Source organism: Sphingobacterium spiritivorum (assembly GCF_016725325.1).
In the GTDB taxonomy this organism is placed as follows: Bacteria; Bacteroidota; Bacteroidia; order Sphingobacteriales; family Sphingobacteriaceae; genus Sphingobacterium.
Genome location: NZ_CP068083.1, coordinates 2767496 through 2998181, shown reverse-complemented (window position 1 = coordinate 2998181; position 230686 = coordinate 2767496). Strand labels below are relative to the sequence as shown.

The window sequence follows — 230686 nt, the reverse complement described above, 5'->3', positions numbered from 1 at the left end:
TCATAATCGTGAGAAAAATATCTGCTGCCGGGATAATAACATCCGCCCGGTCTTGCTTCAATCCCAATACATTGATTCTGTCTTTGAGCGAATAAGAGGTAAGATGATTATAGATAGCTTTTAACTTAGAATAAGACATCGGTTTGTCTTCTTTAGCATTTGCCAGTCTGGAAAGTTTATTAATGTTTCCGCCTGTTCCAATACCATACACCTGCTTATACATCTGTGTATGTGTTTTCACCCAATCCTTCAGTTCATCCCATGTCTCTGGCTGATCCTGGTTATCCAGAATACGGATAGTTCCCAGATTGAATGATCGGGACGCTACGAGTCTGGAATTAGCAAATAAAGAAAGTTCCGTGCTGCCACCACCTACATCAATGTACAGATACACTTTATCCTTATCCATATCCTGCTCCAGATGACTGTTATAAATAATCTCAGCTTCCAGACTACCATCTATGATCTGAATATCGACACCGGCCTTTTTACATGCTTTCACGACTTCCTTTCCATTTCCGGCATCCCGCATTGCTGAAGTAGCACAGGCCATATAATCAGTCACTCTGTATACATCCATCAGATTTTTAAATGCTGTCATTGTACTGACCATATCCTTAAACTTTACATCAGAGATATGATGTTGGATAAAAGCATCATCGCCTAAGCGCAATGGTACACGCAATAAGGTATTTTTGATAAACGATATTTCTTCTTTGGTTTGGTCAATGTCGGCAATCAGTAACCTGACGGCATTGGAACCAATATCTATGGCTGCGTATCTCACAAAATTTCTATTTTATTTTTTAAATAATTATAAGTATCGACCTGAGAACGGTTCGTGGTATTTACCGGACTCCGTTTGTATCTGTTCTTCTGCTGTGCATCAATAATCCTTGCTTTGGTATTATCTGCCAGCTGGATTTTGATCAAATCATATACTTCGGCTATCAGGTGTTCATTTTCAATCGGGAAAGCGATCTCCACTCTCCTGTTCAGATTTCGTGTCATGAGATCGGCTGATGACATGTAAATCTCCCTGCTGTCTCCGTAATCAAAAATCCATACCCGTGCATGTTCCAGATAGCGGTCAACGATACTGGTTACATGAATATGCTCACTGAACCCTTCTTTACCCGGAATCAGACAACACATTCCGCGTATAATAAGATTGATCTTCACACCCGCATTGTTTGCCTGATAAAGGCGCTGAATAATATCTTCATCCGTAAGACTGTTCATCTTCAGAATCAGGGAGACTTTTACACCTTGCTGGCTTAATTTAATGAGACGATCTACTTTCGTATAGAAAATATTACGCATGGCCAGAGGGGCAGTGATAAGTGAGTTGTAATTGTCGTGATATACACTTTTCTTCAGTCCGGTGAACAAGCGTTTAAGATCGCGCGTAATAAGTTTGTTGGCTGTAAATAATCCGATATCACAATAGATTCTGGCTGTCTTTTCGTTAAAATTACCTGTAGACAGATAGGTATAAGCTACTCTTCTTTTACCTTCGCGTCTGAAGACCAGACATGATTTGGCATGAAGCTTAATATTGACATTGCCCAAAAACACATTCACTCCGGCCTCTTCCAGTTTCGTCAGCCAGTAGATATTTGCCTTCTCATCAAATCTCGCCTTTACTTCTAAAAATGCATTGACCCGCTTTCCGTTTTTGGCGGCTATGATAAGCGCATTCATAATATTAGAATTGTTAGCCACCCGGTACAGCGTGATATTAATCTCTTCTACCGTTGGATCAATAGCCGACTCACGTATGAAATGCAAAACATAATCATAAGATTGATAAGGCAGATGGATAAGATAATCTCTCTTCTTTATCGGTTTAAAAAGACTTTTGTTAATATCCAGTCCTGGTATAGGTAATGCTGCCACAGGTTCATATGCAAGATCTGAACGGTTTCCAATTGGAAAATTTATAAAATCGCTGAAGATCATATAACGATTCATCGGAATAAATCCATCATCGTCTACTTCCAGTTGATCATCCAGATAACTCAGTAATGAAGGGGGCATATTCGCATCATACTCCAGACGGATAACTTTGCCGGTCTGTCTGTCAATCAGACTCTTTTTTAATACTTCCAGAAATTTATCACTGCGATCTACGTCCAGATCAAGCTCTGAATCACGGGTGATCTGAAAACGGTAACCAGATATTTCATCAAATTCTACTGCGGTATAGATATCGTCCAAAAACATCATGATGATCTCATCCAGCAGGATAATCTCATGTTGTCCTGTACTATTAGGGACATGATGAAAACGGCTGATCACATTTTTAGGCATTTCTATAATAGAAATACGTTCCTGATCCTTATGGGATAGTTTTACTATAAAATGCAGACTTCTGCCATTGATATTGGGGAAGAACTGATCATTGACCCAGATCGGGATCAGATACTTCAGAATTTCTTCCTGAAAATAGGTATGCAGGTATTCGCGCTGATCATCCCGCAGATCGTCTGCCTCCAGAATATTGATATTCTCTTCTTCCAGACGTTTCATCAACACCTGATCAAAAAGATAATCAAACTTCTTGTCCAGTTTCAAAACACTATGCTGAATTTGTTTCAGCACTTTTTTAGGTTTAAATCCTATTTTTTTGTTCTTCAGCTCATTTTCTACCATACGGTGAAGAATAGCTACACGAACACTGTAAAACTCAGATAAGTTGGAGGAGTAGATAGCCAGAAAACGCAATCTTTCCAACAAAGGTACGGTATCGTCTGCGGCCTCCTGAAGCACACGTTCGTTAAATTGCAGCCAGCTAAGCTCGCGATTAAGGACAGGAAATTGGTCGCTCAAAATAATAAGATTTTTAGATCCTTAAATTTAATATTTTTCAGACCAATAATAAAGACTTGATGTTAATTATTCATTAAGAAATAATTAACACTTTCTTAATTTAAATCTATATTAATGTGATGGTGCCAATATCTCCAATTGCAATAAAATCTGATCTTCGGTTACAAAATATGGATCTCCATGCCGTAATGTCTGGTAGACAGCCTCGAATAATTTACGATAATCTCCACGATCAGCGGCTACGGATTCGTTCAGCATACCCCCTTTTTCATCTACCAATGTAAGTAAAGCCTCTTTTCCTTGCGGTTCAATTCCATATGCTTCATTATTTGGAGACATCCCTGCCAGAAGCTGCTGCTCCTGTACGTCGCTTCTGTCTTTTACAAAAGATCCCTTGAGAGCATGGAGAACAAAGCTTTTTTGCGGATTGGCGACCAAAAGGCTGACCGTAATAAATACGCTTAATCCTTTACCATAATTCAGGAGGAGACAGGCATAATCATCAACCTTAGATTTGGGGCGGTTGGTAGACAGAATTTTCGTTACTGATTTAGGCTTGCCAAACAGCGAAATTGTCTGATCTAATAAATGTGACCCCAGATCATACAATATACCACTTCCCGGACGTTTGGTTTCTTTAAATTTTTTGACTCCAATCTCAGTCTTATAGCGGTCAAACCGAAGATGCAGCTCCACGGGCTTACCCAGTTTCCCTGATTCAAGTGTCGCTTTCAGGGATTGAAAGTCTGAATCAAATCGCCTGTTATGATAAGGAAGTACATGGCGGTTCATTTTACGTCCCAAAGCGTACAGTTCCTTTGCTTCCCTGACAGTCGGAGAAAAAGGTTTTTCTACCAATACATGTTTACCTGCCAATAAAGCCATTTTGGCAAACTCAAAATGTGTATCGTTGGGCGTATTCACAATGACAAGTTCAATCTCTGCGTCTTCCAGCAATTCTTTCACACTGGAATAGCTTATGATTCCCGGATAATCCAGATGTGCCTGTTTGGTTTTACGCTCTACAATAGCTTTCAGCTGGAAGCTGTCACTACCTGCTATAAACGGCGCATGGAACACCCTTCCGGACATTCCATACGACAATATTCCTGTAACTACTTGCTTTACAGCCATACAGTATTCTTTAATTATTAATGGTGAGCATGCTCATCATGTTTTACTCCGGCAGCGTGATACACCTCTTCCAAAGCTTTTGCATGATCAGCAGCAAATTTTTGCAATTTCACGTTTGTGTTTCTGGAAACACGGTCGAATTGCTCTTTAATAAGGGTTTGCTCATGCTCCGCATGTGCAAGGAAAGCAGCATCCGAGTAGCTGGCAACTTTTGAAGTCACTGCAGTACTGTCTGTTCCGGCAGTTTGTTGAGCAGGTGCCTGAAATGCCTGTGCTCCTCTGATCGGGAAGTCAACATGCAATTCTGTAGCTACGCTATCCAAATGAGGAACTAATGATCCATAAACTTCTTTGATTTTAGCGGCTAAGGATTTCACTTTTGCATCAGATGAAACACTCGCTGCATAATCAGCATAAGCTAATTCATAAGGAATCTTCTCACCTACTGTCTGGAAAAAGCGATATGCATCACCATCCACTAACGAAGTGTGTGTATATTTCAACTGATTCTGCTCAGCTGTCTTATTACTACAGGAAGCAAATAATGTACTACCTCCGATAACTGCTACTACAAATAAAGTATTAAGTTTCATATTCTCTTTTGATTACGACCACAAAAATATAAATAATATGCTAAATTCCCTATTCTTCTGTGATTATGCTAAATTTCTTCCGGCGTTTACAACCCCGTATATTGTCCTCGCAATCAGTTTTGAATATACATCATATTTTGGATCTTCCGTTTCGAGCTGTTTCTGCTTTCTGATCGCATAGTGCTGAATAATTAACAGCGGCAGAATAATCTTTTCTCTGGCCAGAATGGATTCCCTTTCCACCGGATAATTTTCCATCAGAAATTTTGTATTACTCAATTTAAGTACATATTTCTTCGTAAGCTCATATTCAGCATGAAGCATTTTCCAGAAATCTCCATATTGCTCATCAAACTGCATGTACGATGTGATATCAAAATTGGACTTCGTCATGGACATCATACAGTTATCAATGATGGTATTAAACATACCTGAATGTTCATAAAGATTGCGAACATAAGACCAAAGGTTGTTTTCTTCCGCAAATTGCAAAGCAGATCCTACCCCGAAGAATCCCGGAATATTTTGTTTCAGCTGACTCCATGAAGTTACAAAACTAATTGCACGCAGATCTTCCAGCTTCAATTCTTTATCCGAATTCCGTTTAACAGGACGGCTACTGATATTGATGGTTGAAAGCACTTTAAGCGGACTCAGATTTTCCAGATAATTCAGGAATAATGGATCTTTACGTAAAGACATAAATTTCTCATAACTCACCTCGGCCATCTGATCGATTACGTTCTTTTGTTTGACGGTCAATGTATCCCCTTCATTTTGTCTTATTTCAGAGATAATACCAGCATGAAGCAATTGTTCGATATTATATTTAGCGGTATCAAGTGAACCGTATTGACTGCTGATCGTCTGTCCCTGAATGGTCAGTTGAATATGTTTGTTCTCAATTTCACGTCCCATAGAAGCATAGAAACGTTGTGTCTTACCACCGCCACGGGCAGGAGGTCCACCGCGACCATCAAAGAAGACCAGATCGACATCAAAATCTCTGGCAATGGCCGTCAGATCCATTTTGGCCTTATATATAGACCAGTTGGCCATCAGATATCCGCCGTCCTTTGTACTGTCTGAAAACCCAAGCATAATCGTCTGCTTGTTTCCTCTGGATTTAAGGTGTGCGACATATGCAGGATGTGTATATAAAGCTTTCATGACATCTCCGGCTCTTACCAGATCGTCTACAGTCTCGAAAAGCGGTACAAAATCTATAGTCAGCTCTTTCTTCTTCCATCCGGACCACAGAAAAAGCTGCATAAGCCCGAGAATATCAGAAGCCTGTTGACAGTTGCTGATAATAAAGCGCTGAGCCGCTCTTTCACTTCCGGCATTCTGAATACTTTTTAATAAAGGAATAACTTCCAAAGTGTCTTTTACCAGCAAAGCAGCATCTTCTCCTACTTCAAGATCAAGCTCGGAGAATGGAAAACCTTTTTGCTTAGCTGTTTCAGTCAGACCTTCAAAATCTTCCCCCAATCCTGTTTTTTTCTGATTCTTAGTAATCAGGTAGGTAATCGTATCTCTTAATATGCGACTATCCTGACGGATATCAAGTGTTGTAAAATAACACCCGAAGGTCATGACCTTACGAATAAGGTCTTCCACTACCTCTATAAATAAACTATTATGTTTCTCGATGAGGACTTTTTTAATAGCTTTCAGATTTGTAAGGATAAGATCCGTTTCATCCTTAGGGTTCTCCACAGGATTAAAACTGTTCTCATAGAATAGTTCCTGCAACGTATCCATATATTGCTCTACACCTCTGAAGGTAATGCGTCTCTTGATGACTCTGAAATCCCGATAATAGCATCTGAACAAAATGGTCCGGAGCATAGTCGCTACTTTACGTGTACTTTCGACAGTTACATTTGGATTTCCGTCACGGTCTCCACCCGGCCAAAACCCTAGCTCGATAAGTTGTTTGACATCTTCAGTAGGCATCTCAAGTTCATCATCTATAGTAGCCTGAATTTCGGAAGCTACTTTATAGAATACGTTTTCCAGATACCAGGCCAGACTTGCAGCCTCATCTACCGGAGTAGGTTTGAGCTTATTGATAAAAGGAGTTTTACCCAGTTGCTGAAGCAGCAAATGAATGTTACTGATATCATTGTCCTTAATAGCTTCGATAAGGTCATTAATAATAGAAAGTACAGCTCCCGGATAGAATTGGGTAGGATGAGCCGTAAGAACTAAACGCACAGAAAAGTCCTTCAGCTTGTTGACAATTTGCTTTCTAAGCTTACTGTTTGTTTCTGTCTGCCGGAAAAGAGGTTCCAAAAGACCGGCTTCATCTGCACGTCCTATAGATTGAAAAGAAGAATCCTCTACCGCATCGAATAAAACCACCTGCCGCTCTACATATTGTACTATTCTGAACAGAAGATCTACACGGTCCTCTTCCTGTACATATTGTTCATATTGACCAAAAAAACTATCTATAATCTCCTCCGGAGCAAGATGCTCTTCCACTCCTTTCTCACAATGTGTAGTAAAAAAAGGCAACAATGTACCCGTATGCTTTACGCGTTGAAACGGTAAAGTAAGGAATAAACTCTTGAAAAGTTCAAAACGGGTCAACACCTCGTTTTGAAAGGTAGCTTCTTTTTGACTTAATTTCATGGTTTTGAAATAACACGAGGTTGTGTGTTTTGTTTGTTTGATTTAGTTGATTTCAACCTCCGAAAATCAAATATATAAAATTAATACTCAAATATCCTTTATAATGTAAATTTTAAACACAAAACTTCAAAATTTTAAAAAATTACTAACAACATTATTCTGACTTTACTGTTATTATATTATTGAAAAACTAATAATGTATTATCATGAGCAAAAAACTATATACAGCGGAAGTAACCGCCACAGGTGGAAGAGATGGTGCTGTCCGTTCATCGGACGGAATAATTGATTTTGAAGTTCACAAACCCGAAGCTATGGGAGGAAAAGGAGGAGCAACAAATCCGGAGCAACTATTTGCCGCAGCATGGAGTTCCTGTTTCTTAGGAGCAATGGGAGCTGTGGGAGAAAAAGATCATGTGGATCTGAAAGATGCGACTGTGACAGTAAAGGCTTCCTTTAATGAAGAAGATAATTCATTTTTTCTGTCAGCTGAATTAGAAATACATGTGCCTTCGCTATCCATTGACGAGGCTCAGAAACTGGCAAATAAAGCCCATAAAGTCTGCCCCTATTCAAAAGCCACAAAAGGTAATATAGAAGTCAGCATAAAAGCTGTCTAACTCTTTACAAAAAAGACTGTTCAGCAGTCTTTTTTACTATCTTTTTCAACACTTATCCTAAATCTATCTGTATCTTTGCCTGGCATAGATTATGAAGAAAATAATTCAGGAAATTACAAACTTCTTTAACGGTCAATACTTTGCGGATGGCGTACGGATTACCATTGGCTGTATAGTGCCTATCTTTGTGTGCGCGGCATTAGGTGATTTCCGCACCGGGACACTTATTTCTTTAGGAGCTTTGCTTGTCGGATTGTCTGATACTCCCGGCGCTCCGGCTCACCGCCGATTCGGGATGTTCGCATGTCTGGGCATTACTGTCTTTACGTATATTGTCACTTACCTTTCTGCCGGATCGGTCATCCTCACCACTATCGTGATTGCTTCATTGTGCTTTCTCTATGCCATGCTTGCTGTATTCAATTCAAGAGCAGCCAACATTGGTTCTATGGGTATTTTGATGTTGCTTATCCATATTGACGTTTCCGAATCGTTTACAGACTTCGCCTTTCACCTTCTTTATTTTATAACAGGTGCGGTATGGTATATCATCATCAGCCTCTCCCTGACACAGGTAAGACCATACAGACTGGCTCAGCAGGAACTTTCAGAAACGATTCGCAAAGTAGCGGACTACATCCGTATTAAAGCTAATTTTTACGATGTAAAAATCGACAATGACAGCAATTATCTTAAGCTAATCGAACAACAGATCCTCGTACATGAACACCAGGAAAATGTACGGGATCACTTATTTCAGAGCAAACGATCTATAAAAGACACAACCAAAACAGGCAGATATCTTACTTTAGTGTTTTCGGACATCGTCGATCTGTTTGAGCAAAGTATGGCGACGCACTACGACTACAATGCTGTCAGTGAAAAATTCGGCCATACAGGAATACTGAATGAATTCAAATTCACTATTCTGAAAGTAACAAACGAACTGGACCATCTTGCCTATCAACTCAATGCAAACAAGGTTCCCAAACCACTGTATAATTTCAGAACGGATGTGGATCACCTTATGGAATCTATTGATAAGATAGAAAAAGAATATCAGTACAACACGATTGCGCTCAAAAAGGTCGTCATCAATATAAAGAATATTGTATTACAACTGGAACGGATATACAGCTTCGGATATGCTATTCCCAAAGAAATTACAAATTCAGATATTGAAGACGCAGACAAATTTGTAAATAAAGTTAATCTGGATTTCCGTCAGTTTGAAGAAAATCTCACCCTTAAATCCACGATTTTCAGACATGCACTACGTATGTCTATTGTCATGACATTCGGATATGTGCTGACCCAGATGCTCGGTTTCGGGCAGTTCAATAGTTATTGGGTCATGCTGACAATTATGGTTATTCTCAAACCCGGATTCGGACTTACAAAAGAAAGAAACGTACAACGTCTCATCGGGACTGTCGTCGGGGGGATTATTGGAACGATTATACTGATTACAATTAAGGATGATACCACACGCTTTGTATTGCTTGTCTTTTTCTTCCTTACCGCATACAGCTTATTCCGTGTTAATTATATTATTGCCGTTATGTTTATGACGCCTTATGTACTGATCATGCTTAGTTTCAACGGCATGAATACAATGGAAATGGCGCAAAACAGAATAATTGATACTTTTCTGGGTGGAATGCTGGCCTTCGTTTCCAGTTATGTTATTTTTCCGAATTGGGAAAGCGCACAGGTACGGGGAAACATGCGGAAACTGATTATTGCAAATTACAATTACATCTCGCAGATTATCTCCATTATTTCCGGACAAAAACCAACTATTACGGAATACAAACTAGCCCGAAAGCAAGTGTATATCGCAACAGCCAATATGGGATCAACTTTTCAACGTATGCTGACTGAACCCAAAAGGAAACAGAAGAACACCAAAGAAGTGAACAGGTTTGTAATCTTTAATCATATTCTTTCCTCTTATTCTGCGACCTTAACCCGTAGAGTATGGGAAGCAGATGCATCAGAACTGAATAATGAACACCTCAAGCTTGTTAAAAAAGCACTTAATTCTCTGGAAAATGTAATTGTACTGCTGACAGATGAAACGGATACAGATCCATTCTATCCCGTCAAATACAATATTCCAAAAGAGGAAGAAGAGGGAGCGATATCTGAGGAATCTAAATTAATTACAGAACAATTACAGTTTTTGAATAAGATTTGCTCAGATTTACAAAAATCAGTAATTCAAATAATAGACGTTGAAGAGAAGGCAAAACTCGATCTTCAGGAGGAAGCAGTATAAAATGGTTGATTTAGATATATTAATTATCGGAGCAGGCCCCATCGGATTGGCCTGTGGAATCGAAGCAAAAGCAGCAAATCTATCGTATATCATTGTAGAAAAAGGGTGTCTGGTCAATTCCCTGTACAATTACCCTGTGAATATGACGTTCTTTTCCTCAGCAGAACGCCTTGAAATAGGAGAAACACCATTTGTAACGACAAATCCAAAGCCTAAACGAGCAGAAGCCTTGGAATACTACAGACGTATCTGTCAGAAATTTGAACTAAGCACCCATCTTTTTGAAGAGGTCATAGCGGTTGATCCCGCAGAAAGTAATACCTATATCGTATCGACTGATAAGGCTACTTACCGCGCAAAGCACATTATTGTTGCAACAGGTTTTTATGACATTCCCATGTTATTGAATGTTCCTGGTGAAGACCTGCCGAAAGTCAGACATTATTATAATGATCCCCATTATTATGCAGGTCAGCATGTCATTGTTGTGGGTGCCAGCAATTCTTCTATAGATGCCGCATTAGAGACGTACAGAAAAGGAGCTAAGGTAACATTGGTGATCCGTGGAAATGAAGTCAGTCCCAGAGTGAAATATTGGGTACGCCCGGACATAGAAAACCGTATAGCATTTAAGGAAATTGATGTGTTATACAATAGTCATATCCATAGTATCTCAGAAACAGCGGCTGAAATCTCAACTCCACAAGGACTGATTACAATAAAAAATGACTTTGTACTTGCGCTGACAGGATACAGACCTGATTTTGATTTTCTGAAGAAAATCGGAATCAATGTGCCTGATGTATCTCCCATGATTCCGGAGCATAACGAAGAAACCATGGAAACGAACAGAAAAGGAATATATCTGGCAGGTGTAGTGTGTGGAGGATTAAATACACACCTGTGGTTTATTGAAAATTCAAGAGTACATGCAACTCAAATTATCAATCATATTGTATCCGGCAGGTAAGCTTATTTTCTCAATCCGTTGAGGAATATCTTCACCATTTTCTTTTGCAGTGTCAATATAAAATCAAACTCTTCTTTGGTAGGAAAGATCAGGCATTTCATATCCTTCATAATACCTATCCGCATACCAAACAACGAGTAAAGCAATAATTTGGCTGTATCTTCCAGATCATCCACTTCAAGCTCACCTTTGTTTATACCTATCTGTAATACTTTACCCAAAAGAGTGGCCTCTTTCTCAAAACATTCTTTAATCACTTTTTCAATTTCAGCAGGCATCTCTTTCACCAAAGCTGTGGATTGCTCAAACAAGCTATAGTATTTATTGATCAGTTCAATCCGCTTATCCAGCGTAAACATCATGGCATCTTCATAATTATCCGATTTACTGATATAATCACTTATTTCGGTCATCATCTCATCCATCACATATTCAAAGACTGCTGAATAGAGGCTGTTTTTATCCGGGAAATAATAGTATAGTAATGCTTTAGAGAATGACAAATCCTTAGCAATTTCTGCCATTGTTGTTTTAGCCATTCCAAAATGCGCAAATCTCCTCGTTGCCGCCTCTAAAATTTTCGTTCTTTTCAAATCTGCGTTTGCCATTTCTTCTTTTTAATTCTTCTAAGTAAATGCTATGTACTATCTTTATCCCCTTAAATCATTGATAAAATTAATGTTTTTTTTGAACATTTGAAAACAAGAGTCAAAAAAATGAATAACCTCATACAGTCTGATATCTCACTGAAATCATATAATACTTTTGGAGTAGACGTTTTAGCCAAACGTTTTGTACAAATAGAAAACAGACAACAACTACTGCAAATATACAATGAGGGGTGTTTCAATGATAATTTCCTGATCCTGGGAGGAGGCAGCAATATACTTTTCACTAAAGACTATGAAGGACTTTTAATCAAAATAGCATTGAAAGGCATTCATAATACCATTCAGCAGAATTTTGTATTTGTAACAGCTCAGGGCGGTGAAGTATGGAATGATCTGGTATGGCACTGCGTCTCCAACAACTTTCCGGGACTTGAAAACATGGCACTTATCCCCGGAACTGTAGGTGCATCTCCCGTACAGAATATCGGAGCATACGGTTCCGAATTAATGAATATCTTCTACAGTTGTGTAGCTTTTGATACCAGAACGGGGCAATTTGTAACCTTTACAAAAGAGGACTGCGAATTCTCTTACCGGGACAGTGTATTCAAGTCCAAACATAAAAACCGCTATATCATTGTCGAGGTTACCTATAAACTGAACTTAGATGCCCCCATCAATACTTCTTATGGAGCTATTGAAAAAGAGCTCAGCCACAGACAGATTGCTAACCCTACAATAAAAGATATTGCAGAAGTAGTGTCCTATATACGTGTCGAAAAGCTTCCGGACCCCAGCACAGTGGGCAATGCGGGTAGTTTTTTTAAAAATCCTATCATTTACAAAAACATATTGGACAGATTAATTGTTGACTTTCCAGAGATTGTATATTATAATGTAGATGAGGAACACGTAAAGCTGGCTGCAGGCTGGTTGATAGAACAGTGCGGATGGAAAGGCAAAAGATTGGGTCGCGCGGGTGTATGGCATAATCAGGCTTTGGTACTGATAAATGCGGACAACGCTTCGGGTGATGAAATCTATGACCTATCGTCCACAATTTTGAACGATGTGTATCAAAAATTCGGCATCAAACTGGAGCGCGAAGTAAACATTTTATAAAATTTAATATTATTTTTAAGTTAAATTACATCCTCATAAAGTAAATAAAAAAATACAGAATAGAGCCTCATCCCACTTTCAGGCTCTATTCTTTCATATTAACCTCCAGTAGAATTATACCTTTCTGCTTATTGAATCTCCATATTTTCACTTTTTAGCATAGTATTTGCACCATTAGACCTGAAACCGTAGCTCTGGTTTAAAATTTCCGGAAAAATAAATAGAAGAGTGCATATATAATAGAGTATCTGAATATCATAGTGTTAACTTTTATACACCGCAGTGTATAAACTAAAAAAACAGATCTAGTATGACTAAATTCGAATTTAACTCAATGGTTATCCAACAAGCGAGTTCTCTCAAACTCTACGCTAAAAATTTTACGAGAGACCAAGATGACGCCAACGATTTAGTACAAGACACCTTACTGAAAGCTGTCACTTACTTTGGAAATTTCAAAGAAGGAACTAATCTTAAAGGCTGGTTATACACCATCATGAAGAATACGTTTATCAACAACTACAGACGTATTGTAAAGACCAATTCTTTTATTACCAAAGAAGAAGAAATTACCAGTGCGAATCTGTTCGTATCTGCAACACACAATGACGGTGAAAACAAATTCATTATGGAAGATATCAATAAAGCATTGACCAATCTCTCTGACGAATATTATATCCCATTCAGCATGTATTTTGAAGGATATAAGTATCATGAGATTTCCGACCACTTGAACATACCGATAGGTACTGTCAAAACCCGGATCCATGTTGCACGTAAAGCAATGAAAAAAACGCTGACTGCGTACAAGTAGTCACAATCTGCGAGAAACGCCTATGAAGTTTATTACTTTTGTAAAATGATTGAAGACAGTAACCTTCCTTTTTTTACAAAATCGCGGCTTGCCTTAAGAAACGGGCAGGATCGACCAGAAATTTGGGTAGCTTATAATGGATTGATATATGATGTATCAACCAGCCGCCTATGGCGTAAAGGACAGCACTATGAGCATTGGGCTGGTCAGGATCTGACAGCCGAGCTTGCTGATGCGCCGCATACAGAAGAAGTATTTAAAAGATTCCCGGTTATTGGAAAACTGGAACTATAAAAAGAGTTGAGATAAGCGGTTATTCGCTTATCTCAAATTTTGACAATGCTATAAACTGTTGAATACGTTTGCTGATATCTTCCTGAGTCAGATTTTGTAAACGTTCCGTACCGAATCTTTCCACGCAGAATGAAGCTAATGCAGACCCGTAAATGATCGCATTCTTCATATTATTAAAGTTTACTGTATTCACTTTCGCCAGATAACCCACAAATCCACCTGCGAATGTATCTCCTGCTCCTGTCGGATCAAATACTTCTGCCAACGGTAATGCCGGAGCATAGAATACCTGATTTTCTCCGAATAACAATGCACCGTGCTCCCCTTTCTTAATGATAAGATATTTGGGTCCCATATTCAGAATTACTTCCGCAGCTTTCACCAGAGCATATTCTCCTGACAACTGACGAGCTTCTTCATCATTGATTGTCAACACGTCTACTTTCTTCAGGACAGCCTTCAGATCGTCGAGAGCGACATCCATCCAGAAGTTCATTGTATCAAGTACAACCAGTTTTGGAGTGTGATTTAAACGTTTAAGAGTTGTTAACTGAACCTGCGGAGTAAGATTTCCCAGTAACAGGTACTCACAATCCTGATATTTTTCAGGTACAATAGGATCGAAATCAGCCAATACATTAAGCTCAGTAGCCAATGTATCTCTGCTGTTCATATCATTATGGTATTTACCTGACCAGAAGAAGGACTTTCCACCTTTTATGATTTGAATTCCTTCTGTATCGATACCTTTATCTTTTAAAAGGTTCAGATTTGTATCACCAAAGTCCTCTCCGATAACAGAGATCAATTTTACATGGTCATACAAATAAGATGCGGCTATACCTGCAAAGGTAGCTGCACCGCCTACAATTTTGTCTGTTTTTCCAAATGGAGTTTCTATTGCATCGTACGCAACAGTACCAATAATTACTAAACTCATAGTTGCTGTTTAATATTCAAAAACAAAAAAACCGGCCTTATAGCCGGTTTCAACTCTTGCTCCTGAAGCTGGGCTCGAACCAGCGACCCTCTGATTAACAGTCAGATGCTCTAACCTGCTGAGCTATTCAGGAATTTCATCTTATCAAACAAATTATCTTTGTTTTTCAAAGCGATACAAAAATACGGCTTTTCTACAAATTTACAAATATTTCACATGGAATTAGTGAAACAAAGCGGTATTTCCCTGATTTTCAAAGTTATTATTTAAAAATAAAAATAAGTAAATAGGTTTACAATGGCTTTAATGCATAAAAGACTCGGTTTTTAAAGACAACAGACCGGCTTACAAATCCGCTTTTCCTTCATTTGGTCCTACCTCTATTACCACTTTATTCGAACTGTATAAGACCTTCCTCCTATTTCCAGGCTCCATCATACAGAAAACATTTGCGACGAAAAAGGGACACTGCAAAGGTTCGATAGCCCCTTCCTTTTTATGCGATTTTATACGTACCACCCTTACAGTATCATTTCAGATATGAAATTTTCAAAGGTTTGACTTGACTTTTTATACACCCTTTTTTATTATTTGATAAACCAATTCCCTCTCATTTTTAAGGAGAGGGTTAGGGTGAGGTTTTGCAGTTTTATAATGAACCTCTCTGCCCTTCGGGCATCTCTCCTTTAGAAGGAGAGAAAAGTTATAACAAGGTCACTACAATAGAAATGGGGCTATCCAAAAAGATTGGATAACCCCATTTTATGCGATTTTATATATACCTTTCCTACTGCATCATTTCACATATGAAATTCTCAAAGGTTTTCACGTGATTTTTTAGACACCTTCTTTTCTATATTACTCCCTTCAGTAATTACTTCACACCTTCTTTCAGGGTGGCCCGAAGTTTCATTTCATAAATGTATTTACCGGGCTTATAAATTTTGGTATTAAATCGGATGTTGATTTTGACCGGTTGATCGGTATATGTGAGATAATCAACTGAATTTGGCGGATTCCAGGAAGCCGCATCCACTTTATCAACGGATGCCAGCCATTTTTCGTAAATCCTATAGTAACAGTTTATACCATTGGATTGCGTATCCCAATACACATCAGGGAATCTGGCCTGCGCATAATCATAAAGCACCGCTGTATCCGTTACAGTAGTCTTATAGGCAAAAGTCGATAATGTGTTTAAGAAACTGTTACCACTCGGTCTGCGTTCCAATGCTTTACCCGGGAATACTTTTCCATTTTTATCCAATACTTTCAATACAATCTGATTCGGACCATCAGCCACACGAGTAATCTTCAGCGTCATAGAAGCCGATTGACCTTTATCCGCATTGAACCACTGGTCATCGTATGGAAAACGAATCGCTGTCTCACTGTTTGCCGGTAATGCCAGAAAGTAAGGAACATTTTCGTAGGTATACTCTTGAACGGGCTTAATACGTATAGTCGTAACACCTTCGTAAGTTTTCACGCCTCTCGGATTTTCAACCTTAATATCGACCAGATAATCCCCTGCAGGGACGCTATCTGTAGCCTGAGTAAAGAGAAATTGTCCGCTTTTTTCAAGAACAGAAAAAGCAGCTTTTTTCTCGACTCCTTGCTTGGCCGTAATTAAGGCTAATGTTGTATCCGTTTTCGGATTATAAGGCTGCTTCCATACAGTGACATTATAATCTTTGTAAAAAGCTTCTTCACGTTTCCCTGTCTCTTTATTCCGGATATCCAGCAGTGTAATTTTAAATGGCGGTGTGGAAGCATCCGGAATTATCCCCTGTGTAATAACAAACACACCCTGCTCTACTGTAACCGGGTTGGAAGCATACCGAATGTTGTCACTCAGATATCCAGTTTCCACCTTTTTACAGCTTCCGAAGCCTAAAGCAGCAATAGTAGCTACTATAGACCATAATTTTATTGTTGATTTCATGATTGTCATTAGTTAATTGTCTTAAAAGTCCAGATATGTGTATTCGCAAGCACGTGGACAATTCCTGTTGTTGTTTCTATACCGGATGTCTGGCAGACTGAACGCAAATCCAGTTTTTTAGGATCTTTAGTCGGATCTTCATATCGGCCGTTGACAAGAAGGTCTTTTTCACCTACAACTTTATTCAGATAGACTACCTTAGGTTTTTCAGAGAATATACCGCTTCCGTTGTATCCATCCAGACTTTCCAGGTTAGCCCATAAGGTCAGATTAGATACAGAAGTCTGATATTCACTCCAGGTCTGCGCCAGATCCGTCCAGTTAACCTGTCTTTCGGGAATGAAATACATACCTATAGAATCTTTTAACATTTGTGGTGTAAAGTATTTAAATAAGGTATCTAACGTATAATTCAGACGTTCATCTTTCTTGCGTACTTCAGCCTGTTTGAGAGCCAGAAAGCCCGCAATAGAATAATCGTTAGGCACAAAGAAAGTACCGCGGCTATTCACAAGGTCTTTAAGTCCTGCCTTATCTATAATCAGAATAGTGGTATCAAACATATTCCGGGAATGCGATTTCAAAAAGTCATAGGTCGTCATATTGACCTTAGCCTGATGTATGCCTCCGTCAATTACCGGATCTTTCTTACAAGACACCGCAAATAGACCAAGGATACATAATATGAGAATAATATTCGTTTTCATGAGTTCTTTATTTAACGTTTAGTAGCGACCCATCCAATATGGATTCTGTGTAATCAGTCTGTTTGTATTAATATTGCTGTTGTGAATCGGGAAAAGGTAGCCTTTCTGTTCAAACCTTGTTCTGTCCATTGACCATGGAGTGAGCAGACTCACCAATGCAAAATTTCCTGATATGCGAATATTCCGGACAATATCAAAGTAACTTTGCCCTTCACCCACCAGCTCCCGCTGTCTTTCCTGCAGGATGGTACGTTTCAGGTTTATCGCAGAGGAAACAGGATTTGCACCGGCACGTGCCCGGACTTTATTCATCTCAATCAAAGCCTCTCCCGGTCTGCTAGTGGCTTCCAGTGCCTCCGCTTTTAACAGGATCATGTCTGCCAGACGAAAGATAACCATATTACTTTCTGTTCTCGGATCTGAACTTGATGCCGGATTTTTATAAACAACATCTGAATACTTCATCAGGGAGTTAACATCCGGTGTATTGGTAGATCTGAAAAACTGAGTTCTTCGGATATCGTTAGGATTAGTGGATACTTCGTAAAGTAAATCCAGTTTTGGTGTTTCTCCAAAATAGGTAGGCACTACATATGGCATATTCCGGATGATATCAGCACTGACTGTCAGGAAACCTACAGAACAATTGTTATTATTATCCGTTCCTAATGCCTGACTAAAAGCGCTGGATTCATTTTCAGCATCTTTATTGGTAATAACAAAAATATTTTCACGTGCTGTAGCATCTTTAAATACGTCACGAATAGCATCGCGGCCTTGCAACGTAAAATAATCCGCACGGTTGATAATTGAATCGGTATAAAGAATTGTCTTTGCATAATCGTTTTCCCATGCAGTAGTATGCGCCAGCAATGCCAAAGCAGCGGCCTTACTGGCTCTTCTTCTGCCTTCGGTATTTATGCCTTCCCAGGTTAACAATGAAGAGGCTTTTTGGGCATCAGTCATTATAAACTTCAAAATTTCCTCTGTAGAAGTACGTCCTTTTAACACTCCTTGTCCGGCTGTTGTCGTAGCCTCGGTTTGTAAAGGCAGGTCTCCCCATACCCTCGTCATATAGAAATAAGCCAGTGCACGTAGAAAATAAGCTTCCCCTAACAGATAGCTTTTACGGCCGGGCTCAAACTGATCATCCGGAATGTTTGGAATATTTTCAATAGCTGCACTGGCAGCATCTACGATCCGGTACCAGTTCTTCCAGTTGTGCACACCTTCTTCGCGGTACGGTGTAACAAAATTACCTCCGGTATAAATAGCCGTATAGTTGGTACTTTCTTTTGAAGTCATAATACCTATCGGACCATCTCCCCAGATAAAAAATGCCTGATTGGTCACATGTGCTTTACGAAACAAGGAATAAGTTCCGGCTAAAGCGCTGTTGGCCTCACGTTCATTCTTCCAATAGGTATCTGCATAGGTATCATTACGAAGTTTATTCTCCAAATCCTTTTCACAAGAGCTAAGTGACACCACTGCTGCAAGCATAGTAAGGATTGTGTATTTAGTGCTATATAATTTAAAGAGTCTTTTCATGGCGATATTTATTAAAAGTCAAACTGAAGGCCTAAAGTGAATTTTTTAGGAATCGGATAACCGTCTCCATAATCATTTCCCTGCCCGTCTACACGCTCTGCATCGATTCCAGAAAACTTCTGGAATAAAGCGACATTATCCATATTCCCGTATAATCTGAAGGAGTTCAACTTAAGCTTTTGCATCCACTCGTGATTTGCAGGTCTGAAATTATACGCTAAGCTGATATTGCGGATACGGATATACCATCCGGGTTCCATAAACATAGATTGTCCGGTTCTCCATACATATAAGCCCATGTAAGGATTAGCAGCAGGATATTTTGCCTGATCTCCTTCTCTTTGCCAGAAGTCGTACGCATTCAGGTCGACGATAGAAGCTTTGGCGAAGTCCTCCGGATTGCCATAGAAAAAGCCGTTGGACATTCTTTGGGCAAAAGTTCTGTTCATAATATCACGACCAAATGTAAAAGTCGTCAACACCTGAAGTGTAAAGTCTTTATAGCTGAAAAAGTTGGTTAAACCTCCTGTTACTTTTGGATTGGCGTTACCATAGAAAGTCATATCATTTTCACCAATATTGTCAGAAATCTTATAATCACCATTGACATCTACCCAATTCGGATAACCTGGTTTCAAAGTCCCCCATTTGGTAGAACCAACAGCGCCAGTGTATGGATTGGTAATGATATCTTGCTGAGAAGAAATTGCACCGTTTACCAAATAACCATAATACATGTTTAATGGCATACCTACGACATATACAGCAGACCCATAGTACAAATCTCTGTTTCCATTAGGAAGCTGGGTAACCATATTTCTGTTTATAGAAATATTGATGGAAGGATTCCATTGAAAAGCGCTGGACTGGCTAAAGACCTTTCCTAATAAATTAATCTCTAATCCTGTATTTCTGACACCAGCTGCATTCGTAAATGTATTATCATAACCGGTATATTCCGGGAACAAAATACGCAGCATTTGTCCTGTGGTTTCACGTTTGTACACATCTACATTCAGATTAATTCGATTATTCAACAGATAAGCATCCAATCCGAGATTCCACTCATTTGATTCCTGCCACGTGATATCATCGTTAGTAATACCATTATAGTTTGGAATAACCGATGCTACTCCACCATAAGAAGGTGCTTCTGATCCGGGATAGCGTCCATTACCCGCTAAGTATGCATTGTAACGGTCATAATCAGTAATAGAACTTTCGTCTCCGGTACGTCCCCAGCTGGCTCTCAGCTTCAGTTCATTCACCCAACCCAGATCCTGAACAAACTCTTCCTCGGAAAGCAACCAACCAGCGGCTAATGAAGGAAAATATCCCCATTTATTATTTTTACCAAAACGGGAAGATGCATCTGCACGCCATACGGCATCAAAAAGATACTTGCTCTTATAATCGTAATGTAAGGCCCCTAAGAAAGAAAGTTTGGAATAAGTAGACAAATTAGTATTTCCCTGCAGATTAGTCCCCTGTACACCTTTGATCACCTGAATATTGTCACTTGGTATTCCGCGCCCCAGAAGGAACATAGACTCATTTCTCCGGGTTTCAAATTCCTGAATCAAGTTTACACTAAATGCGTGCTTCTCTTCAAATGTTCTGTTCCACATCAGGTTATTTGTTAATACGTATTTTTTGTATTGAGAATAACTTGATTTCGCAACAGCTAAACCGTCGCTGTTTATTTCTGACGGTGAAGCAAAATCATTTTTAGCAGTCGAGTAGCTGATAATATTTCGTGTGCTGATCCGGAAATCTTTGAGGAAAGTATAACGCAATTCCCCAACACCATTGAGACTCACGTCTACATTATCATCACGCTGATATTCATAAGGATTAATAATACTGTTAAGATCTTTCTGCGTTAGTTGAAGTAAAGAAGAAGGCATATTTACAGGACTAACGGTAAAGATATCGCGGTAATTATTTACTTTACTAAAGTCTGTGCTTCCCTTTCCATCAAACCGGCGGGATGTAGAAGCTCTTAAATTGGTTAGCAATTCCAGATCCTTAGTGATTTTGAATAAAATATTAGAAGTAAAGGAATAGCGTTTCAGTCCAGTATTAAGTATCACCCCTTTTTCATCGTAATATCCTCCACTGACCCGGTAATTCAAATTCTCATTTCCCCCGGAAATTGCAATATCTGCATTATGAACCTTTCCGGACTGGTAAAATAAATTCTGATAGTCATTACTGTTGTTAAAGGATGGGTTCAAGCTGTCTGTCAACATCTGCGGTAAACCATTTTGCAGTTGCGTATCACTTGCATATTGATAAATCAGGTCTAACTTTTTACGTCTTTCTGCTGCACCAATTAATGTCCCTACTTTATTTGGCTTTGAAATATATCCGTGGTAGGTATTGACACTCAGTCGTGGTTTTCCGGATGAACCTCTCTTAGTCTTGATTAGTATTACACCATTTGCTGCTCTTGAACCGTATAATGCTGCAGCTGATGCATCTTTCAGAACGTCCACAGATTCAATATCATTGGGATTTAAACTCGCCAGATAATTGGTTCCGGTTGTATTAAATGCCCGTACTTCATCATCAGATACCGGTATTCCGTCAATAACATAGAGGGGGTTACTATACAGATCATCGGCATTAAAACCTTCCGTAGAGTTTGAAATCTTGGTATTTCCACGGATAACAAGAGAAGTCTTAACACCTGGCTGCCCGGTAAAATTCTGTACATTGACACCCGGAAGCTTTCCTTGCAATAAGATATCAATACTTGCCGCGGGCAGATTCTCAATATCTTTTGATGTAATAGAAGCTATAGACCCAGTTGCCTTCTTACGGTTAATAGTTGTATAGCCCGTTACCACAACCTCGCTGAGTTCATCAGAATTTTCTTCCATGACCACATCAATGCGACTTCTTCCGTTTACGGAAACTTCAACAGGTCTATGTCCGATTAACTTAAAAACAAGCACATCGGATGGTCCGGCATTGATGTTATACTGACCATTCACATCCGATCCTGAAGCTGTTTTTGGATTTGACTTTACATTTACAGTCACTCCTGCTAAGGGCTTATTTCCGGAAGTTACCTTACCAGAAACGCCTGTTTGCGCAACACTGTAATTAAAATAAGCAGAAAATAGCAAAGTCAACACTAAAGGTCCTGACCTTCTAAGAAGTTCGAAAATCTTAATAATCATAATATGGATTTAGTTAGTCACATGTAAACCACATGTTTCGGCCAAGGTAGTCATTATGATACATTTTAGAAGCCTACGAGATTATGCGTTTTTCAACACTTGTCTATGCAAACGTTTGATCTTACGAACTCAAACGTTTGCGTAATTTTCACATTTTTTAACATTTAAATGTTATGTAAATTAATCAGCACACTAAATAGCACATTTCATTAAATTTCAGACTTAAATAATCATTTATACTTTGTAATGGAAAACAGCTATGGTTTTGGTGACTTGGTAGCTTCACAATGAAAACAAATGCATCATCTCTTAAAATGGAGATAAGTAAAAGAGATAAGCCATCAGAATACTTTCCTCCTTCGGGAGAAGCTATAGCTGGAAAAATCCTTCTTTCAATTCAGGAATATATCTGTGGGTATATCTGCAAACAGAAAGCAGACAATAATAGATTTCGGAATGCATGTATCTGCCCGGCATGAGCAAAGAAACTCTCAAGGAATACAACTTTTGAATCCGACACGATCTGCAATTTCCAAATCGTGGGAGGGACAACAGAAAATAACAAAGCCTTCCAGTTTTACACTGAAAGGCTTTGTTCCATTTGCTCCTGAAGCTGGGCTCGAACCAGCGACCCTCTGATTAACAGTCAGATGCTCTAACCAGCTGAGCTATTCAGGAATGACCGTTACTTTATTGGCTTCCCTTTAAAGTGATGCAAGTATCGGAAGTTTATCTGAAACGTGCAAATATTTTTTCATTTTATACATCAACTACCTCGCTTTCAAGCGAAATAATTTTCATCTTTTACAGATGTACTTCGCTCAACAATAAGGTGACGAAAGTAAAGTAGATCAAAAGACCGGTTACATCGACCAGTGTCGATACAAAAGGTGCGGAAGAGCTTGCAGGGTCTGCTCCAAGTTTTTTCAGCAAAAACGGAAGCATGGATCCGGTAAGCGAGCCCCAAAGCACTACACAGACTAACGAAAGACTTACCACTACTCCAATGATAGCCCAGTGATCGCCATAGGCATGCGAAAAACTCTGCCAGGTAGCGATGCGGATAAAGCCAAGCGTTCCGAGAATAAGCCCCAGAAATAATCCCGACAAAAACTCTCTTTTCATAACCCGCCACCAGTCGCCCAATGTCACCTCTCCGAGAGCCATAGCCTGAATAATCAATGTGGATGCCTGTGAGCCACTATTCCCCCCACTGGACATAATCAACGGCACCAGCGCAAATAATGCAATGACGGTCGCCAATTGCGCCTCAAAATGCTCGATTACCGTCGCCGTCAGTAATTGTCCCAGAAAAAGAATAACCAGCCAGCCCGCACGTTTCTTAACCAGATGAGAGATGGCCACGTCAAGATAAGGCTCATCGAGTGCCTCTGTTCCCCCGAAGCGCTGCATGTCTTCGGTGTATTCTTCATTTGCAACCCAAAGAATATCATCTATCGTCACAATACCCAACATAATATCCTGATCATCGACTACAGGAAGCGCCACCCGATTGTTCATACGAAACACAGTGACCGCCTCTTCCTGCGGATCATTTGCTTTTAATGAGATGAGTCTGTTATCTATCAGATCACCAACTACAGCATCCTCTTTTGCAATGAGCACATCTCTGATCCGAAGGTCATCAATCAGCTTACCATTACCATCGATCACATACAGTACATCAATAGTTTCCGACGCATTACCATACCTGCGAATGTGATCCAATACTCGGGCCATATTCCAGTACTCCTTTACGGTGATGTAATCGGGTGTCATCAGACGTCCCACACTATCTTCCGGATACCCCAGTAAAGAGAGCGCCTCTTTTCGCTCCTGCGGAGTAAGCATGATGATCAGCTGTTTTACGACATCACCTTTCAGTTCACTGAAGAAGGAAGTCCGGTCATCCGGAGGCATCTCATTTATAATTTCACGAACCTTAGAAGGGGGAAGTTTTTTGAAGACTCTCTCCTGAGTCGGGAAGTCTAAAATCCGGAATACATTTACTGCGCGATTCAAACTAAGTACCTCCAGAAAAAGGGCAGCGTGTTCGGGCAATTCATCTATTAACTCTTCAACATCTGAGATGTTCAGTTCGTTCAAATATTCGGCAAGCTCCTCCAAGTTTTGCGACTCGAAAAGTTGCTCTACGCGTTCCACCTGCATTTCCAAATTCTCCATATCGGGCCTTACTTTATTTTTGAATTTTACATTCGGGTAATTCTTTTTGTTTTGCAAAAATCGTTTTTTTTGACGGAATATTATAACCTAAAATAATATATGCAAAAATCACTGTTACGACATTTATTTTTCTCAAAAAAATGAGCGGCTCTAACAGCAGATTACCATCAGAATTTTGAAGATTCTATCCTCTATATAACTAACCACACAAGCCCAACAGTGTTTTTGAAAATATAAAAAAATGCCAAAATGTCACCAAAATAAAAACATGTTTTTCCATAATGAAAACTTACTTATCTGCTGGAGGGCGCAGTAAAATGCAGACATTTTTATACATCCCACCATCAAAGACTTTCATACGTATTTCTTGTCAGCAATCTTACTTCAAAGAAAAGTACATGCTCATAATCATCATAGCCGATAGAAGAAAAAGAATGATTCTGGTATTTTTCACTTCACCCATAACTGCGAATATCAAATCCTTAATTCCTGTTAGAAATTAGCAAAAGAAAATGTACATTAGCAATATGAAATATTCACTGCTCATCTCCAAAATTTATCAAACAAGAGCAGCTTTTTAAAGAGAATATAGACACAAAAAAAACAATAAATAGTGTATATCATTAATAATTTTAAATAATTAAAAATCAATTCATTAAAGCAAATTATATAAATTAAAAAAATATATAAAAAGCATTATTTAAACTAAAAATATTAGCAAATCAATAATTAACCGTTATTGTTAACCATAACACAATGAAAAACAGAATATTAATATTAATTATATCAATTATATATCCACTTATATCTTCTGCGCAGATTTTTGACGACACTCAGGCCCCTCCAGGTATAAAATGGGAGCAAATCAACACTAAAGATTTTCAATTGATTTTCCCTCATGAATTCCACAAGCAGGCCTCTACCCTCTCCCATCAACTGACCAGAATCATCCATCGTGTAGGACAGGATTTCAAACGCAAGCCTCGAAAAATTTCATTTATTATTCAGACAAACACGCTGGATCAAAATGGCTATGTGCAACTCGCACCGAGAAAATCGGAGCTATACGGTACACCCTCAGGCATTGCATCAAATCAATCCTGGCTCGACAATCTAGCCTTACACGAGTCCCGGCACGTTCTTCAGTTTGACAATTTGACAGGTACATTTCGTGCACCACTTTTTGAACAGCTCGGTTTAGCTCTATACGGTCTTCACCTGCCTAGCTGGTACTTTGAAGGAGACGCCGTATATACGGAAACTGTACTCTCAGAAGGAGGCCGCGGAAGGCTGCCCTCATGGGAAATGCCTATCCGGACAAACATACTGGAAGGCAAAAAATACACCTATGAGAAGTATACTTTAGGATCATTTAAGGACATCGTACCCTCCTATTATACGATTGGATATTTCATGGCAACCAAGATGAAAAATGATTTCGGGGAAGACATTCAGCAAAAGATGCTGACGAATATCAGACATCATTTACTACGACCTTACAGCTTTAATAAGGCACTAAAAAAACACACAGACATGACGGGATCCCGCCTGTTTAAAAGCACAATAAAAGAGCTTGAAGACTACTGGAAAAATCAGGAAAATGAAATTCAACCTACCCGTTACAGTCATTTAAAAACTCAAAAATCAAGGTATCCTCAGCATTGGATGTTACCTCAAAATGATCAAAACGGAAAGCTGTACAGTCTCTATCAGTCTCCTAAAAATGTTTCTCAAATCGTGCAGATTGATACATTATACGGTTCACAAAAGACCATTTTAAACCTCGGAATTCAATTAATGCCATACTTCGATCTGAAGGGAAATTTGCTTGTGTGGGATGAATACAGAAGAGATGCACGGTATGTTAAACGCAGCTATAATGTCATCAACATTCATAATCTGAACACAAAAGAAACAAAAACACTCACTACAAAAACGCGTTATTATACCCCTGCGTTAAGCTATTCAGGAGATCAGATTGTCTGTATCGAAGTCAATATGACTAATGAAGCAACTGTCGTCATACTGAATAGTGAGACTGGCAAAGTGGTAAAAACTATAGCTTCTCCTGATCATATTCACCTGCAACAACCACAGTTCAACGCTTCCGGAGATAAAATTATCATGATCGGAGTAAGTGAAAAAGGAACTTGCCTTGTAGAATATAGCCTTAAAGACAATAACTGGAATAAACTGACCACGTGGGACAATCAACAGCTTGAACGTCCTGTATACGTCCAAAATGACGTTATATTTAAAGCCCACTATAATGGGACAGATAATATCTACCGATATGCGAGATCAGACGAACAAATTTTTGCTCTTACAAATGCACGATTTGGTGCGTTCTCTCCCTATGTAGACCACCAAACTAATCAATTATTCTTCAATGATTATGCCGTAGATGGATATAAACTGGCCAGTATTCCACTGAATAGCGTACAGGAAAAAGATATCAACGAAACACCTGATCTGTTTATTCATTATTACAAACCGTCACTTGCCAGAATTCCTGCAGTTGACACAGTATTTGACACCACTGCATTCGAAATCAAACCCTATAACGGAATAAAAAGGGCGGTTAACTTCCATAGTTTAACCATCAGCAGCACTGATTTTTCAAGTTTTGACAATTACAAACCGGGAATTTTCTGGATTTCCAATAACTTGCTTAATACAACAAAGATTAGTCTGGGATACGAATATGATACCGATCTGGATAAAGGAATTTATTCTGCCCAGATACAGTACCAGAAGTATTTCCCAAAATTCACGGTCCGATACGAGAATAAAGGACAGATTGGCTGGGCATCCTTTATAAATAAGCCAGACAGTTCGGTATCTTTTGACTGGCAAGAGCACCTAATCACTGCACAGATGAGCCTGCCATGGTCCATATACCGTCACAATCAGGTCTACAGCTTTGGATTCAACATAGCGACATATTATCAGAACAGGTATAATCCCAGCCTGCAGAATATCCCTAATTTCAGAAGAGAATTAAAGTTCCCGCTGAGCTACCAGGCTTATTTCAATAGAAATGCCATGCAGAGCAGAATGGATCTTGCACCAAAATGGGGGCAAAACTTCAGTGTAACCTACCGCCATTCTCCTTTTGAAAATGCTGTGAGTGGCACTCTGCTTTCTTTCAGAAGCAATTTCTACTTCCCGGGATTAGTCTCCAATCATGGATTTCAAATCAGATTCGGAGTTCAGAAGGCTTCAAATGTATATCAATACAGTATGGATATCCCTGTCGTAAGTGGTTACGGATTCTTCAATTCACCACGGGTCACAAACACCTTGCTATTTAACTATAGGCTCCCGATAGCTTATCCGGACTGGACTATTGGCGGATTAGCTTATATCAAACGATTTAAAGGCGGATTTTTTGCAGATTATCAGAATGTTCACAACAGCAGCGTTGCTCCCAAAACATTCGGATTAAACTTATCCGCAGATGTCAACTTCCTGCGGTATGTCTTGCCTGATTTTGATTGCGGAGTCAAGTTTACTTATATCAATGATCCTTCAGCGAGACAAAAGGTAGTAACAGCTTTTAGTCTTGGATATACCTATTAGGTTCATCCACGACCTTCATAAAATACTAAAGGCCTGTCTTTATCAGACAGGCCTTTAGTATATATTGTAATAAGAACCTTATTATTCGTTAATAGCTTTTACACCCGGAAGTTCTTTTCCTTCCATATATTCTAACAAAGCTCCACCACCTGTACTTACATAGCTTACATGCTCTGTCATTTTGAATTTAGATACCGCTGCAGCCGAATCACCACCTCCGATAAGAGAGAAGGCGCCTCTTTCTGTTGCCGCTACTACTGCATCTGCAACCGCTTTTGTACCTTTAGCGAAAGTATCCATTTCAAATACGCCCATAGGTCCGTTCCATAAAATAGTTTTAGAAGCAGAGATAATCTCAGCAAAATGCTCTCCTGATTCTTTACCGATATCCAATCCCATTTTATCAGCAGGGATTTGATCATTTGACCCATCGTATACTTCTGCATCATTAGCGAATCTGTCAGCAATCTGACTATCTGTAGGAAGTACCAGATTGACGCCTTTTTCTTCGGCTTTTTTGACCAGATGATTAGCCAGATCCAGTTTATCCAGCTCCACCAGTGACTGACCAATTTCTCCGCCTCTTGCTTTCACAAAAGTATAGGCCATACCACCGCCAATAATCAGGTTATCAACCTTTTCTAATAAAGCTTCAATCAATTCCAGCTTATCAGATACTTTTGCTCCCCCCATGATCGCCGTAAAAGGACGTTCAGGATGATTTAATACTTTCTCTGCATTCTGCACTTCAGCAGCCATCAGATATCCGAAATATTTATTACCCGGGAAGAATTGAGCAATAACAGCTGTTGAGGCATGTGCACGGTGTGCTGTTCCGAAAGCATCATTTACATATACATCACCCAATTTGGATAACTTTTCTGCAAAAGCGACATCACCTTTTTCTTCCTCTTTATAAAAGCGAAGATTTTCCAGCAATAAAACTTCACCTGACTTCAAAGAGGCAGCTTTATCTACAGCTTCCTGACCAATACAATCCGCAGCAAACTGTACATCCACACCTAATACTTTAGAAAGATGGGAAACAATATGTTTTAATGAATATTTATCTGTAGGTCCTTCTTTTGGTCTTCCCAAATGAGACATTAAGATCACAGATCCACCATCTTTTAATATCTTTTTGATCGTTGGAGCTGCCCCCTGGATACGGTTATCATCTGTAATATTAAATTGATCGTCCAAAGGAACGTTAAAATCTACACGGATTAAGGCTTTCTTGCCTGAGAAATTCAAATCGTCAATCGTTTTCATGATATTTTTAAAACTTAAATTTTGAGCGTCGAATCTGTTTGATTCAAGTTGAGGGAATAAATATATAAAAAAGGGAGTGTTTCTTAAAAAAATATACTCCCTTTTTATCAAAATATTAGTGAACCTCAATCGAATACGGCAATTTGGCCATAATACCCGATTGTTGGGTTACTGATTTTAGTTCCTGAATGTATCGATACTGATCACCCAACTGATCTTTCATATACCAGACACTGATCTTCTCTTTGGATGTCGACAGAATAGAGGAGAATGGATCTTTAAGTGAAGGGTATTTTACCACTTTATAATCCTTTAACTTGGCCATCTTGGCAGCAGAACGGACAGCATCTCTAATGCTTCCAATACGATCTACCAGTCCGATTCCGACAGCCTGCTCACCTGTCCACACCCTTCCTTGTCCGATACTATCTACATTCGCTACTGACAATTTACGTCCTTCAGCTACTTTTTTGGTAAATGAACCATAGGTTTTATTCACTTCCAGCTGAATAATATTTCGCTCTTCCGCTGTCAATGGACGATCAGGAGCAGACATCAGATCAGCATATGTACCGGTTTTGACACCATCAAAATGAATTCCCAGTTTATCATTCAGCAAACCTTTGAAGTTAGGAATAAGCCCGAATACACCTATAGAACCGGTAATTGTATTCTTTTCTGCAAAGATTGAATCAGCTGCAGCCGAGATATAATAGCCTCCCGAAGCAGCATAGTCACCCATAGAAACGACGATAGGTTTTACCTTTTTAGTCAAAACAACCTCTCTCCAGATCACATCTGACGCTAGAGCACTTCCTCCGGGCGAATTCACACGGAAAACCACCGCCTTCACACGATCATCTTCTCTTAATTTACGTAATTCACGTGAAACCTTATCTGAAGCAATCTGACCGCTTTCTCCTTCACCTGATACGATATCCCCTTCCGCATACAATACAGCGACACGTCCTTCTCCTTCAGAAGTACTGGAATTAGCACGATAATCAAGAATGGAAACAGTTGAGAAATCTTTCTTTTTATCTTTAATATTCAATCTTTTCTTTACTTCTTCTATCAATTCATCTTTATACAGCACTGCATCAACCAACTTCAAGCTGACAGCATCCTCTGCATCACGTACCGCATATCGATCCGCGATAGAACGCAAAGAGTCTACCGGAATCTTACGACTCGCAGACACGTTATCCAGAAATGTGGTATACAAACTACCTAAATAAGATTCAACCTGAAGACGGTTGGGCTGACTCATTCCATTTAACATAAAAGGTTCTACAGCACTTTTGTATGTACCAACTTTGACAACCTGCATATCAACTCCCAACTTATCCAAAGCATCCTTCATAAACATGATCGAAGTACTCAATCCCCTGAAATCAAGACTTCCTTCCGGATTTAAATAAATTTTATCCGCCACAGAAGCCAGGTAATACGCTTTTTGTGTGTATCCTTCACTGTAGGACACAATAAATTTTTTGGACGCCTTAAAGTCTATCAGTGCATCCCGGATTTCCTGTAAAGTTGCAAAACCTGTATTTACACCGGATATATTCAAATAAATTCCCTTAATTTTGCTATCAGTCTTTGCGGATTGAATACGTTCCAGAATATCGTCCAGTCCCAGGGTTTTCGTTGTACCAAGTCCCGGAATGTCGACACCTTCAAGCGGATTCGTTTCACTCCGCTCTTTTATTTCATGATTCAATGTAATATAAAGAACAGAGTTATCGGCAACAACCGGAGCAGCATCAGTAGAAGCACTGCTGATCAAAGATCCTATTATCCCGGCAATGACAATAAAAAGAATAACCGTTGCAATGACAATACCGGTAATAGTCGCCAGTACATATTTTAAAAATGATTTCATGTTTGTGCGTATATAATTTGAATTAACTTTCGTAAGCAGTCATAAATGTAAATCAATAAATTATTTAATACAATATATTATACAAGTAAATCAAAATATAGTTTTTATAAATGAATCAGACATATCTGCTATTGGGAGCTAACCTGGGAGAACCTCTTGTGATGCTGGCAGAAGCGCGCATACAGATTGAACATCATATCGGCAGGCTGACCAGTCTATCGGGTTTGTATGAAAGTGAAGCATGGGGTCTTGAGGATCAGCCAAATTTTATCAATCAGGTAATAAAGGTGGAGACTATGCTTTCACCGGATGATCTCTTAAAACAAACTCAAAAGATCGAAACCAAGCTGGGCAGGATACGTCATGAAAAATGGGGTGCACGTATTATAGATATTGATATTCTATACTATAACAACAGTTGCATACATCAGGAAAACCTGATAATCCCGCACCCTTACATTCAGGAAAGAAATTTTGTATTGGCACCTTTAACGGAGATTGCAGCAGATTTTGAACATCCTGTATTGCATAAAACTAATTTAGTATTATTTCAAAACTGCAAAGACTCTTTATTTGTTAACATCCTTAAATAAATAGATTATGTATAACCTAATTGATCCAAGCCTAATCTCGTCTACGATGATGGACAACAGTGATATTATACGTGAGTTTATAACACTGTATGTGGCTCAGACTCCTCTGGATGAAGAAGCATTAAGGACTGCGATAAAGAATAATAATCTGAATGAAATAGCAAGCAAGGCTCATCATATCAAGCCAACAATGGAATACATAGGTGCATTTGCCTTAAAAGACAGAATTGTTAAGATAGAATCCTTAGCAAAACAAAATGCCGATATCGATCTGATAAAAGATGAATTTACATTGCTGGAAAAGCAACTACAGGATTTGTACGGTGAATTGCAACACTATCTGAACTCCTTAAGTTAGCCTTTGTCCTGTTGCGGCGTACGGAAGTGAATAATAGAGAATATAATATAGAATAGAAGAATAAACGGAATAGCCAGAAACTTCAATATGGCCAGCAACACGACACTCAGAATCAGAAACAGATATTTAAACTGGTTAGCTTTCCAACTTAGAGAAGATAATTTCATCGAAAAAAGTCGAAGTTCGGAAACTAACAGCGCACTGGATAGCGCCACTGTAATTAAAAGGAATACATTATTCATAATGATCTCTGGATAGATCTGCGCAATAAACGGCAAAGAAATAATATAAAAGGTATTCATTGGTGTATTCAGGCCAATAAAATCTGTAGACTGACGTTCATCCACATTAAATTTTGCCAATCTTAGACCTGAGAATACTGTCATCACAAATGCCAGATAAGGTAGCAAAGACATTTCTGTATTGATTTCCTTTAATAAAAAGTAGATCACGGCTCCGGGTAAAAAGCCAAAACTAATCATGTCTGCCAGAGAATCTAACTCCTTACCGATAGTTGACTTGACATGTAAAGCTCTTGCAGCCATACCATCAAAGAAATCACATACTCCAGAAAATAAAACACAGTAAAAGGTATATTGAAATTCTCCCTTAAGAGCAAAAAGTACCCCCACACATCCACTAAAAAGATTCAGGCAGGTCAACGTATTCGGAATGTATTTTTTCATGTAGTATATAACTAAAAAAGCCATCTCTGAAAGATCACAATCTTCAAAGATGGCTTAAAATTATACATTTTAAATGGTTTTACCCATTCATACTGATCAAAAACTCTTCATTAGACATCGTACCTCTCATCTGAGCAAGCAAGAATTCCATTGCTTCATTGGAGTTCATATCCGCAAGGTGATTACGTAACACCCAGACACGCTGTAAAGTATCTTTATCAGACAACAGATCGTCACGACGAGTACTTGAAGCTGTAAGGTCAATAGCAGGGAAGACACGTTTGTTCGCCAATTTGCGATCCAACTGTAATTCCATGTTACCTGTACCTTTAAATTCTTCAAAGATAACCTCATCCATTTTAGATCCTGTCTCTGTAAGCGCTGTTGCCAGAATCGTCAATGAACCACCGTTTTCAATGTTACGGGCAGCACCAAAGAAACGTTTTGGTTTGTGTAAAGCATTTGCATCCACACCACCTGATAGAATCTTACCGGATGCAGGTGCTACAGTATTATAAGCACGTGCCAGACGAGTGATTGAATCCAACAGGATCACCACATCATGTCCGCACTCTACCATACGTTTTGCTTTTTCCAATACGATATTTGCAATCTTAACGTGACGGTCAGCAGGTTCATCAAATGTAGAAGCAACGACTTCTGCGCGAACACTTCTGGCCATATCTGTCACCTCTTCCGGACGCTCATCAATCAATAGAATAATAAGGTATACTTCAGGGTGATTTTTGGCAATTGCATTTGCGACCTCTTTCAGGAGGTTTGTTTTACCTGTTTTAGGTTGAGCGACGATAAGACCGCGCTGACCTTTACCAATTGGCGTAAACAGATCCATAATACGGGTTGAATAATTATTCGCACCCATATTCAGGTTCAAACGTTCTGTTGGAAACAATGGAGTCAGGTAATCAAAAGGTACACGATCCCGCACTTCAGCCGGGTTCTGTCCGTTGATAGCCTCTACCCGTACTAACGGGAAATATTTTTCACCTTCTTTCGGAGGACGTATGCTGCCGCGGACAGTATCACCTGTTTTCAAACCAAAAAGTTTGATCTGAGATTGTGAAACATATATATCGTCTGGAGAAGTTAGGTAGTTATAATCAGAGGAGCGCAGGAAACCGTATCCGTCAGGCATAATTTCAAGGACACCTTCATTTACAATCACATTATCGAAATCCGTAGGTACAACAGCGGCTTCAGTTTTTGCAGGAGCAGCTTTAGGTACAGCTGTAACCTTTGTTTCTTCAGTAGCTTCTGTCGTTTTCTCAGGATGTTCTTGAGTCTCAACATCGTCATCAGATCTTCTTCTGATCGTTACAGGCTCTGTTTTTACAGTGCGGGTACGGCGTCTTGGTCTTTCAGATGCATCATCTTGGATAGAAGAAGGCTCTGAAGAGGCAGCTTCAGCATTGTTTTCATCTCCGGTCTGGATAATTCTATCAATGAGTTCCTGCTTTCTTAATTTATCGGCATCTTCTATACCAATAGCTTTGGCAATCTCGCGCAATTCGGAAACGAGCTTTGCATTCAATTCATTAACATCCATTAATTTTTATATGTATTATAAGATATAGGATTTTTTACTTAACATGAAAACTATTCATTTAGTTTTAACAATTTCAACTTATGCCGTATCTGTTAAAATGCTTGGCTTCCAGAACTAAGTGAATTCTTTCAGGCCAGAAACGAATAATTTTTGAGAACAGCCACAAAGAAAAACATAAGTATTCTAATTTCAAAGAAAAATTGAAAAAAAAACCAAATTACAAGAATCTTCTGTTAAGTAAATCGTTTTACTAAATACTTTAACGTAACTTTTTTGGTTAAATTATGGAGATTTGTTTTGAATTCTTTGTATGTTAGCTGTCTTATTTAAAATCACCTTTCATGAAAGAAAACGAAATTAAAACTAATTACCCTGCCCTGTATACGTTGGTAGTGGTATTCTTTTTCTGGGGTTTCATTGCTGCTGGAAACAGTGTTTTCATTCCTTTTTGTAAAAACTATTTCCATTTAGATCAATTTCAATCTCAGCTAATTGACTTTGCATTTTACACGGCTTATTACATTGGCGCTTTGCTGTTATTCATTTTCAGCACAGTAAAAGGTAAAGATCTCGTTGGACATTGGGGATACAAGAAAAGTATTGTCTATGGATTACTTTTTTCTGCACTTGGTGCAGGGGCTATGATCGTTGCTGTAGAAGTAAACTTGTATGTGGGAATGTTACTTGGGTTATTTACGGTTGCTTTGGGTTTTTCCTTGCAACAGACCGCAGCCAACCCGTTTGCTGTACTTTTAGGCGACCCTAAAACAGGTTCTTCACGCGTAAACCTTGGGGGAGGAATCAATTCATTCGGGACGACAATCGGTCCTTTGGTTATTGGATTCGCACTTTTCGGAACATTCGAAACAATCTCTGACAGTGAGATTGCAAATCTGCCTTTAGATAAAGTCATCATTCTGTATATAGGAGTTGGCTTATTATTTGTTTTGGCAGCAGCGTTATTCCATTTCTCTAAAAAAGTACCTGCGGGTATCAGTGATGAGCCAATGGAAAAAGCAAGCAAGGCATTGACAACACTGATCATTATGACCATCTTGTTGTTTGCTATGTTTGCACCTGTATTCTTAAGCTACAAAAGCGATGAAGCAATCCAGCTTGAAGCATTGCGTGAACAACTCAAAACATTGACAGATTCCTCTGCTATTGATCAGCTAAAGGCACAAATTGCTGAAATATCACATCCTCTGGAAAAAACAAGAATGATGTGGCTGGCAGGTGCATTTATAGTTGTTGTAGGCGGTTTGTTATACTCTAATCTGAGTGCTAAGAAAAATGCAGAGGGATGGGGAGCAATGAAATATCCTCAATTGGTATTAGGAATGCTGGCTTTATTCTTATATGTAGGTGTAGAAGTTGCAATTGGAAGTAATCTGGGAGAGTTATTGACACTGAAAGAATTCGGAAGTCTTCAATCCTCACAGATCACACCTTATGTATCTATGTACTGGGGGAGTATGATGATCGGACGATGGGCCGGAGCGATCAGTGCATTTAAACTGGCAAAATCGACGAAACAATTATTATTGATTATAGTTCCGTTTATAGCTTTCTCCGTTATTATAGGTGTCAACACATTAGCAGGATTTGAGATGTCACATCTTTACTTCTACGCAGTATGTATTGCGATTCAGATCATAGCATTCTTCCTGAGTAAAGAAAAGCCTGTTCGTACATTGATTATCTTTGGATTATTCGGAATCGGTGCGATGCTGACAGGCCTGTTGACATCAGGAGTTGTAGCTATTTATGCTTTCCTTGCAGGCGGACTTGCATGTTCTATTATGTGGTCGTCTATTTTCAGTTTATCGATCGTTGGATTAGGCAAGTATACGGCTCAGGGTTCTGCATTCCTGGTAATGATGATCCTGGGCGGTGGTGTAATCCCTCCTATTCAGGGAAAATTAGCTGACATTATCGGCATCCATAATTCTTATATTTTACCACTATTCGGTTTTGTATATATTGTCATATTTGCCATTATGGTGAGAGGATTCTTAAAGAAACAAGGAATCAATATTGATGAAATAGAAGCTGAAGGAGGTCACTAATTCAGTAAAAACCGACAGACTAATTGTATTTAGTACACTATTGAATAAAATTGTGACGAAATTCACAAACGCCGTTTACAGCATTGTAAACGGCGTTTTTTATTAAAAAGTAATGATCAACTCATTATTATTCAAAATAAACAATCTAAATATTATTGTTTTATGCATAAAAAACGTATTTTCGGAGAGATAAACATATCATTTTATTAAGAGAAACAACAAACAAACAATATAAACACAAATTAACTTCATACATAATGATTATAATTGCTGACGGAGGATCTACCAAGACAAACTGGTGTTTGTTAGATGATTCCAACAAGAAAATTTACTTTAATACTGAAGGATACAATCCATACTTTGTGGATAGTGAATACATCGTTAATTCATTAAAAAAAGGACTTCCTCTTGACTTACCATTTGACAAAATCTCTGAAGTAAACTATTACGGAGCAGGAGTTCACAACCAGGAGAAAGCACAAATCGTAGTCAATGCGATAAAACAGGTTTTCCCTAATTCTAAAGTTGAAGTTGGACACGATCTGCTTGCAGCAGCAAGAGCACTGTTAGGTACAGAATCCGGTTTTGCAGCTATTTTAGGTACAGGTACCAACAGCTGTATATATGATGGTGAAGAGATTACAAAAAACATTGATTCCGGTGCCTATATATTAGGAGATGAGGGAAGCGGAAGCTATATCGGTAAAAAACTACTGATAGATTATATCCGTGATCTTATGCCTGCAGATGTAAAGAAAGTATTTTATGAAACCTACAAGCTGTTACCTGATGAAATTATGGACAGCGTATATACTAAGCCGTTAGCGAACCGTTTCTGTGCAAGTTTCAGCAAATTCGTATATGACAACAATGTCAATATTCAATATACCCGCAAAATTGTAGAAGATTCTTTCGAGGCTTTCTTCAGCAATCTGGTAAGCAAATACCCTGACTACCAAAGCTATACATTCAATTGTATTGGTTCTGTAGGCTACAACTTCCGCAATGTACTGGAAGAAAAAGCTGGTCACTACGGAATGAAAGTAGGAAAAATCCTTCGTTCGCCAATCGATGATCTGGTACAGTTCCACATGAACCGTGCAGCTAAGAAATAAACATTAGAATTAAACATAAAAAAACCGGAAAATCAATTTTCCGGTTTTTTTTATGTTGTACGCTTTTGTACATGCTGTACTAAAGTGTTAATGACTCTCCGATTCCCGGCAATGACAATTGCAGTCCGGCTTCACTAAACTTCCGCTTCGCTTCCTCTACATCAATTGTAATCGGTGGAAACGTGTTATAATGAATACCGACAATATGTTTACAGTTGATAAACTGAGCTGCCTTTACAGCATCCTCTACATCCATAGTATAATGACCTCCTATCGGTAAAAATGCCCAGTCCAGCTGCAGATCTTCCAATAGTTTCATATCATATGTTAACGCTGTATCTCCGGCAAAATAGATTTTTTTGCCTCCTGCAAAAAACACATAACCGACAGGCCAGCCGCCATATGCTCCGTCCGGTGTACTGTTGGTATGAATAGCAATCACCATCTTGGCTTTTCCAAAAGTAGTCTCAATGGTACCTCCGAGATTGAACTCCACAACTTTATCGTCCGAAACACCCTGTTTTCTTACCCACGCAGCTGTTTCCACAACTGTAGCAACTGTAGCATTGCTATTCTTTTGCACCGTCAGCAGGTCAGCCACATGATCCTGATGTGCGTGACTGACAAATATATATTCAGGATGAAGCGCATTTACATCCACATGTTCCGCAATCGGATTATATGTAATAAAAGGATCTAATAATACCTGATGCCCGTCAAAATCAAATAACACACAGGATTGTCCGTAATAAGTAACTTTCATATAGCCTGTTGTTTTATTTATTGAACAAATTACCCAATCCGCCAAAACCACCCAACATATCCTGAGCAGAAGCCTGCATTTCGGATTGACTGACATTTTCGGCCTGTACAAGGGCTTTATTCAGTGCGACGATCAAAAGTTCCTCCAACTCTTCCTTGTCTGCATTATCCAGAAAAACAGGATCAATAGTGATCTCTCTGATTTCCTTATTTGCTGTGGCCACCACTTTGATCACGCCCCCTTCTGCTTCGCCGAAAACAGAAATATTATCCAGTCTCTTTTTAATCTCTTGTGCCTTTTGTTGGGCTTCGAAAAGTTTATCAAACATATCTTTATATATTTATTTAGCTGTTTTGAAGATGCAATTTACAAAATACAGCGCTGAAATAACAAATTTACTTCTGTCAAACCAATGGAATTAGGTAGTTATCCTGATCCTTATTACCTTTGCAGCATGCTTGAATATAAAAACGCACTGATTGATGAACTGGTAGAAAAATTAAATCTCCAACAGATCAGCATGGAACCTGCACTCGTACAATCCGCCCAGAATATAGCTTCCTTTGAAGACCTCAAATTGTTTATTGAACGGTTCACACATATGCATACGCCCAGCAGTAATCTTGCAGAAGAACTGGAAGAAGAGGTAGATATATTGGTTCACAAGCTAAAATTTATACCGACAGAGACTCGCCCAAAAGTGCTCTTACTTGAAAATATAGACCCTGCCTCCCCTCTTCAGTCTGCACTGATATCAGAAAGCATTCGTATCGCAGGTGGAGTACCATTAGATATTCAGCAATATAAAGACGCTGATATGCTCCTGATTAAGCAGGACGAATTTTTACTGTACGGACAATTACCTCAGTTTATTCAACAGGAAGAATGGAACAGTATTCCTGCTATTAAGAATAATAAAATCTACATTATCAAAAAAGATGATTTCGCAAATGTACCGGGCAAAGACTATTTACTGGAACTGGAAATACTGGCAGAGATCATCCAGCCCAAATATTTTATTTTTGGTCATCAGGGCATTGACTGGGTCAACTTTGATTTAGGATAAAAACACAACAGGCATTCCGGATGGAATGCCTGTTGTGTTTTTATATGATCCGTTATGTTATTTAGATAAATTTCTTACGGAGTATAGCGTACAATTTTTCTACTGTCTGCGGTTTATCACTCCAGCCATTTTTCAAGGCATAGTTTGTTTGCAAAAATGCATCCGCTTCTGCCAGATTATCAAACCTGTTTAATAGTTCTATAGCTTCACTGTAAGCCAGGCTATATCCGTTAAACAAGTCTTTGATAAATAACAGTTTATCATTGAGACTGACTGCAGATTTCAGGTCACTAATTCTTTCTGTACCATTTTGCGAAGTTTGAAAAATATTACCTTGTCCTAATCCTGCTTTCTTCTGTTGAGAAATCAGCTCGTTCAGAGTCAATGGTCTGGAAGGTTTTTCTTCTATGGACTCTTCTACTACAATTGCTTTCTCTTCAATAACAACCGTATTCACGACAGGCTCAGCAACAGGCTGCTCGTTAACAGGCTCTGGCTGTTGCACAGGTGTTGTTGAAACCGGTTCCGGCTGAACGGGAGCTGCTGCCGGCGCGGAAAAGGAAACCGGCGTTTCAAATCGAATGCTTTCCTGTACAGGCTGCTCTTCGGTTTTATCGGTTACTAATTCTTCCGGCTCACTCTGCTTTACAGGGACCTCTTCTTTTTCAGTATTATAGTGATGATATTGTTCTGTCTCATCTGCTTTTGTATCTTCTTCTATTGTATCCCCTTCGATTGTATCTTCTTCTATTGCTTCTTCCTGTATACGGGTTTCCTCCTGCACCACATTGGTTACCTCCGGTATATCCTCCACAATCTCTTCCTGTACAGGCTGTTCATCTACCTCTTCATTTTCGACCTGAGAGGAAGGTGTAAAATAGGTTTCAAAAGGAACTTTCTCTACCTCCTGATTGACTTTATAGGTATCAGCATCCTCTTCCACTGGTTGCTGGTTGTTCACCGCAGTCTCCTGCAGGTTTAATGTTTTTAAAATATTAATATGATCCGCCAGAAATCTGGCTTTAGCTTCTAACAGTGAAATTTCAATCAAGTCACAGTTTTCATGCTCACTGCATGTAGCATATTGATCATTTAGTTCTAAAAGTAGATCGCCGATTTTAGCGAAGATGTCTTGTTTTGTTGCTGCCATCCTGATATTTTTTCTGTTATGTTTTTATACAAACGAAGGAATGAACAATTAGAAATTCAAGTAATTGATAATTACCAATTTCGGAAAGACTCTCTAATTGTCTATGTCAAATCTAACATTTTATTTCGATATTAGCGTCCTGTAATATCGGTTAAACGTCAATATTCTAACGTTTTTCAAGCCCTTATATTTTATAATTTCGACACATATTTTTTTAAGAGATGTTATTTTCTGAACATAATTTTGGAGCGCGGAGAGCGACCTACGGAAGTATTGAGGTGATATGCGGATCAATGTTTTCCGGTAAAACAGAAGAACTGATCAGAAGACTTAAAAGAGCGCAGTTTGCAAAACTGAATGTAGAGATTTTTAAACCGTCTGTAGACATCCGTTATGATGAACAGCGGGTAGTGTCACATGACCAGAATAGCATCTCCTCTACTCCTGTTTCTAATTCTTCAGCGATCTTATTACTCAGTGCAGACACCCGTGTTGTTGGAATAGATGAAGCTCAGTTTTTTGATGATGAACTGCCTAATGTATGTGTACAATTAGCAAACAAAGGATTACGTGTCATTGTGGCAGGATTGGATATGGATTTTAAAGGAAAACCCTTCGGCCCTATCCCTGCTCTCATGGCTATAGCAGAACACGTGACAAAAGTTCATGCTGTATGTGTCCGGTGTGGTGCTCCTGCAAATTATTCTTACCGTTTGACGGATAATGATAAACAGGTTTTATTAGGAGAAAAAGAGAGTTATGAGCCCAGATGTCGTTCCTGCTATTACAATCTGGGGTAAGTGTTAAAATTAACAAAACATTAACATTGAATTAATATTGAAAAATGATTTTGGCAAACTATTTGTAATATACCTTATATAGCAAATAAGATAGCTTAGTAATAAGCGACAAAATACTTTTCATAATTTAGGTTTATAATTGGTTAGTTAGCGACTTCTGCCCCACAGGAGTCGCTTCTTTTTTTTGTACAGGACAAAAAAAACCGGAACAATAATTCCGGTTCTCTTATTTCTTATATATCCTTACAATTGTGCTGTAATGGACTTATCTAAGGGATTTACTGCTGAACGGTAACGATGAACCAATTTTCCGTTTTCATCGATAAGGAATTTTTCAAAATTCCATTTGATCTCTCCTTTGAAATCCGGATTCTCCTGATTAGTCAGAAATTTAAACAAGGGATCGATCTGATCTCCTTTGACATCTACCTTTTCTGAAAGTGTAAAAGTCACGCCAAAATTCTTTTCGCAAAAGTCCTGAATTTCTTCATTGGAACCGGGCTCCTGACCACCAAAGTTATTTGCAGGAAAACCTATAACCACTACTTTATCACCATATTGCTCTGAGAGTGCCTGAAGATCTTTATATTGTTTGGTAAACCCACACTTGGAAGCTGTATTGACAATCAGAATCTTTTTTCCTTTATAATCCGAAAGATTGATCGTCTTGCCTTCCATATCTTTAAAACTGTAATCATACACGGTAGGGGTATTCGTAATCATCGACATACACACCATTAAAGTCATTAGAATCATAGTTATAACATTTAAATATCTAAGATAGAGTTTTTTTCCCGTTCTATTACAAAACTGAAAATTTCCTGAATCGGAGATTTAAGGATGGATCCTACCCGTACTCCATGGATTCTGCAGACATCTCTTAATATCAAATCGAAATGAAAGGCAATAGAACCCACAAAATGACACTCGTATTCCCAATATTTGGGATAAGTAAGAATATTCGTTTTGACAAACTCATCCATCCCATTGCGCAACAGATTATCTATAAAAGGATGTAATCTGTTTGCATCCATAAATTCTGCAAAGTTAGCCAGATAAGTATTAGGTCTTTCTTTTTGATAGACATTCTTGATAACAATATCTTTTGATATACGATACTTCTCTTCAAATTTACCCGCTAATTCAACAGGCATTTTACCATATAGAAAACTGGTAATCAACTGTTTTCCAAACCATGCTCCTGAACCTTCATCTCCTAATACATATCCGTTTCCATTGTGACTGGCTAGCAAAAGTTCTCCATCGAAAAAACTAACATCTGAGCCTGTACCCATAGTCGCAATAAAACCCTTATTCATTCCACACGTCGCCAAAGCAGAACCCAGCAGATCAGATTCAACAGATATAAAAGCAGAAGGAAACAGCTGGGTCAACGCATTGGAAACCAATTCCCTACGGTCCGGAGTCACACAACCGGCACCGTAAAAGTATACTTCTTTGATCTCATCAGCATACGGAATAATCTCCGGAACTTCCTTCAAAACCCTTTCAATCTCTTTTTCACTCACAAAAAAGGGATTTAGTCCTTTTGTAGAGAAGGTTAACGGTTTACTATCCGGCAAATCCAAAATCCAATCTGATTTTGACGAACCACTGTCTGCAACTAATATCATATGTGTTTATTCAAAAAGTGGGGGATCCCCTACCTTCAAATATACGCAAAAAGCAGAATCAAAAAAAGAACTTAAGACCGAAATCAGCAAACAGACTGTCAATAACATCCCGATTTATTTGGCTTAACAAATACATACCCTTACATTTGTAACAAATTCACGATAACTATCAGTTCCAACTTAATCGTAACACATGGCAAACTCATCCATAGCATTTCAAGTATCCTTTTCTGAACCTCAGGCACATTATGCCGATATCAAAATGTCTGTCTCCAACTTTAATCAGGATTACATTGATGTAAAGATGCCTGTATGGACACCCGGATCTTATCTGATACGTGAATATGCCAAAAATCTGGAGTCTTTTCGCGCTAAAGATGCAGATGACAAGCCTTTAGCATTTGAGAAACTTTCTAAAAATACATGGCGGGTATTTGCCGGCAAACAGGATATACATATAGACTATAGGGTGTATTGTTTTGAAGTATCAGTAAGAACAAACTTTGTAGATGATACACATGCATTTATTGTACCTGCAGCTACATTTTTCTATATTGATGGTCACCTGAGCCATGACTCTGAAGTCACCCTGATTCCTTATCAGAATTGGGACAAAATCTCTACCGGATTGGCTGCCGTGCAGGATAAGACAAACACTTATTATGCACCTGATTTTGATATTCTGTTTGACAGTCCTATAGAAGTAGGTAATCAGGATATCTGGCACTTCGAAGCAGCTGGTATTCCTCACGAATTTGCAATGGTTGGCGGAGGCAATTATGATAAAGACCGTTTGTCACAGGATCTTAAGCTGATCATCGAAGAAGAGACCAGCATTTGGGGAACCAATCCGAATGATCGTTATGTTTTCATTACCCATAATTATTACTCTGGTGGCGGAGGTCTGGAACATCTTAATTCTACCGTTTTAGGTGCGACACGCAATGGTTATAATCAGGAAACGATCTATAAGAATTTTTTAAGTCTTGCTGCACACGAATACTTTCACCTGTGGAATGTCAAAAGGTTACGTCCCAAAGCGCTTGGACCATTTGATTATGAAGCAGAGAATTACACTACCGGACTCTGGATCATGGAAGGTTTTACGGCTTACTATGATAATCATATTATTCGCAGGTGTGGATTTACGTCAGAAGACGAGTATCTGCAGCTTCTTGCAGCCGAATTCAATACGGTCTATAACCGTCCGGGCTATGAATTGCAATCTGTAGGAATGTCCAGTTTTGACACATGGATCAAACAATACCGTCCTGATGAGAACAGCATTAATACCTCTATCTCTTATTATAACAAAGGTGCGATGCTTGCCTGTGCTCTTGACCTGAGTATTATAGCACACAGCAATGGAAAACAAAGCCTGGATGATGTTATCAGAGCAGCATATCAGCGATTTTATGTAGAAAAAGGAAGAGGTTTTGAAGAAGAGGAATTCAGAAAGCTGACCAAAGAAGTAACCGGTCAGGATTTTCAGGAAATATTTGAAGCCGTGTATGCCCATGAAGAGCTGGACTATAACCGTTATTTCAATCTTGCAGGTTACGAAATGGTGGATACGCTGGCAGATGCAAAGACACACAGTCTTGGGATAGTGCTCAGCAAAAACGATCAGCGTGTTATGATCACTCATGTGGAACGCGGAAGCACGGGTTGGGCCGGAGGATTAAGCGTAAAGGATGAACTTATCGCAATCAATGACGTACGACTTGATCCTGCAGGACGTGAACTTGAATACGCACTCAACTCTGGCAATGCAGGAGATACATTAAATATTTTGGTAGCACGAGATGGTTTGATGCGGGAATTAAAGATTATGATTGGGATAAGTAATAAAAAATCACTTAAAATATCCCCTCTTCCAGCAGCGACCGCACAACAGAAACAGCTGGCTCAGTACTGGCTGAATAGCAGATAACAAAAAAAGACCTTGAATCATCAAGGTCTTTTTTTGTCAGATTAAAATTTATACCGGATTGAAAAACCGATCGGATCAATCAACTTGAGGCTGCTGCTCTGAATAAAATCAAGATAGGGCTTTACATCCAGAGAGATAGAAACCGGAGCGTTTGGAATACTGTATTCAATACCAACAATACCATCCACACTGATAATGGCTTCCGAAGATCTGCTGAAACGATTTCCGTTTCCATCGGTATACGGCTTACGTGTGTATCCTCCCACACTTCCCCCAAATCCGTAATACCAGGTAAAATCTCCTGTCAAAGGTTTGTGAAACTCATATAAACCTACCACTCTGAATCTTCTCGAAGTAGAATTACTCTGAATACTGACAATTCCTTCGATAGCCCGATCTTCATGCATAGTGTATCTGTAGGTAATACCCTGAGCAGAACCGAATCGTCCGCCTATGGCATGATCACTGGTCAATTGAGCTTTGGCATCTATAGCAAACAACGTTAGTATGCCGATAATAAGAGCGGATAAGTATGCTTTTTTCATTTAAAAAAATTTATAAATATTAATGTCAAATGTAACATGATTTTAACGGTTTAAAAAGATATTTGGTATATATTTGACAAGCTTTTGATACAAATAAACCCTGAAAATGATTATATTGGTATCAGTATAACATGCTGTCCTATTATAAACCCGTTAAATTGTAACTATGAACACATTAACACGAGTATTCGATTTTATCACACGTTATAAAGAAGAATTTAGCAAGCCCATAATGGTTGCCGGAAAAAGAGACGGCAAATGGAAAACATATTCAACGGACGAGTTTATTGAGATTATTGACAATATAAGCAAAGCTATGTTGGCCAGAGGCGTGAAAAAGGGAGATCGCATAGCGCTGATGTCTGGTAATCGCCCGGAATGGAATTTCGTAGATTTTGCAGCCAACCAGATCGGAGCAGCTATTGTACCCTTATACCCTACACTTTCCAGTCAAGATTTAACCTATATAATTGCAGATGCTGAAGTGCGTTCTATTTTTGTGAGCAATGCGGAGCTGACTGGTAAAGTGAAAACTGCGCTAAAAGAGAATAATCTGGAAATTAACCTGTTTACATTCGAAAAAATAGATGACCTGCCGACATTGGATGATGTCATCGCATTTGGAAAAGAACAGGATATTGATCTCAAACCTTATAAAGATGCCGTATCTGAAGATGATCTGCTGACCCTTATCTATACCTCAGGAACAACAGGCAAGCCGAAGGGTGTACTGCTGACGCATAAAAATGTAATGAGTAATGTCAATGCTTCGAATCACCTGCTGAAGACGGAGTATAATAAGGCATTGAGTTTCCTTCCGCTCTGCCATATCTTTGAACGTATGGTTGTCTATCTGTATTTCTCTCGTGGAGTTCAGATATATTATGCAGAAAACCTGGATAATATAGTCGCAGACATCAATGAAGTTAAGCCAATGGCATTTACCACTGTACCACGTGTACTGGAAAAAGTGTATGACAAGATCGTAGAAAAAGGTAAAGCGCTTACAGGAATCAAAAAAGCCTTATTCTTCTGGGCATTGGAGCTCGGGCATAAATATCAGGAACCTGAAAAAAACGGAGCCTTTTACAATTTTAAACTGGGTATTGCCCGCAAGCTGATCTTCTCCAAATGGAAAGAAGCACTGGGCGGTGAGATCAAATTAATTGTATCTGGAGGAGCTGCTTTGCAGGAGCGACTGGCACGTGTGTTCTGGGCTGCTGGCATACAGGTGCTGGAGGGTTACGGACTGACAGAGACTTCTCCTGTTATTGCAGTAAACACATGGCAACCCAATGGAGTTCGTTTCGGTACAGTCGGAAAAGTATTAAGTAACCTGAATGTGAAAATCGGACAAGACGGAGAGATATTAGTCAAAGGCCCCAGTATCACGGCCGGATATTATAAGAATGAAGAGGCAACCAAAGAAGCTATTGATGAAGAAGGATATTTTCACACCGGCGACATTGGAGAATTATCAAATGATGGCTTCCTGAAGATCACCGATCGTAAGAAAGAAATGTTCAAAACTGCAGGAGGTAAATATGTTGCTCCGCAAGTATTGGAAAACAAATTCATGGAATCTACGTTAATTGGACAGGTAATGGTGCTTGGAGAAAACCGTAAATTCCCGTCAGCACTGATTGTTCCGGCATTTGAAGAGCTGGAAAAATGGTGTAAACATAAAGGCATACCCTACACCTCTAAAGATGAAATCATCAAAGATCCTAAAGTAATCGAAAAATATCAGAGTGAGATAGATCGGTTAAATGCGGGATTCGGACATTGGGAACAGGTCAAAAAATTCAAATTGCTGAATAAGGAATGGAGTATTGACAGCGGCGAACTCACACCGAAACTAAGTTTAAAACGCAAAATTATCCTTCAGAAATTCGAAGATACCATTAATGGCATTTATGAAGAAGCAGGAAGTAAAAGTTAACAGTTTATGTCAAAAATTCCTTTTAAAGCCAGAGTAAAAGACTTTGGAGGACTGATGATGAATGTCATCAATGGTTTTCTGGATGACAAATGTATGAAGATGAGTGCCTCTCTGGCCTATTACACGGTGTTCTCCATAGGTCCGCTTATTATCATCATTATCTGGTGTATTGGTTTTTTCTATGGTACTCAGCTGGATGGTCCCACGGGAGCCCGTGATGAAGTGTTTAAGGAATTTTCAGAACTGTTCGGAAAAGATGTAGCGGTACAAGTTCAGTCAACGATCCAAAAGATCAGCTTTGAAAACAGATCCAACATCGGTATCATTGTCGGAATCGTCACGCTTATCATTACATCAACGACCATATTTGTTGATATACAGGATTCGATTAATACAATTTGGAAAGTGAAGGCCAAAGCGAAGAAAGGATGGCTCAAACTCATTATCAACAGGCTGATATCATTTTCTATGGTATTAGGTCTGGGATTTCTACTGATTGCCTCCTTAATGATCAACGGAATTATCGTGGCACTCACTAATTACTTTGGCCAGTATTTTGAAAATATAAGTCTGCCCATGCTTGACTGGATTAATACCGGAATTACATTTACGGTTATTACGGCTTTATTCGGCTTTATATTTTCCTTTCTGCCGGATGCCAAAGTAAGATTCAGGGATATACTAGGAGGAGCTATATTTACCGCCTTATTATTTATGTTCGGAAGGTATGCTATCTCTTTGTACATCACCCAGTCAGCTACAGCAAGTGCATATGGGGCTGCAGGATCTATTATTGTCTTGTTAGGTTGGGTATATTACTCTTCAGCTATTCTTTACTTCGGAGCAGAGTTTACTAAAGAAATTGCTATACGCTACGGTAAAGGAATTCGGCCGACTTCATTTGCAGTTCTCGTTAAACAGACAGAATTGGAAATTGACGTAGAAACCGGGCAACGCAAAATTTCTAAAAGCACTCCTGAAGTACCAATGAATGTTTCTGAAATTCAAAAGGATTAAATCAGGCCCTTTCTGAAAGTTATTCATTTACCCTCTTAAAGATCTAAAAAAAACAAGGGCTTCCTCTATCGGAAGCCCTTGTTTTTTTTAGATTTAAGTTCGGATTATTTAACCTGATATATGAATACTTTCCGTCCTATATTACCTGTTTTATCCATTCCTTCTACAACGACTTTATAATTACCATTACCATCTGCATTGTAGTATTCCAGTTCGATTTCACCCGTTTCGGTTACATTAACATTTGGATTCCAGTAAATCGTCGTACGCAGATCATTCGTAGCTTTACGTTGTGGCGTATCATACTTAGGCAGATAAAACTGTCTTTCTTTAATATACCCCAGCGGATACATATCAATAACATTTGTTTTTGGCAACATGCTCTCAATCTGTGCAAGGGACATACGGGGTTGTTTCTTCTCCTTTTTCGTATAAATAGAAACGACACCATTATTTTGATACATTCTGCTCACAGTACCTAACTCATCCCGAAGGAAGATCTCGATCCCTTCGATATCCGGCACATTGATAGAATTAAGACTGGCTTCATCTATAGGCATACCATTTAAGAAAAATTGTACCGGAATACGTCCTCCTGCATTGTAGTCCCTGCTTACATAATATTTTAATGTTTGGGTATCAAAGGTGATACCTGTCAAAACTGTTGTCAGACATTGAGTAAGAATATTACATCCGGATAGTCTGGATGGCTCTATTCTGTGTTCAGGCATTGATAATCCGGACAAAGATGGAAAATCTTTACTTGACACTACTTTTTTCACCACTCCGGTCACAGCGACTTCATCCAAAAGGATGGAAGTACGATATTCCTTACGGCTATTATCCAGATAAGGTGCAATTGTACGATCTATATTATCGACTCTGTTACTTTCGTAGGGGTTGTTCTTATCAATACCCGGAAAATAAGATTGATCCATATTGATGACCAGACTTCTGTAATTATCATTACTTCTGGCATTGACCGTTACTTTTGAAGAATCCGGGAATACAACATTCTCAAATTTGAATTTACCGTTTACGTCTGTATATGCATCCTTGCTCACTCCTGCCGCAGGGATTTTCAACAGTAATCCTGCATTCTGAACAGTCCTGCCTGTATTCATACGCAGTACTCCGGAAATAGTGATTCCTTGTTCAGGAAGGAAATTAATAGCTGGCAATTTATCAGCCATAATGTCCGTATAAGAGAATCTCCTAAATCCTTGTGTCATTAGCAATGCATCCAGAGCCTGTAATCTGTTTTCAACCTTCTCATCAAAATAATAGTTTGGTTTCTCTACATAACCTTTGAGATCCGAGGTAAGCAGAAAATTACTTACAATAGAAAGGTCTTGCTGATCATCATAGGATACTTTCGTTTCATCTACGACAGCAACAGAATAACTACCCGGAAATTTTTGTCCATTATTATCTATTGCTAGTTTCAGTTTAACCAGATCTTTTGGCTTGTAGGCTTGCTTATCAGCTGTTGCTTTTATATCCAGCAATTTATCGGATTGAATATAAATCAATCGTTCGCTGATAGGTGTACCATCCGGCTTCATGAGTGTAATCTGTGCAATCCCATTTGGAAAACGGTTTTTCGGTATAGTAAGCAAAAATGACGGATTTTTCAGTGTAGCCTGTGCAGCATAACACAACTGTCCATTAGAAACGGCCAGAATATAGTAGGGTTGATTCTGAACCTTTTGAAAGTATGTGTCGCTGGTCACGATTCCCATTTGAATAGTAGTATCTGCTTCCTTATGGAATACCAGATTGATGGATTCGGCTTTTACATCCGGAAGCGTATAGGTGCGTTCCTGTCCGTTTTCAAACTTGACACTGGCTTTATACTTCTCGCCTGCAATAGGAAGCATAGAGAATATACCCATTCCTAGCCCCAGATCTTTAAATTCTGCTATAGTAGCATTCTTTGAATCTACAATCCGGCCTGTTACTTTCTGTCCTTTTCCATCCGAACCAACAGCTTTAAATCCTACATTCTTTGCTAGTCCTGCAATCAAATCTCCGCCTTCCGGAAAAAATTGAACATCTACATCCCAAACAGCATTTTTAAGCAAAAAATTACCCACTAATGGTGGTTGTCCCTTTTCGCCATCCACTTTAACCGTCAGCTCTCCACTTTGGAGCATTTCGCGATCCTTAGCAGATATATTCAGTGTGATGCGTCCCATGTCATCGGTTTCACCCTTTCCTTTGCTGATGGTTTCCCATCCGGATATTGCTTCCCAATTAACCTTGGAACGACTTAAGATCTTACCTGTCTTATCTTTAAACTGAACAATTGCCTGAGTTTTAGTACCGTTATCATTGGGTTTAAATTCAATATTAGTAATCACCTTATTATTAATGGCATCTCCTATGGGTATAATTTTATTAAAGAAATACACAGGGTCAAAATTGGCCATCCATTTGGTATAAGCTCTGAAGCGGTAATTGTCTTTGACCATAAATTGAGGGTCCAATACAAAATATCCGTTACCTACACCTTCTTTCAACGGAATCTTAAAAGTCTGAATAAGGGAATCCCGGCTATTTAACACCTCTACATAAGTGATCTTCGAAGGGTCGTATTCAAACAGATTCCTGTTTAGATAAGTTTTAAACCAGAGCGTATCTCCTACAGCATAATAAGGTTTATCAAAGTGTACGTGAACTTTTTCGATCGGATAGACCTGAAAAAGCTTTTGTGCTTTTTCTACAACAGTATTAATCGGAATAGTTGGTTTATCTTGTGCCAGAGATTTAGCCTGAAAGGTAAATGTGGCAATTAGTAATGCAATAAGAAACTTTAATGACTTCATGTATAGCGTCGTATTTTTCAGAATGCTAAATATATCCATTTTTAGCGAAACAAGCATAGAAAGCCCCGAAATTTAACATTCCTTAAAGCAATGGAGCCAGTAGCCGGCAAAGAGAATCCACTCCTTTTTTCCATTTGGAACGGTTTTTCCAGATCTTCAATGTTAATAGATCCGAATCAGCTTTATCTCTTTCAAATTGATTTTCAAGATTAACACATAACTGCAGGTCGCTGATAATAGCAGAAATCTCAAAATTGATATAGAAACTGCGTATGTCCAGATTAGTAGTTCCGATAAAGGCTACTTTCCCATCGATACAAAGGGTTTTGGCATGGATAAATCCTTTATTGTACAGATACACTTTGACTCCTCTGTTTAAGAGAGACTTGAGAAATGAAAAGCTGGCATGCTGTACAAAATACGAATCTGATGTGGCCGGCATCATTAATTCAACTTCTACACCGGAAGCGGCTGCCACCTGCAAAGCAGTAGACAGCTCATCACTGGGAATATAATAGGGAGTACAAAGCTGCACTCTGCTCTTGGCTTCACTGATAGCAAGTAAGATGGCTTCCATATTGAATGGGCCTATTGATCCCGGATCACTGGATGTGAAAGCTACTGCAGCCTGTTCCGGAAACTGAAAAGGTTTGCTGCATAGGTATTCACGGGTAATCATAAAAGGCGCGCCGTCGGTCTGATTCCAGGACATCCAAAAATTCACCTGCAACATATTTACAGCTTCGCCTTCGATCATGACAGAGGTATCTCTCCAGAAAACGGCATCAGATTGTCCCGGGTAGTTGATATAACGATCCGAAATATTAATTCCACCAACAAAACCAATATGCCCGTCTATTACCGCTATTTTACGGTGATTACGATAGTTTGAATTGGCCAAAGAAGTAAAAGTTACAGGTAGAAAGGGTTGAAATTCTATCTTACTCTTTTTACTGGCGATCATATATTTGACCAGGTCAGGAGATCCGAAACTATCTACAATCAGGCGGACTTTGACTCCTTCTGAAGCTTTCTCTTCCAATGCATTTAAGACTTCCAATCCAATATTATCCAGTTCAAAAATGTAATATTCCACATGAATAGCATGCCTTGCTTCCCGGATTGCTTTCAGAAACGCAGGAAATTTCTCCTCACCGTTCGTCAGCAGAGTGACCCGGTTACGCAGTGAGGGGGAAGATAGCCGCTCATTCTTGAGAAAAGTAAATACACGGTGAGCAGAGCCTATCCATTCTTCGATGGTTTCCAGATCACGTTCCATTTCAGGCTCCAGCTTGTTCCATTCCCGCTCCAAAAGCTCTGCCTGTTGCTGGCTCATTCGTTGAAATTTACGGATCTTCTGAAATTTCTGTCCAAACAGATAATACAGAATAAGCCCGACAACGGGCAGGAAAACGATTACCATTACCCATGAAACAGTCTTGCTGGGATTTCGGTTTTCGATTAGAATGGTAGAAATAACCCCAATGTATAAGATGGAGAGCGGTATCCAGTACCATTGTACTAAAAACTCCCATACCATATTGACATGATGCGATTCGATAGCAAGCACTTCCATAATATTTTCATTGGTCTGATTATACTAACAGCTACTGTATTAAAACAATCAGAAGAAAAATCATTTATATTAAACCATCCCAAAAGGGGTGTGGAATAAATTTAGGCTATTTTATCAGGATTAAGAAAAATAAAAGAAGAGAATACAGCTAAGCACAATGTGCAGCACCATTCATATGAATCAACGGACTAAGATATGGGATATCCAGATTAGCACCCCTGAGCATAAACCAGATGCCCATCAAGAGATAAAGAGCAGGCAGCCATTTGTTAAAATTGAACCTAAATATTCTCTTCGGAAAGTGACCGGCAAATGAAACAGCAAGAAGCAAAGGTAAGGTTCCGGCACCGAAAAGAACCATAAACATAAAACTGCCTGAAACAGTAGCTGCATTCAGAGCAGCAGCCAATGCCATATAAACCATACCGCAAGGTAGTAATCCGTTTAATACACCAGCTACAAAACTTCCTCCCGGACGATACAACCATCCGCCCATCAGTTTAGCAAAGGGTGTAATAAAGGTTGTCTGCCATTTCGCAAATCTGCTGTTTTGTTTACCATAAAGATGGAAAAGACCGATCCCTATTAAGATAGCTCCTGTCAGTAAACTCATACCCTGTTGCCAGCCCTGTATAGAAGCCAGATTACCAAACAGCCCCAGGACAACACCCAGAAGTCCGTAAGTCAATATCCGGCCGGATTGATACAGGACTTTATTAAGTACTAAAGTCCAGGATATCTGATGGCCTCCCTGAAATGCCATCAGCAAAGGACCACACATCACTGCACAATGCAGACTGCCTAATAAACCCATAAAAAATGCCAGATAATGATAAGTCATATGCTACAGGAATATATGTTTTTCGAAAATATAAGGAACCGAGTTACCCTCCCATTGTATTTCCAGACTCCAGTTTCCTTTCTGAAAAGACTGTATAGGCAAGCGATATCCGGTTGACATCGTCGCAAATGGTAAGGAAATATCCAGATGACTGTCAGAAGGACGCTTAAATACTAATTTACCTTTGTTCTGCGGATGCTGAAAATCAATATAAAGTGTATCATTCACTGCTTTTACAACAGGTTCCGCATGATCTCTGATCACGTTTGATTTTCTATTATAGGTGTCATCGTAGTTTAATCCCTTTTCATAATAGTCTTCTTCCTCTAATGTATCCGCATTATGACTCACCATATATATTCCTGCACCTACAATAGCGGACATAAATACGGCGAGACTGACTACTATTTTTTTACCCCAATTCATACTTCGTTGTTTTTGTACTACATTCCCGGAGGAGCAATAAATGTTGTTTTCAGGGTTTCTATCTTTTTCCCTTCGGACATAATATGTATTCTGACATTTGATTTGTAATGCTCCACATCCTTATTATTGATAATCAGAAAAAAGCTCAGTTTGGCACTGCCGTCTTTATTCAGTTTATTGATTTTATTAACCAGTTGTAATGTTAATTTGTGATCTTCACTTTCCAGTGTAAAAGGCATTTCTTTACCACTCTTGTTGATCAGTTCCAGCGAATAAAGATTGGAAATGGTATGATCTTCCCTTAGCTGATAAGTACTTCCTTTCGCTCTCAGAAGGGTAGCACCAACCTGTGTTCGGCTGAATATCATGTAACCAAATACTCCCATCAATACGGCTAATACAATGGAATACGCAATTGCTCTTACGTTATTCTTTTTGAAATCATCCTTACGTTCAATTTCACCCATAGCGTAAAACCCGATAAGACGACTTGGTTTTCCTATTTTTTTCATGACACCGTCACAGGCATCTATACATGCGGTACAGCTGACACATTCCATCTGTAATCCTTTACGAATATCTATACCTGTGGGACATACCTGCACACATAAATTACAATCGACGCAGTCTCCCTTTTCTTTAAGATCATCTTTTCGATGCTTACCACGAGGCTCCCCTCTGAAATGATCATATGCTACTACTGTACTCTGATCATCCAGTAATACACTTTGCAGTCTTCCGTACGGACAGATCGCAATACAGACGATTTCGCGGATGTATGAAAATACAGCATAGAAGACCAGGGTAAATACAGAAATGGAAATCAGACCGGCAATGTGTGCATCCAACGGGTCCGTAATAATCTTAATCAGCGCATCAGTACCAATAATATAAGACAGAAAGATATTTGAAATAAAAAAAGATATAATCAAAAAGATCGTATGCTTGAGTATCTTTTTCTTATTCTTCTCAAAAGAATTTTCAGCCGCATTTAACTTTTTCTGCTGTGTCCAGTCACCCTCTATCCAGTATTCTATCTTGCGGAATATCAATTCCATGAAAATAGTTTGCGGACAGGCCCAACCGCACCAAACCCGTCCATAAACCACAGTAAACAACACAATACATACCATCGCGATCAGCATGCCGAACACAAAAATATGAAGATCCTGAGGATAAAATAAATTTCCGAAAATCGAGAATTTACGCTCAATAATATTAAACATCAGGAAAGGTTCTCCTTTGATCTTAATAAACGGAGCTGCAAATAAAAACAGCAACAACGAATATCCAAACCACTGGCGATAGTTATAGAGCTTGCCGGAAGGTTTCTTGGCATAGATCCAATTTCTCTTTTTAGATTTTGGAGGATTAATATCCTGAATATTCGTTGTTACCTGCATAATTTTATACCTATTGTACGGCTTTAGTATCTGTTTCGGCGTCAGCATCTTTCTCAGCAGATGCGTACTCTACTTCTGCTCCCTGCGGTTCTTTAGGATTACCCGGTTTTGTATCCCGTATCGAAACGATGTAATTACTTACTTCTGCGATTTGTGCCGGAGACAATGTCTGCTCCCATGGCACCATACCCTTATCCGGCACACCATACTTTACTGTTTTGAAGACATCCTTTATTTCTCCTCCATGCAACCAGAACCGATCTGTAAGATTAGGGCCTATGCCCCCTTCTCCTGCCTGACCATGACATGCAGAACAGTTCGCGGCAAAAATGGCCTTACCAGCTGTAGCCATAGCACCAGTTTCATCCACCGTAATAGATGTTTCATCGATAAGATCAGCTACCTGAGCGAGATATTCCTGCTTAGCCTTTTCAGCCTGCGCGACCTCCCTCACATATTCCTGATCCTGATTCAATCCCCATCCAAATACATGATACACCAACAGGTAGATAACACCAAATGTAATAGTGGAGTAGAATAAGGCATTAAACCAGATCGGGATCGGATTATCCAGCTCCTTGATACCATCATAACTGTGATCAATCACGATATCCTTTTCTTCTGAGATCGGTCTCAGACCCATTATCTTTTTCCAGTTATTAGACCATTTGATTTTACGTTCCTGTTTTGCAGCAACTTTTGCAGCCTGTTCCTGTAAAAGCACTTCAGGCATAGTAATCTTCAAAATGGATTTTATTGCTTTACTAACGGAAAGTGCAGTAAAGAGCAGGACGATTAATACCACCACCAACAGAATGATAAGGATATCATTATATATATTGCCCGTACTCATGTTCCAACCTGAACTTACGGCAGTAGAATCTGCTACTAAAAATAATTTCATAATCTATTTTTATTCTGTTGTTTGACCATTTTGTTCGTCCTGACCATCGAGAGGCAATTCTTTCATATACTGAATATGATCTTTCTTCATCCAGAATAACATCAAGGCTACAGCAACGAAGAATACCAGGAATATCCACAGCGATGTGATCAGATAAATTTCATCGCCATTTAAATTTGTGATTTGCTTGAACATCGTTTTACAGTTTAATTTTGATTATCCACATTACTTGTTGCAGGCGCTACAGGTGCTGCCTTAATATCCGTTCCTAATCGTTGCAAATAAGCTATGATGGCTATAATCTCCCTGTCACTTCCAACCTTAACCTGATTTGCAGCCAGATCTTTGGCTATTGCTTCTGCCTGTTTAGCGATATCAGCATGTGCATTTTCAATATCCTTATCTGAATATGGCACACCTAACACGCGCATTGCATTCATTTTCTCTTTTATAAGACTATTATCCAGTTTCTGATCGATCAGCCATGGATATGTAGGCATGATACTTCCTGGTGAAGTAATGGTCGGATCAAGTAAGTGATCAAAATGCCATTTGTTAGGATACTTTCCTCCTACGCGATGTAAATCAGGGCCGGTACGTTTGGATCCCCATAAGAATGGTCTGTCGTAAACATATTCTCCGGATTTACTGTACTCTCCGTATCTGGAAGTCTCCGAACGGAATGGACGTACTGTTTGCGTATGACAGTTCACACAACCTTCTTTAATATAAAGATCCCTTCCCTGTAATTCCAGTGCAGTATATGGTTTGACACTTGCTATTGTAGGAATATTAGATTGAATGGTGAAAGTAGGTACCATCTCCACAATTCCTCCTATCAGTATCGCAAGAAGAGCGAGCACCATGAATAACATAGGTTTGCGTTCCAGACGACGGTGAGTCTCACGTTCATTCTTAGTCACAGGTTCAAGAGCAGGAGCTTCCGCCGGCTCATTAGCCATCAGCTTTCCTTTAGCCATTGTTTTGACCAGGTTGAATGTCATCAGCAATGCTCCGGACAGGTACAATGCACCACCTACCGCACGCATCATATGCATTGGAAGAATTTCTAATGTAGTCGCCAGGAAATTCGGATACTTCAATACACCTTCCGGAGTAAATTCTTTCCACATTAGCCCCTGTACAACAGCTGCCCAATACATTGGAATAGCATAGAATAAAATACCTAATGTACCGATCCAGAAATGCACATTGGCCAGCTTTTTAGAATACAGCTCCGTTTTATAGATTCGCGGTACTAACCAGTATAGGATCGCAAATGTCATAAAACCGTTCCATCCAAGTGCACCAACGTGTACGTGAGCTACAATCCAATCGGTAAAATGGGCAATCGCATTTACCTGTTTTAAGGATAACATAGGGCCTTCAAATGTAGCCATACCATAAGCCGTCAATGCAACGACCATAAATTTCAAGGTTGGCTCTGTTCTAACCTTATCCCATGCACCGCGCAATGTCAACAGACCGTTGATCATCCCTCCCCAGCTAGGAGCAATCAACATGATGGAAAATACGACGCCCAATGATTGTACCCATGAAGGTAATGACGTATATAATAAATGGTGTGGTCCTGCCCAGATATATATAAATATCAGCGACCAGAAATGCAGAATACTCAATTTGTAAGAATATACAGGACGATTGGCCATCTTAGGCAAAAAGTAGTACATCATACCTAAGAAAGGAGTGGTAAGAAAGAAAGCAACAGCATTATGGCCATACCACCACTGGACTAATGCATCCTGTACCCCGGAATAGACATAGTAACTTTTCCAGAACGTGACAGGCAGTTGAATCGAGTTAACTATATGAAGTACAGCGACAGTAACAAATGTTGCTATATAAAACCATACAGCGACATACATATGTCTTTCTCTACGTTTGATAATAGTACCGAACATATTGATACCGAACACCACCCAGATCAAAGTAATAGCCACATCAATAGGCCATTCCATTTCCGCATATTCATGACTGGAAGTAAAACCCATCGGAAGTGTAATAGCGGATGCTATAATGACAAGCTGCCATCCCCAGAAATGGAGTTTACTTAATACATCACTGAACATCCTCGCTTTGAGAACCCGCTGCAGCGAATAATAAACGCCCATAAAAATAGCATTCCCTACGAATGCAAAAATGACGGCATTGGTATGAACAGGACGGACACGACCGAAAGTCGTATACTGTATCCCGAAATTCATATCCGGCCATACCAGTTGCAATGCCACCAATAATCCTACGGACATTCCAACGATGCCCCATATGATGGTGGCTAACCCGAAATTTCTGACAATCTTATTGTCGTAATTAAACTGCTCTAACTGCATTACTTGTTGTGTTGATTTCTGTGGGTAAAATTATCTCTTAATTCATGACATTCTAATGATATATCACGGCTTAAAAAGTGATTTATATTACTTTTCAGAAACAACAAGAGTCTTTGGAGTCAGGCTGCAAAACAAAAAAAACGGACTTAAAATATTTAAGTCCGTTCCTATGTTTTTGATATGATGGATTACAGCATATTCTTTTCCTTGTCCTCATCAGCTTCAGGTGCTTTTGCATACCTGATATAACCGTGTTTGGAAGGATTTTCAATAATCTCTTTGACAGAGACTAATTTATAAACATATGATGCTGTTTCATTATTTAGTTTCAGCTTATAATAATCGTCTTGTTTTTGACGACGGATGGCTCCTCTGAGGCTTCCACCACCTACATTATAGGCAGCAGCGACCAATGTCCAATCTCCAAATTCGCGATAGAGATATTTGAGGTAACGGGCAGCTGCATGAGTAGATTTATTCAGATTAAGTCTTTCATCTACTTTACCGCTCACCTTCAATCCATAAAGACGTGCTGTTGCTGGCATAAACTGCCAATAGCCACCTGCACCCTTACTGGACACCACACGACTATCCATCCCGCTTTCTACTAGGGGTATGTATTTAAAATCTTCCGGAATACCATGTGATTTTAAGATTGCAGCAATCTGTGGTAGGTGTTTCTCTGCCTGCTTGTGTAAACTGTACGTCTGTTGCTTTCTAAAAGAAAAACGACTTAAGTACTGTGTGAGCTTCCTTTCGACCTGGGGTAGATCCAGCGGAAGGCTTTCTTCTGCGAAGGTGATCGATATCAGATAATCGTGTTCTCCTTCATTGTCCTTATCTCCATTATGGTCAGATAAAGCCGCTTTGTTTACTATTCTGTTTTTGATGTTCAGGGTCTTGGCATCGTCATATCTGACATTGGCTGCGACCGCATTTTCCTTCGTGCTTGAATACAATTTCGACAGTAACATCCCTGCCAAAATCAAGCCACAACATAATACTTTCTTTTTAATCATTCACTCCCTTACTGCTATCCTATCCACGATAATATCGATCAAAAAATAGCTTGGTACAAATTCAAGGTGGCAAAGATACACACTATTATGCTAAAAAACAAATAGTTACAAATCCGACCAGATCTATAACGTTGAAATACAGCTTTATTGTATACGATTTTAATAAATTATTTACATTATTCTGGTGGTAGAATAAATATTATAGCTATCTTTGTAGTTCACATTTTTTTAAAGTAAAATATGCCATTCAGCAGAAATCGGAACAGTCGTGACGACAACTCCAAACGATCTAGAAGTAACTCAGAAAACTTCAAATCAAAAGGCAACAACAGCCGATCAGAAAAGTCTTCTGGTTACAACGACAACAAATCTCCTAGAAAATCATTCTCAAAATCATCAGACGCTAATGATCGTCCTGATCGTTTCGAAAAAACTGAAGGTAATAAAACCGGAGGCTATAAAAAGTCATTTGACGGAAAGAAATCATTCGGAGATAAAAGATCTTTTGGAGAGAAGAAGGCATTTGGTGATAAAAAAGCATACGGAGATAAGAAACCATTTGGAGATAAAAGCGCTTTCGGCGAGAAAAAATCCTTTGGTGACAGAAAACCATTTGGCGATAAAAAAGCGTACGGAGATAGAAAACCTTTTGGAGATAAAAGCGCTTTCGGCGAGAAAAAAGCATACGGAGATAGAAAACCGGGATCTGATAAAAGATTTGGAGACCAAAAGTTCAGCAAAAGCGGACCTAGAGATAAAAACAGAGATTTCGGAGATAACCGCAAATTCGATAAGCCATACAAGAAATCTTTCGAGAAGAGTGAAGATGGTGAACAAAGAACATTTGCAAAACGCAGACCGAGCAGCAGAACGGTAAAACAAGCTACTTCTGACTATGATGATAATGGAATGATTCGTCTTAACCGTTACATCTCTAATTCCGGTATATGCTCCCGTAGAAAAGCAGATGAGCTGATCACTGCAGGTGTTATATCTGTAAACGGGGAAGTGGTTACAGAATTAGGCAGTAAAGTAGATCCGGCTAAAGATGAAATAAAGTACAATGGTGAGCGTCTGAAAAGAGAGAAGATGGTATACGTACTTTTGAACAAACCAAAAGATTATATCACTACTACTGATGATCCTCAGGAACGCCGTACAGTAATGCAATTGGTAGCAAATGCTACCAAAGAACGTATTTATCCTGTAGGACGCTTAGATAGAAATACAACAGGCTTGCTTCTGTTAACCAATGACGGCAATCTTGCAGAAAAATTGTCCCATCCGCGTAATAGTATCAGCAAGATCTATAATGTAGAGTTGGATAAGAGTTTAAATCAAGGCGATTTTAACAAAATTGTTTTTGGCCTTGAACTCGAAGATGGTTTTGTCAAACCGGATGATCTGAGTTATGTACAGGGCGGTAGTAAACGTGAAGTAGGAATTCAGATTCACAGTGGTAAAAATCGTATTGTAAGACGTATTTTTGAATCTTTAGGATATGATGTCGTAAAACTGGATCGTGTAGTCTACGCCAATCTTACAAAAAAAGACCTGCCAAGAGGCCGCTGGAGATATCTGGAAGAAAAAGAGTTGATTCAATTAAAACATCTGATCTAAATCAACACTATTATAAAATATAAAAAGCAGCTTAATCGCTGCTTTTTATATTTTAGTGCAGTTATCTCTTCTTAATTTTTTAATTTTATCAAAAATATAAAATACCATGACAGATCCAAAAACATTGACTTCTGTAGCAGAATTTCATAAAACATTTCAACATCCTATATTAGATCAGCCAACTATTCCGGCTGAGAAAAGATGCGAACTACGGGTTTCGCTCATCGCAGAGGAGTTAAAAGAACTGGAAGAAGCCATCCAAAACAAAGACCTGGTTGAAATAGCGGATGCACTTTGTGATATCCAATACGTATTATCCGGAGCTGTTCTGGAGTTTGGTTTAAAAGATAAATTCAATGCTCTGTTTGAAGAAGTGCAACGTTCTAATATGAGCAAAGCATGTAAATCCGTCAAAGAAGCGGAAGAGACCATGAAGTATTATAAAGAAGAGAAAGGTGTAGATAGCTACTATAAGGAAGTTGATGGCCTGTTTCTGGTATTTAGAGAAGGTGATAACAAAACACTGAAATCGATTTACTATTCCCCTGCCGATTTAAAATCAATAATTGAGCAATAAGATCAATACCGTATAAAATACAAAAGGGAGCAAATTTTATTTGCTCCCTTTTGTATTTTATACCAATATTTTATATCTGCTCCCCTGAATCGCATTTCGCTGCTCCAAACCTTTATCAATATATGTCTGAATGGCTGATTTGCCAAGACCCCAGTTAGGCGCAATTAGCAGTTCCTTATCCGCCAGACCGAATAATCGCTGAACGATAATATCAGGACGTAATAAAGGAATAAATTCACACAAGAAATCGGTGTACTCCTCTATAGAAAAAACATGAAAAGGTTCACGTTTATATTGCACACCCATAATAGAACCTTCTACAATATGCAGGTGATGTAGTTTTATAAATTTAATCTGCGGATGCTTATTGATCTCATCAGCATAGCGCAACATCATCTCTCTTGTCTCCCATGGGAAACCAAAAATAGTATGTACACAAATTTCCAAAGGACTGTTTTGTACGAGAGCCAATGCTTTTTGTAATTCACCGTGTGAGCATCCTCTGTTGATACGGGTAAGCGTTTCATCATAGATAGATTCCATTCCCATTTCCAGATCTACATCCAGGCGATCTGTATAACTTTCCAATAAAGCTACCTTTTCAAAATCAATACAATCCGGACGTGTACCTACTGAAAGACCGACTGTATGTTCCGGACATACATTGATAGCCTCATCATACATCATCTTCAATAGATGTGTAGGTGCATAAGTATTTGTATTAGGCTGAAAATAGATAATAAACTTCTCTGCATTATATCCGTTCCGCGCTCTTTCTATACCCGCTTCGACCTGCTCTTTAATGGTAGGCAGTTTACGTGCTGATTCCGGAGTGAAAGAATCGACATTGCAATACGAACAACCACCGTAACCTTTACTTCCATCCCGGTTAGGACAGGTAAAATTACCATCCACAATTACTTTAAACACACGTTTCCCGTCATACTTTTCTTTGAGATAAGAGCCGTAATGATTATAAGGTTTCTGTCCAGTATCCAATAATGTACCCATAAGTGCAAAGATACAAAAGAGGATTCATAACAATCTGCATTTAACTATAAAAGGTAATAGAAGTATATCTGATGAACATCAGTTCTTAACCTCTTCCCGGTAAACCGGGATCTCTCCTTTCCAAGGAGAGAGAATAGTTCGGTAAAACCGTTATCCTAACTCTGGCGCAAGCATAAGCGTAGCGCTGCTTGTTTCGGTATTACCTTGGTACGAGCGGCACGCTCACACCAGCTTTTGTATTTGAATGTGGAAGATATTTGATGTAGAGTATTTTGCTGCTCTGCTTTGTCAGCAGCTATTGCCATTACCTCCCGTTTGAAAACAAAAAAGCCCTTATCTGTTTCCAGAAAGGGCTTTCGTATAAAAAAAGGCACCGACCTACTCTCCCACCTGTTACGGCAATACCATCGGCTCTGGCGGGCTTGACTGCTCTGTTCGGAATGGGAAGAGGTAGACACCGCCGATATAGGCACCTGAATACTTTTTTGATATTATATAATAACTAACTCTAATTAGCCACAATAACATCAATGACATTATATTGAAAGAAATAATTAAAGAGGAAGACAACAGTGTTATCTGCTTGAGAAAGCTTCGGGCTATTAGTATTGCTCGGCTATGGTATTTCTACCTTTACACCTACAACCTATCAACGTAGTCATCTTCTACGACCCTATAAGGAAGTCTCATCTCGTGGCTAGTTTCGCACTTAGATGCTTTCAGCGCTTATCTATTCCAGACGTAGCTACCCTGCCGTACACCTGGCGGCATAACAGGTTCACCAGCGGTCTGTCCAATCCGGTCCTCTCGTACTAAGATCAGATCCACTCAAACTTCCAACGCCCACAACAGATAGGGACCGAACTGTCTCGCGACGTTCTGAACCCAGCTCGCGTGCCACTTTAATGGGCGAACAGCCCAACCCTTGGGACCTTCTCCAGCCCCAGGATGTGACGAGCCGACATCGAGGTGCCAAACCTCCCCGTCGATATGAGCTCTTGGGGGAGATCAGCCTGTTATCCCCAGCGTACCTTTTATCCTTTGAGCGATGGCCCTTCCATACAGAACCACCGGATCACTATGTCCGTCTTTCGACCCTGTTCGACTTGTCGGTCTCACAGTCAAGCAAGCTTATGCCATTGCACTCCACGTACGGTTACCAAGCGTACTGAGCTTACCTTTGAAAGCCTCCGTTACCTTTTTGGAGGCGACCACCCCAGTCAAACTACCCACCAAACAATGTCCTCGACTTGATCGAGTTAGAAACCGAATACAGAAAGGGCGGTATTTCAAGGTTGATTCCACGACTCCTGGCGAAGCCGCTTCAACATCTCCCGCCTATCCTACACATCCTGTACCCAATTCCAATGTTAAGCTATAGTGAAGGTGCATGGGGTCTTTCCGTCCCGTTGCGGGTAACCGGCGTCTTCACCGATACCACAATTTCACCGAGCTCATGGCTGAGACAGCGCCCAGATCGTTACACCATTCGTGCAGGTCGGAACTTACCCGACAAGGAATTTCGCTACCTTAGGACCGTTATAGTTACGGCCGCCGTTTACTGGGGCTTCGATTCAATGCTTCTCTTGCGATGACATCCCCTCTTAACCTTCCAGCACCGGGCAGGTGTCAGGCCTTATACCTCATCTTTCGATTTTGCAAAGCCATATGTTTTTGTTAAACAGTCGCCTGGGCCTTTTCACTGCGGCTTCTCACTCTCGTGAGGAAGCGCCCCTTCTCCCGAAGTTACAGGGCCATTTTGCCGAGTTCCTTAGCCATGATTCACTCGAGCACCTTAGGATTCTCTCCTCGACTACCTGTGTCGGTTTACGGTACGGGTTTTTATAACCTGAAGCTTAGCGGGTTTTCTTGGAAGTCTGCTTACCTGCTCTATCAGCGCCACCGAAGCTTTGCTGTACTATTGGGTTTCAGCTAAAAATGCGGATTTGCCTACATCTCTAATACCTACGCCTTTTAACGAACTATTCCGTCAGTTCGCGGCAGTGTCACTACTCCGTCACCACATCGCAGTTATAAAAAGTACTGGAATATTAACCAGTTGTCCATCGGTTGTCCCCCTTCGGGTGTACCTTAGGCCCCGACTAACCCTGATCCGATTAGCGTTGATCAGGAAACCTTAGTCTTTCGGTGGGCAGGTTTCCCACCTGCCTTATCGTTACTTATGCCTACATTTGCTTTTCTATAAAGTCCACGCCACATTACCATGACGATTCGCCCCCTATAGAATGCTCCCCTACCAGTATATACTCTTGTATATAATCCATAGCTTCGGTAATACACTTGATGCCCGTTTATTATCCACGCCCGGCCGCTCGACTAGTGAGCTGTTACGCACTCTTTAAATGAATGGCTGCTTCCAAGCCAACATCCTAGCTGTCTGGGCAACCGGACCTCGTTAGTTCAACTTAGTGTATATTTGGGGACCTTAGCTGATGGTCTGGGTTCTTTCCCTCTCGGCCTTGGACCTTAGCACCCAAAGCCTCACTGCAAGATATATTTGATAGCATTCGGAGTTCGTCTGGATTTGGTAGGATTTGACTCCCCCGCACCCAATCGGTAGCTCTACCTCTATCAAACTAAACTCTCACGCTGTTCCTAAAAACATTTCGGGGAGTACGAGCTATTTCCCAGTTTGATTAGCCTTTCACCCCTACCCTCAGGTCATCCGGAAACTTTTCAACGTTTATCGGTTCGGTCCTCCATTACATGTTACTGCAACTTCAACCTGCCCAAGGGTAGATCACAAGGTTTCGCGTCTACCTCATCTGACTATGCGCCCTATTAAGACTCGCTTTCGCTTCGGATACGTGGCTGAACCACTTAACCTTGCCAGACAAGAGTAACTCGTAGGCTCATTATGCAAAAGGCACGCTGTCACAGAATCACTCTGCTCCAACCGCTTGTAAGCACACGGTTTCAGGTTCTTTTCACTCCCCTGTTCGGGGTTCTTTTCACCTTTCCCTCACGGTACTGGTTCACTATCGGTCTCTCAGGAGTATTTAGCCTTGGCGGATGGTGCCGCCGGATTCCCACAGGGCGTCTCCGACCCCGCGGTACTCAGGATACCACTATGCTGACCCTCTTTACGTATACGGGACTATCACCCTTATCGTGCAGCTTCCCATCTGCTTCTACTTCATACGGTCAATACAACGTCGTGGTCCTACAACCCCATAAATGCCGTAACAATTATGGTTTGGGCTCTTTCCCGTTCGCTCGCCACTACTTGGGAAATCATTATTATTTTCTTCTCCTACGCCTACTTAGATGTTTCAGTTCAGCGCGTTCGCGTATTATACAACATACCTTCAGTATGTTAGGTTGCCCCATTCGGAAATCATCGGATCAAGTCGCATTTGCCAATCCCCGATGCTTATCGCAGCTTATCACGTCCTTCTTCGCCTCTGAGAGCCTAGGCATCCCCCGTGTGCCCTTATTTACTTTCTTCTCACGCATAGCCCTTTTGCTACTATGGTGATGCTTGTATTGTGTTCTCCAAATTAATGGAAAACGTCTCTACTGTTGTCTTCTCTTGTAATTTTTTTCTTTCAATATGTCAAAGAACTCGTTAAGAAACTTACCATGCTATCACTCGATAACACATTTCTTTAGTGGAGAATAACGGAGTCGAACCGTTGACCCTCTGCGTGCAAGGCAGATGCTCTAGCCAGCTGAGCTAATTCCCCGGCTTGTGTGGTAGTCCCGAGCAGATTTGAACTGCTGACCCCTACATTATCAGTGTAGTGCTCTAACCAACTGAGCTACGGGACTAGCTTTTTCTTAATCTCTCTCGGTAACTCCATTCCTTTTTCTTGGGATGGGTACTTTCTTCTTAATGTCTTTCTTTAATCATGTGTATACGTAACGAGCACCAATTCAAGTACTCTAGAAAGGAGGTATTCCAGCCGCACCTTCCGGTACGGCTACCTTGTTACGACTTAGCCCCAATTATCGGTTTTGCCCTAACACGCTCCTTGCGGTTACATGCTTTAGGCACCCCCAACTTTCATGGCTTGACGGGCGGTGTGTACAAGGCCCGGGAACGTATTCACCGCGTCATTGCTGATACGCGATTACTAGCGAATCCAACTTCATGAGGTCGAGTTGCAGACCTCAATCCGAACTGTGATCGGCTTTCAGAGATTGGCATCACATTACTGTGTAGCTGCCCGCTGTACCGACCATTGTAGCACGTGTGTAGCCCCGGACGTAAGGGCCATGATGACTTGACGTCGTCCCCACCTTCCTCTCTGCTTGCGCAGGCAGTCTGTTTAGAGTCCCCACCATTATGTGCTGGCAACTAAACATAGGGGTTGCGCTCGTTGCGGGACTTAACCCAACACCTCACGGCACGAGCTGACGACAGCCATGCAGCACCTAGTTTCGTGTCCCGAAGGACTGATCCGTCTCTGGATCATTCACTAACTTTCAAGCCCGGGTAAGGTTCCTCGCGTATCATCGAATTAAACCACATGCTCCTCCGCTTGTGCGGGCCCCCGTCAATTCCTTTGAGTTTCACCCTTGCGGGCGTACTCCCCAGGTGGATAACTTAACGCTTTCGCTGGGACGCTGACTGTCTATCGCCAACATCGAGTTATCATCGTTTAGGGCGTGGACTACCAGGGTATCTAATCCTGTTCGATCCCCACGCTTTCGTGCATCAGCGTCAATAACGGCTTGGAATGCTGCCTTCGCAATCGGGGTTCTGAGACATATCTATGCATTTCACCGCTACTTGTCTCATTCCGCATTCCTCAACCGCATTCAAGTTCTTCAGTATCAAAGGCACTGCGACAGTTAAGCTGCCGTCTTTCACCTCTGACTTAAAGAACCGCCTACGCACCCTTTAAACCCAATAAATCCGGATAACGCTTGGATCCTCCGTATTACCGCGGCTGCTGGCACGGAGTTAGCCGATCCTTATTCTTCGGGTACATTCAGCTACGTTTACAAACGTAGGTTTATTCCCCGATAAAAGCAGTTTACAACCCATAGGGCAGTCATCCTGCACGCGGCATGGCTGGTTCAGAGTTCCCTCCATTGACCAATATTCCTTACTGCTGCCTCCCGTAGGAGTCTGGTCCGTGTCTCAGTACCAGTGTGGGGGATTCTCCTCTCAGAGCCCCTAGACATCGTTGCCTTGGTGAGCCGTTACCTCTCCAACTAGCTAATGTCACGCGAGCCCATCTCTGTCCTATAAATATTTGATTATAATGTGATGCCACATCTATAATGTCATGCGGTGTTAATCCGACTTTCGCCGGGCTATCCCCCTGACAGAGGTAGGTTGCTCACGCGTTACGCACCCGTGCGCCACTTTCATATCCAGCAAGCTGGATAATCTCGTTCGACTTGCATGTATTAGGCCTGCCGCTAGCGTTCATCCTGAGCCAGGATCAAACTCTCCATTGTAATAATGAATTGTTCGACACCTAACTATTTATCAATAAAAATAATTAGAATTGTCTTTGTTAATTTCTAACCTGAATTGACTTGGTTGATTGTTTGTTAACTTTCGTTGACTAATCAACTACTCGTTACGCTACATGATTATTTCTTTAAAGAACTTCGCGCTTCCACTCTCGTTTCAGCTTCTATTTCAATAAGGCATTGCGCCCCTTTTGATCTTGTTTTTTCCTTCGTTTCTGAAGGGACTGCAAAGGTAGAAATCTTTTTTAAACTTCCAAAATATTTGTGAAAATATTTTCTGGCTTTTTCTTTCCTTTTTTTCACCTCCCGATCTCTATCCGAAATCGCTCGGCTTAGCTCCCGTAAGGGATGGCAAAAGTAGAAATCTTTTTCGGTATACACAAATCTTTTTTTATAAAAAATATGCCCTCCCGTTATTCTAAACCTCCTTTTTTCAAGTGTCGTCCCTTGCGAAACAACCGTCCCTCCCTTGCGGAGTGGTGCAAAGGTAGAACTTTAAATACATTACTTCCAAACCTTTTTCAAAGCTTTTTTCCATAATAATCTTAACTAACTGATAACTTGAAGTATAAAATGAAATTTAAGAGGGCCGAGACTGCCGGACTCTTCCTTTTACATGTTATAATAGAAATAAATAAGTAGCAGAACCAACAACAGAACAATTACACCAATTAACAGGAAGTTTGGTTTACGGTGTCCTAATACTTCTTCATTATAGCTATGAAAGGGAGATGCTTTGATCACAGACTCATCCTGAGCATAAAATTCTTCCAGATCTATTAATACCTGATTATCGGGCATCAGCCTTTTTACAGCTCCCCATACGGGATGAGTAGGGTTTACATTTTCATAAACTACACCTTCATTATCCTGATAGGTAACCTGGATTTTGCCGTGTACGTATTTTGCAACAACTTTCTCTTGGATAATCTGCCCTGAAACAGGAAATTTTACAGTCGATACACCTTGTTCTATTTCTGTAACTACCATATAAGCATCTTTCAGGTTACATTGTGTACGATCCGCTACATATTTAATAGCCGCCATCTTACCTTCTCCCAAAATAACATTTCTGATGTCATCTCTTTCGACAGACACACCATTAATGCTTAAAAAATCGCTCATACATTATTGTAATTAAATAACAGAATTAAAACAGGAAAATGAATTTAGGAAATACATATTGTAAATACAACTTTAGAGAGAATTTTATACAATAGAGAGACCGAAAATAGGTATAATCAGCAAACAGGATGTAAGACAACAGATCATCATATGATTATATAAAAAAAGTCAGGCAAGTTGCCTGACTCCTGATTTCAAAACAGAATTTTCTGCATAACTAATAGTTGCTTTTAAAATCTGCCTGCAAATTCTTTCGCAAAATCTTCTAATTTCACTTTCCCGGTTGGGTCTACCCCCTTACTTCTGAAATCTTCCTGAATTTTCCCGGCACGTATCCCTGCTCCCATTTCTACATATAATCCGGCAATCTCTTCAGGTACACCAGCCTGTACCATACCCTGCAATGCTTCTTCATCCGTAAACTCTACCCAAGGCAATTCAGGTTTACCAATTTTATTTCCTAACACATTTGCCACATCGCCTGCGGTACGGAAATCACTGACTATATATTCTATAGCCTTTCCTGTAAAAGGTTGCTCCAGTTTTTCAGCAGCAGCCATTGCTATATCAAACGGATGAACCAAAGGGATATGGGTAGTGGATGGATAATTTGCCCCAATAATCCCCGCTGCTTTTATTAAAGGGATATCGTTATAAAAATTTGTAAAGAAGTAACCCGCCCTCAGGAAAGTAACTGCGACATCTTCTAATTCTTTATATACTCTTTCAATATGATGTAATGCGGCGATCGGCCCGTTTCCATCCGGCAAGTCGGCACCAATGCTGCTTAACATGACTACACGAGATACTGCAGATTCTTTTATTGCTTGTGCTATTGCCTTACCAGCCTCTACTGTATTATTGATAATATGGCTTCCTCCCATATTTGGAGGTGTCATTGCAAAAACTGCATCTGCATCTTTAAAAGCATTTCGAAGAAAAGAAACATCATTTATTGATCCAATAGCAGCGACAGCACCTAACTCTTCTATCTCTTGTTTACGGCCTTCACTATGGCTTACCACAGTTACATGATGTCCGGACTGAAGAAGTCTCTCCGTTAAAAATCTTCCTATGTTCCCTAAAGAACCTGTAATTGTAATTTTCATATATTTCGTTTTTTAATTAAACAAAGTTATATTTGTACTTACTTAAATACAAGTACTTACCCTTAAGTATGTATATATGACAGCGATCAAAGAAAGTTCAACTATACAAGAAAACAAGCGATATGCTTTGTCTCAGTGTCCTGTAACCTATGTAATGGAGAAAATAGGTGGTTATTGGAAACCTATTATTATCTACCACTTACACACCGGGGACAAACGGTACAGTGAACTGAAAAGAGCTATTCCCGCTATAACAGAAAAAGTGCTGATTCAACATCTTAAGCAATTGGAAGCTGACCAACTCATCATCAGAGAAGCAAAACCTGTAGTACCACCCTTTGTCACTTACAGATTGAGTGCTGCAGGAAAGGGTCTGTTTCCGGTAATTGACGCAATGGCCAACTGGGCTTTTCAGGATATGGAAAAAGAGTTTGACGGGAAATAGTTAAACTTGTGATATAGAGTTATCGTTACAATATCTGTATATTTTCATAGAGCAATTTTAGTAAATCCTTTTACTCTCTGATGCAAAAGGATTCACAGTTCGAATACTGCAGTTTATAAATTATCATCCTATCTAAGGTACACACACCTACTTTATACATATATTCTGCAAGAAGTTGACTTATATGTTAATTTCCTGTATTTATATACATAAGAGATACTTCTTCCCTATTCATGAAAAATTGTTATCATTTAGTCCTTTTTTTATGTTATCATTGTAATTCGATCCGAAATACATAGTGATTGATATCAAACTAAAGCTAAATCTAAAACACCATGTCATTTTTAGATCATGTACTACAACGTCCTTCTTATGGATGGAAAGACGATAATGGAAATCTTATCAAACCAACTAAAGGTGAGATTCTCAAAGAATTTTTCAGCAGACTCAATATTGTAAAAGACCGCCACAACTGGCTTCCTTTTTTCAGTTGGCTAAAAGTATTTTGCCTTATTCCCTTTTTCTTTATTTTTCTGACTAACTATTTAAGCTGGGGAACACTAATTGCTGCATTTGTATATAGCATGATCATAATGGGCACTCACGGTACGATATGGCATCACCGCTATTGTACACATGGAGCTTATAAATTCAAGAATGGTTTTTGGAGATTCTTCACGCAGAATCTTACTATAAATGTTATACCGGAAGAAATTTATGTCATCTCTCATCATGTTCATCATGCCAAGTCGGATCAGCCTGGCGATCCGTATAATGCACAGGCTGGCTTTCTATACTGCTTTCTTGCGGATGTGAATCATCAGCCTATTGCTAAAGATCTCAGCGAATCGGACTATAACCGTGTAAAATTATTAATGAAACATACTGGTGTGCCAGCGAATACGTATACACAATATCAAAAGTGGGGATCGTATGTCAATCCCGGATATGCCGTTCTATCCTGGGTACTCAACTGGTCCTTCTGGTATCTTGCTTTTTACCTGATGGGAGGACACGCTCTGGCGTGCAGCCTTTTTGGCGCTGCCGGTTTCTGGGCGGTCGGTGTACGTACATTTAACTATGAAGGACACGCCAAGGGAGAAGATAAGCAACGTGAAGGAACAGATTTTAGCGAGAATGATAAGTCTATCAATCAACTTTGGCCGGGAATAGTTGCAGGAGAATGGCACAATAACCACCACCTGTTTCCTAAAAGTGCCAGAAGCGGATTTCAGCCGCATCAGGTAGATCTGGCCTGGTATTACATCAAATTATTACATCAGGTTGGGGCAGTAAGCTCGTACAGGGACGATAAAAAAAGATTTTACGATCAGTATCATAATCCTTATCTCAAAATTAAAGCAGAGCAAAAAGCTAGTCTTTCAAGAGTAAAGAAAGAACAACTGATAGCAGCAGCTGTCCTAAATCCGGAGTTAACAGTTGAACAGGATCTTACAAAATAAACAAACAATATAAAAAGGTGAATAGTGAACAGACTCCGCTGAGAGGGTATGGAAATTGTAGTATTTTACAATTCCTGATCCTCCAGATAGCTCTGGTTTTCATATAATAGCGCAGTATCGATTTTAGCATACCAGTGCAATGCTTCCTGATAAAGCTGCCAGTCATACAGAAATACTTTGATACGCTTATCCACAGCTGAATAACGATCTGAAGTCCGTCCTTCCTGACTTGAGGCGTAGTATAATTCACAATATTGAGGACTCACAACCGCATCCGGACGGAAATAAAATGTACGCAGATCAAATACATCTCCTTTTATTTCCTGCGCCACGTCTATACTGCCTACAAGTCCTCGTGCAGCATGCAGTCTCAGGGTAAAGCAGTAATAATTATACCAAAAATAGCTCTTGTCTAAATCCCAGTAATCATTATATTTAAGCTGCACAACAGGTAGATTCAAATATTGAAGCAGATTTTCAACTTTGACTGTTTCTCTGAACTTAGTATAAAAATATATTCCATATTTAGCTCTCTCTAACAATTCTGTCCAGAGCAACTGCAACTCTTCTGCATAAAAAGATTCCGTATTTTGCTCAAAAACATTAGAAAAAGAAGCATTAGAATCTTTACGATAAACAGCGCTTAGAGACTTCTTCTTCTCATTTTTACGGAATAAGGTCTTCAATGATAAAGCAGTCCCTTCTTCCTCTTCAATACAGATAAAAAAGGTCAGACCTGAATCATGGGTAAACATGACATGTTCATGCTCTTCAAATTTTCCATAATGTATCTGAACCTCATAATTCTTCCATTCATAATACTGATAATTGTCCTTACTATGCATTCTGCTAATCTCTAACAGCTTTTCAAAGTTCTGCAATTGCAATCCAAATGATTCCTCATCATTAAAATGGTTTTCTCCAAATTCATTGGGAATCTCCCTTAAAATAAGGTTCTGCTTTTCTTCTTCAGAAAGAATGTCAATATCTCTTAACAGAATAGGTTGTTTCTTTTTCAGTAAACGAATAGCTGTGGAACGTGACATCCAATCTTTCCAGGTGAACAGATCTTCTATTTCCACATCATTTTCTGTATACAACATCGCTTTCTCAAAGATTGCATAAGGAATAGCAGGATCAAATACATCATCTTCACAGTCATGATCGCACAGAAAGAAGTCCGCCCTAATCCTGACCTTATTATAATCATAATGATATTCTTCGGTAGCTACAAATACCCGTGCAGAGGTATAGCCCTTTACAATCAGGTCCCCGTGATTATAATGTCCCCAGAAACAGTCTTTAATATTCAGGTTACCTGACACATACAACTCCTGCCCGCCGATAAGCATATTTTCTGCATGGATATTGCCCAACACGTACAATCCTGTAGATCCATCCGTCTCATAATTATAAATATTGGCTGCCCGCAGATTGCCATCCACCAGAATAGCACTGCATATTACCTCCTCAGGACTGCTTTCCCCGGATCCGACAGAAAAGTTTAGAGAAACCAACGGATCATCAAGGTCCAGATTTTCAACTTCATAATCCCCTTCCAAAAATAACACCCCGTACTCATCAAATTCACCGTTATTTTTTTCATTGCGATCATACATCCAGCTATCCTTTGGCATTTTATGCTTGATATCCCTAAATTTTACAAGTTTCATAGTGCTGTTGAGTTCTGTAGAATGTGTGTTATAAACCAGACTATCTATACTATTTTGACAAAGTCTGTTATATGATTTTCTATGTATGCACGAAATCTTCTGACTTCATCCTCCATCATTTCATAGAATAAATCATCAAAAGGTTCAAATTCTTTAAAACTCTTACAAAGGGCAGAGAATTCCCGAAGATCCCTCTCCTCTTCCAGATAATCTTTATGATTCAGATAGATCACATTTGCCTCCTTCAATAATCCGGCAGTTGCAATCAAAGTCCATCTTTCCAGATCTTCAATAAACACCGGATCAAAAACAAATGCTCCATAACCATTATGTATCAGTTGTAGGAAACCTCCATTTGTCACCTGTCCGTACAGCGCATCATATATCAGTAGTGTATGCTGGTCATCACACAATTGATCAAGGATTACATTTTCATCCTCGACTTCATTAATTGCATTCTCATAGGGATCGAGAATCTTGTATATAAAATCCCAATCCTTATCTAAGTGACCTTCGAACTGTTCTTTCTCTATAATCGGCAAAAACTCCATGTTAAACTGTTTTCTTATTCGCTAAAACTTAAGGTTTAATATCCAGACCATCTATAATTAATGTCCCGCACCGGATACTCATATACGCAGAACTGTAATCATTTGTAAACTGATCATTCAAAGCATCCAGAACGGCAGATGTAAACTCAATCTTACGGGAAGGTAATTTTTTATAGGTATCTGTAAGTACTATATGTCCGTTAAGACCATTTTTATTCTTTATAAAAGCACTCAGCAATTTAATATTTTGTCTGTCCAGCGCTATTCCGATATCATAAAGTCTTGCATTCTCTTTACTGGTCACCTCTCTGGAAAGGGAATCGGAAACAAGTGTCTCATTCAGACCCCGGTTAAAAGAAATGGTTGCCGAAGTCAGTGGCGCAATGATCTCTTCATTACCCTGCCTGACCGTCATTTCAATCCTCATACGTCTTTCATCTATCTGTTGTGCCTGTGCCATACCCAGACATAAACAAAGGATTACTATCAACCCGAACATTTTTTTTGTATACATAAGTTTTGCTATTAAATATGTGTGTAGAACAAGATTAAAAATTGCTGCATTAATCAGCAAGCTCTAATTTGTAAATGGGTGCTTTCGATTTTTATTCAGAAGTTTCCTTCCTGCATACTGAAATCCGAATCATTTAAAATATTTAAAAAAACCTACAATAAAGCTCTTCTTTTATCAAAAAACTTATTTGACATATTTTGCGTGTCATTGTATAATTGGTACTTTAGTCCTCTTTTTAAGATGTTGATGAAGACTTATTTGAATATTTTTCCATCCTTTCAAAACCGGATTTATCCGGTTATTACCCTTTGTTTTACAGTAGTTATACTCTTTCTTAACAATCCGGCAGAAGCTCAAAAACTGTCTTCTGTTGAAAAAATGGTTAGTGAGGGATATGCCCAGCGGTTTACCGATTCAACATCAAGTCTGAACATCCAGATGGAAGCTCTGGAACTGGCCAGGAAAAATAAAAACAAAGAAGATGAAGCCATATGTTACGCATATCTGGCACTGACACATCGCCGTCTTTTACATCTCAGGGAATTTGCCCATTACGCTGAACTTTCCTATGATATTGCCGCCACAACATCAGACAAAAGGGCAAAAGCACACGCTGCAATGGTAATGGCAAGTCTCCGATCCTATATTGATGATAAATCCAATGCGATAGATTATTTTTTGCAGGCTTACGACCTGTTTATAAAACTTAAGGATTATGATATGTGTGCACGTATAGGAGCAGATATATCATACCTCTTTTCCTCAGGTTCGCAGATCAAAGTGAAAAAATATGCGGATGAAGCGCTGCGTTATGCGATCAAATCCGGAAACCCAGAGAGCTTATTACATGCGCGTCTGGCTGTAGGCAGTTACCTTTCGGACGCCGTAGCCTCAGGGAACTTACCTCAATGGTCGGAAACCGTTTCATTTTTTAAAGAAACAATACACCTGGCAGAGAAAGATGAAGGGAAAATTGTAAGTAAAAGTAATATAGGGATCGCCTATATCAATCTTGCCGTATTATACATGAATGGTCCTCAGCCTGTAGATGAAGAAGCTTTTCTTTTCAATCTGGAAAAAGCTACATCCATCGCGAAGCAGTATGACCTTAAAAACATATACCGCAGCTCAATAGGACTTAAGGGTCAGTATTTCATGCAAAAGGGAGAATATCAATATGCCGAAAATCTGTTTAAAGAAGGTATTGATTACCAACTGACACTTCCCTACAAGGACAATGATGTATTAGCCACTTTCTACAGTTGTCTCAAAGAGGTCGCCATTTTACAAAGTAATTATAAAGCTTATTATGAATATGATAAGCTCTTTGCAAAATATAATCGTCAGAAACACGATCATACCACACAACAAATGTTGCAAAATGCGGACGCCCGGTATGAATCTGAGAAGAAAATATCCCGCATACAGCAATTGGAACAGGAAAACAAATTGCAGGAGAAAAATAAGCTCCTCGGTTATGCCATCGCAGCTGTATTACTGATCGGACTCATCTTTATGTACCGCTCTTATTACTACAGACAGCGATACTATCAGAACAGAGAGGACATTCTGCAACAGCAACAGGCTAACAATGCGCTCAAAGTGCAGCTTATGGAAAAGGAAACACTGGAAAATCTTGCAGAAAAGTTAGCTCTTGAACGACGATTGCTCCGCTCCCAGATGGACCCGCATTTCATTTTCAATGCATTGGGCAATATACAAAGTATGATTCTTCAGCATGATCCCACAATGGCAGTGACCTACCTGGGAAAATTTGCAAAGCTGACCAGGCAAATATTGGAACAATCCCGTATGGAAACCATTACACTGGAAGATGAGATTCAGACATTACGCAATTATATTGAATTACAGCAGCTGAGACTTAACAATAGTTTTGACTATGAGATCCATTGCAAGGATGACGTAGATACTGACATCCTTTTACCTCCCCTTTTAATCCAGCCTTTTATAGAAAATGCGGTAGAACATGGCCTAAAACCTTTGCTTGATCGAAAGGGCTTATTAACTATATCCTTTAATGTCAATGAAGAAGACAATATCCTAGTCTGCACGGTCACAGATAACGGGATAGGTCTCAAAGAATCCCGAAATAGAAGGCCGAAAGATGCACATCGTTCACTGTCTTCCCAAATCACAGACGAACGTCTCCGTCTTATGCTTAAAGACAACCCGCTTATCGGATTCCAAACAGAGGAAAGGGATACAACTGATAACAGTCCAGGTTGTGTTGTGATTTTAAAAATCCCTATAAATTAATTCATATGTACAGAACTATTATCATTGAGGATGAATACCATTTGAGGGAAGCTCTTTCTATAATGCTGGAAATTACAGCTCCGGCAAAAGTGCAGATTATAGGTTATGCCGAAAGTACTGAGGAAGCAGTAAGGTTGATTGACAGGCTTAAACCTGACCTTATCTTTATGGACATTATGCTTAAAAATGGAAGTGGATTTGATGTTTTACAGCAAGCAGCATACCGGTCATTTCATCTTATTTTCACTACTGCTTATGAGGAACATGCCATCCGTGCTTTTAAATTCAGTGCAATAGATTACCTTTTAAAGCCTATAGATCCTGAAGATCTAAAAACTGCTATTGACCGCATAGCGCAATTTCGTGGAAAATTTCTGGAGGAAAGCCAGGTATCAGAGTTAACACATAACCTCAGAAAGAACCCTGATAAAATTGTTCTGCCGACACAGGAGGCTATGCATGTTGTCAAAATAGACCAGATTATCCGGTGCGAGACATCAGGATCTTATACTACCTTCTTTCTAACCGGTGCCAAAAATATTATTGTTTCAAAACCGCTTAAGAATTATGAGGATATCCTCATACCGCCCTTATTCTTCCGGGTGCATCAATCCCATCTGATCAATACCAATTACATCACAAGCTTTTCGAGAGAAGGTCTGATTTTTATGGAAGATAAAACTACAGTACCTATATCCAGAGCAAAAAAGGAGTCCTTTTTTAAATTAATGAAGTCTGATTGATCAATCACTCCATACGCTTATACAACCAAACCGTACAAATACCAATTCAAAGTGACCGAAGACAAATCCGGCTTAGGAGATCGGCCGAATGGTTCATACTTTTGGGCATATAAATAAAATAATTATGGACAAAAAGACACTTTCTATCTTAAGTTACGTGACAATCATCGGGTGGATTGTTGCTTATTTAAAAAGCAAAGATTTACAACCCAAGAGTGATTTAGTAAGTTATCATCTCAAACAGGGATTCGGATTCTTTATTTTATCAGTAGTTATCAATGTTGCACTTTCTATCATTGTGTTTATAGTACCGGCCTTAAGTTTTCTAAGCTACATCGGTATTGTCCTGTTTATCCTTTGGATATTCGGCCTGATCAATGCTGTCAATGAGCAAAAGAAGCCTATTCCCGTTGTAGGAAAAATGTTTGAAGACAAATTTGATTTTATTGATTAAACAGCTTTCCTGTTACTTTTATCAGGTGCTAATAAGATAAACAATTCAGTGGTGCGTTTTAAATAGTGGATGCCTCAGCAACAGCTGGGGCATCTTTGCAATACAACTATTTTACTTTAGGAAACTGTGTTTTCAAATATTTAAACTGGTTGTCATTTCGGTTTCCTTCATAGATTTTTAACGCTATTGTATGGTCATTTACCCAAGTCAATTCTTCAATTGACCAGTTCCTGGAATAGTATTTAAAAGCAGGTTTTACTCCTTTTATTCCCATTCCGGTAGTTATATGGAAAACAAAAATTTCCGTTCTGCTTTCATAGTAATTACTATAATCCGGACCATCATAAGAAGAGCATACTAACATTTGAGTACAGGATGGGGAAAGTAAAGTCATTGCTATTCCTGAATCATAACTGGATGGCAGAAGCAATTTCTTATTTGTATTGTTTTCACAAAGATATATTTCACAGATTTCCTTGCAATTCTGAGCTATATACATATTTGAACCTTGTATAAAACGACTTGAATCTATAACACAGCTGGTCGTGTATTTATCTTTATAAGCACGAAACTCTGCTCCGGATATCTCAGTAAAATTTAGTTTCAGCTCAAAATATAAAGAGTCATGATAAATTTCAACCGAATCCTTAATGCTGTGAATTTTATCATAATTCAGGTTATTCTCTGTGTTCATATGCGTGATCGATGATATCGCATCCTGTTTACAGAAAACAAGCAAAAACAGTGTTGTCAGTATGGGTATCAAAGTTTTCATATCGTATTTAGAAATGAAAACATCCATAAATCAATTTTAGTACCATCGCATTTATTTTTTTATCGTTTCCGCCTTGGTGATCTGATCCTTTTATGCTATTTAAGAATTCCGATATAATTTACAGCATCTTTTTCACAAAAACTAATATGGAATACTGCTATTTTGACTACAACTGGTTTACAGCATTCTCAACATTTCAAATTGTGCAAGTTTAAAGGAAAGTCCAAGACTTTTTATAAATAATAATGTCGCTTTTGAAGTATGATCAACATTATTAATAAACAGCTCCTGCTTTGAAAGAGTAGCAGACACATAGGATATCATACTCGTCGCAATTCCTTGTCGGCGATAGTTCTGAGCTACCGATATCTGCTGAATCCTTCGGCTGACAGGATTAAAAACAACATAACCTGCTAATGTATTCTGCTGATATGCTCCGACAATACGGCAATGATCTATACTGTCCTCTAAAGTTATCACGCTATTCTGCCATGAAGGCTGTATATCCCAGAATGATGTGAAAACCGGCCATTGGAATTCTTTAATTTCTCTTATCTCGATATCCGGAGCCGGATCGGAAGTTTGTACGATACCGCTAAAACAGTCTAGTTTTCTATGGACTGAATAACCTAATTTTTCATAAACGCGAATAGCAGATTGGTTTCTTTCAATAACTTCCAGAATCATTTGTTTCACGCCAAGCTCATTTAATTTTGGCAACAATTTATCATACATCGCACCCACGAACCCTCTGCCTCTATAATCCGGCACTACTCCCGTTGCTGCATTGTAAGCAACAAGCTCATCTCCGATCATGCGAAGTCCATGCAATACAAAAGCAACTAATCTCTCCGAAGAGTAAACTCCAAAAGATAAATCCAGACGGATTCCTTCTGTAAAAATCTTAAACTTTAGCTGATCCAAATTGAGTTGAAAAGGCACAATATAATCTGAAAAGGCCATATTAATTACCTTCATAAGTTGCGCAGGATCTGTATTTTCTAAACTTTGTATTTTCATTTTTGACTGTTATTAATAATACAGTTATAAAAAGGCTTCCTTATTCAGGCAGGCTAATAGTAAAGATAGAACCTTCTCCAAATCTGCTTTTCACTGTAATGTTGCCTTCATTCAAACGTACAAATTCTGCACATAGCATCAAACCCAATCCATATCCTTTCTCACCTGCAGTTCCCTGAGTAGAGATATTTGAAGAAGTGAAAAGCCTGTTGATACTGTTTTCATCCATCCCCACACCTTTGTCCTCAATGATTACTTCTCTCCTGTTGTCCTTTTTTATTGCCGCTATTCGTATTTGCCCACCGGTATGACTGAATTTGCATGCATTACTCAACAGATTTCTCATCACAACAGTAATCTGATCACGATCTGCAGACAATATCATTTCTTGATCCATATGTAACTCCACTTCAAGCTGCTTTTGTTTAATGATCAGATCAAAAAAAAGAAACAATTCCATCAATACAGGATAAAGAAGAAATGGTGTTTTGACCGTCTGAATGCCCCGCATCCCGCGGGTGCTCCAGTTTAAGAGGTCATCCATAGTGATTCCCAATTGTGTGACCTGATCCTTTAACAGTTGTGTAGTTTTCATCTGTTCGGAACGTGTCAGTAAGTTCTCATAAAACACCTGCAATAAGTTTTCGAGTGTCGCTATCGGACTTCGGATATCATGCGCAAGTATAGAAAACATACGTTGTTTATCCCGGTTTAATTCAATCAGAGCCTGCCGCTGTTTTTCAACTTCTTTTTGATAGCCATATTGAATACTTTTGAAAAATGTCACTGTACCGATAATCAATGCAATGGCCACCAACATATTAACAATTGCCTGTTCTTCCATAACAGGTAATCCCAGTAACGGAGGCTGAGGAAATAACACAACACTTATACAGGACAGCGTAATAAGAGAACACAAAAATATCCTGATCCACTTATGCTCAAAGATTATAATAGTGGTAATCAGCAACGTTAATAGGAAGTACTCCGCACCATTATGAAAATACAGTCCGGAGATCGTATAGATTACGATTCTGCATCCAACCATTACCAGTCGTGCACTCAGGTACATTCTTAGTCGGTGCAAGACCAATACAGCCGCAGCATCTGCCATATTGAACACATTTAATACGGCGAGAAAATAGCGTTCATTAGTCAGGTTGAGTATAGCATACCCCAGCATAAAACATAGTCCCAGCCAGTTAAGGACGTTCAGTAGCTTAGTATACCGGGATTCTATATAAGGCATTTCGGGATAAATCCCTACATGGACCAACTTGTGTATAAATTGCTTCAGTAATGTAAAAAAGGTGTGGGTCATTAATAGGTAATTAAGCAATGTTATAATACTCGAAATCTCCTTGGCAGGACTCCATAATATAGCTCATAAAACTAGAGTAAACCTGAAAGTCAGAATAAACTTTACGATAGATATTTTTTGAATTGATAAAGCGTTTTTGTGGTCATGACTTATCTTTTACTACTTGCTCATAGCACTTACTTTAATAAGTATTGAATGTGCTTCTTCATTGACCTACCTCAGTCTTTGACTAATAACTTCAAATACATAAAAATCTTTCCACTATGCTCGGCTTCATGATAGTTAGCAGCTTGTAATGCCTCGAAATGGTTTTTCACGTGAATTCCGATCGGTAAATCAAAGGGTTCATAGGTTACAAATAATCCGGATTTCAGATCCGATTCGAGGTGGTTAACCGTATCAATCAATAAATGTTTTACCTCATCAATATCTGGAATAGCTTGCCAGGAACCTGGAGACGATCCGATTTTGAAGGATTCCATAAATTCTTTAGAAATATACATGGGTAATCCGCTACGCATATACATATGCCTCTGCTGAGAAGTAATACAATGACCAATTTGCCAAATTATATTATTGTTAAAACCTTCCGGAATTTTGAATAGTATTTCGTAATCAACTGTTTCTATCAATTGCAATAATCTGGTCCTGCTAGCTCTTAAAATTTTACATTCGAAAAGTTCATTAATCATACAAGTTGATTTAATTCCTTAAAAATGGGAAATACTTTAAGACTCCACAAATTAACTTTTTAACACTAAAGCTCAAAAGTTATATCTCACTCAGAATCTAAGTGCAAGTATTATAAGAATTCAACTGTTTATTACAGGCTTACCCCTGATCTCTTAAGGATTCTATAAGATCCGCCTTCATATCGAACCAACGGTTCTCATCCTGCCGAAAACAAAAAAAGCCCTGGCGCAAGTCAGAGCTTTTTAGTCGGGGTGGCAGGATTTGTCACGCACCACTTTAATATACTGTAATCTAATTACTTAGATATTTTATCATTACATTTTCCAATAAACCGACACCGAATCGGGCACATACAATTTAATTTTAAAAAATCATTTTTAGCGCTTGAACATATCATTATTGAAAATCAAAGTACGTTTTGAATTATAAAGATACATCTTTTAACCTTAAAACCAATAGTAATTTTGTACTTTTTGATATAGGAAAAATCATCCAATTTACATTAATAAGCCATAGTCATTAAAAATTTCTTTTGTTTGACAAATATTTTGTTATTTTATGCAATTATGGCTAAGAACACTTATATTGATTTATTTGCTGGTTGCGGTGGGCTCTCGTTGGGTTTTTTCAACTCAAAACAATGGTTAGCCAAATTTGCTATCGAGAAGAGTCCTGATGCTTTCGAAACACTAAACTATAATTTAATAGAAAACAAAAGTCATTTTGATTGGCCAAATTGGCTACCAAAGACAAACCACGATATCAATGACATTATTAATGAATACGCTGATAAGCTCAGATTACTAAGAGGTACGATAGATTTAGTTGCTGGGGGACCGCCATGTCAAGGGTTCTCTACTGCTGGACGACGTATTGAAAATGATATTAGAAATAAATTGATTGAATCATATGTAAGATTCATACGATTAGTTCAACCCAAGCTTATCTTCTTCGAGAATGTAAAAGGATTTACCCAAAAGTTTGATAAAAATAAAATTAAGGGAAGGATATATTCTGAATACGTTAAGAAGTCTCTGAGACGAGTTATGAAAAAAGAACAATTTCCAGGCTACGAGGTTTATGGGAAACTTGTTGATTTTTCGGAGTTTGGTGTACCTCAAAAGAGAACTCGATTTATTTTAGTTGGTATCAGGAAAGATATTGCCTCTGATTTTCAGCCGAAAGATTTTTTTGAGCTTTTGGTGTCAAATAAGAAAGCATTTGCTAGATCTAAAGGTATCAAGGTCTCTAATAATCTGGTTGAGGCTATTTCGGATTTAGTAAGAATTAAAGAAACGAAATGCCCGGACTCTAGAGGCTTTAATTCTGGCTTATATAATAATGTGTCCTCAAATTATCAACGATTACTAAGATCGGGGTATGATGATGAGATTCCCGATAGCCATCGTTTTGCAAAACATAATTTGAAGACAGTTGAAAAGTTCAATTATTTGCTTCAACACGCTACTAAGGGGAAAACTCTTTCGAAACAAATTAAAGAAAAGTACAATTTAAAGAAACGTACGATAATACCTTTGGATGGTTTAAAACCTGCGCCTACTATCACGACACTTCCAGATGACTACATACATTACTGCGAACCTCGTATTTTTACTGTTAGGGAATATGCTCGAATTCAGTCGTTTAATGACTGGTATAAATTCCGCAGCAAGTATACTACTGGCGGTGATAGAAGAACGCAAGAAGTACCAAGGTATTCACAAATTGGCAATGCCATCCCCCCTCTTTTTGGCGAACAAGCAGGTCTGATTTTAAACAAGATTTTAAACAAATAATGCCTGTTCCTGAAACCATATCGTTCGATGTCAAGACTGGCATGAAAAATATCATTGGTAGAGATCTTATTACCGATGATTTTATAGCAATTTTTGAGCTTGTTAAAAACTCCTACGATGCTCACGCTAAGCATGTTATTATCAACTTCGAAGATAATAGAATCACAATAGCTGACAATGGTAAGGGAATGTCAGAATCCGATTTAAGGACAAAATGGTTTGCAGTAGCATATTCAGCAAAACAGGACGGTTCTGAAGATGATGATATAAAAAAAGAATCTCACCTTGACAATTTAAAATCCAAAAGATTTTATGCGGGAGCCAAAGGTGTAGGGAGGTTTTCTTGTGACAGATTGGGAAACAATCTTACATTGACAACCTCAAAATACAATGACAATCTCGCACATCAAATAACGGTTTCCTGGAAAGATTTTGAAAAAAATGCAAAAGAAAGTTTCCAAAATATTAAGGTTCCATATTTAAAAATACCCTTTGAGAACGTTGCTTTTCCAAAGAAATCGAAAAATGGAACAATCCTGGATGTATCGGTTCTCAATTCAAGATGGGATGAAGAAAAAATTCGCCGACTAAAGCATTCCCTTGAAAAGCTAATCAATCCTTTTTCCTCTGATGACGAATTTAACATTGAAATCAGATGTGAAAGATATTTGGAAAGTGATAGAGGTAAGCCAGAACGACAAAAGATAAATGGTTCTATTAAGAATTCAATTCTAGATGTTTTGAATATCAAGACAACTCAAATTGATTTAGAAGTAGATCTAAATAAGGTTGTCACTAAACTTTATGATAGAGGAACTCTTATCTACCATATTGAAGAACCAAATATATACTCTGAGATTATCGACGATGTAAAGATTAATCTTTATTATTTGAATCGAAGTGCCAAGGTTCAATTTGGTAAGATAATGGATATTGAGCCTGTAAACTATGGAAATGTATTCTTGTTCAAAAATGGCTTTCGAGTTCAGCCTTATGGAAATGTCGATGATGATAGCTGGGGTCTGGATAAGAGAAAACAACAAGGATATAACCGCTTTCTAGGAACTAGGGACTTATTTGGCCGAGTAGATATTACGACCGAGAACTTTGAGCAGTTTAAAGAGGTATCTAGTAGAGATGGTGGATTAGTAAATACCCAAGGAACGCATTTATTAAAAGAGCTCTTTATCGAGAAATCGATGAAAAGACTTGAGAGGTACGTTGTCGGAGTTTTATGGGGCGAGGCTTTTTTAAGAAAAGGATATTTTAGATCTAACGATGATACATTGGCGTTCCGAAACAGATTGGAGCAAGATAAGGATGCTGACGACTACAATGTAGCAGCCTCCAACTTGGGCAGTAAACTTGATTTTGTAAATCTAATTAAAAGTCTTTCTGATGATAATAACATTCATATTGTCAGCTACGATAAAAACTTAGTCTCTTTCGTAAATGAACAATTAGACATAGTACAACCCAAATTCATTAAAGAGCTTGAGTTAATTGCTGAAAAAACCAACGATGAATCTTTGTTACAACAGGTTAAATTAACCGAAGAAAATTTTAAACGTATAGAGAGGGAGAAAGAAGAAGCCTTAAAAAGAGAGGAAGAGGAAAGAAAAAGGAGAATTGAGGCAGAACAAAAAGCAAGAGAGGAAGAATTAAAGCGAATAGAAGCGGAAAGAAGACAAAAAGAGGAAGAAGAAAAACGTCGTGTAGCCGAACTGGAAACTGAGAGAAAAGAACGTCAACGTTTACAAGCCGAGCTAGATAAGCTTAACGCAGAAAAAAGAGCCAAAGAAGAAGCTGAAAAAAACAAAGAGCTGTCAGATAAGCTGGACATTGAAACAAAAAAGAATCAATATCTTAATTCAACAAGAAAAACATTAAGTGATGATGCTGAACAATTGGTTCACTCAATAGACCTGTATGTTGGAAATGCATCCACATATGTTAATGAACTGTTGGCCACAGCAGATATAGATAATAAGATTAAGTCGAAAATATATGCTATTAAGAATAGTATCGATAAGGCATTAAAGGTTTCGCAAATTATTATAAAATCGAATTTCGACTACAAGCACACAAGTCAAAGAGTTAACCTCCCAACTTATATAAAAGAATATTTAGAAGATATTGGTCTGTCAAGAAAAAGCCTATCGATTAAGACAACAAACGTTTTTGAAAAATTCTATCTGCTTAATCCCATAGATATAGACATCATATTTGATAATCTCATATCAAACTCCATAAAGGCAAAAGCAAAGAATATTGAGGTAAGTTTCGAAAAAACCGACAAGAATCTAATCATTAATTACTACGATGATGGAAATGGGGTTCCAGAAAATCTTGTCAAAAATCCTAGTTCAATTTTTGAACTAGGTGTTAGAGAATCAACGGAACGAGGATCAGGCATTGGAATGTACGATGTTTTTAATAGGGTTAAACAATTAAAAGGATCTATAGAGTTTTCCGGAAATGGACAGAAGTTAAAGGGAGCTTCTTTTAAAATTGTAATATAAATGAGTTCAACAAATCCAATTACTCTAAACTATTTGGTTTTTGATGATGATCCTGATGCTTCATCTCAATATATCAAAAATGTCAGTTTGTCTGGTCATGAAACCAAATTAATATTCATCAATCCTACTGAATTCTTCAATGCAGATAAAAATGTGTTTGAAGAAGATAAGTTCTTAGAGAGAATTAATGAAGCAGTTAAAGGAATTAATATTAACTTGATAATTTCGGATTGGAACATATTACCAAGCAATCAGGATTACAAAGGATTAGTAGGATGGGATGTCTTAGAATACATAATCAAAGCTAAAGAAAAATTAAAAAGCCGTACATTTCTAATATATTCTGCGGATATTAAAAAGGCTTCCCAGTATATTTTAAAGAAGATTACTTCAGAAATAGAAGCTAACCCAGAAGATCCTATACCCTCTTTGGACTTTGTTAGTAAAATTCTTGAATTGAAAATCAAATTTTGCAAGAGGGACGATAATAGATTCAACGAGATAGCGACGTTATTGAAAGAATCAAATACCATTTCCAATATTGTACTGAACTCGATTTTAAGTTTTGATCAAAACACCATAATTAATACAGGCAATGACCAATTTGATGGAAAAAAAATCACCGATATATTAAATGGACCTGCCCCAGACAATGGAGGTTTGAAGTTTATTCGAGAGTTTATTGAATTATCAATTGCTAACTATTCGGAATTAAATGCCAATTAGTAGTTACAAAGCCATAAAATGTATTAGGCCAAAAGACAGCTCAACTGATTTTTTGGATCCGATTGGTCATATTTTTGGAGAAAACTACATCCTCATAGAACCAGCAGATAGTTATCACGATGGCACGCTTGACCTTTTAAAGCAGTTAGAAAAAACTAGCCTTATTGTTTTTTTAGGTCATGGTACATCTTCATCTTTACATTCTGCTAGATCAGAAGGTTATGAACAGAAGGATTTCATAACTAAGGAACATAATCAATATTTTGCCAATCACAACGTATTGTTTCTAGCATGTAGATCGAGCGATTTTATACTAAAACTTAATGGCTATCGAAGCATTATTGGTTTTGGGAACATAATAAGTTCAAGAGCCGAGATTTCACAAGAAGCGGAATATACTGGTAAATTTAGGCAATTAGAGGATGAGGAAATATCATTGTTCAATGAAAGTTATGTATTTGCTATAAAGAATGCTTTAGATTTATTGTTTGCTGGCAAACTACAATTTCGACAATTATCAAAATACATATCTTTCTTCCTAAACAAGGCAATCAATAAAGTACTTAGGGACAAATCTTTAAAAAACAGAATTGAATTAAGTAGATTATTATTCGAACTCAGAAACGATATGAAACAGCTAAATGGAGAAGTAGAATAGCAACATGTTAGAAAAGCTTATATTGTATACTTGATTGTCTAAAAAATGCCTTGTCAGAAATGGGGAACGGTATTTCAATCACACACCAAACAGTATTATGGATGTGAAATATCATTGTTAATCTATTATTCCGTCTCCAGTCTCGCACCACTATATAAGAAAATACGTTGTGCTGGATATGTATCCATTTCTTCAATCTAAATTTTTCGGAATATGTAAGCATAAAAATTTCAGCAGGCCTAGTTTCTTCAGTCTCAAACGGGTAAAAACCGGTACATTTAAACATTTTCAAACTTCTTTTCTTTCCATACTTATGAACGTATAGTCCTAGAGCATTCTTCTCTATTACCCTCTTTATCCTATCCGTCTCGGCCTTAAAATATATTTTACCATCGTCCATTTTTACCAGAGAGTTCTGTATCCTAGCATTCAGTTTATATGATCTACTTCTGGCTTTAAATACACTACCACCTTCCATTTTTCTTGTTAAGAGGTTGGGATTTTTTGAAATCTCCACTAGTACATTTAAAAAATACTCCTCATCAGATGAAAAGGACTGATTACATTTTTTACAAGCTGGGATTGTAAGAAGATTATTAGGATAAGGTTTTTCAAGTATGTTCTTTGAAGGAATATGATCCCGCGTATCAGCAAAAGCATCACAATATGTACATTTTACAAGTGTTTTCAAGCGCTAAAATCAATAAGCTATTTCAAATTTAGATAGCTGTTCTAATAGTTTATAATTTAATTTCCTTCTAATCCGTAATATCGGAGAAATCTGAGCATGCCATTACTTTAGAAAAAAAATGGATATACCTTTAACCTGAAGAAACCAGATTTAGAGATAGATTTATTTCTGTGTTTTCAGCCATTCTTCAAATCGTTTTCCTTGAACCATAAATAACAAAGGACTATATGTTTCTTTATCAGTTAAATATAAGCAGTGCCTTATCATGGTGTATGGATTTAGATAATTTGCTGGCGAAGATGAAATAATTTCGTTGTTATATTTTTTAACAATGTCTAACTTATCATTAATGCTTTTAGCGAATTCTTTAGCACTAAGGCTATTTTTATGAGATTGTAGTTCATGAACAAATCCGTCTGCCTTGTATGCAATAAATTGATATGTTGGGAACTTCGGCACAACTGTAGCTAAGAATGAAAGAACATTTAGAGGCTCATTGGGCTTTGAGTCTGTTTTAGCTTTGTCTTCAAATTCTTTTGTGCCAAGTTTAATGTTATAAAACTCATCGTCCGCAATTTCAAATAGTGCCGCAAGTCTATTAATGCGTCTTTTTAATTCAGCCGGAATACTTTTTTTGTACTTTATCTTATGGTCAAGAACAGACCATGCATCTTGTATAATGGTCCTAATTTGGACTTCAAATCGGATGTCTGCAAACTTTTTAAATTCAGGTAACTTCTTCCTTTCATCATTTAGATGAAGATCAATATGCAGACTTTTATAACCAAATTGATTATCGGTGCTATCTAGGGATTTTATTTTATCAGTTACTTCGACAACTTTAAAATTTCCTTCAAGAATTTTACGGATTTTTTCTATTTCGCTTTCATAAAGGCAAACGATGCGAAGTCCAATCATATCTGTAATATGATTTTTTATTTCATATTGAGTTTGACTTTCATCTAATGATTTTAAATATTTTCTTTTAAATTTCCCGACACATTCTTCCTTGTCCTTTACTCTATATGATATTGATTGAACTTCACAATCATCACTTACTAATGAATTAAGCAATGACTTATAATATTCTGCTGCTTGTTCAAATATCTTGTAATTGTCTACATAATATTTATAGAATTCTTCTACTTCTTTTTCGAGGTCAAGTGAGGCCATAATTATTTGGTTTGTTTAAGAGTTTATCGGAATCAGATATTCTAATATAAGTAGAATTTTTTGAAAAATCATCTATAACTCGTGTATCAATCTGTTTTGTAACCTATTCATTATGAATACAATTTTGATTTTTTTACAAACTTACTTAGCTTATTATAGTTAAAATTTAATCGTGCCAACGCCGTACTATCGAACCAAAACCTTAAATACCCCTTTCCTTTGCCATAAAAAAAAACTAAAAACGATATTATGGCAACAATAGAATTCATCACCAAAGAAGACCTTCAAAAGTTCAAGGCAGAACTGTTGGTCGATATTAAGGACATCCTAAGAAAACCAAGGTTACTAGAATCCAACAAGGAATGGCTAAAAAGCTACGAGGTTAGGGAAATACTTAAAATTTCGCCAAGTACCTTACAGACCCTGCGCATCAATGGCACATTGCCCTACTCTAAAATTGGCGGATTGATGTACTATAAGAACGATGACATCAAGCGACTGCTGGAAAACAACCGCAGTTAAAACCATCCGAAAAAACACAACAATTTTAACCACAAATCCAAGTTCAGCAGCACTGTTCCATGGGCCAAGTGCAAACACCCGAGTGTTTGGCAAGATGTATTTTTGTCCACAGGACAAAAACATCTTGCCGCCCTTGTGGTCGGAGCAGGCACTCGGAACTCGTGCCTGCCTGAACTTCTGATATGTACCGATATGAGCGGCAGAACTAGCGAAAAGCAACGGAGACATTTTACCCATCCCATCAGGACAAGGGTCAACAAAGAGACCTACGAGCGTTTGGAAAACCTGCTTGCCCAAAGCACCTGCCAGAGCATGGGCGAACTAGCCCGAAAGCTTATCACAAGGGAAAAGATCAACTGCACCTATAGGGACATTACAATGAATGCCCCGATGGAAGAACTCTCCAGCATCCGCAAGGAACTCAAGGCCATCGGCATCAACATCAACCAGATCACAAGGACATTCAACCAAGAAAAGACTAAGGAAAACAGCAGGCAAAATTACGTGATGCAAATAGCTGAGCTCTACAAAAAGGTTGATATAAAGGTGGAACGTCTACTGACACTCATTTCCCAACTCACGGAAAAATGGTTACAAGGATAATCAGCGGACAAAGCATTAGGGGGCTTTTGCTCTATAACGAGAATAAGGTCACAGGTAACGAAGCCAACCTCATCATGGCCAGCCGCTTCGGTACGGAACTGAACAGATTGGATTTTGATGCCAAGCTTGCCCGTTTTGAACATCTCACATTCCTTAAGCCCAACGTCAAGACCAACGCTATCCATATCATATTGAACTTCGACAGGGATGACAAGCTAGACCTTGTCACTTTCCAACAGCTAGCCGCCAGTTATATGGATAGGATCGGTTTCGGGGAACAACCATACCTTGTTTACCAGCATCAGGATGCCAGCCACCCGCACCTGCACATCGTTACCACAAATATCAATGCCCAGGGCGAACGCATGGACATCCACGGTATCGGTAGAACGGCATCGGAAACTGCAAGAAAGGAACTGGAGATCGAATACAATCTCATCAAGGCCGAAGGACGCCAGAAAAGTGAAGCCTTACCAAAGGGGAAAATTATTGGAGACCATCAACACATTGGAAGAATTTGAGGTAAACCAAAAAGATGATGCGGACGAGACCGAGAGCAACCACTATCAACGTTACGAACTGACCATTGAGGATGACAAGGGCAGGGAATTTACGACCAATAACCCTTTCATTATCAATGCGGTAGCGACAATGGTCAATAAACTATGTATTGATAAGCTTGCCGAAATCGAGGGGGATATCCATTTCCCAATCAGATAGTTAACGACCGCCCCAAGTTGGGGGCACTCAATTTTCCAATTAAACTTAATATGATGTTAGAAGCATTTATAGAGTTCCTAGACCAATTGTACTGGCCAAGCTATGGGATAGAATTCGAGGAGGACAACCCGAAAGTCTTTTACCAACAATTGGACAAGTTCAAGAAACAACATATCCAAAAACGATGAAATACGAAACGATTTTTATCATGGTACGTGTGGCAGTCCACGCAGACCATAAACAGCTATCAGATATTGTACACGAGATAGAGACCCAATCGAAACTGACCCTTAGCGATACGGCAAACATCAATGTACTGGAAACGGAAATTTTATTATCAAGGGTTAGGAACGTTAAAAATATCAATCAGGGCACACAACATAAATTATAACGGCAAGACCGAAAAGCACAGTTTTTTTAGTGTAAAGGAAAAGGCTTGGCATTCTCTGGACACAATCATAGAGGATTATCCCACAAGCGCGGAAGCGATAAAATACGCTGGGCTTGATTACACCGTCGAGAAACGGCAATTGTTTACCTACGATAACGAAAACCATTATGGCGACCCCGATACGGAACTGTTGATTCCCGAAATCGCCGTTCCCGATTATTTCGCCACCTTCCGCACCGATACCGAGCAGGTTTTGGGCGTAGTGGGCAGGGATTACGAGGTGGTACAAAATGTTGATGCCTTTTCATTTTTCGATAGCATCGTTGGCGGTGGAGATGGTGTTTTTTACGAGACCGCAGGGGCATTAGGAAAGGGAGAGCGGATTTTTATAACTTCAAAATTGCCCGAATTTATCAAGGTGGGAAGAAACGATGTAATTGAGCAATATTTGTTTTTGACCACTTCGCACGATGGTTTTGGCAGTATAACCGCATCCTTTACGCCTATCCGAATTTGTTGCCAAAATACATTGAATGCCGCTTTGCGAAGCCAAAAAGTAGCGATAAAGATACGCCATACCGCAAGCGCACACGAACGGTTGAAGCAGGCGCACCAACTATTGGGGATTACCAACCAATTGGGCGGAGAAATGGAGCAGATTTTTAACCAGTGGGCAAAGGTGAAGATTACCGACAAGCAGGTTAAGAAATTGGTACAGATGGCAATGGCACCGAACAGGGAAACATTGGAAAACCTACAGAAAGGCAGACCCGATGAATTTTCAAGTCTGTTCAGCAATGTAATTGATAAGGTTTTGGAGTATTCGGGAACAAGCCCAAGCCAACAGATGGATACCACAAAGGGAACTTTGTTTGGTGCATACAACAGCGTTACGGGCTATTTTCAGAACGTGAAAAATTACAAGACCGATGAAGCAAAATTTAATTCTATCATGTCGGGCAACGCATTGGGAAAGGCACAGGCAACATTTGATTTGTGCAATGATTTTGCTAGGATTGGCGTAAAAGCGTTGAATTAACGCTAATTTCTAAAGTTGGCAAGGGCTACATGATATTGAAAAAATATCGGGCGGCCCTTGCGGGCATAAAATGCGGTCTATGAGCTTTAAGTGCGCAAAAATCGCTTATTCCAATTTTACTTGCCGAAAATCAAATTACTGACAATTTTTCGCTGAGCATATACATATCCTCACTCAGTTTTTTCTCGATGACCTTTGCATATACTTGGGTGGTACTCAATTTGGTATGCCCCAGCATCTTGCTCACACTTTCCATTGGTACACCGTTGTTCATTGTTATTGTAGTGGCAAAGGTATGCCTTGCGATATGGAAGGTAAGAGGTTTTGTAATATTGCACAGCTCTGCAATTTCTTTTAGGTAGCCGTTCAAACGTTCATTGGTCAATCTCGGCAATACACCACCTTCAGCTTTCACCTTCGGATTTGACCGGTACTTTTCTATGGTGTTTTTTGGCTTTTCCAACAATGGGATACGGACAGTTGTAGCTGTTTTCTGCCTATTGGTAAAAATCCACTGTCTGCCATCCATGCCTTTGGTTATCATATATGGAGTAAGTCCCATTACATCGATATAGGAAAGTCCAGTATAACAACTGAACACAAAAAGATCCCTTACCTGCCCGAGACGTTCTAGCGAAAGTGTTTTGTCCTCTATTCTTTTAAGCTCATCAATAGTGAGGCAATAACGCTCCACTTTGTCAAATTTCTGCTTGTATTTAACAAACGGGTCTTTTTCCAGCCATTCCATCGTTACGGCCATAGAAACCATCTTTCTGAACCGTTCTATATGCTTCATAATGCCGTTGTTGTTCAGCGGCCTGTGGTGGTCGATTGGTTTATGTTCCCTTAAAAAATGTTCAAAACGGACGATGAAGCCATAGATAAGCTGGCTCAGGTATTTGTCGGTTGCACCGTATTCCGCTTTGAGGAACTTCTTGACATACCTTTCGCTGGTATGGTAGTTCTTCAAGGTTCCGCTGGCAAGTATATTTACCTGTGTGGTATTGTGGTACTGCATTAAGCTGCATAACGTAAATTCCTTCCTATCGGAGCTCATAGCCATATCCTTTAGTATTTCGGCCGTTATCATTTTTTTTGTATATGGAGTTCCTGATAACATTCTACGATTGAGGACCTCAGTTTTTCCAAATGGTTGTTCAGTTTTACGATTTCCTCCCGGCTTCCCTTTGCCAATCCCTTTTTGGAGTTCCAGTTCTTTTCCTCTATAGTTCGTTTTACGGATATATCCACCCTTTTTCCATTTACCGTTATACGAAGATAGATCGGCACGGCACCATCCTGATTGGCCTTGTACCTGCGGAGATAGAACGTTATCCCAAATGTGTCTACTGCTTTTTTCATTTCCCATTCATTTTAGTTGGATAAATTCCCATATGGCTCAAAAAGTTGTGCCCTCTTGGAAAAGGGGCACGCCAAAGCGTTCCAAATGAGGTTAATTAATCAACAAAACATACTGTATATCAATATATTGAATTGTTTTTCGTGCCCTAATTTAGGGATAGAAAAATGACACCGAATAGGACGCATTTATATCGGAAATGGATGGATAAATTGGTATCAAATAATCTTTGAGGGAAAATAAAAAACCCCTTCAATCATACAATTAAAGGGGTTTTCACGACTTTTAGCTAGTCAAGCTGTCGGGGTGGCAGGATTGGCTCATCCCTCTCGCCCCAAACACAATCCCTGAGCCTCCTGCGGATCAAACCAACGGTTATCATCCAGCCGAAAACAAAAAAAGCCCTGACTTTCGTCAGAGCTTTTCAGTCGGGGTGGCAGGATAACCTCCCTCCGCTCGGTGATCCTGTATAGGGTGGGATCAATAAAATCGAAGAAGACACAATGTGTCTTAGTTTTTTGGGATCAAGCAGAATGTTTGGGGGGATCTTAAATAAATTCTTAGTTTAGCATTTTTAAAAAATATCTCATTGCAAGACGCTGAACGTAGATTATTGGCTTTATTAATGCCCGAAGGACTGTTAGATTATTTTGATATTATGGAAGTTGTCCAGTTGGAAAAAGAACTCCATATCCATCTGGATGAAAAAAATATAGCTCCTTCAGGTTATGAAAATAGTAAATTGGAATCCAAGGGCTTTATGCCTGTTACCCAGATCAAAGACTTCCCCATTCGTGGACAGAAAGTTACCCTTCATATTAAGCGCAGACGTTGGACAGTTTTAGCTACCCATAAAATCATTACCAGAGATTGGACTCTTGTACGTGAAGGGGCTCGAATGACTACGGAATTCGGGCTTTTTTTAAAGGGAATATTTGGATAACTATCCTATCAGTGCTCATCTTTTGGGGCTTCTGTTCCAGTTGGATGGCAAACAACTTCAGGACCAGTATAAGAACCACCTTAGTGACTTCCATGATTGGGATCAAAAACATCATGCTGAGTCCTGGATTGTATTTCCTGAAAACATATCTGAACAGCTCAGTATCGATGAGACCAGTTTCAGTAATGGGGAACTTTACACAATCGTAAGCAGTAAAGCCTCAAAAGAAAGAAAGGGGACTTTACTGGCCACCATTAGAGGGACAAAGGCAGAAGATATTATAGCTGCATTAGAGCGTATCCCGCTTAGACTAAGAAACAAAGTCAGGGAAGTAACGATGGATATGGCTCCCAATATGGCAAAGGCTATCCGCAGATGTTTCAGGAATGCCAGAAGGGTTATCGATCGGTTTCATGTACAGAAACTTGCTTACGATGCTGTTCAGGAACTGCGTATCCGATACCGTTGGGAAGTGTTGGATGAAGAGAGTAAGAAGATTGCCTGGTCACGTAAAAGCTGTATTCCTTACGATCCTGAAATATTATCCAATGGTGACACCCTCAAACAGCTGCTGGCAAGGTCAAGATATCTGCTATTCAAGCATCCTGTCAAATGGACGGAAAGTCAAAAACACCGTGCAGAGCTCTTATTTGTACGATTTCCTCTGCTGAAAAAGGCGTATGATCTGGGAATGGCACTTGGAGAGATCTTCAATAAATGCAGGGATAAGAAAGTTGCTTTTACCAAATTAGGACTATGGCACAACCAGGTAGAAGTCTCAGGAATATCATCTTTTGAAAGTGTGGCCAGATCTATCGCTGCCCATCATCCCTATATCCTACATTACTTTGATAACAGAAGTACCAATGCTTCGGCGGAGTCCTTCAATGCTAAACTCAAAGCATTCAGAAGTATTTTTCGGGGTGTAAGAGATACGCAATTCTTTCTATATCGCGTAATGAAATTGTATGCTTAACGACAAGCCCCCAACAATTCAGTATGATCCGTTTTTTGTTTTCAAATCCGTCCAAAGCAAGCTTGACAAATTCTGAAAACAAAAAAAGCTCTCCGTTAAACGGAGAGCTTCGATTTTATTGTCGGGGTGGCAGGACGAATCTGCGCACACTCAAATATCTATATGTCAATATGTTGACTTTCTTTAAAAAGAACTACTCACCGTTTAACTCACATATAATTTGTGATTCGATGTTGCAAATTTAATCATTTAATTTGATTGAGCAATACAATTTGGTGATTTTTGATTTAAACCTCAAAATCACTAAAGCGATTTTTCTGGCTCATTTTTTCAAATAAAAAGATTAACAAGGTTCAAAGTTATATAATAAAGCAATCAGACTTAAAGTCTCTTTATATCCGTTAAATTTGCGTTTACTAAAGGGGCTTTTCAAAGTCATTTCATACTGAATATTTATAAAATAATCTCCACAGTTGGGTGAGATTTATGACAAAAATCTTCCCACAGGTGGGGTGAACTTGGGTAAAGGTATCACTTAATATAATGATGTTTGTGTATTAATTAGGGATAAACTGAATTTGAAATTCGCTATTGATCACAAAAATTATGGGCTATGCAGCATTCTTTACACACCATTATTTTAGAGATACATAATAAGGAAGATAAGATTTTATCACAGAGCAAAAGGTTGATTGATGAGGCTTATGAAATGACCTTGTATCTACAAGACCTGTTATTTGAGGTCAAGAAATATATTGCTAAAAAGGGCTTTCAAAATGATGGGGAAGAAATAAAATTCTTCCGAACCATCAAACCCCAAATACTTGGAAAACTCATCTACTACAATAAAATTTACCGGATTGAAACGACCTGTCCGGTCAGCAACGGCAAAATGTATTACAGTTACTTTTCGACTCAATTAGCCAATCTTAAAAGAGAGTACATTGAGCATATCTGCAATTCAGATTTTTATAGGTACTATCGTTCGGGGCGTACGGACCGTGACGACACCTATTTCAAAAGAGGCAACATAAATTACCACGACGGTCTGAACAGTATCGTCTTTGAAATTGATCCCGAATTTTCTACTTTCTACGATTACAAGACCGCAAGGATTATCGCCAACGAATTGCTTTATACCTATCTGCTGACGAAAATCAATCCAGATGAAAATCCCGATGCTATTTTACAAAAGCCGGAAAACGCCAAAGATATTTTTTGGACAGAAAGCAAAAACGCACTTGTCGAATTGATATATGCCCTGTATGCTTCGGCAGCAGTTTCGCACGGTAAAACCGGTGTCCGAAAAATCAGTTTGATGTTCCAGATACTTTTTGGCATTACGCTCGGTGACCTGCACCACGCATTCCACAGAATGAAAACCCGAAGCGGTTCCCGAACGGCATTCTTGGACCAGCTTAAAACTTCATTGGAAGAATATATGGATAAAGACCTTTAACCCAATGCAGGTCTTTTGTTCAGGGCAGTGCATTGTTGTGTACTGCTTTTTTGTTTATACCATAAGCCAATGTATGTCAATTGGCAAATGATGGTATAAACCATCTCCTAAATACTCGAAATTCTTTTTAAGCCCTACCAAACAAGGGTTTCTCCCAATTGCAAAAATTTTCAAAAAACAGCCAAACCAATTGGCAGGGCTTGGCTGATAAACACTGCCACGCTTCCCAATTTTGCATGGTGAACATTAAAACTTATCGACTATGAATATTGACAGAATGGAATTTATAGCGTGGATGGAACGCATCATGGACAGGTTTGATATGTTGGGCGACAATATTGACGATTTAAAAAAGAAACGCAATAGCATAGACGGAGAAGAACTGCTCGATAACCAGGACCTGCTGCAAATGTTGAAAATCAGTAACCGTTCCCTGCAACGCTACCGCTCCATAGGTAAACTACCTTACTATACCATTAGCGGAAAACTGTATTACAAGCTATCCGATGTGCACCAGTTTATCAGGGAGAGTTTTAACAAGTAAAACGCCAATGCGTGCCAAATACTGCCTTTGACTGCCACTTCGGGCGATGCAGTAACTGCTTCATTTACTTTCGGCAATAAAACTTTAAACTTTTCAGATTATGAGTGAAGAAAAAGAAACAGAAAACCAACAGGTTGCTTCCGAACAGTTATCGGATATACTTTTAGTGCTGGATAAAGAAAAAATGAAAATCCAAGCTGTAAAAAGTATTGACAAAAGCGGAAAAATGGAAACGGTTGACCCTACGAAGAAGAACCAAAGCGAGTTCATGCGGGTGGATAAACACGGTGATTTCGTGACCAATTTCCTTTCCAATTTTTGGAGGCAGTTAAAAGACCCTACCAAATTTGCTCTTTTCAAAGTTTCGGCTGACGAAGCCGTAGAGAAAGCAAAAGAATTTCAGAATCAGATAAACAATCCAACTGCCGAAGGCAAAAAGAAAATGGAAAAGCATGAAGTGAAAAATGAACCCGAACAAGAGCAAAAACAAGAAAATAAAAATGATATGACAAAAACAGAGACAACCCCGGAAACAAGCGAGTACCGCTTCCAGCCGGAACAGATTGATTGGGAAACAATGAACAATCTCGGATTAAGCAAGGAATACCTTGAGAAAAAGAACCTCCTTGACCCACTATTGAGGGGTTACAAGACCAATGAGCTTGTACCTATAAGCGTTAATCTTGGCGGTGCGGTCGTCCGTACAGATGCCCGCTTGTCTTTACAGTCCACCCCGGAGGGGGACGTTGTGGCAGCGGTACACGGTATCAGGCGTGAACCCAACTTAAACTTTGAGTTTTTCGGACACAAGTTCTCAGACGAGGACAAACAGAACTTACGTCAAACAGGCAATATGGGGCGTGTGGTCGATCTGATAAACTCCAAAACAGGCGAATTGATGCCGTCCATCATTAGTGTGGACCGGCTTACCAATGAGCTGATTGCTTTGAAAACAGATTTCATCAAAATCCCCGATGAGGTTAAAGGTATAAAACTAAATGACGAACAAAAACAAACCTTAGTGGAGGGCAAACCCCTGTTCATTGAGGGAATGATTTCTACAAAAGGTACTCCCTTTGATGCAAACGTACAGTTCAATGCGGATAAACGGTATGTGGAATTTCTGTTTGACCGAAGCAACAATAACAGGCAAACCCAAAACAGCCAACAGGACAATCAGCAAAGCAGGTCGCAGGAAGCCCCGAAAACCTTTAGGGGAAAGGAACTGGAGGATGACCAATACAACAAGTTCAAAGACGGTCAAACAGTTTACATTCCGAATTTGGTCGATAAGAAAGGGCAAACTTATAACGGCTATATCACATTCAACAAGGAAACAGGAAAAACCAACTTTGAGTTTCCCAACCAATACAAGGAACGGATAAAACCTACAGAAGCCCATAAAACGCAGATTGCCGTCAATTCCGAGGGCAAGACCAACGAAGCGACCAAGAATATCAAAGAGCCTCTACAGAAAGGGCAGCAAAGACCGAAAAACGAAAAGCAACAGGAGCAACAGAACAAACCCAAAGCACCTGCAAAATCAAAGGGTAGGAAAGTGAGTTAGGTATGAAAACAATTATCGCAGAAAAACCAAGCGTAGCAAGGGAAATAGCCAGCTTGTTGGGTGTTTCCGAAAAAAAGGACGGTTATCTAACGGGCAATGGCTATTTCGTTACGTGGGCATTCGGACACCTTATCGGTTTGGGAATGCCCGAAGATTATGGGATTTCGGGATTTGACAAGGCTTCCTTGCCGATACTCCCGAATCCGTTTATTTTGACTGTTCGTAAGGTCAAAAAAGACAAAGGTTATACAGTCGATACTGGAGCATTAAAGCAACTGAAAGTCATCAAGGAGCTATTCCATAAAAGCAACAGTATTATCGTAGCTACCGATGCAGGTCGTGAGGGTGAACTTATCTTTCGGTACATTTATGAATATCTGAAATGCCGTAAGCCCTTTCAGCGGCTTTGGATAAGCTCGCTTACTGAAAAAGCAATCAAGCAAGGGTTTGACAGCCTGAAAGACGGTAAAGAATTTGACGGCTTATTTCAGGCTGCACAAGGCAGAAGCCGTGCCGATTGGCTGATCGGCATCAATGCGACACAGGCATTGAGTATAGCCGCTGGCAACGGCATTTATTCGCTGGGCAGGGTGCAAACACCTACATTGGCTTTGATTTGTAAACGCTATCTGGAAAATAAAAATTTCGCTATTAAAAAGTATTGGCAAATTCAGCTATTGCACCGCAAAGAGGATATTGATTTTAAGAGTATCTCAAAAACCAAATGGAACGAACAAAAGCTTGCGGAAGATACATTACGACTGGTCCAAAGACACGGAACCGCAACGGTCATATCTGTGGAAAACAAAAACACCACGGAGCAACCCCCCTTGCTTTTTGATCTCACAGGCTTGCAAAAAGCAGCCAATAAAAAGCTGAACCTGTCGGCAGAGCAAACACTCAATATTGCCCAGAACCTTTATGAAAAGAAATTTATTACCTATCCACGTACCGGAAGCAAATATATACCCGAAGATATGTGGAGTGAGATACCTAATCTTGTAAGAGCGTTACAGGACAATGATAACTTTAAGCAAGCTATTTCTAAATTAAAATGGGGTCGCTTCAATAAACGTGTCGTGAATGACCTGCGTGTAACAGACCACCACGGAATACTCATCACGGACAAAGTGCCGTCTGCACTCAATGCCGACGAAACAAAGGTTTATGATATGATTGCCTTTCGACTGCTCGAAGCTATCTCTCAGCCTTGCATTAAAGAAATAACGGATATAGCATTGGAAGTATCACACTACGATTTTATGCTAAAAGGCTGTAAAGTTTTGGAAGCGGGCTGGCGTTCGATCAAAGGAACATTTTCGGACGAAGATACCGAACCGATACAGGATTTGCCCGAACTGAAAAAAGGCGGTGAATTGAAAATCAAAGAAGCCTCCTGTTTGGAAAAGAAAACAAAACCACCTGTGCTGTTTACCGAAGCCGGACTATTGTCGGCAATGGAAAATGCCGGAAAGGAAATAGCGAATGAAGATGAGCGTAAAGCCTTGCAAGGCATTGGCATTGGAACACCCGCTACAAGAGCGGCAATAATCGAAACGCTTTTTAAGCGGGATTATATCAAGCGTGAAAAGAAATCCCTTGTTCCTACCGAAAAAGGATTGCAGGTTTATGATGCTGTAAAGGACAAAAGAATTGCCGATGTAGCTATGACCGCCGAATGGGAAATGGCTTTGCAGAAGATTGAAAACAACGAGGCAGATGCTATGGATTTTCACCAATCCATGGAAGCCTACGCCTCGGCCGTTACGCAGGAACTGTTGAGCATCAGCATTGCGGGCGAAAAGCAGCACGAACTGACCTGCCAAAAGTGCAAAGCCCATAAACTGCTCATCAGGGATAAGGTGGTCAAATGTCCCGATGAAGCGTGCAACTGGCTTTTGTTCCGCAATATCTGCGGGGTACGGTTGAGCCTTAACGAAGTGGAGAACCTCGTAAACAAAGGAACGACCAGCCTTATCAAAGGGATGAAAAGCAAAGCAGGCAAAAAGTTTGATGCCCGTATCGTACTGAAAGATACCTATGAAACATCGTTTGAATTTGACAACAGCACATATAAAAAGAGATGAACAGCAACGCAATCATAAGCCGAAAGGAAATAGAAAACCTTATCTACACAATACGGGGCAAACAGGTTATGTTGGACAGCGACCTTGCCAAGTTGTACCAGGTCGAAACAAAAAACCTTAACAAAGCCGTAAAAAGAAACATAGAGCGGTTTCCCCAATCATTCTGCTTTCAATTAACAGAAGAAGAAGCTGAAAACTTGAGGTTCCAAATTGGAACCTCAAGTTTAAATTACGGCGGCAGGCGTTACCTGCCCTATGTTTTTGGCGAGCAAGGGGTCGCCATGCTGTCCGCCGTTTTGCGCAGCGAGATAGCTGTAAAGGTCAGCATCGAGATTATGAATGCCTTTGTGGAAATGCGCAGATTGTTAATCGGAAATGCCGCATTGTTCTCCCGGATGGATAAAATCGAACTCAAACAGATTGAAGCGGACGGCAAATTTGAGGAAATCTTTAAGGCTTTGGAAAGCGGGAAGCTGCACAGTGATAAAGGTATTTTCTATGACGGGCAGATATTTGATGCCTATACCTTTGTCGCCGATATTATACGGAGCGCACAAAGGTCAATTATCCTTATAGACAACTATGTGGATGATACGGTGCTAACGCTACTCGGAAAGCGTGGGCAATCCGTATCTGCCACTATTTACACCAAAAATATCAGTAATCAATTACAACTCGATTTACAACGCTACAACAGTCAATATCCGGCTATCAATGTACACGCATTTGCCCATGCCCATGACCGTTTCCTCATTATTGACGGTACGGAACTATACCACATCGGCGCATCACTAAAGGATTTGGGTAGGAAATGGTTTGCCTTTTCCAAAATGAGCGCAGAGGCAAGTAAGATGATTAGTTTACTAAATGGCATATTGCGTGAGGGATAGCAGCGACATCCTTTTGTGGTCCTTTAAGATCCGCAAAAGATATAGCGGATAGCCCGACCCGGTTGCATTTTTGGGTCGTCCTCTGTGCGGTGGTTAAATGCAGACGGTGGCACGCCCCGGTACACTTTCTTTCCCACTTGCTTCAATTGTTTGAAAAAAAATTTTACCCAAGTTCTACCCAACTTGGGTTTTTTATTCATTTGAATGGTTCAGATTTGTATAGCCTATATCAAATTCCATCCGTTTGATTACAGGAACCCCTTACCGTAAAAGTGGAATTGAAGTAAGAGGGCGGAATTTATTAAGGCATCCGATAGGAGAATAAATTACCGCCTATGGAAATACCTTATATCCTAAAAATAGAAAGCGAATTTAAAAGGTGGATAGCCAATCCCAACGACCTCCCGGAGTGGAGCAAATACCCATTACCTTTCGCTGTCCAAAGGCAGGGCTTTACGCTGCCGTATTATGAACTATTGAGCCAGCAAATTAAAAACAGTCCTTTTTTTATAGATTTAGTGCAGCTTAATGTAAGCAACCCTGTTTATATTCCTTTCGACATTCAAGAGCGGCAACTGTACCTTTATTTTATGCTCAAAGGCACATTGTTGTATATGACTGAAAGCCGTAAGCCGATTATAAAAACGCAGCCTAACAGCTTCCTCATGTCCTATTACGATTCGGGCAGGTATTTCGCCTATGCCCAAAAAGGCATGCATATCTGTCTCGTGGTAAGTATTTTGCCTGAATGGATAGAAAGCATGTACCATAACTACCCTAATATCCAAAACGTCCTGCATCGTTTTAAACACGATAACCGCACCTACGACACCATGTACCAATGCAGGATGGACAGGAAGATACACCGATGGCTGTATAAAATATACAGTTATTCACAGACCAATATCGGGGCATTGGATGGCAATCTCCGCAAGTATATCAGCTACCTTCTGGAGCATTACGACACAATGTTAGAAGACCAAAAAGCCGACCTTGCTTATAAAATCAAAGCCTATATCCAGGAACATTATTGTGATAATGCGCTTACCATAAAATTCCTTTCAGAATACTTTTTCGTTACGGAACGTACTTTGCTCAATATCTTCAAACGCCAGTACCACATAAGCGTACAGGATTTTATTACCGAATTGCGCATTTCTCACGCCTTGTTCCTCATCGAAAAACAAGGGAAAGCTATAAAAGACGTATATATGGAAGTTGGCTACACCAATGAACGTCCATTTCGTACTGCTTTAGAGCAATACCTGAAACGCAGGTAACGGAATTTCCCCGAAATTGATAAAATCGGAAAATTTCTTACACAAAGTTGCTCAATATTTACCGATTTTGTCTTTCACACGCTTACGGCTTTGATGAACTTTGTATCAAAGGATGGTGATAACCATCATTAAGATACAAAGACAATGGAAACAGCAGCTACATATCAAAACCAAATCAAAAGAAAACGGATAACACTCAATGTCGTTATTATTCTTTTGCTGCTTCTTTGGATACCCGTAGGCATCGATAAAATAACAGACTTTACAGCGTTTAAAGGAGGCATTCTCCGCCAACCTTTTTCAGATAGCATAGGATATATCCTAATATACTCGCTCCCGGCATTGGAGTTAATAACAGTGCTGGCATTGGTAATGGAAAAGTATCGCAAAGCAGGTCTAATACTATCTACCGTATTAATGACCGCTTTTACAGCATATATCGCTGTGGCTCTTATGGGTGCATGGGAAAAATTACCATGCGGGTGTGGTTCGGTGATAAGTGGTATGAACTGGACACAGCATTTTTTCTTTAATCTCTTTTTCCTTTCCCTAAGCATTTTGGGGCTTTACTTATGGCATAAATTACGAGGTAGCAACGCCGGAGGCGAAGCTACCGAGGGCGCGTCTGCCAAAAGACATATAAAAAAGTATTTTTTAACATCAAAATTTTAAAGCGATGAAAAAATTAAAAATGAACCTATTTGCTGTAGTAGCAATAGCCATTGCAGCTGTAACCATGTCGTTTACCGTGATGAAAAACGCCAGTTTTGCAGGAGAAAAATGGTTTGAGTACACTGATGAAACCGGAGATGGAAATCCCAACAATCCTGAAAATTATATACTCACGCCAAGTGATGGCGCTAATCCGCCTACGTGTTCTGAAGGAAGTGACGAAATCTGTGCGGTTAAGGCTCAACCTGTGATGATTGGTGGTGAAGAACATCCCAATTTAGGTACTGTTATTGACGACAGAGAAAGAAAGCTGCAATAGCTTTTTCAGTAAATAATTTGAAAGAGTGTGAACAAGGATTATCCCATGTTCACACTCTATTTAGAGAATACTTTCGTTAATTAGATTTAATCATCCAAAGGAAAAGACCATTTCTTCAACCTCAAAATTTTAAAATGATGAAAAAAATAAAAAATAACCTATTTGCACTGGCAGCGGTAACCATTGCATCTGTAACAATGTCCTTTTCGGTAATGAAAAACGCCAGTCTTGCTGGAGAAAAATGGTTTGCCTATACAGATGAAACGGGAGATGGTAACATCTCCAACCCAGAAAATTTCGCACTTGTTAATGAAAATGGTAGTACAGCACCTCCGTGTATAACGGGAAATGATATATTGTGTGCTATTAAGGCAAAACCACTCATTGGAGATACTGAACACCCTGATATGAATACAGTTATTTCGTCTATATATACAAGGATAGAATAATAATTATTTGCGGTATTATGCTGAACCTTGTTACCGCTCGTTTTGTTGCATACCGTTGTTAAGTATCACACTATTGGGTATGGGCAAGACATACTTTGGACTGTTTGGCTCTAATGTATAAATCTTTCCGTCAATATTTCTTGTTATCGTTTTTGAAAAACGGCTGTCCTTGTTCAATCGTCTTAAATCCGACCACCGTAATCCCCGCCATATTAATTCCTTTCTTCGCTCATCCAAGATAAACCTTAATACAGTTTCATCATTGTCCGAACTGAATGGAATAAATGTACTGTTATAGCGATTTTTTAATAGTTCGTTTACGGTCTGTAAAGCCGTGGTAATATTTCCTGCTCTTGCTTCACATTCAGCTTTTATCAGATAGATTTCGTTGGTAGAAATTCCGGCAAACCACATTCCTGAATTGCCATCGTAATTTCCCCTAAAGGAATAATAGCCCGCTCTGTTTCTAAAGAAAGCTGTTTTTCTAATATCGTTCGATTCATAAGACTTATATAGGTTGCTATCAATTCTTCCATAGGTAATGCTCATCACCATACGCCCAAAATCGTTAGCATGAAAAATTATTTCTTCATTATAGCGAGGTATCGGGAATGAGGTTGCCGACCCCATTGTTAATGTATTGTAATCAAGTAAAGCATCTGAATAGCTTAAACAAGTGTCTGCGTAAGATAGTGCTTTATCATAGTCTTCCATTGATAAGTATATGCGGGCTAACAGTCCATAGACAGCCTGCTTCGTTGGTGTTGTTTTATATGGGCTATTGACGGATAAAAGTATAACAGCCCTGTTCAAGTCATTGGTAATTTTAGTATAAGTTTCTTCAACCGATGACCTTATAGATTTCTCACCAATATCAGATTTTAACCTTAGTGGAATACCTAAGTCTGTTTGTGCCGTATTTTTCTCATAAGGTTTTGCCCAAAGCTGGGCAACATTGTAAAATGCAAAGGAGCGGAAAAACAAAGCCTCTCCCTCAATTTGGTTTTTTTCTACCGGAACAGGTTCAATTTTCTCCAACTGCTCCAAAATCAAATTGCATGAGTAGATTGCTGCATACATCATCGACCATTCGTTGGTTTCATCATCGTTAAATACATCATCATTCCATGTATAGATGTTTTTTGCTGTTAATGAAGTGAATCTATTCAAATTTTCTGTTTGTACAAATTGATTATCCGTAGCACCATCCTGAATTGAGGGATACCAGCTATTCATTCTCGATGTGTTATACAATAATGCTCTAAGGTCTGCAACCGTGGTCGGTACGACAAGCGATTTATCCGGTTTAACGTCCAAATATTTTTCACATCCTGAAAATGTGATTATTGTAATCAGTAATATTATTATATATCGTGTCATAGTTTCTAAATTTTAAAAGCCTGCTCTTAAACCAAATGAAAAAGTTCTTAGTGGTGATAAATCTCCAAATTCCGGGTCGACGTTATGTTTATCCGCTTTCCATATCGTCCCTAAATTGGTAGCGTACATCAATACCTCCAATCTTTTCAGTTTCCATTTGTTTTCCAATGATTTAATTTGGTAACTAAGGTTGATGTCCTGTAAGCGTATATTGTCTCCCTTTGAAATCAGCACTTCGGCACGTGGATAAAAATAGCCATCCCGATTGTTATTATTCGGATAGACCATTGACGGAATCTGTGTGGTGACTTCATCACCCGGCTTTTGCCATCTTAGACTAAAATCCGAATGCGAACCTGTGCCATTGAATATTGCGTTATAGTACACGCTGTTTCTCCTGAAATAGAACCCTAATTTATAGCTGATATTGAATGAAAGACTTAACCCTTTCCATGAGAACGTATTTCTTAAAGCACCGAAATGTGTAGGAGTGGCGGAGCCATAATAAATCAGTTCTTCTGGTGTGGTTTCGTTGCGGATGGCTGCATAATCTTTGCTTACTTCGCCATGAAGGTAGCCCATAGGGTCGCCTGTTTCGGGGTCAAGACCAGCCCATCGAAATGCAAAAATAGAATAGGCGGGTTTTCCAATGATGGGCGAAATAACCAATCCGCTATTAAGATAATTATTGAGGTCTCTTGTCTCGGCAAGATATTCCGTTATTTTAGTTTTTACGGTACTGTACAGCAAGTCTGTCCGCCATTCAAATGCTTTACGGATATTGACACTATGCAATTGTATATCTATTCCGTTTCCGGTCATGGAAGCCGAATTTCCAAGATAAGTGAACCCTCGGCTACTTAAGGAACCTATTGCACCTGTGGTTTGGTCGATAGGCATATAACCAATAAGGTCGGTATTTTTCTTGTGATAGTATTCAAATGTACCGCTTAAACGTTGTTTTAAAACAGCAAAGTCAAACCCTACATTGAACTGCCCGTTCTTTTCCCAACGAAGATTTTCGTTCGGTGGATTAACTAATACACCATAAGGCGTATTTATTAAATTTCCACCATTGTAATAACGCATTGTGGGCAGAGCCGAAACATTGCGATTGAGGTTACCGCTATAACCGAAAGTCGTCCTTAGCTTCAACAGGTCAAGCCATGTAATATTGATAAACCGTTCATTCGTCAGATGCCAGCTACCACCAACCGACCAAAGTGGGGTAAACCGTTGATTGCTCCTTACTCCAAACAGATTTGAGCCATCTTGTCTTGCACTAATGTTAAGATTATAGCGGTTATCAAACGTATAAGCCCAATTGGTAAAAAAGGATATAAACCTATCGTTAGTTTCGGATGTAAAATATGGATTTGGAATTTTTGCAATTCCACCTGTGGGACTGTACAAAGTATAATCAGTATCGTAATTAACTGCGATAGTCGTCAAAATATGGGGATTATAACCATATTGTGTAGACTGTGTTAGAGTGGTGTTTGCCTGACGAGCCTCTGCTCCAGCAAGACCTGTTAGCTGGTGTTTATCCCAAGTTTTGGAGTAATTCAGTTGTAAACGGAGAGATTGCGACGTGAAGCTGTTTGTTGATTCATTTAAGATATCGCCCAAAGGTATTGGGCGGAATAACGCTCCATCCGTACCAACCTGTGTATAGGTATTTATCCTATCACGGGTATAATAGGATGCCATGCTCCGTATATCTTTTCCTGCTCCCTGTGCGTTTTCATATTGGTATTTGATTTCTACAATCAGCCCTTTGCCAATGTCATAATTCAGCCCTGTATTCAATATCAGGCTGTTTGTTTTCTGCTTATTGTTGATGAGGTTTATTTCGTCCAATGGACGATACGTCCAATCTAATAATCCATTTTGTTTTGTTTCCTGAATATAGTTTGACCGATAATATCGGTCTATTGGTAAAGCGTTTCCATTTTCGTCCGCAATACGGGCATAAGGTAACGAAGAAAAATTGGTAGGTCTTCCTGCGTTTGTGAAGGTATGGGTAAAAAACAAGGCGGCATCCAAACTCAATTTTTTGGAAAGTCGAAACGTATTGTCAGAACGTAGATTATACCGTTTATAACCTCCATCGGTGGTGCTGGTATTGTCATCATAGCCACCAGAAAGATAATAGCTTACATTTTCGCTCTGCCCACTCACGTTTAGGGAATATTGCTGGTTTAGCCCTTTCCTGTAAACGTATTTATTCAATTCCCGACGTATATCGTATTGCGCTAATTCGTTCAGCCCTTGTTGCAATGCGGCATCGGTTAGTAACCCGTGTTTATTTTTATACATTAATTCCACTGCGGGGGATAATGGCACGTAGCCTAACTGCTCATTGGCATCGTAAAAGTTATTGTCAAAAAGCATTTTTTCGACACCTATATAATCCGCAGAAGACATATAAGGCAGTTGCATCATATCCGGCTTTTGAATAAGAGTCATATTGCTGTTAAACGATATGGCAGGCGGCTGGTTCCGTTTGGCTTTCTTGGTCGTTATAACGATTACACCGTTTCCGGCTCTTACGCCCCATATAGAGGCTGCGGTTGCATCCTTTAGAATGGTAATATCTTCCACATCGTTCGGGTTAATATCATTTATATTGCCCTCGTAGGGAAAATTATTCAGTATGATTAATGGTTTCGTATTGGAAAAAATAGTGCTTAGACCTCGTATGCTCAAATTGTTACTGCCTACACCGGGTCTGTTATCAAACATTGCTGAACTGGCAATACCGTCCAACCTGCTCAATACATCGGTAGAGATTTGACGATTAAACAATTCGTTGTCGATATGGTCAAATGACCCTGTGGCTCTTTCTTTGGGTATTTTTTGAATACCCGTGGATACCACTACTTCGCTTAAAGTATTGCTTGCCGGATTTAGATGCACCGTCAATGGGTTTTGTGGAGCAGCAGAAAGGACAAATGTCGTATCTGCTAATCCAATGTAACTAACACTAACTGCTAAAGGGAATGCTTTATTTGTAAATTCAAAATTTCCGTCTTCATCAGTTTGTACGGTGTTATTCTGACTGCGGTTCAACAATTTGACCGTAGCACCTGCTACGGGCTGACCATTTTCATTATTGACTACCTTACCCCGAATGTTGGATATGTTTTGGGCAATGGTATTGGTAACTGAAAAAAGTATGAGTAAAAAAGTAATTGTTCGTTTCATTGAGTAGTTTGGTTTATAGTTCAGAAATGACAAAAAAATCCAGCACTCTTTCATCTTCCACGATGGCAATACCGAATGGTTTAAGTTGCCTGTTAACAGCTTCCACATCCTCAATAGCATGTGCTATTTTTGGGATGGCTATTTTTTCGTCAGTAAAATCATTTACAACAGGAATATGCTGTATATCTTTATTGGTCTTGTTTACCCAAGCCGAAAGGTATTGTAAGCCGTCTTCGGGTTTATTGGGGATTATTGTCGTTTTCCCTATAATCTTAATGGTATAGCATTTTGTATTACGTTTTTCCATACGCCCATTTATGCCAAAGTGATAATTGAGGTCAGCCTGTACTTTTTGGGGAAAGTGCTTCAATACTGACAATGGGGCAATCCATTCGTAGCAATACTTATCCTGTAAAAACCTTTTCTCCGAAACAGAAAATGGTTCCTTCAACTCCAGCTTTGTCCGGTTAGGTGGCATTGTTAGCAATTCTCTAAATGCAAGTTCGTACATACGGCGGATGTCAGCATTGGTAGATAGTACCCGAAAGGTGCTATCTTTTTCGTTCACTTTTGGTAGAGCATTTGAACGAGGAATGCCTTCTATGGCTAACGTAATAATACTTCTGCTAACAAAAAAATCCCCGTCAGCACCATTATTATTAAGCAGTAATGGACGTGTGTCATCATAGGTAAGGTTGTCCTTTTTCTGTGCAATGCTATTTGCATTGCCTTTCAATGCCGAAGTAATATTTTCCTTTGTTACATCAGATGAGTGTGTAATAGCTTGTACTTCGCCGGATTTGCTAATCCATACCTCATGCGGCAACATGGTGTAAGGGAAATGGAATTTATATGTATTGTCATCGGTAACTGAAAACAAGTTTAATCGGGAAAGTACTCGATTCTTCTTTAAGAATGCTTTTATTTCGTTGGCTTTCTGGTCTGTCATCGGTAAAATGATAACATCGTCTTTAAACTCCTTTTCCAGTTCGTGAAGTCTTGGCAATGCAGCTACACAAGTACCGCACCACGTACTCCAAAAATCCAATATTATCAGCTTGCCTTTGTAATCGGCAAGGGTGATGTTTTTTTTGTCCTGCGGGTGGTTCACCACCTGCAAAGGTGTGTTCCAAAGAGCATCAGGGATTTGGTCGCCGATGTTTAAAGCGGTGATGTTTTGGTTGTTTGCAGTCCCGACTTCTCGGGACTGCGGACGGGCTATGCCGACACCAAACAACATGAAACAAATTAGAATTAGGAAGTGCCTGCCGCCCGTTACCAGTTCCGGGTTATGGCAGGCTATAAAAATCGTTATCCTATTACGAATAAGTTTATTCGCCATTGGGTTTATAAATTATGGTTATTGGGAAATGATTAATTGCTCCGAGTATGGTTGCAGGACGTGCTAATCCGGGCTTTTGATGATGCAGCGGAGGCTGAATTTCTTTGAGAAGAACAAAACATCGCTTTTTATCCCTCCCGTTGGGGAAAGGAAGTAATATTGTTTATAATTGTTTGTCAATCTTCTCACTATTAGTTATTTGTTCCAAATAACGTTGAAATGGAGATTTTTTTGAAGTAATTTTGGTTGTCTATTATGCTTTTTTGGTTGTCTTTTATTATATTTACGCTATCAAATGACAATGAAATATGCAAGAGGAAGACAAAGTACACGTTTTGGAAACGCTGGAAGAAAACCATCAGGGCAGAAATGCGCAGCGTATCCGTATTTACTTGGGCATTAAGCAAGAAGTGCTTGCTAATGAATTGGGTATGAGCCAGCCACAAATTTCTGCCATAGAACGGGAAGCTGTTTTAGAGCCGGAAATGTTGGAACGATTTGCTTTTGCATTAGGCGTAACCCCTGACCTCATTAAGAAATTTGATGTGGAACGAGCTATTTATAATATCAACAGTTATAAAGATAGTACTGTTCAACATGGTGAGAATAGTACGCAGAATATTAATCCGTTAGATAAAGTAGTCGAGTTATACGAACGGTTGTTGCAAAGTGAGCGGGAGAAACTGGAATTATTTATAAACCAAAAAAATCATTCGTAAAATAACAATGGAAAAAGAAAAAGAAACCGTGTATTTGGAGGGGAAAAACCACATGGGTATAAAAATTGGCAGTGCAAGGCGATTGGTAGGTATTACGCAAAAGGATTTGGCAGAGCGTATGGGTGTGACCAAGCAAGCTGTATCTAAATTGGAACAAACCGAGAACGTGGATGACGAACGATTGGAAAAAGTAGCTATTGCGCTTGGCGTAAGCGTAGAGGGTTTGAAGAAATTTGATGTGGGGCAGGTTCTTTACCATACTAATAATTTTTACGAAAAGGTTGAACCGACAAATGGTGCTATGGTTGGTACAGTAAGAATTGAAAATAATCATCAGTTTTCAATTGAGCAGGCAACCAAGCTGTTTGAAGAATTATTGAGAATGGAACGGGAACATTTTCAGAAAGCAAAAGATAAGAAATAACTAAAGTATCTTTTAAAGCATAACGATAGATTCAGGCTTCCCTCGTAACCAAGAAGCGAAGAATTTTAAAAGAAACGGCGGATCTGCAAGTCCGCCGTTTCTCTTTCTATCGCTGTCATTATTTTTCCTCCTGCTCATCCATTTTCTTAATAAGGTTATCCCGCAGTGCATCAAGGAATTTGGTACGGTTTCGTTTCCGGTTGCGTATTTCGAGATAGGTATGGTAAAAGTTTCCCAAATCAATATTAAAGGCATTTTCAAAATATTCCGCTATCAACCTAATATCCGTATTGCCATTATCGAGAACGCTTTGGTAGTATAGGGAGTAAATGAGTTCTGTCAAAGCAGCTTTACTACCTGTCCAGTTCAGCCCCGAAATAGCAGTGCGTTTTATAAACAAACGCTTGTAGGTGCAGTAAAGCTGGTCTTCGAGATACACCTGTATCAAATCATTCGCCATTATCTTGGCTACCTTATAATCGTGGGAAGTAGAAAAAGATTGGTCGGACTGAAAATAATAGGTATCCAGCCACAGTTTTATATCGTGCTTGCCCCGAACAAACATTTTCTCGTCAAGAAACGAGTTGTTGCTTCGGTAATATTTATAAAAATCAATGTTATTGTCGAAAAACCTTTTTAGCTTCTTCAATTCTTTTTTAAGATATTTTCTAATGCGCTTAGCCCCGTAGGGCTTCCTCGTCTCGATTTTGTAAATGGCATTATAATAAATCAATTTTGAAACAATGACTGGCTTTTGATATTTAAAAAATCGGATTTCTTCATCAACATTTGTAAATCCTCGTTTCAAAACATAATCTTTAATTTCGGACAGACATTCCACAATCCGGTATATAATGGCTTCTGTCCGTTGTACCGGGTTATCGTTTTCAATCTCCAGTTCTTGGATTTCTGTTTCCAATTTAAGATATGTTTCATTGTAAAATTTATCCATTCGTTTCATTTTGATAAATATGATACTGATTAATATAGAAATGCTAATACTGCTCGTATTAGCCCATGCAACTACATGAAAGAACAACCAGTATGATGCTGGTGGTGGAACTGTTGTATTGTCTGATGGGTTGTAGTATGATGCAGGTTAATCCAAACGAATTATACCCCGCATCACCCACTGTATTTTGCCGTAATTTTACGGTTTGCAGTTTACAACCATCCGGTATTTTATTTTAATATGTCAATGCAAGCCCTACACCAAATCCCATATCACTATCATAGTGGGTACGTATACCTATATTTTTATTGATGATATACCTAAGCTCCCCCATATATTCTAAGTCGGTATTTACCATGAAGCCACCTCTTAATCTTTTTGAAATTGGAATATCTTCGCGCATTAACTGCAATCTTACAATTCCATCGTGATATACTTCTGCCTGGAAATTGACCAGCATAGGTAACGTATACATAAACCCTAAACTGAACGCCTTGCGGGTGTCTTTCTTGTTGGTTTGTCCAAATATGTTCTTTTCGTGCTCATCTTCTCCCATTTTCCGGTAACGAAAATCAAAACCTACAAAGGGCATGAACCATTGCATCTTTCCAATGTATCTACCTAAGTGAGTTTCTACTTCATACCCGTGCATACTATTATAGCCTAAGCGCCATTCTGTTCCTAATTGATAGCGTGCATTCATTAGCATAGCTTCTCCATCATTACCATTGGTTGCAAAATCGTTTTGTGCCATAAAATGGGGCATATTACTTTCTCTTTGCAATTCTTTATAGGCTTTTGCCTTGTCAGGTAAATAGGGGTTATTGTAGTCTCCAACTTCAAACACCCTGTTCATTCCCGCCATCATGTGATATAATATATGGCAATGAAAGAACCAATCACCTTCCTCATTTGCTAAAAACTCAATGGTATCCGTTTCCATAGGCATGATATCCAACACATTTTTAAGCGGCGATTTTTCGCCTTTTCCGTTTATCACCCTAAAATCAAATCCGTGAAGATGCATAGGATGCCGCATCATCGAATTATTATAAATGGTAATCCGTAGGATTTCTCCTTTTTTTACAGGTATTTTGTCCGTTTCCGAAAGTATTTTATTATCCATGCTCCATACATAGCGGTTCATGTTGCCAGTAAGTGTGAACTTCAACTCTTTTACAGGCGCATCTTTTGGAAGGGAGGTGTTGTAAGGCGATTGCAACATAGCATAATTTAATGTTTTGATGTCTCCCAAGGCATTAGCGTTGTAACGGTTAGGGTCGTCATCCATGTTCATACCTTCATGCTTGCTGTGGTCTGATTTCTTTGCTGCATCTCCGGTAATTTCGGGATACATCACTACATTCATGTCCATTTGGTTCAGGCTCATCTTCATGCCCATATCGTCCAAATCGCCATTCATTTTCATCATATCGTTCATCATCTTCATCCCCTCGAAATACTTCAATCGTGGGAGCGGGGAAATAAGCTGTTTGACCCCATCACCTATAAAGTAGCTTGCTGATTGTGTTCTGTCCTCGGTTGTTGCTAAAAACTCATATGCTAACCCATCTTGAGGGATAGTCACTACAATATCGTAAGTTTCAGAAACTGCAATGATTAATCTATCCACTTCTACAGGCTCAACATCATTTCCATCATTCGCTACTACTGTAATTTTCCCTCCAGCATATCTTAGCCAGAAATACGAAGACGCCCCGCCATTGGAAACGCGTAATCTGACTTTGTCACCTGCTTTTAGCTTTTTACCACCAATTGTTTTCAAATCGGTGCTATGGCTACCATTTATTAGGATTTTATCATAGTAAACATCACTGACATCCATCGCCAGCATCCGTTTCCACTCATTTTTTACCTTTACGCCTAATTTTCCCTCCTTAATAGCTTCAACGTACGATTGCGTAGCACCTTTCTTAATGGCCGCCCAATCATTTGCATTGTGTAGCATACGGTTGATGTTATCCGGGTTAAGATTTGTCCACTCACTTAATATAATCGGGACGGTCGGCAAATCGTCAATTCCTTTTCTAAAGGTTTTATCGTCGCCTCTTTTTTTCATGATAAAACTACCGTACATGCCTATCTGCTCCTGCAAGCCTGAGTGCGAATGATACCAGTGCGTGCCATGCTGGATAATCGGAAAACGGTAGGTGTAGGTTGTACCCGGTGCGATGGGCTTTTGCGTAAGCCAGGGCACACCGTCTTCTTTATTGGGCAGGAACACACCATGCCAGTGCAGTGATGTGCTTTCTTTCAATTGGTTGTGCACCACTATTTCGGCAGTGTCGCCCTCGGTAAAGGTAAGGGTGGGCATGGGGATTTGCCCGTTTACGGCAATCGCCCTTTTTTGCTTACCTGCATAGTTGACAAGTGTATCTTTTACATACAGCTCGTAATGCACTACTCTCTGTGCAAACAGCGTTTGCGTGCAAAGCAGCATCAGCACTGTTTGCAATATTCTTATGGGTATTTTTTTATATCTGTTCATTCGTTGAAAAATTTTATTTAATGCTGTCTTCCATTGTGCCAAACCACGCTATCAAAACCTGCTTATCCTCCGGTGACAATACTGCATTACGATGAATTAGCGTATATGACGACAATGGCATTTCCCCGTCCTTAACCTGCCCGGCCATAGCCCTGAACTTGTTTCGCTGCCTGCGGACAGAATAGTCGCCAAATTCGCTAAAGTTGAGTTCCTCTTTCCCCTTTTTTATATGCTCTGCCATGTACCATGCGCCGGGCTGGATACGGCTGTACCACGGATAATGGGTATTGTTGCTATGGCAGTCATAACAGGACTGAACAAGGATAGCCTTTACATTTTGGGGTACGGTGTACACCCTTTCGATATGGGTGGCTGGCACTTCAACCGCCTGGTTCCGTAAGGGCTGAAAGAACTGTATGGCAATCAGGACGACAGCCAGCCCCAATATGATTTTCTTCTTTATGGTCATAATTATTTTATTGTGGCTTCATCTTTTTGTGTCTACTGTTTTTTCACATACTTGGCATAATTCTCCTTGTTTTCAAAATAAGAAACTTCACCGTTATTTCCTGTCACAGCAATCACCGCATTAGCTTTGTCTACCTGCTTATGGGAATAGGGGTCTATCGCCATCCGCACGGTCGCATCTTTTGGAATACGTTCCTTACACATTTCGCAACATCCGTAATAGGTTTTACCATCAAATTTTACGTCAAACTGCCTTTTGCCCATATAGGCATCGTTGACCATGCAGACTTCATCCGATGGAACCAATTCACCTATTTGGGTAGTATGTCCGTTGCTTTCCGGAGTTGCCTGCGAATGCTGCTGTTCCGCTTCATCCTTATTTGACCCCGCCTGACCGCAAGCGGTGAATAGCAGGGTTAATAAGGAAATAAAGCCAATTATTATTTTGTTCATGTCCAAACTTGTTTTTTTAAATTTTATTATTTACTTTCTTCAAACTCTTTTAGCTTGCGCTTCATTAGTTCAATTTCTTCCGCTTGGGTTTTAAGTATATTTTTTTGCAGCTCTATCAGTTCCGGGTCGGTCAGGTGTGCCTTTTCGGACATCAATATGGCTGCTGCGTGATGGGGTATCATACCCTTTGCAAACTGCTTGTCCCCGACATTGATTTGTTCCCTGATACCAAACCATGAAAAGATGCCAACAGCAACCGAGATGATGGCTATCGCCCAATTCATCTTCCTGTTGGGGTACATTACTTTCATTATCGCTAATTCGATAAGCAGCATTGCCGAGGTCATCAGCAGGGTCATGTACAAATTGTTGATATTGGGTATCAGGTTCTGCCACCCGTCAATCATGGCGTACATGATAAAATACATCACTGCGAACATGGCTACAGCCATCACCGCAAAGCGTTTGTACATGGCCGAAGCATGTTTTGTATTGTGCGTGCCATGCTCCGAGGAATGACCCGCATGGTGACTGTTTTGCATATTTTCCATAACCCTGAATTTTATTTGCTGTTAATTGTTTTTTCCACCTTACCGCAGGTCAGCATTTTAGAACCGTAGTAAGGGTTTTTGATTTCCTTGTTTTCGCTGAACCAAACAGCACCCTTACCGTCATTGAACATCGGGCAATGGTCCTGATACAATGTTTGCGATGTACCGAACAAATCAATCAGGTCTTTCAAATCTTCGCCAAGCGAGGCCAAATGTTCCCGCTGGTGGTGGATGTTGCCGACATTTTCCCCGATATGTTCTGCGTGTTCTTTAGCATCGTCCGCTATGTCCATGTACTTTTTGTGCTTATCGGCAGGAACGGCTTTCATGTCCACTTTATTCAGGGTAGCTAACAGCTTTTTCCCTGAACTGGCGGCAGCTTTGTCATCGTCCGAAACAAGGGCGTTCTTTAAGGACAGATAATCGGTAACTATGGGCGCAATAGAAAAGTTTTTTGCTTCTTCTTTTCCTGTTGCTTTTGCTTCCTGACCGCTCGGAGTTTCACTCACAACGGGCGCAGCTACCGTATCATCCTCTTTTGGTTGGGAAGCTGACTGTTCTTGTGATACAACAGCAGTATCACTTGAAGACTGCTCGTTTTTGTTGGATGCCTGATTGCATGATACTGTTACAAATGCCATGATAACAGCAATGATTGATAATGTTAGATTTTTCATTTTTATTTATTTTTTGATTTTTAAAAAACTTGCGTTAATAGCCACTACAATGGTGCTTACACTCATCAGCACAGCACCCATAGCGGGACTTAAAACAAAATTCGGATAGAGTACGCCTGCCGCAAGGGGTATTGCCACCACGTTGTAGCCAACCGCCCATATCAGGTTCTGTACCATCTTTTTGTAGGTAAGTTTGCCGAAGTCAATCAGTTTGACCACATCCCTCGGGTCGCTGTCTACCAATATGATATCCGCTGTTTCGGCAGCCACGTCCGTACCGGAACCCACGGCAATGCCCACATCTGCCTGTGCCAGTGCAGGTGCATCATTTACACCATCACCAGTCATTGCTACGATTTCGCCTTTTGCCTGAAACTCCTTTACTTTCTCCTGCTTGTTGTGCGGAAGCACATTAGCCAAATACCCGTCCATACCCAATTTTCCGGCTACGGCAGCAGCAATCCTGTCGTTGTCCCCGGTGAGCAGAAAGGACTTGATGCCCATTTTTTTGAGTTCCTCAATCGCCTGTGCCGACCCCTCACGGATGCTGTCTGCCAAAGTAATGATGCCGATTACCCGGTCATCAATGAGGACAAAGTTGACCGTTTCGGCTTCCTGATTGATTTCGCTTGGTATTTCCGGCAGGGAAAGGTGGTTTTCGGTGAAATAATTCGGGCCGCCAGCTACGACATTTTTCCCGTTCACAACACCTTTAACACCTATGCCCTGCATATAGCTGAAGTTTTCAGACTTCCATAAGGCAAGGCTCTTTTCTTTCAATGTAGCCATAATGCCTTTGGCGATATGGTGTTCCGAATTTTGCTGTACTGCGGCAGCATACTGGATAACCTCATCGGCATTATATTCGTCTGTTAACGGTATAACCTTTTCTACGGCATGGGAACCTTTGGTGAGCGTTCCGGTCTTATCAAAAATGACGGTGGAAAGTTTTCGGGTGGTTTCAAATGCCGTACGGTTGCGGATGAGCAGGCCATTGGTCGCCGAAAGCGTTGTGGAAATGGCGACCACCAACGGGATAGCCACGCCCAATGCGTGCGGGCAGGCCGTTACCATTACCGTCACCATTCTTTCAAGCGCAAAGGCAATATCTCCACTGCTTGCATACCAATAGGCAAATGTGCCTATGCCCACGGCAATGGCAATAAAGGTGAGCCATTTGGCAACTTTGTCCGCAAGGTTCTGTGTATTAGACTTAGTAGCCTGCGCTTCCTGCACAAGATTGATAACCCTGTTCAGGTAGCTGTCTTTTCCCACGGCTGTTACCTTAACTTTCAGCGCACCATCGCCATTGATAGAGCCTGCGATGACCTTTCCGTCCTTTTCCTTTTTTACGGGAACACTTTCCCCGGTAAGCATACTCTCGTTGATATACGAAAGCCCCTCCAGTACCAATCCATCGGCTGGAATTTTTTCTCCCGGTTTTATGATAGCCGTTTCACCGCTTTGCAGGTCTTCGAGCTTTATCTTTACAGCTTCTCCGCCACGTTCCACGGTAACATCGTTGGGCAGCAAAGCCACCAATGACTGTAATGCCCGTGAAGCAGCCATTTGGGAACGCATTTCCAGCCAATGCCCTAACAGCATGATGTCAATTAGGGTTGCCAGTTCCCAAAAGAAGTCCATACCCTGCAAGCCAAATACAACGGCTACGGAATAAACATAGGCTACGGATATGGCAATGGCAACAAGTGTCATCATCCCTATGGCTTTGGCTTTCACCTCGCCAATCATTCCCTTTAGGAACGGTAAGCCTCCATAGCAATAAATCACCGTACCCAATGCCAACAGCACATATTTATCGCCATTGAAAGCAAGGGAGAAACCCAACCATTGCTGTATCATGTGCGACAGGAGCAGGATAGGGATTGTAATGACAAGGCTTATCCAAAAACGTGTGAGGAAATCGCCTGTATTATGCCCCTCATGTTTATCAAAGTTTTCGTCATCATGGCCATGTTGAGAATGCCCGGAATGCTCATGTTCTGGCGTGTGTTCATGAGAAGCTGACGTACCGCCACCGGGAACCAATGCCATGCCACAAAGAGGGCATTTGCCCGGTTCGTCTTTTAGCACCTGCGGGTGCATGGGACACGTGTATTTTTTCATAACAAGGGATTTTAAAAGTTATGTTGCATTTAATTTTTTTACCATCTCATGGGTCATTTCTTCAGCATAAGTACCATAGGCATCAACAAGTACCCCTTTGCTCTTACCGTCATTGGACGATATGGCATAAATCACGGCATTGTTATCAGGACTGCTGTCGAGGCTTTCAAACCTATGAGTTTCCGTAACCGTAAAATCCTCCGGTTTTAGTTTCAGGCTCTTTGACGCACAGTAAAGGCAGTCCGGCAACAGACTAAAATCAATACTGTACCCACGTTGTCTTAGGTCTTTAAGAGCCTGCACCATATCACTATACTGTTCCATAGCTTTCCGACCTGTTATTTAATGGTTTCGACCGTACTGCCGCAGGTAAGCATCTGTGAGCCGTAATATGGGTTTTTAATGGCATTCTCTTTACTTAGCCAATTGGCCCCCTTACCTCCATTGTACATAGGACAGTGCTGGTAATAAACTGGTGTATCCTGTTTAGACACTTTAGCCAGTATGTAGATGCTTCCCGAAAGTGCCGCAAAAGCACTTCTTTGTTTTGCAACGTCTTTTGATTTTGAAATGCTTTCCGCATTAGCTGTCAAGTCCTGCATTACTTTCATCCAAGCCGTATGTTCCTCTGCCGAAAGCTTGTTCATATCGACTGCTTTAAGGGATGCAGCCAATTCAGCGGCTTTGGCAGATGCAGTTGCCTCATCGGTTTTTATCAAAGCATCTTTCACTGAAAAGTAGTTGTCAAACACAGCTTTTAGCTGTGATTGATTTTGAGCTGCATCCTTGTTAGCGGGTGCTGCCATTTCACCGTGGTTGTGATTGCCATGTCCGACTTTCATGTCCATTGCCGCCCCTTTGTTTTGGGCAATTGTCTTCAAAGGTCTATCGTACTGGCAGCATTCAGCCAGTTTCGCATATACGTCATCCGGCGCACGGAACTTCTCACTATCATAACCCGCCAAAGCGATACGTTTCAGGATTTCATCCTGATTTGTTTTCTCGCTGTCATACGTGAGCGTAGCCATCTTGGTATCTTTGTTCCAGTCCACGTTGGCTACCTTTTTTATGTTACCTGCTTTTTCGATGGTGGTTTTACACATACCACAATTGCCGTAAATCTTTACGGTTTCTGTTTTCGCATTTTTGATTTGTGCGAAACCATTCATTGAGGATAGTAATACGGCGATTACCATCACTATTTTTGATAATGATTTCATAATAATTACTTTTTAGAAATGAAGTATTGAAAGCCCATTTCTGTTTTAAACTTTAAATAAATGATACAAATAAGGGATTTGCAAAAAGCCGAAGCGGCTTCTGACAGGACATACCTATGGCTGGCAGGCCATAAATTTAGCTTATTTTAGGCGGTAGCCAAATGGAAAAAAAGCCCGAAGAATAATAGGCTTCTTTGAAAGCGAATTTTTGCTTTTTAGCTGCTGCTAAGTGATCTTTTGCCTTTAATTCGATTACGGTTGGGACATTTAGGGAAGTGGTTGAAGCACCGCACCTGCAAGAGCTGTGGGAACAACCGCCCCCGCATTTGTCACTTTTGCATTTTTTACAGGATTTGCTCTTGCAACCTTTTGTATGTTCTGATTTTTTGGATTTCTCCTTTGAGCAGGAAGACTGCTCGGTCTTTGTTGAATTTTTGGAACAGGCATAGCTCTGACTTGGTATCATAAAGAAAACCAAACAGAACAATGTCAAAATGCCTATATGTATTCTATAATTTTTCAACGCAACAAAGTTACAAATTAGATTGGTTTTTTATATCGTTTTACGTTTTTTTTGCTATATGGAAAAATAATGCCATATACGCAATAACCTATCGCCTTTTTTCAGAATTGATAAAATGCCCTTTTTCATCAACCCAACCTCATGGAAATTCGGTCGGAAAAAGGGCATTTCAAAAAGTTGCTGGCTTAGGCATCCAAAGGTTCTATTTTGAAGCCTGCCTTTTGCACGGTCGATATTACTTCATGCTCGGTAATGCCCTCGGACTTCACGGTAAGTACTTTGTCCTTGTTGGCCGTGTCCACTTCCCAATGGCAGATGCCCTCTGCCTTGTCCAAGTGCGGCTTTACAGATGCGATACAGCCGCCGCAATTGATGTTCGTCTTGAATTGAAATTGTTTATTTTCCATTGTTTACAAATTTTAGAGTTATCTGATAATGCAAATTTCCGTACTATTCAGTTAGTTATTGTTGTGTAATTTCTTGTTTGATTTGTGAGATTTACTGTTTTATTTCTTCCACTTCAACCGCAGGCTGTTACTGACCACGCTCACGCTGCTCAATGCCATTGCCGCACCCGCAATCATCGGGTTGAGCAGGAAGCCGTTAACAGGGTAAAGGATGCCTGCCGCTACCGGAATGCCGATTACGTTGTAGATAAACGCCCAGAACAGGTTTTGCTTGATGGTGGCTACGGTCTGTTTGGACAAGCGTATTGCCTGCGGTATCTTGGTCAGGTCGGACGAAATGATGGTCATCTTGGCTACGTCCATTGCGATGTCGCTGCCTTTGCCCATTGCGATACTTACATCGGCTGTTGCCAATGCGGTGCTGTCGTTGATACCATCGCCCACCATTGCCACTACCTTTCCTTTACTTTGCAGTTCTTTCACAAAGTCGGCTTTGTGCTGTGGCAAAACTTCGGCTTTGTAATGCTTGATGCCTGTCTGCTCCGCAATGGCTTTTGCAGTAGCTTCATTATCTCCGGTCAGCATATACAGGTCAATGCCCATTTCCTGCATTTCCCGGATAGCCCGCACCGATGTTTCCTTAATCTTATCGGCGATAGCGATTACAGCAAGAGCCTTTTTGCTGTTTGCAAACCAGATAACGGTTTTAGACTGTTTGCCCCATTCTTCGGCCTGGTCTTGTAATTCGCCGGCAATGGCAATGTTGTTTTCTGCCAATAGCTTTTTGTTGCCTACATAATAGGTTTCGTTGTCATGGTCTGCTTTTGCGCCTTTGCCCGTAATGCTGTCGAACATGGATAAAGAGGTGGTCGCTACATCGCCAAGATGCTTCACTACGGCTTCTGCCAATGGATGCTCGGATTGCTTTTCGATGCTCAAAAGGATTTCTTTTGCAGTGTCCTCATTGTTCAGCCATTTAATGCCCGTTACCTGTGGTCTTCCCTCGGTGATGGTTCCGGTTTTGTCCAAAACGATGGCATTTACTTTTTTGGCCAGTTCCAAACTTTCGGCATCCTTTATCAAAATGCCATTTTCAGCACCTTTACCAACGCCTACCATAATAGCGGTGGGTGTCGCTAAGCCTAAAGCACAGGGGCAGGCAATGACCAATACCGTAACGGCTGCCAACAGACCTTGAACAACCCCGTTTTCGCCTCCCAAAATCAACCATAGCGTAAATGTCAGGATGGCAATACCTATCACTGTGGGAACAAAGATGCCCGCAATCCTATCGACCAGTTTCTGTACGGGTGCTTTGCTTCCCTGTGCATCCTGCACCATTTTGATGATGTGGGCAAGCATGGTTTCTTTGCCCACTTTTACCGCCCTGAACCGGAAGCTGCCTTTTTGGTTAATCGTTCCTGCAAATACTTTTTCTTTTTCTTTTTTCAATACAGGTACAGGCTCACCGCTTAACATGCTTTCGTCCACATACGAATTGCCCGATATGACCATGCCGTCTACCGCAATCTTTTCACCGGGCTTTACGAGTATCACATCGCCTGCGCTTACGTCTTCGATAGCGGTCTGCTTTTCCGTTCCGTCCGCATGTACCACGATGACCGTTTTTGGCTGCAAGCCCATCAGCTTCTTAATGGCTGAAGAGGTGTTGCCTTTGGCTCTTTCTTCCAGCAGTTTTCCCAAGAGGATGAATGCGATAATAACGGCAGCCGCTTCAAAATATACGTGAGCATGCAGTCCCCGTTGATGCCAAAAGTCGGCAAACAGCATATTGAAAACACTGAACAGGTAGGCAATACCTGTACTCAATGCCACCAGCGTATCCATATTGGCGGAACGGTGCTTTGCCTGCTTCCAAGCGTTTACAAAAAAATCCCTGCCCAACCATATTACAACGGGCGTGGAAAAGAGCCACATTATCGGGTCTGCATAGGGCATATCCATAAAGAACATTCCTATGATTACCACGGGCAGGGAAAGGATAATTGCCCAAATGGTCTTGTTTTTCAAGGTTCGGAATTTCTTTTCGTGGATGGCTTCGAGCGTTTCCTGCTGCTTGGTTTTGTCTTCAATCAATAGGTCGTAACCTACTCCCTGAACCGCTTTTTGCAGGGTGGAGGCATCGGTCATATTGGGCAGATATTCCACGGTAAGATTGCCCGTTGCAAAGTTCACGGAAGCATTAACTACTCCCGGTTGGTATTTAACAATGCTTTCGGCACTGCCCGCACAGGATGCACAGGTCATGCCCAATACCGGAAAAGCACTTTTAACCGTAGGAACTCCGTAACCTAAATCTTTAATTGCCTTAACAGCTTCGCCTACGGTTTCATTGCTATCTACTGTAATCGCTGCCCTGCGGTTGTTCAGCTCTACTTTATGGGTTTCTACGCCTTTTACCTGTGCCAATCCCTTTTCAACGATTAATGCACAGTGTTCGCTTTCTACATCCTCCAACGGTATGTATATATTTTCTCTGTTTGTCGCCATATTTGCCTGCTTTAATTTACAATGCAAAATTGGCTATTATAATTATGGGTACTGTTGTGAAATTTTGGATTTGATTTGTAAGATTTATTGAAATCCTGTATAGGTGAGCCACTTCATCAGATGGTTATCGCCATAAAGCCAGTTTTAGATGGTCTTTAAAACCACAAAGCATTGCGAAAGATAATCGCAATGCTTTATTGTTTGCTTAAAAAGCTGTGGTCTTAAAATACTGACGGATGCCCGGTCTTCTTCTTGGTGCGGGGTTTATTCAACTTTAGAATTAAATTGAATATCTACGTCAGTTGATGACTTAGGGTCATTAATCAAGTCCGTTTCAATCTTTCCTCCCTGTGGATAATGGCGCAGCACAACCCTGACCGTACCAGTGGAAGCGGTCGTGGTTGTCCAAACGCTTTCCAGCCCTAACGTAACGTTGTTGTCATCCTTATCCAAATTTGTGATTTGTATATTTGATGTGGAAGATGGCACGTAATAAATACGGTGGTCTATATTTTCCTCACTTACTTCTTCGGTAATGTCTTCACCATTTACCTCGTCAAGAAAGGATACGCTGACATCATAGGACTTACCCGGTTGCAGTGCAATCTGGTCTATGACCGGGGCGTTTCCTCCGGCTCCGTCAGCACCTTTCCAAGCATAAAGAAGTTCGTTCGTGGTTCCCTGTTCCTTAAAACGTAGCTGTACCGTAGTGATTACCTCGTTGTCGTTTTCTTCGGGGATAGGGTCATCGTCTTTGCTGCATGAGGTTGCGAATAGTACGATTGCCGCTACGGCAATCGAAGAAAAATGTTTGAATTTCTGTGTCATTGTTATATAAATTTAATTGTTGAAAAACGTGTTTGTCAGAAAACGTACTTTAATCTAACGGAGATGTTTCTGCCCATTTCGTCCGTAAAATACCTGAAGCTGTTCAGGTAGTTTCTGTACCGGGTATTGAACAGGTTGCTCACTGCAAGATTGATGTTCAGTGACCTGCCCAAGACACTGACCACTGTACCAGCGGATATATTTGTCAGGAGATAACCATCAGGGGGCAGCTTATAATCCTGCTGGCCGTGTATGTTTTCATCAGGTACTCTTGTCTGTTTTAAGACCAGCGGAATTTCCATCCCGATATAGGATTTTTGGAAAGACCTTATATCGGGCAGTTCGTAATTGAACCCCAATGAAAACCTGTCCGATGGCATGGAAATCAGCCAGTCGTTTATCGTTTTATTGTACGCCCTTAGCAAAGATGCCTTTCCTATGATGTCCAGTTTCTGTACAGGCTTGTAATTGATTAATAAATCCGTTCCCGTGAGATAGGCATCAGCCTGTTGATAGACGAATTTGGGAAATGCACCTGCAATGGTCAATACAGGCTCTCCCGGGCGGGGCTGTAAATAGATAAAGTTGTTGATGGAATTGTAGAATACAGACCAGTCTATATTTACTGATTTTTCTTCATTGCTATATGAAAGCCCCAAGACCGTGTTTACAGCCTGCTCTATTTTCAGGTTTACGTCCCCAAGTTCATAGGTGGCAGTACCTTGATGTATGCCGTCAATGAGCAGTTCGTTAACGTGGGGAGCCCTATTGGCAAGGCTGACCATTCCGTTTATCCTGATATGGTCTGAAAGATGGTAGATGGTATTGAATGATGCCCCGATTGTTGAAAAATCAAAGTCATGCTCCACAGGCTGGTTATTGTAAGGGTATCGTACCGTACTGATTTGCTTAAAATCATACCTGATACCGCCCTGAAGCTCCCATTTGTTCTTCTTCCATTTTTCAATCCAGTATGCACCGTATGTTTGGGAATTGTAGGCAGGGATGAGATACCGACCTTTGTAGGTATTGTCCTGCTGCATAGCGGATATGCCGATACTTCCGTTAAAGTTTTTGAATGTGGGATGCTCCCAAGAAATTTCTTCGGAAATCGTGCTGACATTCAAAGTCATTTGAGGCGTTGTAATTTCGCTGTTCCTGACTATATCAAATTCTTCCCTGTTGTTGAATTGTGCGGCAATCTGTATGTTCAGTTTCCCGGCTTTCTCTCCGGCAAATATCTCCGGGTACTGGATAGGTTAATGGAAGAAGATTTAGTCCACAAAGTGGTAAACGTTGACGGGGGTGTAGGATATGCAAGTTGCCATAACTGTGAAGTAGTCCACAATCATAACCACTTGCATTTCAGTTGTCAAAAATGTAAATCGGTAACTTGTATAGAGGATGTGCAACCGTTATTTAAGTTGCCTAAAGGATATAAAATAAGTGAAGTCAATTTTACGGTGTCAGGGCTTTGCCCGCAGTGTTCCTGAATAGCGTAGCCGTTCCTATACTTTATCCAACGGCTTTCTCTTATCTTCCCGGACTTGTTTGAAATAGCTCGGGGTAAGCCCCGTTACTTTCTTGAACTGGTTGCTCAAATAGGCTACGCTTGAATAGTTGAGGCGCATGGCAATCTCACTTAACGACAGTTCATCATACACCAGCAGTTCTTTTACCTTTTCCACCTTTTGGGCGATAAAGTATTTTTCAATAGTTGTACCCTCTACTTCTGAAAACAGATTGGACAAGTAATTGTAATCGTGGTGCAGTTTATCGCTCAATACATCGGAAAGATTGGTTTTTACATCACTATCCTGATGATGTACCAGGTCAATGATAATGTTCTTTATCTTTTCTATTATCCTGCCTTTTTTATCATCAATTACTTCAAACCCCAATGGCTCTAAAGTCTTGACCAAAGCCTCTTTCTCCGTAGGTGTAATTTCTTTGGTAAGGGTAACTTCGCCCAGCTTTACATTTTTAGCATCTAAACCAAGTTTATCCAATTCGTTTTGCACCACCATAATACAGCGGTCGCATACCATATTTTTAATAAAGAGTGTATTCATATCTTACTAACTGCTATATTAAGCACAATAAACAAATTTACGATTTAAGTCGAACTACGCTCGTTGCTTCCTGTCTAAATCAAGTTATCTGATTGCATTGTCTGCATAGGCGCTTTTAATTTGGGTTTTTGTTAACCTGAAGCCTCGGCCCAGGCTTCTAATTTAGTTAATTGAAACCTTGCGAAAGTTGTATTCCGCAAGGTTTTAAAACAGTGATACATCTGCCTTTGCTAATGGTCTGCATTCACCCTACAATATTAAATTATAGCAAATACTGGTACAGTTCGGCTATTGCATCGTTGTACTCTTTCTCCGCCTGCAAATAATTATTGGTAGCGGTATAAAAGTAACTTGCCTCCAAAAAATATTGGATAGTGGTTATCTCTCCGAATGATAACGCTTTATCCAATAGTTTAATACTGTTGATACTGCTTAATACTTTCTCATATTCTGCTACCGTCTTTTGCAGGTTGATATACTTTTCATACAGTTGCTTCAAATGATAATAATGTTCGTTCTTGTGCCGTGCTACCTGTACTTCTGCCACCGATAATTCAGCCTGCTTTTGCTTCACCCGATTTTTGTTTTCACACAAAGGAATGCTCACGCCTACTTTTGCACCGTAAAACTGCTGCCCTAAAATACCCTGATAATGAAAACCCACTTCAAATTTTGGCAGGGTCAATGCCTTAGTAACTTCAATATCCTTTTGGGCTACTACGGTCTGTTGTGTCAAATATTTTCTTACCGGGTCTTTGTATTCAATTGTTTCTTCCAATTCTTCAAATGCAGGAACGGGCTTATATTCAGGGTATATGGTATCGTTAAAGACTATCTCTATACCGCCGTTAAGTTCCGTCAGTTTTTGATGAAGTTGGTTGATAGCGGAAATGTTCAACTGATAATCTTTATTAATCTCAATCAATTGAAGTTTAGCCTTATTCACGTCCAGCACATTACCTTCGCCCTTATCCAGTTTGGTCTGAAAGTCGGTCAGGAACTTTTCGGTTTTTGTTTTCCGTTCTATAATTCTTTCCTGAAGTTTATTGCGGTATATCAGTTCAATGCAAATCTTTTTCGCTCCCAATAATATTTCCTGCCTGTTGGCTGTTAGCGAAAAATCTGCCTGCTTACTCTGCTCGCCAGCCAATGCTTTCTTTTTACTGTAAACCGTGGGAAAGTCGAAACGCTGCAAGACGTTAATGTCCGTTTGGTTGCCCGCAATGGCATAGGGTGAGCCACGCATAAAATCGTAGCTGACCACAGGGTCGTACAGCGTATTGCCCGTATGGTACAATAACTTCTGCGCATCCCAATATTTGCTTTGGGTTTGCAGCGTTTTATTGTTCTTGGCAACATCAGACAAGACGGTTTCCAATCCTGACTGTGCCTGCAATTGTATGGTAAAAACGCACATACAGATTGCCGTTAAAAATTTTATGTTCATGCTTTAGCTGCTTTTTTGTTAGATAAATAGTACACCGCCGGAACAATAAAAATGTTGAGCAATGTAGAAGTAAGCAAGCCGCCCAATATCACTTTTGCCATAGGACTTTGTATCTCGTTGCCGGGCAAATCGCCCGCAATAGCAAGCGGTATCAATGCCAGCCCTGCGGTAAGTGCCGTCATCAGGATGGGGCTTAACCTGTTCTTTGAGCCTTGTATAACCGTATCGTACAAATCCAACCCCTCATCACACAATGTATTGTAATGCGATACGAGCAGGATGCCGTTACGGGTAGCCACACCAAACAAGGTGATAAAACCGATAATGGCAGGAATGCTCAAAATGCCACTGGTAAAATAGATGCTGAACACACCGCCAATCAATGCCAAAGACAGGTTGATTAAAATGATGGCGGCTAACTTTACCGTTTTGAACTCCCGGAACAGTATCAGGAAAATAATCAGAATGGAAAGCAGGGAGGTCGCAATCAAGGTCTGCGATGCTTCTGCCTCCGCTTCAAATTGCCCACCGTATTCAATGTGGTAATCTTCGGGCAGCTTTATTTTTTCGCCCACTATCTGTTGGATTTCCTCAACGGCACTAACGATATTGGTTAAGCGAAAACAAAATGTAACCGCAACAATCTACACCAAAGCAATCAGCAATCAGCTACAATTGGACATAAAACGGTACAACAGCCAATACCTCCCGATTGAAATTAAGGTTTTCTCCGATACCCACGACCGATTTTTGATAATAGACCAAGCGGAGCTTTACCATATAGGGGCTTCGCTCAAAGACCTGGGCAAAAAATGGTTTGCATTTTCCCGAATGGATATTGAGGTGGGCAGGATGCTTCACATCTTGAACAAACAATAAACGCTCCGGATTCAGAGGGTTTAATTTTAGTTTCTTGACAATTCTAAAATCCCGCTAAGTTATTTACATCAACTTAGTATAGTTTCTTCTTCAACCATAAACTTGCCCTTACCAATAGTATCAGTACAGGCACTTCGACCAATGGTCCGATAACGCCAACAAATGCCTGTGGAGAATGAATACCAAAAACCGCAATGGCTACGGCTATGGCCAATTCAAAATTGTTCCCGGTGGCTGTAAATGCTATGGACGCGTTCCTGTCATAAGGAACATTCAGGGATTTGCTTATAAAAAAGCTCACGAAAAACATCAATACAAAATAGATGATTAGCGGTATGGCTATCTTAATCACGTCCACTGGCAACTCCAATATCTTGTCGCCTTTCAAACTGAACATCAGTACAATGGTAAACAATAATGCGTAAAGTGTAATAGGTGATACTGCCGGTATGTATTTTCTATTGTACCATTCAATGCCTTTTGATTTTATAAGAACATATCGGCTCACGAAACCTGTAAAAAAAGGAATACCCAAGTATATCAACACGCTTTCGGTAACGTCTTTCATTGATACATTTACATTGAAATTGGCTAATCCTAATTTACTCGGCAATACGTTGATAAAAAGCCAAACCAAAAAACTGTAACTCAATATCTGAAAGACACTGTTCAACGCTACCAATAGTGCCGTATATTCCCTGTTGGCTTTTGCCAGGTCGCTCCATACAATTACCATTGCGATACATCTTGCCAATCCTATCAAAATCAATCCCGTCATATAATCGGGTTCATTCCTTAAAAACAGAACGGCTAACCCGAACATCATTACCGTACCGATTACCCAATTGAGGAATAAAGATATTCCAATTACTTTTTTATCCTTAAACGCTTTGGGCAATACTGTATAATCCACCTTTGCCAATGGCGGGTACATCATCAGTATCAAACCTATTGCCAGCGGGATATTAATGGTTCCTACGGACAAGCTGTCTGTTACGTTAGAAATGTTGGGAAAGAAATATCCTAATCCTACGCCAAATGCCATAGCAAGGAATATCCATAGGGTAAGGTAACGGTCAAGAAATTTTAGTTTTGGTTGCATTGGTTATTTTTTAATCATTGAAAAAACATAGAACATTTCAGTTGCTATCTCCAAACTCCTTTCCGCATATATCTTTGTCTGCTCTGTTGTGCCGTCTGAAATCTTCGGGTCTTCAAATGTGATAGGTATTCTCTTTTCTGCACCTGCAATAAAAGGACAGCCATCGTCTGCCTGTGAACAGGTCATAATGGCAGTGAATGCCGATACAGGATTGAAAGGGCTATCGTACTTTTTTGAAAAACCGATAATCGGCAAAGCATTTTCACTGTACTTAATAGCATAAACAGGATTGTCCGCTTCCGAAATTTTGAAAGCAGAAAAACCCTGTTCATTCAATGTTTCCACTACTTTCGGAAATAATGCCGTTTCTTCCGTACCGCCCGAATAGCAATATACATTCGGGATATGGTAATATACACTTGCCACCTGTGCCCAAACCTGCGATAAATGGCTTCTTCGTGAATTGTGTGTACAGATGAAATTGAGATTTATTACCTGTCCGTTGCTTACTTTTTGTTGTACGAAGTCTATCAAGGGTTGCAATATGGTTTTACGTTCTTCGCTTACGGTCTGAACATCAGATATTCCCTTTATGGTTTCAGCTAAATTCTTGTACATTACGATTGGTTTATAGGGTTTAACAACAGTCCGAATTAGGCGAACAGCAAGCACTGTTCAGCTCTGATAATTCTACTTTCTGTTTTTCGGCAGGAATACCGCAGGCATCACTTGCCAAACAAGCGGTTTGTTTGTTTTTCAGTACAAAATGGTTTCCGTTAAAATCCAGATTGTATTTGCCAATGGTTTCGCTTTGGTATTCCACTTCTATTTCGGCATCTTGAATATCCAATTTTTCTTCGGACAGTTTGATGATGTTCAATAGTTTGGTCGGCTTTAGCCTGTGTTCAAAATCGTTGGCGTTCCACAACTGGAAGTTGACGACCTTTTCATTTCTGATCGTTCCGCCACAATCAATAAAATGTTTTGTAACAATACCTACCTCCGTAACGTGGAAATGTTTGGGGACAAATGTTCCGTCCGCTAATTGAAATTCAACATTGTCCAATGTTGGTAAGATTTCTTTGATGTTTGATAGTTTCATTGTTTTTGAATTTTGAAATGATTTATTAAAATATTGTATCGTAATATAGCGATGTTAAATATTAAAAAAACACGGCTAACAGCACTTGTTTACCTTTACTTCCTGATCAAAGAATGAATTAAAATCTGCTTGGATTTTTTTCCAAACATTTTTATCGATGCAATAACAAACAGATTTAACCTCGATTGTGCCTTGAATGATGCCGATACTCTTTAACTCCTTTAAATGCTGAGAAATCGTAGCCTGTGCCAATCCCAATTCCTCGACCAGATCATTACAGATACAGGCTTTCTGGTTAATGATATATTGAAGTATGGCAACCCTTGCAGGGTGTGCCAGAACCTTAAATAGAGAAGCTAATCTGTTTTGCTCGTCCGTGAATATTTCTGATTTAGTAAGTCCCATGCTTTGTTTTTTATATATCGCAATATTACGATAATAAATTTAGATATAATATGGTTTGTAAAAAAACAATCAATTCTTTTAATAATCTTATGTGTGGTAAAACCCTACCTCTCAAAGCCAAACTCTGCCACTTTCAGTCGACCTTTTCTTCTCGCTGATACCTTAGCCGTTGCAAGAAAAAAAAACGAACAGGAACAATGATTGGGTTTTTATTGGAATGGGATATATTACACGGGCAAATGCAGAAATCGTCCTACTGTTCACAAAGGGAAAACCTCTTGAAAGACATGCAAGAGATGTTCCACAGGTGCTTATATCTCCCCGTGGAAGACAATCCGAAAAACCTGACAAAATCAGAAAGCGTATTGTTCGGCTTTTTGGGCAAGTTGACAGACTGGAGCTTTTTACAAGACAAAGTTCCCAAAACGATGATGATGATTTTGATGGGTCGGACGTATATGTCAATGAAGTGGACAACTCTATAACGATATCTGAATAAACACTGTTCTGCCAAATCCTGCCTCCCGAAGCCAAACCCTGCCACTTCTTCAAAGGCTCTTGCTCCCTGCTCTAATTTTAGGTTTTACGCAAAATTCTAAACAAAATTTAATTATGAGTACACAGCAAAAAGACCTGTCGTATTTCCGTTTACGACTACAGGAACTCCTGAACAGTAGTTTCCCTGAAAAAGCCAGCAACCAAAAATTTATTGACCAGCGTTCCTCGTGGGCTGCCAATGCCTATGAGGATGCGTTCCGTTCCGGCAATGCCATTGAGCAATGTAATGAGATAGCGAATTACATACTCTTTGAGGGTTTGCACTTCTCCAAGTTTGATATGGTTTTTCAGGTAGTATGCAATGAGTTCGATACCCTAATGGCAGACGAGGAACTGCGGCGGTTCGCTCTGAAAATGTTCCCTGTTTGCGAGAATGTTTTCGCCCAATATGAACTAGCCGATGATTTTGCCTACGGTTATGAGTTTGACCTGCTCTATACCGAGATAACCGGAACCATCGCAATATGGATTGAGGAAAATGGGCTTCAGTAAACGGCAGCATCTCTTGGACAATATCGAAGCCCTGCGGATTGCCTTTACATTGGAAAAAGAGCAACGAAACGCTACCGTGGGTGAAAGACTGTCAATGAAACAATACAGCGGATTTGGCGGTCTTAAATTCGTATTGAACCCCATAGCAAATGAAATAGATATCAACCATTGGAGGAAAACCGAACACGATTTATTCCCCATTACGCTGGAACTCCACAAACTGCTCAAAGAAAAGTCCGAAGACGATAAGCAATACCGCCGATACGTGGACAGTATGAAAAGCTCCGTGCTGACGGCTTTTTATACACCTCCACAGGTAATTGATGCAATTTCCGAAACCCTGCGGGAAAGCGATGTAAATATTCAGAAATTCCTTGAACCCTCCGCAGGTATCGGCTCGTTTATACAATCCTTTTCCGAAAACCAACAAACCAAAGTAACTGCCTATGAAAAAGATTTGCTGACAGGCAAAATCCTAAAACACCTCTATCCCGAAAGCAATATCCGTGTGAGCGGTTATGAGGAAATCCCCGAAAAGGAACAAAATAGCTATGATGTTGTTGCAAGCAACATTCCGTTTGGCGATACTTCCGTGTTCGATCTTACGTTTTCCCGAAGCAAAGACCCCGCAAAAATACAGGCTGCCCGTAGCATACACAATTATTTCTTTTTGAAAGGAAACGATATGCTCCGTGAGGGTGGTTTGCAGGTATTTATTACTTCGCAAGGAATTTTAAACAGCCCCAACAATGAGCCGATACGTAGGGCGTTAATGAAAAGCAACCATCTGGTGTCGGTTGTCCGATTGCCAAACAACCTGTTCACGGAATATGCAGGTACAGAAGTCGGAAGCGACCTGATTATCCTGCAAAAGAATACGGCAAAACAACCTCTGAGCGAATTGGAAGAGCTGTTTTGCCAAAGCAGGCAGACCAAATACGATACTTCAAGCAATGCTTTTTTCCGTGACGGTACGAGGGTCATACATACCGACCGTAAGATAGATACCGACCCATACGGAAAACCTGCAATTATCTATACGCATAAAGACGGTGTTGCGGGGATTGCCAAAGATTTGAAGCAAATGCTTTCCGAAGATTTTGGAAAGCACCTGAATTTTGATTTGTACAAAGGCGAAAGCAACGATGAACCTATCGTACAAATTCCGATTACGCCAACGCCGGCACCTCCGGCTACTGAACCCGAAATCATACAACCCGAACGACCGCGTTTTACTGCACCAGCCATTGTACAGGAAAGCCAGCAGGAATTAAAACAGCTAAGCATTTTCGACCTGTTTGAAAATGTAAATGAAACCGTAGCGGTTATTACCCCGCCAAAGAAAACCACCCAAGCCAAAAGACAAACGACAAAAAGAAAACGTACCCCAAGAGGTCGGCAAACCGACCTCTTTAGCGGAGCGATGCAACAGTCCTATACATCTCCAGCATCAAACGGCACGGTCAATAAAACCTTACAAACCAATGGCACAAAACAGAAAACAATCGGCGATTTATTTTCACAGGCAAACAGTAATGGCCAAGCCGATAAGTCAGCCGGTACCGTACCTGCTACTGTTCCCGAACCTGCTCCGTACAGTGACGAACTCCAACAGTTTCACCGTAACGATTGCCTTGTCGTAGATAACGGTTGGGTCGGCTATTTGCAGGAAGTGGATAAAAGTGATGCAAGGGCAATATTCCACCCGTTGCAGTTACCGTCTTTGCAAAAAGCAAGAGCCGAAGCATATATCCAAGTTCGTGATACCTATATCGACCTCTACCAAAAAGAAGCCGAGAAACATTCAGAACACAAGGAAGAAAGGGAAAACCTTAACCGCTTATACGATGCTTTTGTCAAAAGGTACGGAAATCTCAACAGTGCGGACAATATCAAGCTCATCAAAACAGACAGTGTAGGCAAAGAAATGCCCTATCTGGAGCGTGTCGTTGGTGGTGTAATCCATAAGGCAGATATATTCAGCCGTCCTGTAAGTTTTTCTACCGCAACCATTGCAACGGACAATCCCGAAGAAGCGTTATCGGCTTCGCTGAACAAATACGGAAGCGTGGATTTGGACTTTATGTCCGAAATCAGCGGTATGCCTGCTGATGCTTTGAAAGAAGCCTTACACGGTCTCATCTACTACAATCCATTGCAAAAGGAATATGAAATATTCGAACGCTGGGTTGCGGGCAATGTAGTGGAGAAAGCCAACGAAATAAGAGATTACCTCGAAAGCAATCCCGATGATACCCAAGCTAAAGAAAGCCTTACCGTTTTGGAAGAAGCCCGACCAAGACGTATCGAATTTGAGGAACTCGATTTTAATCTGGGCGAACGCTGGATACCCACTGGCATCTACGCCCGATTTGCATCGCATCTGTTCGACGCAGATGTGAAAATCCACTATTCGGACAGTGCCGATGATTTTTCCGTCACCTGCAAACAGAAAAATGTCCATATATGGGATAAATATGCGGTCAAAGCCCAAAGCCGGACGTATGACGGGATTGCCCTGCTCAAGCACGCCCTTGTCAATACCACACCCGATATTTCCAAAACGGTACAGGTTGACGGAAAGAATGTCAAGGTACGGGATATGGAAGCCATACAAATGGCGAATACCAAGATTGACGAAATCCGAACCTCCTTTAACGATTGGCTCCACGCCCAAAACGATGAGTTCAAGATAAGGATGACTGACCAATACAACGACACCTTTAACTGTTTTGTCCGACCGCACTACGACGGTTCCCATCAGGTGTTTCCGGAATTGGACCGAAAAGCATTGGGTATTGAAGACCTGTATTCAAGCCAAAAGGATGCTGTCTGGATAATAAAGCTCAATAACGGTGCTATCTGCGACCATGAAGTAGGTGCCGGAAAGACGTTGATAATGTGCACGGGTGCACAGGAAATGAAGCGTTTGGGACTGGCTCACAAACCGATGATTATCGGGTTGAAAGCGAATATACCTGAAATTGCCGAAGCCTACCGCACCGCCTATCCGCACGCTAAAATACTCTATCCGGGCATTGATGATTTTACGCCCCAAAAACGACTGCGGATTTTCGGAGATATTAAGAACAACGAGTGGGATTGTGTGATATTGACCCACGACCAGTTCGGAATGATACCCCAATCGCCCGAAATACAAAAGGAAATCCTGCAATCCGAACTGGACAGTGTGGAGGAAAATCTTGACGTTTTGCGAAGTCAGGGCGATGAAGTAACCCGGGGTATGCTCGCCGGAGCAGAGAAACAGAAAGAAAACCTCGAAGTCAAGCTGAAAACCCTGCAACACGACATTGAAAACCGCAAAGATGATATTGTGGACTTCAAGATGATGGGTATCGACCATTTATTTGTAGACGAAAGCCACCAATTCAAAAACCTGATTTTCAACACAAGGCATTCAAGGGTTGCAGGATTGGGCAATCAACAGGGAAGCCTAAAGGCACTGAATCTTTTGTTTGCTATACGGACTATACAGGAACGTACCGATGCGGATATGGGGGCAACTTTCCTTTCGGGTACGACTATCAGCAATTCACTGACCGAATTGTACCTGTTGTTCAAATACCTGCGACCAAGGGCTTTGGCAAAACAGGGCATTAACTCGTTTGATGCGTGGGCGGCAATCTACGCAAAGAAAACAACCGATTATGAGTTTTCGGTCGCCAATAATATCGTGGCAAAAGAGCGTTTCCGCTACTTTATCAAAGTGCCGGAACTCGCTCAATTCTACTCCGAAATCACGGATTACCGTACCGCCGAAATGATTGGAATAGACCGTCCCGAAAAGAACGAGATATTTTACAACATACCTCCAACTCCAGACCAGGAGAAGTTTATTGAAAAGCTGATGGAGTTTGCCAAATCAGGCAAAGGGGAATTACTTGGCAGAAAACCGCTATCTAAAAAAGAAGAAAAAGCAAAAATGCTTATCGCTACGGACTACGCTCGAAAGATGTCTTTGGATATGCGAATGGTAAGCCCCCATTACCAAGACCACGCCGATAACAAAGCTTCCCATTGTGCAGATAATATTGCTAAATATTACAATAAATTCAATGCACAGAAAGGCACGCAGTTCATCTTCTCGGATTTGGGAACATACAAGCCAAATCAGTGGAATATCTACTCCGAAATCAAACGTAAGCTCGTGGAAGACCACGACATACCTGCACACGAAATCCGCTTTATACAGGAAGCGAAGAATGACAAGCAACGAAAAGAGCTAATCAAAGGAATGAACGAGGGCAAAATCCGTGTCCTTTTCGGTTCTACGAGTATGCTCGGTACAGGTGTGAACGCACAGAAAAGAGCCGTTGCCGTACACCATTTAGATACGCCGTGGCGACCGTCCGACCTTGCGCAAAGGGACGGTAGGGCTATCCGCAAAGGCAATGAGATTGCCAAGCATTTTAACGACAATAAAGTGGATGTAATCATCTATGCCGTTGAAAAATCGCTGGATAGTTATAAGTTCAACCTGCTGCACAACAAACAGCTATTTATTGACCAATTAAAATCCAACAATCTTGGTAAACGGACGATTGACGAAGGTGGTATGGATGAAAAGTCGGGTATGAATTTCTCGGAATATGTAGCTATCCTTATGGGCAATACCGACCTTTTGGACAAAGCTAAAATAGAGAAACAGATTGCCGGATTGGAAAGCGAAAGGCAATCGTTCAATCGTTCAAAATCAAGTGCCAAGTACAAACTGGAAGATTATGAGGCAGAACTTGGAAAAGCCCAATCCCGCTATGACCGTATGAGCCTTGATTGGAATAATTTGCAGGGACGTATCCAAAAAAACACTGACGGTTCCGTTGCCAACCTTATTAAATTAGACGTTTTGTCGCCCAATGCGGATATAAAACAAATCGGTGCAAAGCTCAATCAGCTTGCCGACAAATCCCGAACGGGTGGGGATTATGAAGAAATCGGTAATCTGTATGGCTTTCAACTTTTGGTAAAAACGGAAATGTCACAAAAAGAGGGGGTGGATATTCGTGTAAACCGTTTTTTTATTCAAGGTGAGGGTACTATCAAATATACATTCAACAATGGTGTAATGGCAAAAGATCCCGAAACAGCTTCACTAAATTTTATTAAAGCATTGGAAAAGCTGCCCACCTATATCAGAAAAGAACAGGAGAATATGGCAGATTTCCAAAAAAACATTCCAATACTTAAGGAAGTAATCAATGGTACGTGGACAAAAGAAAACCGACTTAGCGAACTCAAAACGGAGTTGGCGGCAATTGAGCGGAAAATACAGTTATCTAACACTCCGGAACCAATAGAAAATTCTACAGAACAAGTCGAAAAGCAGCAAGAAAATCCAAAGGCTATGGAAAGCGTAGTACCGACAAAAAGTATTTATATGTCACGGGGAGTATTGTAAAAACATTTACCCATTCATACATTTTCCTAATCACAACATCTCAGGTTCGTTCAATTTATTTCTGGACTGTGATTCATTTCAAAATTGATGAATAAATAGTAGCATAAACCACTACATTACAGAAATAATCTTACACCCACATATCTTATCTGTAGCTCGTTTTGAATCCAAAAAATCAAACAAATTGAATTGTATGTTGTTCTGTCTATGTGTTCTATCAAAAAAAGTCTTTAACATTTCATTATTAAAAGAGAAAAGGAAATTGATAATAATAATATACATCTATGAAATTAGCGATAAAAATAATGGCAATAGCAGGAATACTGTTATTTATCCAAGCGTGCGATAAGGACGATATCAACAAAATCAAAATCCAGAATCACGATGACAATGAAATGATGACTATCATGCACAACATGATGGATGAGATGATGGCCATGCAAATGCCCCCCGACCCTGATAATGCTTTTGCTCTGATGATGCGAATGCATCATCAGGGAGCGATCGACATGGCAAATAAGGAACTGCAATCCGGCGATGATGCGCAAATGAGGGAGATGGCCCAGAAAATAATTAAAGACCAGAAGGCTGAGATTCAAGAATTAACCACATTTCTCAATGGTCACGTACCGCATCTAAATGTTCCCGAATTTGTTACAGAGCAGATGAAAAATATGGAACGCTCAGGCAGAGTGACAGATCTCCAAATCATTAATGGAGACACGGATCACGATTTTGCCATGTTGATGATTCAGCATCATCAAAATGCAATTGGAAACGCAAAATTGGAACTTATTTACGGACACGAAAGTGCTATGCAGACAATGGCAAAAAATATTATTGAAAAACAGGATCAGGAAATCTCGGAGATTCAAACCTGGTTATTAGCTAATAAGAATAGATAAATAATTTCTCACTTTAAACAATAAAATTATGTCACATCAACAATTTCAAAAATGTATTGACGAATGCTACGCCTGTGCTGTAGCTTGTAACCATTGTGCAGCTTCTTGCTTGCAAGAGGACAATGTAAAAATGATGGCTCGATGTATCCAGCTTGATCTGGAATGTGCAGCCATATGTAGAGCCGCAGCCGAACTCATGAGTTTGGGAAGCCAATATAGCCGTCACCTTTGCAAGCTATGTGCGGAGATTTGTAGAGCGTGTGGAGATGAATGTGCTAAGCATGATATGCAACATTGCAAAGAGTGTGCGGATGCTTGCTACAAATGCGCAGAAGCTTGTGAGCAAATGGCAACGGCGGTATAATCTCATTATTGGTAGAAGTCTAAAAACCTCCAATGAATTCAAACTGGGTAAAGAATTTCAGGACCGTTTCCATTTGTAAACGATAGTTAGGGAAAGAGGAAAATGGACTGGCTCCTTCGCCGAATAATGATCGACGGGAGTGTAAAATAAACTGTGTCAATGGTTGAATTACCGCCCCGCGGGGCGGTAATTCAACCATTTTTCTTATTGCAAATCTAACACCATTCTTCCCGGAAACCAAATTGCTAATTTCTGTGCTGTTGTTCCCCAATTGGCTAGTGGCATCGTCCATTTCTTCTTAATGTTGTTATGTGCTAAATAAATCAATTTCAATAACGCTATATCGGAGGTGAATGCACCTTTAGTTTTGGTGACCTTACGCACTTGGCGATGAAATCCTTCGATCGTGTTAGTCGTGTATATCAACTTTCGGATGGATTTATCGTATCGGAAATAGGTGGTCAGACGATCCCAGTTGCGTCGCCAGGATTCAATGACCACAGGATACTTTTCACCCCATTTATCCTGAAGTTCATCCATCCGAAGCTCGGCTAGATCCAACGTATCGGCCCTATATACGGGTTTTAGATCGTTCATGAACTCCTTTTGATCCTTACTGGCTACATACTTTAGGCTGTTTCGGATTTGATGTACTACACAGGTCTGTACTTCGGTGTCGGGAAAAACACTCTGTATCGCTTCGGAAAACCCTTTTAAATTATCGATACAAGCAATTAAGATATCCTCTACGCCTCGATTTTGTAAATCAGTCAATACGCTCAACCAAAAGTTAGCTCCCTCATTCTCCGAAACATACATCCCTAACAGATGCTTATGTCCATTTCGATCAATGCCAAGAATATTGTATACTGCCCGCGAAACAAACCGATGGTCTTCTTTTACTTTGTAGTGCATGGCGTCCATCCAAACAATCGTATAAAGCGAGTCTAGACTTCTTGATTGCCACTCCTTGACCTGGGGAATGATCTTATCGGTAATCGAAGAAAGCTAAAATCGTCTCACGTTTCTTAATAAGCTGGGGTTCGAAGTTAGACCGACGGTCACGCGGAGTATCGATCTCGATAGTGCCATCTGAGGTGCGAATCTGCTTGCTGGACTTGCCGTTACGACGATTACCACAAGAGCGTTCAGCTTCATCCAGATGGCTCTCAATCTCAGCTTCTAGCGCTGCTTCTAAAAACTTTTTCATTAAAGGAGCAAAAGCTCCGTTCTTGCCATAAAGTGATTCACCACTACGTAACTGTTCTAGGGCCAGGTCCTTCATGGACTCAAAATCAAAATCGCTTTCCTTAATACTCATAATTACTATGTCAAAAATAATACTTCTGTTTATTATCCTTGACACAGTTTATTTTACAGTCTCTGATCGACAAAATCGTCTTTTGATTTTATATTTCGTCCTGTTCTTCCATTTTTTTAATCAAAGCATCACGTAAGCTGTCAAGGAATTTCGTTCGGTTCAGCTTTCTTGCTTTGAGTTCCAAAAATGTATGGTAAAAATCGCCCAAATCAACATTAAAACTGTTTTCAAAAAATCTGACTATGGTTATAATATCTGTATTCCCATTATTGAAGACGGCTTGAGAATGCAGTCCGTAAATCAATTCCGTTAAAGCCGCTTTGCTTCCCGTCCAACTTAATGTTGGTAGGTCTATTGATTTATCTTTATAGATTATGTTGTGAAGTTGGTCTTCAAGATAAACTTGAATCAGGTCATTGGCAATTATTTTTGCCGCCTTATAATCGTGGGATGTAGAAAACCGGTGGTCGGTTTCAAAATAAACCGTGTCCAAACTTAACTTTATATCGTGTTTGCCCCGAACAAATAACTTTTCATCTACAAATGAACTGCCTGTTCGGTAATATTTATAGAATTCAAGGTTACTCTCAAAATACCGTTTGAGTTTCCTTAGCTCACCATTAATGTATTTCCTAATAGCTTTTATATCATTAGGTTTTTTTGTCTCTATTTTATAGATAGCGTTATAGTAAATGAGTTTTGCAACAATGACTGGTTTTTGATATTTGAAAAAGTGGATCTCTTCATTTATACTATCAAAGCCATTTTTTAGTGTATATTCCTTTATTTCGGAAAGTCTCGATAATATCAACTCGATAATAACTTCATACAAAGCTATGGAACCATCCAGTTCAAGAGACACCTCTTTTATTTCATCTTCTAGTTTCTTTATTATTTCCTCGTAATAATTGCTCATTAAGTAACATTTTTAATTCATCAAAAGAGGTCGGATTCTAAATCCGACCTCATAGAAAGTCAAACTTAATAGGACAAATTCAATCCGAACCCCCAGCCCATATCGCTGTCATAATGGGTAGTAGCGGCAATGTTTCTGGTCAAAATGTATTTTAGACCACCCATATACTCTTTGTCTGTGCCATTTTTGTACTTCTCATTTTTGCAGTTTCACCTACAGGAATATCTATAACAACGTGCGTGGAACCCGCCGCTGCTTTTTTTGAGAGTACCGAAGCAATTAGCTGTCCCTCGCTATCTATATCGAGGGCTTTTTCGATTTTTATCAGCAGATCATCTGCCGGGCTTAACTGGGCTGTTCCACCCCAAACGATACACCCCCCTTCCTTATGAACCACTTCTTTTATTTTTTCAGGGGAAAGCGTTACATTGGTAAATACTTCCATGGTATCTGCAGTACCGGCAGGCGAGGTAATGGCACGGGAAGACGTTTTGGGCATTGTAAGGCCAAAGGCAGTAACAATGGCAACTACCAACGGTGTTGTTCTATTGCCTGGTAACCCTCCGATGCAATGCTTATCAACAACAATCTCCTTGTTCCAGTGCAATTGCATACCAGAAGCAATCATGGCTTTTGTAAGATAGGTGATTTCATCAAGATCCATTCTATTTCCGGCACAGGCGGTAATAAATGCTGTGAGGTCGATATTGGAATAATTGCCCTGAACTATATCCGTAATGATTTCATTGTACGCCAAGTAATCCAGTTTCTGATTGTAGATTTTTGCCCGTACGTGGCTTAAAGATTTAATAGGTTCCAAATGTGAAACATACAAAGTTTCATTTGGGGAAACATTCAGTTTTTTTGCTGCGGCGTCCGATAACCCAATTTCATCAGTCAATAGAAGATTGGATGAAATTACATTAAGACTTGCTACGATTGAGTCCGTTGCAGTGGATATTCTAATTCGGGTAAGTGCCTCAAAGCCTTCTGAAGCACAAACGTGGCAGTTTTCATGCATATATACTACATTCTCGTTTTGAGTGTAGATTCCGAGATGTTTGTATTTTAAGATATTAGATTGGTTTTCCACTTTTCCTGTTATTAAAATTTACGTTTTGAGTCTATTTCCGAAGGAACCGTCTGTACTATTAACACTCTAAACTTATTCATTATCCATCAACGAGTTAAAGTATTCAACTAACAGCTTCTTATCTTCCATGCTTAGACGAGCACCCCCATGCATCCACGTATATGAACTCAACGGCATTTTACCTTTCTCGATTTGCTCAATAATCTGGCTAAACTTTGAGTTTATCCTTCTCGGGCTGTAATTTGGCAAATCATCAAAGTTCAATTTCTCTTTTCCTTCGGTTATATGATCTGCCATGAACCAACCCAAAGGCTGAACATTAGTGTACCAAGGGTATTGGGTATTATTGCTATGGCAGTCATAGCATGATACCGACAGGATTGCATTAACTTTTGCATCGACCTTAAATGAATCAACAAAAACCTGGCCCGCAGGAACCGGGGATAGGTTCCTTTGGGGGGTTATAAATTGCATTAACACAAACACACTTAACAGAACTGTTAAAATTACTTTGTATGCTTTCGTTCGTTTTCCGTTTTTTTTCATGATCTAATATTAATCAAGTACCATTATCCCCGGTCATAGAGACAGCAACTCGGTAAGTCGTCATAAACCGCCTTGGGAGCCTTGTCCAGCTCTGTATCGTGACCAACATTAGCAATAGCTTTGCTTATGGCACTTTTTGAGGTTACTTTTGAATCGAAATCCAAATGGATAACTTTGGCATTAACATCCCAGTTTGCGGAAATCACCCCCTTGACACTTTTGGCCGCTTTCTCAATCCGGCTTTTGCACATTTCACAATTTCCTGATACTTTCAACATATCATGGGTCTTATTGACATTGGTTTGAGCATCGCCATGCTGATGTCCGGCAGCCGATGCTGCGCCATCGTTATTCATCATACTGATTTTACCTTCCAGCTGGGCACTTGCATCAACGGTGAAAGCTCCCTTGGTCACGATTTCCTCGCCATTTTCCAGCCCCGACATAACAACATATTGGTCGCCCAATGAGGGGCCCAAGACGATCTCCCGAAGTTTAAAAGCAGGCGTGGATGTATTTGGCTGTTTTACGTAAACTATGGAGCGCTTCCCTGTCCATAAAACCGCCGACTTGGGAATGACCAACTCATCGTTGTAGCCCTTTAAAGGAGCAGTGATCCTTGCTGTTGCATACATTTCAGGTTTGAGATTGCGATCCCGGTTATCGGCTTCGACCCTGATTTTTGCCGTTCTTGAATTGGCATCAAGGATAGGGTTAATAAAGGCAATCCGCCCATTATAGACTTTTCCGGGCAAACTCCGTAATGTATATTCCAGCTGATCTCCCACCTTTAGAAATGGCAGATCTGTTTCATACGCATCAAAAACCGCCCATAACTTGGAAAGGTTTGAAATGGTGTACAAGACGCTCCCTTGGCCGATATAATCGCCCGGGTTTACATTTTTTGCTATGACAACACCACTTGTATTCGCATATATATTGACGTAGGGTGAAACTTCGTTGGATGTCAATATTTTGCTTATCTGATCCTCTGACACCTTCCATAAACTCAGCTTCTCTTTCGCGGCATCCAATAGGAGGGGCTGCATATCCTGCAATTTTGCAGCTTCGAGCAATTCTTGCTGCGCCGTCAATAAATCAGGCGAATAGATTTTGGCTATCAGTTGTCCTTCTCTTACCGACTCGCCAGTAAAGGTTACGTAAAGATTTTCAATACGGCCATTGACATGCGATGTTTGGGATTGTTGTAAACGTTCGTCCACCTGAATAGTCCCATACAGTTGGACATCTTTAACAGCGTCTTGGTGGCCGACAATCGAAGTCTGGATATTCGCCAATGCTATGGCTTCTTCTGACATCTGGATGGCGTCATCGTCAATTACATCATCACCTCCCCCGGATGATTTCAAGGGAATTAGATCCATTGCACATATCGGGCATTTCCCCGGTTTATCCATTCTGATCTGGGGGTGCATGGAGCAAGTCCATACTGTTTCCCCGTCCTCGGTCACTTCCATTTCAAGGTCATGGCTGTGATCATGGGACGAATTCCCGCCAAATATCGCCCAGCCAAGCAGTAGTCCGGACAATAATATAACCCCGTAAGTTACCGCCTTATTTCTAAAAATATTTTTCAGTTTATTCATTGCTAAGAATTTCAAAATAATTGCATTATTTATGGTCTGCTAATAATTTTTTTATTGACACAACCATCGTATTATAGTTGGCAAGGGCCTCAGCTTTCCTAAGCTGATAATCCAATAATTGCCGCTGCACCTGAATAACGTTGGTCAAGTCACTTTTGCCTGTAACGAACTCTTTTACGATCAGGTTATATGTCGTTTGGGCGAGCGTAGTTTGTTTTTCGTACAGCTCGATGGCACGCTGAGCATCATCCAGTTGGCTTTTGAGACTGTAAAACTCGCTTTTCAAAGTGTTGAAGGTGTTTTTAAAGTTCTCTTCGCTTGATTTTCGCCATAGCCTGCTTTCGTTTTGCTGGGCATTGTATTTTTTACGGAAGAGTGGCAGGCTCACTGAAACCATAGGCATGACCATATCCTTACCGTTCATCCCGTCCATGGCCAGCATTGAATTATTCGTCCTTCCCACAACCATGTATTCCACACCGATACCAATCATGGGATAACTCATTTTCCGATCCATTTCCGCTTTTGCCTTAAATGCCAAGCCTTCTTCGGCAATCATTTCAAGCATGGGGTTGTTTGCCTCAATAACCCTTAGTGCCTCTTCCTCGCTATATAAAAAATTCAGCTTGTGGATCTCTTGTCCCAGCATGACCTTTTCAGTTGCTTCCCGATTCAACAATGCATTGAATTTTGCTTTTTCGGCTTTAATCTGAGCATGTAAACTTTCAATGTTATTTTCAATTTCGACAATTTCCAATTGGATACGAAGCACCTCTGACATACCCGATCCGGAGCCACCTTCCATTGCTCCCATGCCACCACCGGACGGCATACTCATATTCTGATTAGTAGCAGGAGCTGAATTGCCTCCTCCCATACTCATCCCTCCCATACCCGATGAAGCACTAGATCTGGTTGGTGAGGAAGGCGTATTACTGCTTACGACGGGTGCTACACTTGATTGTGAGGTGCTTGAGGGCGCAGAGAATTTCCGTATTGCCAATTGTTCCAATTGTTTTAGAAACACTTGGTTTTCCTGATTATTCTTGAGTTGCTCGTTCAATTTTTGCATCGTGTACCACTGTGTGCTGACCTGAAGGATCAGATTATTTATGGCTTCCCGATACTGTTGATCTTGCATATTGGCCATATGTGTAGCCTCTGTGCGAGCTGCTTTTCTCGTGCCGAACCATGGAAACATTTGCATCAAGCTCACATTTCCAATAGAACGCCCTCCTATAATTTCCATAGGCATCGTATATGCTTCCATGGACAATTCGGGGTCTTGGTATGCTCCGGCTTGCGGAATTTTTTCAAGGTATGCCTCATGCGCATACTTTTGTGATTTTACACCCGGATTATTTTCGATTGCGACTTGTATATAATAGGACAGCGAATCGGTGGGGTAGTCTTGGGCTAAAGCTTGCGAAAAAATGCTTAAGCTTGTTAATACAGCCACGGTTATATACCGATTTATCTTATTCGTTTTCATTCGCTATATTTTTATTATTTTTTCTATTTTCTTTTTTAGTGGCAGATTCCCTCCACCAGCACTGGAATACTGGAACCACAAACATGGTCATGGATTGGATCAGCATGCCGCCGAAAGTCGGGATGGCCATTGGTACCATGATTTCCGCACCTTTACCGGTAGAGGTCAGGACAGGCAGTAAGGCGATCAGTGCTGTAGCAGTGGTCATCGCTGCCGGTCTGACACGCTTTAAGCCTGCGTATATGACTGCTTCCCGTATTTCATCTTTTGTTCTGGGGTTCCGTGCTTCAAATGTATCGTGGATGTATGTTCCCATTAATACACCATCACTCGTCGCCAGTCCGAACAGGGCGATAAATCCTACCCAAACGGCAATGCTGAGATTGATGCTGTGCATCTGGAACAGATCCCTCATATTTGTCCCTCCGACAGAGAAATCCATAAACCAAGGCTGTCCGTAAAGCCACAACAAAATAAAACCTCCTGCAAGAGCTACAAAAACACCGGAAAAATGAATTAACGATGCTGTAACCGTTCGGAACTGAAAGTAGAGAATTACTAAAATGGCTAACAAACTCAGTGGTATAATAAGCATTAGCCTTTTTGCGGCACGTTCTTGCTGTTCATAATTTCCGGCAAACTTATACGTCACCCCGTTGGGTAAATCCAGTTCTCCAGACGCTATTTTTTCCTTTAGGAGTTGATCCGCTTCGTATACTACGTCGACTTCCGCTATGCCACTTTTTTTATCAAAGATTACATAACCCAACAAAAAGGTATTTTCACTTTGGATCATCTGAGCGCCCTTGGCATATTCAACATCCACCACATCCCCCAATGGAATCTGAGCTCCTGTAGCTGTCGGAATGATTATTTTTCGCAACGCATCCGGGTCATCCCGTAATTCTCGTGGGTAGCGCAGGCGAACGGGAAACCGTTCCCGGCCTTCGACTGTAGTGGTCAACGTCATACCGCCGACTGCCGCACTGATTACTTCCTGAAGCTCGGCAACGGTAATACCGTATCTGGCCATTCTATCCCGGTTCAGATGGATTTCGATATAGGGTGCGCCAACAGCCCTGTCGTAGAAAACGGTCGATGGCATAACAGATGGAACATCCTTTAAGGCTGCTTCCAAGGCCTTGCCACCGATTTCAATCGACTCCAGATCCGGACCCGAAACCTTTAGCCCCATCGGAGCCCTCATTCCCGTAGAAAGCATTACCATTCTCGCTTCTATCGGTTGCAACTTAGGAGCGGAAGTCAATCCGGGCAGATGGGAAACATTGACGATCTCTTGCCATATATCGTCGGCCTTTTTAATTTCAGGACGCCATCTGCGGAAAAATTTTCCGCTTTTATCTTCAATCAGACTGTCCCGTGGTATGGAACGGAAACCATCGGAAACAGCATAGGTCTTGTCACCTTTCAACACGAATTCTCCGGAACTGTTTACCTTGAACCTTTCACGATGCCCGTCTTCATCCAGATAAAATTCCGGGATATAATTGATCGTATTTTCAAACATCTGTGTAGGAGCCGGATCAAGTGCAGAATTCACACGGCCCCATTTTCCTACGATAAGTTCGACTTCCGGTATGTTTTGAATACGTTTATCAAGTGTTCTGATCAATTGCAGGTTTTGTTCAATCCCAGTATGCGGCATACTGGTGGGCATCAAAAGGAAAGAACCTTCATTGAGGCTTGGCATAAATTCCTCCCCGATACCGGGAAATGTTTCGGTGGATTTTTGCCAGAAGGCAGTCTCCCGAAATGATTTCCAACCTGTCTTTTCGAAGCCATTTGCAACAAAACCAAAACTCTTCTCTACGCCCATCCATGCTAACATTCCGAATAATAAAGTAATGATAGGGATGGCCATGAATTTCCACCGGTTGGAAAGTGACCATCGAAGAATCTGTTCATAATAGATCACCAATGCCCATAACATTCCCAGGATGGAACCAATGGCAAAGAATACGAACACAAAGTTAAGTGTGGTGCTTGCCTGCGTGCCGAGTGGCAGCCACTCAACCGTCAGGTAATACATCGCTACAAAAAGTGTGATAGCTACATTAACGTAGTTGGCAATTTTTTCTCCTTTCCATCTTGGTGTAAACAGGTTGTTGACTCCGATCAAAGTCAATGCGAACGCGACAAAAACACCTGTATAGATCCAAAGAGCGATACCGGCAACTACCAAAACGTAGTTGGCTATCCGGCGAACTTTACTCCCATTGATACGGATTGAAAATATATAATAAGCCAGTGTTGGCAAGATAATAATGCCTAACACAAAGGCTGAAACCAAAGCAAAGGTTTTGGTGTATGCCAAGGGACCGAACAACTTACCTTCTTGTGCTTCCATCATAAAAACAGGTAAAAAGCTGATGATCGTGGTGAGCATCGCCGTTGACAAAGCACCCGACACTTCCGCAACAGCGGTGGAAATCAAGTTTACAAAGGCTTTCCCCCGACTCTCAACACCCTTGGCTTTTTCTTCATCCATATGGCGTAGTATGCTTTCGATAAAGACAATCCCCACATCCACCATGACCCCAATGGCAATGGCGATTCCCGAAAGGGCAACGATATTCGCCTCGACCCCCATTTGTTTCATGATTATGAAGGTCGCCAGTACGCCAATGGGCAAGATACTGGATATAAGAATCGATGCTCGCAGGTTGATCACCAGCACGATCACAACGATAATACAGATCAGGATTTCGTGTGCTAAAGCATTTTCCAGCGTCCCGATGGTTTCCTGGATTAAACCCGAGCGGTCATAAAACGGAACGACGGTGACTTTTGAAATAGTCCCATCCTCTAATGTTTTTTGAGGGAAACCTGCCTCCATTTCTTTGATCTTCGCCTTGACATTATTGATGACTTCCATGGGGTTGGTTCCATGCCGGGCAACTACTACACCGCCAACTGCTTCCACGCCTTCCTTATCCAATCCACCGCGTCGTGTGGAGGGTCCCAAATTGACAAACCCAACGTCTTTTATCTTTACGGGAACATTATTGCGCACAGCCACTACGGCATCTTCAAGATCCTGGACACTTTTAAGGTAGCCCAATCCACGCACCAGATATTCCGCTTTGTTTATTTCGATCGTCTCTGCACCGATATCCAGGTTGCTGTTTTGGATAGCCGACATGATATCCATTACGGATACATTGTATGCGCGCATCGCATCTGGATTGATATCGACTTGGTATTCTTTTACGAAACCTCCGATGGAAGCCACTTCGGAAACCCCTTCCGATGCTGCCAAATTATATTTGGCATAGAAATCCTGAATCGTGCGCAGCTCATCGGGGTCCCAGCCTCCTGTAGGTTTTCCGGTTTCGGGATTGCGTCCCTCCAGTGTATACCAAAAGACCTGCCCCAAAGCAGTGGCATCCGGCCCGAGCGTGGGCGTTACATCGGATGGTAATGTGCCGGCAGGCAATGAATTCAGTTTTTCCAGAATACGGGAACGGCTCCAATAAAACTCAACATCCTCTTCAAAAATGACATAGAGGAAGGACATGCCGAACATCGAACTGCTCCGGATTGTTTTTACGCCGGGGATGCCCAGTAAGGAGGTCGTGAGTGGATAGGTAATCTGCTCCTGTATATCTTTGGGAGACCTCCCCATCCATTCGGTCGCAACAATTTGCTGGTTCTCCCCAATGTTCGGAATCGCATCGACCGGCACAGGATCGCTCGGCAACGCATTTTGATGCCAATTAAAGGGCGCTGTAATCAGCCCCCATATAAGGACAACCACAAGTAATAACAGTGTTATTACTCGGTTCTCCAAAAAATATTTGATAATTTTTTTAAGCATAACATATACATTGTTTACATTTTAATATCAGATACCAGCCTACAGAAATCGACCGGTACCTGATATTTGAATTTCAAATCTTAATCAGCGTTTTTACTTCAGTTCTTCCTGAACTTCACCACATGTTAGCATATCTTCACCATAGTAAGGGTTTTTGACCTCTTTGCTATCGCTTAACCAATATGCTCCTTTGTTGTCATCGTACATCGAGCAAAAAATCTTGTACATGGGCTTTTCGGTGCCGAATTCTTTTGTTATATCATAAAAATCCTTGCTCAAGATCACTAAATGTTCTCTTTGATGAGCGATATTGCCTATGTTATCACCTATGTGCTCCGAATGTTCCTGAATATCAGCAGCGATGTCATCGAAGGTGCTTTTCTGTTCTGCACTAAAGCCCTCGGTATTAATCTTGGGGAGTGCTTCCAGCATGCCTTTAGCTGCATTTGCGGCTTCTTTATCATTATCGGAAGACAAAGCAAAAGTCAGGTGCTGGTAATGGGAAAAAAGTTCCGAAAAAGTTCCCTGGTCGCTTGCAGCGTTGCTTTCGTTGGATACCGTTGTTTCAGTATGGACGTCGCTTTCTGATTTTTTTTCAGAAGCGCCATTGCATGCTGCCAAGGTCAATACGGATGAGGCTAGTAAGCCTACAAATAAATGTTTCATTGTCATGATTTCTGTTTTTAATAATTAAAATTGATTTATGTAATTTGTATATGTAGTATTATTTTCAAAATATGATACTTCCCCGTTGTTGCCCGTAATTGCTATTATAGCAGTCGCTTTATCTATCTGCTTTTTGGAAAATGGATCTATGGCAACGCGTGTAGAAGGATCTTTTGGAATACGTTCTTTACACATCTGGCAACATCCGTAATATATTTTTCCTTCAAAATTTACCTCAAATTGTTTTTTGCCCATGTATTCATTGTTGACCATGCATACCTCTTCCGACGGAACTACATCGCCCATTTCAAAGGCATTGTGGTCACGGGTATTTGTATTTGAGCTTTTTGAAGTATATGTATTGTCTTGCACCTTTAGTGTAGGGTTATTGTTGCATGAACTAAATATGACTACAATAGAAGTAACGATCCCAATCAATAGACATCTCATAATGGCTGACTAATTTAATTTTTCAATAGTACTACCGCAGGTCAGCATTTTTGAACCGTAATACGGGTTTTTGATATCCGTACTTTTACTTAACCAAGTTGCACCTTTGCCATCGTTGTACATCGGGCAGTTTTGGTAGTACATAGTTGTTTTTTGCTTTGATGCGTTTGCCAATTCATAGACATTCTTAGAAAGTAGGGCAAATGCCCTCCGTTGCTTTACGACGTCTTTCGATTTCGAGATGTTTTCTGTGTTTAAAGACAGTTCCTTCATGACCTTCATCCATACGGTATGCTCTTTGGGAGAAAGTTCACCCATATCCACTGTTTTAATAACTGTGGCTAATTCAGTAGCATTTGAAGATGCTATATTTACATCTGCGTTTACCAAAGCATCTTTTATGGAAAAATACTTGTCAAATACGGCATGTAATTGTGATAAATTTTGTGATGGAATATTCTTTGCTTGAGCTGTTCCACCATGGTTGTGATGTTGCTCGTTCTGGTTTTGCGCAAAGCTGTTTGCTGCGGATAGTAATACGGTGATTACCATCAATATTTTTGATATTGATTTCATTTGGAACCTTATTAAGTATTAAAAATGGTAAATAATCAAAAGCCAGATCTGGCTTTTAATAAAACATGTATTGCGGATAGGTGCAAAATCAACCGATTTCGCACACCTATGGCTATACAGTACTAATTTAACTTATTTTAGGCGGTTGCCAAATGGAAGATTCCCCTGTAGAATAAAAGGGTTCTTTGTATAAAGGGTATGATTTTTTACTTTTAGAAAAAACAGGATTTTGAGCGTTCCTAAAAAATGGGGGTGTTGCAGAAAAACTATTAGAAGAGCTGTGGCAGGACGTAGGTCCACAATTTCCAGAGCATTCATTGCTCGTGTCATCCTTAGACTTACAGCAGTCTTTCTCACATTGATCTTCTGAATGATGCTGCTTGTTGGCACTGCAACATGACTTCTCCTTGATAACAATTTCTTTGGAATGCGATTTACACGCATAGGATTGCATTGGGATTATAAAAAAGCCCAATAAGCATATAATCATTAATATGTTTATCCTTTTTAACATGTAAAAAACAAAAAAACTATTGCAAAGATAATGGTATTTTTCAAACCGGTTCGTTTTTTTTGAAATAAATGGCAGATAAGTTTCTCTTATCCGCCATTTATTTTTATTCCATGAGCATTATAGTGTCAGTTACATTTCCTGCTAGCGTTCTTTTAAATCTTTCACTCAATAATATCGAATCAGAAATTCATTATTAATTTAACACTGATATTTCGTCCCATATTGAATACACCCATACGCCCGGTTACGGGGTTTTCAGAAGCATACTTCAACCTACTTAAATGGTTCTGATAAGCTATATCAGCAAGGTTTTCGCCACTGATGTACAAAGACATAAAGTCGCTTCGGTTGAATGCCTTTATATTTGTCCCAATTCCTGCACTTAAAAGCGTGTAAGCTGGTGTTGCGGTTTCCGTTCCGTAAGCACTGAAAAATTTATCCTGCTTAAAGAAACGGTCAAGACCGAATTTGATATAGGCGTTAGAAAACGTATGATTAACCTCCTTTAATTCAGCTTTGATTTCTCCCCTGTATCGTGGGGCAGGAATAAACGGCAAATACTTTGAGCTTTCGGGCTGGTTGCTTTGGGTAGCCTGAACATAAGAAAATGAGTTTTCCAAATGCAGCCAATCCATCGGATGGGGATGTATATCCAGATAAATTTCGCCACCAAGCAAGGTGGCATTTCCTGAAGTATAATGAAACCCAGGAGCCGGGTCTGTGGGGTCAGGAAATATCTCTGAACCATCATTCGCCGCCATTTTTTCCAAATAGATATAGTTTTGAATGAAGTTTACAAATGGGGTAAACTCTAACGTGATATGTTTGGAATTAAGGAAATATGCAACATCCACCTGATGGCTGATTTCTGATTTTAAATCAGGTCTTCCGATGATATACCGAAATGTTCCCTCGTGTCTTCCGTTGGCAGAAAGCTCTGTGCTGTTCGGTGCTCTGAAACCTCTTGATACGTTGAATTTGAATGTGGAATTTTTATCCGCTTTGTACGATAATCCCAAACTCCCCGAAATGCCATTGTAGTTCTTATCAAAGGCAGTAAATTTCAAGCTCGCATCGGAATTTGTACCGGAAACAGGATTGTCGTCTTCATCGAGGTAAAGTTCTTGGGAGTTCATATACCTGTTGTCGAACCTGATGCCTCCGGCTAAAGTGAGCCTGTCAAAAAAAGTTTTCTGTGTGAAAACAAATCCACCTGCATCAAACAGATAATAGGCAGGTATCATAAATTCCTCCCCTTTGTTGGTATTGGACTGCCACATACCACCGATACCGACCGAAGTTTCCCAATCGTTTGACTTTTCAAAATTATATCGCACATTATAATTCAGCGTGTTCAAGTCAAAGAACAAAGCCGGTTGGTCGGGAGCGGAAGGGTCTTCGTGCTCTCTTCGCTTGTTATTTTGAAAACCGAAGTCGGCATTAAGTGTTCCTTTATCCAATATGAAATAACTGTTTGAAGCTACTCCAATATGATTTATCTTCTGATGCGGAAAACCTGTTTTATACCCTTTCAAATCTTCGTCCGTTGCAACCATTTCATCACCATTGGCATTTTCGTAGATAAATCTTCCTAATTCATCTCTTTCTCCCTCTACAAGGTTAAGGGTGTTGTTATAAGAGCTTACGGTCAGGTGCGAGTGTCCCCAGCTTTTGTTTATTCCCAAAAACAAGCTGCCGTTGAGTTCCTTAAAGCCCGAATTAAACACTTTACCGTCATAGGCGTTCTGATAATTGCCCGCAAATTTGTTGCTGAACCTGCCGAGCCATTGGAAGCCGTCTTTATTCCCCGCATTGGAAACGGAGTAGCCTATGAGGTTGTTATTACTTTGGTAATTGGTAGAAACCTGTGTTTTTACCTGTCCCAACGGCAAAGCTTTCGGAGCAAGGAAATTAAGTACTCCCGCAATACCGTCCGAACCGTACATCAGGCTTCCGGGACCTTTGACAACTTCCACCCTGTCCACCGCATTCTCGTCTATCTCGATACCGTGTTCATCGCCCCATTGCTGTCCTTCTTGCCGAATACCATTGTTCAATGTGATTACTCTGTTAAATCCCAAACCCCGAATGGTCGGCTTTGAAATTCCTGCACCGGTAGTTATCTGGTTTACGCCGGGTATGTTCCGCAAGCCGTCTATCAAATTGGTGGCAGTATTCTGTTTCAAGGTATGACCGTCCACCGCTTTAACAATAACAGGGCTTAGCTTTAGCTCTGTTGAGCGGGCTACACCTGTAATAATCAATTCGTTCAGCTCTGTAACAGCTGGGCTTAACAGAAAGTCCATAACCGTATCTTTTTCAATGGTTATTTTTTCGATTATCGACTGATATCCTATAATGCTTACTTCTAAAAGATAAATTCCCCGTTTGAGATTTCTGATTTCATAATTACCGTCTGTGTTGGTTGATGTTCCTGTTTTAAGGTCGGCAATATAAATCGATACTCCTGCTAAGCTATGATTTATGTCTTTGGCTTTGATCGTACCCGAAATTTTGTTTTGTGCAAATATGTTTTCAGTTGATAGTAATATGGCGATTGCCATCAAAATTTTTGATATTGATTTCATTTGGAAACTTAAAAAGTATTAATAAGGATTCTATAAAAGCCAGACCTGGCTTTATAAAACGTGTATTGTGAATAGGCGGTAAATCAACCGACTTTGCACATCTATGGCTATACAGTATTAATTTAAGCTATTTTAGGCGGTTGCCAAATGGAAGATTCCCTTGAAGAATAAGCGCGTTGCTGGTATAGAGGATAAGATTTCTTACTTTCAAAAATTAAAGTATTTTGAACATATTTAGAAATCTGGGGGTGTTGCAGAAAAACTATTAGGAGAGCTGTGGCACGACGTAGGCCCACAATTTCCGGAACATTCATTGCTTGTGGCGTCTTTAGATTTACAGCAGTCTTTCTCGCAATGATCTTCTGAATGATCTTGCTTTTTGTCACTACAATATGATTTATTCCTGGTGACAATTTCTTTGGAATGAGAATTACAGGCATATGACTGCGCTGGGATTAAGAATAACCCAAATACGCATATAATAATTAAAATGTTAATCCTTTTTAACATACAAAAATCAAAATACGTTACAAAGATAATGGTATAATTCGAATTATTTTTGCTTTAGTTCAGGCATTTATTACTGTACCATATTGAAATTAGTATCATCTGCTGTTCGCGATGAATTAATAGAATATACTTCAATTTAAATTTTAGCGTGTAGGATATAAAAGAAACTATTCTTTTTTTTCATGCAAATGCTGTAATTCAGGATCATTGTTAATCCGCTCCGTTTCCCTGTTTATAATATGAACAATGTCTGATTTTATCTGACGGTAATTACGCTCAATATCCCGTTTCATATTATCCATTCCATTTTCATCAATAAAAGATAAGATGTTCGGTATCTTCTGATACGCTTTGGTTTCGGCAGCTACCTTTTCATTATCTACAACAATTTCAGCGTGAAATATCTTTTGTTCGATGCGCTCATCGAAGTTGTCAGATACAGAGCCGACAAACAGACCCTGTGTAAGCGTTGAAATTTTGGAAGCAGGGATAAGGCTGTCTAATTGTGTGGATATAGAGGTCGATTTATCGTTACGGTTGATGGTCATGCTCTGGCGTTTCTGTAATACTTTTCCGAAGCGTTCCGAAAGGCTTTTTGCTGTTTCGCCAACCACCTGACCGCTGAAAATATTACCTACCGTATTTTGAATTACTTTGCTTTCCTTATCGCCATAATCTCGGGTTAATTGCGAAAAATCCTGAAAGCCCAAACACACAGCAACCTTATTACTACGGGCAGTGGCTATCAGGTTGTCCAAGCCCCTGAAATATATCGTCGGCAATTCGTCTATGATAACCGAACTCTTTAACTGCCCTTTCTTATTAATGAGTTTGACAATTCTCGAATTGTAGAGTCCTAAAGCTGCGGAGTAAATATTTTGTCTGTCGGGGTTATTACCTACACAAAGTATCTTAGGTTCTTTGGGGTTGTTGATGTCCAATGAAAAATCATCGCCTGTCATTACCCAATACAACTGCGGTGATATCATTCGTGACAAAGGGATTTTAGCCGATGCAATTTGTCCCTGCAACTGGTCTTGTGCTCCGCCTTGCCAAGCATCCATAAATGGTGAAAGATAGTTTTCCAAATCAGGATACGAAGTTAAAATGGTAAATACATCCGAATACTTTTTATTCAGCAATTCAATGGCGTGTGGAAAGGTGCAATACTTACCATTCTCGTAAATTTTTAAAAACCAGATGATAGCCGCTAAAAGAATAATTGGAGATTCGACAAAGAAATCTCCTTGTTTTTGTATCCAGCTTCTGTTGAGGTTCAACATAATCGTGTAAGCGGCTTCGTAAGCATCGGATATGTCAGTCATAAAATCTGGATTGAGCGGATTGCAACGATGGCTCTTGCGTGGATCGTCAAAGTTGATGACGTAGAACTTTGGTTTTATTTCGTACTTATCCTGATGTTTCAATAAATGATTATAAGCAATAGTAGAAAGGTCGTCAAACTTGAAATCGTAGATATACATCGAAAAACCTTTTTCAATTTGTTGCTTGATATAATTGTTAACGACGGCATACGATTTACCAGAACCCGGAGTCCCCAAAACAATCGTTGCTCTGAAAGGATTTACGATATTGATCCAGCCCTTGTGTTCCTTTTTATTGTACCAAAATTTAGTAGGCAGGTTTACGGAATATTCATTTTCCATCAATTTGGTTTCCTGCATAAAACTTTCGTTCTCCATATTGAAAACATCATCCATCAGGTTGTTTTTCAATAACCTGCTTATCCAAACCCCAGCCATCAGCAAAGCAATATAACCTAGTCCGATAGTCAGTATATAAAAGAATGTGCCAATGATGGGCGACAACTTTAACAGTGGTGTATTCAGAAAGAACAGCAAAAAACCAATTCCCAAAGCCACGTAAATCTTTGACCAGGTTATCTTCTCGTTCTTCACGCCTTTGGTTCCCAAACAGCTTAAAGCCAATAACACGATTGCAAATACTTTGGTATATAAAGTATGCGAAAACAAACCGGCTGTTCGGTCAAAATTCCCTAATATTTTATTGATTACTTCTAGTGTCCAGCCACGTTCCATAAAGAAACCATAACAAAACCAATAAAGATGCATCAGTACTAATAGAATACTAACTGCTCTCATAAAAGCCATTATTTTGGCTAAACCTCTTAAATCGTCTTCTCCTTGCATTATTTTTAATTTTAATGTTCGGGCGTGAATTTAAAGACTATAAAGATTGGCTTTGGAAAAGTGGTAGTGGATGGCGGTGAGTGGCAGGGTTCGGCTGGGTCTAAGAGGTATAGCTTCTATACCCCTTTTATATAGTAATATTTATAGGTAGTAAAATAAAAATACTTTAGTTATATCGACCTTCTTTTGTTTTATACCCGTTAGCAACATTTTTTGTTTTGCTGAATAGGTGGACAAGGAACATTTCCATAACTACAATAAACACAACAGTCGCCTTGCTTTGGTTTAAGAACATGTTTGCACTTTTCACATTCGTAAAAATATTGGCAAGCATCTGTCGGCATTGTTTCTTCTTTCTTGTGTCCGCAGTTGGGGCAAGTGATTATTGATTGCAATTTGATTTCCATTTTAATTTTAATTTTTCGCGGTTACAGAATACCCTGTTGAGTTTATTGCTTTTTCAATTTCAGAAATATTTGTTTTCGAGTTGTCAAACTCTACGATTGTATTTCCATTTTCATAAGAAGCTTTTAGATTGACAATCCCTATCAATTTATTCACTTCGTGATTTATGTGTTCTTCACAACTTGCACAAGTCATTCCGCTAATCGTAAATTCTACTTTTTCAATATTGGATTTGTCCACTATTATGATTTGCTTTTCTGTCTTTGGGTAGAAAACACTTGAATAATATGGAAAAGCAAGCATTACTATTGCAAATGATGTTACAATTCCTAAAAACGTTTTCGACTGAATGAATTTTGGTTTTTCTGCTGTTTCACAATTGCAATCAATTTGCTTTTTAGGCTTTAACTTTTGATACCAAGCAAAACCAAGAACCAAAATTGTCAAACCGATAAAATACGGTCTGAAAGATTCAAGCCAAGAAAAAGTGGAGGCAAGTCCGCTTGTTCCTGCAATGAGAGCCAAAACTGGTGTAACGCAACAAAGTGAAGCTGCAATTGCAGTCAAAAGTCCTGCGCCGATAAGTTTGTTGTTTGTTTTCATATTGCTTCTATGACTTTGTTTTCATCAAGTATTTTAAAAAACGGTTTTAGCAATTTTTCATATTCCTTGGTCAATGAATAAAAAATAGTTTGGGCCTCCCTGTCTGTTTCTACTAGATTACGGTCTTTAAGTTTTCGTAAATGTTGTGAAACTGCCGAGATTGTCATTCCAAGAACGTCGCTTATATCGCAAACACAAAGTCGTTTTTCTTCGTAAAGTAGGAAGAGAATTTTAAGTCTTACGGTATTTCCTGCCAATTCAAGCCCATTCGATAAATAATCAAACGAATCGTTAAGCTCTAAAACCCGGTCTTTACAGCGGTTTATTTGTTCAATGTCTGCTTGTTGACGTATACAAGAATTATTACCCATAGTGCAAATATAGTTAATTCGTTTATTTAAGCAAATGCTAAAATACAATTTAACAAATCGTTTTAAAAGCAGATTTTAATTCCAAAAGATGACTTACTATAGTCTTCTTTTCTTTTTCTTCATCCTATTAGCAAAATCCTGTTCCTCGTAATCTTCCCCCTGTGCTTCAGGTATGAGCAAACCTCCAAAGGCTTCTATCAAACCGTCTTCGTGTTTTTCAGTATTTAAGAAGTCGAACAAATGATGTGGTTCTTCCGCAGGTAAATCCTCCGTATCAGTTGGTTTGGACAATTTTGGTAGGGGTGCAACTGGCTCTTTAATCTCCGCTTTGATATTATTGTTCCAATAATCATTAAAGGTATTGGCAGAAAGTTCTTTTGCCAATCGTGAACCGTTCCAAACGCTTTTAGAGTTGTGGTCAATGAACGACATACCGTAAATTCGTCCGGTATCGTTTCTGCGTATCACTACATTGATACCTTGCTCGCCTAACTGTTTTTTAAAGCTCAATTCGTCAACCGTTGATTGCAGGGCAATGGTAACGGCTGATTTTAAAGTCTGTTTGGTTGCGGTATCTTTCAGGGTTGTTTTGCATTTCGCAAAATGCAATTCCAAAGCCGGAAGCCCTGCGTTCTTTCCGAAAAACGAAGCCTTGAACGGATGTCCTGCTTTTTCGCCTTTCTCATTCAATGGAATGTACAATAAACCCTGCTGTGCCTTTCCGTGTAATTCTCCCTCCACTTTCTCGGTGGTAATATTGAACAGGGAAAGCAAAGCATTGTATTCTCCCAAAGTTTGGTATTGATAATAGTTCGGCAAGTGGCGAATGACCGAAGCAATCTGACTTTTTATATCACTTGCCCGATAATCCACCGGACGAAAAACCTTATCATTGTGATTACGTTCTTTGTCCGTTGCGGGTATCAGACCGTGTTTTCTTTCCAGTTCACGGCATACACTCATAGACCGCATTTTCTCAAAACTATCCGAAATTTTCACGCCCTGTTCGTCCACGCAGACCGATACGATATGGATATGACTACGGTCAATATCGGTATGTTTGAAGACCACAAAAGGCTGTTCGCCGTAACCCATTTCACGCATATATTCTTCCGCCATTTCCCTAAACTTATCATCATCTACATTATCCTTGGGATCAGGATTGAGCGAAATATGCAACGTATGTTTCTCGGTATTGCGGTTGGCGATGAGATAAGGAGCAAAAGATTGGGCTAATTGTGCTACGGAATAATGTCCGTTAGCAGTTTCAATTATCTTATTGGCGAACAAAATTTGTCCATTTTCGTTCTCCACTTTGAGCTGATTATATGCCAAGGCTCCGTATAAATTTGCGCTTCTACCAATTTTCGCAATCATTTCTGCTGTTATTTTTTCAGATATTTTACATCAAATTCTTCCGTTATCTGGACAATTTCTTTAAACAAGGCGGTCATTTCAGCCGTATGTTTTTCCAATTTATAGAGATATGCTGCTGCCTTTTTCTCCGAAAAGTTCTTATACAATAGCTTTACGACCTGATTATAATTCACGCCAATAGATCGAAATTGACTGTGAAACGAAGTCAATCGCATATAAAAATCAATTGTTCCTTTGTCTATTTTAACAGATTTTATCGTCTTATCGAAGATGCAAGAGGTTATAAAATGTGCCTTAACCTGCATACCGGACTTTTCAAATAAGTCAAGAAAACGGGCATGCTCTTCCTCATTAAAGGAAATCGTGTACCGGATTTTAGCGGGATCGTTTTTTAGAGGACGCCCGCCCTTTTTTAACTGCTTTCTGCTGTTTTCATTCATCACTAATCCATTTTTAATTCATACAAAACGCCGACTTCGGAGGACGTTTTCTGCCCCCGGCAGGGCAAGTTGTTTTGAGCATCGGAAATCTTTTCGAGATGCTCAAAACACAACTTGCCGTGTTCTGGTGAACACAAAAATCCGCCCTTCGGGACGGATTAAATGTAGCAGGGATAAACGGCTTGATGCCGTTCTGCTTTTGTCCAGTTCCTCAAGATGCCTTTGCATAAATCTGTTAATAAAATTCTATATACAAAGTAAGACACTACTTATGAGAGCATCACAATCAGACACATAGCCAAACACTGCCTTTGGGTGCCAAAGACTACCACCCATCAATAACGAGCCGATTCAATCGCTTTATTTGCCGTATAGTTTTAGTGCAGGTAATAAAAAATGTAATGAGGATAAAAAATAAATTGGGTTTTAGTACAGAAATTTTGGAATAAAAGCATAGGGTTTTAAAAACATAAAACTGTAAAAGCATAAAAGCGGTAAAGCAATTTACAAGTTGTAAGGTTTTCCAGTTGCTAAAAATGATTACCCACCAAGCGGTAATAAAAGCAAATAACAATCAAGAAAATTTCCAAAAGGGGAATACAGGCATATAGGAAATAGGTACTATTTAAATAAACCAATATTCAAACCTGCCAAACAAATAAAATGTGTAACAATAAATCTTTAAATAATGGAAACAAAAAAGAAAACTTTAAAAATTAGTTTTTCAACGCCTAAAGGCGGTGTTGGAAAATCTACTATGACCGCATTACTTTCAAGTGTATTGCATTATCGTTTAGCTTTTAATGTCCTTGTAATGGATTGTGATTTCCCACAACACAGCTTAGCCAATATGAGGGAAAGGGATTTGAAAACTATTATGCAGAATGATTACCACAAAAGAGCTGCAATGAAGTTGTATCAAAGTATCAATAAAAAAGCATATCCGATTATCAGTTGTAAACCGGAGGATGCCTTGTCAAAGGCTTTAGAATACGTAAATCAATCTGCAATAGAGCCTGATATAACTTTTTTTGATCTTCCCGGAACAGCTAATACAAAAGGTGTGCTCACGACCTTAAGAACAATGGATTTTATTTTTTCTCCAATTAGTGCTGACCGTCTAGTTATGGAAAGTACACTGAGCTTTACTAAAGCATTCCTTGGCTTGCCCGAAACGGAGGAGAGTAATGAAGATCAGAAAATGTGGATGTTTTGGAATCAGGTAGATGGTCGAGAGAAAACAGGAATATACGAGGCTTATCAAAGCGTTATTAACGAACTCGATTTATCTGTGATGAATTCTCGGATAATGGATAGTAAACGTTTCAGAAAAGAGACGGACGATACACCGAACAGTGTATTTCGGTCAAGTCTGTTACCTGCCGAACCTCAACTAATGAAAGTAACGAGACTGGATTTATTTATTGAAGAATTTTTAAAAATTGTTAATCTCTAAAATAGTTAAGTATGTCAACAGATAAGAGAAGAAAAGATTTTGATAAGCCCGATGTTGATGAAGAATTAATCATGAATATCATGAGTGGTAATCAATCTGTTACTATACCCGAAGTTATTCAACAACAGAAAATACAGAAGGAAACAAAACCAAAAGCCCGCAATAGCTCCCTAAAGAAGGTGGATTATGAGGAGACATTTCTGGTCAATCGTTTTCCTTCAGGTCGAAACGGAAAGGTCGTTTACATTCGTCCAGAATATCACGAAAGGTTGTTACGTATAGTACAATTAACAAGAGAAGAAAAGACTACACTCTATTCTTATATCGACAACATTCTTGAACACCATTTTAGAGAGTACGGGGACGATATTACAGATTATTTCAACGAACGTTTTAAACCAATTTTATAGTTATGGAAATTGTAATAGTAATATGCCTGCTGATCGTCATTGTCCTGCTTTTGCAGGATAAGATTATCATTAAGAAAAGGTCAAAACAAAAACCTCCGCAAAAGAAAGTCAATCCGGATCTGCCCGATATTATGGGACAGCCCAAACCCGTAGAACGCCTTTCAGTGCCAAACACTGCCAATGAACGCCAGATTGAGGAACCAGAGGTAAATCCCGATAATTTAGACATTGAATACGACGAAAATGAAAACAGGAGTATTCAGATTCCGCAGGAAGAGCTGGATGAAGTTTTTAGCAATCAACCTGATTTTGAAGAAGAGGAAGAAGAATGGAACAGGTACGGAATATCTGGTGGCGATAATGGTTTTGCCCAAGGGGTTACCTTTGAAGAACTAAGCTCCGTGGGGATGTTGCTTCAGCAAGAAAAACTGGAGTCATCTCAAAAGGAAACAGCGATAGCAATCGTTCAGAAAATACAGGGAACCGAATTATTTAGTCTGCTGGAAAATTCTATAGCGGGTGCATCCAGTAAAATTGCCAAGCTATTGGATAGCTCACTCTCATCTGAAACGGAAATCAGTTCTTCCACTTTGCGGAACAATGATTTAGATGATTTTGATATTGGGGAGTTTGTCTGAAACGGAATTATTTTAATTGAGCCTGAAAAACTAAATTTCAGGCTCAACTTATTTTTACATTTACTTTGCCAACTTCAATATTCTGTAAGCCCCTCTTGCTACAATTACAAATACAATAGCTCCAATAATCAAATCTGGATAACTTGAATTGAGCCAATTAACTAAAAGACCAGCAACAATAACTCCCGAATTGATAATGACATCATTTGATGTGAATATCATCGAAGCCTGCATATGCGCTTCTTTACTTTTGTTCTTTTGTAAAAGATAAAGGCAAAATACGTTTGCAATCAATGCTAAAACTGAAACGACAATCATTGTCTTGAAATCGGGCATAGCTTCAATTCCCATACAACGTCTGATTACTTCAACGAAACCTATAATAGCCAGTAAGACTTGGAAGTATCCTGCAAATCTGGCGATGTTGTTTTTTAAAGCGATTGTTCCACCCACGGCGATTAATGCCAATGCGTAAACGACACTGTCGGCAAGCATATCCAAACTATCGGCTACCAACCCCATTGAGCCTGAAAAAACACCGAATAACATTTCCAATCCAAAGAACAGGAAGTTGATAATCAATACGATCCAAAGTAATTTCCGTTGCTTCTTGCTTGTATCTGTTTCAACAACGAAATTACTTTTTTCGGTTGAAACCAATGTCGTATTTAGATTCAGTGTTCCCAGAGCCAAAAAAATTGGCTCTGGGTTTCCATCGTGATAAACGTCTAATTTTCTATTGGCTATATCGAATTCCAATCCTTTTACCGTATCAAAGTCTTGCAGTTTCATACGGATTAATTGCTCCTCGCTTGGGCAATCCATTTTAGTTATATTGAATATGGTTTTTTCCATTTATTTTAAAGCTTAAATTTTATTCCTCCGTTAATCACAAATCCGTCCAAAGGTGCATAAATGTCTTTAAAAACTGGATTGGTTATTGTTCCTGTATAAATGCTGTCAAAGCGTGTTTGTCGGGTGTCGAGGAAGTTTTCAAAGTTGATGTACAGAGAAAATCTTTCCCAAATCTTTTCAGCCATAAATCCAGTAATAAAGTAATCTTTGCCCGTAGTTCCATTATTCAGTTTTTGGCGACTGAAATAATAGGCTTCCAGACCAATTTTCCATTTGTCTTCTATTTCATACATCAGGATGGAATTAATGCGGTGTTTTGGTGTTAAAGGGCTTTCTACAGTCGTTCCATTATGGTGTAATCGGGCATCTGTATAGGTATAACCCAAAAACAATTTCAGGTCATCATAACCAATTTTAATATTGGTTTCTGTTCCTTTGGTATGGATGTAGCCAGGAGAATTAACAAACTGATACAGATTTGCCGAGGAGTTTTCAAGTAACAAGGGATTATCCAAATAGGTGTAAAAGAACAATTGATTTATGCTAAATGACCAATCTTCCCCAATGTAGGTGCGGTAATTGATGTCTGCATTTGCTCCATAACTTTTTTCCAATTTATTGGTCTTGTCGTCAATGGGCATTACATTTTGATATTGTAGGCGTTCGCTTTCTTCCGTAAAAATGGTAGGTGTTTTATAGCCAAATCCACCACCAACTCGTGAAGTTAAGCCCTCGGCAATGTGGAATAGAGCCGAAACTCTCGGTAAGAATACCACCCCATAATCCACAACATAATCCGTTCTAAAACCTGTTTCCAATTGAAACCAATCCGTAGCATTAAAAGAATTTTGTACAAAAGCACCGAATGTAGTCTGATTATAATCTCTCAACGGAGATGCCATAATCTGCTTTTCTTTGAAATTATCCGTCCAAATATTAATACCTGTGACCCATTCCGATTTTTCAGTACTGTTGGTGTAGTTGGCTTCGGTAAAACTTGCTGTTTGTGTTCCCTCAAACTGATAGTTTGGAATGGTAGTATTTCGGTTAAAATAACTTACACTATTTTTGACTTGAACAGTACTGTTTTCATTGATGATATGGTCGAAAATAAATTGTGTGGAATAGCGTTGTGTTTTATTTTCCTCAAAATATTGGTTTGTATTATCTCCATTTCCTTTGATGTAAAGCATATCACCTCCCAAACGGCTCTCGATCGTTGTGTTGATACCGAAGTTCAGTTTCGTCTTTTCATTGAAATAAACGAAGAGCTTCGGATTCAGTACATAGCGTTCGAATTGTGGAATAGCGGATAGTCCGTTCTTAGCAGGATCATAAGCTGCGTTACGGTTATGGGAAGCAAATATAGTTGTTCCAATTTTATTAAACCTTTGTCCATAAAAGCCGTTTATATCCAAACCCCTGCCGGATGTTCCATTGAGGTGAAAACCTAAATCTCTCTCATAGGTCGGCGTTTTGGAAATCAGATTGACCAGTCCAGCTATTGCTCCGCCTCCATATAGTGTAGATGTAGAGCCTTTGATGACTTCTACTTGTTTGAGGTCAAGTGGTGGTATCTGTAACAAACCCAATCCACTTGAAGCACCTGAATAAATGGGGAAACCGTCTTTCAGGATTTGTGTATATCTTCCATCAAGTCCCTGAATACGAATACTTGCATTGGCACTGGTAGGCGAAGTGGTTTGTACGTGAATACCTGTGCTTTCCGCTAAAAGCATACGAATATCTCCCGGTTTCATGTTCCCTTTTTCGCCCAGTTCTTCACTTCCAATAAATTCAATACGGGTAGGGATATTTTGTATACTCCTTGTGCTTCTTGTGGATGAAATGACAACTTCCTCTAACTCCTCTGAACTTTCTTTGAGTAAGATTTCAATAGGACTGTTGTCAGCTAATGGAAATTCCAATGTATCTATATAGTCGTTAAAACCGATATAGCTAAAATGTATTTCCTGTATCCCATCAGGAATATTTTCTATTATGATGAGACCGTTTTCGTTTGATGTAGCGGCAAGCGAGGTTCCTTTTATAGATGCTGTCACTCCAATCAAAAGATTTTTGTTTTCACTGTTTCTAATAACAGCATTTAAAGTGTTTTGTGCAAATACACAGAGATTTAGTGTCATAAAAAATGACACAAAGACTATTTTTTTCATTGTATAAAAAAACATTAATGTTTGAAAAATGAGAATTGACGGTTTGTAGCACCGTAATCTGTTATTGTGCCGAAGACACTAAAAACATTAATTAATCTTAGGGGGTTGCCAAATGGAAGAGAGGAAGTCTGAAACAGCTGACGCTGTTATTACACCTAATTTCTTTTTAGGTTGTTGGACATAATTGGATGTTAAAGCATAAAAGGAAGTAATTACAAATCCAGTACAGGTATTGCATTTAGAAAAAGGCGAGCAACATTCCATACCGCAATCGTCGCTATCTTGTTCTTGACTATTTGTTGTTTGATTCACTAGGTCAAAACATTTATCTTCCATAAAGCTTGGCAAGGTCGATAAGACCAAAACCATTAATGCTAATATGTACGACAAGGATTTCATTTTACGAAGATAGTAAAAACCTCTCTCTTCCTGTCAACACCTCTCTATTTTCTTTAGCAATTCAGCCACCCACAGCCAAACAATTCCTCTCACTGCCACTTTGTTATCACGCCTTGATTTCTAAAACACCTTTGTCCCGAAAGTCCGCAAGGTGCGGGATAACAGTAACAAATTAATGTGTTTCAATTATGAAAAAACAAAGTAAAAAAGTTTTGCTGGCAGCCGTAGCAATGCTGTCAGGAATGGGTGCGTTCGCACAGGGAAACGGGTCGGCAGGTATCAACGAGGCTACCCAAATGGTAACGTCTTATTTCGACCCTGCCACCCAACTCATTTATGCGATTGGGGCGGTTGTCGGCTTAATCGGAGGTGTTAAGGTGTACAACAAATTCAGCTCGGGCGACCCCGACACATCGAAGACGGCGGCTTCGTGGTTCGGTGCGTGTATCTTCCTGATTGTTGCGGCTACTATCCTGCGTTCATTCTTCCTGTAAACCTCTGCCTTATGAACAGTTATAACATTAACAAAGGCATTGGCAGGACAGTGGAATTTAAAGGGCTGAAAGCCCAATACCTGTTCATATTCGCTGGTGGTCTGCTCGGTACGCTCATCTTCGTGATGATATTGTATATGGCTGGCGTAAGTAATTACGTCTGCCTGTTTCTCGGAGCTGGCGGTGCTTCGCTCATTGTATGGCAGACCTTTTCGCTGAACCGAAAGTACAGAGAACACGGACTAATGAAAGTAGGTGCGAGAAAACGACACCCTCGCTACATTATTTGTCGTAAGCCTGTACGCAGGTATTTAAAATTCACTCCTAAACCGAAAGCCGTATGAGAAATGTAGCCAAAACAACCACATTGGAACATAAGTTTCCACTCTTGGCAGTAGAAAACAACTGTATCCTGTCCAAAGATGCGGACATAACCGCCTGTTTTGAAGTACGATTGCCTGAGCTGTTTACGGTAGCATCGGCTGAATACGAAGCTATTCACTCCGCCTGGCATAAGGCGATTAAGACATTACCCGATTTTACAGTCATTCACAAGCAAGATTGGTATATCAAAGAAAGCTACACTCCCGATTTGGCACAGGAAGACCAGAGTTTTCTTTCCAAAAGCTATCAACGGCATTTCAACGAACGACCATTCCTGAACCATTATTGCTACCTGTTCCTGACAAAAACGACCAAGAACAGAATGCGTATGCAAAGCAATTTCAGTTCGCTTTGCAAGGGTACGCTTATTCCAAAGGAAATCAATAAGGAAACGATACATCAATTTATGGAAGCGGTCGCACAGTTTGAACGTATCGTGAATGATAGCGGTTTTGTAAACCTGCGACGTTTGACCGAAGACGACATCATCGGAACAGACGAAAAACAGGGATTGCTGGAACAATACCTTACACTTTCGAGAGAAGCCGGAACACCAATGCAGGACATCGCATTAGGAGCGGAAGAAGTGCGTATCGGCAACAAAAGGCTGTCTTTGCACACCTTGTCCGATACGGACGACCTGCCTGCAACTGTTTCGGCTGATACCCGCTTTGAAAAGCTATCTACCGACCGGAGCGACTGCCGTTTGTCGTTTGCTGCACCCGTAGGGTTGTTATTGAGCTGTAACCACATTTACAATCAGTACCTATTCTTGGATAACAGCGAGGACAACCTGCAAAAGTTTGAGAAATCTGCCCGTAATATGCACTCTTTAGCCCGTTATAGTCGGGCGAACCAAATCAATAAGGAGTGGATTGAGAAGTATCTGAACGAAGCACACAGCTTCGGGCTATCTTCTGTAAGAGCACACTTCAATATTATGGCTTGGTCGGAAGACCCTGCGGAACTCAAACAGCTAAAGAACGATTGCGGTAGTGCGTTGGCACTAATGGAGTGTAAGCCCCGCCACAACACGACAGACGTTGCCACATTGTATTGGGCTGCAATGCCAGGCAATGCTGGCGATTTTCCGAGTGAGGAAAGTTTCTATACGTTTATAGAACCTGCCTTGTGCTTCTTTGCAGAAGAAACGAATTACCACAATTCGCCCTCTCCGTTCGGTATCAAAATGGCGGACAGGCTTACAGGAAAACCAATCCATTTGGATATTTCCGATTTGCCGATGAAACGTGGGATTATCACGAACAGAAACAAGTTCATACTTGGTCCGTCAGGTTCGGGAAAATCTTTCTTCACTAACCATATGGTACGCCAATATCACGAACAGGGTGCTCACGTTCTACTCGTAGATACGGGTAACAGTTATCAGGGATTATGCGAACTCATCAAAGGAAAAACCAAAGGCGAAGACGGTGTTTACTTCACGTACACCGAAGATAACCCGATTGCGTTCAATCCCTTTTATACCGATGACGGCGTGTTCGACATCGAAAAGCGGGAAAGTATCAAAACTCTGATACTCACTCTTTGGAAACGGGACGATGAACCGCCGACAAGGTCGGAAGAAGTAGCATTGTCCAATGCTGTTTCCGGTTACATCGAACGTATCAAACAAGATGATACTTATCCGTCATTTAACGGCTTCTATGAGTATGTAAAAGACGACTACCGCAAAGTATTGGAGGAGAAACAAGTCAGGGAAAAAGATTTTGACATTGCCAATTTCCTGAATGTTCTCGAACCCTATTACAAAGGAGGAGAATACGATTATTTGCTCAACTCCGATAAGCAGTTAGACCTTCTTTCCAAACGCTTTATCGTGTTTGAAATTGATGCGATAAAAGACCACAAAATCCTCTTTCCCATAGTCACGATTATCATTATGGAGGTGTTCATTAACAAAATGCGCCGACTGAAAGGTATTCGCAAACTTATCCTGATTGAAGAGGCTTGGAAAGCGATTGCAAAAGAGGGAATGGCAGAATACATCAAGTATTTGTTCAAAACCGTGCGTAAGTTTTTCGGAGAAGCCATTGTCGTAACACAGGAGGTCGATGATATCATCCAGTCGCCCATTGTGAAAGAAAGTATCATCAATAACTCCGACTGTAAAATCCTTTTAGACCAACGCAAGTATATGAACAAGTTTGATGATATACAGGCAATGTTGGGGCTTACCGACAAAGAAAAAGGTCAGGTACTTTCCATCAATATGAACAACGATGCAAGCCGCTTGTACAAAGAGGTTTGGATTGGTTTAGGTGGTACGCACTCGGCAGTCTATGCCACCGAAGTTAGTTTGGAGGAATACCTCGCCTACACCACAGAGGAAACCGAAAAGATGGAAGTGATGCAGCTTGCTGCGGAACTCGATGGTAACGTAGAACTCGCTATTAAGCATATCGCAATGCAACGGCGGGACAATTCAAATCAATAGTCATTAACAATTTAAAAAATCAGAACAATGAAAAAAGTAATGTATCTGGTGTGTACGGCACTGATGCTCGCCGTAGCACCGTCAGCAAAAGCCCAATGGGTTGTAACCGACCCCGCTAATTTGGCTTCAGGGATTATCAACAGTGCGAATGAAATCATACAGACTTCTTCCACCGTGAGTAATGTGATAAAGAACTTCAACGAAGTAAAGAAAGTGTACGACCAGGGCAAGGAGTATTACGACAAGCTGAAAGCTATCAACAACCTTGTAAAAGATGCCCGTAAGGTGCAGCAAACCGTACTCTTGGTGGGCGATGTGTCCGAAATGTACGTGCAGAACTTCGGCAAGATGATGAACGACCCCAATTTTTCGCCACAGGAATTGGTCGCTATTGGCAACGGTTATTCGGCACTGCTCAATGAAAGTACCGAACTGCTGAAAGAACTAAAGCAGATTGTAACCTCTTCAAGCCTTTCGCTGAATGACAAAGAGCGTATGGACATTATTGACCGTGTGTACAAAGAGGTAAAGGATTACCACAGCCTTGTACGCTACTACACCACTAAGAACATTTCTGTGAGCTACCTAAGAGCGAAAAAGAAAAACGATGCCCAAAGAGTGCTTGAACTCTACGGAACTGCTAACCAAAAATACTGGTAAACTATGGAATGGGATAATCTTCACGAACTCCTGCGATCGCTTTATGACGATATGATGCCGCTTGCAGGCGATATGGCGGCAGTAGCTAAGGGTTTGGCGGGATTGGGAGCATTGTTCTATGTAGCATTAAAGGTTTGGCAGGCTTTAAGCCGTGCCGAACCTATTGATATGTTCCCTCTGCTGCGCCCGTTCGCTTTGGGGCTGTGCATTATGTTCTTCCCGACTATCGTACTGGGAACCATCAATGCAGTGTTAAGCCCGGTGGTTGTAGGAACCCACCAAATACTCGAAGACCAGGTGATTGACCTGAACAAGCTGCAACAGCAGAAAGACCAGTTGGAATATGAGGCAATGGTCAGAAATCCTGAAACTGCCTATATGGTATCAGACGAAGAGTTTGATAAGAAACTGGACGAACTGGGTTGGTCGCCGTCCGACATTGGTACAATGGCGGGTATGTATATGGACAGGCAAGCCTACAAGATTGAAAAGGCGATAAAGGACTGGTTTCGCAATCTATTGGAAATACTCTTTCAGGCGGCGGCTTTGGTCATTGATACCATACGAACGTTTTTCCTGATAGTCCTCTCCATACTCGGACCAATAGCCTTTGCTATTTCCGTATGGGACGGCTTTCAGTCCACGCTCACGCAATGGCTCACGAGGTATGTAAGCGTTTACCTGTGGCTTCCCGTTTCGGATTTGTTCAGCTCAATGTTGGCAAGAATACAATCCCTCATTTTAGAACGGGATATAGCAATGCTTGCCGACCCCACCTACATTCCTGATACGAGCAATACCGTGTACATCATTTTTATGATTATCGGCATCATCGGGTACTTCACTATACCGACAGTAACAGGTTGGGTAATCCAAGCCGGAGGCGCAGGGAACTTTACCCGCAATGTAAACTCCACGGCAATGAAAGCCGGAAATATCGCCGGAGCAGGCGCAGGTTCGACAGTTGGAAACATCGGCGGTAAACTGATGAATAAATAAACAATTAATCATTCTAAAAAATGGAATTTAAAACGCTAAGAAATATCGAAAACAGCTTTAGGCAGATAAGGTTATATGCCATTGTGTTTGCGGTTCTCTGCACCAGTGTGGTAGGATACGCCGTATGGCGTTCCTACCGCTTTGCAGAAGAACAACGCCAAAAAATCTATGTACTGGATAATGGTAAATCCCTGATGCTTGCCTTGTCGCAGGATGCAAGCATCAACCGCCCGGTTGAAGCAAGGGAACACGTCAGACGTTTCCACGAACTGTTCTTTACGCTTGCCCCCGACAAGAATGCTATTGAAAGCAATATGAGCAGGGCATTCAACCTTGCCGATAAAAGTGCTTTTGATTACTACAAAGACTTATCGGAAAAGGGCTATTACAGCAGGATTATTTCGGGGAACGTGCAACAACGCATAGAGGTAGATAGTGTCGTGTGCAACTTCGACAACTACCCGTATGCAGTGCGCACCTATGCCAAACAGTTCATCATCCGGTCAAGCAATGTAACCAGACGTAACCTGATTACTTCCTGCTATCTCGTTAACTCCGTTCGCTCTGACAACAACCCGCAAGGTTTCAATATTGAAAAATTTGCAGTCGTGGAAAACAGGGATATCGAAGTCATCGAACGCTAAAAACAATCTTATGGAAGCATTATCAGATTTAAAAACGTTCGCAAAAATCCTTACAGACAAAGGATATAACGGCTATTTCCATACGCAGGGTGCGTATGCCAGAAAGCTGAAAGACAGTATCAGCGAATACCTCAAAAGCTGCCAAAAAGGTGCAGACAATTTACCTAAACAGGATTTATTTCTGACAGGCTACCTACAATGGTCGGGTGATGACAAGCCCCGTGTAGAATGCAGTATGTGGGTAAAATACCTGAATGGCAAATTTTCGCTTAGCCGTATGGAAATAGCCAAGAAAGACGGCTTCGGGCAGTTGCTTAAAAAATCAGAACTGGCAAACCTGTCCGTCATATCTGCACCCAAATTAACGGAAGCGGTCGCACTGGTCAACGATGAGCCAAAGCAACAGGCGGGTAAAAGTCCTAAGCGTTTCAAGCTGTAACAACAAATAGTAAGGCTATGAAAAAATTAAGAGCAAATATGGACAGGTACTTTGACCGGCTCGATGAACGTTGGCGGGCGTTGCCTTTGCGCAAACAGCGCCAATATACGCTGTACTTCTTTGTGGTTTACCTACTGCTCACCGTAGTGGTCATTGGCAAAGTGATGTACGACACCTCAAAGTCAGGTAACAATATGGTCATTAAACATATTGAGAACCCTGTCCTTAAAAATGGAAATCCTGCAAGGTTGCCGGATAGTGTATCAACAATTTTAAAAAATCAGATTTATGAAAGAAAATGAGAACAAAAAATCGGTTGTTCGGGTAACGGAGGGGAACCCGAATGAAACTGCTGATGTGTTGCAAGACGGCGCACAGAACAAAGCCGACAAACTCAAAAAGCCACTTATATTCCTTTTAATGGGAGTGGTATTTCTCGGCTGTATGTACCTGATATTTAAACCGTCGAAAGACAAAAAGGCGGTGGAGAACATCGGATTAAACGATGCCGTACCACAGGCTACCGGGGCAGGAATGCCTGCCGATAAAGGCAAGGCGTATGAACAGGAAATGCTCGAACGCAAAGAGCAGGAAAAGCGCAATGCACTGACCACGCTTTCTGATTATTGGAATACTGAAGACAGTGCATCTGCTGACAATGAAGAAGGTTTACCTGAACAAGATGAAGAAAGCAACGGCTTTGGCGGTGGCGGCAGAAATTCGGGAAGAAACGGTAATCATGGATTGAACAGCTACAGAAATATGCAAAGCACATTGGGTTCATTCTATCAGGATAATAATTCTGAAACAATGGAACTCCGCAGGCAACTGGACGAAATGAAAGAAAAGCTGGCCGAGAAAGATGTGCCACCTGTGGCCACCGTTGACGACCAACTCAAATTAATGGAGAAATCCTATGAAATGGCTGCAAAGTATCTTCCGCAAAATGCTAACACCGGAAATGCTGCTCCTGCCAACGGTGCAACTACTGGGGCTGCGGGTGCTAACCAAAAAGAGCAATTTGTATCGTTCACACCAACAAGAAAGAACATTGTATCAGCCTTGTACCGTGAACCGTCGGACAGTGCCTTTGCAGCCGATTGGAGCCAAACAAAAAGCCGCGGGTTCTATACCGCAGGTTCTACTGAAGAGGTAGTACAGCCTAAAAACAGCATCAAAGCCTGTGTAAACGAAGCCCAGACAGTAGTTGGCGAAACGGGTGTGCGCTTACGACTATTAGAGCCTGCTAAAACCCCGCAACGTACCATTCCCAAAGGAACAATTGTAACGGCTAATGCAAAATTTCAGAATGGCAGGCTACAATTAAAAGTTACCTCCGTAGAACTGGAGGGCAACATCATTCCGGTAGATATAATCATTTACGATTTGGACGGGCAGCAAGGCTTGTACGTTCCGTATTCGCCGGAAATGAATGCACTTACCGAAATGGCGGCCAATATGAGCCAGACAGGGGGAACAAGCGTAATGCTCACGCAGAATGCCGGACAGCAGGTAGCGGCTGATTTAAGCCGTGGCGTGGTACAGGGTATCTCAGGCTATTTCGCCAAGAAAGTAAGAACGCCAAAGGTTACACTGAAAGCGGGCTATCAGGTCTTTCTTGTATCTAAAAAATAATGTTGAACTCAAATAAATAAAACAATGAAAAATCATTTAAAAACCTTTTGGGCTTTTGCCCTGATACTCGGCTTTGCCGTAAACTCTTACGCACAGGACACCATCAGAACGCCGCTTGCCCTGGGCAAGATAGAACCGTACCGTATGGAAGTAACTTACGATAAAACTTCGCACTTGATTTTCCCGACCGCCATTCGTTATGTGGACTTGGGCAGCGAATACCTGATAGCAGGAAAAGCCGAAGATGCAGAAAACGTGTTGCGTGTGAAAGCATCTGTAAGGGACTTTGAGCCTGAAACCAATTTTTCCGTTATCACGAATGACGGTCGTTTTTACAACTTCAACGTGTATTACAGTTCCTACCCGGCGGCAATGAGCTATGACCTGCTCACGATGCAGAAAGCGGTAGATAAAGCCAATGGTAACGATGTGCTTTTTGAAGAATTGGGCAACAATTCGCCCTCGCTGGCAGGCTTGCTACTGGAAACCATTTACAAGAAAGACAAACGCATTGTAAAGCATATTGGAGCTAAGAGCTTCGGCATTCAGTTTATGCTCAAAGGCATTTACATCCACAACGGCAAATACTATTTGCATACGGAATTGAGAAACCGTACCAATGTGCCATTTCAGATTGATTTTGTGAATTTCAAGGTAGTGGATAAAAAGGTAGCCAAACGTACCGTAGTACAGGAACGTCCGATGATACCGCTACGCACTTACAAACCATTGGACGAGATCGGTGGAAAAACCATCGAGCAAAACGTGTTCATGTTAGACCAATTTACCATTGCTGATGACAAGGTATTACTGATTGAGATTTTCGAGAAAAACGGTGGCAGGCATCAAACACTTCAGATAGAAAACTCTGATTTAATCAAGGCTCGTTTGATTAACGATATGCACCTGAAATTTTAATAACCCTTTAAATAAGATAGCAATAAAATGAAAAAGTATATCTATACCGTGATGCTTGTTTTAATGGGCATCACAATGGCACAGGCACAACGAATGCTGCCTAAACAGAAAGGCTTGGAAATAAGCACAGGCGTATTATCCAATGATAAGATTGGCAATGATTATTACATCAGTGTAGCGATGACTGTAAATGGTAAAAACGGCAATTACCAGCTTTGGGCATTGGAATATACACACCAATACCACGACTATAAAGACCTGCGCATACCGCAGGAAAGTTATAGTGCCGAAGGCGGTTACAGTTTCTACTTGTTGGGCGATGCCCGAAAAAACATCACGCTGAATTTAGGAATAACAGGCGTAGTCGGTTATGAAAGCATTAACCGGGGCGAAGCTATGTTGTATGACGGATCGAAGATACTGAGCGAGGACAATTTTATCTACGGAGCTGGTGGACGGCTCACATTTGAAACGTACCTGTCCGACCGATTTGTATTAGTCCTGCAAGGGCGTACAAAAGTCCTTTGGGGTAAAGACTTAGAACAGTTCCGACCGTCCGTAGGTATGGGATTAAGGTTTAACTTTTAAAACAGAAAACAATGATAGCAATATTCAATAATTTCAGAATAGGATTACTGCCGATATATGTATTCCTGGCAATCCTCACAGCTTCGGTTACGTTGGTATCTTGTAGCAAAGATGATGAACTCGAAATACAAAAGGACTTTCCTTTTGAGGTCAAAGTGATGCCAGTGCCTAAATATGTTGCCAACGGCCAGACGGTAGAGATCCGCATTACAATACAGCGAACTGGAAATTATAGCAGCACGCAATATTTCCTTCGCTACTTCCAGTTTGACGGAAAGGGCACACTTAGGTATTACGATGAGCCGCCGTACCTACCTAATGATCTGTATGAGTTACCAACCGAGCAGTTCCGTTTGTACTATACTTCGGCATCTGCAGTATCTCAATCCTTTGAGGTTTGGATTTCGGATAACTTCGGGAACGAAAAGCAGATAACTTTTCAGTTTAACAGTAGTGATTAATACAGCATGTCAATTCATAAAAAACGGCTTATTGGATTGGTAAGCCGTTTTTGTATTGAATACGCATCGTTCAGGGGCTAAACAAATATTTTTTTGTAAATTCAAATAGTGGAAATAAACTATGGTTGCATCACTCGTTATAGGTATCATATTTTTGGTTGCAGGCTTGGTACTTCGTTACTGGATTAACCGTAGAAAGTTTTACAGGCGCAGCTCTATGGGAACTGAGGGGTTCTCATCTTATGAAAGTTCGATTTTCATTAAATTGATTGAAAAGGTTGGCAAATGGATAGCTTATGCGTTGATTATATTTGGGCTGTTGTCGTTATGGGTTTATTCCCGTGAAAAAAAGGAAAAACAGCAGCCTGACGTAACAACCGAACAACCTGCCCAACGCAGATAATTATTACAGAATTTTAAAAGCAAATCGGATAGCCCAAAAGGTTATCCGATTTTTTATGACTACAAATCCGTACAAATAAAAGAAGAGAGCCTTAACGGCAAATATATTTCATCTGGGCTATGTTTTATATAATCTTCTTTAACATCATCCCACATAAAGCCTGGTCTAACTAGCGTAAAGTCATTTATTTTATTTACTGATTGAACATAGCTGTAACCCCACGGAGATTTGTAAATAATTTGACCTTGAACTGCCAGTGTATCGAAGTTTTTTTCTGCAAGTTGCTTCATAACTTTTTTAAATGCTGGACAAACTTTGTAATAAAACACCATCAGATTCTGTTCAAGTCCTTTGGTTCGCTGTTTTAGGTCAGAAATTCTAAGATTGATTTTAATTTGCAAATCATCAAAATTATTTTCAAAATCATCAATATTTTTCCACCCTAAATAATGAAGCGTGTTTAGAAGCATTGAAAAAAAGTAATGCATCTCGCCATCTTTCCAATAATTGTTTATCAGGCAAACAATCGTGTTTACAAGTGCATCGGCTTTTAATTCCTCAACTTTCTTTTTTGTATAATCAAATTCGTATTCTTTAAAGCCTGTTCTTGCCAACATTAAAAAGTCGCCTATTAAGTTTAAACAACAACCTTTCACATTATTGTTGTCATAATTGTTGCTAAACGGAAGATAGCTAAAGAAATGTTGCTTTTCTTGCTCGTCGTATTTTTCTGTTTTGCCTCCATATTCAAGTATCAGCTCAAGCGTTATCAAATATTTGGTTAAGTCTGTTAATGTGGGTTTATAGTTTTGGGGTCTATTGTTACCATAAAGAAGTTCTTGCTGATTATAATACAGATTATCAAAATAGCTTGTCAATTTTCTTTTTTCAGACTTTAGCAACGCAAAAGAAAGATTACGAACTATTTTTACTTCGTTTTTCTCATTGCCATCAATGTTACCTAAATTTTCTTCCTGTTCATCAATGCTAATATCAATCTGTCTGTTTATGGACAGAGATTTTGAGTGAATGAATTTTAAAACATCTAAAACCCGAAGCGAAAGAGAAGAAAGCAAAAGACTTTTCTCATACGCAGAATGCTCAATTGGTTTGTAAGAAGAAAGGTCATACAGCTTTTCGGGCTCGTTGTTTCCGTCTCTTTTTGCATCTGTAGTTTTACGGCTATTCAGAATACTTGCACTTTCTTCGTTTTCCGTTTCATCAATTATCGCATAATGCAACAAGTCGAGAACTTTGCTTAGTTCTCCATTTTGGATTTCGCTGTAAATCCTTTCTATGTCTTCAGTTTTAGGATTTGGATGGGTTTTGGCAAGATGAAAATAATCAGACACCAAAAGTTTGTTTGATACAAATTCATCCTCCATATTAGCCAATTGAACGTACTGAAAACTACCTAATTCTGCATTGAGTTTTACTTTTAGTTCTTGCTCAAACTTCGAGAATGTTTGGGAATGAAAATATCGGTTCTCTTTATCAAAAAGCATAAATTTAAACGGTTCTGAGAAATTGCCATTTAAGTGAATTGTAAGCTCATCATAAATCAATTCTGCGCTAAGAAGTTGAACCTGAAATTTATTATTCTTGATTATCGTTTCATAAATGGATTTATGAGCTGTAGAAGTAAAATCTGAAAGTTGTTTTTTGTTGCCAACTTTCAATTTTATGCCTAATTTATTAAGCAAGCCACCTTTTTCAGATCGTATAAGAAGTGAAACTTCTGCATTTGCATTTTTTCCTGCTAATGCCAAGCCCTCCGGTGTTATATTGGCACTTCCGAAAAGGCAAAATTCTTTACCATCTTTTGTTTTAATATGGATAATCTTTCCGTGAAGTTTAGAGTTTGAATTATCAGATTTCGAATATTGAACTCTACTGATACCAGCATTGCACCAGTCGTAAAATGAAAATGTTTTACTTAAATCCATTGCCGATGGAATAAAACCACTTTCTTCTAAAACCACATTAATATCTGCTTTTGGGAAAAGATTTTTAAGCTCTTGCAGTACCTTTCCTTTGCTATCATAAAATGGAGAAATGGTAGTAATTTCAACAATTTTTTCGTTGCTAATATGTTTTAATAGCTCATTCCAAATCGAAGAGGTTTCGGAATTGAATAAAAAAGCAACTTTCTCTTTTTGTGAAGTATTTAAAAATTCAAACGGTTTTACTGCTGGTAATTCATTAAGCCATTTTGAATGTTCAATTATCCACCTTGTGGTCTTTTCATTCATCTGACCTTTAACTGTTGATGAAAGCATCGATAAATAATTCCAAGCAGATGAAAATATTGGGGCGTTCTCGGTCGAACGAATATCAAAATGATATGCTCCCCAAATTTCATCGTTGTTTCCATTTCCCGAATTGGTAAGATTTCCTGAACCAACAATTAATAAACCCTCCTTATCGCCAAATAGCATCCAGATTTTTGGATGAAATACTGAATTTTGAAAAACAGGATAAAGTGAATAACCGGCAGTAAGTTGCATTTCTTCGCCAGTGGCTTGTCGCATCAACTCTGAATAATAGTAGCCGTCAATAAAAACATTAATGTTTCTCACACCACACGAACGCAACCATTTCATTGCTTTCATTTCAAAAAAGTAAAAGTCAAAGCTGAAAGTGGTAAGAATACAAGAATGGTATCTTCTGCTTCCAATTAAAGTCAAAATGTTTTCTCTTTCTAATGCCATTAGTCAACCAAAAGTTTTGTGTGAAGCGGAGACAAAACCTTTTCCTCGTCGATTACCTGCAAATCAAACATTATGTTTTGCAAAGCATTCATTCTCGGCGATGTATTTCTTGGTGGAAATATGTCGATGAAACGGATGTATTGTTCTTCTATAAAAAATTTATGCGTGGATTGTGAGCCATTACCCATTTTTCTAAGGGCAACCATTGTGTGTCTGTAAATTATTTTGCGTAAAATAAATTGTTCAACAAAATCTTTAAGAATTTCTTTCTCTGCTTTATGAACTGTAAGGATGCCATCAACCATATTTCCATCTCTTTCTGTTCTCTTTCTACTCATAAATTCTTTCAAAGGATGCAATTGTTCTCTATTATTTTTGAACAGCTGAAGTAAAAGCATGAAACCGTATTTACCAGCAAGAATTGGGTCGTTGGTTTGGTTGATTGCTCTTTTCGTTTCCTCTTCGTCGTTCGTATCTGGAATGAGTGATAAAATTTCTGAAACTAAAGATGTGGGCTGTATTGATTGGTTAAAATCTTTGCAAATTTCTTTTGAGATGCTATCCGAAAACTTCTCAACAAAAGACGGCAAATATTGGTCTTGTTGAAAATCGTAAAGATGTTGCAGCAATGCCCAAAATATTGTTCCGCAACTGTATTGCCAATATTCATTTAGTTGATAGCAATACCAACCGATGTTTGTTTCTGTTTCGGGTTGAGTGCTTGAACCTAATTTTTTATGATAGCTTTCGAGCAAAAATTTATACCAATTATAGTCATTATCGTTTTGAACCGCTGTTTTTATTAGCGATAAAATGGTTTCTCTTCTATGAAAAGTCACCAATTCTTCAACTTCTTGGCTTGGCTCATCTTTGTCAAGGAGCATTTCCATATACAATTGCCATTCACTGCTTTCAGTTTCTATAGTCTCAATCGCAAAATATTTGATTAGTTCTGGTATATCCGATTGGTAAAGCTTTCCTTTTTTTATGTTGCTGTAAAATAACTCTTTTATTTGGGGGGATAATGATATCTCAAAAGCATTAGCTAATTGTTTTCCTGAAACTTTTTGTCTGGGATGTGGTTGGCTTATATTGTAAACAACGTCTCCAAAATCATTTACCGCAGTAATAATTAATGAAAGAGCTTGCATCGCCCCATAATAATATTGCCCAAAAGCACCGGACGGATATTTCCAATACACATTTTTGTCTGTACCGTCTTTATCAGCCCCCTCAGCTAAATCAAAATAATCATTTTCAATCGTGTTGAGTAGGTTTGATGCGAAATTACTTCCTGTAATTTGCTGAACTGCTTTCCGCTGACTTTGCATTATGATAGCAATCATTAACTCAGCCCTGCGAATAAAGCGGTATTGCTCTTTTGAATTTCCCTTTTTCTCTGTTTTAAAGTAAAAATCTAATAACCAGCAATAAAAGCCATAGTACCGCAGTCGATTAGTCAAGTTAGAAATTCCGGGCAACATCGTTGCATAAGTTGCCTCTGAAGTTGTCTGAAGCCCTAATGGGTCAAGTCCTGTAATTAAATTTATTGATGCTCCCCAAAACGGATAGTTTGATTTGCCTTTTTGTAATAATGCCATTTAAAAATTCTTATTGAATTTGTTATTAACCTATAATTTTCAAATTTACAAAATAAACTATGCTGAAATTTATCGCGGAGCCAAACACTACCTTTCAGAGCCAAAGCCTGCAACATTTTCTAACGCTATCATAAGCATTTATAAATTCGACTTCCATAGTAAAATTGAGCAAACAATGGAAGTAATTGCAATACAAAAGTCGGCACTAGACGGAATGAAAAATGAGCTAAAAGCACTTTTGGAATTGACCGAAAATGCCACACAGAAATATACGCCCATTTTTAAAGCGGAACAATGGCTCGATAACCAGGAAGTATGTCTGATGATGAACATTACCAAGCGGACTTTACAGACCCACAAAAGCAAAGGACTATTACCGTATTCAAAACTGAACCGTAAAAATTATTATAAACGCTCAGATGTACAGGCTTTGCTCGAAGCCGGACAGCTGGACAATACTACTGAAAATGGATTTATTCACGAATGATAGTGACGATATCATCGCCCACAGGGAAATGATTACACAGCTACGAAATCGTATTGAACAGATATTAAAAAACTACCGTCCTGTAATGAACGGTGAAATATATCTTTCGGGCGAAGATGTGTGCAAGCTGTTACATATCAGCAGACGGACTTTACAGCAATATCGTGATGACCAAATACTCCCATACATCCAGATAGGCGGCAAAATCATTTTTAAGCAAACCGACCTTTTACGGATACTTGAACAAAACTATGTCTGCAATGGACAAAAGAACAAGTAACGGATTTCAAGCAATCATATTTCTATATCGAAACGAGTTTAGTATCTTTGCTATGTAAAATATAGAAATACTTAAAGTGTTTTTGCTTTAAGTCCCACATTGAAAACTGGTAATTTTTAGACAACGGGACGATAAGGAAGAACGCTCATGCCATAGGCGTGGGCGCTCGCTTATTCGTTGTCGGGTATACCAGTACCTCAATGTGCGGTAAGTGTAGTTGCCTGCGCTTTCTTTTTGTGCAGGAACTTCATCTAACTCAAAAAAAGGTAACGTATGAAAACTGGTACTGTACAAGAAACAATCTCCCTGTCTTTTATCAATGACAAAAGCCCTGTAACCGATAACATCTGCAAAGATCTCGCTGCATCTGGAATGGAAATACTATCTCGGTCAGAAAGCATTGAAAATGGGCTAACACAGTTGTCTTCATTGAATGAACTCCCCAAAGTCTGTATTATTGACTTGGATTTTTACGACCAAAATGTGCTTAAACAGCTTCAAGAATTAAGGAAAGAGTACCCTGCAATCAAACTGGTTGCCCATAGCGATATTGATGATGAGAAAGTTGGGAAATCTCTTTTAGAGATTGGGTTTTCAAGTTATCTACTACTTGGAAGCGATGTTGATGATTTTAAGAAAGCTATCTTCAGTGCTTAAGACTATATTTCATCATCATCGTCTCCATACCAACTTGAAGTATCCACATCGTAGTCATCGACCTCAAACTTAGAGGACGGAAAATCCTCTTCAATTTGATAGCGTATCTTCGTTTCAAAAGGGAATGTTTCTGGCAAGTCTAATCCATCACCTTCACGTCTTTCTTTATTAGACCCATATTCAAGAATCACATGTAAATCTCCAAAGACGTCCACTACAATTTCATATTCATTAATTTCTGAAATATGATATTCTGACACTTCACTATATTCCAGTGAATGGTGAGGTGCAAGTCGATCAACATTCTCAAAAAAATTAGTTACAACGGATGATACCATATGCTCTTCGATATGTCCATCAAGGAATTGTTTAAGATCTTCACGATAGTTCTCAATTGTTTCTACCAAACTAATAAAAGAGTTAAGTACATCTTGGCTCATACGCTCAATTTCAGAATCGCTAATATTAAACACCTCAGGATTAATATGGGTATACTTGCTTAAAGTATTGATTGTTTCTTTTACATCCTTTATCATGTCTTTGAGTTCGTCAACCTCAAATCCCCAACGATCTAAAAAAGTGTCGTCTATTCCACCTTGGACTGCGTATTTAATTCTTTGGTTTCTTGTAGGTTTTCCGTCTGCAGTTTCGGGGCTAAACCAAACACAATTTTTCACACGTTCTTCCGGAGCAAGGTTATATAAAAAATGTCGTGACAACTCCCTTATAGAGCATGCAAAATTATTAAAGCGAAGTTTGTTTGTTCGATCATTTAAGCTAGCAATTGAAGCTTCAAATAAATCCAACTCAAATTGGTTGGATAGTAATTGTTTTATTTTTTCGGCTTTCTCCATAGTCTCTACATATAAAAGCTGTATTTAAGCTGCATACTATCTTCTTGGTTCAAATATTTTAATATTTCTCCAACATTTCTCGCACATTCAATTGTAATAGGCATCTGCCTATCAAATTGTGTATTATTCCAATTCATTTTGGTTAATGCAAGGATTTCATCGCAAATGATGTTTGGAGATTCATCATGTTGTGCTAATTTTATTTCAATGGCTCGAGGGATATATCTACCTGGATACGTTTCGTAGTACGGCACAGATCCTCTTGTATATAGCAAGTGGTGTTTATAACTCATAGCGAAATGTGTTCCCCTCATCGGCGGATAATTGCCATTCCTGTATAATCTTAAATCAGATGTTTGTATAGAAACTAAGTCAACTTGATTTATATGCAAATCACGAGCTGCTTGGGTAAACCCGTAAACTTCATCTTCACTGAAGTTAGAGGTCTTATGGATTACTAGTCTTTTCGGAAAAATTTTTACGGCTTCATAATATTCAGTTAGGGACTGCTTTAGAAGATTGAATGCTTGTTCTTCACTTAGATGTGGTGTTCTATCGTTTTTTTTCAAAGTAATTTCCTCACCTCTTAAAATGACACCTTTCCCTAACTCATTAAATATTTGGGCAATACTTGTTTGTGTTGAGCTTCTATCTCTACTTTTAAAGAAGCTTATACCGGCATAACAAGTAGTTTCAGCAGTGTCTTTTCTGATCAATGCCCAAGGCGTTCCTGAAGCTTTATAGTATAATGCTGTAAAAAAATTCCAAGCAACCGTTGCAGGATCTTGCATCTCTTTGGTTGGTTTTGCAACTCTATCCCTAATGATTTGGATAGGCACATTATATTGCATTGCCTTTGCTTTAAGATTTCTCCTGAAATTCTGTTCTTTTGAAGAAACCTCATCTTCATCAAAATCACGTTCATGAACTTCAGTTTCTTCTTCATCTTCACCAGAAGCTTTTGCCTTAGCTTCGGTAATATGTTTCATTAAATTTTCAGGCAAAGCGCAAAGAATTACATCTGGTTTTTTGTTTTTAGATAAGAATTTGATTTCAGCTAAATAGAGTTCTGTAATTTCTGCAATTATCGTTTCCAGGGAGTTGCTTTTCTTGACGATTTTCTCTAAATCAGAGTTATTTAACTTTCTTAGGTATGTATCATCATAATTGATCTCGCACTTAAAGCCTATACTTTTATTGAAACCGCAAAAATTTAGAAAAAGGTTGGGATGTGGGGTTTTACTTTGTTTTCCATCAATATGGGTTTTGCATGATTCTATCCATTCTAAAACTGCATCAACACTGTCAGATTTTCCAACTACTCCAATGGTGATTTTTTCAGGTCTAACTTGATCAATATCAAATGGATTAAAATTGTAAATGCCACTTTTAGGACAAATCTGATGTCCTAAGCCAAATTGTAATGATGGTTCTTCTATATATCTTAATTTCATTGATCAGAAAAAATTGAGTTGGTTAATTCGTTATCAAGGCTTATTTCCGTTGGAGTAAACTCAGATGTTTCTTCAACGATTTTAACGGGTATCCATTTTTGTTCATCTAGGCTGGGAGATAAACTTAATGGCTCATTTTTCGAGGTCTGCAGGTATGGATATTCAGTAACAAACAGGTCCGTATAAGATAAGTAGTACGCAAAGAATCTAAAGTAATTGTAAACAGAATTGTTATTCTCAAGTCGTTTTATTCCTGCCATATATGCTGATTCAAATCGACTTTCCCTATATCCACCCGGATTTGTAAAGCTCCATGTTGGATTTATGACCAAATACCAATCTATTTCAAAATTTAAAAAAGATGCTTTGAATGCTAAGTGTCTATAACAGATTATGTGCCCCTCCTTCTTATTTGTCATTTCGAATATTACTGTCTTGGTAGACTCTTTTTTACCCTTCCATCTAATTTGCTTTGCTTTAGGAGGTCTTGAATTGGCAAATCTGAAAATTCCTCTTGGCGGGAAGAATTCTATTCCTTTATAATAGCAAAGTTGGATCAGAGATTTTCTTAAAAGGTTTTTGAATACTTTGTTACTCGCTTCATCTTGTTCGTAGAAGTCTTTACAATCCAAAGTAGTTATTGTGCCAGCATCTATAATTTTTCTCAATGGTTCGTTGTTTTTAGATAAATCCCGAAAAGTATAAATACACTTTTCATGTAAAATCCAGTCTTCAAAATATACTTTATTTTGTTTTAAAGCCTTTTTGACCAGTGTGTTTGGCTTCAACTTTTTCACTTTCCTTTTTCCAATACTCTCCAAATAATCGTTTAGATTTTCGAGGATAGCTTCTTCATTAATAAACAATTCTGCCTTATACAAAACCTTCGGAAATGATATTTTAACCATGTTAGGCGAAATATCTTCTGGCTCGTTATTCAAGTATCCATTTTCGAACTTAAGCTGGCGCTGTTCAATCTGTATATCCGAAAACTCATGCTCGTATAATTTAGAAATCGCTTGAATTTTGGGCGTTGAGCTTATAGCATTTATTTTCTGAAGAATAACGTCCTTGTCTATAATATGGTCACTTGACTCAAACCCAAAACTATCGGGTATTACATCTTTCAGTTTTGCATCATTGTATTGCGGCTTCTTTTCTGTGAGAATATATAAGTAGAGTACATCAAACTCATTTTGTAGGTCATACTTTGAGAATGTTTCGAGCGTAGTCCTAATTTTATCAAGAGAAGATGTTGACGTAATTTGAAAAGCCACCCTATTCTTAAAGTCGGCCAGATCAATTGCTGGAAAATTTTTCTTTTTTGTAGAATTAAGATTTTCAAGTTCCAACCCGAAAACCTCATTTAATAACGGTACCAAAAAATTCTCTGCATGGATATTAATATGATAATTTCCTATTGCATTAAACCCTTCCACTTCGTGGACAAATCTCGCTGCACAAGTAGTGATCTTGTTGATGTATTCAATCCTGTTCAATTTTTGAAATATTTCGAGGTTTATTATTTAGTTTGTGACATATACTTTATCTTCTTTTCGGCAACTCTAAGAGTTTTATCCGCCAACGATTCGTCTTTTAGCTCAATTGCAATTTTCTCACTGAGGTATTGAATAAGTAATTCTTCTCGTTCTATGCCCAAAATATCTGCGAGTTTAAAAACCTGTTCCTTATTGATATTTCTTTGCCCTCTTTCAATTTTACTCAGAATTGCTGTATCCATTTCGAGCAAAGCAGCAACTTGCCTTAAGAGAAGCCCTTTCTCCTCTCGTTTAGCACGTAATATTTCTCCAACTGTTTTTTTATAATCCATTTTGTGTATTTGAAATATTCTACTTGACAAATAATGTCAAATATACGTTATTCCTTTAACTATTAATCGCATTGAGCAGGCAATATATTATTAACCAGTTATTGTGGCTCTTCAAGGTAATTATCTGATAAAATTAATAACTGTGTGGCGGTAAATAATGCGGCGTTCTTTTGCTTCTTTTCTTTGGTCGCCAATGTGGCAAGAAAAGAAGTTCCCTAAAACAACAAAAGGGATAATGAACATCCCTCAAATAATGTCGCAACCTGTTTGGTAAAATGTGCCGGAATGAATGGTGGGTAGGCATCCCATTTTGCCAAAGAGGTTGCTCCGATTTATGCAAAAAGACTGTCCCGACCATCGGGAGGGAGTGTCTTTTTGCCGCCCGATTTTCCAATCAGGCGACTTTTATAGGATGGGTTCGGAAATCTTTCAGGTTGTGAAAAAATCCCCTGTATGGTGTCAAACCATTTTTAAACATACCCCATAACAGTGAACAACCCATCTGAACCAATGAGGAATTGATATACAAGTCCTGCTTTTCCAACGCTTCGGCAAGGGAACAGCTCGGTGTATCGTCTTCCAGTTCGGATTGTTTAAGCAGTTCGCCAAATTCATCCGTAACCATTGGCAGGCTTGCCACCGTTTCATATTTCTCTGAATTGGGTTGGCGAATTTTTCCTATGGTAGATAGTAAAACTTGTCCTGTATGTTGACTGTTGCCGAAGTCCAACCAATAACGTGGGCGGTTGGAATAGGGTCTTCCATTGCTCAATTCACTTAATATTTCCGCAATTTCAAATCTTGCTTTTACGCTATCCACACAGGAAATATAAATACTTGCTCCTGCATTTTCGGGGAAACTGTCGCTATTGTCTTTTTCAAATTTCCTTGCTTCCGCTTTCCAGTTCGTACCTGAGAAGCGATTTATACGGTTAATGATAGCAACAGATTTGTACAAACCGACCTCACTTTCTGCAAAACGCTGTCTTCCTAAATTGGCTTGGGTAATTACATCATCATCCCAAAGACGAATAAACAACCCTGCGTGTCCTAACTCGTTTAGGCTGTGGTTCATCTCAAGCAAGGCAGTCATTACTTTTGAGCCTGTACCACCTGCACCGATTACGTTTACCGTTATGGGATTGGTAGGATTTATCAAATCGCTGTCCGTAAAATGGACTTTTAAAATTTCTTTGCTCATTACAATATCGTTTTTATGGTCTTGTTTGTCTTTTTCAATATATCTTTAGGAAAGGCTTTGTCTGTGCCGATGAGGTCTTTCCAAAGGCTTACACAATTTCCTTTTATGGGGTTGTGTTCGTTTACCAAGTGACTGAAATAGCTGTTAAAAAAGTAGCTTTCCCACGCTTGCATAAATTCTTCAACCGAAGCAGAATTTTTGATATTGATATCTACAGTTCCCATACATACGTGTCCGTCCTCGTAAATATTGAAAAATGGTGCGTGAAATAATACGGTATTCTCGGTAGGTCTTCGGTCTTTTTCTAGGGCGAAAACAATAAGGCTCTGTTTGCTTGCATACCAAAGCATTGCAGGTACTTTCGCCGTACCGTTTGGTATTTCAAGACTTTCAGTAAAGAACATTTTGACTTTTCGTGCTTTGGTGTACCAAAGTACCGTACCGTTTTCACTCGGATTAATGTGCAGGACGTTGGTAGGCAGAATGCCGTTAGATTTTAAAAATGCCTTGCTCTTTTCCTTTTCCGTATTGAGTGCTTTTGCCAATTCTTTAGCTTCTCTCTCGGTCAAAGGATGGGCGTTGATTGGATTACCGTTCCTATCCATATCAAAATGCTCTACATAGGTGGTTCTATTACTTCCTTTGGTTTGGTAAAAAACCAAAGCCGATAAAGGGTGGTAAAGCGTTCCAAAGTTTTGTGTTATATCTTTCATTTTAGAGTATCTAAAAGTTATTCAGTATGTATATCAATTCCTCAATTAAGGCAAAAACACGGTTTTCAAATTCAAGGGTATTTGCAGTAATATCACTACCATCAAACCTTTTCACAATGGTGGGTTCTTCCATTTGTCCGTATTCTTGCAACTCGGTGTTCACGCTCTCAAAAAGTGTTTGAAACAAAATACCTTTTGCATCGGCACAGAACGAAACGTACTTTTCCACACCTATACTATTTTCCATATCTTCTTCGCTTGCTTCTCCGCTTGGCAGGGCATTACGGTTTATGGTAGCATTCGGGTATTGTTCATACAAGGCAAAGGCTTCACTTGCCAGTTTGTAGCAATCTTGGTCAAAGCTGTCTTTGATTTTAAAGGAGTTTAAACGGACTGCAAATCGGCTCAAATTGTGCTTGTTGTAAATTTTCTGCTCCATACGTTCGCCTATCTGTTCTGATTGCCTAATCTCGCTTAAATACGTTGTCGTGTCCTCATTCTCGTCATCGCTTACAATCCACTCTGTTACCATTTCATACATCCAATACAGATAACTGTTTTCCTGTCGATAGTAAGGAACATCTGCAATGTGGTATAGGTACGCACACACGGATTGCAATAGCTGTACGGCTTGCTTGCGATTGGGATGCTTAGATAGTCGGTACAATGGCACTACGGGAATGTAATACAGGGTTGCACCTGTACTGTACCGTTCTTCACTTACGAAATACGTTTTCTTACTATCCTGTATCAAACGGAGTTCTTCCCAATCACGAAACTTCTTTCTTAACTGTTCCTCTGTGGAATCCAAAGCTAAAGCGATATTGTAGGGATAGCCGTACTGCCTGGACTGCATAGGTTGTATACAGTAATGCCCTGCCAATTTGGAAAGGGACTGATAAAAATCCCTTTCCGTCTTTTCCGATTTTCCACAAGCCTGTACGGTTTGTGCTTCTTGCAGTTTAGGCAGAAATGAGCATTTTAGAAAACCATTGGTAGTACCGTTATCGGTACCGATTTCATTTTGTCTTTTCTTATTTCGTCTGCGTTCTTTGGTCTTTGCATCCAATCTGCGAACTCGCCCAACTGTTTGTGCAAAGTCTTCTGTTTCGGTTGCTGTAGGGTTTTGATGATGCCCGATATGATATTGCGTTGCATAATTCATTTTTTTTGATTTTTGATTTAACCTTTCGTTCCCATTACACTCTCAAATCGGTACTGTATTGTATCGTCACGGATAACAGGGGCAGATACTTTGGCAGTGGTCAGTATCGGATAAGAATTTGCATAGAAATTCATTACGGCTTCCACGCTCCAACGTGGTTCGGGGTCAGTCAATGGAATATCCTGTCCTTTATCTTTGAGTATGAAAATTCTCGGTAATACTGTTGCTAATAACATAATGTTCGTTTTTAATTGTTAATATTCTACTTCTTCGTTTGTTGTATTTATTGGGCAATAGGTAGCAACCTCCTCCGTTTTTGGCGGTTCGGGTTGCTCCTCCGTTACTCCACCAAAAAGGCTCGGTGTCCCGAACTTGTCGGACAATGACGTTTTGCGTTTGCGTATCTCGTCCGCTTTTTCGGGAAACTCCGTAATGTCGGGTACTTTCATCCACGCTTCACGGAACTTGCCCTCTTTCTCCAACTCGTCCACCTTTGCCATACCGTCTTTGTACTTCTTGTCTTTGGTTTCTTTTTCCTTTTTGGCTTTCTCGGTTTTCTGCTTCTCCATTTCGGATTGCAGTTTGACGGTTTCCATTTGCTTCATAAAGGCTTCCATATCCACCATTAAACCCGATATGGCTTTAATTGGTGCGTTTATCTGCTCAAAAAATCCCTCGTCAAACTCCTGCGAAGTGGCGTTAAAAATCAATGGGGGAATGAGGTTTTTCGCACTATCTCCGCATTGCTCATTGTTGAGCAATACTGTTACGATTAGTTTGTTTTCTATCCCCTTAGAAATGTTCAGTTGCAATATTCCTGTAAAATCCAACTGCTGTACTTGATTGAAAAAATTTGTGTTCATTGCTGTGAGTTTTAATGTGTTGTTACTTGTTCTTTGATGGCTGTAAGTTTCTCGTACATATCCGCCCAATAGGCTTTTTGCCTCTTGTCGAACTCGGAAAAACGCTCGTCCTCGTGGCGGTATTCTTTGTACCGCCCTGCTATTTTTATGGCTTCCTTTAAATCCGTTACTTCGATTTGGCAACCGTTTAAATCTGTTACGTACATCATTAATCGTCTTTTAGGATTACCATCGTGTTATGATTAAAGGCATAGTCAAACGCACCGTTTGATACCCTATGCCTTCTTCGCAGTTCCACGCCCTCATCATCCCAACCAAAATCGGGAAGACCGTTTACCCTTGCCACAAGCTGTGCATTGGTCAAGTGCTTAAATCGCTCCCTGCAAAACTTTTCAAGGTCTGTTTCTTTGGTAATTCTATCTGTTGTTTCCATCTTTGATTGCTTTAAGTGTTAATGACTGATTTCTGCTATTTGGTCAATCCTGCCATAGATTATACTCCGTAGGCTCGTTTTGTCGGGTGCGCTGTATTCCTGCCAACTGTCGTACTGCTTCACTACATAGGTTTTTAGAATATCATCAAACCCAAACCGATAACCCATTAGGGGAACTGCCCCGTTAAAAAAGGCGTTTCGGTTTACCGCTTCCGCAATCCAATTTTTCTCGGCTCGGCTTAGCTTCTCGCCCTTGTTCAGTTTTTCCCTTAGCTGATAGACCTTTGAGGTTTTCAGCGTTTCCAATTCGGGTACTTCGTGGCTGACAAATTTTATCGCTATGGCGTTCGTTTCCATTGTAACTGCTTTTGAATGTTATGCGTTAATCTTCGGTGGCATAAACCCCATTTACATAGTAGCCGTGTAATTTTTCCCAAAGGCGTACTAAACCGTTCGTGTCTATATAGAAATGCTCTGTACGATTGCAGTAAATGATAAATACGCTTTCGCCTTTGTGCTTCTTTTCAAGGCTCTTGGCTCTCGCCAAATTTTTGGCTTCCTCTATTGTTATCGCTTTCATAAAACTTATTTTTAACAGGCTACCACCGATTGTGGCGGTAGCCTGTGATTATCTAATTGAGGTTTAGGATTTCCGCACCGTCTGTCGCAAAGGCTGTACATAGGTCAAATGCTTTTTGTCCTTTCATTTGAGCCGTTCCACCCAATACAATACTCTGTAACTTGGCTTCGTCATCCCTGTAATTGCGTACATTTTGGAAGTAGCCTGTAACAGCATTGTATGCTCCGAACAATGTGCCTTTTGTAGTGTCCATTTGTTGCGTATCACTCGTCATTGCATAGGCAAACGCATCGTTCACGGCATTTTTAAACATTGTTGATATTTCGTCTTCAGCACCTTTTTTGATGAGCTCAAGGGTTTCTTTGTTCGGGCATAGTGCCAATTGGATTAGCTTTCTGACCTCTTGGTCTGTTGCCCTTATCGTTGTCCAGTCATTGAAAATACCCTGTAGCTGGTCGCTCAATGTGTTGGCTAACCCCATTATCCTATGTGCATTCTCGATACGCTGTTTTGCTCCCGATGTGTGCTTGATACGGACTACATTGGTCATATTCCGCAATGAAGCGTTAAGGGTGTTTTGGCAAACGATACGGATAGGCGTAAACGCTGCGGTAATACTTCCGCTTCCGTCGTGGCTTGTGGTAAGGAAGATGTATTTTTCCGTAACATCATCGCCATTGCCTACACGGATATAGTCGGGCAATTTGGCTGTGATAAAAATGCGTTCGCCTTTGCCCAATGCCCCTGCGGTTTCGTACAGAATACCCTCGCCACCTCCTACGATAGCATCAAAGAAACTGAACGCTTCACGGTTTTGTACGATGTGGTAATCTTTACCCACTACGCCCAATACGGCATTGTTATCGGTGCGTATGTTGGCGAAACAGTTAGGTACTTCCAGTTCGTTACTGCCTATCTCGATACCGTCTGCGGTTTCGGTAATGCCCGAACCTTTGGTAAACAGAGGGGATTTGACTACCTCGTAATCTAACCCTGCGTGTCGGATAGCTTCCTCGCTTGTGGGGTACTGCTCTACGATTTGCCCCAGACCGTGCCACGCTTTTTGCTGAACGCTAAAGAATGAATAACGTCCTGTTTTCTCGTTGTAATTGATGTTATGTGCCATAATGCTAAAATTTTGATGTTGAAAAACGATTGAATATTCGTTGTTAAAATGGGAGGTCGTCCTCGGTTGATATTCCTGCAATGCTGTTGTTTTCTGCTTTTGCAGTAACCTGTACGGTTTCGGCTCTATTGCTACCTCCGTGCAATTTGATTTGTGAGGTATGGAAATTAAGTCCTGCTCTTGGTTCTCCGTCTTTGTTTACCCACGCTCTCGGACTTACACGCCCTGTGAGTTCTACCAAAGTGCCTTTTGTCAGTAGCCTTGCCACGTTTGGAGTTATCCAGTAGGCACAATCGAAGTAGGTAGTTTGCTCTACTCGTTCGCCCTGTTTGTTACGGTAGCTGTCGTTTACCGCTACTGAAAAGTTTACCACCTGTTTTTCGTTCGACAATGTGCGTACTTCCGCATTTCTTGTCAGTCTGCCTGTGATGTTCATTTTCGCTGATTTTTAGTGATTGATATTTGATTTAATTTTTCTGATTTATTCGGTAATGAGAGGAGGTGCTGTTTCGTTTCATTACCATTTTTAATGCTTATAATTTTCATAACTGACATTTTTTTTATTCGTCCAAAGAGCCGGAGTATGCTATGTTTCGTTTCACGAGCATAAAAGGTTCGTGTTTAGCCGACACAAGGTTTTGAAAAATAAATACTACCCAGCGGGTGGAGATTTTTTTTCAAACTTGCTTGACCTTTTGGCGGTGTTAAGAACACGGAAATACCTTTGCTCTTGAAATGGGACAATAGTGCATACAGGCTTCTTTGAATAAAAGAAATGTGGAAGCCGAGAAAATTGCATTAGAAAATGGTCTGTTTTGAATTGAAATAATACTTCCAATTCGTCGGATTGATAAATGTTTTCTTAAGGTGTGGTTCTCAAAACCACAGAACAGGGATTTTAAAAATATCTGAAAATGGGAATAGCGGAGAGGTTTTTTTTAAAAATTTCTGTTTCAGAAATAGCCGGAAAGCTCTTTTACTGCGAGGATATTGCTATGGGAGGTAAATGTGCTTTGGCTGCAAAAAGTACCGGCAAAAAAAAAGCAGGATCGTCAAATCCTGCTTGATATCATTTATTTTTTAATATTTTAATCCCTAACTCCCATCAACACCATCCATTAGTTTCCGGATATCTTCATACCGATAATACATCAATCCACCGATTTTCGTGAACGGTAACGTTCCGTTTAGCCGAAGGTTTTGGAGTGTCCCCGCTGAAATCCCCAATAATTCTCGGATCTCGTAACTCTTGAGCCATTCCCGAGGCTCCTTTTCGGCTTTTCTCGGATGTGGTCTATTTCTCCTGATTTCTTCAAGAAGTTCCTTTTTAAAGCTATCTAAGTCTTCTTTAGTGATAAGTTCTACTTTCATTTGCGCTGCTTTTTAATGTTTCTAAATTCTCTCCTCTAGAACAGAATTGATTTATGGTCTTTTCTGTCTTTACGGATACAAATGAACCAAAAGTATCTACGAATTTGATCAACATGGCAGTCAGTGGTTGCATTTGGCGTCCAAAGGCACACATATAGTATTGCATCCATTAAAATTACAACCTTACCTCGTTTCATTTCAATAATGATCTAGAAGTATCTAATCCTGGGAAGCCATTCTAACCTCTAACTTGTGCATATCCTCACTTAGCTTATGTTCCAACACCTTAGCATAAATTTGGGTGGTACGTATAGATGTATGGCCAAGCATTTTACTCACCGATTCAATTGGCACACCATTGCTTAATGTCACCGTTGTAGCAAAAGTATGCCTTGCGAGATGGAACGTTAAATTTTTATTGATGCCGCAAATTTCTGCGATCTCTTTTAAATAACCGTTCATTCGCTGGTTGGATATGACAGGGAAGATCGTTCCATTCGCCTCAGCTACCGGATGCCCTCTGTACTTCTTAAGAAGATCTGAAGCCTCGGGCAGCAAAGGAACTCGAACCGTTGTATCGGTCTTTTGTCTTTTTGTCGTCAACCAATCTTTTCCGTCGATTCCTTTTGAAATATTTTCGGGGGTCAGGTTAAAAATGTCGATGTAAGCAAGACCTGTATAGCAACTAAAAATGAACATGTCCGACACGGATTGCAGACGCTCTATTGAAAAGGATTTATTAAGCAAAACAGTTAGCTCCTCTTTTGACAAATGGCCTCTTTCTACCTTTTCAAACCGAAGTTTGTATTTGGCAAATGGATCCCTAACCAGCCAATCCATCGTAACAGCCAAATTGACCATCTTCCGCAAACGTTCCATATGTTTCATCACCCCATTATTATTTATGGGCTTATGATGATCTTTAGGTTTGTAGTCATTAAGGAAGTTTTCAAAATCCAAAATGAACCGATAGTTCAGTTCATCCAACGGTATGTCTTTTTTTCCATATTTTTGTTTTATAAATTTTTGAATATAGGTTTCGGTGGTATAATAATTTTTCATGGTACCGGGGGCAAGTTTACTTACTGCCACTTGTTTATGGTATTCCACTAGCTTTAGAAGAGTCATTGTTTCCTCTATGTCCTCGCCTAGGTAGACAGATTTAACCGCTTCAATGGTAACGGTTTTATTTTGCTGCACCAACTGGTGATAACAATCGAAAATAAGGGAGCGTACCTGCTCCATGTGGCTGTTCAGCTTTACGATTTCTTGGCGTTTTCCTTTTGCTCTTCCTTTTACTTCGTCCCAATTGTTGATCGATACTTTGCTTTTTAGGGAAATTTCAGTTCTACGGCCGTTTACTGTAATCCTTGCATAAACAGTGGCCATTTCGTCTTTCTTGTTCTTGGGCAACCGTAACACGAATTGAATCCCAAAAGTGTTTTTACTCTTCATATCCATTTATTTTATGTTCAACTGATACACTTTAGTGCAGTTCTCTCAATCCAACTATTGGATATGATGCAGTAAAGAAGTCAAACAATAATAAATAGCATCAAAATAAATGTTGTAAATAAATGATTTACAATTATTTATAAGCTATCCGGTGAGTAAATATAAAACTTAAAAAGACTCACCGTTTAACTCACATTTAGATTGATATTTATTGGGGTTTCCTGATATAATATAAAACAAAAAACCCTCAAATTCATAGAATTTGAGGGTTTTTGACCTTACTTAGTGTAAGTGTTGTCGGGGTGGCAGGATTCGAACCTACGACCTCCACATCCCAAATGTGGCGCGATACCGGGCTACGCTACACCCCGAAAAGGTATCACCTTTGTTTTGTGTGGCACAAATATACGGCGATTTTATTGTTTGTCAAACATTATTTTACACCCACACGCTAAGTGACTGAATAATTGGCTGATATATTTCAAAAACTTATTTTGGCATTAGATTATCAATCTTAAATTCTATTTTTGATCTAAAGTATGGTATATGAATAAAGCCTTCTTAACAATTATTTTCTGCATTTCAATACTACCCTGCTCTTTTGCTCAGGTAAAAGATGATGGTTTTAGGTTTGAACATACCGAAGTACTACAGGCCATCAAAAACATTCATATGGCTATTCATGCAAAAGATCGGAATACATTTAAAAAACTTTCTACGGCAACTTTAACATGTGAATCATGTACAGTCGGAAAAAGGAACATTTACGATCCTGCCCGTGTCAAACGGAAAATTTTCTTCAATAACCTCATGCAGTATGATATTATCCCCTTGAATCAGACAGAAGAACATCGGATTTCCATTAAAAAGGATCGCAATTATGAGGCCGATCTTTATATAACCTTTTACACCAAAAGTTCACTTAACCAAAACAGTGTTCCCCTTTATCAACTCTTATTAAAACGGGAGCACAATAAATTTAAACTTTCGGGGATTAAATCCTTACAGACTAACTAACCTAAATTTCAAAAAATATGATTATCAAAGCAGACACTGTAGAAGAGTACATTGAAAATGTACCCGAAGATCGGAAAAATCCGATAATAGCAATCCGGAAGAGTATTCTGAAAAATATACCTGAAGGATTTCAAGAGACAATAAGTTACAATATGATTGGTTATGTAGTACCTCATACACTATATCCCGCTGGTTATCATTGTACCCCGAAACTACCTCTTCCCTTTATGAACATTGCTTCACAAAAGAATTTTATTGCGGTGTATCACATGGGACTTTATGCAGACTCCGAGATCAACGAATGGTTCAGGAATACGTACACATCTCTGTACAATACAAAACCGGATATGGGAAAAGGCTATATTCGGTTCAAAAAAATGGATAAAATCCCTTTTGAACTGATAGGTGAACTTTCCGGCAAAATCAGTGTACAGGAATGGATCGAAATTTATGAAAAGTCCTTTGTAAGAAAATAAGAACACTTAAATCTGATCAATAGGCTGACGTGGCAGACGATCTGCACGCTTCATTTTAAAATCTGTAGGTGTCTGTCCTGTAATTTTTTTAAACTGTGTAGAAAGATGCTGTACACTACTGTAATCCAGTTTATAAGCGATCTCTTTAAGAGAAAGTTCATCATAGAACAACAACTCTTTGACCCGTTCAATTTTCTGTCTGATGATGTATTGTTCTAAAGTGATACTCTCTACGGATGAAAACAGCGAACTGATAAAAGAATAGTCATGATTCAGCTGATTGGACAATAAAGTGGACCAGTTTACTTTGAGATCCAGTTCATCCGCATGATGAATACGGCTTATGACCAGATTTTTGATCCGTTCGATCATCTTGGCTTTATCTGAATCCAGCAACTCAAAACCAAAACTGCTCAGGAGCTGACCAATCTTTGCTTTACTTTCACTATCCAGATTACGTCCTATCTTAACATACCCCAACCCAACTTCTTCCGTCTCGAAACCAATTTTCTTAAGTTCTTCCTTGACCACAAGTATACATCGGTCACACACCATGTTTTTTATATTCAGTTCCGTCATTTGTAGTCTTTTTACTTTAAACAAATATAATAAATTAAACCTATCTAATATATGTGGAGAATAAAGACATTTTCACACGCTATTATTCTTTAATGAATATTAGTTTTGCATACATTAAAGCATTATCTTAGCTAACAGAAACCGTATTAACTTTTATAATCATTCATGCGCCGCTTATTTTTCATATTTATTCTGGCATTTTATGCATTTTCAGATGCTGCTGCTCAACAATCTATATTCGACAAACCTAAAGCTGAGGACTTTAATTTTGATATCAAAAAACTGGATTCTACAGCAAATGCTGTTGTACTGGAAGAAATCGGCAAAACAAATCTTATCCTTGATGATATTGAAGGAAGACTATATGTACAGCATGAGTATAAAGTAAGGATTCTTATCCTGAATCAGGAAGGATTCCGGAAAGCTAACTTTTCTATCCGTGGATACAAAGACGGATCTAATTCCGAACGTATTACAGACATAAAAGGCATTACATACAATATAGAAAACGGTCTTATTACGTCTACGGAAATGGACAATAAGAAAATCTTTAAAGAAGATTATTCAAAATATACTACACTTACCAAATTCACGCTTCCTAATATCAAGGAAGGTTCTATTATTGATGTCACTTATCTGCTGAAGTCTCCTCATACTTTCAATTTCAGAAACTGGAATTTTCAGGATGACATTCCCAAAGTTAGCAGTATATATATAGGTTATATTCCAGCCAATTACACCTATAATATTCTCTTACGCGGCCCCTTCCAGCTCACCGATCGCAAGGCAGAAATCATGAAAGAGTGTATTGTTCTCAGCGGACAGCGACTTGACTGTTCCAAGCTTACCTTTATCATGAAAAATATCCCGGCATTCATTGAGGAGGACTTTATGACAGCTCCATCCAACTTCAGATCAGCTATTTATTTTGAATTGTCGGATGTCATCTATATGAATGGTTCTAAACAAAGTTTTACTAAAAAGTGGAATGATGTAGACAGGGAATTATTATCAGATAAAAAATTCGGAGGTCAGCTAAAGAAAGATGAATTATTTACAGATATTCTACCGGAAATTGCTCCTGCCAATCTCAGTACATATGAGAGGGCCCGCAATATCTATGAATATATAAAAAAGCAGATTAAATGGAATAAGTATTACGGTAAATACAGCGAAGAAGGGATAAAAAGAGCTCTGGAAACACACTCAGGCAATATAGGAGATATCAATCTGGGACTTATAGCAGCATTGAATGCAGCACAGATTGAGACCTATCCTGTGATTCTTTCTACACGTGATAACGGCGTACCTAATAAGCTCTTTCCTGTCGTTTCCTATTTTGATTATGTTATCGCAAAGACAACGATTGATGGTGTAGATTACCTGCTGGATGCTTCCGAACAGATGATGCCATTCGGACATCTGCCACTAAGATGTATGAATGACGAAGGACGGATCATCCTTTCCAAAAAATCATCCGATTGGATTCCTATCAAATCTGTACAGCGTATCAGCAAAAACTACAATTTTGACGGTGAACTTCAGGAAAATGGAGTACTTAAGGGAAAACTTACAATCTCCAGTTTCGAAACTGAAGGATATAACAAAAGAAAAGAAATAAAGGCTGTCAATACTGTAGAAGAGTATGTTGAGAAATTTGAAGAAAAAACACCGAATCTTAGCATTCTCCATTCTAAAATAGAAGGACTGGAATCTATAGAAGATCCATTGTGGGAAGAGTACGATATAGAATATAAAATCAACAGTGGTAATAATGACAAAAAGATCACTTTCAATCCCAATTTTTTAAACAGACTGACCAAAAATCCTTTTAATCTTCCGGACAGGAATTATCCTGTAGATCTGGGTTTCGCACGCTATGATACTTTTACTTACCGTATCCGGTTTCCGGAGGGATATAAACTCCAGGACGGGCCTAAAAACATAGCCCTTACATTACCTGATGCCGCAGCAAAGTTCGTATACAAAGGAACATACCAGGCAAACGAATTTAACTTTGAGCAAATCATAAATCTTACTAAACCTGTATATAATGTAGAAGAATATTTTCACCTCAAGGAATTTATGTCACGCATTATTCAGCAACAAAAAATCGATTACAACTTCTCTAAAAACTAATGAAAAAATATATTCTGATATCCATATGTAGTGTGCTTTCCTCGCTTTCATTCGCACAGAACTATGCAGTAGATCTTATTCCGGATGCACTCAAAAGCAGAGCTTCTGCCACTATCCGCGAGTATGAGCTGAATGTAGAAATGAAAGCGGATAACAATGTTATTGTGAATGTTAATAAAGCCATAACTATATTTAACAAAGCGGGTGACGAATATGCACGCACTGTACTCTTTTATGACAAAAGTTCGGAAATCAAATCTATAAAAGGCAAAGTATATAATGCTTTTGGAATACCGGTTTCCGAATTTAATCAGAAAAATTTCGCAGATGAAAGCGCCAGTGACAACGTAAGCATGTATAACGATAGCCGTGTCAAGCATTACCTGCCTGCCGTACAAGATTATCCATATACAGTAGCTATATCTTATGAACTGAAAAACAAGCAGAACCTGGCTATTCCGACCTGGAATTACAACTATTCGGATGATGTTTCTGTCGAAAAAAGCAAATTTACATTCTCCTGTCCTGCAACAGAAAAAATAAGAATCAAAACGCAGCATTTCAATGGTAAATCCAATGAAGAGGAAATCAAAGGCATAAAAAAATGGACCTGGGAAGTTGCCGATATTGCTGCACGTAAAAAAGAAATATACTCTCCGCCAAAATATCTGACCACTTCGAATGTAAAGATAGTTCCCGAGAGATTCAATTACTATGACAAAAAAGGAACATTCACGAACTGGAAAGAATTCGGAGAATGGGTATCATCAGACCTTCTGGCAGGGAAACAGCAGTTGAGTGAAGCCACAATACAAAAGGTAAAAAGTATGACGGCAGATGCAAAAACGGATCAGGAAAAAGCCAGAATCCTCTATCAGTACATGCAAAACAAAACCCGTTATATCAGTATCCAGGTAGGTATAGGTGGGTTGCAACCTTTCTCTGCTCAGGAAGTGGATAAAACCGGATATGGCGATTGCAAAGCATTGGTCAACTACATGCAAAGCCTTTTGAATATTGTCAATATTCCCTCTTACTATTGTATAGTGGAAGCAGGCGACACCAAGAGCGATGTAGATATCGATTTTGCAAATGTATCTGACGGAAACCATATTATTCTGGCTCTGCCTTTTGCCAATGACACCACATGGCTAGAATGCACGAGTCAGAAAGTACCTTTCGGTTACTTAGGTGATTTTACAGATGACAGACTGGTACTCGCCGTCACACCGGAAGGAGGTAAAGTGCTACGTACCCCTAAATATCCTTACAACGATAATGTGCAGAAAAGAACGGCACAGCTTATTATAGATAAAGAAGGTTCTATTACAGGTACAGTTTCAACCCAGTTTTCGGGCACGCAGTATTCCAATCACTTTGGAGCAATGTTTCTCGCTGGCAATGAACAACTGAAAGAATTAAGTGACTATTATGATATCGACAATATCTATTTTCAACAGATAAAGTACGATAAACTTGAACTCGACACCCCGGCTCTCAAGGAAAACCTAACCATCTTTGTAAAGAATTATGCAGTTCAATCAGGAGACAAGATGATACTGCATCCTAATATGTTTAATGTAAAAAATAATATCCCCGATTTAAAGAACAGAACCAATCCCCTGTATATAAACAGAGGTTATACGGATATCGACGAGATTACATTTGAACTACCGGAGGAATATAGTAGAAATCTGAAGCCGGAAATTAAAAAGATAACCTGTGATATGGGGACTTTTGAATTTGAAACTTCCATTAAAGATGATAAACTTCACTTCTACAGAAAACTACAGCTCAGGGAGGGACTTTACCCGGCTGAGAAGTATACGGAATTCAGCAATTTTATAAAAGAAGTCAATCAGGCCGACAAAGGAAGATATACGATCTCTAAAAAATCTTTAGCAGCTAAATAGAGGCTAAAACAAAGAAACCATCTGAATCAGATGGTTTCTTTGTTTTGTTATGCAAGTTCGAATTTATAGCCTACTCCTTTGACGGTAGCGACATAATTCTCACCAATTTTTTCTCTTAACTTACGGATGTGAACATCAATAGTCCTGTTCGTTACAACTACTGAATCTTCCCAAATACTTTTAAGAATCTGCTCTCTTGTGAACACCTTATTAGGTTTAGATGCCAGGAGATACAACAATTCAAATTCTTTCTTAGCCAGTGTAATTTTATCTGTACCTCTGTAAGCAAGAAATGAATCTCGGTCAATCACAAGATCTGATACTTCTAGACGATTGCCTTCGTGAATTTCATCTTCCGCAGTATTTCTTCTCAGAATAGCATTGATTCTGCTCATCAAAGCGCGAGGTTTGATCGGTTTTGCGATATAATCATCTGCTCCGACATGAAATCCGGCAATTTCTGAATACTCTTCACTTCTTGCAGTCAGGAAAACCATGAAGGTATGCTTAAATTCAGGCATAGCCCGCATCAGACGACAAGCTTCTATACCATCCATCTGTGGCATCATAACATCCAGAATAATGAGATCCGGATTCACTTCCTTAGCCTGTGCGATAGCCTCTTTACCGTTTGAAGCTGTAAACACTTGATAGCCCTCCCGTTTAAGATTGTATGCGATTAATTCGACAATGTCTTGTTCATCGTCCACCACCAGTATTTTTTGCTTTGCACTGCTCATACGTGTTTTTTTGCTAAATTATGTACTAAATGGCAATATAACGTTAATACAGTGTTATTAAATTGTTAAGTAACACAATATTAATTAACATAACACCAAATCTAATTTAATGTTTTCTTCAAAAATTCTTCAAGATCTTTGCCTCTCAGATTCTTAGCTGCAATGTTCCCTTCAGGATCGACAATATAAGAAGTAGGTATAGCTTTGATGCGATAGAGTCCTACAACCTCCGATCCCCAGGCCTGAAGATCAGAAATATTTGTCCATTCCAGTTTGTCATCAGCAATCGCACGCATCCAGGGACCTGGATTATTATCCAGAGAAACACCTAACACATCGAATCCTTTACCTTTAAAGGTGTGATACTGTTTCACAATATTCGGATTTTCCTGTCTGCACGGAGCACACCATGAAGCCCAGAAATCCACCAATGTATACTTACCTTTATAATCGCTTAATTTGACTAACTTATTTTGCGGAGTATAAGCTTCAAATAATGGAGCAGGTTGACCAATTGCCAATACTTTTAGTTTTGCGGTTTCCTGTTTAAACTGTTCCACATAACCGTTGTCCTTAAACTCATCCTTAATCTCGTCGGCATAAGCAATAATCTCTCCTTCTGCAACCTCCGGATCCAGCGTACTCATCGCGTAGAAGCCTGCCAGATCCCGATGCTTATTCTTAAAAGCGATCGCCCGATCGTTATAATAATGTAATGCTGCCTTAAACTTGGTCATATATTCTCCGCGCAGACTTTCAATTTGCTCCGCATTGAGATTATCTGTACGTTTTGCAAATTCATTCTGCAGAGAGTCCTGAATTACATCCCTCCTGATTCTTACCGGTGCAAATTCCTTAATCGCAGCGGACAAATCAGAACCCGTTACTTCATATTCGTAAGGCTCCTTTTGAAGGTCAGCTTTAAGTGTTACTTCTTCGCCGGGTTGAGCAATAATATAATAGCGTTTTTTACCAGCCTCCAGCGAAAGTAGCCTTGCCTGTGTAGATGGTCTTACAAAAGAAAACTTATGGTTCTCATTCAGATATACAGAATCCAGTTTCCGATCACCTTCATAAAGTGAAACAACCTTTACATTTCCGGGGTTTTCGATTTGTCCGGAAACAGTGTATTCTTCCTTATTAGAACATGCCATCATAATCAGGCTTATTACGGCTGCAAACAGTGATCTTTTCATGATATCTTATCTCCTTATTATTGTATGTAATTTTTAGCTTTTGCGATTGCTGCAGGTAATCCTTCCGGATTTTTACCACCTGCTGTAGCAAAAAACGGTTGACCGCCCCCGCCTCCATTAATCTCTTTAGCCAGTTCTCTGACAATTGTTCCGGCGTTCAATCCTCTTTCTTTTGCCAGCTGATCTGAGACGACAACAGTCAGATTAGGTTTCCCTTCAAAATCAGCACCTAACACAAGAAACAAATTATCCACTGCACCCTTCAGCGCATAAGCTAACGTTTTTAAAGCTTCCGCATTTGGTAATTCTACCTGTGTCGCCAGGAAATTAACGCCGTTAATCTGTTGAATCTTTTGTTCCAGATCTGATTTTAAGGCTAAAGATTTTTCAATAATACTTTTTTCAATCTCTTTCTTAAGCGCAGAATTCTCATCAATTACCTTAGAAAGTGTAGATACAAAATCTTTAGGATTATGTAACAGCTCGCCCAATCTATGTACCAGATCAAAATGTTCACGGATCACAGCCGCACATTTAGTTCCTGTGATAGCTTCTATACGACGTACACCGGCAGCAACAGCCGATTCAGAAATAATTTTAAAAAATCCTATTTGTCCTGTTGCTTTCACGTGCGTACCTCCACACAATTCTTTTGAAAATTTATCGTCAAAAGTGATGACACGTACATAGTCTCCATACTTTTCTCCGAATAAAGCCGTAACACCAGAGTCCAGTGCCTGTTGGAATGGCACATGACGCTGTTCTTTCAATGGAATATTCTCCCGGATCTTAGCATTCACAATATCTTCCACCTGCTTAAGTTCCTCCTCTGTTACTTTCGAAAAATGAGAAATATCAAACCTGAGAATATCCGCATTTACCAGAGATCCCTTTTGATTTACATGCGTACCCAATACTTCTTTCAGCGCAGCGTGTAATAAGTGGGTGGCAGAATGGTTATTTTCAGTATCCAGTCTTTTCTGAACATCTACTTTCGCCTCAAAAGCACCTTCCATCTGTAAAGGAAGTGTATTTGTAAAATGAACGATCAGTCCATTTTCTTTCTTTGTATCTGTAATATAAATCTTTTCTCCTGTAGACTCGGAAACGAGCAGCCCTGAGTCACCAACCTGACCACCACCTTCTGCATAAAATGGAGTCACGCTGAGTACAAGTTGATATTGCTCTTTCCCTTTAGCTGTGACTTTTCTGTACTTAACAATTTCAGTAGTAGCTTTCAGATCATCATATCCGACAAACTCAACCTGATCGTCTTCACTTACAGCAACCCAGTCTCCGGTATCTATTGCCGTAGCGGCCCGGGATCTGTCTTTCTGGATTTGAAGCGCTTCCTGAAAACCTGCCATATCAACTTCCAATCCCTTCTCTCTCGCAAGCAATTCAGTCAGATCTATCGGAAACCCATAAGTATCAAACAGTTCAAATGCAAACTCACCCCCTACTGCAGTATTGGATTCAGCATACGCTTCAAAACGTTGTACACCCGTTACTAAAGTTCTTAAAAAAGAAACCTCTTCTTCCAGAACAACTTTCTGAACAAAATCCTGCTGTTGGAAAAGCTCATCAAACACACCCTCAAATTCTTTAGCTAACAATGGAACCAACTCGTTGATAAACGGAGTTTTGAAATTCAGGAAGGTGTACGCATATCGTACAGCACGACGCAAAATCCGGCGGATAACATATCCCGCCTTATTATTAGAAGGCAACTGTCCGTCTGCTATGGCAAAACTAACCGCACGTATGTGATCAGACAATACACGCATAGCGATATCTGTCTTTTCATCTGCACCGTATTGAATTCCTGCCTTTTGAGCAATAAAACTGATCATAGGCTGAAAAACATCCGTATCATAATTTGATGATTTTCCCTGAATAGCTCTTACCAGACGCTCAAATCCCATCCCTGTATCCACATGTTTAGCAGGAAGAGATTCCAGATTACCATTTTTCAGGCGGTTAAACTGCATAAATACTAAATTCCAGATTTCGATAACCTGTGGATGATCTGCATTCACCAGACTTTGTCCGGGTGTCGTTAACCGTTCCTCTTCTGTACGCATATCATAATGGATCTCCGAACACGGACCGCAAGGGCCGGTCTCCCCCATTTCCCAGAAATTATCTTTTTTATTACCCAACAAAATGCGGTCTTCAGATATCCATGATTTCCAGAAATCATAGGCTTCGGTATCTTTCACCAATCCCTCAGAATCATCTCCTTCAAAAATGGTAACATACAAACGATCCTTATCCAGTTTATAGACTACTGTCAGCAATTCCCAAGCCCATTCGATAGCTTCTTTTTTGAAATAATCACCAAAACTCCAGTTACCTAACATCTCGAATAAAGTATGGTGGTATGTATCTATCCCTACTTCTTCCAGATCATTATGCTTACCCGACACACGCAGACAACGTTGTGTATCTGCTATACGCGAATGTTTAGGTTGTGCTTCCCCCAGAAAAAAATCTTTAAACTGGTTCATTCCTGCATTTGTAAACATTAATGTAGGATCATTTTTAACTACAACAGGAGCTGAAGGGACAATCTGGTGATTTTTACTTTTGAAAAAATTCAAAAATGCTTCGCGAATTTCTCTATTAGTCATGGAAATTTCAATAATTATATCTGTAAATTTGGGTACAAAGTTACTCAAAATTGCTGCTTTATGCAATTGGAAGGCAAGATATTATCCGGTCATATTTTCGTCAAGTATAACAAATGTTATTGTTCGATCAAATGTAAATCAGCACCTTTAAAAACAAAGCTTTTGCGCTATAATCTTTAACTGAACGAAATAATGATGCTAATCATTTTGAGATACAGAAAACTTCATTATACTTACTTAAGTTTTCTGAAACGATTTGATCTGATATCTGTTATTAGTCCGTATAGTAAAAACTATATTACTGATTAAAAAGTAACCTCAGATAAAGATTAGCCTATCGAAAGAAATATTAAAAACTGTAAAATGAAAAAAACGCTTTTAGTTCCTACAGATTTCTCTAACAATTCCCTTTATGCCGCAAAATATGCGTCAAAGCTGGCTATTGAACGGGATTATTCTATACACCTTATTCATTATTATACAACAGCTTCATCATCTTTTCCAACAGAGGAATTGAGTAAAGAGTTTGAGAACAGTGCAATATTGAAAGCCGACATAACTATTCTGGAGTTTGAGAGAAAATTACAGGAAGAATTTCCTTCCGTGCATTATACTCACCGCACCTCCAGAGGATTACTGAAAGAAGATCTCCCGCTGGAAGCCAGAAAAGAAGGTTATGAAGCAATTGTAATGGGTACGAAAGGACTTGGAGACAATGATAGTGCGCTTTGGGGTAGTAATACATCTGCTATTGCATCGAAATCACCAATTCCCTTGCTCGCCATTCCTGCTTATTATACTGTATTCAAAACAAACAGAATTGCATTGCTCACCAACTTTAAAGAAGATGAACTTCACACCCTGAATGAATTCACTGACACCTTTGGTGAAATTAACGCACTTGATCTTATCCATGTGTATCAGGAAAATGAACAGGAAACAACCGTCATACAAAAGATCGAAGCCTGGAAATCCAGGATTTTTCAGCAACTCGCTATAGAGCATATTAATTATTATATTGACAAAGAACAAAAAGATAAAGAGGATCTGGACACAGTGCCCGAAGTTATCCATAAACTGGTAGAACAACATGCTCCGGATATTGTACTGATCACCAAATCAAGAAAATCATTTTTCAAACGTCTGTTTTACCCATCAGTGTCTAAAGCAGTCGTTCTGGATATTAACAAACCCTCGTATTTCTCAAAAGTATCATTATGAATAAACCACTTTTAGTTCCTGTAGATTTTTCAGAGAATGCACAGACAGCAGTTTCTTATGCAGCTCAGATAGCGGATATATCCAAACGTGATGTGCATGTGATACACATCATGACGGAACACACAAACAGATTTGCGAATGCCACATGGAACAAGGATCTTATGGAACCGCTTATCAAAGAAGCATTGGCACAGCTTGATACATTTTTGCTGCCTGTAAAAGCCAACCATCCGAACATTACATTTACAACAGCTATCCGAGACGGCGTGTTGACCGATCAGCTGCTGGATGAGGCGAAAGGAGAAAAATACGCTGCAATCGTAATGGGAACAAAAGGTTCCTCCGGATTAGATTCTGTATTTATAGGCAGTAATGCTTATGATGTCATCAAAACCACAGAAACACCAGTGTTAATAGTTCCAAAGCATAGTGAAGCATTGCAACTCAATAATATTGCGTTGCTCTGTAATTTTAAAGATGGAGAGCTGGAAGTGTTAAAACAAGCAGTAAGTCTGTTTGGAAATAAGTTTCATCTGCAGTTAGTACATATTAATCGTACAGACGAAGATGTAGAGACCGTAGATCAGAAGTTGAGAATGTGGATTGACAGAATTATTCAGGAAACACAGATTGATGATATCTCTTATATTGTCAAATCACCGGCATATTTCTATCGGAATAAAGAAACTATTGCCCACGCCATCCAGCAGATTCTTATTGACGAATCAGTAGATTTACTGTTAGTAACAAAAGGAAGAAAGAACTTTTTCCGTTATATTTTTTCTGAAAACATTACTAAAGAACTTGCTTTCCAGAGTAAAATCCCCAATCTTTTTGCCCGAATATAGGTTTTGTAATTCTGAACAAATTGTTCAGAATTACAAAAAAACATACAGCCAAATACATAAAATGTCCCGAAATCGGGACATTTTATGTATCAGAAAAACCTGTAGACACCTCTCTACAATTAAATATATAAAATACTGATTATAAATAAATTAAAACAATAAAAAAGCATTATCTGATTATAGTTTGGCAAATGAATTGCACAATAGATTCCAATAACAAACATTATTACAAATTCATTTAAAACGCACTATATGAAAATTAATTACAAAAAAGCAGCAATGTTCGCCGCAGCAGGATTATTAACAACTGCATCATTCGCTCAGGAACACAACACAAAAACTATTGAAGGTACGACCCCGTTTGGTTCTACTTCTCAATACCGTACGTGGTCAATTGGTGTGAATGCAGGTGTACTGAATCAAGGTAATATCTTTGGTTTCAACCGTAAAGGTTATGATGATTTAGATCATAATGTTGGATACAGTGCTTATATCAAGAAACAAATCTCTCCTTCTTTCGGTTTGAAAGCACAGTATATGGGAGGTAAAGTTGGTGGTGCTTACAAAGATGGTACGCAGTCATTCGAAACAAAAACGCCTTGGTCAGCAGCTTTATCCGGAGAGTTCACATTAGCGAACACAAACTTCAGATTTTTCAACAGTATCATCAAACCTTACTTTGCGATTGGTTTAGGTGCATTGAATTTTGAACCAACTACTACAGTAGGAGGAACAGCAACTACTCAGGATTCACAAACTAAACTTTTTGTTCCTGCAGATTTCGGGTTGAAATTCGCAATTGCTAAAGGAGTTAATCTGGATTTAGGTTACCAATTAAACTGGGCTAATCAGGATTTCGATGGCGGAACAGCAGGTACTTATAAAAACGATCTGTTCTCATATGCTCACGCAGGTTTGGAATTCTCATTGGGTAGTCCTTCAAAACCAGCATTAAGCAACAGTAACCCTGTAGCAACTCTGGTAAATGATTACACTGCTAAATACGATCAGCTGAAAGCAGAACGTGAAGCATTAGTAGCAGCTAACAATGCACTTAAATCTCAGGTAGATCAGTTAAATTCAGATCTTAAAGATGATGACGGTGACGGTGTAGCTAACAAATATGACAAATGTCCTAATACACCTTCAGGAACTAAAGTAGACGGATCAGGATGTCCTCTTCCAGTTGCTGAAACTAAAGTTGTAGAGAAAATTGTAGTTACAGAAGAAGATAGAAAAGTAGTAGACGAAGCTATTAAAAACCTTGAGTTTGATCTTGGTAAATCTACTATCCGCTCTACTTCATACCCAAGTCTTGATCGTGTAGCTGCTTTATTAATCGAGAAAAACTTCAGCCTGAAATTAGCTGGTCACACAGATAACACAGGTTCTATGAAAACAAATCTTAGATTATCTAAAGAACGTGCAGAAGCTGTAAAAGCATATTTATCAGGTAAAGGTGCTAATCCTTCCCGTATCGAAGCAACAGGTTATGGTCCAAACCAACCCATCGCTTCTAATGCGACAGCAGAAGGTCGTCAGCAAAACCGTCGTGTAGAATTTACATTATATTAGTAGATAAACTACTCTTTTAAAAAAGTTAAGGCTAGCGGAAATCCGCTAGCCTTTCTTTTTTAAATTTAAAATGTAAACAAAATACTACAACGTTGTAAGAAAAAATAAAGTTATTTTATTACATTTGCAGAAAATTTTAATACTCGTTTTATGAAATTAAATTTAAAATCAGCAGCAGTATTCACTATTGCCGGATTATTAACAAGTACTTCATTTGCACAGAGCACAGCTACTGTTGAAGGAACAACACCATTCGGATCTACTTCTGAATACCGTACATGGTCTTTTGGTGTCAATGCAGGTGTATTAAACCTTAGCAATGTGTTCGGCGTAAATCGCAGAGGATACAATTCACTGGAAAACAACATCGGATACAGTGCTTATATCAAAAAACAAATTTCACCTTCTTTTGGATTAAAAGCACAGTACTTAGGCGGAAAAGTTGCCGGAAAAACGGAAGACGGATCACGTTCTTATGAAACTAAGACACCTTGGTCAGCAGCTTTATCAGGAGAATTCACACTTGCCAATACTAATTTCAGATTTTTAAACAGTATTATTAAACCTTATTTTGCTCTTGGTATCGGTGCCTTGAATTTTGAGCCTACTACAAAAGTTGGCAACACAGAAACGACACATGGCTCCAAAACAAAATTATTTGTTCCTGCAGATTTCGGATTTAAATTCGCTATTTCTAAAGGTGTAAATCTGGATCTGGGATATCAGTTAAACTGGGCTAATCAGGACTTCGACGGTGCTCGTGTAGGAACGATCAAACATGACCTGTTCTCATACGCACATGCAGGTGTTGAATTTGCATTAGGAAGTTCTTCAAAACCAGCATTGAGCAACAGTAACCCTGTAGCTACCTTAGTCAATGATTATACAGCTAAATACGATCAGTTAAAAGCTGAACGTGAAGCATTAGTAGCAGCTAACAATGCACTTAAATCTCAGGTAGATCAGTTAAATGCTGATTTGAAAGATGATGACGGTGATGGTGTAGCTAATAAATACGACAAATGTCCTAATACACCTTCAGGAACTAAAGTAGACGGAGCAGGATGTCCTCTTCCGGTTGCGGAAACTAAAGTGGTAGAAAAAATCGTTGTTACGGAAGCAGACAAAAAAGTAGTTGATGAAGCCATTAAAGATCTGGAATTCGATCTTGGTAAATCTACGATCCGTCCTACTTCTTACCCAAGCCTTGACCGTGTAGCTTCCTTATTAATCGAGAAAAACTTCAGCCTTAAATTAGCGGGTCACACCGACAATACAGGATCTATGCAAACGAATCTTAGATTATCTAAAGAACGTGCAGAAGCTGTAAAAGCATACTTAACAAGCAAAGGTGCTAATCCTTCACGTATCGAGGCAACAGGTTACGGTCCAAACCAACCTATCGCTACTAACGCTACTGCAGAAGGTCGTCAGCAAAACCGTCGTGTAGAATTCACATTATATTAACAGACGATTTAAGTCTCATGAATACCTATTACAGGCCCTATGCAGCAGCATAGGGCCTGTTTAGTTTTTAAGTACTTCATTTCAAAATAATTAACATTTAATAATAATTGTTTTTATCAATTATTATTTCTATCTTTGCACCGCCTTAGGCAATTGAGCCTATTGTATAAATTATTTCATGAACCCATTTTTAGAACTGGGAATCCGTCATGAAGTTGTTAATGCCATCTCTGAGTTAGGTTTCGAAAAACCTTCTCCTATTCAGGAAAAAGCCATTCCTGTTTTACTGACTGGTAACGACGATTTTGTCGGATTAGCCCAAACTGGCACAGGAAAGACCGCGGCATTTGGTCTTCCATTATTAGAACAATTAGACTTTTCTCAAAAACATCCTCAAGCGTTGGTATTATGTCCAACACGTGAACTTTGTTTGCAAATTGCGAAAGATTTAGAAAAATTTGCGAAATACATCGATGATGTACATGTAGTAGCGGTATACGGAGGTGCAAATATCTCTGACCAACTACGTCAAATCCGTCGTGGTGTACAAATCGTAGTAGCGACTCCTGGTCGTATGCTTGATATCATTGGCCGTAATGCCATTGATTTCTCCAATGTAAAATATGTTGTATTAGATGAAGCGGATGAAATGCTTAACATGGGCTTTCAGGAAGACATCAACAATATATTGTCAGAAACTCCGGAAGAGAAAAAAACCTGGTTGTTTTCTGCAACAATGCCTAGAGAGGTACGTCGTATAGCTCAAAATTATATGACTGATCCTGTGGAATTGACTGTTGGCACCAAGAATACAGGTAATGCCAATATCGAGCACCACTATTACCTGATCAGAGCAAAAGATAAGTATGCAGCATTCAAACGTATCGTTGATTCCAATCCTGAAATCTTCGGTATTGTCTTCTGCCGTACTAAGATCGAAACGCAAGAAATTGCTGAAGCGCTTATCAAAGATGGTTATAATGCAGATTCATTGCATGGTGACCTTTCACAACAACAACGTGATAAAGTTATGAAACGTTACCGTGACCGTAGCTTACAATTGTTGATCGCAACAGACGTAGCTGCCCGTGGTATTGACGTTAATGACGTAACACACGTTATCAACTTCTCCCTGCCGGATGAAGTAGAGAATTACACACACCGTTCAGGCCGTACAGCCCGTGCAGGTAAAACAGGTATCTCTCTTTCATTGGTAAATGTGAAAGAATTAAGCAAAATTCGTCACATTGAGAAAATCATTGGTAAATCTTTCGAAAGAAAGCAAGTTCCTCAAGGAGCTGAAGTTTGTGAAAAACAATTATTCTCGATCGTAAGCAAAATTGAGAATGTAGAAGTCAATGATGATCAGATTACTCCATTCCTTCCTACTATCATGGAAAACCTGGAGGCTCTTTCAAAAGAAGACATCATCAAAAGATTTGCTTCATTAGAATTCAACAGATTCCTGGATTATTATAAAAATGCTCCGGATCTAAACATAGAAGCACGTGATAACGAACGTGGAGAACGTGGCGACAGACGTGATGATCGTTCACGTGGTGGTTCTAAAGGATATACACGCCTTTTCATGAACTTAGGTTCAGTAGACGAATTCACACGTGGAGATATGTTAGGATTTATCTGTAACAACGCTAAAATTTCCGGCAAATCGATCGGTAAAATCGATCTTAAAGGAGTGTTCACATTCTTTGAAGTACAGGATGAAGAAGTAGAGAAAGTATTCTCTGGATTCCAGAATGTAGATTTCAACGGACGTAATGTACGCATTGAAGTTTCAGGCGAAGGCAGAAGCGAAAGTCGTGGTGGCGGAAGAAGTCGTGGTGGAGACCGTGGCGGAAGACGTGAAGGCGGATATCGTGGTGGCGAGCGCAGAAGCGGTGGTGAAAGACGTGATCGTCGTGATGGAGGAAATGGCGGTGGCTTCCGTGATTTTTCCGGAAAACGCAAAGAATCCAAAAGCAAATATTAACTAGTATAGTTATTCCATTTTCTAAGGCTGAGTAAATTACTCAGCCTTTTTTATTTGCCTTCCACCCTCCCGGAAAATTATTCTACCGATCGGCAGAAAAAATATACTAAGCAGGTACTTTTTCAAGTTTATTTTATAAATTGAATTCGAATTAGAACCACAACCATGTATAGACTTGATGTAATCAACAAGATCATTCAAAAACATAATGCAAAAACATATTTAGAAATTGGCGTACAGACCGGAGCTGTTATCTCAAAGGTAAACTGTAACCGTAAAATAGGTGTTGATCCCGAGTTTTTATTTCGCCGGTCAATGAAAGCCAAACGCTTATTAGGCATTTATAAATTCGAAACATATGAAATGCCGAGTGATCAGTTCTTTGAGACAAAAGCACAAAGTGTACTTAAACATGGTGTAGATGTTGTCCTTGTAGATGGACTTCATACTTATCAGCAGGCAAAAAAAGATGTGGAAAATAGTCTGAAATACCTCAATGAAGGTGGAGTCATCATTATGCACGATTGTAACCCACTCAATGCTGCCGCAGGATACGCCATCCGTGAACACTTCAGTGAAGTAACAGATAAAGTCAAAAACTGGGACTTGCCTGGCTGGCAGGGACAATGGAATGGTGATGTATGGAAGACTGTAGCAGACCTGATCGTTACACGCCCTGATCTGAATGTATTCACTTTAGATATGGATTATGGACTCGGAGTAGTGACGAGAGGTAAACAGCAGATTTCGCATTCCTTTACAATAGCGGATATTGAGACTGGAGATTTTGATTTCTTTGACCACAACAGAGAACAACTGATCAATCTGAAGCACCCCAAATACTTTTTTGATTTTTTCAACCTGTAAATAAAAAACGGGGTCTTTTCAATAAATACCCCGTTCTTGTTTATTTTGTTGCCTGTCGCTGACGAATAGCTTCATACAGAACCACTCCGGCAGATACAGACACATTCAGTGATCCTATCTCGCCAAACATTGGAATCTTTGCCAAATGATCTGAAATACGTATCAGGTCATCTGAGACGCCTACATCTTCTGCTCCCATAATGATACAGGTCGGAGCAGTATAATCTACACTATAGATACTTTCTTCTGTTTTTTCAGTACTGACAACCAGCTGTATACCGGAGTCAATCAAGAATTTACCGACTTTTCCCAGGTTATCATGACGACACACCGGAATCTTATATAAAGCGCCTGCAGAAGTTTTAATAGCATCCGGATTGATTTCCGCAGATCCTTTTTTAGGTACAATAATCGCATGTACTCCTGAACATTCAGCAGTTCGCGCAATAGCACCCAGATTACGTACGTCCGTTACACCATCCAGCATCAATATCAGTGGAGTTTCTCCCTTTTCATATATCTCAGGAATAAGATCTTCTATCTTCTGATAAGTGATTGGTGAAATAACAGCGATTACACCCTGATGATTTTTACGGGTAATACGGTTCAGTTTTTCGATAGGTACTTGTTGAAAACCAATCTCATGTTCCTTGATCAGGGATTTCAATTCTAAAAATAAACTCCCCCCCAAACCTCGCTGCACAAACAAAGACTCGATCTCTTTGCCGCTATCAATGGCTTCTATAACTGCACGAATACCGAAAACCATTTGATTGGTCTCCCGTTTTTCATTTCTGTCGTGTCTTTGAAAATTTTGCATATGATGAAGAATATTTCTGTTTTAAAATGTATGTAGATATTGCTACCTAACTCAGTCCGAGATTAAACGTTTGGCGCAATGTTTCCAGATTTGGGTTCTTGGCGACCATAGCCTGATATTTTTCCTGTGATGTGTAAGGCTTGCGAGAAACCTGATGCTCAATCATGACTCCTTTAACATCGAGTGAGAAATTCTGAAGTTCCACACGTAAAAAGTTAAGCATATCAATTTTAGCTGAGGTCAGTACATCCATCTGAATTGCATTCTCTACCTCTACTTCGATCAGATTATTTGGCTGAAGCTTTGGAGGAGCTGATGTCATCAACGTATACAGGTTGATTTTATTTTCAGCTTTCAAACGCTCCGCAAATTCATTCCATTTTTGTAAAAACTCATTAAGCGTAACCTCCCGGTATGCCTCGCCTTTGACCAGAGAAGGACCTTCATTTTCTTCCGCCTGCTTTTCTTCGAAGATAGTATTCAGATTAGGAATCGAGACCCCGACCTTAACAGCTCCCCAGCCTTTTTTACCGGAGTCTGCAAGCTTTGGAGGATGGTTTTCTACGGGTTTTGCAGGGACAGGTGGAGCTTTTACTTCTGCAGGTGCGGGTACAGCTACAGGAGTAGCAACGACAGCAGGTACACTTGCCGGTTCTGAAACCGGAGCAGCTACCGCTGAATCAAGTCGTTTTTTTTTTACTTCAGCAGATCCTGAAAGCGCACCGTTTTGGCTCATTTGAATAGCAGTCGCTATATGGCACATTTTGAGCAAGGCCAACTCAACCTGTAAACGCTGATTCTTACTTGTTTTATAATTTATCTCACACTGATTGGAGATATTTAATGCGGATAATAATAATCCTGAAGAAACTTTCTGGGACTGCTCAAGATATCTCTTTTTGATATTATCACTTACATCAAGGAGTTTTAATGTAGCCGGTTCTTTTGTGACCAGCAGATTACGCAGATGCGAGGAAAGTCCGCCAATAAAGTGGTTTCCGTCAAACCCTCTGTTAAGTACCTGATCAAAAATAAGCAAGGACTCTGCAGCTTCCTCCTGCAGGATAGCGTCCGTCAGTTTAAAATAATAATCGTAGTCTAATATATTCAGATTGTCGATTACAGATTGATAAGAAATTTGCTTGTTCGAAAAACTAACAATCTGATCAAACATCGAAAGTGCATCTCTAAGTCCTCCATCTGCCTTTTGAGCAATAATATGAAGACCATCCAGATCATATGTCACCGCTTCCTTCTCGGCAATACCTGCCAGATGCTGAGCCATATCTTCTACACGGATTCTGTTAAAATCAAAAATCTGACAACGTGATAAAATAGTGGGAAGAATTTTATGCTTCTCTGTAGTTGCAAGGATAAAAATTGCGTAAGAAGGTGGTTCTTCCAATGTTTTCAGAAAAGCATTGAATGCCTGCTGAGACAACATGTGCACCTCATCAATAATATAGATTTTATATTTTCCGGACTGTGGCGGAATCCGAACCTGATCAATCAGATTACGAATATCATCTACTGAATTGTTTGAGGCAGCATCCAGTTCATGAATACTGAAAGAATTTCCGTTCTGGAAAGATTTACAGCTGTCACATACACCACAGGCTTCTACTTCACTGGTAATATGCTCACAATTTATTGTCTTTGCCAAAATACGCGCACAAGTCGTCTTTCCCACACCCCTGGGACCACAAAACAAAAATGCCTGCGCCAACTGATTGTTGTGAATAGCATTCTTTAAGGTACCTGTGATGTGTTGCTGACCGACTACCGAATCAAAGGTGACCGGGCGATATTTACGAGCAGAAACAATAAAATTATCCATTGCACGAAGATACGCATTTTGCAAGTTTGCCGCAATACAAAAAAGTAATCCGGATTTTGTATTCTACAATTCCGTTTTGGCTAATTCTCAAAACATCTCCGTCTTATTCTATACGTTTATAACGTTCTCCGCAGCCTTCAAAGCACAGGTAAGAAATAGTAAGTATGTCTCCTTTTATTTCAAAGGTCGATTCGCCGGGTGCATTTTCCATCACAGCACATGAAAAGATCACCAGTCTGTTTTTTTTCTGAGGTCTCCGATTTATCTAATATCTCATAAGTGGAGGTTGCGTTATTATCCGAATGTATAGAGACCATGCAAAGATCACCATTCTGCACTTCTACAGTACCGTTAGCTTTAAATGTAAGTAGCTTTTTACTGTCTACCGCTCTGTATTTTCCGGATCCGTCACCAGGATCGGCATACACTTCGACTAACTTCCAGCGTCCTGTAATGCCAATATTTTCAGAACCCTTTGATGAATCTTTTTTACAGGCCATTAAATAGCAGAGCAATCATGGCAAAAAAACCAAATTTCACTGTTTTCATAATTTAGCATACTACTTTAATACACAACGTTATAGATCAAAAAAAAGCTACAGCATATTCAAAAAAATAGCCCTGTCTTACTGGACAGGGCTACTTATAAAGTAAAGATAATAGCTTACTTAGGTTCGCTGTATAAAGCTCTCCATACGACAGCAGCAACTATTGCTCCAACTACCGGTGCCAGAATAAACAACCATAGTTGCTGTAATGCTACTCCCCCGGCTAAAAGAGCGGGTCCAAAACTTCGTGCAGGATTCACTGATGTACCCGTGATCGGAATAGCTACCAAATGGATCAACACCAAAGTAAGACCTATAGCCAGTCCGGCCATAGTACTGTTTCCAACTTTAGAAGTTGTGGCCAGAATAACAAATAAGAATAAAAAGGTCAATACAGCTTCTGTTAAAAAAGCCGCTGTTGTTCCATATTCATTCTGATAGCCTTTTCCCCATCCGTTAGAGCCATAAGCCCACTCTCCTGCCGAGAATCCGGCCAACTGACCGCTTAAAATCTGCTGCAGGACAAAAGCTCCTAATAATGCTCCGATCAGCTGAGCAATTATATAGACTACCGCATCTTTTGCAGAAATCTTACCCGCGACTAAAACACCTATTGTGACTGCCGGATTAATATGACAACCGCTTATCCCCCCAATTGCATATGCAAATACGACCACAGAAAGGCCAAATGCAAATGAAATACCCAAAAGTCCCAATCCTGACAATCCCGCTATGGTACTGGCGCCTGCTACTGCTGCTGCACCACATCCAAATAGTACTAAGCCGAATGTACCAATTAATTCAGCTACAAATTTTGTTGAGGTTTTAATTTCCATAAATATTAATGTTGGTTAACACACTGGTTCACAGCAAAAATCACTCCTAAACCGCTTCATAATTTTAGATTTTTAACTGTTGTCATTTTTTATCTACAAGCTCGATTCTGAACAGAGATAATTTCTCTAAATCTTTCGCCGTTTTTCACCGACAAAACCACCTGTTTTACCGAGTTATTTACCACATTGATCTAATGTCTGTTTCACAAAACAGCAAAGACACCTACCTTTGAATCAAACAATTAACAATGACAACTAAAAATATTAATCATATGAAAACAATTATCAAAACCATCGCAACAGCATTACTTCTGATCACGTCATTCAGCTCTTTTGCTAACGTAAATCCGGATCCGTTAAAAAACATGAATTCCATGGCAATTATCAAGACATTTCTGGAAGCCTCTGCTCTTGGACAAGCAACGCTGAATGAAGAACTGTTAGCCAAAGACTTTCAGTATTATAATGCTTCCTCTCCGGACATTACATACAATAAAAAACAATACAGTGAATTTCTTAAATCCACAAAAGGACTAAAATACAATTGTAAAACATCCTATCAGATTCTGGATGAAAGCGGTAACCACTGTGTAGCAAAAGTTATTATGAAATTTGAAAACTTTACAAGGGTAGATTATATTACCTTAAACCACAGCACAGATAGCTGGAAAGTTAGCAAAGTGGTATCTACCTGTCCATAATTAAATACGACTACTTTTTAGATTTTTTTACTATAGGGCCTGCGTGAATTGCGCAGGCTTTTCTTTGTGGAAGACAATTTTCCTGTATTATTTATTGTCTTATGGCAAGTAAAAATATTAAGGTTATTACCGACCTTTAACAGGCATTAAAAACCATGTGTTATGAATTTAAATGATCAGGTAACTAAAAGTATAGACCATATTTTTGGACAATTCCATCAATCTTTGCAGACAACAGAAGAAACTCAACTAAACAGTATTCCTTTTGAAGACAGCTGGACTATCGGACAGACTGCAGACCATATTATTATATGCAGCAGTGGTATCCCGGATGAACATACTCAGGTATCGGAGCGTCCTTTTGATCAGTATATAGCTGTGCTGAAAGGAATGTTTCTAAACATGGATCTCAAATTTAAAGCAGATCCTTCTCTCCTCCCCCGTAAAAAACTATATACTAAAAATGAGCTTCTATCAGAAATAGATGTCAATAAATCAAACTTATTAAAAAGTATTGAATCCGCAGATCTTACTGTAATATGCACAGACATGGCATTTCCCCAAGTGGGTTATTTAACGCGCTATGAATGGCTTAGCTTTATAGGTTATCACACACAAAGACATCTTATACAGATCGAAAACATAAAAGGTAAGTTAAATAGCTAACCATTTAATAATTCAGTATTAGTCAGCCAGATGACAATATGCTAATTTCAAAAAGAAGATTTACCTCTGATTTGTAATTATGACAAAAAAATCATCTTTATTTTAAAATTTAGTATTAAATTTATATTAACACATTGTTACCAAAGTGTTAATAGAATGAAGAGGAGTTTTATACATATCAGATTTTTGTTCAGCATGGCATTAAGCATCTATTTTGGTGTTCAGACCGGTTATGCTCAAAATAAAAGTTTCGATTTTTATGAAAGTACTTTTAGTTACCATGCGGATCCTACAACTAATATTCCGTTTACTGACAGTTTATCTGACACCTCAATTAAGGCCTTCTATGACAGTTTATCTGCCGGCAGCTATCAGCCGTTAATAAATGACTTATTAAAATACAAAGAGCAATATGACCTGAATGATTGGTTATATTATCAGTTAGTACGTAAGACCGCCCAGAGCCTGAGCGCCAAATCGGATAATTATGCCAGATATACGCTGTACAAATGGTTTTTAATGACTAAATCCGGCTATGATGCCAGACTGGCCATTTACAAGGATCAGATTATATTTTATATCCGTAATGATGAGGATATTTCAGATATTCCATTTTTTACGATAGATAAAAAGAAATATATGTGTCTCAACTACCATGACTATGGCAAGATGTTTAATGGTAACGGTGCGTATAAGCCTGTAGAGATTACGGTACCGGAGGGTAAAAAAGATTTCAGCTATAAAGTGACACGTATGCCGGATTTCAGACCGGAACGTTATGTAGAAAAACAATTAGCATTTAAATACAAGAGCAAAGCATACCACTTCAAAGTAAAGCTTAATACAGATGTTAGTGATATCTTTGCAAACTATCCTGGGGTGGATTTCGAAACATATTTCAACATTCCATTGAGCAAGGAAACTTATGAATCACTGATACCTGTTCTCAAAGAGAATCTAAAAGGCATGAATCAAAAAAAAGGAGTAGACTATCTGATGCAGTTTACCCGCTACGCATTTTTATATGAAAATGATGAAGAAAACTTTGGTAAAGAAAAAAGATTATCTCCTGAACAAACACTGTTAAATCAATACAGTGACTGTGATGACAGAGCTGCATTATTCTTTTATCTGGTCAAAGAAATATATGACCTGCCGATGATTACACTATTGTACCCTACCCATATTACAATGGCTGTACAATTTGACAAACCCATTGGAGAGGCGATTCTGTACAATGGCAAGTATTACTCTATCTGTGAGCCTACCCCTCAAAAACAGAATCTGGCAATAGGTCAACTGGCTGATAATTTAAAGAATCAACGATTTGAGATCGTTTACCACTATGATCCCAAGCGATAAACATACATAAAACAAGAAAGGGGATGCTAAAAACATCCCCTTTGCTATTGTATACTGTGATCTTAATTATTTTACTGCTCCCGGAGTAGTGTAAGGTAATGTCTGAGGATCATAATGTGCCCAACCTTTAGTCCAGTCTTCCGTTCCGAAAGCACCTTTGTAAGCCACTTTTTCAAAATAGCTACCCGAAACTTTAGCATGTGTAAATACTGCGCCTGTAGCAAGCACAGAACCTGTTGCCAGCGTAAAGTCAGGATTTGCAGGAGTCTTACCAAAATCAGTTCCGTAGTTATATGGTGCTTTGTACATCGCTGTAGTGGCAAAAATTGCATTATCAAATGTATTATTACTTCTTAACAATGTGCTTAAAGCAGCGGAGTTTGTTGTAGAACTAATTTTCAAAGCATCAGTCTTCGATCCGATAAACAGATTGTTATTATATACTGCGGCTCCTGTAAGGAAATTATTAGATGTTGAATTTGCTGTAGTAACTTTTGTATCATCCACATATAATCCGATCGGGAAACCAGATACTACGGAGTTGAATAAGCTGATAGATGAATTTCTACGAACCTGATTTCCGTGCTGATAACTTGCATTTGCAGATCCGGAAGCTGTCTGAAGAGGCCCCAGAATAGTTACGTTAGAAAATACAGCTGATGTTTTTGGTGTAGCATCTGTACCGTCACCATTGTTGTCAGATTCAAAACCGTTAGATCCTGACTGATCCGCTACTGTAGCAACACGTTGTGCTAAAGCAAACTGAATATTTCCGGAATAACCAAAATCTGTATCGAAATCGTCATCCCATGTACCGATAGCCAATAAGTGCTTTGCGTTAACTGTACCTCCAAACCATTCGAAAGCATCATCTCCTGATCTGTAAACCTGAATATAATCCAGTGTAGTACCACTACCAACACCACCCATTGTCAATCCGTTGATCTCATTATCTACAGAATATGCAATACCGGCAAATTCAATACGTACATATTTAAGAACACCTGAATTATCAGCTGCATCTGTACCTCCGTAGAAGATATAGTTTTTCTCATCTTTTCCTTTTGGAGCTTCCAGACCACCTTCGATCTTCACATCAGTTCCCATATTTACAGGAGCTTTACCCAACAGGATGATACCACCCCAGTCACCATGACTTCTGGCTCCGGAACCTAATGCTGAAGTAAAGACAATAGGTTTATCAGCAGTACCTGTCGCATTGATTTTACTTCCTCTCGTTACTGTTAAAGTTGCTTTAGTAGCTTTATCACCTTTAATAATAGTTCCCGGCTCGATAGTTAACGTTGCTCCGTTAGAAACATACACAAAGCCTTTTAACAAATAAATCTTATCAGCAGTCCAGGTTGTATTAGAAGTGATCTCTCCTGAAATCTCGACTACATTACCATTATTGGTTCCTGGGTTTTCAGTATCAGGACCATTGTCTGAAATTGTTGTTTTTTTACATGCTCCAGCCAATAGTAAAGCTGATAAGGAGAATAATAAGAATCTCTTTTTCATTATTTTGTTTGTTAATTTATGATTACTAAGTAATACTTTTAAAATAAAACTGTCATTAACAGCGTGTTAAAAAATTATTATGCTTTAGAAAGTATAATTGAATGACAGCGAATAGTTTGAACCCGGTTTGTATTTATAATTTATCTCATTAGGCGTACCCAATGCTTTATTATCATAGTATGCGTGAACCGAACTATTGATAATATCACTTGCATTGAACTTAATCTCAGCTTTGTTGTTAATGACCTTATAACCGATCTGTAAATCCAGCACATCACGAGGAGCTTCCCATGTACTTGCAAAACGAATTCCGCTTGCCTGTGCAATTCTCTTTCCGATACGGTTATACAGAATGTTAAAGTTTAGTTTATTATCCATTGTGGAGTGTTGCAAACCTGCATTGATCACATAAGGAGACTGTCCTACCATAGGGCGGGTTTTGTCAATGTAGTTTTGATCTGTAGGGTTTTCAACTTTTGAGTGTACATAAGAGAAGTTGATATAACCTGTTGTATTCTCAAAAAATCTTTGTTCACTGATAAAATTTAACTTCTTACGGGCTTCCAGCTCAAATCCGTATAATTCAGCTTTAGGCGTATTGAAGAACGTGATATCAGGAGTAGAATTCACATCATAACGATAAGGCTCTATTGCATCTGTAAATTGCTTGTAAAAAACAGAGAAAGAGAAGATCTCTCCGGCAGTAGGATACATTTCAAACCTTAGATCGGCATTATTGATAGAACTGCGTTTTAAGTTTGTATTACCGGATATCATACCTAACTGCTCATAATCATAGAAGGAGAACGGAGCTAACTCACGAAATTCAGGACGTGCTACTGTACGGTAGTAAGAAGCACGAAGATTCGTTCTGTCGTCGATATTATAAGTAAAGTTTAGGGATGGTAAAAAGTCGATTTGTGTATCGTCAACTACTTTAGAAACTGTATTTAACTGTACATTATAGTTCTCTACACGAAGTCCGTATACAAAACGGAACTTATCCGCAAATTTCTGATCAAGCATTGCATATCCGAAAGCAGTCAGTGAATTTGCATCATACTTGTCACCGCTTCCTGAAATCTCACTGTATTTGAAGTAATTTTTGTTAATGAAATCTTCATTGAATATCTTGTCAGGAGACAACTGACGGATTTGATTCTGCAGCTCTACATCCATCTGATTTACATTCAACTCGAAACCTATAAAACGAGCGTCAAAATTACGTTTTCTGTATTGCGTTCCGGCACCAACTTTCAGTGTTGAAGGTGCATCCAGAAATTTCATCGGTCTGGAGTACCCTACTTCTCCGGAATAAATGTTTTCATTCAAATCAGAGAAAAGTCTTGTATTTTCTTTACCAATCGTAGTGATATTTGCCAGATAAGGAACTGTAGGATCATCCAGGTCATTCAGATTTTTACCGTAGTTGATCTTCATCTGATTAGGTTGCTGATTCAGAATATTACTCCAGGAAAGTGTCCACTTCAATTTGTCATTACGTTCTGTTAAAGCGTGTTCTCCTTCAAGTGTACTCTTGAACAAAGATTTTTGCAGAAGATCATAAGCGAAGAAACGATTGTCTGAAGAAGAACTGTTATTTATACCTGTTCTTTCGGTATAGATATTATCATAAGCTCTGTTGTAAAGATTCTTAAATGTAATTTTACTTCTTCCGAAGGAATAACCCAGATTTAATAAACCACCCAGATTGGAACTGAATCTGTACTGATTATCATTGTAATCATACTCATACCAGTCTCTCTTGATATCAGCAAATATATTCTGAGAGTTACGGTAACTTAAAGAGAATAAAGCTCCGAATCTATTGTTATTTTCAAATTGCTTTACTTTTCCTATACCAAACTGATAGCTTTGAGAAGGCAGTGCAGATGTATTATTGATCGCAAAATCATTTGGCAAAGACTTCAATACGAGTCTGTTCCATTTCTCCGAAAGCCCTGCATTAACTGTTTCTCTCGATGGGAAATTAGTCGCAAGTTTACTGGAACCATCATCAAAACCCATGTAATTCGCAAAATTTCTTTTTGTTCCTAAGAAATCCTTAAATGTGGAAGCTGTATTGTATCCGTATCCAAGACCGAATGATATAAAATCCTTTGTAGGGATATCAATAGTAGCTACCTGAACTGCTCCTCCGGCAAAATCTGCAGGTAAGTCAGGAGTAGCTGTTTTTGAAATTGTAATCTTATCAATCAGGTTTGAAGGAATGATATCAAATGAAAAAGCTCGTCTGTTTGCTTCAGTACTGGGAAGAACAGAACCATCTAACATTGCGACGTTATAACGATCACTTAAACCGCGGATAACAACAAATTTGTTGTCCTGTATAGTAGTACCACTCACGCGACGTAAGGCCTCAGATGTATTTTTATCCGGAGAACGTTTGATCTGTTCACTGGAAATACCATCCGATATAAGTGCGCTATTCTTTTGCTGTGCATATAAAGCACTAACAGATTCTTTTTTAAATGATCCCGTGATCACGACCTGATCTAATACTGTTCCTTCCGAATTGTCCATCAATACATCCAGATTAGTAACATCTTTATCTTTGATTTCTACTTCTGTAATTTGCTTAGTAGCATATCCGACATAAGAAAATTCTAATGTATACTTGCCAACAGGAAGTGCCGGAATATTGTAGATACCGGATACATCAGAACTTCCACCTCTGGATGTCCCTAATACTTTGACAGTTACACCGACAATGGTTTCGCTTGTTTTACTGTTAATAACTTTTCCTGTTACTTTTCCACTTTGAGCAAAAGCGTTGGCTGTAAACATCAACAGAAGTAATGTAATGGTTAAGCCCTGGAGTTTTAATTGCGATTTCAATTCTTTGAGATTTTTGTTTCCGCAAAACTATTATGGTAGTATTAGCATTGTGTTAACAACGGATTACTATTACATCAATTGGATGTTAAAAAATTATTAATACCCGGAATAAAATCCGGATAATTCATTAAATCACATTATATTACCATATCATTTTAAGTATTATGTTAAGCATCATTCCGTTAACATATCCCCAACATAGAATGTAATAATATAATGAAGGATTCGCTTTATTAATGGATTTACGGTATTTTTATGCAATTAAATTGCATTATCAAATTTCTTAACCCTATGGTTCACCACATTCTGACAGCTAAAGACTTATCTTTCCGGTATAAAAATGGAACTGCCTTAACATTTCCGGAGATAGAGATCAATAAAGGTCAACATACATTGTTATTGGGAGATTCCGGAAGCGGAAAGACCACGTTACTTCAGTTATTGGGTGGACTCTCACTTCCATCTACCGGATCTGTCGTACTGAACGGACAATCATTATATGATCTTAAGGGGTCTAAACTGGATGCTTTCCGGGCTCAACATATAGGATTTATTTTTCAGGAGGCACATTTACTCCGGAACCTGACTTTGCTGGAAAATATAAAAATAGCGCAAAGTCTGGCCAAATTACCTGTAGATGAAAAAGCAATACTTACTATGCTTGAACAGTTGCAGCTTATTGACAAAACAAAATCTTACCCCAACCAGCTTAGCCGTGGACAACTTCAGCGGGCAGCGATAGCACGTGCGTTGATAAATACACCTTCTCTACTTATTGCAGACGAACCAACTGCAGCATTAGATGATACAAATACCGCCCGGGTAATGGAATTACTGTTAAGTATTGCTGATCAATACGGATCGACATTGCTGATCGCTACACATGACAAACGCATAAAAGACAGATTCCATCATACGTATAATCTTTAATGAGTTATATGATTGGTATTTGATTTATTAACTTTGACCACGACACCCATGAATATATTAAAAATCGTTTGGAAAAACATCAGTAAACAACTTGGTTCCACCATTTTGAGCATCATTCTGACTGCGTTCGGAGCAGCTATACTATGCGTACTTTATGTGACAGGAGATAGTTTCGAAAAACAACTGGACAGTAACAGCAAAAACATCGATCTGGTTGTAGGTGCAAAAGGAAGTCCGTTGCAACTTATACTCAGTGCAGTCTATCATGTGGATAACCCCACAGGTAATATCTCACTGGCAGAAGCCAATCAGCTTAAGCAAAATCCTTTCGTTAAACTTGCTGTCCCGCTATCCCTTGGAGATAATTATAAAGGACACCGTATCGTCGGCACAAATGATGATTTTCTGAAGTTGTATGAGACGAAAGTTGCCGAAGGCAAATATTTTCACAAACCGTTTGAAGTTGTCGTCGGTCATGCTGTGGCCCAAAAACACCAGTTAAAAATAGGAAGTAAAATAAACAGTTCGCATGGACTCTCTGCCTCTGGTGACGATCACCATGACCACCCTTTTGTAGTGGTGGGTATATTAAAGAAAAATGACAATATCACCGACAACCTTATTCTATGCAGTCTGGAAAGTGTATGGGATGTACATGGTCTGGCACACGGACATGAATCAGACGATCATCATCATGCGGAAGAAGATCTGGAAGAACAGGTAGAAGCACATCTTCATCACCACGGTGAAGCGGAAGAAGAAGAATCTCACGACCATCCCCATGAAGAGTATGTTAAAAATATCGGCCAGGATCTGATCAAAGATCAAGGCGAGGAAATTACAGCTATGCTTATTCAGTATCAGTCACCCGCAGCTATCGCAATGCTGCCTAAACTGATCAATCAAAGTACAGCGATGCAGGCAGCATCACCTGCAATAGAAAGCGCCCGTTTATTTTCACTTTTGGGTGTAGGGATAGATTCGCTCACCATTCTGGCATACATCATTATGCTGATGGCAGGTCTCAGCGTATTCCTAAGCCTTTATAATGCTTTAAAACAACGTAAGTATGACCTGGCTGTTATGCGGACATTGGGCGCATCCAAAGTACGTTTATTCAGTATGGTCTTATTAGAAGGACTTATCATTACATTGCTTGGAGGACTGGCAGGCTTACTATTAGGACATGTAGCCTTATTCTATATCAGTACGCAGACAAGCCAGAGTGTTGACCTGATCGAAGTATTCAACATCAATCCGGATGAATGGTGGATTCTACTGATTGCCTGTGTGATTGGTGTTCTTTCTGCCCTTATACCGTCTGTCAAAGCTTATAATACGACAATTTCAAACACGTTATCAAATAATTAAAATGAGAAAACAGCTCTTATCCCTTATATTCTTACTGACTTTATCTACGTATACACTTGCACAGATAGGAAACAGAGATCCTAATGTTCCGGATCATACACCTATGATGAACAGCACCTGGGAAGCAATAGACAAGATGATGTATAAAGTCACTTATGAAGGGAGTAAAAAAATCTATACACCGACCTATCCTCCTGCACTGAAAGCACTGGAGAATAAGATTGTAACCTTACCTGGATATTTGGTCCCGCTGAATAGCGGTCGTAATCATAAAACGTTTATGTTATCGGTGTTACCCGTCATGCAATGTCAGTTTTGCGGGTCTAACGGAATTCCTCCTATGGTAGAAATTTTTATGAAAGGAGAATCTGTCAAATTCACAGATGAGCCTATCAAAATAAAAGGAAAAATGAAATTTAATCCGGAACCGCTAAAGGGTAATGCTGAAATTCAGATTATTGATGCTGTTTTGATTAAGTAACAGCTTTATCGGTTTAACAATGCCACTTCAACACAGGAGGTCAATGCAGCCGTTTCCGTTCGTAATCGTGCCTCTCCAAGTGAGATAGGTGCAAAACCGGAAGAAATAGTCTTGCTGATCTCCTCTGTAGAAAAATCTCCTTCCGGACCGATCAGTATCACATAATCCTGCTGAGGTTTAAAAACCTGACTAAGATATTGCTTTTCGCTATCTACGCAATGTGCAATTGCCTTTTGCGCCGACACCTGCTCCTGTTGTATTAGAAAATTAGTTAAAGTTATCGCTGGATTAAGCTTAGGCATATAAGCTTTGTATGACTGTTTCATTGCAGCTACTATCACTTTATTCAAACGATCTGGTTTAACCTCTTTTCTTTCTGAATGCTCACTGATAACAGGTGTGATTTCCTGCACGCCAACCTCTGTAGCTTTTTCCAGAAACCACTCAAAACGTTCTATATTTTTTGTTGGCGCTACAGCCATATGCAGATGATAAGAAGGCTTTTGAAAGGCTTCCTGAATTTCTATTATCTGCAAGGTTGTCCGTTTAGGGTGGGCATCTATAATCTCCGCCCGATAGAATCCTCCTCTTCCATCTATAAGATGCACCTGATCTCTGTTTACCAGTCTGAGTACCCGTATAGCATGTTTACTTTCCTCTTCGGTCAGTATAAAATTAGCGAAATGGGGTTCTATTTCCGGTGTATAAAACAGATGCATATTAACTAAAAAAGGGATATTTACTCTTCATCCTCATCATGAGGTGTCTCGATCAGTTCCAGCTTAACAAATTCAATATTCTGCTGT

At 39.6% G+C, this 230686-nt stretch carries 205 protein-coding genes, 5 tRNA genes, 3 rRNA genes and 2 pseudogenes (2 of these 215 cut by a window edge); 86 read left to right on the top strand and 129 right to left on the bottom strand.

Annotated features, from left to right (window positions below; all coding sequences use genetic code 11):
• The 5 genes from I6J02_RS12485 to I6J02_RS12465 form a co-directional block, all read right to left on the bottom strand.
• Positions 1 to 787 carry the 5' portion of an exopolyphosphatase gene (locus I6J02_RS12485; RefSeq protein ID WP_201678218.1) on the bottom strand. The gene continues 98 nt to the left of window position 1, outside the view, so the window shows 787 of its 885 coding nt (coding positions 1-787); it begins with the start codon at positions 785 to 787; its stop codon lies off the left edge, out of view.
• Positions 784 to 2832, bottom strand: coding sequence for a polyphosphate kinase 1 (ppk1, locus tag I6J02_RS12480; protein ID WP_201678217.1), 2049 nt, complete (start codon positions 2830 to 2832; stop codon positions 784 to 786). Before ppk1 ends, I6J02_RS12485 begins: the two co-directional genes overlap by 4 nt.
• A gap of 111 nt (positions 2833 to 2943) precedes the next feature.
• Positions 2944 to 3966: a Gfo/Idh/MocA family oxidoreductase gene (locus tag I6J02_RS12475; RefSeq protein WP_201678216.1), complete on the bottom strand. Its 1023-nt coding sequence runs from the start codon at positions 3964 to 3966 to the stop codon at positions 2944 to 2946.
• 17 nt (positions 3967 to 3983) lie between these two features.
• Positions 3984 to 4559 (bottom strand): hypothetical protein, encoded by a 576-nt coding sequence (locus I6J02_RS12470; RefSeq protein WP_201678215.1) that lies wholly within the window; start codon positions 4557 to 4559, stop codon positions 3984 to 3986.
• Between the two features lie 63 nt (positions 4560 to 4622).
• Positions 4623 to 7199, bottom strand: a complete 2577-nt coding sequence (locus tag I6J02_RS12465; protein ID WP_201678214.1) for a phosphoenolpyruvate carboxylase — start codon at positions 7197 to 7199, stop codon at positions 4623 to 4625.
• Positions 7200 to 7405: 206 nt separating this feature from the next.
• Here I6J02_RS12465 and I6J02_RS12460 point away from each other — a divergent pair, with 206 nt between their 5' ends.
• The 3 genes from I6J02_RS12460 (at position 7406) to I6J02_RS12450 (ending at position 11070) form a co-directional block, all read left to right on the top strand.
• On the top strand, positions 7406 to 7819 hold the full coding sequence (locus I6J02_RS12460; protein WP_201678213.1) for an organic hydroperoxide resistance protein: 414 nt from the start codon (positions 7406 to 7408) through the stop codon (positions 7817 to 7819).
• A gap of 91 nt (positions 7820 to 7910) precedes the next feature.
• Positions 7911 to 10100: an FUSC family protein gene (locus I6J02_RS12455; RefSeq protein WP_201678212.1), complete on the top strand. Its 2190-nt coding sequence runs from the start codon at positions 7911 to 7913 to the stop codon at positions 10098 to 10100.
• A gap of 1 nt (position 10101) precedes the next feature.
• On the top strand, positions 10102 to 11070 hold the full coding sequence (locus I6J02_RS12450; protein WP_201678211.1) for a YpdA family putative bacillithiol disulfide reductase: 969 nt from the start codon (positions 10102 to 10104) through the stop codon (positions 11068 to 11070).
• Between the two features lie 2 nt (positions 11071 to 11072).
• On the opposite strand, the gene I6J02_RS12445 is transcribed toward I6J02_RS12450, so the two are convergent.
• Positions 11073 to 11678, bottom strand: a complete 606-nt coding sequence (locus I6J02_RS12445) for a TetR/AcrR family transcriptional regulator (RefSeq protein WP_003005256.1) — start codon at positions 11676 to 11678, stop codon at positions 11073 to 11075.
• A 108-nt stretch (positions 11679 to 11786) separates the two neighbouring features.
• Here I6J02_RS12445 and murB point away from each other — a divergent pair, with 108 nt between their 5' ends.
• The 3 genes from murB (at position 11787) to I6J02_RS12430 (ending at position 13911) form a co-directional block, all read left to right on the top strand.
• Positions 11787 to 12803, top strand: coding sequence for a UDP-N-acetylmuramate dehydrogenase (gene murB / locus I6J02_RS12440; protein WP_201678210.1), 1017 nt, complete (start codon positions 11787 to 11789; stop codon positions 12801 to 12803).
• A 310-nt stretch (positions 12804 to 13113) separates the two neighbouring features.
• A complete protein-coding gene (locus I6J02_RS12435) occupies positions 13114 to 13617 on the top strand; it encodes an RNA polymerase sigma factor (protein WP_002999461.1) in 504 nt (167 codons plus the stop codon).
• 45 nt (positions 13618 to 13662) lie between these two features.
• Positions 13663 to 13911, top strand: coding sequence for a cytochrome b5 domain-containing protein (locus I6J02_RS12430; protein WP_201678209.1), 249 nt, complete (start codon positions 13663 to 13665; stop codon positions 13909 to 13911).
• Between the two features lie 19 nt (positions 13912 to 13930).
• Here the strand turns inward: I6J02_RS12430 and I6J02_RS12425 are convergent, their stop codons facing one another.
• The 8 genes from I6J02_RS12425 to mgtE all read right to left on the bottom strand — a co-directional run bounded on the left by I6J02_RS12425 (position 13931) and on the right by mgtE (position 24426).
• Positions 13931 to 14851 (bottom strand): PfkB family carbohydrate kinase, encoded by a 921-nt coding sequence (locus I6J02_RS12425; RefSeq protein WP_201678208.1) that lies wholly within the window; start codon positions 14849 to 14851, stop codon positions 13931 to 13933.
• A gap of 59 nt (positions 14852 to 14910) precedes the next feature.
• Positions 14911 to 14984 (bottom strand) — tRNA-Asn (locus tag I6J02_RS12420).
• Positions 14985 to 15725: 741 nt separating this feature from the next.
• Positions 15726 to 16796, bottom strand: a complete 1071-nt coding sequence (locus I6J02_RS12415) for a DUF5007 domain-containing protein (protein WP_236581850.1) — start codon at positions 16794 to 16796, stop codon at positions 15726 to 15728.
• A gap of 8 nt (positions 16797 to 16804) precedes the next feature.
• Positions 16805 to 17503 carry a hypothetical protein gene (locus tag I6J02_RS12410; protein ID WP_201678206.1) on the bottom strand — a complete coding sequence of 233 codons (699 nt, stop codon included), beginning with the start codon at positions 17501 to 17503 and terminating at the stop codon, positions 16805 to 16807.
• A gap of 18 nt (positions 17504 to 17521) precedes the next feature.
• Complete coding sequence (locus I6J02_RS12405) at positions 17522 to 19054, bottom strand: RagB/SusD family nutrient uptake outer membrane protein (RefSeq protein WP_201678205.1); 1533 nt, start codon at positions 19052 to 19054, stop codon at positions 17522 to 17524.
• 11 nt (positions 19055 to 19065) lie between these two features.
• A complete protein-coding gene (locus tag I6J02_RS12400) occupies positions 19066 to 22242 on the bottom strand; it encodes a SusC/RagA family TonB-linked outer membrane protein (RefSeq protein ID WP_201678204.1) in 3177 nt (1058 codons plus the stop codon).
• 604 nt (positions 22243 to 22846) lie between these two features.
• Positions 22847 to 22920: transfer RNA gene (locus I6J02_RS12395), tRNA-Asn, on the bottom strand.
• 126 nt (positions 22921 to 23046) lie between these two features.
• Positions 23047 to 24426, bottom strand: a complete 1380-nt coding sequence (gene mgtE, locus I6J02_RS12390; protein ID WP_201678203.1) for a magnesium transporter — start codon at positions 24424 to 24426, stop codon at positions 23047 to 23049.
• A gap of 756 nt (positions 24427 to 25182) precedes the next feature.
• Between mgtE and I6J02_RS12385 the strand changes: the two genes are divergently transcribed.
• Entirely contained in the window at positions 25183 to 28008 is a 2826-nt protein-coding gene (locus I6J02_RS12385; RefSeq protein WP_201678202.1) for a hypothetical protein, read from the top strand.
• A gap of 81 nt (positions 28009 to 28089) precedes the next feature.
• Here I6J02_RS12385 and I6J02_RS12380 read toward each other — a convergent pair whose 3' ends face one another.
• Positions 28090 to 29280, bottom strand: a complete 1191-nt coding sequence (locus tag I6J02_RS12380) for a phosphoglycerate kinase (RefSeq protein ID WP_201678201.1) — start codon at positions 29278 to 29280, stop codon at positions 28090 to 28092.
• A 115-nt stretch (positions 29281 to 29395) separates the two neighbouring features.
• Positions 29396 to 31165, bottom strand: a complete 1770-nt coding sequence (gene sppA / locus I6J02_RS12375; RefSeq protein WP_201678200.1) for a signal peptide peptidase SppA — start codon at positions 31163 to 31165, stop codon at positions 29396 to 29398.
• Between the two features lie 110 nt (positions 31166 to 31275).
• On the opposite strand from sppA, the gene folK reads away from it, so the two are divergent.
• Together folK and I6J02_RS12365 are read left to right on the top strand one after the other, a co-directional pair.
• Positions 31276 to 31758, top strand: coding sequence for a 2-amino-4-hydroxy-6-hydroxymethyldihydropteridine diphosphokinase (gene folK / locus I6J02_RS12370; protein ID WP_201678199.1), 483 nt, complete (start codon positions 31276 to 31278; stop codon positions 31756 to 31758).
• 7 nt (positions 31759 to 31765) lie between these two features.
• On the top strand, positions 31766 to 32116 hold the full coding sequence (locus tag I6J02_RS12365; RefSeq protein WP_236581848.1) for an Hpt domain-containing protein: 351 nt from the start codon (positions 31766 to 31768) through the stop codon (positions 32114 to 32116).
• Here the strand turns inward: I6J02_RS12365 and I6J02_RS12360 are convergent.
• Together I6J02_RS12360 and rho are read right to left on the bottom strand one after the other, a co-directional pair.
• Positions 32113 to 32802, bottom strand: coding sequence for a CDP-alcohol phosphatidyltransferase family protein (locus I6J02_RS12360; protein WP_317191820.1), 690 nt, complete (start codon positions 32800 to 32802; stop codon positions 32113 to 32115). The two genes, I6J02_RS12365 and I6J02_RS12360, sit on opposite strands and share 4 nt — an antisense overlap.
• A 79-nt stretch (positions 32803 to 32881) precedes the next feature.
• Positions 32882 to 34369: a transcription termination factor Rho gene (gene rho / locus I6J02_RS12355; protein WP_201678197.1), complete on the bottom strand. Its 1488-nt coding sequence runs from the start codon at positions 34367 to 34369 to the stop codon at positions 32882 to 32884.
• Positions 34370 to 34710: 341 nt separating this feature from the next.
• On the opposite strand from rho, the gene I6J02_RS12350 reads away from it, so the two are divergent.
• Positions 34711 to 36438, top strand: a complete 1728-nt coding sequence (locus I6J02_RS12350) for an MFS transporter (RefSeq protein WP_201678196.1) — start codon at positions 34711 to 34713, stop codon at positions 36436 to 36438.
• A 257-nt stretch (positions 36439 to 36695) separates the two neighbouring features.
• On the top strand, positions 36696 to 37553 hold the full coding sequence (locus I6J02_RS12345; RefSeq protein ID WP_201678195.1) for an N-acetylglucosamine kinase: 858 nt from the start codon (positions 36696 to 36698) through the stop codon (positions 37551 to 37553).
• Positions 37554 to 37632: 79 nt separating this feature from the next.
• On the opposite strand, the gene I6J02_RS12340 is transcribed toward I6J02_RS12345, so the two are convergent.
• The gene (locus I6J02_RS12340; RefSeq protein ID WP_201678194.1) at positions 37633 to 38316 is read right to left on the bottom strand and encodes a metal-dependent hydrolase; all 684 of its coding nucleotides are present in this window, start codon (positions 38314 to 38316) and stop codon (positions 37633 to 37635) included.
• Between the two features lie 13 nt (positions 38317 to 38329).
• A complete protein-coding gene (locus I6J02_RS12335; protein WP_002999491.1) occupies positions 38330 to 38644 on the bottom strand; it encodes a YbaB/EbfC family nucleoid-associated protein in 315 nt (104 codons plus the stop codon).
• Positions 38645 to 38728: 84 nt separating this feature from the next.
• Between I6J02_RS12335 and I6J02_RS12330 the strand changes: the two genes are divergently transcribed.
• Positions 38729 to 39382 (top strand): ABC transporter substrate-binding protein, encoded by a 654-nt coding sequence (locus tag I6J02_RS12330; protein ID WP_236581847.1) that lies wholly within the window; start codon positions 38729 to 38731, stop codon positions 39380 to 39382.
• 61 nt (positions 39383 to 39443) lie between these two features.
• Here the strand turns inward: I6J02_RS12330 and I6J02_RS12325 are convergent, their stop codons facing one another.
• Complete coding sequence (locus I6J02_RS12325) at positions 39444 to 40532, bottom strand: hypothetical protein (protein ID WP_201678193.1); 1089 nt, start codon at positions 40530 to 40532, stop codon at positions 39444 to 39446.
• Positions 40533 to 40753: 221 nt separating this feature from the next.
• On the opposite strand from I6J02_RS12325, the gene I6J02_RS12320 reads away from it, so the two are divergent.
• The gene (locus I6J02_RS12320; RefSeq protein ID WP_201678192.1) at positions 40754 to 41332 is read left to right on the top strand and encodes a thymidine kinase; all 579 of its coding nucleotides are present in this window, start codon (positions 40754 to 40756) and stop codon (positions 41330 to 41332) included.
• A gap of 243 nt (positions 41333 to 41575) precedes the next feature.
• Here the strand turns inward: I6J02_RS12320 and I6J02_RS12315 are convergent, their stop codons facing one another.
• Positions 41576 to 42088, bottom strand: a complete 513-nt coding sequence (locus tag I6J02_RS12315) for a glutathione peroxidase (protein WP_201678191.1) — start codon at positions 42086 to 42088, stop codon at positions 41576 to 41578.
• A gap of 11 nt (positions 42089 to 42099) precedes the next feature.
• On the bottom strand, positions 42100 to 42966 hold the full coding sequence (locus tag I6J02_RS12310) for an N-acetylglucosamine kinase (protein ID WP_201678190.1): 867 nt from the start codon (positions 42964 to 42966) through the stop codon (positions 42100 to 42102).
• A gap of 193 nt (positions 42967 to 43159) precedes the next feature.
• Between I6J02_RS12310 and I6J02_RS12305 the strand changes: the two genes are divergently transcribed.
• On the top strand, positions 43160 to 44899 hold the full coding sequence (locus I6J02_RS12305; RefSeq protein WP_201678189.1) for a M61 family metallopeptidase: 1740 nt from the start codon (positions 43160 to 43162) through the stop codon (positions 44897 to 44899).
• 41 nt (positions 44900 to 44940) lie between these two features.
• On the opposite strand, the gene I6J02_RS12300 is transcribed toward I6J02_RS12305, so the two are convergent.
• Positions 44941 to 45444, bottom strand: coding sequence for a hypothetical protein (locus I6J02_RS12300; protein ID WP_201678188.1), 504 nt, complete (start codon positions 45442 to 45444; stop codon positions 44941 to 44943).
• 166 nt (positions 45445 to 45610) lie between these two features.
• Here I6J02_RS12300 and I6J02_RS12295 point away from each other — a divergent pair, with 166 nt between their 5' ends.
• The gene (locus I6J02_RS12295; protein ID WP_201678187.1) at positions 45611 to 47386 is read left to right on the top strand and encodes an AMP-dependent synthetase/ligase; all 1776 of its coding nucleotides are present in this window, start codon (positions 45611 to 45613) and stop codon (positions 47384 to 47386) included.
• 6 nt (positions 47387 to 47392) lie between these two features.
• Positions 47393 to 48403, top strand: coding sequence for a YihY/virulence factor BrkB family protein (locus I6J02_RS12290; protein ID WP_201678186.1), 1011 nt, complete (start codon positions 47393 to 47395; stop codon positions 48401 to 48403).
• A gap of 104 nt (positions 48404 to 48507) precedes the next feature.
• On the opposite strand, the gene I6J02_RS12285 is transcribed toward I6J02_RS12290, so the two are convergent.
• From I6J02_RS12285 to I6J02_RS12245, 9 genes are all read right to left on the bottom strand, one after another.
• Entirely contained in the window at positions 48508 to 51231 is a 2724-nt protein-coding gene (locus I6J02_RS12285; protein ID WP_236581846.1) for a carboxypeptidase-like regulatory domain-containing protein, read from the bottom strand.
• An 82-nt stretch (positions 51232 to 51313) separates the two neighbouring features.
• Entirely contained in the window at positions 51314 to 52807 is a 1494-nt protein-coding gene (cls, locus tag I6J02_RS12280) for a cardiolipin synthase (RefSeq protein ID WP_201678184.1), read from the bottom strand.
• A 148-nt stretch (positions 52808 to 52955) separates the two neighbouring features.
• Positions 52956 to 53648: a sulfite exporter TauE/SafE family protein gene (locus I6J02_RS12275; RefSeq protein ID WP_201678183.1), complete on the bottom strand. Its 693-nt coding sequence runs from the start codon at positions 53646 to 53648 to the stop codon at positions 52956 to 52958.
• A 3-nt stretch (positions 53649 to 53651) separates the two neighbouring features.
• Entirely contained in the window at positions 53652 to 54074 is a 423-nt protein-coding gene (locus I6J02_RS12270; RefSeq protein ID WP_201678182.1) for a FixH family protein, read from the bottom strand.
• Between the two features lie 17 nt (positions 54075 to 54091).
• Positions 54092 to 55477: a cytochrome c oxidase accessory protein CcoG gene (gene ccoG / locus I6J02_RS12265; protein WP_201678181.1), complete on the bottom strand. Its 1386-nt coding sequence runs from the start codon at positions 55475 to 55477 to the stop codon at positions 54092 to 54094.
• A 10-nt stretch (positions 55478 to 55487) separates the two neighbouring features.
• On the bottom strand, positions 55488 to 56381 hold the full coding sequence (locus I6J02_RS12260) for a cbb3-type cytochrome c oxidase N-terminal domain-containing protein (protein ID WP_201678180.1): 894 nt from the start codon (positions 56379 to 56381) through the stop codon (positions 55488 to 55490).
• Between the two features lie 9 nt (positions 56382 to 56390).
• Complete coding sequence (locus tag I6J02_RS12255) at positions 56391 to 56576, bottom strand: hypothetical protein (RefSeq protein WP_002999524.1); 186 nt, start codon at positions 56574 to 56576, stop codon at positions 56391 to 56393.
• Positions 56577 to 56587: 11 nt separating this feature from the next.
• Positions 56588 to 58732, bottom strand: a complete 2145-nt coding sequence (ccoN, locus tag I6J02_RS12250; RefSeq protein WP_201678179.1) for a cytochrome-c oxidase, cbb3-type subunit I — start codon at positions 58730 to 58732, stop codon at positions 56588 to 56590.
• Positions 58733 to 58920: 188 nt separating this feature from the next.
• Positions 58921 to 59751, bottom strand: coding sequence for a lytic transglycosylase domain-containing protein (locus tag I6J02_RS12245; RefSeq protein ID WP_201678178.1), 831 nt, complete (start codon positions 59749 to 59751; stop codon positions 58921 to 58923).
• A gap of 240 nt (positions 59752 to 59991) precedes the next feature.
• Between I6J02_RS12245 and I6J02_RS12240 the strand changes: the two genes are divergently transcribed.
• Together I6J02_RS12240 and I6J02_RS12235 are read left to right on the top strand one after the other, a co-directional pair.
• Positions 59992 to 61371: a pseudouridine synthase gene (locus I6J02_RS12240; RefSeq protein WP_201678177.1), complete on the top strand. Its 1380-nt coding sequence runs from the start codon at positions 59992 to 59994 to the stop codon at positions 61369 to 61371.
• Positions 61372 to 61477: 106 nt separating this feature from the next.
• Entirely contained in the window at positions 61478 to 61948 is a 471-nt protein-coding gene (locus I6J02_RS12235) for a nucleoside triphosphate pyrophosphohydrolase family protein (protein ID WP_002999531.1), read from the top strand.
• 57 nt (positions 61949 to 62005) lie between these two features.
• Here I6J02_RS12235 and I6J02_RS12230 read toward each other — a convergent pair whose 3' ends face one another.
• From I6J02_RS12230 to I6J02_RS12195, 9 genes are all read right to left on the bottom strand, one after another.
• Entirely contained in the window at positions 62006 to 62959 is a 954-nt protein-coding gene (locus tag I6J02_RS12230) for a TIGR01212 family radical SAM protein (RefSeq protein WP_201678176.1), read from the bottom strand.
• Between the two features lie 365 nt (positions 62960 to 63324).
• Positions 63325 to 63436, bottom strand: a 5S ribosomal RNA gene (rrf, locus tag I6J02_RS12225).
• 106 nt (positions 63437 to 63542) lie between these two features.
• Positions 63543 to 66427, bottom strand: a 23S ribosomal RNA gene (locus tag I6J02_RS12220).
• A gap of 165 nt (positions 66428 to 66592) precedes the next feature.
• Positions 66593 to 66666 (bottom strand) — tRNA-Ala (locus I6J02_RS12215).
• Between the two features lie 8 nt (positions 66667 to 66674).
• A tRNA-Ile gene (locus I6J02_RS12210) sits at positions 66675 to 66751 on the bottom strand.
• A 118-nt stretch (positions 66752 to 66869) separates the two neighbouring features.
• Positions 66870 to 68392: ribosomal RNA gene (locus I6J02_RS12205) — 16S ribosomal RNA — on the bottom strand.
• The 16S, 23S and 5S rRNA genes sit together here with 2 tRNA genes alongside, the layout of an rRNA operon.
• Before the next feature lie 138 nt (positions 68393 to 68530).
• Entirely contained in the window at positions 68531 to 68791 is a 261-nt protein-coding gene (locus tag I6J02_RS21770) for a hypothetical protein (protein ID WP_236581845.1), read from the bottom strand.
• A 231-nt stretch (positions 68792 to 69022) separates the two neighbouring features.
• Positions 69023 to 69535 carry a hypothetical protein gene (locus I6J02_RS12200; protein WP_201678175.1) on the bottom strand — a complete coding sequence of 171 codons (513 nt, stop codon included), beginning with the start codon at positions 69533 to 69535 and terminating at the stop codon, positions 69023 to 69025.
• A gap of 230 nt (positions 69536 to 69765) precedes the next feature.
• Entirely contained in the window at positions 69766 to 70644 is an 879-nt protein-coding gene (locus I6J02_RS12195; protein ID WP_201678174.1) for an NmrA family NAD(P)-binding protein, read from the bottom strand.
• 76 nt (positions 70645 to 70720) lie between these two features.
• Here I6J02_RS12195 and I6J02_RS12190 point away from each other — a divergent pair, with 76 nt between their 5' ends.
• Together I6J02_RS12190 and I6J02_RS12185 are read left to right on the top strand one after the other, a co-directional pair.
• On the top strand, positions 70721 to 71089 hold the full coding sequence (locus I6J02_RS12190) for a winged helix-turn-helix transcriptional regulator (protein WP_201678173.1): 369 nt from the start codon (positions 70721 to 70723) through the stop codon (positions 71087 to 71089).
• 335 nt (positions 71090 to 71424) lie between these two features.
• Entirely contained in the window at positions 71425 to 72552 is a 1128-nt protein-coding gene (locus tag I6J02_RS12185) for a fatty acid desaturase (protein WP_201678172.1), read from the top strand.
• Positions 72553 to 72617: 65 nt separating this feature from the next.
• Here I6J02_RS12185 and I6J02_RS12180 read toward each other — a convergent pair whose 3' ends face one another.
• Genes I6J02_RS12180 through I6J02_RS12170 form a run of 3 tightly spaced genes read right to left on the bottom strand, consistent with a single transcriptional unit; the run spans position 72618 to position 75290 of the window.
• Positions 72618 to 74225 (bottom strand): hypothetical protein, encoded by a 1608-nt coding sequence (locus I6J02_RS12180; protein WP_201678171.1) that lies wholly within the window; start codon positions 74223 to 74225, stop codon positions 72618 to 72620.
• A 44-nt stretch (positions 74226 to 74269) separates the two neighbouring features.
• Positions 74270 to 74776, bottom strand: coding sequence for a DMP19 family protein (locus I6J02_RS12175; protein ID WP_201678170.1), 507 nt, complete (start codon positions 74774 to 74776; stop codon positions 74270 to 74272).
• Between the two features lie 28 nt (positions 74777 to 74804).
• Complete coding sequence (locus tag I6J02_RS12170) at positions 74805 to 75290, bottom strand: hypothetical protein (protein ID WP_201678169.1); 486 nt, start codon at positions 75288 to 75290, stop codon at positions 74805 to 74807.
• A gap of 246 nt (positions 75291 to 75536) precedes the next feature.
• On the opposite strand from I6J02_RS12170, the gene I6J02_RS12165 reads away from it, so the two are divergent.
• From I6J02_RS12165 to I6J02_RS12155, 3 genes are all read left to right on the top strand, one after another.
• A complete protein-coding gene (locus I6J02_RS12165) occupies positions 75537 to 77567 on the top strand; it encodes a sensor histidine kinase (protein WP_236581844.1) in 2031 nt (676 codons plus the stop codon).
• A gap of 5 nt (positions 77568 to 77572) precedes the next feature.
• Positions 77573 to 78310, top strand: coding sequence for a LytR/AlgR family response regulator transcription factor (locus tag I6J02_RS12160; protein WP_236581840.1), 738 nt, complete (start codon positions 77573 to 77575; stop codon positions 78308 to 78310).
• A gap of 124 nt (positions 78311 to 78434) precedes the next feature.
• Complete coding sequence (locus tag I6J02_RS12155) at positions 78435 to 78764, top strand: DUF4870 domain-containing protein (RefSeq protein ID WP_236581839.1); 330 nt, start codon at positions 78435 to 78437, stop codon at positions 78762 to 78764.
• A 106-nt stretch (positions 78765 to 78870) separates the two neighbouring features.
• Here the strand turns inward: I6J02_RS12155 and I6J02_RS12150 are convergent, their stop codons facing one another.
• From I6J02_RS12150 to I6J02_RS12135, 4 genes are all read right to left on the bottom strand, one after another.
• Complete coding sequence (locus tag I6J02_RS12150; RefSeq protein WP_201678166.1) at positions 78871 to 79539, bottom strand: hypothetical protein; 669 nt, start codon at positions 79537 to 79539, stop codon at positions 78871 to 78873.
• 177 nt (positions 79540 to 79716) lie between these two features.
• Positions 79717 to 80559 carry a GNAT family N-acetyltransferase gene (locus I6J02_RS12145; RefSeq protein ID WP_201678165.1) on the bottom strand — a complete coding sequence of 281 codons (843 nt, stop codon included), beginning with the start codon at positions 80557 to 80559 and terminating at the stop codon, positions 79717 to 79719.
• Positions 80560 to 80599: 40 nt separating this feature from the next.
• Positions 80600 to 81808, bottom strand: coding sequence for a sensor histidine kinase (locus I6J02_RS12140; RefSeq protein ID WP_236581838.1), 1209 nt, complete (start codon positions 81806 to 81808; stop codon positions 80600 to 80602).
• A 290-nt stretch (positions 81809 to 82098) separates the two neighbouring features.
• Entirely contained in the window at positions 82099 to 82572 is a 474-nt protein-coding gene (locus I6J02_RS12135; protein ID WP_201678163.1) for a DinB family protein, read from the bottom strand.
• A gap of 567 nt (positions 82573 to 83139) precedes the next feature.
• Here I6J02_RS12135 and I6J02_RS12130 point away from each other — a divergent pair.
• The 4 genes from I6J02_RS12130 to I6J02_RS12115 are packed head-to-tail and all read left to right on the top strand — an operon-like array spanning position 83140 to position 88275.
• Complete coding sequence (locus I6J02_RS12130) at positions 83140 to 84369, top strand: DNA cytosine methyltransferase (protein ID WP_201678162.1); 1230 nt, start codon at positions 83140 to 83142, stop codon at positions 84367 to 84369.
• Positions 84370 to 84410: 41 nt separating this feature from the next.
• Entirely contained in the window at positions 84411 to 86891 is a 2481-nt protein-coding gene (locus I6J02_RS12125; RefSeq protein WP_201678161.1) for an ATP-binding protein, read from the top strand.
• Positions 86892 to 87617: a hypothetical protein gene (locus tag I6J02_RS12120; RefSeq protein WP_201678160.1), complete on the top strand. Its 726-nt coding sequence runs from the start codon at positions 86892 to 86894 to the stop codon at positions 87615 to 87617.
• Positions 87607 to 88275: a hypothetical protein gene (locus I6J02_RS12115; protein ID WP_201678159.1), complete on the top strand. Its 669-nt coding sequence runs from the start codon at positions 87607 to 87609 to the stop codon at positions 88273 to 88275. Before I6J02_RS12120 ends, I6J02_RS12115 begins: the two co-directional genes overlap by 11 nt.
• Before the next feature lie 7 nt (positions 88276 to 88282).
• Here I6J02_RS12115 and I6J02_RS12110 read toward each other — a convergent pair whose 3' ends face one another.
• Entirely contained in the window at positions 88283 to 88966 is a 684-nt protein-coding gene (locus I6J02_RS12110; protein ID WP_201678158.1) for a hypothetical protein, read from the bottom strand.
• 162 nt (positions 88967 to 89128) lie between these two features.
• Positions 89129 to 90139, bottom strand: coding sequence for a GTP pyrophosphokinase family protein (locus I6J02_RS12105; RefSeq protein WP_201678157.1), 1011 nt, complete (start codon positions 90137 to 90139; stop codon positions 89129 to 89131).
• A 249-nt stretch (positions 90140 to 90388) separates the two neighbouring features.
• Between I6J02_RS12105 and I6J02_RS12100 the strand changes: the two genes are divergently transcribed.
• The 5 genes from I6J02_RS12100 to I6J02_RS12080 all read left to right on the top strand — a co-directional run bounded on the left by I6J02_RS12100 (position 90389) and on the right by I6J02_RS12080 (position 93414).
• Positions 90389 to 90661, top strand: a complete 273-nt coding sequence (locus I6J02_RS12100) for a helix-turn-helix domain-containing protein (RefSeq protein WP_201678156.1) — start codon at positions 90389 to 90391, stop codon at positions 90659 to 90661.
• Between the two features lie 192 nt (positions 90662 to 90853).
• Positions 90854 to 91264, top strand: coding sequence for a plasmid mobilization relaxosome protein MobC (mobC, locus tag I6J02_RS12095; RefSeq protein ID WP_201678155.1), 411 nt, complete (start codon positions 90854 to 90856; stop codon positions 91262 to 91264).
• A complete protein-coding gene (locus tag I6J02_RS12090; protein WP_201678154.1) occupies positions 91249 to 91785 on the top strand; it encodes a relaxase/mobilization nuclease domain-containing protein in 537 nt (178 codons plus the stop codon). The genes mobC (I6J02_RS12095) and I6J02_RS12090 overlap by 16 nt, the downstream gene beginning before the upstream one ends.
• On the top strand, positions 91754 to 91984 hold the full coding sequence (locus tag I6J02_RS12085) for a hypothetical protein (RefSeq protein WP_201678153.1): 231 nt from the start codon (positions 91754 to 91756) through the stop codon (positions 91982 to 91984). The genes I6J02_RS12090 and I6J02_RS12085 overlap by 32 nt, the downstream gene beginning before the upstream one ends.
• 311 nt (positions 91985 to 92295) lie before the next feature.
• A complete protein-coding gene (locus tag I6J02_RS12080) occupies positions 92296 to 93414 on the top strand; it encodes a DUF932 domain-containing protein (RefSeq protein WP_201678152.1) in 1119 nt (372 codons plus the stop codon).
• A 130-nt stretch (positions 93415 to 93544) separates the two neighbouring features.
• On the opposite strand, the gene I6J02_RS12075 is transcribed toward I6J02_RS12080, so the two are convergent.
• Positions 93545 to 94504: a site-specific integrase gene (locus tag I6J02_RS12075; RefSeq protein ID WP_236581837.1), complete on the bottom strand. Its 960-nt coding sequence runs from the start codon at positions 94502 to 94504 to the stop codon at positions 93545 to 93547.
• Positions 94501 to 94776, bottom strand: coding sequence for an Arm DNA-binding domain-containing protein (locus tag I6J02_RS21765; RefSeq protein ID WP_236581834.1), 276 nt, complete (start codon positions 94774 to 94776; stop codon positions 94501 to 94503). Before I6J02_RS21765 ends, I6J02_RS12075 begins: the two co-directional genes overlap by 4 nt.
• A 587-nt stretch (positions 94777 to 95363) precedes the next feature.
• Here I6J02_RS21765 and I6J02_RS12070 point away from each other — a divergent pair.
• The 11 genes from I6J02_RS12070 to I6J02_RS12020 all read left to right on the top strand — a co-directional run bounded on the left by I6J02_RS12070 (position 95364) and on the right by I6J02_RS12020 (position 105960).
• Positions 95364 to 95717 carry a transposase gene (locus I6J02_RS12070; RefSeq protein WP_201678151.1) on the top strand — a complete coding sequence of 118 codons (354 nt, stop codon included), beginning with the start codon at positions 95364 to 95366 and terminating at the stop codon, positions 95715 to 95717.
• A complete protein-coding gene (locus I6J02_RS12065; protein WP_236581833.1) occupies positions 95710 to 96693 on the top strand; it encodes a transposase in 984 nt (327 codons plus the stop codon). The genes I6J02_RS12070 and I6J02_RS12065 overlap by 8 nt, the downstream gene beginning before the upstream one ends.
• A gap of 613 nt (positions 96694 to 97306) precedes the next feature.
• Positions 97307 to 98152, top strand: a complete 846-nt coding sequence (locus I6J02_RS12060) for an RteC domain-containing protein (RefSeq protein WP_002993297.1) — start codon at positions 97307 to 97309, stop codon at positions 98150 to 98152.
• Between the two features lie 262 nt (positions 98153 to 98414).
• Positions 98415 to 98696, top strand: coding sequence for a helix-turn-helix domain-containing protein (locus I6J02_RS12055; protein ID WP_002993296.1), 282 nt, complete (start codon positions 98415 to 98417; stop codon positions 98694 to 98696).
• 100 nt (positions 98697 to 98796) lie between these two features.
• Complete coding sequence (locus tag I6J02_RS12050) at positions 98797 to 100263, top strand: DUF3945 domain-containing protein (RefSeq protein WP_099372377.1); 1467 nt, start codon at positions 98797 to 98799, stop codon at positions 100261 to 100263.
• 2 nt (positions 100264 to 100265) lie between these two features.
• Positions 100266 to 102350: a type IA DNA topoisomerase gene (locus I6J02_RS12045; protein ID WP_201678150.1), complete on the top strand. Its 2085-nt coding sequence runs from the start codon at positions 100266 to 100268 to the stop codon at positions 102348 to 102350.
• Positions 102347 to 103240, top strand: a complete 894-nt coding sequence (locus I6J02_RS12040) for an ORF6N domain-containing protein (RefSeq protein ID WP_002993291.1) — start codon at positions 102347 to 102349, stop codon at positions 103238 to 103240. Before I6J02_RS12045 ends, I6J02_RS12040 begins: the two co-directional genes overlap by 4 nt.
• Positions 103241 to 103575: 335 nt before the next feature.
• Entirely contained in the window at positions 103576 to 104520 is a 945-nt protein-coding gene (locus tag I6J02_RS12035; protein ID WP_002993288.1) for an AraC family transcriptional regulator, read from the top strand.
• A 144-nt stretch (positions 104521 to 104664) separates the two neighbouring features.
• Positions 104665 to 105192 carry a MauE/DoxX family redox-associated membrane protein gene (locus tag I6J02_RS12030; protein ID WP_002993285.1) on the top strand — a complete coding sequence of 176 codons (528 nt, stop codon included), beginning with the start codon at positions 104665 to 104667 and terminating at the stop codon, positions 105190 to 105192.
• Positions 105193 to 105196: 4 nt separating this feature from the next.
• The gene (locus I6J02_RS12025; RefSeq protein WP_002993283.1) at positions 105197 to 105511 is read left to right on the top strand and encodes a hypothetical protein; all 315 of its coding nucleotides are present in this window, start codon (positions 105197 to 105199) and stop codon (positions 105509 to 105511) included.
• A gap of 134 nt (positions 105512 to 105645) precedes the next feature.
• Complete coding sequence (locus tag I6J02_RS12020) at positions 105646 to 105960, top strand: hypothetical protein (protein ID WP_002993282.1); 315 nt, start codon at positions 105646 to 105648, stop codon at positions 105958 to 105960.
• Between the two features lie 30 nt (positions 105961 to 105990).
• On the opposite strand, the gene I6J02_RS12015 is transcribed toward I6J02_RS12020, so the two are convergent.
• Genes I6J02_RS12015 through I6J02_RS12005 form a run of 3 tightly spaced genes read right to left on the bottom strand, consistent with a single transcriptional unit; the run spans position 105991 to position 111787 of the window.
• Positions 105991 to 107340: a RagB/SusD family nutrient uptake outer membrane protein gene (locus I6J02_RS12015; protein ID WP_002993280.1), complete on the bottom strand. Its 1350-nt coding sequence runs from the start codon at positions 107338 to 107340 to the stop codon at positions 105991 to 105993.
• 12 nt (positions 107341 to 107352) lie between these two features.
• Complete coding sequence (locus I6J02_RS12010) at positions 107353 to 110547, bottom strand: SusC/RagA family TonB-linked outer membrane protein (RefSeq protein WP_236581832.1); 3195 nt, start codon at positions 110545 to 110547, stop codon at positions 107353 to 107355.
• Between the two features lie 13 nt (positions 110548 to 110560).
• On the bottom strand, positions 110561 to 111787 hold the full coding sequence (locus I6J02_RS12005) for a TlpA family protein disulfide reductase (RefSeq protein ID WP_236581826.1): 1227 nt from the start codon (positions 111785 to 111787) through the stop codon (positions 110561 to 110563).
• Between the two features lie 410 nt (positions 111788 to 112197).
• Between I6J02_RS12005 and I6J02_RS12000 the strand changes: the two genes are divergently transcribed.
• Both I6J02_RS12000 and I6J02_RS11995 read left to right on the top strand, forming a co-directional pair.
• Positions 112198 to 112608: a helix-turn-helix domain-containing protein gene (locus I6J02_RS12000; RefSeq protein WP_002993277.1), complete on the top strand. Its 411-nt coding sequence runs from the start codon at positions 112198 to 112200 to the stop codon at positions 112606 to 112608.
• Between the two features lie 7 nt (positions 112609 to 112615).
• A complete protein-coding gene (locus I6J02_RS11995; RefSeq protein WP_002993276.1) occupies positions 112616 to 113032 on the top strand; it encodes a helix-turn-helix domain-containing protein in 417 nt (138 codons plus the stop codon).
• 118 nt (positions 113033 to 113150) lie between these two features.
• Here I6J02_RS11995 and I6J02_RS11990 read toward each other — a convergent pair whose 3' ends face one another.
• From I6J02_RS11990 to I6J02_RS11910, 17 genes are all read right to left on the bottom strand, one after another.
• Positions 113151 to 113984, bottom strand: coding sequence for an RteC domain-containing protein (locus I6J02_RS11990; protein ID WP_037459503.1), 834 nt, complete (start codon positions 113982 to 113984; stop codon positions 113151 to 113153).
• A gap of 235 nt (positions 113985 to 114219) precedes the next feature.
• Positions 114220 to 116493 carry a multicopper oxidase family protein gene (locus I6J02_RS11985; RefSeq protein ID WP_037459500.1) on the bottom strand — a complete coding sequence of 758 codons (2274 nt, stop codon included), beginning with the start codon at positions 116491 to 116493 and terminating at the stop codon, positions 114220 to 114222.
• Between the two features lie 13 nt (positions 116494 to 116506).
• Positions 116507 to 116872: a heme-binding domain-containing protein gene (locus I6J02_RS11980; RefSeq protein ID WP_232046378.1), complete on the bottom strand. Its 366-nt coding sequence runs from the start codon at positions 116870 to 116872 to the stop codon at positions 116507 to 116509.
• A gap of 122 nt (positions 116873 to 116994) precedes the next feature.
• Positions 116995 to 117414 (bottom strand): hypothetical protein, encoded by a 420-nt coding sequence (locus I6J02_RS11975; protein WP_002993270.1) that lies wholly within the window; start codon positions 117412 to 117414, stop codon positions 116995 to 116997.
• A 26-nt stretch (positions 117415 to 117440) separates the two neighbouring features.
• Positions 117441 to 117965: a DUF305 domain-containing protein gene (locus I6J02_RS11970; protein ID WP_002993268.1), complete on the bottom strand. Its 525-nt coding sequence runs from the start codon at positions 117963 to 117965 to the stop codon at positions 117441 to 117443.
• 11 nt (positions 117966 to 117976) lie between these two features.
• Positions 117977 to 118642, bottom strand: a complete 666-nt coding sequence (locus I6J02_RS11965; RefSeq protein ID WP_002993266.1) for a DUF3347 domain-containing protein — start codon at positions 118640 to 118642, stop codon at positions 117977 to 117979.
• 6 nt (positions 118643 to 118648) lie between these two features.
• Positions 118649 to 120769, bottom strand: coding sequence for a heavy metal translocating P-type ATPase (locus tag I6J02_RS11960; protein WP_002993264.1), 2121 nt, complete (start codon positions 120767 to 120769; stop codon positions 118649 to 118651).
• An 18-nt stretch (positions 120770 to 120787) separates the two neighbouring features.
• Positions 120788 to 121093 carry a hypothetical protein gene (locus tag I6J02_RS11955; protein WP_002993263.1) on the bottom strand — a complete coding sequence of 102 codons (306 nt, stop codon included), beginning with the start codon at positions 121091 to 121093 and terminating at the stop codon, positions 120788 to 120790.
• Positions 121094 to 121107: 14 nt separating this feature from the next.
• Positions 121108 to 121989, bottom strand: a complete 882-nt coding sequence (locus I6J02_RS11950) for a DUF3347 domain-containing protein (RefSeq protein WP_037459498.1) — start codon at positions 121987 to 121989, stop codon at positions 121108 to 121110.
• 267 nt (positions 121990 to 122256) lie between these two features.
• The gene (locus I6J02_RS11945) at positions 122257 to 122436 is read right to left on the bottom strand and encodes a hypothetical protein (RefSeq protein ID WP_002993259.1); all 180 of its coding nucleotides are present in this window, start codon (positions 122434 to 122436) and stop codon (positions 122257 to 122259) included.
• A 261-nt stretch (positions 122437 to 122697) separates the two neighbouring features.
• On the bottom strand, positions 122698 to 122919 hold the full coding sequence (locus tag I6J02_RS11940) for a heavy-metal-associated domain-containing protein (protein WP_002993257.1): 222 nt from the start codon (positions 122917 to 122919) through the stop codon (positions 122698 to 122700).
• Between the two features lie 99 nt (positions 122920 to 123018).
• Complete coding sequence (locus tag I6J02_RS11935; protein WP_002993255.1) at positions 123019 to 125430, bottom strand: heavy metal translocating P-type ATPase; 2412 nt, start codon at positions 125428 to 125430, stop codon at positions 123019 to 123021.
• Positions 125431 to 125694: 264 nt separating this feature from the next.
• A complete protein-coding gene (locus I6J02_RS11930; RefSeq protein WP_002993254.1) occupies positions 125695 to 126258 on the bottom strand; it encodes a hypothetical protein in 564 nt (187 codons plus the stop codon).
• Positions 126259 to 126293: 35 nt separating this feature from the next.
• Positions 126294 to 127391, bottom strand: coding sequence for a TonB-dependent receptor (locus I6J02_RS11925; RefSeq protein WP_094258254.1), 1098 nt, complete (start codon positions 127389 to 127391; stop codon positions 126294 to 126296).
• Positions 127392 to 127766: 375 nt separating this feature from the next.
• Complete coding sequence (locus tag I6J02_RS11920; protein ID WP_002993247.1) at positions 127767 to 128330, bottom strand: helix-turn-helix domain-containing protein; 564 nt, start codon at positions 128328 to 128330, stop codon at positions 127767 to 127769.
• A gap of 262 nt (positions 128331 to 128592) precedes the next feature.
• Positions 128593 to 129777 (bottom strand): TolC family protein, encoded by a 1185-nt coding sequence (locus I6J02_RS11915; RefSeq protein ID WP_002993245.1) that lies wholly within the window; start codon positions 129775 to 129777, stop codon positions 128593 to 128595.
• Positions 129774 to 130352 (bottom strand): efflux RND transporter permease subunit, encoded by a 579-nt coding sequence (locus I6J02_RS11910; RefSeq protein ID WP_002993243.1) that lies wholly within the window; start codon positions 130350 to 130352, stop codon positions 129774 to 129776. The genes I6J02_RS11915 and I6J02_RS11910 overlap by 4 nt, the downstream gene beginning before the upstream one ends.
• A 19-nt stretch (positions 130353 to 130371) precedes the next feature.
• Between I6J02_RS11910 and I6J02_RS21910 the strand changes: the two are divergent.
• Positions 130372 to 130656 (top strand): annotated as a pseudogene (locus tag I6J02_RS21910) (ORF6N domain-containing protein); the annotation flags it as partial.
• A 73-nt stretch (positions 130657 to 130729) separates the two neighbouring features.
• Here the strand turns inward: I6J02_RS21910 and arsB are convergent.
• From arsB to I6J02_RS11890, 4 genes are all read right to left on the bottom strand, one after another.
• Positions 130730 to 131758 carry an ACR3 family arsenite efflux transporter gene (gene arsB, locus I6J02_RS11905; protein ID WP_002993239.1) on the bottom strand — a complete coding sequence of 343 codons (1029 nt, stop codon included), beginning with the start codon at positions 131756 to 131758 and terminating at the stop codon, positions 130730 to 130732.
• Positions 131759 to 131761: 3 nt separating this feature from the next.
• Positions 131762 to 132376, bottom strand: coding sequence for a hypothetical protein (locus I6J02_RS11900; protein ID WP_002993237.1), 615 nt, complete (start codon positions 132374 to 132376; stop codon positions 131762 to 131764).
• 19 nt (positions 132377 to 132395) lie between these two features.
• Positions 132396 to 132860 (bottom strand): DUF6428 family protein, encoded by a 465-nt coding sequence (locus tag I6J02_RS11895; protein ID WP_002993236.1) that lies wholly within the window; start codon positions 132858 to 132860, stop codon positions 132396 to 132398.
• A gap of 75 nt (positions 132861 to 132935) precedes the next feature.
• The gene (locus I6J02_RS11890) at positions 132936 to 133265 is read right to left on the bottom strand and encodes an ArsR/SmtB family transcription factor (RefSeq protein WP_002993233.1); all 330 of its coding nucleotides are present in this window, start codon (positions 133263 to 133265) and stop codon (positions 132936 to 132938) included.
• 217 nt (positions 133266 to 133482) lie between these two features.
• Here I6J02_RS11890 and I6J02_RS11885 point away from each other — a divergent pair, with 217 nt between their 5' ends.
• The 5 genes from I6J02_RS11885 (at position 133483) to I6J02_RS21905 (ending at position 141003) form a co-directional block, all read left to right on the top strand.
• A complete protein-coding gene (locus I6J02_RS11885) occupies positions 133483 to 133764 on the top strand; it encodes a hypothetical protein (RefSeq protein ID WP_052646364.1) in 282 nt (93 codons plus the stop codon).
• A 113-nt stretch (positions 133765 to 133877) separates the two neighbouring features.
• Positions 133878 to 134315 (top strand): DUF1896 domain-containing protein, encoded by a 438-nt coding sequence (locus I6J02_RS11880; protein ID WP_002993229.1) that lies wholly within the window; start codon positions 133878 to 133880, stop codon positions 134313 to 134315.
• Positions 134302 to 139734, top strand: coding sequence for an N-6 DNA methylase (locus tag I6J02_RS11875; protein WP_002993227.1), 5433 nt, complete (start codon positions 134302 to 134304; stop codon positions 139732 to 139734). The genes I6J02_RS11880 and I6J02_RS11875 overlap by 14 nt, the downstream gene beginning before the upstream one ends.
• 284 nt (positions 139735 to 140018) lie before the next feature.
• A complete protein-coding gene (locus I6J02_RS11870; RefSeq protein ID WP_002993226.1) occupies positions 140019 to 140639 on the top strand; it encodes a DUF305 domain-containing protein in 621 nt (206 codons plus the stop codon).
• A gap of 28 nt (positions 140640 to 140667) precedes the next feature.
• The gene (locus I6J02_RS21905; RefSeq protein ID WP_002993225.1) at positions 140668 to 141003 is read left to right on the top strand and encodes a four-helix bundle copper-binding protein; all 336 of its coding nucleotides are present in this window, start codon (positions 140668 to 140670) and stop codon (positions 141001 to 141003) included.
• Positions 141004 to 141207: 204 nt separating this feature from the next.
• Here the strand turns inward: I6J02_RS21905 and I6J02_RS11860 are convergent.
• The 18 genes and pseudogenes from I6J02_RS11860 to mobA all read right to left on the bottom strand — a co-directional run bounded on the left by I6J02_RS11860 (position 141208) and on the right by mobA (position 162487).
• Positions 141208 to 142288, bottom strand: a pseudogene (locus I6J02_RS11860) (IS256 family transposase).
• 124 nt (positions 142289 to 142412) lie between these two features.
• On the bottom strand, positions 142413 to 143240 hold the full coding sequence (locus I6J02_RS11855) for an RteC domain-containing protein (RefSeq protein WP_002993221.1): 828 nt from the start codon (positions 143238 to 143240) through the stop codon (positions 142413 to 142415).
• 151 nt (positions 143241 to 143391) lie between these two features.
• Positions 143392 to 144333 carry a thymidine phosphorylase gene (locus I6J02_RS11850; protein ID WP_002993220.1) on the bottom strand — a complete coding sequence of 314 codons (942 nt, stop codon included), beginning with the start codon at positions 144331 to 144333 and terminating at the stop codon, positions 143392 to 143394.
• A 72-nt stretch (positions 144334 to 144405) separates the two neighbouring features.
• Positions 144406 to 144879: a heme-binding domain-containing protein gene (locus tag I6J02_RS11845; RefSeq protein WP_002993219.1), complete on the bottom strand. Its 474-nt coding sequence runs from the start codon at positions 144877 to 144879 to the stop codon at positions 144406 to 144408.
• Positions 144880 to 144902: 23 nt separating this feature from the next.
• Positions 144903 to 146486: an efflux RND transporter periplasmic adaptor subunit gene (locus I6J02_RS11840; RefSeq protein ID WP_002993218.1), complete on the bottom strand. Its 1584-nt coding sequence runs from the start codon at positions 146484 to 146486 to the stop codon at positions 144903 to 144905.
• A gap of 25 nt (positions 146487 to 146511) precedes the next feature.
• Complete coding sequence (locus tag I6J02_RS11835) at positions 146512 to 147978, bottom strand: TolC family protein (protein ID WP_002993217.1); 1467 nt, start codon at positions 147976 to 147978, stop codon at positions 146512 to 146514.
• Positions 147965 to 151816, bottom strand: a complete 3852-nt coding sequence (locus I6J02_RS11830; protein ID WP_002993216.1) for an efflux RND transporter permease subunit — start codon at positions 151814 to 151816, stop codon at positions 147965 to 147967. The genes I6J02_RS11835 and I6J02_RS11830 overlap by 14 nt, the downstream gene beginning before the upstream one ends.
• 93 nt (positions 151817 to 151909) lie before the next feature.
• On the bottom strand, positions 151910 to 152482 hold the full coding sequence (locus I6J02_RS11825) for a DUF3347 domain-containing protein (RefSeq protein ID WP_227694340.1): 573 nt from the start codon (positions 152480 to 152482) through the stop codon (positions 151910 to 151912).
• A 24-nt stretch (positions 152483 to 152506) separates the two neighbouring features.
• A complete protein-coding gene (locus I6J02_RS11820) occupies positions 152507 to 152932 on the bottom strand; it encodes a hypothetical protein (protein ID WP_002993214.1) in 426 nt (141 codons plus the stop codon).
• A 9-nt stretch (positions 152933 to 152941) separates the two neighbouring features.
• Positions 152942 to 153508, bottom strand: coding sequence for a DUF3347 domain-containing protein (locus I6J02_RS11815; RefSeq protein WP_232046363.1), 567 nt, complete (start codon positions 153506 to 153508; stop codon positions 152942 to 152944).
• Between the two features lie 693 nt (positions 153509 to 154201).
• Positions 154202 to 156610, bottom strand: a complete 2409-nt coding sequence (locus tag I6J02_RS11810) for a TonB-dependent receptor (RefSeq protein WP_232279791.1) — start codon at positions 156608 to 156610, stop codon at positions 154202 to 154204.
• A 122-nt stretch (positions 156611 to 156732) separates the two neighbouring features.
• The gene (locus tag I6J02_RS11805; protein ID WP_236581824.1) at positions 156733 to 157050 is read right to left on the bottom strand and encodes a GTP-binding protein; all 318 of its coding nucleotides are present in this window, start codon (positions 157048 to 157050) and stop codon (positions 156733 to 156735) included.
• 237 nt (positions 157051 to 157287) lie between these two features.
• Positions 157288 to 159294: a conjugal transfer protein MobC gene (gene mobC / locus I6J02_RS11800; protein ID WP_198137131.1), complete on the bottom strand. Its 2007-nt coding sequence runs from the start codon at positions 159292 to 159294 to the stop codon at positions 157288 to 157290.
• Positions 159295 to 159491: 197 nt separating this feature from the next.
• Positions 159492 to 159698, bottom strand: a complete 207-nt coding sequence (locus I6J02_RS21900; RefSeq protein WP_002993202.1) for a GDCCVxC domain-containing (seleno)protein — start codon at positions 159696 to 159698, stop codon at positions 159492 to 159494.
• A gap of 7 nt (positions 159699 to 159705) precedes the next feature.
• Positions 159706 to 160299 carry a mercuric transport protein MerTP gene (gene merTP / locus I6J02_RS11795; protein WP_002993200.1) on the bottom strand — a complete coding sequence of 198 codons (594 nt, stop codon included), beginning with the start codon at positions 160297 to 160299 and terminating at the stop codon, positions 159706 to 159708.
• Complete coding sequence (locus tag I6J02_RS11790; protein ID WP_002993197.1) at positions 160296 to 160670, bottom strand: ArsR/SmtB family transcription factor; 375 nt, start codon at positions 160668 to 160670, stop codon at positions 160296 to 160298. The genes merTP and I6J02_RS11790 overlap by 4 nt, the downstream gene beginning before the upstream one ends.
• A gap of 96 nt (positions 160671 to 160766) precedes the next feature.
• Positions 160767 to 162047 (bottom strand): conjugal transfer protein MobB, encoded by a 1281-nt coding sequence (gene mobB / locus I6J02_RS11785; protein WP_002993196.1) that lies wholly within the window; start codon positions 162045 to 162047, stop codon positions 160767 to 160769.
• A gap of 8 nt (positions 162048 to 162055) precedes the next feature.
• The gene (gene mobA / locus I6J02_RS11780; protein WP_002993194.1) at positions 162056 to 162487 is read right to left on the bottom strand and encodes a conjugal transfer protein MobA; all 432 of its coding nucleotides are present in this window, start codon (positions 162485 to 162487) and stop codon (positions 162056 to 162058) included.
• Positions 162488 to 163175: 688 nt separating this feature from the next.
• Here mobA and I6J02_RS11775 point away from each other — a divergent pair.
• The 3 genes from I6J02_RS11775 to I6J02_RS11765 are packed head-to-tail and all read left to right on the top strand — an operon-like array spanning position 163176 to position 164991.
• Positions 163176 to 163943, top strand: a complete 768-nt coding sequence (locus I6J02_RS11775) for a ParA family protein (protein ID WP_002993188.1) — start codon at positions 163176 to 163178, stop codon at positions 163941 to 163943.
• A gap of 11 nt (positions 163944 to 163954) precedes the next feature.
• Positions 163955 to 164353, top strand: coding sequence for a DUF3408 domain-containing protein (locus tag I6J02_RS11770; protein ID WP_002993187.1), 399 nt, complete (start codon positions 163955 to 163957; stop codon positions 164351 to 164353).
• A 2-nt stretch (positions 164354 to 164355) separates the two neighbouring features.
• Positions 164356 to 164991 carry a hypothetical protein gene (locus tag I6J02_RS11765; protein ID WP_002993186.1) on the top strand — a complete coding sequence of 212 codons (636 nt, stop codon included), beginning with the start codon at positions 164356 to 164358 and terminating at the stop codon, positions 164989 to 164991.
• A gap of 60 nt (positions 164992 to 165051) precedes the next feature.
• Here the strand turns inward: I6J02_RS11765 and I6J02_RS11760 are convergent, their stop codons facing one another.
• Positions 165052 to 165846 (bottom strand): cation transporter, encoded by a 795-nt coding sequence (locus I6J02_RS11760; RefSeq protein WP_002993185.1) that lies wholly within the window; start codon positions 165844 to 165846, stop codon positions 165052 to 165054.
• A 5-nt stretch (positions 165847 to 165851) separates the two neighbouring features.
• Positions 165852 to 168023, bottom strand: coding sequence for a TonB-dependent receptor plug domain-containing protein (locus I6J02_RS11755; protein WP_037459487.1), 2172 nt, complete (start codon positions 168021 to 168023; stop codon positions 165852 to 165854).
• A gap of 587 nt (positions 168024 to 168610) precedes the next feature.
• On the opposite strand from I6J02_RS11755, the gene I6J02_RS11750 reads away from it, so the two are divergent.
• The 13 genes from I6J02_RS11750 (at position 168611) to I6J02_RS11690 (ending at position 178505) form a co-directional block, all read left to right on the top strand.
• Complete coding sequence (locus I6J02_RS11750; protein ID WP_002993181.1) at positions 168611 to 168916, top strand: DUF4134 domain-containing protein; 306 nt, start codon at positions 168611 to 168613, stop codon at positions 168914 to 168916.
• An 11-nt stretch (positions 168917 to 168927) separates the two neighbouring features.
• Positions 168928 to 169260: a DUF4133 domain-containing protein gene (locus tag I6J02_RS11745; protein ID WP_002993179.1), complete on the top strand. Its 333-nt coding sequence runs from the start codon at positions 168928 to 168930 to the stop codon at positions 169258 to 169260.
• Positions 169257 to 171758, top strand: coding sequence for a TraG family conjugative transposon ATPase (locus I6J02_RS11740; protein ID WP_002993178.1), 2502 nt, complete (start codon positions 169257 to 169259; stop codon positions 171756 to 171758). Before I6J02_RS11745 ends, I6J02_RS11740 begins: the two co-directional genes overlap by 4 nt.
• Positions 171759 to 171785: 27 nt before the next feature.
• Positions 171786 to 172418 carry a DUF4141 domain-containing protein gene (locus I6J02_RS11735; RefSeq protein ID WP_002993177.1) on the top strand — a complete coding sequence of 211 codons (633 nt, stop codon included), beginning with the start codon at positions 171786 to 171788 and terminating at the stop codon, positions 172416 to 172418.
• Positions 172419 to 172421: 3 nt separating this feature from the next.
• Positions 172422 to 173417: a conjugative transposon protein TraJ gene (gene traJ / locus I6J02_RS11730; RefSeq protein WP_002993175.1), complete on the top strand. Its 996-nt coding sequence runs from the start codon at positions 172422 to 172424 to the stop codon at positions 173415 to 173417.
• 20 nt (positions 173418 to 173437) lie between these two features.
• Entirely contained in the window at positions 173438 to 174061 is a 624-nt protein-coding gene (gene traK, locus I6J02_RS11725) for a conjugative transposon protein TraK (protein ID WP_002993173.1), read from the top strand.
• A gap of 10 nt (positions 174062 to 174071) precedes the next feature.
• On the top strand, positions 174072 to 174500 hold the full coding sequence (locus I6J02_RS11720; protein ID WP_002993172.1) for a hypothetical protein: 429 nt from the start codon (positions 174072 to 174074) through the stop codon (positions 174498 to 174500).
• 17 nt (positions 174501 to 174517) lie between these two features.
• Positions 174518 to 174802 (top strand): hypothetical protein, encoded by a 285-nt coding sequence (locus I6J02_RS11715; RefSeq protein ID WP_002993171.1) that lies wholly within the window; start codon positions 174518 to 174520, stop codon positions 174800 to 174802.
• The gene (gene traM / locus I6J02_RS11710; protein ID WP_002993170.1) at positions 174789 to 176135 is read left to right on the top strand and encodes a conjugative transposon protein TraM; all 1347 of its coding nucleotides are present in this window, start codon (positions 174789 to 174791) and stop codon (positions 176133 to 176135) included. The genes I6J02_RS11715 and traM overlap by 14 nt, the downstream gene beginning before the upstream one ends.
• Positions 176136 to 176159: 24 nt before the next feature.
• Complete coding sequence (gene traN, locus I6J02_RS11705) at positions 176160 to 177053, top strand: conjugative transposon protein TraN (protein ID WP_002993169.1); 894 nt, start codon at positions 176160 to 176162, stop codon at positions 177051 to 177053.
• 27 nt (positions 177054 to 177080) lie between these two features.
• The gene (locus tag I6J02_RS11700) at positions 177081 to 177641 is read left to right on the top strand and encodes a conjugal transfer protein TraO (protein ID WP_002993168.1); all 561 of its coding nucleotides are present in this window, start codon (positions 177081 to 177083) and stop codon (positions 177639 to 177641) included.
• An 11-nt stretch (positions 177642 to 177652) separates the two neighbouring features.
• On the top strand, positions 177653 to 178102 hold the full coding sequence (locus tag I6J02_RS11695; RefSeq protein WP_002993167.1) for a DUF3872 domain-containing protein: 450 nt from the start codon (positions 177653 to 177655) through the stop codon (positions 178100 to 178102).
• 121 nt (positions 178103 to 178223) lie between these two features.
• Positions 178224 to 178505, top strand: coding sequence for a hypothetical protein (locus I6J02_RS11690; RefSeq protein ID WP_002993166.1), 282 nt, complete (start codon positions 178224 to 178226; stop codon positions 178503 to 178505).
• Positions 178506 to 178564: 59 nt separating this feature from the next.
• On the opposite strand, the gene I6J02_RS11685 is transcribed toward I6J02_RS11690, so the two are convergent.
• Both I6J02_RS11685 and I6J02_RS11680 read right to left on the bottom strand, forming a co-directional pair.
• The gene (locus tag I6J02_RS11685) at positions 178565 to 181216 is read right to left on the bottom strand and encodes a hypothetical protein (protein ID WP_002993164.1); all 2652 of its coding nucleotides are present in this window, start codon (positions 181214 to 181216) and stop codon (positions 178565 to 178567) included.
• Positions 181216 to 182817 (bottom strand): hypothetical protein, encoded by a 1602-nt coding sequence (locus I6J02_RS11680; protein WP_002993163.1) that lies wholly within the window; start codon positions 182815 to 182817, stop codon positions 181216 to 181218. Before I6J02_RS11680 ends, I6J02_RS11685 begins: the two co-directional genes overlap by 1 nt.
• Before the next feature lie 175 nt (positions 182818 to 182992).
• Here I6J02_RS11680 and I6J02_RS11675 point away from each other — a divergent pair, with 175 nt between their 5' ends.
• The 3 genes from I6J02_RS11675 (at position 182993) to I6J02_RS11665 (ending at position 184241) form a co-directional block, all read left to right on the top strand.
• Complete coding sequence (locus tag I6J02_RS11675) at positions 182993 to 183304, top strand: helix-turn-helix domain-containing protein (RefSeq protein ID WP_037459849.1); 312 nt, start codon at positions 182993 to 182995, stop codon at positions 183302 to 183304.
• Positions 183285 to 183584 carry a helix-turn-helix domain-containing protein gene (locus I6J02_RS11670; protein WP_002993159.1) on the top strand — a complete coding sequence of 100 codons (300 nt, stop codon included), beginning with the start codon at positions 183285 to 183287 and terminating at the stop codon, positions 183582 to 183584. The genes I6J02_RS11675 and I6J02_RS11670 overlap by 20 nt, the downstream gene beginning before the upstream one ends.
• A gap of 273 nt (positions 183585 to 183857) precedes the next feature.
• Entirely contained in the window at positions 183858 to 184241 is a 384-nt protein-coding gene (locus tag I6J02_RS11665) for a response regulator transcription factor (RefSeq protein WP_002993158.1), read from the top strand.
• A gap of 2 nt (positions 184242 to 184243) precedes the next feature.
• Here the strand turns inward: I6J02_RS11665 and I6J02_RS11660 are convergent, their stop codons facing one another.
• The 18 genes from I6J02_RS11660 to I6J02_RS11575 form a co-directional block, all read right to left on the bottom strand.
• The gene (locus I6J02_RS11660; protein WP_002993157.1) at positions 184244 to 185095 is read right to left on the bottom strand and encodes a hypothetical protein; all 852 of its coding nucleotides are present in this window, start codon (positions 185093 to 185095) and stop codon (positions 184244 to 184246) included.
• A gap of 5 nt (positions 185096 to 185100) precedes the next feature.
• Entirely contained in the window at positions 185101 to 186549 is a 1449-nt protein-coding gene (locus I6J02_RS11655) for an argonaute/piwi family protein (protein WP_002993156.1), read from the bottom strand.
• A complete protein-coding gene (locus I6J02_RS11650; RefSeq protein WP_002993155.1) occupies positions 186546 to 188048 on the bottom strand; it encodes an SMEK domain-containing protein in 1503 nt (500 codons plus the stop codon). Before I6J02_RS11650 ends, I6J02_RS11655 begins: the two co-directional genes overlap by 4 nt.
• A 23-nt stretch (positions 188049 to 188071) precedes the next feature.
• On the bottom strand, positions 188072 to 188380 hold the full coding sequence (locus tag I6J02_RS11645) for a helix-turn-helix domain-containing protein (protein ID WP_002993154.1): 309 nt from the start codon (positions 188378 to 188380) through the stop codon (positions 188072 to 188074).
• A gap of 394 nt (positions 188381 to 188774) precedes the next feature.
• Positions 188775 to 189581, bottom strand: coding sequence for a PRTRC system ThiF family protein (locus I6J02_RS11640; protein WP_002993153.1), 807 nt, complete (start codon positions 189579 to 189581; stop codon positions 188775 to 188777).
• Positions 189581 to 190294 (bottom strand): PRTRC system protein B, encoded by a 714-nt coding sequence (locus I6J02_RS11635; protein WP_002993152.1) that lies wholly within the window; start codon positions 190292 to 190294, stop codon positions 189581 to 189583. The genes I6J02_RS11640 and I6J02_RS11635 overlap by 1 nt, the downstream gene beginning before the upstream one ends.
• Before the next feature lie 10 nt (positions 190295 to 190304).
• Positions 190305 to 191459 (bottom strand): hypothetical protein, encoded by a 1155-nt coding sequence (locus I6J02_RS11630; RefSeq protein ID WP_002993151.1) that lies wholly within the window; start codon positions 191457 to 191459, stop codon positions 190305 to 190307.
• Positions 191460 to 191476: 17 nt separating this feature from the next.
• A complete protein-coding gene (locus tag I6J02_RS11625) occupies positions 191477 to 191695 on the bottom strand; it encodes a PRTRC system protein C (protein WP_002993150.1) in 219 nt (72 codons plus the stop codon).
• Between the two features lie 18 nt (positions 191696 to 191713).
• Positions 191714 to 192322 (bottom strand): PRTRC system protein E, encoded by a 609-nt coding sequence (locus I6J02_RS11620; protein WP_002993149.1) that lies wholly within the window; start codon positions 192320 to 192322, stop codon positions 191714 to 191716.
• Between the two features lie 11 nt (positions 192323 to 192333).
• A complete protein-coding gene (locus I6J02_RS11615; RefSeq protein WP_002993148.1) occupies positions 192334 to 192531 on the bottom strand; it encodes a hypothetical protein in 198 nt (65 codons plus the stop codon).
• Complete coding sequence (locus tag I6J02_RS11610; RefSeq protein WP_002993146.1) at positions 192531 to 192755, bottom strand: hypothetical protein; 225 nt, start codon at positions 192753 to 192755, stop codon at positions 192531 to 192533. Before I6J02_RS11610 ends, I6J02_RS11615 begins: the two co-directional genes overlap by 1 nt.
• Positions 192756 to 192773: 18 nt before the next feature.
• Positions 192774 to 193112 carry a hypothetical protein gene (locus I6J02_RS11605; RefSeq protein WP_002993145.1) on the bottom strand — a complete coding sequence of 113 codons (339 nt, stop codon included), beginning with the start codon at positions 193110 to 193112 and terminating at the stop codon, positions 192774 to 192776.
• 25 nt (positions 193113 to 193137) lie between these two features.
• Positions 193138 to 193335, bottom strand: a complete 198-nt coding sequence (locus I6J02_RS11600) for a hypothetical protein (RefSeq protein WP_002993144.1) — start codon at positions 193333 to 193335, stop codon at positions 193138 to 193140.
• A gap of 52 nt (positions 193336 to 193387) precedes the next feature.
• Positions 193388 to 194461 carry a DUF932 domain-containing protein gene (locus I6J02_RS11595; protein ID WP_002993143.1) on the bottom strand — a complete coding sequence of 358 codons (1074 nt, stop codon included), beginning with the start codon at positions 194459 to 194461 and terminating at the stop codon, positions 193388 to 193390.
• 43 nt (positions 194462 to 194504) lie between these two features.
• Entirely contained in the window at positions 194505 to 194897 is a 393-nt protein-coding gene (locus I6J02_RS11590; RefSeq protein ID WP_002993142.1) for a single-stranded DNA-binding protein, read from the bottom strand.
• 659 nt (positions 194898 to 195556) lie between these two features.
• Positions 195557 to 195832: a helix-turn-helix domain-containing protein gene (locus tag I6J02_RS11585; protein ID WP_002993139.1), complete on the bottom strand. Its 276-nt coding sequence runs from the start codon at positions 195830 to 195832 to the stop codon at positions 195557 to 195559.
• A gap of 219 nt (positions 195833 to 196051) precedes the next feature.
• The gene (locus I6J02_RS11580) at positions 196052 to 197287 is read right to left on the bottom strand and encodes a site-specific integrase (protein ID WP_037459845.1); all 1236 of its coding nucleotides are present in this window, start codon (positions 197285 to 197287) and stop codon (positions 196052 to 196054) included.
• A 297-nt stretch (positions 197288 to 197584) separates the two neighbouring features.
• A tRNA-Pro gene (locus I6J02_RS11575) sits at positions 197585 to 197658 on the bottom strand.
• A gap of 175 nt (positions 197659 to 197833) precedes the next feature.
• Here I6J02_RS11575 and I6J02_RS11570 point away from each other — a divergent pair.
• Positions 197834 to 198304 carry a thioredoxin,-like protein gene (locus I6J02_RS11570; RefSeq protein ID WP_201678149.1) on the top strand — a complete coding sequence of 157 codons (471 nt, stop codon included), beginning with the start codon at positions 197834 to 197836 and terminating at the stop codon, positions 198302 to 198304.
• 17 nt (positions 198305 to 198321) lie between these two features.
• Entirely contained in the window at positions 198322 to 198780 is a 459-nt protein-coding gene (locus I6J02_RS11565; RefSeq protein WP_201678148.1) for a DUF1801 domain-containing protein, read from the top strand.
• A 6-nt stretch (positions 198781 to 198786) separates the two neighbouring features.
• Here I6J02_RS11565 and I6J02_RS11560 read toward each other — a convergent pair whose 3' ends face one another.
• Positions 198787 to 199359, bottom strand: a complete 573-nt coding sequence (locus tag I6J02_RS11560; RefSeq protein WP_201678147.1) for a helix-turn-helix domain-containing protein — start codon at positions 199357 to 199359, stop codon at positions 198787 to 198789.
• A gap of 165 nt (positions 199360 to 199524) precedes the next feature.
• Between I6J02_RS11560 and I6J02_RS11555 the strand changes: the two genes are divergently transcribed.
• Both I6J02_RS11555 and I6J02_RS11550 read left to right on the top strand, forming a co-directional pair.
• Complete coding sequence (locus tag I6J02_RS11555; protein ID WP_201678146.1) at positions 199525 to 201498, top strand: hypothetical protein; 1974 nt, start codon at positions 199525 to 199527, stop codon at positions 201496 to 201498.
• The gene (locus tag I6J02_RS11550) at positions 201498 to 203411 is read left to right on the top strand and encodes a DUF3857 domain-containing protein (RefSeq protein WP_201678145.1); all 1914 of its coding nucleotides are present in this window, start codon (positions 201498 to 201500) and stop codon (positions 203409 to 203411) included. Before I6J02_RS11555 ends, I6J02_RS11550 begins: the two co-directional genes overlap by 1 nt.
• Positions 203412 to 203458: 47 nt before the next feature.
• Here I6J02_RS11550 and I6J02_RS11545 read toward each other — a convergent pair whose 3' ends face one another.
• The 3 genes from I6J02_RS11545 to alaS form a co-directional block, all read right to left on the bottom strand.
• Positions 203459 to 204151, bottom strand: a complete 693-nt coding sequence (locus I6J02_RS11545; protein ID WP_003012554.1) for a response regulator transcription factor — start codon at positions 204149 to 204151, stop codon at positions 203459 to 203461.
• Between the two features lie 101 nt (positions 204152 to 204252).
• The gene (locus I6J02_RS11540) at positions 204253 to 205347 is read right to left on the bottom strand and encodes a TlpA disulfide reductase family protein (RefSeq protein ID WP_201678144.1); all 1095 of its coding nucleotides are present in this window, start codon (positions 205345 to 205347) and stop codon (positions 204253 to 204255) included.
• Between the two features lie 17 nt (positions 205348 to 205364).
• Positions 205365 to 207980: an alanine--tRNA ligase gene (alaS, locus tag I6J02_RS11535; protein WP_201678143.1), complete on the bottom strand. Its 2616-nt coding sequence runs from the start codon at positions 207978 to 207980 to the stop codon at positions 205365 to 205367.
• 363 nt (positions 207981 to 208343) lie between these two features.
• Between alaS and I6J02_RS11530 the strand changes: the two genes are divergently transcribed.
• From I6J02_RS11530 to I6J02_RS11505, 6 genes are all read left to right on the top strand, one after another.
• Positions 208344 to 209201: a universal stress protein gene (locus I6J02_RS11530; RefSeq protein WP_201678142.1), complete on the top strand. Its 858-nt coding sequence runs from the start codon at positions 208344 to 208346 to the stop codon at positions 209199 to 209201.
• Complete coding sequence (locus I6J02_RS11525) at positions 209198 to 210049, top strand: universal stress protein (RefSeq protein ID WP_201678141.1); 852 nt, start codon at positions 209198 to 209200, stop codon at positions 210047 to 210049. The genes I6J02_RS11530 and I6J02_RS11525 overlap by 4 nt, the downstream gene beginning before the upstream one ends.
• A 252-nt stretch (positions 210050 to 210301) precedes the next feature.
• On the top strand, positions 210302 to 211624 hold the full coding sequence (locus I6J02_RS11520) for an OmpA family protein (protein WP_201678140.1): 1323 nt from the start codon (positions 210302 to 210304) through the stop codon (positions 211622 to 211624).
• A 150-nt stretch (positions 211625 to 211774) separates the two neighbouring features.
• On the top strand, positions 211775 to 213091 hold the full coding sequence (locus I6J02_RS11515) for an OmpA family protein (protein ID WP_201678139.1): 1317 nt from the start codon (positions 211775 to 211777) through the stop codon (positions 213089 to 213091).
• Positions 213092 to 213269: 178 nt separating this feature from the next.
• Entirely contained in the window at positions 213270 to 215081 is a 1812-nt protein-coding gene (locus I6J02_RS11510) for a DEAD/DEAH box helicase (RefSeq protein WP_201678138.1), read from the top strand.
• 165 nt (positions 215082 to 215246) lie between these two features.
• Positions 215247 to 215948, top strand: a complete 702-nt coding sequence (locus I6J02_RS11505) for a class I SAM-dependent methyltransferase (protein WP_201678137.1) — start codon at positions 215247 to 215249, stop codon at positions 215946 to 215948.
• 40 nt (positions 215949 to 215988) lie between these two features.
• On the opposite strand, the gene rlmB is transcribed toward I6J02_RS11505, so the two are convergent.
• The 4 genes from rlmB to I6J02_RS11485 all read right to left on the bottom strand — a co-directional run bounded on the left by rlmB (position 215989) and on the right by I6J02_RS11485 (position 219989).
• Positions 215989 to 216768 (bottom strand): 23S rRNA (guanosine(2251)-2'-O)-methyltransferase RlmB, encoded by a 780-nt coding sequence (gene rlmB, locus I6J02_RS11500; RefSeq protein ID WP_201678136.1) that lies wholly within the window; start codon positions 216766 to 216768, stop codon positions 215989 to 215991.
• A 46-nt stretch (positions 216769 to 216814) separates the two neighbouring features.
• Positions 216815 to 218605, bottom strand: coding sequence for a DNA polymerase III subunit gamma/tau (locus I6J02_RS11495; RefSeq protein WP_201678135.1), 1791 nt, complete (start codon positions 218603 to 218605; stop codon positions 216815 to 216817).
• A 179-nt stretch (positions 218606 to 218784) separates the two neighbouring features.
• Positions 218785 to 219105, bottom strand: a complete 321-nt coding sequence (locus I6J02_RS11490) for a hypothetical protein (RefSeq protein ID WP_236581821.1) — start codon at positions 219103 to 219105, stop codon at positions 218785 to 218787.
• Between the two features lie 164 nt (positions 219106 to 219269).
• Positions 219270 to 219989 (bottom strand): MIP family channel protein, encoded by a 720-nt coding sequence (locus I6J02_RS11485; protein ID WP_201678134.1) that lies wholly within the window; start codon positions 219987 to 219989, stop codon positions 219270 to 219272.
• Positions 219990 to 220261: 272 nt separating this feature from the next.
• Between I6J02_RS11485 and I6J02_RS11480 the strand changes: the two genes are divergently transcribed.
• The 3 genes from I6J02_RS11480 to I6J02_RS11470 all read left to right on the top strand — a co-directional run bounded on the left by I6J02_RS11480 (position 220262) and on the right by I6J02_RS11470 (position 222718).
• Positions 220262 to 220690: a hypothetical protein gene (locus tag I6J02_RS11480; RefSeq protein ID WP_236581819.1), complete on the top strand. Its 429-nt coding sequence runs from the start codon at positions 220262 to 220264 to the stop codon at positions 220688 to 220690.
• 162 nt (positions 220691 to 220852) lie between these two features.
• A complete protein-coding gene (locus tag I6J02_RS11475; protein ID WP_201678132.1) occupies positions 220853 to 221356 on the top strand; it encodes a DinB family protein in 504 nt (167 codons plus the stop codon).
• A gap of 195 nt (positions 221357 to 221551) precedes the next feature.
• Entirely contained in the window at positions 221552 to 222718 is a 1167-nt protein-coding gene (locus tag I6J02_RS11470; protein ID WP_201678131.1) for a hypothetical protein, read from the top strand.
• Positions 222719 to 222784: 66 nt separating this feature from the next.
• On the opposite strand, the gene I6J02_RS11465 is transcribed toward I6J02_RS11470, so the two are convergent.
• Positions 222785 to 224239 carry a hypothetical protein gene (locus tag I6J02_RS11465; protein WP_201678130.1) on the bottom strand — a complete coding sequence of 485 codons (1455 nt, stop codon included), beginning with the start codon at positions 224237 to 224239 and terminating at the stop codon, positions 222785 to 222787.
• Positions 224240 to 224323: 84 nt separating this feature from the next.
• Positions 224324 to 227098: a TonB-dependent receptor gene (locus I6J02_RS11460; protein WP_236581817.1), complete on the bottom strand. Its 2775-nt coding sequence runs from the start codon at positions 227096 to 227098 to the stop codon at positions 224324 to 224326.
• A 291-nt stretch (positions 227099 to 227389) separates the two neighbouring features.
• Here I6J02_RS11460 and I6J02_RS11455 point away from each other — a divergent pair, with 291 nt between their 5' ends.
• Genes I6J02_RS11455 through I6J02_RS11445 form a run of 3 tightly spaced genes read left to right on the top strand, consistent with a single transcriptional unit; the run spans position 227390 to position 229880 of the window.
• On the top strand, positions 227390 to 228028 hold the full coding sequence (locus I6J02_RS11455) for an ABC transporter ATP-binding protein (protein WP_236581815.1): 639 nt from the start codon (positions 227390 to 227392) through the stop codon (positions 228026 to 228028).
• Between the two features lie 48 nt (positions 228029 to 228076).
• The gene (locus I6J02_RS11450; protein WP_201678128.1) at positions 228077 to 229399 is read left to right on the top strand and encodes an ABC transporter permease; all 1323 of its coding nucleotides are present in this window, start codon (positions 228077 to 228079) and stop codon (positions 229397 to 229399) included.
• Position 229400: 1 nt separating this feature from the next.
• On the top strand, positions 229401 to 229880 hold the full coding sequence (locus I6J02_RS11445) for a hypothetical protein (protein ID WP_003002170.1): 480 nt from the start codon (positions 229401 to 229403) through the stop codon (positions 229878 to 229880).
• A gap of 5 nt (positions 229881 to 229885) precedes the next feature.
• On the opposite strand, the gene I6J02_RS11440 is transcribed toward I6J02_RS11445, so the two are convergent.
• Positions 229886 to 230599, bottom strand: a complete 714-nt coding sequence (locus tag I6J02_RS11440) for a 16S rRNA (uracil(1498)-N(3))-methyltransferase (RefSeq protein ID WP_201678127.1) — start codon at positions 230597 to 230599, stop codon at positions 229886 to 229888.
• Between the two features lie 20 nt (positions 230600 to 230619).
• On the bottom strand, positions 230620 to 230686 hold the final stretch of the coding sequence (locus tag I6J02_RS11435) for a hemolysin family protein (protein ID WP_201678126.1). It continues 1247 nt past the right edge of the window; only the last 67 of its 1314 coding nucleotides appear in the window; its start codon lies beyond the right edge, outside the window; the stop codon is at positions 230620 to 230622.

What these genes read in the sequence shown, in the direction of transcription:
- I6J02_RS12475 (WP_201678216.1), bottom strand. Translation starts at nt 3,966, where the DNA reads ATGGCTGTAAAGCAAGTAGTTACAGGAATATTGTCGTATGGAATGTCC.
- I6J02_RS12470 (WP_201678215.1), bottom strand. Translation starts at nt 4,559, where the DNA reads ATGAAACTTAATACTTTATTTGTAGTAGCAGTTATCGGAGGTAGTACA.
- I6J02_RS12465 (WP_201678214.1), bottom strand. Translation starts at nt 7,199, where the DNA reads ATGAAATTAAGTCAAAAAGAAGCTACCTTTCAAAACGAGGTGTTGACC.
- I6J02_RS12460 (WP_201678213.1), top strand. Translation starts at nt 7,406, where the DNA reads ATGAGCAAAAAACTATATACAGCGGAAGTAACCGCCACAGGTGGAAGA.
- I6J02_RS12455 (WP_201678212.1), top strand. Translation starts at nt 7,911, where the DNA reads ATGAAGAAAATAATTCAGGAAATTACAAACTTCTTTAACGGTCAATAC.
- I6J02_RS12450 (WP_201678211.1), top strand. Translation starts at nt 10,102, where the DNA reads ATGGTTGATTTAGATATATTAATTATCGGAGCAGGCCCCATCGGATTG.
- I6J02_RS12445 (WP_003005256.1), bottom strand. Translation starts at nt 11,678, where the DNA reads ATGGCAAACGCAGATTTGAAAAGAACGAAAATTTTAGAGGCGGCAACG.
- murB (WP_201678210.1), top strand. Translation starts at nt 11,787, where the DNA reads ATGAATAACCTCATACAGTCTGATATCTCACTGAAATCATATAATACT.
- I6J02_RS12435 (WP_002999461.1), top strand. Translation starts at nt 13,114, where the DNA reads ATGACTAAATTCGAATTTAACTCAATGGTTATCCAACAAGCGAGTTCT.
- I6J02_RS12430 (WP_201678209.1), top strand. Translation starts at nt 13,663, where the DNA reads ATGATTGAAGACAGTAACCTTCCTTTTTTTACAAAATCGCGGCTTGCC.
- I6J02_RS12425 (WP_201678208.1), bottom strand. Translation starts at nt 14,851, where the DNA reads ATGAGTTTAGTAATTATTGGTACTGTTGCGTACGATGCAATAGAAACT.
- I6J02_RS12415 (WP_236581850.1), bottom strand. Translation starts at nt 16,796, where the DNA reads ATGAAATCAACAATAAAATTATGGTCTATAGTAGCTACTATTGCTGCT.
- I6J02_RS12410 (WP_201678206.1), bottom strand. Translation starts at nt 17,503, where the DNA reads ATGAAAACGAATATTATTCTCATATTATGTATCCTTGGTCTATTTGCG.
- I6J02_RS12405 (WP_201678205.1), bottom strand. Translation starts at nt 19,054, where the DNA reads ATGAAAAGACTCTTTAAATTATATAGCACTAAATACACAATCCTTACT.
- I6J02_RS12400 (WP_201678204.1), bottom strand. Translation starts at nt 22,242, where the DNA reads ATGATTATTAAGATTTTCGAACTTCTTAGAAGGTCAGGACCTTTAGTG.
- mgtE (WP_201678203.1), bottom strand. Translation starts at nt 24,426, where the DNA reads ATGGAGAATTTGGAAATGCAGGTGGAACGCGTAGAGCAACTTTTCGAG.
- I6J02_RS12385 (WP_201678202.1), top strand. Translation starts at nt 25,183, where the DNA reads ATGAAAAACAGAATATTAATATTAATTATATCAATTATATATCCACTT.
- I6J02_RS12380 (WP_201678201.1), bottom strand. Translation starts at nt 29,280, where the DNA reads ATGAAAACGATTGACGATTTGAATTTCTCAGGCAAGAAAGCCTTAATC.
- sppA (WP_201678200.1), bottom strand. Translation starts at nt 31,165, where the DNA reads ATGAAATCATTTTTAAAATATGTACTGGCGACTATTACCGGTATTGTC.
- folK (WP_201678199.1), top strand. Translation starts at nt 31,276, where the DNA reads ATGAATCAGACATATCTGCTATTGGGAGCTAACCTGGGAGAACCTCTT.
- I6J02_RS12365 (WP_236581848.1), top strand. Translation starts at nt 31,766, where the DNA reads ATGTATAACCTAATTGATCCAAGCCTAATCTCGTCTACGATGATGGAC.
- I6J02_RS12360 (WP_317191820.1), bottom strand. Translation starts at nt 32,802, where the DNA reads ATGAAAAAATACATTCCGAATACGTTGACCTGCCTGAATCTTTTTAGT.
- rho (WP_201678197.1), bottom strand. Translation starts at nt 34,369, where the DNA reads ATGGATGTTAATGAATTGAATGCAAAGCTCGTTTCCGAATTGCGCGAG.
- I6J02_RS12350 (WP_201678196.1), top strand. Translation starts at nt 34,711, where the DNA reads ATGAAAGAAAACGAAATTAAAACTAATTACCCTGCCCTGTATACGTTG.
- I6J02_RS12345 (WP_201678195.1), top strand. Translation starts at nt 36,696, where the DNA reads ATGATTATAATTGCTGACGGAGGATCTACCAAGACAAACTGGTGTTTG.
- I6J02_RS12340 (WP_201678194.1), bottom strand. Translation starts at nt 38,316, where the DNA reads ATGAAAGTTACTTATTACGGACAATCCTGTGTGTTATTTGATTTTGAC.
- I6J02_RS12335 (WP_002999491.1), bottom strand. Translation starts at nt 38,644, where the DNA reads ATGTTTGATAAACTTTTCGAAGCCCAACAAAAGGCACAAGAGATTAAA.
- I6J02_RS12330 (WP_236581847.1), top strand. Translation starts at nt 38,729, where the DNA reads ATGGAATTAGGTAGTTATCCTGATCCTTATTACCTTTGCAGCATGCTT.
- I6J02_RS12325 (WP_201678193.1), bottom strand. Translation starts at nt 40,532, where the DNA reads ATGGCAGCAACAAAACAAGACATCTTCGCTAAAATCGGCGATCTACTT.
- I6J02_RS12320 (WP_201678192.1), top strand. Translation starts at nt 40,754, where the DNA reads ATGTTATTTTCTGAACATAATTTTGGAGCGCGGAGAGCGACCTACGGA.
- I6J02_RS12315 (WP_201678191.1), bottom strand. Translation starts at nt 42,088, where the DNA reads ATGATTCTAATGACTTTAATGGTGTGTATGTCGATGATTACGAATACC.
- I6J02_RS12310 (WP_201678190.1), bottom strand. Translation starts at nt 42,966, where the DNA reads ATGATATTAGTTGCAGACAGTGGTTCGTCAAAATCAGATTGGATTTTG.
- I6J02_RS12305 (WP_201678189.1), top strand. Translation starts at nt 43,160, where the DNA reads ATGGCAAACTCATCCATAGCATTTCAAGTATCCTTTTCTGAACCTCAG.
- I6J02_RS12300 (WP_201678188.1), bottom strand. Translation starts at nt 45,444, where the DNA reads ATGAAAAAAGCATACTTATCCGCTCTTATTATCGGCATACTAACGTTG.
- I6J02_RS12295 (WP_201678187.1), top strand. Translation starts at nt 45,611, where the DNA reads ATGAACACATTAACACGAGTATTCGATTTTATCACACGTTATAAAGAA.
- I6J02_RS12290 (WP_201678186.1), top strand. Translation starts at nt 47,393, where the DNA reads ATGTCAAAAATTCCTTTTAAAGCCAGAGTAAAAGACTTTGGAGGACTG.
- I6J02_RS12285 (WP_236581846.1), bottom strand. Translation starts at nt 51,231, where the DNA reads ATGAAGTCATTAAAGTTTCTTATTGCATTACTAATTGCCACATTTACC.
- cls (WP_201678184.1), bottom strand. Translation starts at nt 52,807, where the DNA reads ATGGAAGTGCTTGCTATCGAATCGCATCATGTCAATATGGTATGGGAG.
- I6J02_RS12275 (WP_201678183.1), bottom strand. Translation starts at nt 53,648, where the DNA reads ATGACTTATCATTATCTGGCATTTTTTATGGGTTTATTAGGCAGTCTG.
- I6J02_RS12270 (WP_201678182.1), bottom strand. Translation starts at nt 54,074, where the DNA reads ATGAATTGGGGTAAAAAAATAGTAGTCAGTCTCGCCGTATTTATGTCC.
- ccoG (WP_201678181.1), bottom strand. Translation starts at nt 55,477, where the DNA reads ATGCAGGTAACAACGAATATTCAGGATATTAATCCTCCAAAATCTAAA.
- I6J02_RS12260 (WP_201678180.1), bottom strand. Translation starts at nt 56,381, where the DNA reads ATGAAATTATTTTTAGTAGCAGATTCTACTGCCGTAAGTTCAGGTTGG.
- I6J02_RS12255 (WP_002999524.1), bottom strand. Translation starts at nt 56,576, where the DNA reads ATGTTCAAGCAAATCACAAATTTAAATGGCGATGAAATTTATCTGATC.
- ccoN (WP_201678179.1), bottom strand. Translation starts at nt 58,732, where the DNA reads ATGCAGTTAGAGCAGTTTAATTACGACAATAAGATTGTCAGAAATTTC.
- I6J02_RS12245 (WP_201678178.1), bottom strand. Translation starts at nt 59,751, where the DNA reads ATGATTAAAAAGAAAGTATTATGTTGTGGCTTGATTTTGGCAGGGATG.
- I6J02_RS12240 (WP_201678177.1), top strand. Translation starts at nt 59,992, where the DNA reads ATGCCATTCAGCAGAAATCGGAACAGTCGTGACGACAACTCCAAACGA.
- I6J02_RS12235 (WP_002999531.1), top strand. Translation starts at nt 61,478, where the DNA reads ATGACAGATCCAAAAACATTGACTTCTGTAGCAGAATTTCATAAAACA.
- I6J02_RS12230 (WP_201678176.1), bottom strand. Translation starts at nt 62,959, where the DNA reads ATGGGTACATTATTGGATACTGGACAGAAACCTTATAATCATTACGGC.
- I6J02_RS12200 (WP_201678175.1), bottom strand. Translation starts at nt 69,535, where the DNA reads ATGAGCGATTTTTTAAGCATTAATGGTGTGTCTGTCGAAAGAGATGAC.
- I6J02_RS12195 (WP_201678174.1), bottom strand. Translation starts at nt 70,644, where the DNA reads ATGAAAATTACAATTACAGGTTCTTTAGGGAACATAGGAAGATTTTTA.
- I6J02_RS12190 (WP_201678173.1), top strand. Translation starts at nt 70,721, where the DNA reads ATGACAGCGATCAAAGAAAGTTCAACTATACAAGAAAACAAGCGATAT.
- I6J02_RS12185 (WP_201678172.1), top strand. Translation starts at nt 71,425, where the DNA reads ATGTCATTTTTAGATCATGTACTACAACGTCCTTCTTATGGATGGAAA.
- I6J02_RS12180 (WP_201678171.1), bottom strand. Translation starts at nt 74,225, where the DNA reads ATGAAACTTGTAAAATTTAGGGATATCAAGCATAAAATGCCAAAGGAT.
- I6J02_RS12175 (WP_201678170.1), bottom strand. Translation starts at nt 74,776, where the DNA reads ATGGAGTTTTTGCCGATTATAGAGAAAGAACAGTTCGAAGGTCACTTA.
- I6J02_RS12170 (WP_201678169.1), bottom strand. Translation starts at nt 75,290, where the DNA reads ATGTATACAAAAAAAATGTTCGGGTTGATAGTAATCCTTTGTTTATGT.
- I6J02_RS12165 (WP_236581844.1), top strand. Translation starts at nt 75,537, where the DNA reads ATGAAGACTTATTTGAATATTTTTCCATCCTTTCAAAACCGGATTTAT.
- I6J02_RS12160 (WP_236581840.1), top strand. Translation starts at nt 77,573, where the DNA reads ATGTACAGAACTATTATCATTGAGGATGAATACCATTTGAGGGAAGCT.
- I6J02_RS12155 (WP_236581839.1), top strand. Translation starts at nt 78,435, where the DNA reads ATGGACAAAAAGACACTTTCTATCTTAAGTTACGTGACAATCATCGGG.
- I6J02_RS12150 (WP_201678166.1), bottom strand. Translation starts at nt 79,539, where the DNA reads ATGAAAACTTTGATACCCATACTGACAACACTGTTTTTGCTTGTTTTC.
- I6J02_RS12145 (WP_201678165.1), bottom strand. Translation starts at nt 80,559, where the DNA reads ATGAAAATACAAAGTTTAGAAAATACAGATCCTGCGCAACTTATGAAG.
- I6J02_RS12140 (WP_236581838.1), bottom strand. Translation starts at nt 81,808, where the DNA reads ATGCCTTATATAGAATCCCGGTATACTAAGCTACTGAACGTCCTTAAC.
- I6J02_RS12135 (WP_201678163.1), bottom strand. Translation starts at nt 82,572, where the DNA reads ATGATTAATGAACTTTTCGAATGTAAAATTTTAAGAGCTAGCAGGACC.
- I6J02_RS12130 (WP_201678162.1), top strand. Translation starts at nt 83,140, where the DNA reads ATGGCTAAGAACACTTATATTGATTTATTTGCTGGTTGCGGTGGGCTC.
- I6J02_RS12125 (WP_201678161.1), top strand. Translation starts at nt 84,411, where the DNA reads ATGAAAAATATCATTGGTAGAGATCTTATTACCGATGATTTTATAGCA.
- I6J02_RS12120 (WP_201678160.1), top strand. Translation starts at nt 86,892, where the DNA reads ATGAGTTCAACAAATCCAATTACTCTAAACTATTTGGTTTTTGATGAT.
- I6J02_RS12115 (WP_201678159.1), top strand. Translation starts at nt 87,607, where the DNA reads ATGCCAATTAGTAGTTACAAAGCCATAAAATGTATTAGGCCAAAAGAC.
- I6J02_RS12105 (WP_201678157.1), bottom strand. Translation starts at nt 90,139, where the DNA reads ATGGCCTCACTTGACCTCGAAAAAGAAGTAGAAGAATTCTATAAATAT.
- I6J02_RS12100 (WP_201678156.1), top strand. Translation starts at nt 90,389, where the DNA reads ATGGCAACAATAGAATTCATCACCAAAGAAGACCTTCAAAAGTTCAAG.
- mobC (WP_201678155.1), top strand. Translation starts at nt 90,854, where the DNA reads ATGAGCGGCAGAACTAGCGAAAAGCAACGGAGACATTTTACCCATCCC.
- I6J02_RS12090 (WP_201678154.1), top strand. Translation starts at nt 91,249, where the DNA reads ATGGTTACAAGGATAATCAGCGGACAAAGCATTAGGGGGCTTTTGCTC.
- I6J02_RS12080 (WP_201678152.1), top strand. Translation starts at nt 92,296, where the DNA reads ATGTACTGGAAACGGAAATTTTATTATCAAGGGTTAGGAACGTTAAAA.
- I6J02_RS12075 (WP_236581837.1), bottom strand. Translation starts at nt 94,504, where the DNA reads ATGATAACGGCCGAAATACTAAAGGATATGGCTATGAGCTCCGATAGG.
- I6J02_RS21765 (WP_236581834.1), bottom strand. Translation starts at nt 94,776, where the DNA reads ATGAAAAAAGCAGTAGACACATTTGGGATAACGTTCTATCTCCGCAGG.
- I6J02_RS12060 (WP_002993297.1), top strand. Translation starts at nt 97,307, where the DNA reads ATGCAGCATTCTTTACACACCATTATTTTAGAGATACATAATAAGGAA.
- I6J02_RS12055 (WP_002993296.1), top strand. Translation starts at nt 98,415, where the DNA reads ATGAATATTGACAGAATGGAATTTATAGCGTGGATGGAACGCATCATG.
- I6J02_RS12050 (WP_099372377.1), top strand. Translation starts at nt 98,797, where the DNA reads ATGAGTGAAGAAAAAGAAACAGAAAACCAACAGGTTGCTTCCGAACAG.
- I6J02_RS12045 (WP_201678150.1), top strand. Translation starts at nt 100,266, where the DNA reads ATGAAAACAATTATCGCAGAAAAACCAAGCGTAGCAAGGGAAATAGCC.
- I6J02_RS12040 (WP_002993291.1), top strand. Translation starts at nt 102,347, where the DNA reads ATGAACAGCAACGCAATCATAAGCCGAAAGGAAATAGAAAACCTTATC.
- I6J02_RS12035 (WP_002993288.1), top strand. Translation starts at nt 103,576, where the DNA reads ATGGAAATACCTTATATCCTAAAAATAGAAAGCGAATTTAAAAGGTGG.
- I6J02_RS12030 (WP_002993285.1), top strand. Translation starts at nt 104,665, where the DNA reads ATGGAAACAGCAGCTACATATCAAAACCAAATCAAAAGAAAACGGATA.
- I6J02_RS12025 (WP_002993283.1), top strand. Translation starts at nt 105,197, where the DNA reads ATGAAAAAATTAAAAATGAACCTATTTGCTGTAGTAGCAATAGCCATT.
- I6J02_RS12020 (WP_002993282.1), top strand. Translation starts at nt 105,646, where the DNA reads ATGATGAAAAAAATAAAAAATAACCTATTTGCACTGGCAGCGGTAACC.
- I6J02_RS12015 (WP_002993280.1), bottom strand. Translation starts at nt 107,340, where the DNA reads ATGACACGATATATAATAATATTACTGATTACAATAATCACATTTTCA.
- I6J02_RS12010 (WP_236581832.1), bottom strand. Translation starts at nt 110,547, where the DNA reads ATGAAACGAACAATTACTTTTTTACTCATACTTTTTTCAGTTACCAAT.
- I6J02_RS12005 (WP_236581826.1), bottom strand. Translation starts at nt 111,787, where the DNA reads ATGTTGTTTGGTGTCGGCATAGCCCGTCCGCAGTCCCGAGAAGTCGGG.
- I6J02_RS12000 (WP_002993277.1), top strand. Translation starts at nt 112,198, where the DNA reads ATGCAAGAGGAAGACAAAGTACACGTTTTGGAAACGCTGGAAGAAAAC.
- I6J02_RS11995 (WP_002993276.1), top strand. Translation starts at nt 112,616, where the DNA reads ATGGAAAAAGAAAAAGAAACCGTGTATTTGGAGGGGAAAAACCACATG.
- I6J02_RS11990 (WP_037459503.1), bottom strand. Translation starts at nt 113,984, where the DNA reads ATGGATAAATTTTACAATGAAACATATCTTAAATTGGAAACAGAAATC.
- I6J02_RS11985 (WP_037459500.1), bottom strand. Translation starts at nt 116,493, where the DNA reads ATGAACAGATATAAAAAAATACCCATAAGAATATTGCAAACAGTGCTG.
- I6J02_RS11975 (WP_002993270.1), bottom strand. Translation starts at nt 117,414, where the DNA reads ATGAACAAAATAATAATTGGCTTTATTTCCTTATTAACCCTGCTATTC.
- I6J02_RS11970 (WP_002993268.1), bottom strand. Translation starts at nt 117,965, where the DNA reads ATGGAAAATATGCAAAACAGTCACCATGCGGGTCATTCCTCGGAGCAT.
- I6J02_RS11965 (WP_002993266.1), bottom strand. Translation starts at nt 118,642, where the DNA reads ATGAAAAATCTAACATTATCAATCATTGCTGTTATCATGGCATTTGTA.
- I6J02_RS11960 (WP_002993264.1), bottom strand. Translation starts at nt 120,769, where the DNA reads ATGAAAAAATACACGTGTCCCATGCACCCGCAGGTGCTAAAAGACGAA.
- I6J02_RS11955 (WP_002993263.1), bottom strand. Translation starts at nt 121,093, where the DNA reads ATGGAACAGTATAGTGATATGGTGCAGGCTCTTAAAGACCTAAGACAA.
- I6J02_RS11950 (WP_037459498.1), bottom strand. Translation starts at nt 121,989, where the DNA reads ATGAAATCATTATCAAAAATAGTGATGGTAATCGCCGTATTACTATCC.
- I6J02_RS11945 (WP_002993259.1), bottom strand. Translation starts at nt 122,436, where the DNA reads ATGCCTGTTCCAAAAATTCAACAAAGACCGAGCAGTCTTCCTGCTCAA.
- I6J02_RS11940 (WP_002993257.1), bottom strand. Translation starts at nt 122,919, where the DNA reads ATGGAAAATAAACAATTTCAATTCAAGACGAACATCAATTGCGGCGGC.
- I6J02_RS11935 (WP_002993255.1), bottom strand. Translation starts at nt 125,430, where the DNA reads ATGGCGACAAACAGAGAAAATATATACATACCGTTGGAGGATGTAGAA.
- I6J02_RS11930 (WP_002993254.1), bottom strand. Translation starts at nt 126,258, where the DNA reads ATGACACAGAAATTCAAACATTTTTCTTCGATTGCCGTAGCGGCAATC.
- I6J02_RS11925 (WP_094258254.1), bottom strand. Translation starts at nt 127,391, where the DNA reads ATGACTTTGAATGTCAGCACGATTTCCGAAGAAATTTCTTGGGAGCAT.
- I6J02_RS11920 (WP_002993247.1), bottom strand. Translation starts at nt 128,330, where the DNA reads ATGAATACACTCTTTATTAAAAATATGGTATGCGACCGCTGTATTATG.
- I6J02_RS11915 (WP_002993245.1), bottom strand. Translation starts at nt 129,777, where the DNA reads ATGAACATAAAATTTTTAACGGCAATCTGTATGTGCGTTTTTACCATA.
- arsB (WP_002993239.1), bottom strand. Translation starts at nt 131,758, where the DNA reads ATGCAACCAAAACTAAAATTTCTTGACCGTTACCTTACCCTATGGATA.
- I6J02_RS11900 (WP_002993237.1), bottom strand. Translation starts at nt 132,376, where the DNA reads ATGTACAAGAATTTAGCTGAAACCATAAAGGGAATATCTGATGTTCAG.
- I6J02_RS11895 (WP_002993236.1), bottom strand. Translation starts at nt 132,860, where the DNA reads ATGAAACTATCAAACATCAAAGAAATCTTACCAACATTGGACAATGTT.
- I6J02_RS11890 (WP_002993233.1), bottom strand. Translation starts at nt 133,265, where the DNA reads ATGGGACTTACTAAATCAGAAATATTCACGGACGAGCAAAACAGATTA.
- I6J02_RS11885 (WP_052646364.1), top strand. Translation starts at nt 133,483, where the DNA reads ATGGGATATATTACACGGGCAAATGCAGAAATCGTCCTACTGTTCACA.
- I6J02_RS11880 (WP_002993229.1), top strand. Translation starts at nt 133,878, where the DNA reads ATGAGTACACAGCAAAAAGACCTGTCGTATTTCCGTTTACGACTACAG.
- I6J02_RS11875 (WP_002993227.1), top strand. Translation starts at nt 134,302, where the DNA reads ATGGGCTTCAGTAAACGGCAGCATCTCTTGGACAATATCGAAGCCCTG.
- I6J02_RS11870 (WP_002993226.1), top strand. Translation starts at nt 140,019, where the DNA reads ATGAAATTAGCGATAAAAATAATGGCAATAGCAGGAATACTGTTATTT.
- I6J02_RS21905 (WP_002993225.1), top strand. Translation starts at nt 140,668, where the DNA reads ATGTCACATCAACAATTTCAAAAATGTATTGACGAATGCTACGCCTGT.
- I6J02_RS11855 (WP_002993221.1), bottom strand. Translation starts at nt 143,240, where the DNA reads ATGAGCAATTATTACGAGGAAATAATAAAGAAACTAGAAGATGAAATA.
- I6J02_RS11845 (WP_002993219.1), bottom strand. Translation starts at nt 144,879, where the DNA reads ATGAAAAAAAACGGAAAACGAACGAAAGCATACAAAGTAATTTTAACA.
- I6J02_RS11840 (WP_002993218.1), bottom strand. Translation starts at nt 146,486, where the DNA reads ATGAATAAACTGAAAAATATTTTTAGAAATAAGGCGGTAACTTACGGG.
- I6J02_RS11835 (WP_002993217.1), bottom strand. Translation starts at nt 147,978, where the DNA reads ATGAAAACGAATAAGATAAATCGGTATATAACCGTGGCTGTATTAACA.
- I6J02_RS11830 (WP_002993216.1), bottom strand. Translation starts at nt 151,816, where the DNA reads ATGCTTAAAAAAATTATCAAATATTTTTTGGAGAACCGAGTAATAACA.
- I6J02_RS11825 (WP_227694340.1), bottom strand. Translation starts at nt 152,482, where the DNA reads ATGAAACATTTATTTGTAGGCTTACTAGCCTCATCCGTATTGACCTTG.
- I6J02_RS11820 (WP_002993214.1), bottom strand. Translation starts at nt 152,932, where the DNA reads ATGAGATGTCTATTGATTGGGATCGTTACTTCTATTGTAGTCATATTT.
- I6J02_RS11815 (WP_232046363.1), bottom strand. Translation starts at nt 153,508, where the DNA reads ATGAAATCAATATCAAAAATATTGATGGTAATCACCGTATTACTATCC.
- I6J02_RS11810 (WP_232279791.1), bottom strand. Translation starts at nt 156,610, where the DNA reads ATGAAATCAATATCAAAAATTTTGATGGCAATCGCCATATTACTATCA.
- I6J02_RS11805 (WP_236581824.1), bottom strand. Translation starts at nt 157,050, where the DNA reads ATGCCTGTAATTCTCATTCCAAAGAAATTGTCACCAGGAATAAATCAT.
- I6J02_RS21900 (WP_002993202.1), bottom strand. Translation starts at nt 159,698, where the DNA reads ATGGAAATCAAATTGCAATCAATAATCACTTGCCCCAACTGCGGACAC.
- merTP (WP_002993200.1), bottom strand. Translation starts at nt 160,299, where the DNA reads ATGAAAACAAACAACAAACTTATCGGCGCAGGACTTTTGACTGCAATT.
- I6J02_RS11790 (WP_002993197.1), bottom strand. Translation starts at nt 160,670, where the DNA reads ATGGGTAATAATTCTTGTATACGTCAACAAGCAGACATTGAACAAATA.
- mobB (WP_002993196.1), bottom strand. Translation starts at nt 162,047, where the DNA reads ATGATTGCGAAAATTGGTAGAAGCGCAAATTTATACGGAGCCTTGGCA.
- mobA (WP_002993194.1), bottom strand. Translation starts at nt 162,487, where the DNA reads ATGAATGAAAACAGCAGAAAGCAGTTAAAAAAGGGCGGGCGTCCTCTA.
- I6J02_RS11775 (WP_002993188.1), top strand. Translation starts at nt 163,176, where the DNA reads ATGGAAACAAAAAAGAAAACTTTAAAAATTAGTTTTTCAACGCCTAAA.
- I6J02_RS11770 (WP_002993187.1), top strand. Translation starts at nt 163,955, where the DNA reads ATGTCAACAGATAAGAGAAGAAAAGATTTTGATAAGCCCGATGTTGAT.
- I6J02_RS11765 (WP_002993186.1), top strand. Translation starts at nt 164,356, where the DNA reads ATGGAAATTGTAATAGTAATATGCCTGCTGATCGTCATTGTCCTGCTT.
- I6J02_RS11760 (WP_002993185.1), bottom strand. Translation starts at nt 165,846, where the DNA reads ATGGAAAAAACCATATTCAATATAACTAAAATGGATTGCCCAAGCGAG.
- I6J02_RS11755 (WP_037459487.1), bottom strand. Translation starts at nt 168,023, where the DNA reads ATGAAAAAAATAGTCTTTGTGTCATTTTTTATGACACTAAATCTCTGT.
- I6J02_RS11750 (WP_002993181.1), top strand. Translation starts at nt 168,611, where the DNA reads ATGAAAAAACAAAGTAAAAAAGTTTTGCTGGCAGCCGTAGCAATGCTG.
- I6J02_RS11745 (WP_002993179.1), top strand. Translation starts at nt 168,928, where the DNA reads ATGAACAGTTATAACATTAACAAAGGCATTGGCAGGACAGTGGAATTT.
- I6J02_RS11740 (WP_002993178.1), top strand. Translation starts at nt 169,257, where the DNA reads ATGAGAAATGTAGCCAAAACAACCACATTGGAACATAAGTTTCCACTC.
- I6J02_RS11735 (WP_002993177.1), top strand. Translation starts at nt 171,786, where the DNA reads ATGAAAAAAGTAATGTATCTGGTGTGTACGGCACTGATGCTCGCCGTA.
- traJ (WP_002993175.1), top strand. Translation starts at nt 172,422, where the DNA reads ATGGAATGGGATAATCTTCACGAACTCCTGCGATCGCTTTATGACGAT.
- traK (WP_002993173.1), top strand. Translation starts at nt 173,438, where the DNA reads ATGGAATTTAAAACGCTAAGAAATATCGAAAACAGCTTTAGGCAGATA.
- I6J02_RS11720 (WP_002993172.1), top strand. Translation starts at nt 174,072, where the DNA reads ATGGAAGCATTATCAGATTTAAAAACGTTCGCAAAAATCCTTACAGAC.
- I6J02_RS11715 (WP_002993171.1), top strand. Translation starts at nt 174,518, where the DNA reads ATGAAAAAATTAAGAGCAAATATGGACAGGTACTTTGACCGGCTCGAT.
- traM (WP_002993170.1), top strand. Translation starts at nt 174,789, where the DNA reads ATGAAAGAAAATGAGAACAAAAAATCGGTTGTTCGGGTAACGGAGGGG.
- traN (WP_002993169.1), top strand. Translation starts at nt 176,160, where the DNA reads ATGAAAAATCATTTAAAAACCTTTTGGGCTTTTGCCCTGATACTCGGC.
- I6J02_RS11700 (WP_002993168.1), top strand. Translation starts at nt 177,081, where the DNA reads ATGAAAAAGTATATCTATACCGTGATGCTTGTTTTAATGGGCATCACA.
- I6J02_RS11695 (WP_002993167.1), top strand. Translation starts at nt 177,653, where the DNA reads ATGATAGCAATATTCAATAATTTCAGAATAGGATTACTGCCGATATAT.
- I6J02_RS11690 (WP_002993166.1), top strand. Translation starts at nt 178,224, where the DNA reads ATGGTTGCATCACTCGTTATAGGTATCATATTTTTGGTTGCAGGCTTG.
- I6J02_RS11685 (WP_002993164.1), bottom strand. Translation starts at nt 181,216, where the DNA reads ATGGCATTAGAAAGAGAAAACATTTTGACTTTAATTGGAAGCAGAAGA.
- I6J02_RS11680 (WP_002993163.1), bottom strand. Translation starts at nt 182,817, where the DNA reads ATGGCATTATTACAAAAAGGCAAATCAAACTATCCGTTTTGGGGAGCA.
- I6J02_RS11675 (WP_037459849.1), top strand. Translation starts at nt 182,993, where the DNA reads ATGGAAGTAATTGCAATACAAAAGTCGGCACTAGACGGAATGAAAAAT.
- I6J02_RS11670 (WP_002993159.1), top strand. Translation starts at nt 183,285, where the DNA reads ATGGATTTATTCACGAATGATAGTGACGATATCATCGCCCACAGGGAA.
- I6J02_RS11665 (WP_002993158.1), top strand. Translation starts at nt 183,858, where the DNA reads ATGAAAACTGGTACTGTACAAGAAACAATCTCCCTGTCTTTTATCAAT.
- I6J02_RS11660 (WP_002993157.1), bottom strand. Translation starts at nt 185,095, where the DNA reads ATGGAGAAAGCCGAAAAAATAAAACAATTACTATCCAACCAATTTGAG.
- I6J02_RS11655 (WP_002993156.1), bottom strand. Translation starts at nt 186,549, where the DNA reads ATGAAATTAAGATATATAGAAGAACCATCATTACAATTTGGCTTAGGA.
- I6J02_RS11645 (WP_002993154.1), bottom strand. Translation starts at nt 188,380, where the DNA reads ATGGATTATAAAAAAACAGTTGGAGAAATATTACGTGCTAAACGAGAG.
- I6J02_RS11640 (WP_002993153.1), bottom strand. Translation starts at nt 189,581, where the DNA reads ATGAGCAAAGAAATTTTAAAAGTCCATTTTACGGACAGCGATTTGATA.
- I6J02_RS11635 (WP_002993152.1), bottom strand. Translation starts at nt 190,294, where the DNA reads ATGAAAGATATAACACAAAACTTTGGAACGCTTTACCACCCTTTATCG.
- I6J02_RS11630 (WP_002993151.1), bottom strand. Translation starts at nt 191,459, where the DNA reads ATGAATTATGCAACGCAATATCATATCGGGCATCATCAAAACCCTACA.
- I6J02_RS11625 (WP_002993150.1), bottom strand. Translation starts at nt 191,695, where the DNA reads ATGTTATTAGCAACAGTATTACCGAGAATTTTCATACTCAAAGATAAA.
- I6J02_RS11620 (WP_002993149.1), bottom strand. Translation starts at nt 192,322, where the DNA reads ATGAACACAAATTTTTTCAATCAAGTACAGCAGTTGGATTTTACAGGA.
- I6J02_RS11615 (WP_002993148.1), bottom strand. Translation starts at nt 192,531, where the DNA reads ATGATGTACGTAACAGATTTAAACGGTTGCCAAATCGAAGTAACGGAT.
- I6J02_RS11610 (WP_002993146.1), bottom strand. Translation starts at nt 192,755, where the DNA reads ATGGAAACAACAGATAGAATTACCAAAGAAACAGACCTTGAAAAGTTT.
- I6J02_RS11605 (WP_002993145.1), bottom strand. Translation starts at nt 193,112, where the DNA reads ATGGAAACGAACGCCATAGCGATAAAATTTGTCAGCCACGAAGTACCC.
- I6J02_RS11600 (WP_002993144.1), bottom strand. Translation starts at nt 193,335, where the DNA reads ATGAAAGCGATAACAATAGAGGAAGCCAAAAATTTGGCGAGAGCCAAG.
- I6J02_RS11595 (WP_002993143.1), bottom strand. Translation starts at nt 194,461, where the DNA reads ATGGCACATAACATCAATTACAACGAGAAAACAGGACGTTATTCATTC.
- I6J02_RS11590 (WP_002993142.1), bottom strand. Translation starts at nt 194,897, where the DNA reads ATGAACATCACAGGCAGACTGACAAGAAATGCGGAAGTACGCACATTG.
- I6J02_RS11585 (WP_002993139.1), bottom strand. Translation starts at nt 195,832, where the DNA reads ATGAAAGTAGAACTTATCACTAAAGAAGACTTAGATAGCTTTAAAAAG.
- I6J02_RS11580 (WP_037459845.1), bottom strand. Translation starts at nt 197,287, where the DNA reads ATGAAGAGTAAAAACACTTTTGGGATTCAATTCGTGTTACGGTTGCCC.
- I6J02_RS11570 (WP_201678149.1), top strand. Translation starts at nt 197,834, where the DNA reads ATGAATAAAGCCTTCTTAACAATTATTTTCTGCATTTCAATACTACCC.
- I6J02_RS11565 (WP_201678148.1), top strand. Translation starts at nt 198,322, where the DNA reads ATGATTATCAAAGCAGACACTGTAGAAGAGTACATTGAAAATGTACCC.
- I6J02_RS11560 (WP_201678147.1), bottom strand. Translation starts at nt 199,359, where the DNA reads ATGACGGAACTGAATATAAAAAACATGGTGTGTGACCGATGTATACTT.
- I6J02_RS11555 (WP_201678146.1), top strand. Translation starts at nt 199,525, where the DNA reads ATGCGCCGCTTATTTTTCATATTTATTCTGGCATTTTATGCATTTTCA.
- I6J02_RS11550 (WP_201678145.1), top strand. Translation starts at nt 201,498, where the DNA reads ATGAAAAAATATATTCTGATATCCATATGTAGTGTGCTTTCCTCGCTT.
- I6J02_RS11545 (WP_003012554.1), bottom strand. Translation starts at nt 204,151, where the DNA reads ATGAGCAGTGCAAAGCAAAAAATACTGGTGGTGGACGATGAACAAGAC.
- I6J02_RS11540 (WP_201678144.1), bottom strand. Translation starts at nt 205,347, where the DNA reads ATGAAAAGATCACTGTTTGCAGCCGTAATAAGCCTGATTATGATGGCA.
- alaS (WP_201678143.1), bottom strand. Translation starts at nt 207,980, where the DNA reads ATGACTAATAGAGAAATTCGCGAAGCATTTTTGAATTTTTTCAAAAGT.
- I6J02_RS11530 (WP_201678142.1), top strand. Translation starts at nt 208,344, where the DNA reads ATGAAAAAAACGCTTTTAGTTCCTACAGATTTCTCTAACAATTCCCTT.
- I6J02_RS11525 (WP_201678141.1), top strand. Translation starts at nt 209,198, where the DNA reads ATGAATAAACCACTTTTAGTTCCTGTAGATTTTTCAGAGAATGCACAG.
- I6J02_RS11520 (WP_201678140.1), top strand. Translation starts at nt 210,302, where the DNA reads ATGAAAATTAATTACAAAAAAGCAGCAATGTTCGCCGCAGCAGGATTA.
- I6J02_RS11515 (WP_201678139.1), top strand. Translation starts at nt 211,775, where the DNA reads ATGAAATTAAATTTAAAATCAGCAGCAGTATTCACTATTGCCGGATTA.
- I6J02_RS11510 (WP_201678138.1), top strand. Translation starts at nt 213,270, where the DNA reads ATGAACCCATTTTTAGAACTGGGAATCCGTCATGAAGTTGTTAATGCC.
- I6J02_RS11505 (WP_201678137.1), top strand. Translation starts at nt 215,247, where the DNA reads ATGTATAGACTTGATGTAATCAACAAGATCATTCAAAAACATAATGCA.
- rlmB (WP_201678136.1), bottom strand. Translation starts at nt 216,768, where the DNA reads ATGCAAAATTTTCAAAGACACGACAGAAATGAAAAACGGGAGACCAAT.
- I6J02_RS11495 (WP_201678135.1), bottom strand. Translation starts at nt 218,605, where the DNA reads ATGGATAATTTTATTGTTTCTGCTCGTAAATATCGCCCGGTCACCTTT.
- I6J02_RS11490 (WP_236581821.1), bottom strand. Translation starts at nt 219,105, where the DNA reads ATGGCCTGTAAAAAAGATTCATCAAAGGGTTCTGAAAATATTGGCATT.
- I6J02_RS11485 (WP_201678134.1), bottom strand. Translation starts at nt 219,989, where the DNA reads ATGGAAATTAAAACCTCAACAAAATTTGTAGCTGAATTAATTGGTACA.
- I6J02_RS11480 (WP_236581819.1), top strand. Translation starts at nt 220,262, where the DNA reads ATGAAAACAATTATCAAAACCATCGCAACAGCATTACTTCTGATCACG.
- I6J02_RS11475 (WP_201678132.1), top strand. Translation starts at nt 220,853, where the DNA reads ATGAATTTAAATGATCAGGTAACTAAAAGTATAGACCATATTTTTGGA.
- I6J02_RS11470 (WP_201678131.1), top strand. Translation starts at nt 221,552, where the DNA reads ATGGCATTAAGCATCTATTTTGGTGTTCAGACCGGTTATGCTCAAAAT.
- I6J02_RS11465 (WP_201678130.1), bottom strand. Translation starts at nt 224,239, where the DNA reads ATGAAAAAGAGATTCTTATTATTCTCCTTATCAGCTTTACTATTGGCT.
- I6J02_RS11455 (WP_236581815.1), top strand. Translation starts at nt 227,390, where the DNA reads ATGGTTCACCACATTCTGACAGCTAAAGACTTATCTTTCCGGTATAAA.
- I6J02_RS11450 (WP_201678128.1), top strand. Translation starts at nt 228,077, where the DNA reads ATGAATATATTAAAAATCGTTTGGAAAAACATCAGTAAACAACTTGGT.
- I6J02_RS11445 (WP_003002170.1), top strand. Translation starts at nt 229,401, where the DNA reads ATGAGAAAACAGCTCTTATCCCTTATATTCTTACTGACTTTATCTACG.
- I6J02_RS11440 (WP_201678127.1), bottom strand. Translation starts at nt 230,599, where the DNA reads ATGCATCTGTTTTATACACCGGAAATAGAACCCCATTTCGCTAATTTT.